The 230,686-nt window shown below is 62.5% G+C and carries 214 protein-coding genes, 4 tRNA genes and 4 pseudogenes (2 of these 222 cut by a window edge); 118 read left to right on the forward strand and 104 right to left on the reverse strand.

What is annotated here, in order from left to right:
* The 3 genes from GRX03_RS01390 to GRX03_RS01400 form a co-directional block, all read left to right on the forward strand.
* Positions 1–1,259, forward strand: partial view of a hypothetical protein gene (locus GRX03_RS01390; protein ID WP_159762413.1) — the 3' portion only. Its footprint begins 166 nt before the window's first position; only the last 1,259 of its 1,425 coding nucleotides appear in the window; its start codon lies off the left edge, out of view; the stop codon is at positions 1,257–1,259.
* A 72-nt stretch (positions 1,260–1,331) separates the two neighbouring features.
* Entirely contained in the window at positions 1,332–2,660 is a 1,329-nt protein-coding gene (locus tag GRX03_RS01395) for a DUF2391 family protein (RefSeq protein ID WP_159762414.1), read from the forward strand.
* A gap of 43 nt (positions 2,661–2,703) precedes the next feature.
* Positions 2,704–3,717, forward strand: a complete 1,014-nt coding sequence (locus GRX03_RS01400; RefSeq protein WP_159762415.1) for a DHH family phosphoesterase — start codon at positions 2,704–2,706, stop codon at positions 3,715–3,717.
* 4 nt (positions 3,718–3,721) lie between these two features.
* Here GRX03_RS01400 and GRX03_RS01405 read toward each other — a convergent pair whose 3' ends face one another.
* On the reverse strand, positions 3,722–3,871 hold the full coding sequence (locus GRX03_RS01405) for a hypothetical protein (RefSeq protein WP_159762416.1): 150 nt from the start codon (positions 3,869–3,871) through the stop codon (positions 3,722–3,724).
* Positions 3,872–3,944: 73 nt separating this feature from the next.
* A complete protein-coding gene (locus tag GRX03_RS01410; protein WP_159762417.1) occupies positions 3,945–4,181 on the reverse strand; it encodes a DUF2249 domain-containing protein in 237 nt (78 codons plus the stop codon).
* 103 nt (positions 4,182–4,284) lie between these two features.
* Between GRX03_RS01410 and GRX03_RS01415 the strand changes: the two genes are divergently transcribed.
* Genes GRX03_RS01415 through GRX03_RS01425 form a run of 3 tightly spaced genes read left to right on the forward strand, consistent with a single transcriptional unit; the run spans position 4,285 to position 5,621 of the window.
* The gene (locus GRX03_RS01415; RefSeq protein WP_159762418.1) at positions 4,285–4,587 is read left to right on the forward strand and encodes a cupin domain-containing protein; all 303 of its coding nucleotides are present in this window, start codon (positions 4,285–4,287) and stop codon (positions 4,585–4,587) included.
* A gap of 42 nt (positions 4,588–4,629) precedes the next feature.
* Positions 4,630–5,160, forward strand: a complete 531-nt coding sequence (locus GRX03_RS16835) for an acyltransferase (RefSeq protein ID WP_368277894.1) — start codon at positions 4,630–4,632, stop codon at positions 5,158–5,160.
* Positions 5,161–5,216: 56 nt separating this feature from the next.
* Positions 5,217–5,621 (forward strand): translation initiation factor IF-2 subunit beta, encoded by a 405-nt coding sequence (locus GRX03_RS01425; RefSeq protein WP_159762419.1) that lies wholly within the window; start codon positions 5,217–5,219, stop codon positions 5,619–5,621.
* Here GRX03_RS01425 and GRX03_RS01430 read toward each other — a convergent pair.
* From GRX03_RS01430 to GRX03_RS01440, 3 genes are all read right to left on the reverse strand, one after another.
* Positions 5,613–5,792 carry a DUF7836 family putative zinc-binding protein gene (locus GRX03_RS01430; protein WP_159762420.1) on the reverse strand — a complete coding sequence of 60 codons (180 nt, stop codon included), beginning with the start codon at positions 5,790–5,792 and terminating at the stop codon, positions 5,613–5,615. The two genes, GRX03_RS01425 and GRX03_RS01430, sit on opposite strands and share 9 nt — an antisense overlap.
* A 51-nt stretch (positions 5,793–5,843) precedes the next feature.
* Complete coding sequence (locus GRX03_RS01435) at positions 5,844–6,827, reverse strand: transcription initiation factor IIB (protein WP_159762421.1); 984 nt, start codon at positions 6,825–6,827, stop codon at positions 5,844–5,846.
* 226 nt (positions 6,828–7,053) lie between these two features.
* Complete coding sequence (locus GRX03_RS01440) at positions 7,054–8,649, reverse strand: bifunctional N(6)-L-threonylcarbamoyladenine synthase/serine/threonine protein kinase (RefSeq protein ID WP_159762422.1); 1,596 nt, start codon at positions 8,647–8,649, stop codon at positions 7,054–7,056.
* A gap of 148 nt (positions 8,650–8,797) precedes the next feature.
* Between GRX03_RS01440 and GRX03_RS01445 the strand changes: the two genes are divergently transcribed.
* A complete protein-coding gene (locus GRX03_RS01445) occupies positions 8,798–9,805 on the forward strand; it encodes a threonine aldolase family protein (protein ID WP_159762423.1) in 1,008 nt (335 codons plus the stop codon).
* A gap of 57 nt (positions 9,806–9,862) precedes the next feature.
* Positions 9,863–10,846, forward strand: coding sequence for an ornithine cyclodeaminase family protein (locus GRX03_RS01450; RefSeq protein ID WP_159762424.1), 984 nt, complete (start codon positions 9,863–9,865; stop codon positions 10,844–10,846).
* A gap of 15 nt (positions 10,847–10,861) precedes the next feature.
* Here the strand turns inward: GRX03_RS01450 and GRX03_RS01455 are convergent, their stop codons facing one another.
* A complete protein-coding gene (locus tag GRX03_RS01455) occupies positions 10,862–11,677 on the reverse strand; it encodes a hypothetical protein (protein ID WP_159762425.1) in 816 nt (271 codons plus the stop codon).
* Between the two features lie 43 nt (positions 11,678–11,720).
* On the reverse strand, positions 11,721–12,599 hold the full coding sequence (locus tag GRX03_RS01460) for a PhzF family phenazine biosynthesis protein (RefSeq protein WP_159762426.1): 879 nt from the start codon (positions 12,597–12,599) through the stop codon (positions 11,721–11,723).
* Positions 12,600–12,684: 85 nt separating this feature from the next.
* On the opposite strand from GRX03_RS01460, the gene GRX03_RS01465 reads away from it, so the two are divergent.
* A complete protein-coding gene (locus GRX03_RS01465; protein ID WP_159762427.1) occupies positions 12,685–13,362 on the forward strand; it encodes a DUF6517 family protein in 678 nt (225 codons plus the stop codon).
* 4 nt (positions 13,363–13,366) lie between these two features.
* Here GRX03_RS01465 and GRX03_RS01470 read toward each other — a convergent pair whose 3' ends face one another.
* Positions 13,367–13,876, reverse strand: coding sequence for a DUF2062 domain-containing protein (locus tag GRX03_RS01470; RefSeq protein ID WP_159762428.1), 510 nt, complete (start codon positions 13,874–13,876; stop codon positions 13,367–13,369).
* Between the two features lie 258 nt (positions 13,877–14,134).
* On the opposite strand from GRX03_RS01470, the gene GRX03_RS16670 reads away from it, so the two are divergent.
* Both GRX03_RS16670 and GRX03_RS01480 read left to right on the forward strand, forming a co-directional pair.
* Positions 14,135–14,572, forward strand: a complete 438-nt coding sequence (locus GRX03_RS16670) for a type IV pilin (protein WP_159762429.1) — start codon at positions 14,135–14,137, stop codon at positions 14,570–14,572.
* A gap of 294 nt (positions 14,573–14,866) precedes the next feature.
* Positions 14,867–15,247, forward strand: coding sequence for a hypothetical protein (locus tag GRX03_RS01480; RefSeq protein ID WP_201289148.1), 381 nt, complete (start codon positions 14,867–14,869; stop codon positions 15,245–15,247).
* Positions 15,248–15,505: 258 nt separating this feature from the next.
* On the opposite strand, the gene GRX03_RS01485 is transcribed toward GRX03_RS01480, so the two are convergent.
* A tRNA-Arg gene (locus GRX03_RS01485) sits at positions 15,506–15,611 on the reverse strand.
* Between the two features lie 41 nt (positions 15,612–15,652).
* Positions 15,653–16,732, reverse strand: coding sequence for a DUF373 family protein (locus GRX03_RS01490; RefSeq protein WP_159762430.1), 1,080 nt, complete (start codon positions 16,730–16,732; stop codon positions 15,653–15,655).
* Between the two features lie 96 nt (positions 16,733–16,828).
* On the opposite strand from GRX03_RS01490, the gene GRX03_RS01495 reads away from it, so the two are divergent.
* Both GRX03_RS01495 and GRX03_RS01500 read left to right on the forward strand, forming a co-directional pair.
* Positions 16,829–18,469, forward strand: a complete 1,641-nt coding sequence (locus GRX03_RS01495; RefSeq protein WP_159762431.1) for a DUF255 domain-containing protein — start codon at positions 16,829–16,831, stop codon at positions 18,467–18,469.
* A 102-nt stretch (positions 18,470–18,571) separates the two neighbouring features.
* On the forward strand, positions 18,572–19,375 hold the full coding sequence (locus tag GRX03_RS01500) for a TrmB family transcriptional regulator (RefSeq protein ID WP_159762432.1): 804 nt from the start codon (positions 18,572–18,574) through the stop codon (positions 19,373–19,375).
* Between the two features lies 1 nt (position 19,376).
* Here GRX03_RS01500 and GRX03_RS01505 read toward each other — a convergent pair whose 3' ends face one another.
* The gene (locus GRX03_RS01505; protein WP_159762433.1) at positions 19,377–19,766 is read right to left on the reverse strand and encodes a hypothetical protein; all 390 of its coding nucleotides are present in this window, start codon (positions 19,764–19,766) and stop codon (positions 19,377–19,379) included.
* Between the two features lie 85 nt (positions 19,767–19,851).
* Positions 19,852–20,787, reverse strand: a complete 936-nt coding sequence (mptA, locus tag GRX03_RS01510; RefSeq protein WP_159762434.1) for a GTP cyclohydrolase MptA — start codon at positions 20,785–20,787, stop codon at positions 19,852–19,854.
* Between the two features lie 170 nt (positions 20,788–20,957).
* On the opposite strand from mptA, the gene GRX03_RS01515 reads away from it, so the two are divergent.
* From GRX03_RS01515 to GRX03_RS01525, 3 genes are read left to right on the forward strand one after another with little or no spacing between them, the layout of a single operon-like run.
* Positions 20,958–21,875, forward strand: a complete 918-nt coding sequence (locus tag GRX03_RS01515) for a rhomboid family intramembrane serine protease (protein ID WP_159762435.1) — start codon at positions 20,958–20,960, stop codon at positions 21,873–21,875.
* A 2-nt stretch (positions 21,876–21,877) separates the two neighbouring features.
* Positions 21,878–22,609, forward strand: a complete 732-nt coding sequence (locus GRX03_RS01520; RefSeq protein WP_201289149.1) for an endonuclease V — start codon at positions 21,878–21,880, stop codon at positions 22,607–22,609.
* Positions 22,610–22,645: 36 nt separating this feature from the next.
* A complete protein-coding gene (locus GRX03_RS01525) occupies positions 22,646–23,470 on the forward strand; it encodes an SDR family oxidoreductase (protein ID WP_159762436.1) in 825 nt (274 codons plus the stop codon).
* Here GRX03_RS01525 and GRX03_RS01530 read toward each other — a convergent pair.
* The 5 genes from GRX03_RS01530 to GRX03_RS01550 all read right to left on the reverse strand — a co-directional run bounded on the left by GRX03_RS01530 (position 23,451) and on the right by GRX03_RS01550 (position 28,197).
* Positions 23,451–24,260, reverse strand: coding sequence for a hypothetical protein (locus GRX03_RS01530; RefSeq protein ID WP_159762437.1), 810 nt, complete (start codon positions 24,258–24,260; stop codon positions 23,451–23,453). The two genes, GRX03_RS01525 and GRX03_RS01530, sit on opposite strands and share 20 nt — an antisense overlap.
* Positions 24,257–25,504 (reverse strand): outer membrane protein assembly factor BamB family protein, encoded by a 1,248-nt coding sequence (locus GRX03_RS01535; RefSeq protein ID WP_159762438.1) that lies wholly within the window; start codon positions 25,502–25,504, stop codon positions 24,257–24,259. The genes GRX03_RS01530 and GRX03_RS01535 overlap by 4 nt, the downstream gene beginning before the upstream one ends.
* Positions 25,505–25,566: 62 nt before the next feature.
* Entirely contained in the window at positions 25,567–26,625 is a 1,059-nt protein-coding gene (locus GRX03_RS01540; RefSeq protein ID WP_159762439.1) for a PAS domain-containing sensor histidine kinase, read from the reverse strand.
* 3 nt (positions 26,626–26,628) lie between these two features.
* A complete protein-coding gene (locus tag GRX03_RS01545) occupies positions 26,629–27,135 on the reverse strand; it encodes a hypothetical protein (RefSeq protein ID WP_159762440.1) in 507 nt (168 codons plus the stop codon).
* A 75-nt stretch (positions 27,136–27,210) separates the two neighbouring features.
* Positions 27,211–28,197, reverse strand: coding sequence for a methyl-accepting chemotaxis protein (locus GRX03_RS01550; RefSeq protein ID WP_159762441.1), 987 nt, complete (start codon positions 28,195–28,197; stop codon positions 27,211–27,213).
* A 443-nt stretch (positions 28,198–28,640) separates the two neighbouring features.
* Between GRX03_RS01550 and GRX03_RS16675 the strand changes: the two are divergent.
* The 4 genes and pseudogenes from GRX03_RS16675 to GRX03_RS01570 all read left to right on the forward strand — a co-directional run.
* Positions 28,641–29,039, forward strand: a pseudogene (locus tag GRX03_RS16675) (P-II family nitrogen regulator); the annotation flags it as partial.
* 436 nt (positions 29,040–29,475) lie between these two features.
* The gene (locus tag GRX03_RS01560) at positions 29,476–31,203 is read left to right on the forward strand and encodes an ammonium transporter (protein WP_159762443.1); all 1,728 of its coding nucleotides are present in this window, start codon (positions 29,476–29,478) and stop codon (positions 31,201–31,203) included.
* 135 nt (positions 31,204–31,338) lie between these two features.
* The gene (gene hemL / locus GRX03_RS01565) at positions 31,339–32,676 is read left to right on the forward strand and encodes a glutamate-1-semialdehyde 2,1-aminomutase (protein ID WP_159762444.1); all 1,338 of its coding nucleotides are present in this window, start codon (positions 31,339–31,341) and stop codon (positions 32,674–32,676) included.
* A 2-nt stretch (positions 32,677–32,678) separates the two neighbouring features.
* Positions 32,679–33,542: an HVO_0234 family beta-propeller protein gene (locus GRX03_RS01570; protein ID WP_159762445.1), complete on the forward strand. Its 864-nt coding sequence runs from the start codon at positions 32,679–32,681 to the stop codon at positions 33,540–33,542.
* Here the strand turns inward: GRX03_RS01570 and GRX03_RS01575 are convergent.
* Complete coding sequence (locus GRX03_RS01575) at positions 33,539–34,333, reverse strand: sulfurtransferase (RefSeq protein WP_159762446.1); 795 nt, start codon at positions 34,331–34,333, stop codon at positions 33,539–33,541. The genes GRX03_RS01570 and GRX03_RS01575 overlap by 4 nt on opposite strands.
* A 297-nt stretch (positions 34,334–34,630) precedes the next feature.
* On the opposite strand from GRX03_RS01575, the gene GRX03_RS01580 reads away from it, so the two are divergent.
* Together GRX03_RS01580 and GRX03_RS01585 are read left to right on the forward strand one after the other, a co-directional pair.
* Positions 34,631–35,491, forward strand: coding sequence for a sulfurtransferase (locus GRX03_RS01580; protein ID WP_159762447.1), 861 nt, complete (start codon positions 34,631–34,633; stop codon positions 35,489–35,491).
* A gap of 192 nt (positions 35,492–35,683) precedes the next feature.
* Complete coding sequence (locus GRX03_RS01585) at positions 35,684–36,823, forward strand: DUF7546 family protein (protein WP_159762448.1); 1,140 nt, start codon at positions 35,684–35,686, stop codon at positions 36,821–36,823.
* Positions 36,824–36,933: 110 nt separating this feature from the next.
* On the opposite strand, the gene GRX03_RS01590 is transcribed toward GRX03_RS01585, so the two are convergent.
* The gene (locus GRX03_RS01590; protein ID WP_159762449.1) at positions 36,934–37,326 is read right to left on the reverse strand and encodes a hypothetical protein; all 393 of its coding nucleotides are present in this window, start codon (positions 37,324–37,326) and stop codon (positions 36,934–36,936) included.
* Positions 37,327–37,386: 60 nt separating this feature from the next.
* Entirely contained in the window at positions 37,387–37,875 is a 489-nt protein-coding gene (locus GRX03_RS01595) for a DUF192 domain-containing protein (protein WP_368277896.1), read from the reverse strand.
* 83 nt (positions 37,876–37,958) lie between these two features.
* Here GRX03_RS01595 and GRX03_RS01600 point away from each other — a divergent pair.
* The 3 genes from GRX03_RS01600 (at position 37,959) to GRX03_RS01610 (ending at position 40,679) form a co-directional block, all read left to right on the forward strand.
* Positions 37,959–38,032, forward strand: a tRNA-Val gene (locus GRX03_RS01600).
* A 286-nt stretch (positions 38,033–38,318) separates the two neighbouring features.
* Complete coding sequence (locus GRX03_RS01605) at positions 38,319–40,070, forward strand: alkaline phosphatase D family protein (protein ID WP_159762450.1); 1,752 nt, start codon at positions 38,319–38,321, stop codon at positions 40,068–40,070.
* A 78-nt stretch (positions 40,071–40,148) separates the two neighbouring features.
* Positions 40,149–40,679 (forward strand): DUF192 domain-containing protein, encoded by a 531-nt coding sequence (locus tag GRX03_RS01610; RefSeq protein WP_368277897.1) that lies wholly within the window; start codon positions 40,149–40,151, stop codon positions 40,677–40,679.
* Here GRX03_RS01610 and GRX03_RS01615 read toward each other — a convergent pair.
* A complete protein-coding gene (locus GRX03_RS01615; protein WP_201289150.1) occupies positions 40,674–41,051 on the reverse strand; it encodes a CBS domain-containing protein in 378 nt (125 codons plus the stop codon). The two genes, GRX03_RS01610 and GRX03_RS01615, sit on opposite strands and share 6 nt — an antisense overlap.
* Before the next feature lie 129 nt (positions 41,052–41,180).
* Positions 41,181–42,332: a citrate synthase gene (gene citZ / locus GRX03_RS01620; RefSeq protein WP_159762452.1), complete on the reverse strand. Its 1,152-nt coding sequence runs from the start codon at positions 42,330–42,332 to the stop codon at positions 41,181–41,183.
* Positions 42,333–42,584: 252 nt separating this feature from the next.
* Here citZ and GRX03_RS01625 point away from each other — a divergent pair, with 252 nt between their 5' ends.
* Complete coding sequence (locus tag GRX03_RS01625) at positions 42,585–43,541, forward strand: succinylglutamate desuccinylase/aspartoacylase family protein (protein WP_159762453.1); 957 nt, start codon at positions 42,585–42,587, stop codon at positions 43,539–43,541.
* A gap of 58 nt (positions 43,542–43,599) precedes the next feature.
* A complete protein-coding gene (locus GRX03_RS01630; RefSeq protein ID WP_159762454.1) occupies positions 43,600–43,890 on the forward strand; it encodes a CPCC family cysteine-rich protein in 291 nt (96 codons plus the stop codon).
* Here GRX03_RS01630 and GRX03_RS01635 read toward each other — a convergent pair.
* From GRX03_RS01635 to GRX03_RS01645, 3 genes are all read right to left on the reverse strand, one after another.
* Positions 43,887–44,075 (reverse strand): DUF5786 family protein, encoded by a 189-nt coding sequence (locus tag GRX03_RS01635; protein WP_159762455.1) that lies wholly within the window; start codon positions 44,073–44,075, stop codon positions 43,887–43,889. The two genes, GRX03_RS01630 and GRX03_RS01635, sit on opposite strands and share 4 nt — an antisense overlap.
* A 145-nt stretch (positions 44,076–44,220) precedes the next feature.
* Entirely contained in the window at positions 44,221–45,459 is a 1,239-nt protein-coding gene (locus GRX03_RS01640; protein WP_159763156.1) for an MBL fold metallo-hydrolase, read from the reverse strand.
* A 2-nt stretch (positions 45,460–45,461) separates the two neighbouring features.
* Positions 45,462–46,448, reverse strand: coding sequence for an SDR family oxidoreductase (locus GRX03_RS01645; protein WP_159762456.1), 987 nt, complete (start codon positions 46,446–46,448; stop codon positions 45,462–45,464).
* 85 nt (positions 46,449–46,533) lie between these two features.
* On the opposite strand from GRX03_RS01645, the gene GRX03_RS01650 reads away from it, so the two are divergent.
* From GRX03_RS01650 to GRX03_RS01665, 4 genes are read left to right on the forward strand one after another with little or no spacing between them, the layout of a single operon-like run.
* Entirely contained in the window at positions 46,534–47,931 is a 1,398-nt protein-coding gene (locus GRX03_RS01650; protein ID WP_201289151.1) for a carotenoid oxygenase family protein, read from the forward strand.
* Positions 47,931–48,110: a hypothetical protein gene (locus GRX03_RS01655; protein ID WP_159762457.1), complete on the forward strand. Its 180-nt coding sequence runs from the start codon at positions 47,931–47,933 to the stop codon at positions 48,108–48,110. The genes GRX03_RS01650 and GRX03_RS01655 overlap by 1 nt, the downstream gene beginning before the upstream one ends.
* 39 nt (positions 48,111–48,149) lie before the next feature.
* Positions 48,150–48,470, forward strand: coding sequence for a 2Fe-2S iron-sulfur cluster-binding protein (locus tag GRX03_RS01660; protein WP_159762458.1), 321 nt, complete (start codon positions 48,150–48,152; stop codon positions 48,468–48,470).
* 58 nt (positions 48,471–48,528) lie between these two features.
* Complete coding sequence (locus tag GRX03_RS01665; protein ID WP_159762459.1) at positions 48,529–49,695, forward strand: MFS transporter; 1,167 nt, start codon at positions 48,529–48,531, stop codon at positions 49,693–49,695.
* A gap of 354 nt (positions 49,696–50,049) precedes the next feature.
* Here GRX03_RS01665 and thsA read toward each other — a convergent pair whose 3' ends face one another.
* Positions 50,050–51,609 (reverse strand): thermosome subunit alpha, encoded by a 1,560-nt coding sequence (thsA, locus tag GRX03_RS01670; protein WP_201289152.1) that lies wholly within the window; start codon positions 51,607–51,609, stop codon positions 50,050–50,052.
* Between the two features lie 371 nt (positions 51,610–51,980).
* On the opposite strand from thsA, the gene GRX03_RS01675 reads away from it, so the two are divergent.
* The 3 genes from GRX03_RS01675 (at position 51,981) to ppc (ending at position 56,503) form a co-directional block, all read left to right on the forward strand.
* On the forward strand, positions 51,981–52,787 hold the full coding sequence (locus GRX03_RS01675) for an amidohydrolase family protein (RefSeq protein WP_159762461.1): 807 nt from the start codon (positions 51,981–51,983) through the stop codon (positions 52,785–52,787).
* 45 nt (positions 52,788–52,832) lie between these two features.
* Entirely contained in the window at positions 52,833–53,621 is a 789-nt protein-coding gene (locus GRX03_RS01680) for an SDR family NAD(P)-dependent oxidoreductase (protein WP_159762462.1), read from the forward strand.
* A gap of 182 nt (positions 53,622–53,803) precedes the next feature.
* Entirely contained in the window at positions 53,804–56,503 is a 2,700-nt protein-coding gene (ppc, locus tag GRX03_RS01685) for a phosphoenolpyruvate carboxylase (RefSeq protein ID WP_159762463.1), read from the forward strand.
* On the opposite strand, the gene GRX03_RS01690 is transcribed toward ppc, so the two are convergent.
* The 9 genes from GRX03_RS01690 to GRX03_RS01730 form a co-directional block, all read right to left on the reverse strand.
* The gene (locus tag GRX03_RS01690; RefSeq protein ID WP_159762464.1) at positions 56,500–57,180 is read right to left on the reverse strand and encodes a MinD/ParA family ATP-binding protein; all 681 of its coding nucleotides are present in this window, start codon (positions 57,178–57,180) and stop codon (positions 56,500–56,502) included. The two genes, ppc and GRX03_RS01690, sit on opposite strands and share 4 nt — an antisense overlap.
* Positions 57,177–57,914, reverse strand: coding sequence for a DUF7857 domain-containing protein (locus GRX03_RS01695; RefSeq protein WP_159762465.1), 738 nt, complete (start codon positions 57,912–57,914; stop codon positions 57,177–57,179). The genes GRX03_RS01690 and GRX03_RS01695 overlap by 4 nt, the downstream gene beginning before the upstream one ends.
* Before the next feature lie 25 nt (positions 57,915–57,939).
* The gene (locus GRX03_RS01700) at positions 57,940–58,788 is read right to left on the reverse strand and encodes a DUF7856 family protein (RefSeq protein ID WP_159762466.1); all 849 of its coding nucleotides are present in this window, start codon (positions 58,786–58,788) and stop codon (positions 57,940–57,942) included.
* On the reverse strand, positions 58,785–59,123 hold the full coding sequence (locus tag GRX03_RS01705; protein WP_368277898.1) for a DUF7855 family protein: 339 nt from the start codon (positions 59,121–59,123) through the stop codon (positions 58,785–58,787). The genes GRX03_RS01700 and GRX03_RS01705 overlap by 4 nt, the downstream gene beginning before the upstream one ends.
* A gap of 54 nt (positions 59,124–59,177) precedes the next feature.
* The gene (locus GRX03_RS01710) at positions 59,178–59,756 is read right to left on the reverse strand and encodes a DUF7504 family protein (protein WP_159762467.1); all 579 of its coding nucleotides are present in this window, start codon (positions 59,754–59,756) and stop codon (positions 59,178–59,180) included.
* Between the two features lie 68 nt (positions 59,757–59,824).
* Entirely contained in the window at positions 59,825–60,409 is a 585-nt protein-coding gene (locus GRX03_RS01715; protein WP_159762468.1) for a conditioned medium-induced protein 4, read from the reverse strand.
* A 48-nt stretch (positions 60,410–60,457) separates the two neighbouring features.
* A complete protein-coding gene (locus GRX03_RS01720; RefSeq protein WP_159762469.1) occupies positions 60,458–61,117 on the reverse strand; it encodes a helix-turn-helix domain-containing protein in 660 nt (219 codons plus the stop codon).
* Positions 61,118–61,181: 64 nt separating this feature from the next.
* Positions 61,182–61,448: a HalOD1 output domain-containing protein gene (locus GRX03_RS01725; RefSeq protein ID WP_159762470.1), complete on the reverse strand. Its 267-nt coding sequence runs from the start codon at positions 61,446–61,448 to the stop codon at positions 61,182–61,184.
* Positions 61,449–61,702: 254 nt separating this feature from the next.
* Positions 61,703–62,164, reverse strand: coding sequence for a deoxyuridine 5'-triphosphate nucleotidohydrolase (locus GRX03_RS01730; RefSeq protein ID WP_159762471.1), 462 nt, complete (start codon positions 62,162–62,164; stop codon positions 61,703–61,705).
* Positions 62,165–62,319: 155 nt separating this feature from the next.
* On the opposite strand from GRX03_RS01730, the gene GRX03_RS01735 reads away from it, so the two are divergent.
* The gene (locus GRX03_RS01735) at positions 62,320–64,290 is read left to right on the forward strand and encodes an aconitate hydratase (protein ID WP_159762472.1); all 1,971 of its coding nucleotides are present in this window, start codon (positions 62,320–62,322) and stop codon (positions 64,288–64,290) included.
* Between the two features lie 50 nt (positions 64,291–64,340).
* Here GRX03_RS01735 and GRX03_RS01740 read toward each other — a convergent pair whose 3' ends face one another.
* Complete coding sequence (locus GRX03_RS01740) at positions 64,341–65,126, reverse strand: SDR family oxidoreductase (protein ID WP_159762473.1); 786 nt, start codon at positions 65,124–65,126, stop codon at positions 64,341–64,343.
* Between the two features lie 103 nt (positions 65,127–65,229).
* Here GRX03_RS01740 and GRX03_RS01745 point away from each other — a divergent pair, with 103 nt between their 5' ends.
* Entirely contained in the window at positions 65,230–66,189 is a 960-nt protein-coding gene (locus tag GRX03_RS01745) for a sugar phosphate nucleotidyltransferase (protein ID WP_159762474.1), read from the forward strand.
* Between the two features lie 45 nt (positions 66,190–66,234).
* A complete protein-coding gene (locus GRX03_RS01750; protein ID WP_159762475.1) occupies positions 66,235–66,471 on the forward strand; it encodes a hypothetical protein in 237 nt (78 codons plus the stop codon).
* On the opposite strand, the gene GRX03_RS01755 is transcribed toward GRX03_RS01750, so the two are convergent.
* The 5 genes from GRX03_RS01755 to GRX03_RS16465 all read right to left on the reverse strand — a co-directional run bounded on the left by GRX03_RS01755 (position 66,456) and on the right by GRX03_RS16465 (position 69,391).
* A complete protein-coding gene (locus tag GRX03_RS01755; RefSeq protein WP_368277899.1) occupies positions 66,456–66,947 on the reverse strand; it encodes a DUF367 family protein in 492 nt (163 codons plus the stop codon). The genes GRX03_RS01750 and GRX03_RS01755 overlap by 16 nt on opposite strands.
* A 44-nt stretch (positions 66,948–66,991) precedes the next feature.
* A complete protein-coding gene (locus GRX03_RS16680; RefSeq protein ID WP_233739761.1) occupies positions 66,992–67,306 on the reverse strand; it encodes a hypothetical protein in 315 nt (104 codons plus the stop codon).
* Between the two features lie 106 nt (positions 67,307–67,412).
* A complete protein-coding gene (locus GRX03_RS01760) occupies positions 67,413–67,763 on the reverse strand; it encodes a nuclear transport factor 2 family protein (RefSeq protein WP_159762476.1) in 351 nt (116 codons plus the stop codon).
* Positions 67,760–69,037: a redoxin domain-containing protein gene (locus tag GRX03_RS01765; protein ID WP_159762477.1), complete on the reverse strand. Its 1,278-nt coding sequence runs from the start codon at positions 69,035–69,037 to the stop codon at positions 67,760–67,762. The genes GRX03_RS01760 and GRX03_RS01765 overlap by 4 nt, the downstream gene beginning before the upstream one ends.
* Positions 69,038–69,244: 207 nt before the next feature.
* Positions 69,245–69,391: a hypothetical protein gene (locus GRX03_RS16465; protein WP_201289153.1), complete on the reverse strand. Its 147-nt coding sequence runs from the start codon at positions 69,389–69,391 to the stop codon at positions 69,245–69,247.
* A gap of 103 nt (positions 69,392–69,494) precedes the next feature.
* Here GRX03_RS16465 and GRX03_RS01770 point away from each other — a divergent pair, with 103 nt between their 5' ends.
* From GRX03_RS01770 to GRX03_RS01785, 4 genes are all read left to right on the forward strand, one after another.
* Positions 69,495–70,205 carry a DUF7117 family protein gene (locus GRX03_RS01770; RefSeq protein ID WP_159762478.1) on the forward strand — a complete coding sequence of 237 codons (711 nt, stop codon included), beginning with the start codon at positions 69,495–69,497 and terminating at the stop codon, positions 70,203–70,205.
* A gap of 144 nt (positions 70,206–70,349) precedes the next feature.
* Complete coding sequence (locus GRX03_RS01775) at positions 70,350–72,713, forward strand: GAF domain-containing protein (protein ID WP_159762479.1); 2,364 nt, start codon at positions 70,350–70,352, stop codon at positions 72,711–72,713.
* A gap of 38 nt (positions 72,714–72,751) precedes the next feature.
* The gene (locus GRX03_RS01780; protein WP_201289154.1) at positions 72,752–73,417 is read left to right on the forward strand and encodes a helix-turn-helix domain-containing protein; all 666 of its coding nucleotides are present in this window, start codon (positions 72,752–72,754) and stop codon (positions 73,415–73,417) included.
* Between the two features lie 66 nt (positions 73,418–73,483).
* Positions 73,484–73,828, forward strand: coding sequence for a HalOD1 output domain-containing protein (locus tag GRX03_RS01785; protein ID WP_159762480.1), 345 nt, complete (start codon positions 73,484–73,486; stop codon positions 73,826–73,828).
* Here GRX03_RS01785 and GRX03_RS01790 read toward each other — a convergent pair.
* On the reverse strand, positions 73,825–74,718 hold the full coding sequence (locus tag GRX03_RS01790) for a bifunctional methylenetetrahydrofolate dehydrogenase/methenyltetrahydrofolate cyclohydrolase (RefSeq protein WP_159762481.1): 894 nt from the start codon (positions 74,716–74,718) through the stop codon (positions 73,825–73,827). The genes GRX03_RS01785 and GRX03_RS01790 overlap by 4 nt on opposite strands.
* A gap of 141 nt (positions 74,719–74,859) precedes the next feature.
* Here GRX03_RS01790 and GRX03_RS01795 point away from each other — a divergent pair, with 141 nt between their 5' ends.
* Positions 74,860–78,636 carry a GAF domain-containing protein gene (locus GRX03_RS01795; RefSeq protein ID WP_159762482.1) on the forward strand — a complete coding sequence of 1,259 codons (3,777 nt, stop codon included), beginning with the start codon at positions 74,860–74,862 and terminating at the stop codon, positions 78,634–78,636.
* Positions 78,637–79,155: 519 nt separating this feature from the next.
* On the opposite strand, the gene glyA is transcribed toward GRX03_RS01795, so the two are convergent.
* Positions 79,156–80,403 (reverse strand): serine hydroxymethyltransferase, encoded by a 1,248-nt coding sequence (gene glyA / locus GRX03_RS01800; protein WP_159762483.1) that lies wholly within the window; start codon positions 80,401–80,403, stop codon positions 79,156–79,158.
* Between the two features lie 109 nt (positions 80,404–80,512).
* Here glyA and GRX03_RS01805 point away from each other — a divergent pair, with 109 nt between their 5' ends.
* Positions 80,513–81,052: a hypothetical protein gene (locus tag GRX03_RS01805; protein ID WP_159762484.1), complete on the forward strand. Its 540-nt coding sequence runs from the start codon at positions 80,513–80,515 to the stop codon at positions 81,050–81,052.
* A 7-nt stretch (positions 81,053–81,059) separates the two neighbouring features.
* Here the strand turns inward: GRX03_RS01805 and serS are convergent, their stop codons facing one another.
* The gene (gene serS / locus GRX03_RS01810) at positions 81,060–82,442 is read right to left on the reverse strand and encodes a serine--tRNA ligase (protein WP_159762485.1); all 1,383 of its coding nucleotides are present in this window, start codon (positions 82,440–82,442) and stop codon (positions 81,060–81,062) included.
* A gap of 155 nt (positions 82,443–82,597) precedes the next feature.
* Between serS and GRX03_RS01815 the strand changes: the two genes are divergently transcribed.
* The gene (locus tag GRX03_RS01815) at positions 82,598–82,933 is read left to right on the forward strand and encodes a hypothetical protein (RefSeq protein ID WP_159762486.1); all 336 of its coding nucleotides are present in this window, start codon (positions 82,598–82,600) and stop codon (positions 82,931–82,933) included.
* A 5-nt stretch (positions 82,934–82,938) separates the two neighbouring features.
* Here the strand turns inward: GRX03_RS01815 and GRX03_RS01820 are convergent, their stop codons facing one another.
* Positions 82,939–83,376 carry a hypothetical protein gene (locus GRX03_RS01820; RefSeq protein ID WP_159762487.1) on the reverse strand — a complete coding sequence of 146 codons (438 nt, stop codon included), beginning with the start codon at positions 83,374–83,376 and terminating at the stop codon, positions 82,939–82,941.
* A gap of 111 nt (positions 83,377–83,487) precedes the next feature.
* On the opposite strand from GRX03_RS01820, the pseudogene GRX03_RS01825 reads away from it, so the two are divergent.
* Both GRX03_RS01825 and GRX03_RS01830 read left to right on the forward strand, forming a co-directional pair.
* Positions 83,488–84,913, forward strand: a pseudogene (locus GRX03_RS01825) (APC family permease).
* Positions 84,913–85,608, forward strand: a complete 696-nt coding sequence (locus GRX03_RS01830; RefSeq protein ID WP_159762488.1) for a universal stress protein — start codon at positions 84,913–84,915, stop codon at positions 85,606–85,608. Before GRX03_RS01825 ends, GRX03_RS01830 begins: the two are co-directional and overlap by 1 nt.
* A gap of 139 nt (positions 85,609–85,747) precedes the next feature.
* Here the strand turns inward: GRX03_RS01830 and GRX03_RS01835 are convergent, their stop codons facing one another.
* Complete coding sequence (locus GRX03_RS01835) at positions 85,748–87,310, reverse strand: methyl-accepting chemotaxis protein (protein WP_159762489.1); 1,563 nt, start codon at positions 87,308–87,310, stop codon at positions 85,748–85,750.
* Between the two features lie 109 nt (positions 87,311–87,419).
* Here GRX03_RS01835 and rio1 point away from each other — a divergent pair, with 109 nt between their 5' ends.
* The 3 genes from rio1 (at position 87,420) to GRX03_RS01850 (ending at position 89,056) form a co-directional block, all read left to right on the forward strand.
* Positions 87,420–88,280, forward strand: coding sequence for a serine/threonine-protein kinase Rio1 (rio1, locus tag GRX03_RS01840; RefSeq protein ID WP_159762490.1), 861 nt, complete (start codon positions 87,420–87,422; stop codon positions 88,278–88,280).
* Positions 88,281–88,369: 89 nt separating this feature from the next.
* Complete coding sequence (locus GRX03_RS01845; RefSeq protein ID WP_159762491.1) at positions 88,370–88,909, forward strand: FxsA family protein; 540 nt, start codon at positions 88,370–88,372, stop codon at positions 88,907–88,909.
* 73 nt (positions 88,910–88,982) lie between these two features.
* A tRNA-Ile gene (locus tag GRX03_RS01850) sits at positions 88,983–89,056 on the forward strand.
* Between the two features lie 193 nt (positions 89,057–89,249).
* Here the strand turns inward: GRX03_RS01850 and GRX03_RS16470 are convergent.
* Together GRX03_RS16470 and GRX03_RS01860 are read right to left on the reverse strand one after the other, a co-directional pair.
* A complete protein-coding gene (locus tag GRX03_RS16470) occupies positions 89,250–89,723 on the reverse strand; it encodes a type IV pilin (protein ID WP_233739762.1) in 474 nt (157 codons plus the stop codon).
* A 275-nt stretch (positions 89,724–89,998) separates the two neighbouring features.
* Positions 89,999–91,309 carry a methyl-accepting chemotaxis protein gene (locus tag GRX03_RS01860; protein ID WP_159762492.1) on the reverse strand — a complete coding sequence of 437 codons (1,311 nt, stop codon included), beginning with the start codon at positions 91,307–91,309 and terminating at the stop codon, positions 89,999–90,001.
* Positions 91,310–91,431: 122 nt separating this feature from the next.
* Between GRX03_RS01860 and GRX03_RS01865 the strand changes: the two genes are divergently transcribed.
* The 5 genes from GRX03_RS01865 (at position 91,432) to GRX03_RS01885 (ending at position 95,781) form a co-directional block, all read left to right on the forward strand.
* Complete coding sequence (locus tag GRX03_RS01865; RefSeq protein WP_159762493.1) at positions 91,432–91,890, forward strand: hypothetical protein; 459 nt, start codon at positions 91,432–91,434, stop codon at positions 91,888–91,890.
* A 45-nt stretch (positions 91,891–91,935) separates the two neighbouring features.
* Positions 91,936–92,199 carry a hypothetical protein gene (locus tag GRX03_RS01870; protein ID WP_201289156.1) on the forward strand — a complete coding sequence of 88 codons (264 nt, stop codon included), beginning with the start codon at positions 91,936–91,938 and terminating at the stop codon, positions 92,197–92,199.
* Positions 92,200–92,557: 358 nt separating this feature from the next.
* A complete protein-coding gene (locus GRX03_RS01875) occupies positions 92,558–93,721 on the forward strand; it encodes a poly-gamma-glutamate biosynthesis protein PgsC/CapC (protein ID WP_159762494.1) in 1,164 nt (387 codons plus the stop codon).
* Between the two features lie 2 nt (positions 93,722–93,723).
* Positions 93,724–94,917, forward strand: a complete 1,194-nt coding sequence (locus tag GRX03_RS01880) for a Mur ligase family protein (protein WP_159762495.1) — start codon at positions 93,724–93,726, stop codon at positions 94,915–94,917.
* An 81-nt stretch (positions 94,918–94,998) separates the two neighbouring features.
* Complete coding sequence (locus GRX03_RS01885) at positions 94,999–95,781, forward strand: SDR family NAD(P)-dependent oxidoreductase (RefSeq protein ID WP_159762496.1); 783 nt, start codon at positions 94,999–95,001, stop codon at positions 95,779–95,781.
* Positions 95,782–95,797: 16 nt separating this feature from the next.
* Here the strand turns inward: GRX03_RS01885 and GRX03_RS01890 are convergent, their stop codons facing one another.
* A complete protein-coding gene (locus GRX03_RS01890) occupies positions 95,798–96,250 on the reverse strand; it encodes a TRAM domain-containing protein (protein WP_159762497.1) in 453 nt (150 codons plus the stop codon).
* Positions 96,251–96,358: 108 nt separating this feature from the next.
* Between GRX03_RS01890 and GRX03_RS01895 the strand changes: the two genes are divergently transcribed.
* Genes GRX03_RS01895 through GRX03_RS01905 form a run of 3 tightly spaced genes read left to right on the forward strand, consistent with a single transcriptional unit; the run spans position 96,359 to position 99,431 of the window.
* Entirely contained in the window at positions 96,359–98,455 is a 2,097-nt protein-coding gene (locus GRX03_RS01895) for a minichromosome maintenance protein MCM (protein WP_159762498.1), read from the forward strand.
* Between the two features lies 1 nt (position 98,456).
* Complete coding sequence (locus GRX03_RS01900; RefSeq protein WP_159762499.1) at positions 98,457–98,735, forward strand: DUF7854 family protein; 279 nt, start codon at positions 98,457–98,459, stop codon at positions 98,733–98,735.
* A gap of 42 nt (positions 98,736–98,777) precedes the next feature.
* Positions 98,778–99,431 (forward strand): CRISPR-associated protein Cas4, encoded by a 654-nt coding sequence (locus GRX03_RS01905; RefSeq protein WP_159762500.1) that lies wholly within the window; start codon positions 98,778–98,780, stop codon positions 99,429–99,431.
* Here GRX03_RS01905 and GRX03_RS01910 read toward each other — a convergent pair.
* The 3 genes from GRX03_RS01910 to GRX03_RS01920 are packed head-to-tail and all read right to left on the reverse strand — an operon-like array spanning position 99,428 to position 100,836.
* Positions 99,428–100,015, reverse strand: a complete 588-nt coding sequence (locus GRX03_RS01910) for an L-threonylcarbamoyladenylate synthase (protein ID WP_159762501.1) — start codon at positions 100,013–100,015, stop codon at positions 99,428–99,430. The two genes, GRX03_RS01905 and GRX03_RS01910, sit on opposite strands and share 4 nt — an antisense overlap.
* A 1-nt stretch (position 100,016) precedes the next feature.
* Positions 100,017–100,538 carry a peroxiredoxin family protein gene (locus GRX03_RS01915; RefSeq protein WP_159762502.1) on the reverse strand — a complete coding sequence of 174 codons (522 nt, stop codon included), beginning with the start codon at positions 100,536–100,538 and terminating at the stop codon, positions 100,017–100,019.
* Position 100,539: 1 nt separating this feature from the next.
* A complete protein-coding gene (locus GRX03_RS01920) occupies positions 100,540–100,836 on the reverse strand; it encodes a glutaredoxin family protein (protein ID WP_159762503.1) in 297 nt (98 codons plus the stop codon).
* A gap of 96 nt (positions 100,837–100,932) precedes the next feature.
* Between GRX03_RS01920 and GRX03_RS01925 the strand changes: the two genes are divergently transcribed.
* The gene (locus GRX03_RS01925) at positions 100,933–102,303 is read left to right on the forward strand and encodes a hemolysin family protein (protein WP_159762504.1); all 1,371 of its coding nucleotides are present in this window, start codon (positions 100,933–100,935) and stop codon (positions 102,301–102,303) included.
* Between the two features lies 1 nt (position 102,304).
* Here the strand turns inward: GRX03_RS01925 and GRX03_RS01930 are convergent, their stop codons facing one another.
* Together GRX03_RS01930 and GRX03_RS01935 are read right to left on the reverse strand one after the other, a co-directional pair.
* Positions 102,305–103,492 carry an inorganic phosphate transporter gene (locus tag GRX03_RS01930; RefSeq protein WP_159762505.1) on the reverse strand — a complete coding sequence of 396 codons (1,188 nt, stop codon included), beginning with the start codon at positions 103,490–103,492 and terminating at the stop codon, positions 102,305–102,307.
* 58 nt (positions 103,493–103,550) lie between these two features.
* Entirely contained in the window at positions 103,551–103,748 is a 198-nt protein-coding gene (locus GRX03_RS01935; RefSeq protein WP_159762506.1) for a hypothetical protein, read from the reverse strand.
* Positions 103,749–103,853: 105 nt separating this feature from the next.
* Here GRX03_RS01935 and GRX03_RS01940 point away from each other — a divergent pair, with 105 nt between their 5' ends.
* The 5 genes from GRX03_RS01940 (at position 103,854) to GRX03_RS01960 (ending at position 108,685) form a co-directional block, all read left to right on the forward strand.
* Positions 103,854–104,366 (forward strand): DUF5817 domain-containing protein, encoded by a 513-nt coding sequence (locus GRX03_RS01940; protein ID WP_159762507.1) that lies wholly within the window; start codon positions 103,854–103,856, stop codon positions 104,364–104,366.
* Between the two features lie 46 nt (positions 104,367–104,412).
* Complete coding sequence (locus tag GRX03_RS01945) at positions 104,413–105,705, forward strand: TIGR00341 family protein (RefSeq protein ID WP_368277900.1); 1,293 nt, start codon at positions 104,413–104,415, stop codon at positions 105,703–105,705.
* 83 nt (positions 105,706–105,788) lie between these two features.
* Complete coding sequence (gene aceB, locus GRX03_RS01950; RefSeq protein WP_159762508.1) at positions 105,789–107,096, forward strand: malate synthase AceB; 1,308 nt, start codon at positions 105,789–105,791, stop codon at positions 107,094–107,096.
* Positions 107,097–107,296: 200 nt separating this feature from the next.
* Positions 107,297–107,716: a glutaredoxin family protein gene (locus GRX03_RS01955; RefSeq protein WP_159762509.1), complete on the forward strand. Its 420-nt coding sequence runs from the start codon at positions 107,297–107,299 to the stop codon at positions 107,714–107,716.
* Between the two features lie 69 nt (positions 107,717–107,785).
* Positions 107,786–108,685, forward strand: a complete 900-nt coding sequence (locus tag GRX03_RS01960) for a glycosyltransferase family 2 protein (RefSeq protein WP_159762510.1) — start codon at positions 107,786–107,788, stop codon at positions 108,683–108,685.
* Here GRX03_RS01960 and GRX03_RS01965 read toward each other — a convergent pair.
* Positions 108,670–109,314 carry a uracil-DNA glycosylase gene (locus GRX03_RS01965; RefSeq protein ID WP_159763162.1) on the reverse strand — a complete coding sequence of 215 codons (645 nt, stop codon included), beginning with the start codon at positions 109,312–109,314 and terminating at the stop codon, positions 108,670–108,672. The two genes, GRX03_RS01960 and GRX03_RS01965, sit on opposite strands and share 16 nt — an antisense overlap.
* Positions 109,315–109,401: 87 nt before the next feature.
* Between GRX03_RS01965 and msrA the strand changes: the two genes are divergently transcribed.
* The 9 genes from msrA to GRX03_RS02010 all read left to right on the forward strand — a co-directional run bounded on the left by msrA (position 109,402) and on the right by GRX03_RS02010 (position 119,631).
* Entirely contained in the window at positions 109,402–109,932 is a 531-nt protein-coding gene (gene msrA / locus GRX03_RS01970) for a peptide-methionine (S)-S-oxide reductase MsrA (RefSeq protein ID WP_159762511.1), read from the forward strand.
* A gap of 71 nt (positions 109,933–110,003) precedes the next feature.
* Entirely contained in the window at positions 110,004–110,225 is a 222-nt protein-coding gene (locus GRX03_RS01975) for a hypothetical protein (protein ID WP_159762512.1), read from the forward strand.
* Positions 110,225–110,593, forward strand: a complete 369-nt coding sequence (locus GRX03_RS01980) for a hypothetical protein (RefSeq protein ID WP_159762513.1) — start codon at positions 110,225–110,227, stop codon at positions 110,591–110,593. Before GRX03_RS01975 ends, GRX03_RS01980 begins: the two co-directional genes overlap by 1 nt.
* A gap of 138 nt (positions 110,594–110,731) precedes the next feature.
* Entirely contained in the window at positions 110,732–112,285 is a 1,554-nt protein-coding gene (locus GRX03_RS01985; protein WP_159762514.1) for an AMP-binding protein, read from the forward strand.
* 5 nt (positions 112,286–112,290) lie between these two features.
* Complete coding sequence (locus tag GRX03_RS01990; protein ID WP_159762515.1) at positions 112,291–112,983, forward strand: helix-turn-helix domain-containing protein; 693 nt, start codon at positions 112,291–112,293, stop codon at positions 112,981–112,983.
* A gap of 175 nt (positions 112,984–113,158) precedes the next feature.
* Positions 113,159–115,279 carry a hydantoinase/oxoprolinase family protein gene (locus tag GRX03_RS01995; protein WP_267902751.1) on the forward strand — a complete coding sequence of 707 codons (2,121 nt, stop codon included), beginning with the start codon at positions 113,159–113,161 and terminating at the stop codon, positions 115,277–115,279.
* Positions 115,276–117,522 carry a hydantoinase B/oxoprolinase family protein gene (locus tag GRX03_RS02000; RefSeq protein ID WP_159762517.1) on the forward strand — a complete coding sequence of 749 codons (2,247 nt, stop codon included), beginning with the start codon at positions 115,276–115,278 and terminating at the stop codon, positions 117,520–117,522. The genes GRX03_RS01995 and GRX03_RS02000 overlap by 4 nt, the downstream gene beginning before the upstream one ends.
* A gap of 2 nt (positions 117,523–117,524) precedes the next feature.
* Positions 117,525–118,025, forward strand: a complete 501-nt coding sequence (locus GRX03_RS02005; protein WP_159762518.1) for an acetone carboxylase subunit gamma — start codon at positions 117,525–117,527, stop codon at positions 118,023–118,025.
* Positions 118,026–118,032: 7 nt separating this feature from the next.
* The gene (locus GRX03_RS02010; RefSeq protein WP_159762519.1) at positions 118,033–119,631 is read left to right on the forward strand and encodes a class I adenylate-forming enzyme family protein; all 1,599 of its coding nucleotides are present in this window, start codon (positions 118,033–118,035) and stop codon (positions 119,629–119,631) included.
* Positions 119,632–119,702: 71 nt separating this feature from the next.
* On the opposite strand, the gene GRX03_RS02015 is transcribed toward GRX03_RS02010, so the two are convergent.
* Positions 119,703–120,443, reverse strand: coding sequence for a hypothetical protein (locus GRX03_RS02015; RefSeq protein ID WP_159762520.1), 741 nt, complete (start codon positions 120,441–120,443; stop codon positions 119,703–119,705).
* Between the two features lie 126 nt (positions 120,444–120,569).
* On the opposite strand from GRX03_RS02015, the gene GRX03_RS02020 reads away from it, so the two are divergent.
* The gene (locus GRX03_RS02020; protein ID WP_159762521.1) at positions 120,570–120,800 is read left to right on the forward strand and encodes a hypothetical protein; all 231 of its coding nucleotides are present in this window, start codon (positions 120,570–120,572) and stop codon (positions 120,798–120,800) included.
* On the opposite strand, the gene GRX03_RS02025 is transcribed toward GRX03_RS02020, so the two are convergent.
* On the reverse strand, positions 120,801–121,232 hold the full coding sequence (locus tag GRX03_RS02025; RefSeq protein ID WP_368277901.1) for a DCC1-like thiol-disulfide oxidoreductase family protein: 432 nt from the start codon (positions 121,230–121,232) through the stop codon (positions 120,801–120,803).
* A gap of 105 nt (positions 121,233–121,337) precedes the next feature.
* Here GRX03_RS02025 and ileS point away from each other — a divergent pair, with 105 nt between their 5' ends.
* On the forward strand, positions 121,338–124,613 hold the full coding sequence (ileS, locus tag GRX03_RS02030; RefSeq protein ID WP_159762522.1) for an isoleucine--tRNA ligase: 3,276 nt from the start codon (positions 121,338–121,340) through the stop codon (positions 124,611–124,613).
* A gap of 60 nt (positions 124,614–124,673) precedes the next feature.
* Here the strand turns inward: ileS and GRX03_RS02035 are convergent, their stop codons facing one another.
* Positions 124,674–125,633, reverse strand: a complete 960-nt coding sequence (locus tag GRX03_RS02035; RefSeq protein WP_394351721.1) for a mechanosensitive ion channel family protein — start codon at positions 125,631–125,633, stop codon at positions 124,674–124,676.
* A 91-nt stretch (positions 125,634–125,724) separates the two neighbouring features.
* On the opposite strand from GRX03_RS02035, the gene GRX03_RS02040 reads away from it, so the two are divergent.
* The gene (locus GRX03_RS02040; RefSeq protein WP_159762523.1) at positions 125,725–126,993 is read left to right on the forward strand and encodes a hypothetical protein; all 1,269 of its coding nucleotides are present in this window, start codon (positions 125,725–125,727) and stop codon (positions 126,991–126,993) included.
* Between the two features lie 18 nt (positions 126,994–127,011).
* Here the strand turns inward: GRX03_RS02040 and GRX03_RS02045 are convergent, their stop codons facing one another.
* Entirely contained in the window at positions 127,012–128,793 is a 1,782-nt protein-coding gene (locus GRX03_RS02045; protein WP_159762524.1) for a PKD domain-containing protein, read from the reverse strand.
* A 129-nt stretch (positions 128,794–128,922) separates the two neighbouring features.
* Here GRX03_RS02045 and GRX03_RS02050 point away from each other — a divergent pair, with 129 nt between their 5' ends.
* Both GRX03_RS02050 and GRX03_RS02055 read left to right on the forward strand, forming a co-directional pair.
* Positions 128,923–129,300, forward strand: a complete 378-nt coding sequence (locus GRX03_RS02050; protein ID WP_159762525.1) for a Rid family detoxifying hydrolase — start codon at positions 128,923–128,925, stop codon at positions 129,298–129,300.
* Complete coding sequence (locus GRX03_RS02055; protein WP_159762526.1) at positions 129,300–129,521, forward strand: hypothetical protein; 222 nt, start codon at positions 129,300–129,302, stop codon at positions 129,519–129,521. The genes GRX03_RS02050 and GRX03_RS02055 overlap by 1 nt, the downstream gene beginning before the upstream one ends.
* Here the strand turns inward: GRX03_RS02055 and GRX03_RS02060 are convergent.
* Positions 129,502–130,206 carry a CehA/McbA family metallohydrolase gene (locus tag GRX03_RS02060; protein WP_368277902.1) on the reverse strand — a complete coding sequence of 235 codons (705 nt, stop codon included), beginning with the start codon at positions 130,204–130,206 and terminating at the stop codon, positions 129,502–129,504. The two genes, GRX03_RS02055 and GRX03_RS02060, sit on opposite strands and share 20 nt — an antisense overlap.
* 182 nt (positions 130,207–130,388) lie before the next feature.
* On the opposite strand from GRX03_RS02060, the gene GRX03_RS02065 reads away from it, so the two are divergent.
* From GRX03_RS02065 to GRX03_RS02085, 5 genes are all read left to right on the forward strand, one after another.
* Positions 130,389–132,641: a hybrid sensor histidine kinase/response regulator gene (locus GRX03_RS02065; protein WP_159762527.1), complete on the forward strand. Its 2,253-nt coding sequence runs from the start codon at positions 130,389–130,391 to the stop codon at positions 132,639–132,641.
* Positions 132,642–132,704: 63 nt separating this feature from the next.
* Positions 132,705–132,787: transfer RNA gene (locus GRX03_RS02070), tRNA-Ser, on the forward strand.
* A 49-nt stretch (positions 132,788–132,836) separates the two neighbouring features.
* The gene (locus tag GRX03_RS02075; protein ID WP_159762528.1) at positions 132,837–134,093 is read left to right on the forward strand and encodes a saccharopine dehydrogenase family protein; all 1,257 of its coding nucleotides are present in this window, start codon (positions 132,837–132,839) and stop codon (positions 134,091–134,093) included.
* Between the two features lie 57 nt (positions 134,094–134,150).
* Entirely contained in the window at positions 134,151–134,333 is a 183-nt protein-coding gene (locus GRX03_RS02080; protein WP_159762529.1) for a DUF7836 family putative zinc-binding protein, read from the forward strand.
* A 60-nt stretch (positions 134,334–134,393) separates the two neighbouring features.
* A complete protein-coding gene (locus GRX03_RS02085; protein WP_159762530.1) occupies positions 134,394–134,600 on the forward strand; it encodes a hypothetical protein in 207 nt (68 codons plus the stop codon).
* 29 nt (positions 134,601–134,629) lie between these two features.
* Here the strand turns inward: GRX03_RS02085 and GRX03_RS02090 are convergent, their stop codons facing one another.
* Both GRX03_RS02090 and GRX03_RS02095 read right to left on the reverse strand, forming a co-directional pair.
* On the reverse strand, positions 134,630–135,034 hold the full coding sequence (locus GRX03_RS02090; RefSeq protein ID WP_159762531.1) for a PIN domain-containing protein: 405 nt from the start codon (positions 135,032–135,034) through the stop codon (positions 134,630–134,632).
* Positions 135,034–135,339: an antitoxin VapB family protein gene (locus GRX03_RS02095; protein WP_159762532.1), complete on the reverse strand. Its 306-nt coding sequence runs from the start codon at positions 135,337–135,339 to the stop codon at positions 135,034–135,036. Before GRX03_RS02095 ends, GRX03_RS02090 begins: the two co-directional genes overlap by 1 nt.
* Positions 135,340–135,384: 45 nt before the next feature.
* Here GRX03_RS02095 and purE point away from each other — a divergent pair, with 45 nt between their 5' ends.
* The 3 genes from purE to GRX03_RS02110 all read left to right on the forward strand — a co-directional run bounded on the left by purE (position 135,385) and on the right by GRX03_RS02110 (position 138,844).
* Complete coding sequence (gene purE / locus GRX03_RS02100) at positions 135,385–136,029, forward strand: 5-(carboxyamino)imidazole ribonucleotide mutase (RefSeq protein WP_159762533.1); 645 nt, start codon at positions 135,385–135,387, stop codon at positions 136,027–136,029.
* Positions 136,030–136,127: 98 nt separating this feature from the next.
* Positions 136,128–136,646 carry an LUD domain-containing protein gene (locus GRX03_RS02105; protein ID WP_159762534.1) on the forward strand — a complete coding sequence of 173 codons (519 nt, stop codon included), beginning with the start codon at positions 136,128–136,130 and terminating at the stop codon, positions 136,644–136,646.
* Entirely contained in the window at positions 136,643–138,844 is a 2,202-nt protein-coding gene (locus tag GRX03_RS02110) for an LUD domain-containing protein (RefSeq protein WP_159762535.1), read from the forward strand. Before GRX03_RS02105 ends, GRX03_RS02110 begins: the two co-directional genes overlap by 4 nt.
* 1 nt (position 138,845) lies before the next feature.
* On the opposite strand, the gene GRX03_RS02115 is transcribed toward GRX03_RS02110, so the two are convergent.
* The 5 genes from GRX03_RS02115 to GRX03_RS02135 all read right to left on the reverse strand — a co-directional run bounded on the left by GRX03_RS02115 (position 138,846) and on the right by GRX03_RS02135 (position 142,950).
* Complete coding sequence (locus tag GRX03_RS02115) at positions 138,846–139,676, reverse strand: undecaprenyl-diphosphate phosphatase (RefSeq protein WP_368277903.1); 831 nt, start codon at positions 139,674–139,676, stop codon at positions 138,846–138,848.
* Positions 139,677–139,726: 50 nt separating this feature from the next.
* On the reverse strand, positions 139,727–140,422 hold the full coding sequence (locus GRX03_RS02120; protein ID WP_159762536.1) for a hypothetical protein: 696 nt from the start codon (positions 140,420–140,422) through the stop codon (positions 139,727–139,729).
* A 2-nt stretch (positions 140,423–140,424) separates the two neighbouring features.
* Positions 140,425–142,176, reverse strand: a complete 1,752-nt coding sequence (locus GRX03_RS02125; RefSeq protein WP_159762537.1) for a DUF4330 family protein — start codon at positions 142,174–142,176, stop codon at positions 140,425–140,427.
* A 73-nt stretch (positions 142,177–142,249) separates the two neighbouring features.
* On the reverse strand, positions 142,250–142,678 hold the full coding sequence (locus GRX03_RS02130; protein WP_159762538.1) for a type II toxin-antitoxin system VapC family toxin: 429 nt from the start codon (positions 142,676–142,678) through the stop codon (positions 142,250–142,252).
* The gene (locus GRX03_RS02135) at positions 142,675–142,950 is read right to left on the reverse strand and encodes a hypothetical protein (RefSeq protein ID WP_233739763.1); all 276 of its coding nucleotides are present in this window, start codon (positions 142,948–142,950) and stop codon (positions 142,675–142,677) included. Before GRX03_RS02135 ends, GRX03_RS02130 begins: the two co-directional genes overlap by 4 nt.
* Before the next feature lie 121 nt (positions 142,951–143,071).
* Between GRX03_RS02135 and GRX03_RS02140 the strand changes: the two genes are divergently transcribed.
* Together GRX03_RS02140 and GRX03_RS02145 are read left to right on the forward strand one after the other, a co-directional pair.
* Positions 143,072–143,569, forward strand: a complete 498-nt coding sequence (locus GRX03_RS02140) for a DNA-binding protein (protein ID WP_159762539.1) — start codon at positions 143,072–143,074, stop codon at positions 143,567–143,569.
* Positions 143,562–144,065, forward strand: coding sequence for a metal-dependent hydrolase (locus GRX03_RS02145; protein WP_159762540.1), 504 nt, complete (start codon positions 143,562–143,564; stop codon positions 144,063–144,065). The genes GRX03_RS02140 and GRX03_RS02145 overlap by 8 nt, the downstream gene beginning before the upstream one ends.
* A gap of 185 nt (positions 144,066–144,250) precedes the next feature.
* Here the strand turns inward: GRX03_RS02145 and GRX03_RS02150 are convergent, their stop codons facing one another.
* The 7 genes and pseudogenes from GRX03_RS02150 to GRX03_RS02180 form a co-directional block, all read right to left on the reverse strand.
* The gene (locus GRX03_RS02150) at positions 144,251–145,942 is read right to left on the reverse strand and encodes a hypothetical protein (protein ID WP_159762541.1); all 1,692 of its coding nucleotides are present in this window, start codon (positions 145,940–145,942) and stop codon (positions 144,251–144,253) included.
* Between the two features lie 506 nt (positions 145,943–146,448).
* A pseudogene (locus tag GRX03_RS02155) lies at positions 146,449–146,553 on the reverse strand (NAD-dependent epimerase/dehydratase family protein); the annotation flags it as partial.
* Between the two features lie 108 nt (positions 146,554–146,661).
* Positions 146,662–147,171: a hypothetical protein gene (locus GRX03_RS02160; RefSeq protein WP_159762542.1), complete on the reverse strand. Its 510-nt coding sequence runs from the start codon at positions 147,169–147,171 to the stop codon at positions 146,662–146,664.
* Positions 147,172–147,474 carry a hypothetical protein gene (locus tag GRX03_RS02165; protein ID WP_159762543.1) on the reverse strand — a complete coding sequence of 101 codons (303 nt, stop codon included), beginning with the start codon at positions 147,472–147,474 and terminating at the stop codon, positions 147,172–147,174. It lies immediately after the preceding gene.
* A gap of 114 nt (positions 147,475–147,588) precedes the next feature.
* Positions 147,589–148,506, reverse strand: coding sequence for an NAD-dependent epimerase/dehydratase family protein (locus GRX03_RS02170; protein ID WP_159762544.1), 918 nt, complete (start codon positions 148,504–148,506; stop codon positions 147,589–147,591).
* Positions 148,507–148,583: 77 nt separating this feature from the next.
* The gene (locus GRX03_RS02175; RefSeq protein WP_159762545.1) at positions 148,584–149,597 is read right to left on the reverse strand and encodes a winged helix-turn-helix transcriptional regulator; all 1,014 of its coding nucleotides are present in this window, start codon (positions 149,595–149,597) and stop codon (positions 148,584–148,586) included.
* Between the two features lie 28 nt (positions 149,598–149,625).
* Positions 149,626–151,026 (reverse strand): ATP-binding protein, encoded by a 1,401-nt coding sequence (locus GRX03_RS02180; RefSeq protein ID WP_159763167.1) that lies wholly within the window; start codon positions 151,024–151,026, stop codon positions 149,626–149,628.
* Between the two features lie 393 nt (positions 151,027–151,419).
* Here GRX03_RS02180 and GRX03_RS02185 point away from each other — a divergent pair, with 393 nt between their 5' ends.
* A complete protein-coding gene (locus GRX03_RS02185; RefSeq protein WP_159762546.1) occupies positions 151,420–152,865 on the forward strand; it encodes a sugar transferase in 1,446 nt (481 codons plus the stop codon).
* Positions 152,866–152,956: 91 nt separating this feature from the next.
* Positions 152,957–154,036 carry a glycosyltransferase family 4 protein gene (locus GRX03_RS02190; protein ID WP_159762547.1) on the forward strand — a complete coding sequence of 360 codons (1,080 nt, stop codon included), beginning with the start codon at positions 152,957–152,959 and terminating at the stop codon, positions 154,034–154,036.
* On the opposite strand, the gene asnB is transcribed toward GRX03_RS02190, so the two are convergent.
* The 8 genes from asnB to GRX03_RS02230 all read right to left on the reverse strand — a co-directional run bounded on the left by asnB (position 154,029) and on the right by GRX03_RS02230 (position 164,796).
* The gene (gene asnB, locus GRX03_RS02195) at positions 154,029–155,855 is read right to left on the reverse strand and encodes an asparagine synthase (glutamine-hydrolyzing) (protein ID WP_233739766.1); all 1,827 of its coding nucleotides are present in this window, start codon (positions 155,853–155,855) and stop codon (positions 154,029–154,031) included. The genes GRX03_RS02190 and asnB overlap by 8 nt on opposite strands.
* Positions 155,856–155,917: 62 nt before the next feature.
* A complete protein-coding gene (locus GRX03_RS02200; protein WP_159762549.1) occupies positions 155,918–157,360 on the reverse strand; it encodes a sulfatase in 1,443 nt (480 codons plus the stop codon).
* Positions 157,357–158,682: a sulfatase gene (locus GRX03_RS02205; RefSeq protein WP_159762550.1), complete on the reverse strand. Its 1,326-nt coding sequence runs from the start codon at positions 158,680–158,682 to the stop codon at positions 157,357–157,359. Before GRX03_RS02205 ends, GRX03_RS02200 begins: the two co-directional genes overlap by 4 nt.
* 40 nt (positions 158,683–158,722) lie before the next feature.
* A complete protein-coding gene (locus GRX03_RS02210) occupies positions 158,723–160,006 on the reverse strand; it encodes a hypothetical protein (protein ID WP_159762551.1) in 1,284 nt (427 codons plus the stop codon).
* Positions 159,999–161,138, reverse strand: coding sequence for a glycosyltransferase (locus GRX03_RS02215; protein WP_159762552.1), 1,140 nt, complete (start codon positions 161,136–161,138; stop codon positions 159,999–160,001). The genes GRX03_RS02210 and GRX03_RS02215 overlap by 8 nt, the downstream gene beginning before the upstream one ends.
* Positions 161,139–161,142: 4 nt before the next feature.
* Positions 161,143–162,042 (reverse strand): hypothetical protein, encoded by a 900-nt coding sequence (locus tag GRX03_RS02220; RefSeq protein ID WP_159762553.1) that lies wholly within the window; start codon positions 162,040–162,042, stop codon positions 161,143–161,145.
* 167 nt (positions 162,043–162,209) lie between these two features.
* Positions 162,210–163,637 carry a lipopolysaccharide biosynthesis protein gene (locus GRX03_RS02225; protein ID WP_159762554.1) on the reverse strand — a complete coding sequence of 476 codons (1,428 nt, stop codon included), beginning with the start codon at positions 163,635–163,637 and terminating at the stop codon, positions 162,210–162,212.
* Positions 163,630–164,796, reverse strand: coding sequence for a glycosyltransferase family 4 protein (locus GRX03_RS02230; RefSeq protein ID WP_159762555.1), 1,167 nt, complete (start codon positions 164,794–164,796; stop codon positions 163,630–163,632). Before GRX03_RS02230 ends, GRX03_RS02225 begins: the two co-directional genes overlap by 8 nt.
* Before the next feature lie 341 nt (positions 164,797–165,137).
* Here GRX03_RS02230 and GRX03_RS02235 point away from each other — a divergent pair, with 341 nt between their 5' ends.
* The 6 genes from GRX03_RS02235 (at position 165,138) to GRX03_RS02260 (ending at position 169,957) form a co-directional block, all read left to right on the forward strand.
* The gene (locus tag GRX03_RS02235) at positions 165,138–165,965 is read left to right on the forward strand and encodes a glycosyltransferase (protein WP_159762556.1); all 828 of its coding nucleotides are present in this window, start codon (positions 165,138–165,140) and stop codon (positions 165,963–165,965) included.
* A gap of 78 nt (positions 165,966–166,043) precedes the next feature.
* A complete protein-coding gene (locus tag GRX03_RS16685; RefSeq protein ID WP_159762557.1) occupies positions 166,044–166,898 on the forward strand; it encodes an FkbM family methyltransferase in 855 nt (284 codons plus the stop codon).
* Positions 166,899–167,125: 227 nt separating this feature from the next.
* A complete protein-coding gene (locus GRX03_RS02245; protein ID WP_159762558.1) occupies positions 167,126–167,761 on the forward strand; it encodes an IS6 family transposase in 636 nt (211 codons plus the stop codon).
* A 101-nt stretch (positions 167,762–167,862) separates the two neighbouring features.
* Positions 167,863–168,417, forward strand: a complete 555-nt coding sequence (locus GRX03_RS02250) for a class I SAM-dependent methyltransferase (RefSeq protein WP_159762559.1) — start codon at positions 167,863–167,865, stop codon at positions 168,415–168,417.
* 318 nt (positions 168,418–168,735) lie between these two features.
* The gene (locus GRX03_RS02255) at positions 168,736–169,509 is read left to right on the forward strand and encodes a GDP-L-fucose synthase family protein (RefSeq protein WP_368278048.1); all 774 of its coding nucleotides are present in this window, start codon (positions 168,736–168,738) and stop codon (positions 169,507–169,509) included.
* Complete coding sequence (locus tag GRX03_RS02260; protein WP_159762560.1) at positions 169,502–169,957, forward strand: NUDIX domain-containing protein; 456 nt, start codon at positions 169,502–169,504, stop codon at positions 169,955–169,957. The genes GRX03_RS02255 and GRX03_RS02260 overlap by 8 nt, the downstream gene beginning before the upstream one ends.
* A gap of 313 nt (positions 169,958–170,270) precedes the next feature.
* Here the strand turns inward: GRX03_RS02260 and GRX03_RS02265 are convergent, their stop codons facing one another.
* Both GRX03_RS02265 and GRX03_RS16995 read right to left on the reverse strand, forming a co-directional pair.
* A complete protein-coding gene (locus GRX03_RS02265) occupies positions 170,271–170,606 on the reverse strand; it encodes a hypothetical protein (protein WP_159762561.1) in 336 nt (111 codons plus the stop codon).
* A gap of 164 nt (positions 170,607–170,770) precedes the next feature.
* The gene (locus tag GRX03_RS16995; RefSeq protein WP_368278050.1) at positions 170,771–171,076 is read right to left on the reverse strand and encodes a hypothetical protein; all 306 of its coding nucleotides are present in this window, start codon (positions 171,074–171,076) and stop codon (positions 170,771–170,773) included.
* On the opposite strand from GRX03_RS16995, the gene GRX03_RS02275 reads away from it, so the two are divergent.
* The 5 genes from GRX03_RS02275 (at position 170,999) to GRX03_RS02300 (ending at position 176,688) form a co-directional block, all read left to right on the forward strand.
* A complete protein-coding gene (locus tag GRX03_RS02275) occupies positions 170,999–171,463 on the forward strand; it encodes an NUDIX domain-containing protein (RefSeq protein ID WP_159762562.1) in 465 nt (154 codons plus the stop codon). The two genes, GRX03_RS16995 and GRX03_RS02275, sit on opposite strands and share 78 nt — an antisense overlap.
* 311 nt (positions 171,464–171,774) lie before the next feature.
* Positions 171,775–172,641 carry a UTP--glucose-1-phosphate uridylyltransferase GalU gene (gene galU / locus GRX03_RS02280; protein WP_159762563.1) on the forward strand — a complete coding sequence of 289 codons (867 nt, stop codon included), beginning with the start codon at positions 171,775–171,777 and terminating at the stop codon, positions 172,639–172,641.
* Positions 172,638–173,570: a UDP-glucuronic acid decarboxylase family protein gene (locus tag GRX03_RS02285; RefSeq protein WP_159762564.1), complete on the forward strand. Its 933-nt coding sequence runs from the start codon at positions 172,638–172,640 to the stop codon at positions 173,568–173,570. The genes galU and GRX03_RS02285 overlap by 4 nt, the downstream gene beginning before the upstream one ends.
* Before the next feature lie 437 nt (positions 173,571–174,007).
* On the forward strand, positions 174,008–174,463 hold the full coding sequence (locus tag GRX03_RS02290; protein ID WP_159762565.1) for a GDP-mannose mannosyl hydrolase: 456 nt from the start codon (positions 174,008–174,010) through the stop codon (positions 174,461–174,463).
* A 1,016-nt stretch (positions 174,464–175,479) separates the two neighbouring features.
* Positions 175,480–176,688 (forward strand): orc1/cdc6 family replication initiation protein, encoded by a 1,209-nt coding sequence (locus tag GRX03_RS02300; protein ID WP_159762567.1) that lies wholly within the window; start codon positions 175,480–175,482, stop codon positions 176,686–176,688.
* Between the two features lie 415 nt (positions 176,689–177,103).
* Here the strand turns inward: GRX03_RS02300 and GRX03_RS02305 are convergent, their stop codons facing one another.
* The gene (locus tag GRX03_RS02305) at positions 177,104–177,304 is read right to left on the reverse strand and encodes a hypothetical protein (protein ID WP_159763168.1); all 201 of its coding nucleotides are present in this window, start codon (positions 177,302–177,304) and stop codon (positions 177,104–177,106) included.
* 290 nt (positions 177,305–177,594) lie between these two features.
* Here GRX03_RS02305 and GRX03_RS02310 point away from each other — a divergent pair, with 290 nt between their 5' ends.
* From GRX03_RS02310 to GRX03_RS02340, 7 genes and pseudogenes are all read left to right on the forward strand, one after another.
* The gene (locus tag GRX03_RS02310; protein ID WP_159762568.1) at positions 177,595–181,545 is read left to right on the forward strand and encodes an AAA domain-containing protein; all 3,951 of its coding nucleotides are present in this window, start codon (positions 177,595–177,597) and stop codon (positions 181,543–181,545) included.
* On the forward strand, positions 181,542–182,423 hold the full coding sequence (locus tag GRX03_RS02315) for an AAA domain-containing protein (RefSeq protein WP_159762569.1): 882 nt from the start codon (positions 181,542–181,544) through the stop codon (positions 182,421–182,423). Before GRX03_RS02310 ends, GRX03_RS02315 begins: the two co-directional genes overlap by 4 nt.
* A gap of 475 nt (positions 182,424–182,898) precedes the next feature.
* A complete protein-coding gene (locus tag GRX03_RS02320) occupies positions 182,899–183,303 on the forward strand; it encodes a winged helix-turn-helix domain-containing protein (protein ID WP_159762570.1) in 405 nt (134 codons plus the stop codon).
* A 473-nt stretch (positions 183,304–183,776) separates the two neighbouring features.
* A complete protein-coding gene (locus tag GRX03_RS02325) occupies positions 183,777–183,977 on the forward strand; it encodes a hypothetical protein (RefSeq protein ID WP_159762571.1) in 201 nt (66 codons plus the stop codon).
* A 436-nt stretch (positions 183,978–184,413) separates the two neighbouring features.
* The gene (gene mntA, locus GRX03_RS02330; RefSeq protein WP_159762572.1) at positions 184,414–184,854 is read left to right on the forward strand and encodes a type VII toxin-antitoxin system MntA family adenylyltransferase antitoxin; all 441 of its coding nucleotides are present in this window, start codon (positions 184,414–184,416) and stop codon (positions 184,852–184,854) included.
* A gap of 149 nt (positions 184,855–185,003) precedes the next feature.
* A pseudogene (gene hepT, locus GRX03_RS02335) lies at positions 185,004–185,300 on the forward strand (type VII toxin-antitoxin system HepT family RNase toxin); the annotation flags it as partial.
* Between the two features lie 732 nt (positions 185,301–186,032).
* The gene (locus GRX03_RS02340; protein ID WP_159762573.1) at positions 186,033–186,206 is read left to right on the forward strand and encodes a hypothetical protein; all 174 of its coding nucleotides are present in this window, start codon (positions 186,033–186,035) and stop codon (positions 186,204–186,206) included.
* Positions 186,207–186,879: 673 nt separating this feature from the next.
* On the opposite strand, the gene GRX03_RS02345 is transcribed toward GRX03_RS02340, so the two are convergent.
* Positions 186,880–189,900, reverse strand: a complete 3,021-nt coding sequence (locus GRX03_RS02345; protein ID WP_159762574.1) for a hypothetical protein — start codon at positions 189,898–189,900, stop codon at positions 186,880–186,882.
* Positions 189,881–192,709: a hypothetical protein gene (locus GRX03_RS02350; protein WP_159762575.1), complete on the reverse strand. Its 2,829-nt coding sequence runs from the start codon at positions 192,707–192,709 to the stop codon at positions 189,881–189,883. Before GRX03_RS02350 ends, GRX03_RS02345 begins: the two co-directional genes overlap by 20 nt.
* 3,960 nt (positions 192,710–196,669) lie before the next feature.
* Between GRX03_RS02350 and GRX03_RS02355 the strand changes: the two genes are divergently transcribed.
* From GRX03_RS02355 to GRX03_RS02365, 3 genes are all read left to right on the forward strand, one after another.
* Positions 196,670–199,039: a glycosyltransferase family 39 protein gene (locus tag GRX03_RS02355; RefSeq protein ID WP_159762576.1), complete on the forward strand. Its 2,370-nt coding sequence runs from the start codon at positions 196,670–196,672 to the stop codon at positions 199,037–199,039.
* Positions 199,040–199,338: 299 nt separating this feature from the next.
* Entirely contained in the window at positions 199,339–200,739 is a 1,401-nt protein-coding gene (locus GRX03_RS02360; protein WP_159762577.1) for an ArnT family glycosyltransferase, read from the forward strand.
* 69 nt (positions 200,740–200,808) lie between these two features.
* A complete protein-coding gene (locus tag GRX03_RS02365) occupies positions 200,809–201,069 on the forward strand; it encodes a hypothetical protein (protein ID WP_159762578.1) in 261 nt (86 codons plus the stop codon).
* Between the two features lie 35 nt (positions 201,070–201,104).
* On the opposite strand, the gene GRX03_RS02370 is transcribed toward GRX03_RS02365, so the two are convergent.
* From GRX03_RS02370 to GRX03_RS02385, 4 genes are all read right to left on the reverse strand, one after another.
* The gene (locus GRX03_RS02370; RefSeq protein ID WP_159762579.1) at positions 201,105–201,620 is read right to left on the reverse strand and encodes a hypothetical protein; all 516 of its coding nucleotides are present in this window, start codon (positions 201,618–201,620) and stop codon (positions 201,105–201,107) included.
* Positions 201,621–201,750: 130 nt separating this feature from the next.
* Positions 201,751–202,482, reverse strand: coding sequence for an ABC transporter permease (locus GRX03_RS02375; RefSeq protein ID WP_159762580.1), 732 nt, complete (start codon positions 202,480–202,482; stop codon positions 201,751–201,753).
* Complete coding sequence (locus tag GRX03_RS02380) at positions 202,479–203,252, reverse strand: ABC transporter permease (protein WP_159762581.1); 774 nt, start codon at positions 203,250–203,252, stop codon at positions 202,479–202,481. The genes GRX03_RS02375 and GRX03_RS02380 overlap by 4 nt, the downstream gene beginning before the upstream one ends.
* Complete coding sequence (locus GRX03_RS02385; protein ID WP_159762582.1) at positions 203,253–203,981, reverse strand: ABC transporter ATP-binding protein; 729 nt, start codon at positions 203,979–203,981, stop codon at positions 203,253–203,255. It lies immediately after the preceding gene.
* Positions 203,982–204,036: 55 nt separating this feature from the next.
* Here GRX03_RS02385 and GRX03_RS02390 point away from each other — a divergent pair, with 55 nt between their 5' ends.
* Genes GRX03_RS02390 through GRX03_RS02400 form a run of 3 tightly spaced genes read left to right on the forward strand, consistent with a single transcriptional unit; the run spans position 204,037 to position 207,637 of the window.
* A complete protein-coding gene (locus tag GRX03_RS02390) occupies positions 204,037–204,582 on the forward strand; it encodes a GbsR/MarR family transcriptional regulator (protein WP_159762583.1) in 546 nt (181 codons plus the stop codon).
* A gap of 50 nt (positions 204,583–204,632) precedes the next feature.
* Complete coding sequence (locus GRX03_RS02395) at positions 204,633–207,386, forward strand: ATP-dependent helicase (RefSeq protein ID WP_159762584.1); 2,754 nt, start codon at positions 204,633–204,635, stop codon at positions 207,384–207,386.
* Between the two features lie 41 nt (positions 207,387–207,427).
* Complete coding sequence (locus GRX03_RS02400; RefSeq protein ID WP_159762585.1) at positions 207,428–207,637, forward strand: hypothetical protein; 210 nt, start codon at positions 207,428–207,430, stop codon at positions 207,635–207,637.
* A gap of 1 nt (position 207,638) precedes the next feature.
* Here GRX03_RS02400 and GRX03_RS02405 read toward each other — a convergent pair whose 3' ends face one another.
* The gene (locus GRX03_RS02405) at positions 207,639–208,037 is read right to left on the reverse strand and encodes a universal stress protein (protein ID WP_159762586.1); all 399 of its coding nucleotides are present in this window, start codon (positions 208,035–208,037) and stop codon (positions 207,639–207,641) included.
* Between the two features lie 399 nt (positions 208,038–208,436).
* On the opposite strand from GRX03_RS02405, the gene GRX03_RS02410 reads away from it, so the two are divergent.
* Positions 208,437–210,140 carry an acyl-CoA synthetase gene (locus tag GRX03_RS02410; RefSeq protein ID WP_159762587.1) on the forward strand — a complete coding sequence of 568 codons (1,704 nt, stop codon included), beginning with the start codon at positions 208,437–208,439 and terminating at the stop codon, positions 210,138–210,140.
* A 2-nt stretch (positions 210,141–210,142) separates the two neighbouring features.
* Here the strand turns inward: GRX03_RS02410 and GRX03_RS02415 are convergent, their stop codons facing one another.
* Complete coding sequence (locus GRX03_RS02415) at positions 210,143–212,809, reverse strand: AAA domain-containing protein (RefSeq protein ID WP_368278055.1); 2,667 nt, start codon at positions 212,807–212,809, stop codon at positions 210,143–210,145.
* A gap of 93 nt (positions 212,810–212,902) precedes the next feature.
* Between GRX03_RS02415 and GRX03_RS02420 the strand changes: the two genes are divergently transcribed.
* Complete coding sequence (locus tag GRX03_RS02420) at positions 212,903–213,946, forward strand: FAD-binding oxidoreductase (RefSeq protein ID WP_159762589.1); 1,044 nt, start codon at positions 212,903–212,905, stop codon at positions 213,944–213,946.
* A 149-nt stretch (positions 213,947–214,095) separates the two neighbouring features.
* Positions 214,096–214,269 (forward strand): DUF5786 family protein, encoded by a 174-nt coding sequence (locus GRX03_RS16475; RefSeq protein WP_201289157.1) that lies wholly within the window; start codon positions 214,096–214,098, stop codon positions 214,267–214,269.
* 45 nt (positions 214,270–214,314) lie between these two features.
* Here GRX03_RS16475 and GRX03_RS02425 read toward each other — a convergent pair whose 3' ends face one another.
* A complete protein-coding gene (locus GRX03_RS02425) occupies positions 214,315–214,599 on the reverse strand; it encodes a DUF7577 domain-containing protein (RefSeq protein WP_159762590.1) in 285 nt (94 codons plus the stop codon).
* Positions 214,600–214,819: 220 nt separating this feature from the next.
* Here GRX03_RS02425 and GRX03_RS02430 point away from each other — a divergent pair, with 220 nt between their 5' ends.
* A complete protein-coding gene (locus GRX03_RS02430) occupies positions 214,820–217,573 on the forward strand; it encodes a heavy metal translocating P-type ATPase (RefSeq protein ID WP_159762591.1) in 2,754 nt (917 codons plus the stop codon).
* A 158-nt stretch (positions 217,574–217,731) separates the two neighbouring features.
* On the opposite strand, the gene GRX03_RS02435 is transcribed toward GRX03_RS02430, so the two are convergent.
* From GRX03_RS02435 to GRX03_RS02480, 10 genes are all read right to left on the reverse strand, one after another.
* Positions 217,732–218,565: a hypothetical protein gene (locus GRX03_RS02435; RefSeq protein ID WP_159762592.1), complete on the reverse strand. Its 834-nt coding sequence runs from the start codon at positions 218,563–218,565 to the stop codon at positions 217,732–217,734.
* A 235-nt stretch (positions 218,566–218,800) separates the two neighbouring features.
* Complete coding sequence (locus GRX03_RS02440) at positions 218,801–219,490, reverse strand: hypothetical protein (RefSeq protein WP_159762593.1); 690 nt, start codon at positions 219,488–219,490, stop codon at positions 218,801–218,803.
* A gap of 90 nt (positions 219,491–219,580) precedes the next feature.
* Positions 219,581–220,183, reverse strand: a complete 603-nt coding sequence (locus tag GRX03_RS02445) for a hypothetical protein (RefSeq protein ID WP_159762594.1) — start codon at positions 220,181–220,183, stop codon at positions 219,581–219,583.
* Between the two features lie 108 nt (positions 220,184–220,291).
* Positions 220,292–220,699, reverse strand: a complete 408-nt coding sequence (locus GRX03_RS16840; protein WP_159762595.1) for a HAMP domain-containing protein — start codon at positions 220,697–220,699, stop codon at positions 220,292–220,294.
* Positions 220,700–220,768: 69 nt separating this feature from the next.
* On the reverse strand, positions 220,769–221,467 hold the full coding sequence (locus tag GRX03_RS02455) for a bacteriorhodopsin (protein WP_159762596.1): 699 nt from the start codon (positions 221,465–221,467) through the stop codon (positions 220,769–220,771).
* Positions 221,468–221,560: 93 nt separating this feature from the next.
* Positions 221,561–226,612, reverse strand: a complete 5,052-nt coding sequence (locus tag GRX03_RS02460) for a DNA polymerase II large subunit (protein ID WP_159762597.1) — start codon at positions 226,610–226,612, stop codon at positions 221,561–221,563.
* Between the two features lie 4 nt (positions 226,613–226,616).
* Positions 226,617–227,039, reverse strand: coding sequence for a PPC domain-containing DNA-binding protein (locus GRX03_RS02465; protein WP_159762598.1), 423 nt, complete (start codon positions 227,037–227,039; stop codon positions 226,617–226,619).
* Positions 227,040–227,100: 61 nt separating this feature from the next.
* Positions 227,101–227,721 (reverse strand): diacylglycerol/polyprenol kinase family protein, encoded by a 621-nt coding sequence (locus GRX03_RS02470; RefSeq protein WP_159762599.1) that lies wholly within the window; start codon positions 227,719–227,721, stop codon positions 227,101–227,103.
* Positions 227,722–227,727: 6 nt separating this feature from the next.
* Positions 227,728–229,470 (reverse strand): glycine--tRNA ligase, encoded by a 1,743-nt coding sequence (glyS, locus tag GRX03_RS02475; protein WP_159762600.1) that lies wholly within the window; start codon positions 229,468–229,470, stop codon positions 227,728–227,730.
* Positions 229,467–230,318 carry a CBS domain-containing protein gene (locus GRX03_RS02480; protein ID WP_159762601.1) on the reverse strand — a complete coding sequence of 284 codons (852 nt, stop codon included), beginning with the start codon at positions 230,316–230,318 and terminating at the stop codon, positions 229,467–229,469. The genes glyS and GRX03_RS02480 overlap by 4 nt, the downstream gene beginning before the upstream one ends.
* Positions 230,319–230,584: 266 nt before the next feature.
* Here GRX03_RS02480 and GRX03_RS16480 point away from each other — a divergent pair, with 266 nt between their 5' ends.
* On the forward strand, positions 230,585–230,686 hold the 5' portion of the coding sequence (locus tag GRX03_RS16480) for a DUF7556 family protein (protein WP_201289158.1). It continues 66 nt past the right edge of the window; only the first 102 of its 168 coding nucleotides appear in the window; the start codon lies at positions 230,585–230,587; its stop codon lies beyond the right edge, outside the window.

Below are 230,686 nucleotides of genomic sequence, written 5' to 3' on the forward strand. Positions count from 1 at the left end.
CCGGTCCCCGGACGTACGCGCTCTCGACGACGAGCTGGCACACCGACGACAACGGCCGGGTCGCACTCTGGTTCGCCCAGACCGCAACGCCCGATCACCCCCCGGTCGTCCGCGGGCTGTTCGAGAACAGAAACGACTTCGAGAACACCTTCGACACCCAGTTGATCGCCGCCCTCGGCGACGGCCGCGGCGACCACCCGGACCGCACCGACGCCCACCTCCGGCTCGCCCCGACGGAGCGCAACGACCTGGCCGAGGACGTTCCTGAACTCGAACGCGGCGACGACGGCTACTGGCGCGTGACCGACGCCGGCGGCTGGATGACCGACCGCGTCCGACTCGCGGCCGGCGAACGCCGCGGACTCGAATTCGCCCTCGTCGGCGGGGCAGACGTGACAGGTCGCCCGACCGGTCGCTACGAGTTCCGAGGATCCCCTGACTCGCTGCGGGTCGCCGTCTGGCACACGGCCGAACCGGGACCCGTGGTCGACTCCCGGTTCGCTGGCCGCGAGCCTCCCGCCCTCGAAGACGAGAGAACTGTTCAGTGGTATCACGAGGCAGACCCGACCACGCCGGCGTTCGTCCGGCCGTCGGCCGAACGGCTCGAACTCGACGGGCGGCTCTCCGTCGAGATGGTCAATCACAGCGACGGCACCCTCACCTGTGGACACTGGAACCTGTACAAACTCGTCGACGGCCAGTGGTTTCACGTCGATCCGTTCGTTCACACGAGCGACTGTCGCAGCCTCCCACCCGGGGGCCGCAAAGAGTGGTCGCTGCGGGCGTTCAACGGCGAGGCCGTCCCCTGCAACTGCGGCGGCGGACTCACGCGGGGCCACCTCGGCGGCGGCGAGTACGCCGTCGTCGCCGGCTACGGCTCTCCGACCGACGCGAGCGCGGCGCTGATCGAACTCGTCGGTGAGCCGGTGACGCTGGCCCCGACCGAGGACGTACAGGTCGAACGCGACGGCGATACCGTCACGGTCACGGCCCCGCCGTACGGCGACGAGGAACTCCCGCCGGACGCGACGTACGTCCTGACACGTGCCGAGACGGCGGAGCGACGACTCGTCCCCGAACAGGTGATGCGGTCCGGCGACTTCACCGGTGACTGGTACGCGATCAGGAACATGCTCGCCCCCGTGGCTCCCGATGTCGAGCGGGTCCGCCTGCGGAGCGACGGGAGCGCGCTCGCTCTCCGCGACGGACCGCGGCGGTTTCGGTTCCGGGGGCAGGCCTACGAGATCAGGCAAGTGTGATCCCGCCCCTCGGCCTCAGGCGGCGTTGCCGTAAGTATATAGGTCGGCTCGCACAACCGGCGTACGGAAGGTATGTCGAAGACCACAGCATCCGAAACCGGGCCAACCGCCGCTGGTGAGGATGCCGACCCCGCGACGATCGAGGATCTCTTCGCGGATCTCATCACGCTCCGGGAGGAGGCCGACGACGAGGAGACCCACGAGGAGATTCTCGACATCAAACACCTGCTCGTCGAGGCCCACGACCGCGGACTGATCGAGTCCGGCGTCCGAGATCTGGACGGCCGGGACGCCGCCGAGGCCTTCGTCGGTAGCGTGATCTTCGCGTCGCCGCTTCTGGTCGAGGGCGGCATCTTCGATATCGGCGCGTATCTCTTCGAGTTCACCGTGGCCGGGGTCCCGATCTTTCTGATTCTCAACACGGTCTTCGTCGTCGTGATGACCTACGCGCTGATGGAGTGGACCGGCCAGGACAGATCGGAGGCGCGGGCGCTGTTCGGCACCGTCCCGGTCAGGTTGGTCATGACGCTGGTGATCTCGTTTCTGGTCGCCGCGGTGTTGATGACGGTCTGGGGCCGGGTCAACGGCTGGCGGTCGCCGGTCGAAGCGCTCGCCCGGATCAACGTGATCTGGACCGTCGGCTCGCTCGGGGCGGCACTCGGTGACATCCTCGCCGAGGACGAGGGGCCGCCCGAGGTCGCCCTCGAAAGCGCCATGCTACGAGCGGACGCACGGCTCTCGGAGCGGGACGATCTGACGGCCGTCGAGACACCGGCGGAGGTCAAGCGGATGAGCGACGGCGCGCTGATCGACGCGCTCCACCGCGAGTTCGACGACCTGGAAGCCGTCGTCGACGAATCCGACAACCGCGAGGAGGTCAACCGTCTCCGCGACGAGACCGTCGAGGCCACGCTCGACGACGTGTTCGGGGACAAGATCCAGAAGTACACCTCCCGGGACATCGCGGAGGCGTTCGTCGGATCGATTTTTTTCGCCATCCCGTTTCTCGTGGAGGACGGCGTCTTCGAGATTGCCGAGTTCTTCCTGTCCTTCCGGATCGGTGTCTTCCCGGTCTACTTCCTGATCAACACCGCCTTCGTCCTGCTGATGATCCTGGCGCTGGTCTACTGGGCCGGCCCGCAGGAGGTCCAAGTCAACCGCCCCATCTTCGGGTTCATCCCCCGGCGGATGGTCGGTATCGCCGTCGTCTCCTTTCTCACCTCGGCGGCGCTGATGACGATGTGGGGGCGGGTGAACAACTGGGCCGATCCGGTCGTGGCGCTGGCGCGGATCAGCGTCGTCTGGACCGTCGCCTCCTTCGGGGCCTCGCTCGGTGACATCCTCCCCGGCGAGAGTTCCGGCTCCGATATCAACGACGAACTCCGGGAGATCGGTGACTGAACGGGGCCGGTACGCTTGTGCCCCGGGCGGCCGTAGCTCCCGTATGTCGAACGTCGAATCGCTCCGCGAACTGCTCTCGACCGGCGAGGAACTCACCATCGTCTGTCACAACAACCCCGACCCGGACTGTCTGGCGAGCGCGTTCGCGCTCGGTCGGATCGCCGCCGAGGCGGGCATCGACGAGCGACGGATCCTCTACAGCGGCGACATCTCCCACCAGCAGAACCGCGCGTTCATCAACTTACTCGATATCGAGTTGACCGAGTTCGACGCCAGTACGGTCCGAAACCGGCCCGAGGAGTCGCTTCTGGCCTTCGTCGATCACTCCGTGCCAGGTGCGAACAACCGCGTGCCGGAGGGCACACCCGTCGACATCGTCATCGATCACCACCCGACCGAGGGCGTCGAGGGCCGGTTCGTCGACCACCGCGAGTCTATCGGCGCGACGGCGACGATTCTGGCGGAGTACCTGCGCGCGCTCGAACTGGATCTCGACACCCATCTCGCGACGGCGCTTCTGTTCGCCATCCGCCGGGAGACGCTCGGCTTCCTCCGCGGCGCGACCGAGGCCGAGTACACCGCCGCCGGCTCCCTCCACGACGCGGCGGATCTCTCGCTGCTGCGAGAGCTCTCGAACCCGTCCGTGACGGGTGCGACCGTCGACGCAATCGGCCGGGCGATCGGCAACCGTATCGTCCGCGGGTCGGTGCTAATCAGTCACGTCGGCCGGACGAGCGAGCGCGACGCGCTGCCGCAGGCGGCGGATTATCTCGCCACGCTCGAAGGCGTCGAGACGGCAATCGTCTTCGGTATCGTCGACGAGAGTATCCACCTGAGCGCCCGGTCGACGGACTCGCGGATTCACATCGGCCGGGTGCTAGACGAGGCGTTCGACGACGTCGGGAGCGCGGGCGGCCACCGGGAGATGGCCGGCGGGGAAGTGCCGCTCGGGATCTTCTCTGACGCGGTCGGCGATAGCGCACAGCTAGTCGACATCGTCGAAGGGATCGTCACCGCCCGACTCAACAGCTGTCTCAATCTCCGCGCCGAGGAGTGACCGCTCAGTCCTCCTCGGGGTCGGGCGATTCGAGGTTGACCTCCGGCGGGCCGCCGTCCCAGCCGTAGGAGAACAGCACGAACAGGATCGTTGCGAGCCCCACGAGGGCGAACCCGTACACCACGAGCGATCGAAGCGTTCCGAACAGTCCCATACTCGGCTCTCGGAGTCGGGGGCTCAAAGAGCTACTGCTTGGCGCTCGGCGGTGCCGTCGGCCGGACGCCGGCTCAGGCGTGGCGAATCTCGACGTGGAACAGATTCGGCTCGACCTGCTCGGTCTCGTGGGCGAACCCGCGCTGTGAGAGCACGTCGTACAGCGGCTCCGGCTCGAAACTGCTCTGCAACAGCAGCGTCTCTCCGGGCTCTAAGGCGTCGAGTTCGGCCATGATGTCGTCGAACGGCGCACCTTCGATCTGTCGCACGTCGATGGTCCGATCCGCATCGGCGCTGTCTACCTGGCTCATACCTCCTGCTCCGTCCCGGTGGGTCCTGTGGATTGTTCCGATTATGTTCGGTCGGGAGATGTTCGGGACAGCACACTTGCCCGGCAGCGTCGAACTGTGAGTCATGCCAGAGCACGCGTCGCTCGACGACCTGGAGGCAGCGCCGCACGCCCGACCGTTCGAGGCCGGCGAACCGACGGTGATCCGACTGGCGCTCGAGGCCGACGAACGCGTCGATCCGCACACCCACCCCGAGCGGGAGATCGTCCTCTATCTCCGGTCGGGACGGCTGGAGGTGGATCTCGACGAGGAGACCTACGACGTGGCCCCGGGAGATGTGGTTCGGTTCGACGGCCGGCGCGAGGTCTCGCCGTACGCCGTCGAGGACAGCGAAGCGCTGTTAGTTCTCGCCCAGCGCAGCGACTGACGGGTCGCGTGTTTGAAGTCACTCCCCCCCGAACTGCGGGCTGTGACAGCAGCGGACCGAGACGAGGCAGACGCGAGGACGCCGAGTGACGACCGCCGCGACCGCGTCGACCGTCACCCGCGGCCACACGTCGGCACCTCGCTGGGGAAGTGGTACCAGATCAGAAATCCGCTCCGCGTCGCCGTCAACTACGCCGTCATTCTGCTCTGTCGGATCTCCCCGAGCCTGACGCTGAAACGCGTCCTCCTCCGACGCCTCGGCGTCACTGTCGGCGAGGGCGTCGCCTTCGGACTGGAATCGACGCCGGACGTGTTCTGGCCGGAACTCATCACCATCGAGGACGACGTGATCGTCGGCTACGACGCGACGATCCTCTGTCACGAGTTCCTCCGCGAGGAGTACCGCACCGGCGCGGTCCACATCCGCGAGGGGGCGATGATCGGGGCCGGCGCGATCGTCCTCCCGGGCGTCGAGATCGGTGAGAACGCGCAGGTGGCGGCGAACTCGCTGGTCACGGAGGACGTGCCGCCGGAGACGACCGTCGTGGGGGTCCCGGCGGAACCGGAGGAGTGAGTTCACGGCGGATGCCAAACAGGACGGCTTTTATTGCTCGGCGGTAACAGACGAGTATGGACTACGATGATATGCTCGACCGGGGGATCGACCAGACTCCCGAGATCGACGCCGACTCGGAGCGGTTCGAGGTGCCCGACCCGGACGTTCGCCAGGAGGGCCACGCGACCGTCTTCGAGAACTTCCAGACCGTCTGTGACGATCTGGGCCGGGAGGAGGATCACCTCCTGAAGTTCCTGCAGGACGAACTTGGGACGAGCGCACACATCGACGAGAGCCGCCGCGCACGGCTCACCGGCGAGTTCGACGCCCGCCGGATCGCGGAGGCCATCGACGCCTACACCGAACAGTACGTCCTCTGCTCGGAGTGTGGCCTTCCGGATACGAACATCGACCGCGAGCAGGGTGCAGAGGTGCTCCACTGCGCGGCCTGTGGCGCCGTCTCCCCGACCTCAACCTAGCTGTTTGACCGTCCGGAGGTCGTGTTCTGTCCGCATGAACTCCGAGAGCCGCCGGCTCGCGTGGCAGTTCGGACAGTGAAAGTTCGCGGTCGTCTCCGGTAACTCGGAGGGAGCCGTACGCCAGTTTTTGCCGCACTCCGGACAGAGCACGCGGACCTGTGTCTCTTCCATGCGTGTCTATCACACACACTTCCGTCGGACAAAAGCGTTGTGACCGGGGGGTTACTGCGCGACGGCGTCGGTCTCGACGTCCAGCAGTTCGTGATAGCGGTTCCGGATCGTCACTTCGGAGATGTCGGCGACCTCGCTCACCTGGTTCTGTGTGACCTTCTCGTTTGTCAGCAGTGAGGCGGCGTAGATCGCCGCGGCGGCCAGTCCGACCGGCGACTTTCCGCTGATCACTTCGGTCCCCTCGGCGCTTTCGAGTAGCTCTCGGGCGCGGCGTTCGACCTCCTCAGAGAGGCCGAGTTCGGAGACGAACCGGGGGACGTAGCTTTTCGGATTCGCCGGCTTGACCTCGAGGTTCAGTTCCTGGACGATGTACCGGTACGTCCGGGTGAGTTCCATGCGGTCGACGCGGGAGACGTGGTTGACCTCGTCGAGCGAGCGCGGCGTCCCCGCCTGTCGAGCGGCGGCGTACAGCGAGGCGGTCGCGACGCCTTCGATGGAGCGGCCGGGCAGTAGATCCTCTTCGAGCGCTCGTCGGTAGATGACGCTCGCGGTCTCGCGGACGTTCTCCGGGAGCCCCAGCGCGGAGGCCATCCGGTCGATCTCGCCCAGCGCCTGCTTGAGATTCCGTTCCTTGGAGTCACGGGTGCGGAACCGCTCGTTCCAGGTCCGGAGCCGCTGCATCTTCTCGCGCTGGCGACTCGACAGGGAGTTCCCGTACGCGTCCTTGTTCTGCCAGCCGATGTTCGTCGACAGTCCCTTGTCGTGCATCATCTTCGTCGTCGGTGCGCCGACGCGGGACTTCTGATCCTGCTCGCGGGAGTCGAACGCCCGCCACTCCGGACCGGGATCGATTTCGTTCTCCTCGACGACCAGCCCACACTCCTGACAGACCGTCTCGCCGTGTTCCGCGTCGTTGACGAGGTTGCCACCACACTCCGGGCAGACCTCCGTCTCCGCTTCGGTCCGCTCGGATTCCGTCTCGTTCGTGCGTTCTCGTGTTCGCTCTCGACCGTCTGTCCGCTGTGATTCACTCATGATGATCTCCTGTTGCCGTGGGGGCAATCTATAAATATGTCCTACGGGCTTCGTTAATGTATAGTTACTGCTACACACATATAAATGTTTTGCCTCTATTATCATCTAGAATACTCCCTGACGCCTTCTAACGGCAGTTTATCCGATTGTGGTACAGATTACCGTGGGCAAAAGGGATAAAAATCTATTGGTGGTGTATCGGCCTCTCTGCGGCGGCCGAATCTGATTACTGATAGCGACCCCGGCCCGCGATCTCCCGGAGCTGTTCGAGCACCGCTTCGTCGCCGACGCGACGATAGGCCTCGACTGCCGCCTCTCCCAACCGCTCGCCGTCGCCGTCCGTGCTCTCCAGGCTCCCAAGCAGGACGTGCAGGTCCATCGCGTGGTCTTCCGGGTCGTTGCTGTCGTAGCCCAGGCCGAAATCGATCAGCGAGACGCGGTCGCCGACGCGGACGTTCCGCGGGGTGGGGTCGCCGTGAACGAGTCCGGCCTCGTGCAGCCGTGCGAGCTGTTCGGCCACCGTCTCGACGCGTTCGCTCGTGAGGTCGTCTTGCAGGTCACATCGGCCGACGTGCTGGAGCGTCAGCCGCATCTCCGATGTGTCGATATCCCGGACCAGCGGCGTCGACACGCCCTGCCGGCGGGCCTCGTGTAACAGCCGTGCCTCCTGGCGCGTGCGCTCGCGGCGCAGCCGTTCGTCCAGTTCGGGATGGCGGTACGCGCGGCTGTGGCGGTGTTTCTCGACGCTGTCACCGAGAGTGACCGCGGACTCCGCGCCCTGAACGAACTCCTCGCGCTCGCGGGTGACGGTCGCCTCCGGCGGACGCCAGGTCACTTCGACCTCGTCCGGGCGGAAGTTCGAGTCGATGCCCGACTCCGCGACTGGGACCGTCTGGCCGGCCCGGAACATCTTCGCGCCCAGTACGGCGATCATCCCCGCGTTGTCCCGCAGAAACCGGTTCTCCGGGACGAAAAACGACGCGCCGCGCTGCTCGCACATCGAGGTCAGCATCTCCCGGAGCCGTTCGTTCTGCCCGACGCCGCCGCCGAGGACTAACTCCTCGCTGCCGGTCAGCGCGAGCGCGCGCTCGGAGACCTCCGTGAGCATCGCGAAGATGGTCTCTTGCAGGCCACAGCAGACGTCTTCGACCGGTGTGCCGTCGTCGTACTCCTGCTTTGCCGCGGACATGATCCCGGAAAAGGAGAAATCCATCCCCTTGACGACGTAGGGGAGTTCGACGTACTCGCCGTCTTCGGCGGCTTCCTCTACCTTCGGGCCGCCGGGGTGCGACCAGCCGACGTGGCGGGTGAACTTGTCGATTGCGTTGCCGACCCCGGTGTCCATCGTCTCGCCGAGCACGCGATAACGGCCGGCCCGGTAGCCCAGCAGGTGCGCGTTCGCACCGCTCGCGTTCAGACAGACCGGCGCGTCGAAGCCGGCGAAGTGGCGACCGATCTCCAGGTGTGCGACCATGTGATTGACGCCGACCAGCGGCAGATCGAATCGCTGCGCCACCGCGCGGGCGCTCGTCCCGACGAGTCGCAGACAGGGGCCGAGTCCCGGCCCCCGAGAGAAGGCCACGCAGTCGAACGGCTCCGGACCGTACTCCTCGCGTGCGTACTCGATGATTCGCTCGATGACCTCGGGGAGGTGGTCGGCCATGTGTTCGGCGGCTTCACGGGGGTGGAGGCCGCCGCTGTCCGGCAGATACGCCTCCGTTTCGATCTCCACGGAATCGCTCGCGCTGTCGTAGACGGCGGCGCTGGCGGCCCACGCCGTCCCCTCGATGCCGAGCACGCGCACGTCGCTGTCGGTCTCCATCGCTTGCCCTGTGTTGGCTGTGCGGCAGTGAAGACCACTTCGATTCGGTGGGTAGCCGCCGTGGCTGGCGGCTCCGAACGACCCGAGTACGCTCCGCGAGCATCGGGAGTCCGACCGCATTTTTGAGTATCGAGACGGTACGGGGAGTATGATCGATCTACGGAGCGATACCGTCACCAAACCGAGCGAGGAGATGCGCGACGCCGCCCGCGACGCGGAGGTCGGGGACGACGTCTACGGCGAGGATCCGACGATCAACGAACTCGAAGCGCGGACGGCGGAGATTCTCGGCACCGAGGACGCGCTGTACGTCCCCTCGGGGACGATGGGCAACCAGATCGCCGGCCGAATCCACACCGAGCGGGGCCAGGAACTGCTCTGTGAGCGCGAGAGCCACATCTACAAGTGGGAACTCGCGGGGCTGGCCCAGCACGCGGAGGTCCAGCCGCGGACGATCGATGCCGGTCCGCGCGGCGTCATCGAACCGGAGCAGGTCCGGACGGGCTACGTCGAGCAGAGCGGACACCGACCCGGAACCGGTGCGCTGGCGGTCGAAGACACCCACAACAGCCACGGCGGCACCGCAATCGCGCCCGAGAAAATCGCCGCCGCGGCCGAGGCCGCCCACGACTTCGGGCTGACCGTCCACCTCGACGGCGCGCGACTGTTCAACGCCGCGGCCGCCCACGACCGCCCGGCCGCCGAGTTCGTCGACCCGGTCGATACCGTGATGTGCTGTCTCTCGAAGGGGCTGGGCGCGCCCGTCGGCTCGATGCTGGCCGGCCCCGAGGCGATGATCGAGGAGGCCCACCGCGTCCGAAAGCTCCTCGGCGGCGGGATGCGACAGGCCGGGATGATCGCCGCGCCTGGACTGGAGGCGCTGGCGAACCGGGACCGACTGAGCGAGGACCACCGCCGAGCGGAGCGACTCGCGGAGGGGCTCGGCCGCGTCGACAGCCTGAGCGTCGACGACCCCGAGACGAACATCGTCCTCGTCCACACCGACCGACCCGCCGAGGCCGTCCTCGACGACTGCGAGGAGGAGGGCGTGCTGGGCGTGCCCTTCGCCGAGCACACGATCCGCTTCTGTACGCACTGGGACGTCGACGACGACGACATCGACCGGGCAATCGAGGGCGTCGAGCGGGCGGTCTGAGCGCAGCTACGGACTCGGCGGCGCACATATAAGTGCGTCCCAGCGAAACCGCACAGTATGCAGACGGTCCTTCTCGATCCCGAGGCTGTCACGGCGAGCACGGAGATGGGGGAAGTAATCGACGCCGTCGAGTCCGCGTTCGCGGCCTACGCCGACGGCGACACGCAGATGCCCGCAAAGTCCTACATCGACCTGCCACAGCACAACGGCGACTTCCGCTCGATGCCGGCGTACATCGAGACCGACGACTGGGAGGCCGCCGGCGTCAAGTGGGTCAACTCGCACGCGGACAACCCCGAGCGACACGGTCTCCCGACGGTGATGGGGACGATGATCTACTCCGATCCCGAGACGGCCTTTCCGCTGGCGCTGATGGACGGAACCGGACTCACCCGACTGCGGACGGGCGCGGCCGCCGCGGTCGCGACCCGCTATCTCGCCGCCGAAGACGCCACCTCGCTCGGGTTGGTCGGCGCGGGAATCCAGGCGTACACGCAGTTGGAGGCCATCGCGCAGGTCCGAGACGTCCAGACGGTCGTCATCAGCGACCTCCGTGAGGAGGCCATCGAGGCCTTCATCGACGAGTTCGCCGGCGAGTTCGACGTCCGAGAGGGATCGATCACCGAGGCGGCGTCGTGTGACATCGTCTCGACGACCACGCCGGTCACCGAGCCGATCGTCGAGGCGGTCGGTGAGCACACTCACATCAACGCGATGGGAGCCGACGCGCCCGGCAAGAACGAAATCGCCTTCGACGTCGTCGCGGACGCGACCATCGTCATCGACGACTACGAACAGTGCACCCACTCCGGCGAGATCAACGTCCCGTGGAGCGACGGACGGCTGGACGACGACGACCTCCACGGCGAACTCGGTGACGTGGTCACGGGCCGAGTCGACCGACCCGACCCGGACGGCGTGACGCTGTTCGACTCCACCGGACTCGCCATTCAGGACGTTGCCGCGGCCCGCGTCATCTACCAGCACGCGACCGAGAACGACATCGGCACCGAGTTCGCGCTCGTGGGAACTGACACCTGAGCCGCCGTCGACGCCTCAGGACTCCCGCTCGATGGACAGTTCGACCTCCTCGCCGACGGGGAGATCCATCTCGTAATCGACCAGTTTCACGCCCAGCCGATCCCGGCCGCAGAACAGCGCCACTCCGGTGATCGGGCTCCCGTTCGCCAGGACAGTACACTCCTCCCAGGCGACGGTTCGATCCGAGAGCGTGCCGACCGCCCGCCCGGCGAGTTCGGCCCGGGTGCCGCCGGCGAGGACGCCGCCGCCCTCGTAGTGGGGAAAGCCGCCGTCGAGCACGCCGCCGCCGCTCTCGACGCCCGCGAACTGGTCCCCCGGAGCGGGATGGGTTGGCTCGTCGAGGCGCACCCACGTCTCTCCGGCGTCGGTGACGGTGCCGGTTCCGTCCCACGGTACCGCCCGGAGGTCGGTATCGACGCTGATCGGCAGCGACCCCGAGGCGCGATAGAGGTTGTCCTCATGGTTACGGAAGCCGAGGTGGATGTGGTTGGGGACCCACGGCGCGAAAAAGCCCGCCCGGACGAGGTCGCCGAGCGGATCGCCCACCGAGACCGTCTCTCCGGGTTCGACGGTCGGATCGACGTGTAGCGTCCGGGCGACGTACTCGCCGGTATCGATCAGGATGAGGTGGTCGTGCTCGGCGGCGTAGGGCTTCGACGGCGCTTCGACCGTCTTCGTGTCGATGACCTCTCCGGCGACCGGGGAGGGTGCGGTCTCGGTCTCCGGATACAGATCGATCGCCCGCCCCTCGTCGTGGGCGGTAAACGGGGAGTTGTACAGCGAGAACCGATAGTACTGAAACAGCGTCTCCGGGCCGAGCGTGACTGCCATCGTCACAGTGTTGGCCGACACGACCAAAGCCTCGTCGGTCGGTTCAGAGCAACTCGCCGCGCGCCACGGGAACGACTTCGCCGCCGACCTCCACGGCGATTGTGTCGTCCTCGGGGCTCGCCCGCAGGGACAGCAGCGACGGCCGACCGAGTTCGTAGCCCTGTTCGACGCGGGCCTCGACGGCCGGCGCGCCGAAGTATTCGTGCTCGGAGAGATAGGCGGCCAGACAGCCGTTCGCCGACCCGGTCGCCGGATCTTCGCGGACGCCCAGCGCGGGCGCGAACATCCGAGCGGCGATATCGTTCTCGTCTGCCCGCGGATCGGGACAGAACGCGTGGACCAACTTCGCCTCTCGGCCGCCGACGAGGTCGTGATACGCGTCCAGATCGAGTTCGATCCCGGTCAGCGCGGCCCGGTCGCGCAGCGGGACGATGATCGTCGCCAGGCCAGTCGAGACGATCTGTACGGGATAGTCGGTATCGAGCTGTGTCTCCTCCAGTCCGAGCACCGCCGCGAGGTCAGCGTGGCCGAGTCGCTCCCCGAACTCCGGCGGTTGTTGGCGCATCCAGAACCGGTCGCCGTCCTCGGCCTGGCGCCGTTCGACCGGCACCTCTCCGACGGCCAGATCGAGGACGACATTTTCAGGAGCGCCGTCGGCGAGGCTGTCGCGGATCACGGCCGCGGTCCCCAGCGTCGGGTGCCCGGCGAAGGGCACCTCGTCGGTCGGGGTGAAGATCCGGACCGGCCACGCTCCGTCTGTCGGTTCACCGGTCACGAACGTCGTCTCCGAGTAATCCATCTCGGCGGCGATCGCCTGCATCTCCTCGGCGTCGAGACCTGCGGCGTCGGTGACGACGGCGAGTTGGTTTCCGGTGTATCGCTCCTGGGCGAAGACGTCGACGATAGAGAACTGGCGGGACATACCCACCGGATACGGTGCGACCGACATAATCGCTGTTGATCTTCCCCCACAAGGGCTATGCGGCTCCGCCCCCGCCTGCACAACTATGACTGGGACCAACGGCGGACGGCGGCGGTCACGGCGAGGGTATCTGGCCGCGACGGGGGCAGCAGCGATTGCCGGAATCGCGGGCTGTCTGGACGTGATTACCGGCGGTGCGGCCGAGTTCGAGGCCAACCCCTCGCGGGTTCCACAGAGCGTCCTCGACGAGACGGGCTACGAACTCGACGGCGTCTCCGATCGGGAGATCACTCGGACGTTCGAGGCCGGCGGCGAGAGCCGAGATGTCGTCGTGACGAACAAACTCGCCGAACACCACAAATCTATCAGCGTTCCCACGGCGGGGCTCGACGGGGCCGACGCGGCGGTCTTCACCGCACTGACGACACCGCAGGTGAACGTCCTCGGACGGAATTTCAATCCCGTCGAGGATATGTCCGCACAAGAACTCGCACAGATGGTCCAACAGCAGTACGACATGGCCGCCGCCCCCTCCGAAGAAGACGAACAGACCGTGACGATCAACGGCGAGCAGACGCCGCTGGTGAGATTCAGGGCCGACGCCCGGTTCCAGGGCAATCCCATCGAACTGTTCATCCACATCAGCGAGGCCGTCGAACTCGGCGACGACTTCGTTGTGGTCTTCGGCGGCTATCCGACCGTCCTCTCCGGCGAGGGAGAGAATATCGTCCAGATGGCAGAAGCGGTCGAACAGGGCGGGTAGGCGCTCACTCCTCGGAGGGGGTCGTCTCGGTCGGGAAACCGACCTGCGGGTGGTCGTCGCTTCTGACCCGGCGGCGGAACTCGTTGACGATCCGGAGCGCGAGCAGGTAGCCGATGATCGCGAACAGCGTCGCGAGGATGAGGTTGCCGAGCCAGAGCCGAACGAGCAGATCCGGACCCGCCGACAGCGACACGTCGGCGTTGGTGAAGGTGACGCCCGGTGCAGGTCCGAGAATAAACCGCCCGAGCGAGTAGCTCGCGCCGTAGACGCCCCACTTCACGACCGGATTGAGGACGACGACGGAGGCGAACAGTGCGATCTTGCTCAGGCGATCGAAGAGATACGCGAGTACGACGAACACGAGCAGCCCCGTTCCCAGCGAGGGCAGGGCGGTGATGAAGACGCCGAGGCTGAAACTGAACGCGACCTCCTGGGAGGTGTGATCCTCCACGAAGGCTTCGATCAATCGGTCTTTGACTTCTGCGAGGACCTCGTTCACCCGCTGGCGGACCATTCAATTCGTGCAACGAGCGTGAAGAACATCAACGCTTTCCTTGCCCGTGGGAGCCGATGTCGCACCCACTCCCGACACGCCGCAGTGGCGGTCACGACCTCCGGGGATCGATTGCTCCTGTCCCGAGTTTGGGTCCGGTCCCGAAGCAAAGCCAGGGTTTATTACACAGAACGAGCGGAATATTCGGTTGTGCTCGGAGTACAATCTACGCTACGTAACGACGATAGCGCAGTCAGTCCAGTGATCGGCGTGATCTTGATGGTCGCGATCACGGTCATTCTCGCGGCCGTCATCGCCTCGTTCGTGCTCGGACTCGGCGGGAACAACGAGCCCGCGCCGCAGCCGACTATCGAGTCGAGTCTGGACAACTCGACGGGAAACGTCACGCTCAGCGTGACCGGCGGTGACGCGTTCGAGGCAGGTGTCGTGACCCTCGAAGGCGAGATTGACGGCGAGACGCTGGAGGCGGAGTTGGACGGAACCAGCACCAGCGAGATCTCCGCCGGCGACGACATCGTGATCGACCTCGACGATTCGGCCGGCACCGGTAGCCCCTCGGTGTTCGTCAACGGTGAACCGGTTGGAGCCACCAGCATCCCGAGCAACACCGACCTCTCGACGGCGGACTGGGAACTCGAACTCGTCTGGAACCCGGCCGACCAGAACTCACAGATTATCTACTCGGACTCGTCGTAAGGGTTTTCGGTCATTCTGACTTTCCACAGTTCGGATCGAACGACCGGGAACTCCTGTCACGTCCAGTCAGCATCTGGTTGTCGCCTTTGGTATGGCACTCAGAAACAAAACTACCGCGCAGATCCAGGCCATCCATGCGTGTCTGATCTCTTCCAATACCTCTCTGACCGGCCTGTGTCGGTCTCAGCCAAATAACATATATTTATTAGTCGAGTAATAATACTATGTAAAAAATTTAGTTATAATTTGTGCGAGTACGTCAGATATATTTACAACAGGGCTTTCCTGGGAGACATGGTAGATCGGGAACGGCGTGAACTCGTGCGAAACGGGATTGTAACTCTTTCACTCGGATCGGTAGCAGTTGCCGGCTGCTCGGACGCTGTAGATGAAGCGACCGGCGGACCTGATTTGGAGGTGACAGATATCAGTAGCGAGACAACAACATTCGGCAACGTCCGCCTGGGAATTAGAGTTGTTAACAACGGAAATGAAGCCGGTACAAATACCCTCGTTGGTCAAGTCGATATCCAAGGCGGCGATACCTATACCCAGAGACAGTCGATAACTGTCAACGCCGACAGTGGAAATGACTTCACAATGGAATTTGATATAGATATCTCTGAATCATTGTCCGGCAGCCGGTATACTGCCGACGCGTTTCTCGAAGAATAGAATATCAGCATCGAGTCTACAAAAGTTGAGGTCGCGACCAGATTTTCTCCCTGGGTGATATTAAAAAGAATCCCTTGGAGTTGTTTGGAGGGGTGTGCTTAATCTCTCCCTCGTAGCGGGAGCGTCCGTGGATCGATTAGGCCGGTCGGACAGTCATAACGTGTAGATACGCCCGAGAACCTGCGCTTCGCGCAGAGCTCGCTCTCGTTCAAATCGCCACGTCTGCCGCTCGGCTCCTCACTCCGTTCGTCGCACGAGCGGGCACGGTGGGATTTGAACCCACGACCGTCGGATGACTTCCCCCGACCGAACACCGGCCGCAGATAGAAGTCCGACGCTCTAGTCCGGACTGAGCTACGTGCCCTCACTGATATGTACGAGCCGATCCATATTGGTGTTGTGTTCTCAGGCGGCTTCGAGCTGATCCCCCGCCCACGACTCCGCGACCGCGAACGAGAGCGTGCTCGCGAGCCCGAGCAGCGTCCCGCCGGTCAACATGAAGGCGAGGTACTCCAGCGACCCCTGATCGAGGAAGAAGGCACTCAGCCCGTGCAAGATGCTCGCAATCGCGACGACGTAAAACGGCGCGTTGAGATACCGCCAGTGGAACTCCCCGGAGAGATACTCGTCGGTGACGCGGCCGAAACTGCTCGTGACGCCCGCCGCGGCGATCCACTGCACCGACCCGAACAGCAACGCGGCGATGATCTCGACGGCGTCGAGTTGTCCCGACCCGCCCATCCGCTCGACGGTGTCGACGCCGCTGACGCCGCCGACGACCAGAAGCGCCGCCGCCACGAGAGACGTGATCAGGGTCACCCGGCCGGTGAACAGCGCCGTCCTGGTCTGCTCGACCGAGCGGTCGATCCACTCGACCAGTCCCAGCCCACGGGCGAGGATGTACAGGCCGAGCATCCCCGAAACGACGCCGAAGACGGTGCCGGGGAAGCCGACCAGGTTCGCGAGAATCGTCAGCGGATAGATCAACAGCAAGATGCCGAGCGGCACCAGTAGCGTCCCGCGGGTCTCGGGGTCGTCGAGCACCTGTTTGATCGTGTAGTACATCGACTCCAGATCCTGCGACTGCCGAACGACAACTCTGCGGACGCTGTCGACTTGGATCCGCGAGCGGATCACCGGAATGACCGTCTCGTCCTGTGCCCCGTCGGTGACGACGACTGCGCGGACGTCTTCGCCCGTCGCGAGTTCGGCGAGTACGCGGTCGACCTCCTCACCGACCTGTCGGTTCGCCTCGACCTCGCGGCCGTCGACGCCGGTCACCGCCGCGACCTCGACGGACTCGTCGGTGATCTCCTCGGCGAGGTGAATCCCCTGAAAGAGGACGTTCACGTCGCTGTCCTCGGGGTCGGCCGTGGCGAGATCGACCGCCGCCTCGCGGACGCGCTCCCGGCCGACGACGGGCGTGTCGACGCCGGTCTTGCGGCCGAGGTCGTCGTCCAGGTCGACACACAGGACCAGCAGCATTATCCGTCTCTACGAAATCGCAATATATCTGTTTTCGGGGTTGGGGCCGCGGACCGGGATTGAAACGGCTTTAGGGCTCACTCCCGAAGCGGAGGTATGACCGACGGTGCGGACGCGACGAAAGTCGAATGGAACGACTGGGGCCGGCAGGCCTTCGAGACCGCCGAGCGGACGGGCAAGCCGGTGTTGCTCGCGCTGGTCACCTCCTGGGCCGAGGAGTGTGCGGAGATGGACGAGACGACCTACGCGGAACCGCGGATCGCGGCGAACATCAACGACGGGTTCGTCCCTGTCCGAGTCGACGCCGACCGCCACCCCCGCGTCCGGGAGCGGTACAACATGGGCGGGTTCCCGTCGACGGTCTTTCTGACTCCCAGCGGCGACATTCTCACCGGTGCGACGCTGCTCGGCGTCGACGGGTTCCGCGGGATCCTCGACAGCGTCCGAGAAACTTGGGACAGCAAGGGCGAAGCGGCTGGCTCGAAACCCCGTGCCGTCCGGGACGAGACGCCGCCGGCCGGCGAGATCGACGACCGGATCGAGGAACACATGATCGAGCAGTTGCTCGGCGCGTACGACGACGAGTTCGGCGGCTGGGGAACCGACGCGAAGTTCCCGATGCCTCGGACCATCGAGTTCGCGCTCGTCCGCGCCCGCGACCAGGCGACGCGCACTCTCGAAGCCGTCCAGACCCACCTGCTCGACACCTACGACGGCGGCTTCTACCGTGTCGCGCGCAACCGCAACTGGGGGGCCGCCCGCCGGGAGAAACTGCTCGACGAGAACGCCGCGATCATCCGCGCGTTCGCACACGGCTACCGCTACACCGGCGACGAGACCTACCGCGAGGCCGCCGAGAGCGGCGTCGAGTATCTCACGACGACGCTGTGGACCGGCGACGCCTTCGCGGCCAGTCAGGGCGGTGACGAGGAGTACTTCACCCTCGACCCGACCGCCCGCGAGGATGCCGACAGTCCCCCGGTCGACGAGACGATTCTCGCGGACCGCAACGGACTCGCTATCGACGGTCTCCTCCAGTACGTCGCGTACACGGACGACGACCGCGCACGAGAGTACGCCCGCCGCGCCCGCGAGCACGTCGTCGAGACGCTGGTCGACGACGGCGAGGTGACCCACTTCATTGCCGACGACGAGACCGGTGAATCCGGGTTGCTACTCGATCAGGCCCGCCTGCTGACGGGTCTGACGACATCGTGGGAGGTGCTGGGCGAACCGGGACCGGCCGTCGAGGTTGCCGACTGGACGCTCGACACTCTCAAGGCAGACAGCGGGGAGTTCCACGACGGTCCGGTCAGCGACGTTGCACTCCTGGACACGCCGCTGTCCCCGCTCGATACCAACGTCAACACCGCGCAAGCACTCCTGGATCTGGCGCTGCTGACCGGCGACACGCGGTACGAAGCCGCCGCCCGCGAGGCCATCGAGGCCTTCGCCGGCGCGGCCGACCGGATGGGTGTCGAAGTCGCCGAGTTCGCTTCTGCGGCCGCTCGCCTCCAGAGCCCGCAGGTGATCGAAGTCGGCACGGAGGCGGGCAGTGACCTCCACCGCGCGGCCCTCCGACTCGCTGACCACGAAACAGTGGTCGCGCCGCGGGCCTCCGAACGAGCGGGCGCGGCCGCCGAGACGCCCGACGGGACCGCCCGCCTCGTCGTCGACGGAGACGAACAGGGGACGGCGGACTCGCCCGAGGCGCTGGAATCGCTGCTGGTCGAGTGAGTCGGCGGCATCGACTGCCGGGAGCGGAGACAACACCAAACGCGTTTCACGTTTCGTAAACAGACGGTTCGTTTATGCCGTTGGGAACAGAGACCGTAGACAATGGCAAGTCTCAGGGATCTCGGGCTGTCTGAGTACGAATCACGCGCCTACCGGTCGCTGCTGCAGACCGGTCCGACAACGGCCAAGGAGTTGTCCCGGACCAGCGACGTGCCGATGGGCCGGATCTACGACGTGCTCAACAGTCTGGAGACGCACAATCTGATCCGGAGTCAGACCGCGAGCCGGCCGAAGAAGTACGTCGCGGTCGAGCCCGAGACCGCACTCGACCGCCTCCTCGAGAACAAACGCGAGGAACTCGAAGAGAAGATCACCCAGTACGAGGAGATTGCGACGGAACTCGAAGACAAACTCGAGACGGCAGAGCCGGTCGACGAGCCGTTCTGGACGGCCGCACTCGGCGGCGGTGAGGCGGCAGAACTACTGGTCGAGCGGATCCAGGCCGCCGACGATCGGATCATCTTCGTCGCTGCGACCACCGCATCCTACGTCGATCTCGACGTCGTCGGCGAACAGATCGCCGAGGAACTCGAAGCCGCCATCGAGCGCGGCGTGTCGGTCTCGATTCTGCTTCACCCGAACGTCGTCGACGAACTCCCCGAGAGCGTCGGCCGCCGGTACCGATATCACCTCCAGAACCACGAGGAGTTCGAGGTTCGGGTCGGGCCGGACATCACAGCGACGTTCTCGCTGATCGACCGCGGCGAGGTCTGCATCGAGGTCCCCCACCCGACCGACGCCTCCGAACTCTTCGCGATCATCAATCTCAAGGACACGGAGTTTGCGGCAAACGTGAAACACGCCTTCGAGCCGCGCTGGGAGGAGGCGACCGAACTCGAACTCTGAGTCAGGCGGTCGGAACGCCCTCCTCTCGGAGCGCGGCCCCGAGCGACCGACGAGCGACGAGTGCGACACCGACGACCGCCAGCATCGTCCCGAGAGCAAGCGGGAGCGGCCGGCTCCCGACGAGCCAGGTACCCGCCGGTGTCCCGTAGAGTATCGTCGCCGGCGCGCCCCCGCCGAGGGCCACGGCCGCCGCGCCGGTGAGCGTCTGACTGACGTACTGCTCCGGCTCGACGTATCGCACGACTCCAGCGAGTACCGGAATCGTTCCGAGCGCGAGCCCGACTATCTCCCCAGTGAGTGGGTCGACGTACAAGATCCAGTACAGCGCGACGAACGCGCCAGTGATGATCGTCAGATCGAACGTCTGTGATGCAGAGAGCAAGCGGCGCATACCCCGACTGCGGGGCGAGCGGATATACGCGCGCCCCTCGCTCAAATCACCGTTGTAGTCGAGCGACGGCCGCGCCGTAGCGGATTCACTCCTCGCTGCCGACTTCCTCGCGCAGCGTCCCGAGTTCGGCGACCCGTTCGGCGTGTGCGTTGTGCTGGTGGATCGACTCGTCGTTGGACTGTTTCATCGTCACGACGGCGTCGTCCGGCAGATCTGGGAACTCCTCGACGACCCCCTCGGCCATCGAGCGCACGCAGTCCTCGACGAACTTCGCGTTCTGGTGGGACTGGTAGGTCATGTGATCCTCGTCGGGCCGTTTGGCCATGTTGTAGATCCGGGCGCTCATCGAGTCTCGGGCGACCTCGATCAGATCGTTGAGGTCGACCTCCGGCGCGCCGGAACTCTCGACGGTCAGCGTGGCGTGGCCGCGCTGGGAGTGTCCGGGCTGGGGCGCCTCTTCGAGGAACTGGTCGATCGTCTCGTCGTCGACGTCGAGGCTCCGGAGCGTCTCGCGGGCGCGACTCGCGGACATCCCCTGCGAGCAGGGACAGACTGTCATTCCGGTCACGCGTGCGCCGATCTTCTCGGTCGTCCCCCCGTCCTCGGTCGCCGTCGCGGCGGCGATGATGTCGGCAGAACTCTGCGTCGGACGCCCGCTCTCGGGCGTCTCCTCTCTGATGACGTACTCTGCTTCCATCCGTACCTCGGCTTTGGACGTGTAATCGTGCTTGTCGAGTAGCCGCTCGGCAGTATCGCCGCAGACATCCTCTACGCGATAGGTCGGCTCGCTGACGGCCTCCTCGAGCGTCTCGTCGATAACCTCCATATTCCGACTCATATCCGCACCTTTCCGCCAGGAGGGGAGATCGACGAACACCTCGAACTCCGCCATGAGGACGATCGGCCGCTTCTCCGGCCGGGCGACCTTGACGAGTTTCTCGACGCCTGTGACACCAACGCGGTTGAGTCCAACAGTGACCTCGGGACTGGAGGCCTGCACGTCCGGCAGTTGCTGACTCATCGAACCATATTATGGGGGAATAGGGGTTAGTGCTTTCGATCCGTGCAATCTCATTTTCGGATTCCGACAAGGATCGTTGCGTTCTCCAGACGAGTTTTTCGGCCGCCGCGCCCGACCGACCGAACGCCTCAAGCACAATTCATTTGCAATTCCCGCTCGAAGGTCCGGTGATGGCAGAGTGTGATATCTGCGGCGAGGAAGAGAGTATGCCGTACAACTGCCGCCACTGTGGCGGCACCTACTGCGGCGATCACCGCCTGCCCGAATCACACGATTGTCCGGGACTCGACCAGTGGGAACAGCAGGGTCCCGTCTTCGACAGCGGCTTCGAGGAGACCGTCGACCCGACGGCCTCCTCGGACTCTGGGCTCGCCGACCGACTCGGCATCGACACCGGCCCGGGCGGCACGCTCGCGTACTTCCGCGGCAACATGACCTTCGTCTTCCTCGGTTTGATGTGGATCACGTTCGCCCTCCAGTTGATCGTCCGCATCGGTTTCAGTCCGCAACTCGAACAGGCGCTGTTCGTTCTCTCGCCGGAGAACCCGCTGTACGTCTGGACGTGGGTCACCTCCGTCTTCGCTCACGGCAGTCCGCTCCACATCTTTTTCAACAGCATCGTGATCTTCTTCTTCGGCCGACTGGTCGAGCAGTACGTCGGCTCGAAGGAGTTCGCGGCACTGTTTCTCGGCAGCGGCGTCGTTGCAGGGCTGGCACAGATCGCTCCGGAGGTGCTCGGCTTTCAGGCGCTCGGCCCCGGCGTGGTCGGTGCCAGCGGCGCCGCGCTGGCACTGATGGGCGTCCTGACGATCATGAACCCGCAGTTGACGGTCTATCTCTACTTCATCATCCCGGCTCCGATCTGGCTGATCACCGGGGGCACGGTCGTCGTCAGCGCCTTCTTCGTGGTGTTCGACCCGAGCGCCTTCGGCATCGCACACATGGCCCACCTGGTCGGCGTGGTCATCGGCCTGGCGTACGGCCAACGAGTCAAGAAACGCGTGAGCATCCCCCAGCAGGTCCGCTTCGGCGGCGGTCCCGGCGGCCCGGGCGGCCCCGGCGGACCGCGCCGCCGCGGCCCCTTCTGACCATGCAGCCGGTTCGTCCCGAATTTGCCCCCGATCCGGCGCTGGACCGCGCGGAGATGGAGTCGCTCCAGCGAGAGATCGCAGAGACGGCGACCTTCGCGGACGACCTGTCGGTCGACCCCCTCGACCCGCATACCCTCGTCGCTGGCGTCGATCAGGGCTTTTCCGACGGCACCGCGACCAGTGCCATCGTCGTCACTCGTGGCGGCAACGTCGTCGAGCGTGTCCACGCGCGCGTCGACACGGAGATTCCGTACATTCCGGGGCTGTTGAGCTTTCGAGAGGGCGGAGCGATCCTCGCCGCTCTCGACGAGCTATCGACCGATCCCGACGTGTTCATGTTCGACGGGAGCGGGCGAATCCACTTCCGGGAAGCGGGGCTGGCGACACACATCGGCGTCATGCTCGACGCCCCGGCGCTGGGCGTCGCGAAGAATCTCCTCTGTGGCCAGCCTCGGGAGTCCCTTGACGAGCCGCTGCCGGAGGGCACGCGGGTCCCAATCGAGGCCGACGGGGAGGTGACCGCTCCCGACGGAACAGTGATCGGCCACGCGGTCCAGAGCCGCCAGTACGACTCCGGGAACCGGTACATCAACCCGCTGTACGTCAGTCCCGGCCATCGGCTGAGCGCCGAGACGGCCGCCGATATCGCCGAACACTGCTGTGACGGTTACAAGCTCCCGGAGCCGACGCGACTGGCGGACGCCCACGCGGCTGACGTGAGTCGTAAATAGCCGGTAATTAACTATCCCCCGTTCGTCGGGACCCACATGCCGAACAAGACGGTACTCATCACAGGCTGCTCCTCCGGAATCGGTCGCGCCAGTGCCGAACGCTTCCTCGACGAGGAGTGGGAGGTCTACGCGACGGCGCGCCAGGAATCCGACATCGCGGACCTCGACGGGGCCGGCTGTCGAACGGCCGAACTCGACGTGACGAGCGCGGCGGATATCGAACGCGTCACCGACCGCATCGAGGAGGAGACCGGCCGACTCGACTGTCTGGTCAACAACGCCGGCTTCGCACAGTACGGCCCGCTCGAAGATATCTCGACGGAGCGCGTCCGCGAGCAGTTCGACGTGAACGTCTTCGGCCCGCATCGGCTCACCCGAGAAGTCCTCCCGATGATGCGAGCACAGGAGGACGGCACTATCGTCAACGTGTCGAGCGTCTACGGCCGTATCTCGACGCCCGGTGCGGGGCCGTACGCGGGCTCGAAGTTCGCGCTGGAGGCGATGAGCGACTCGCTGCGGGCGGAGGTCGACGGCCTGGGAATCGACGTGGTGGTCGTCCAACCCGGTCCCGTCACGACGGAGTTCAGTTCCCGCGCGACCGAGGAACTCGAAGACCTTCCGCAGACCCGGGAGTACGGCTGGGTATACGAGGCAATCGAGGACGCGACCATCACCTCGGACTCGCTGCCGTTCGCGCTCGACCCCGACGAGGTGGCGACGGTGATCCACGACGCCGCCTCGCTCAGCGACCCCGAACCACGGTATCCGGTCGGCCAGTTCGCCAAACTGTCGGCGTACACTCGCTTCCTCCCGGACCGGCTACGCGATACGGTCTTCGGGTTCATGCGGACGTTGTTCTGAGATCGTAGACGACCCCGACCGTGACGGCGTGTAGCGAGGCGCCGACCCCGAAACTGACCACTGTGCCGCCGACGGGTAGGAGGCCGCTCGCCCACACCGCCAGCCCGAGTACGACGACGACACCGACGGTCGTCCATCCGAACCCGCGGATCGCTCTGTTGCTCCGGCGCACTGCCGCGAGAACCCCGTCACCGTCGACGAGCGCCGCGGGCACGACGAACAGTCGCACGGTGACGTAAAACCACAGGACGAGCAGCGGAATCCCCAGCAGCAGCGCCCCGCCGGTGAAATCGACCTGCAACGAGACGAAGGGCCAGGTCCACCCGACGGTGAGAAACGCGTACAGCAGGTAGGTGCCGGCGCCGGTGGCCGACAGGTCCGCGTCGAGCACCCGCGCAATCGTCAGATACCCCGCGAGCGAGACGGCGACGATCCCGAGCAGTTCGAGGCCGATCCCGTAGACCAGCAGTCGCGGCTGGAGATCGATCAGCCCGCCGAGCGTTCTGCTGGTCTGCTGTATCCCGCTCGGGACGGGAAACAGGTCGACGCTGATCTCGAACTCCCCCGGCGGTCCAGCCGTAGAGCGAGCGGGAAGCGGATCACGGCGCCGGAGTTCGTCGATCAGCGCGATCACGAAGCCGACGACCACAAACGGTGCCAGGAGCGTCGGGTCGGCGGCGAAGCGGCCGAACACGCGAGAGAGAACGCCGAGGGTGTTCTCCGACGACGACCCCTCGCCTGGTGTCTCCGGCGGCGCTTCCGTCTCCGTCTCGACAGCCTGGTCGGTCATGGTCCCTCCAATGCGAGTGTCTGATTGTAGGAGTTACAGTACAGTCGACCGTCGCCGACGACCGGCGGAGACAACGGTCCCCGTAGCTGATCCGAGTACTCGAACTCGAACAACAGGTCGCCGTTTCCTACGTCGAACGCAGCGAGGCGATCCGTCCCTGTCGCGTAGACCACACCGTCGGCGATGACCGGCGCTCGCCCGCAATCGCCGGCGGTCCACAGCGTCTCCCCGGTTTCGAGATCGAAGGCGTACAGCGTCTGCCCGCGCACGACCGCGCTGATTTCGTCCGTGACTGCGGCCGTCGATATCTCCGGTGTCTCCGACCGCTCTGGCGTCCGGTTCCAGCGGACGGTGCCGTCGTAACCAAGTAGCGTGACTCCGGACTCGTGTGGGACGAGCAGGCCAGTCGCGCTGGCGGTCAGCGCAGTTGTGTTTTGCAGATCCAGACTCTCGCGCCACCGCTGTGTGGAGCCGTCTGCTGCGACGGCGATGACGGTCCCGTTTGTACTCGCCGCATAGAGCGTATCGTTCCGAAAAACGGGGCGAGACAGTGGCGCGAAAAATCCCCACTCCGGAACCTCCGGCCGACGTTGCCACTGTACGGAGCCGTCGTTCGGATCGATGGCTACGACCGCGACTCGTCCGCCACGGGGAACGAGCGTGTAGAGTGTCCCGTCCCAGGGAACCGGGCGCGACGCGGGTCGTCGCGGGTTGCCGAACCCGGTGATCTGCTCCTCTCTGTGGACGAACTCGTTCGACAGCCACCGCCGAGTGGCGTAGTTCGTCCCGAATAACTCGACCCCGCCCCCGGCGTTCTCCCCGACGATTCCCCGCTGTGTGACGGCGGCGATTGTCCCCGTCTCGTAGTGCTCGGCACGAGCGCGCACGGGGGGCGTCGTGTACTCGGCGTCGCTCTCGAACCGTACCGTTCCGTCGTCGACGGCCAGCGCGCGGAGACGGCGTCCGGCGGTGTACAGCGCCGATCCGACTCGAATCGGTGCGAGCGGCCCCTCCCCCTCGACCCCGAGAAACGTCTGTCCGCGCGTCTCCCACCGTATCGTCGGCTCCGCTTTCGGACCGCTCGCCTCCGTGGTGTGTGCCGTCCCGGCGGCGTCGTATCGGCTCATCGGCCAGTCGTACGGGGACGATCCCGGAGACCAGCCGTCCCGAGCGAACACGCCCCCGAGTAGGCCGGTGAGTCCGAGGCCGCTTCCTGCGAGTACCGTTCGTCTGGAGGGCGACATCGTGACAGCCAACAGCACGCGAGAGTATGTATTTTTCCCAACTGGACGTGCGAAAAATCAACTCAGCCGGGTCGAAGTACCATCCGGACGACGGTCCAGCCGTTTTCGGTTCGCTCGTATTCGAGCTGTCCGTCACAGATCTCGACGGTACAGCGGGCGAGCCAGAGGCCGAGTCCGGTGCCGTGCTGGAGCTGTGTGATGTCGCCGCGCTCGAAGACCGGCCGCCGCTCGGAGGCGGGGATGCCGGGCCCGTCGTCGGCAATCTCGATGACGGCGCGTTTCGGCTCGTAGCGCGCGGAAACGCGGACAGTCGGGTCGTCGTCGTTGTGGACGATTCCGTTCTCGATCAGCGCCTCGATGGCTGTCGACAGCTCCGGGATTGCCTCGACCTGCAGCGACTCGGCACCGTCGACGGTGACCGTCCCGTCGAGTCGCTCTCTGAGGTGTTCGGCCGCCTCGGTACACATCGAGACGGCATCGACCGGTTCGAGCGCCCGGTCCTCCGTGAGCACTCGTTCGAGCGTCTGTGCCTCCTTCCCGAGGCTCGCTAGCTCGTGGGCGTGGTGGCTGATCTGTGCCGCTCGCTGCTCGATCTGCTCGCGGTCGCTCTCCGCTTCGAGTAGCTGTGCGGCGCTGAGAATCACCGACAGTTCGTTCCGGAGGTTGTGCCGGAGGATCCGGTGGATGACCTGGATGTGTCGCTCGTAGGTTCGCTGCTCGGTGATGTCGGAGTAGATCGCAAAGCCGAAGCGGCGGCCGTCGGCCCCCTCGTAGGGAACGCCGCGATACAGAAACTCCCGGACGCCGGTCGCGGTCTCGCGGCGGACGATCGCGTGATTCTGCCTGCCGGCGGCCGTTCGCTCGTCGAAGGTGTCGGCCTCGGTCTCGTGGTGATCGGGGATGATGTACTCGTTCAGTGACTCCCCGAGCACCTGCGTCTCGCTGTACCCGAACACCTCCTCGAAAGCGGGGTTGACGGCGCGGACGACCGGCGTCGTCTCGACCAGTTCGATCTCGACGACGGCGTCCCCGATCAGATTGAAGAGGTGACCGAACCGGTCTGCCGTTCCGTCGTCCGGCCGCGGTGGGTAGCAGTCCCCGGCGGGGTCCGGCGGACTCATCGGTCAGTCACCACGCACGGAGACCGCGGTGTTCGTCGGCCCAAGCGAGCGCGGCGGCGCGGAGCCGGTCGGAGAGTCACGAACGACGACGGACCGATCGCCGTCGCTCCCGGTCAGTTCGAGCACCTGGTCGCCAGCACCGGCGTAGAACGCGCCGAAGGTCTCGTCGACGGATCGCTCGTCGACGACGTTACAGACGGTATCGGAGGGCTCGAAGACCGTCGAGTCGTTCTCGTACCGGGCCGCACGCGCGGTCTCCTCGCCGAGCACAGCGATCTCGCCGGCGATGTTGCCGACGATCAACAGCGGTTCGTCCCGCCGGGCTGCGGTCTCCTCGTTGACCGCTGCCAGCGAGCGCGAGTCGACGTCGAAGACGTTGGTGCCGGCGTTCCATTCGTCGAACATGTCGAGGACGAACAGGCGGTCGGTCCCGAGCGCGTCACCGAGCGACTGGCCGTAGCTTTCGAGTCCGTCGGCGAGCACCGACCGTGAGAGCCCCTCCGGCGGCATCAGCGAGACGGCGTAGCCGGCGGCGAGCGCGGAGCCACACAGCGTCGCGACGACATCGACGATGGGGGTCTCGTGCTAGATGACACTCTGCCCGCCGACGAGCAGGCCGCCGCCGGTCGCCCCGTCGAGCGGTTCGATCCCGGTCGGAATCCGGTCGATCTCGTCGACGGAGAGCGTCGGCGTCGCGTCTCCGAGCGCTCGGTCGATCTCCTCCAGCATGACCGTCTGTTCGGCCCGAAACTCGTCGATGTCGCTGACGGTCTCGGTCATCTCCGTCGCCTGCTCCGCGGCGGACGTACAGCGATTCATGACGCTCTGACTGACGCGGGCCTGCTCGTCTGTCGCCTCCGAGACGGCGGTGACGTCTCTTGCAGTCTCGTCGACCGCGTCGGCGACGGCCGCGAGCTGTTCGAGGGCGTGCTCGACTTCGCCGGTGCTCTCGGTCACCTCCGACAGCGCGGCGTCGAGTTCGGAGCCGGTCGCGTCCGCTGCCGCCCGCACGTCAGTGAGAGTCCCCTCGATCTCGTCGGCGCGTTCCTGAGACTCTGCGGCGAGCGATTCGATCTCGTCGGCGACGACGGCGAAGCCGTCGCTGTCGTCACCGGCCCGGGCCGCTTCGATCGAAGCGTTCAACGCGAGCATGTTCGTCTGCTCGGCGATCCGCGTGATGCCCGCCAGCGCGGACTCGATCTCGTCGATCTGTTCGAGCAGCCCGTCCAGTTCCGTCTGTACCCCGATCATCGTCTCCTGGATGCTGTCCATCCGTTCCATCGCCTGCGTCGCGGACTCGTGGCCCTCCGTAACCCGGGCGGCCGCGTCTGTCGAGCGCTCCTCGACCTGTTCCGCGCTGGCAGCGATCTCCTCGATCGTGGCGCTCAACTCCGACACCGCGTCGGCTACCTCTGTGAGTTCTCCTTCCTGCTGATCCGCCCGGTCGAGTAGCCGCTGTAACCGGCTGTCGACCGATTCGGAGGTCGTCCGGACGACCTGTACCGCCCCCTGTGCGTTGACCAACGTCCGCCGATCCGAGTCGTCGATGTGTGCTGAACTACGACCGGTCATTGTTGAATATCTCTGGTAGTTTTCGAGTCCACAAACAGATTACCGAAGCTCTGTGGTGTATTTCTCTACGAATGTGCCCAAAATTGCGTGTAGAGTTAAGGGTTTCTCTAACACAGTAATAGCGTCCTTATACAGTACCTACTCGGCTGAGTGACAGGTGCCCGTGGGTTCTGATGGCACCCGCTGTTTGTATCCGGACAACGTTTATTATTCTGAATACACACTTTTGATCTGTATCGTAGCACGAACGACTGGCTTTCATCGGGAAGTCCAAACATACGATTACTAAAGATATGATACAACGCCTTACGATCGAGTTGACGACAGCAGAACTGTTGAGCGTCGCCGTTTTCCTCGGCGCGGTCTTCGGGGCGCTCGCGATGGTCGGCCTCAGACGGCTCTCTCGGGCAGAGTCCGTCCAGGCGGAACCGCCGGACACCCCAGCTATCGCCACCGACGGCGGTATCGAGACGCACGATCTCCGGGCCGACGGCGGCAGTGCCATCGAGATGGTCGTCGCGTACGTCCGCCCGGACAAACTCGGCGATGTCAAGCAAGGACTCGCCGAGGCCGGTGCGCCGTCGCTGACGGTCACGAACGTCTCCGGCCGGGGCTCCCAGCCGGCGAAGAAAGGGCAGTGGCGCGGCGAGGAGTACACGGTCGACCTGCACCAGAAGGTCAAAATCGAGTGTGTCGTCGCCGACGTGCCGACGGAGGATGTCGTCGAGGCGATCTCCGAGGCGGCGCACACGGGTGAACCCGGTGACGGCAAGGTCTTCGTGATGCCCGTCGAGGACGCGCTCCAGATCCGCACCGGCAAACGCGGTACCGAAGCAGTCTGACCATACACTCATCTTTTGAGATTCCTGGTGTACAAACGTCTAAGAGTGGGGCGCGAGCCCGGATTTCGGCCGTATCGCGGCGTTACTCCCCCAGTTTGCCCGGTACGGATCGACGCACGGCTGTCAACAAAACGAACGGTGGTCGCCGGGAGCGCGCGAGCGCCGCTTCACTGCCCCGATCGGACCAATTGGACTACACAATCGTCAGAAAGTTGCGGACATTTGCACGCATTTCTGTACGGTAAAGAACCTTATATTCATTGTATCGTGGCATATTTTGGTCGTTTGGACAGATATTCCGTGAAATTAAGTCCAATGTTAAGGCAACCCTTTTATGTTGGGATTGCACACAGTCTGGCGTGATCCGAATTACAAACACGCGGCAATCGCGGAAATACTTGGACAGGTTCGAAACCAAAACGGAGGCTAGCAAATAATGATCGAGTCAGTGCTACTCAGTTCGAGCGCAGCGGCAACCGAAACGGCAATCAGGGAAACTGCATCGGCAGTCAGTCAGACATGGATCCTGACGGTGACGTTTCTCATCTTCTTCATGCACGCCGGCTTCGCGATGCTGGAGTCCGGTCAGGTCCGCTCGAAGAACGTCGCCAACCAGCTCACCAAGAACCTGCTGACGTGGGCAATTGGCGTAACGGTGTACTTCCTGATCGGCGTCGCGATTGCGAACGTCGCGTCGGGACAGCCGGCCAGTCCGCCGTTCCAGGGAGCAGCCAGCGGATACATCGGCTGGCTCTACGGCGCAGTGTTCGCGATGACTGCGGCGACGATTGTCTCCGGGGCAGTTGCAGGCCGTGCACGACTCCGTGCGTACGTCGGATACACGATCCTCCTGTCGGCGGTCATCTACCCGGTCGTGCTGGCGATGACCTGGACCGGTCAGGGGACCGAAAGCGGCGGTCTCGTCGAGGTCGTCACCGGCGTGGCCTTCGCAGACTTCGCAGGCGGTATGATCGTCCACGGTATGGGCGGCATCGCCGGGCTGACCGCGGCCTGGATCCTCGGCCCGCGGATGGACAAGTACGACGAGGACGGAAACGCGAACATCATCCCGGGTCACTCGCTGACCTTCGCCGTCCTCGGCACGCTAATTCTCGCGTTCGGCTGGTTCGGCTTCAACGTCGGTACCGCCTCCGGCATCGCTTTCGAGACGACTGACAGCGGTACCATCATCCTCGACACCATCGCCAACAACAACGCCGTACTCGGCCGCGTTGCGATGACGACGACGCTCGCGATGGCGATGGGTGCGGTCGGCGCTGGCGTCGTGTCGGTCCTCAAAAACGGCAAGGTCGACACGCTGTACGTCGCGAACGGCCTGCTCGCCGGCCTCGTCGGTATCACGGCGATTCCGAACACGACGACCTGGTGGGGCGCGCTGATCGTCGGCTCGCTCGCCGGCATCCAGCTCCCACTGGTCTTCGATTTCGTCCAGCACAGGCTCAAAATCGACGACGTGTGTGCGGTCTTCCCGGTCCACGGTAGCGCAGGCGTGCTCGGCACCCTGCTGTACCCCTTCGTCGCGACGAGCAGCGCGCTCGGCGACACGTCGGTTCTCAACGCCTTCGTCGGACAGGCGTTCGGCGTCTTCATGATCACCATCTGGACGGTCACCGCGACGGCGCTCATCTGGGGCGCCTTCCGACTCGTCGGCCAGGCACGCGTCACCGAAGAACACGAGCGCGAAGGTCTCGACATCGCCGAACACGGCGTCGAGACCTACCCCGAATTCGGCGAACCGAACGTCGCCACCGACGGCGGACTCGACACCCACGACCTGCGACCCGACGGCGGCACCGGCAGCGGCATCGAGATGGTCGTCGCCTACATCCGTCCGGACAAACTCGGCGACGTGAAGAAGGGTCTCTCCGAGGCCGAGGCCCCGTCGCTGACGGTCACGAACGTCTCCGGGCGCGGCTCTCAGCCGGCGAAGAAAGGGCAGTGGCGCGGCGAGGAGTACAGCGTCGACCTGCACCAGAAGGTCAAAATCGAGTGCGTCGTCGCCGACGTGCCGACCGAAGATGTCGTCGAGGCAATCGCCGAGGCCGCCAGCACCGGCGAGCCCGGTGACGGCAAGGTCTTCGTGATGCCCGTCGAGGACGCACTCCAGATCCGCACCGGCAAACGCGGCACCGAAGCGGTCTAACGCGGCGTTTCCCCGTCTGACGCTCCCTTCTTTTCGCACGCAGGAGGCCGCGAGGCGTTCGTGCGATTCGCTGCCCCCTCGGGGGCGATACTGTTCGACAGTAGATTCTTTCTGTCTCCGGCCAAACGCTCCCGTATGAACCACGAGCAGTCCCGATCGCTGTACGACCGTGCGCTCTCGGTTTTGCCCGGCGGTGTCAACTCCTCCGTGCGCGCGACCCAGCCCTATCCGTTCTTCATCGAGCGGGGTGACGGCGGACACGTCATCGACGCCGACGGCAACAAGTACGTCGACTTCGTGATGGGCTACGGGCCGTTGCTTCTGGGCCACGACCTCCCCGAGCAGGTCCAGGCGGCCGTCCAACAACACGCCAGCCAGGGGCCGATGTACGGCGCACCGACCGAGGTCGAGGTCGAACTGGCCGAGTTCGTCGCCCGACACGTCCCGAGCGTCGAGATGACCCGTTTCGTCAACAGCGGCACCGAGGCGACGGTCTCGGCGGTGCGACTCGCTCGCGCGTACACCGGCCGCGACAAGATTGTCGTCATGGAGGGCGGCTACCACGGCGCGCAGGAGTCGACGCTGGTCGAGGGCTCGGGCGCGGACACCCACCCCTCCAGTCCCGGCATTCCCGACTCCTTCGCCGAACACACGCTCACGGTCCCGTTCAACGACGAGGAGGCGATCCACGCGGTCTTCGAGGAGCACGGCGAGGACATCGCGGCTGTGATGACCGAACCGATTCTGGGCAACTACGGCATCGTCCACCCCATCGACGGCTACCACGAGACCCTGCGGGACCTGACCGAGGACCACGGCGCGCTGCTGATCTTCGACGAGGTCATCACCGGGTTCCGGGTCGGCGGCCTGCAGTGCGCCCAGGGGAAACTCGGCGTCACCCCCGACATCACCACCTTCGGGAAGATCGTCGGCGGCGGCTTCCCGGTCGGGGCCATCGGCGGCCGCTCGGAGATCATCGAGAACTTCACGCCCGCCGGGGAGGTCTTCCAGTCCGGGACCTTCTCTGGCCATCCGGTGACGATGGCCGCCGGCCTCGAAACGCTGCGGTACGCCGCCGAGAACGACGTCTACGAGCACGTCAACGAACTCGGCGAGAAACTGCGGTCGGGACTGACGGATATCGTCGCGGACCAGGCCCCGAACTACACCGTCGTCGGGACCGACAGCATGTTCAAGACGATCTTCACGCGGGAGGGGCCGGACGGCCGTGACGGCCACTGTGAAGCGGGCTGCAAACAGCGGGAGTCCTGCTCGCGGTACGACCACTGTCCGAAAAACGGGATGGACGTGAAACGGACCGAGACGGACCGCTGGGAACGGCTGTTCTGGCAGGACATGAAAGATGCGGGAGTCTTTCTCACCGCGAACCAGTTCGAGTCACAATTTATCTGCGACGCGCATACAGAGTCAGATATCGAGACGGCCCTGGAAGCGTACAAGGCCGTGCTGTAGCTATGACAGAGCTCACATCAGACGACGACGGCGAGGTAGAGGGCGACAACGCAGACGACGAACGGATGCTGTTCGGCGAGAAACGCGAGGAGACGACGCTTCTGGCCGGCAGCGGGCTCGGGATCACTCGCATCGACGTGGCCGCCGCACAGGTCGGGCAGTTCTCCCTGCTCGACCGGGCGACCGTCCGCGGACTCGCGAGCGACGGCCGCGACGTTGTCGTCGCGACTGACCAGCACGTCGCGGTCCGAACCGACGACGGCCTGCACCCGCTCGGATTCGGCCCGGCCGAGGCCGTCGGTCTCGACGACTCGTGGATCTACGCGGCCGACGGCGAGCGGGTCGCCCGACTCGACCGATCCGCCGGACTCGACGCCACCGCCGGCGACTGGGAGACCGTCGGCTCCGTCGATCACCCTCGACGGTTCGCCGGCGACCTGCTCGCCGGCGACCGACTCGTCCGGGTCGGAGACACCCTCGACGCACAGGGACTCTCGGCCGTCCGCGACCTCTCCGCCGACGGCGCTCTGGCCGCGACAGCCGACGGCGTCTACGAGCGTCGCGGCGGGGAGTGGGTCGAAGTGCTCGCCGGAGATGCGACGGCGGTCGTCGCGGACGGCGACCGCGCACACGCCGTCGTGGACGGACGACTGCTCGAGCGCGACGGCGCGGAGTGGTCCGAACTGACGTTGCCCGGCGGGGAGACGCCCCATCTCCTCGCGTACACGCAGACACTCGCCGTCATCGACACCGCCGGGACGGTCCACGTCGCGGCGGACCCCGACGTGACCCACGACGGCCACGGCGGGTGGCGCTCGCAGGCCATCGGACTGCCCGACGTGACGGCGCTGATCGCGGTCCGTTAACTCGTCTCGATCGGGCGACCGTCCGCCTCCCACTCGGTCAGGCTCCCCTCGTAGAAGCCGACGTTCGGGTAGCCGAGATAGCGCAGCACGACGTAGGTGTGGCTGATCCGTCGAGCCGTGTTACAGTACAGCAACACGCGTTTCTCCGGGACGATTCCGCGCTCGTCGAGAATCGCCTCCATCTCCTCGACTGGCTTGAGTCCCCGGGTGTCGTCGTCGACCAGTTCCCGCCAGTCCAGTCGCACCGCGCCGGGGATGTGTCCCTCCTCGTACTCCCACTCCTCTCTGGTGTCGACGATCACCGTGTTCTCGTCGTCGAGGGCCTCGGCGACGGTCTCGGCGTCGACCAGCGGTGTGTCCTCCGGGCGTCGAATCTCGTACTCCGTGGGTTCGACCGTCGGCGGCTCCGAACTCACCTCCCGCTGTAGTTGCCACGCGCTGAAATCGCCGTCGAGCAGGTGTAGCCGTTCGGGCGGGTGGCCGTACAGAAGCGCCGTGACCAGCGCCCGCGCCGCGAAGACCCCGTGGTGGTCGTCGTAGGCGAGCACGTGGTCCTCGCGGCTGATCCCCGCCTCGCCGAACAGGTCGGCGAAGACGCCTTCGCCGGGTAACATCCCCTCGCCGCTTCCGGTCTCGCTCGCGTGCTCCTCGGCACGAAACTCGTCGAAGGGGATGTTTATCGCGCCCGGGATGTGTCCGATGCCGTCGTACTCCCACTCGTCGCGCACGTCGACGATCCGTACGCCTTCGTTGTCGTCCAGCCACGCCGGCGCAACGACTCGCTCGTTCATACCCGACTGTTCGCCCCCGCGGCGCTTGAACGTGTCCGTTCGGCCGACTCGCGCCCGAACCGGTTCGTCCCGCCGGACGGCTGCCCGGCTCCGAGGGTACCGGCAAATATTACGTGTCACTCGACGACCCGCGATATCGGGGGAGTCGCTTTTGGGGACTCTGCTCTCGGTTGGCGCGGGCGCGGGTAAATCTCTCGCCAATTAACAGGTTGTTTTTGCCGAGAGGCTAAACGAGTGGACGCGTATGCCGCAATTAGTACCGCTTTATGCGTGGAGGTGGTACTAGGATATGCAATCATGAGTGAGAGCAATTACGCGAAAGACGTACTCGTTTCGGCGGATTGGGTGGAAGACCACCTCGAAGAGTTCCAGAGTGACGACCCGGCCCACCGCCTGGTCGAGGTCGACGTCGACACGGAGCTGTACGACGAGAGCCACGCACCGGGGGCGATTGGCTTCAACTGGGAGACGGACCTGCAGGACCAGACCCAGCGGGACATCCTCGACAAGGAGGACTTCGAGGAGCTGCTCGGTTCCCACGGCATCACCGAGGACTCCACGGTCGTCCTCTACGGTGACAACTCCAACTGGTTCGCGGCCTACACCTACTGGCAGTTCAAGTACTACGGCCACGACGACGTGAAGCTACTCGACGGCGGCCGCGAATACTGGGAGGAGAACGACTACCCGACGACCGACGAGGTCCCGAACTTCTCCGAGGTCGAGTACAACGCCTCCGGTCCGCGCGAGTCCATCCGCGCCTACCGAGAGGACGTCGAGAACGCGATCGAGCGCGGCCTGCCGCTGGTCGACGTTCGCTCGCCCGAGGAGTTCAGCGGCGAAGTGCTCGCCCCGCCAGGTCTCGACGAGACCGCACAGCGTGGCGGCCACATCCCCGGCGCGGAGAACATCTCCTGGGCCGCAGTCACGAACGACGACGGCACCTTCAAGGATCCTGACGAGCTGAAAGAGCTGTACGCCGAGTACGACATCGACGGCGACGAGACGACCGTCGCGTACTGCCGCATCGGCGAGCGCTCCTCGGTCGCCTGGTTCGCCCTGCACGAACTGCTCGGCTACGAGGACACCATCAACTACGACGGCTCCTGGACCGAGTGGGGCAACCTCGTCGGTGCCCCCATCGAGAAAGGCGAGTAACCCTCGAAGCAACGGCATACGCCGTTCACGAACCCGCTTTTGACCGCGCTGTCCGACGCCCCGCGACTGATCTCCTGTCGTCGGACTCTCTCCGCGTCTCTCTGACTCGAGAGCGTCTTCTCTCGAACCCGGACACCGAAACCCCTAACACGACGAGAACGAACCTCAATGTAGGCAGAACCCCCGCCAGCCATGAGCACAAACCGTATCGAGTACTGGACGCGCCACTACGGGCCACAGCTGTGGACGGTCGTGCTGGTCAACGCTCTCCTCGGCGTGCAACTGCTCGCGGCGGTCGTCTACGGCGCCGTCTTCGGTACCTCGCTTCTCAGCCTCCACGTGTTCGTCATCCCCTTCATCTGGACGACGGTGAGCGTCGTCACGGTCTGGCACACCGACCACGTCTCACGGGGCTGGCGCCCGACCCTCTTCGCGGGGGCAGTCGCCGTCGGCTACCTCTCGCTGTTTCTCTGGCTGTCCGGAACAGTCGGCTTCACCCCGTCGCAGGTCGACCCTCTCACCGGCAGCCTCGGATTCGGCGTCGAGGTCGGCCGCTCGCTGGGCTGGGGACCGGTTGTCTACTACTCGGGCGAGTGGATCGGTGCCCGGATCATCCCCTACCAGATCGTCGGCTATCTCGCGCTGTCGTATCTCGTCTACATTGCCGTCCTCGACGTGACGCGGTCGGCGAGCGCCGGCACGCTCGGGCTGATTCTCTGTCCGGGCTGTGCCGCCGCGGCGCTGATCCCCGCCTTCGGCGGCATCGCCGGACTGTCGGCGGCGCTTTCGTTTTTCGTCCAGTACAGCTACGAACTCGCGACGGTCATGTTCGTGGTCGCGATGGGCTGGTTGTACTACCAGCCGTCGATCGCGACGCTACGGAGAGAGTTCTCACGTAACCTCCTCCCGCTCACCGCCGCCGCTGCGATTCTGGTCGGCGCGCTGCATTTCTTCCATCCCACGCACGGCTTCCCTCGCCTCGTCCAGTATCTCCAGTTCTTGGTCGCGCCCGACCCTCGGCCGTTCGCCTTCACGCTGTCGGGCATCGCGCTGTTCGCGGGCGTCGGCCTCGGTATCACCGACACCCACCGCAAGAAACTCTACGTGCTGGGGATCGGACTGATGCTCGTCTACCTGCTCGGCTACGGGGCCTGGCACACCGTCCTCGGCCACGGCACGTTCTGGCCGACTATCGAGGCCAACGCTCACGCAGACGAGAGCGCGCTCGTGACGATCAGCGCACACCTGTTCAACGACGGCTACGCCCTTCTGAGCAAACTGCTCGAACTCTCGCTTCTGGTCTTTCTCACGCTCTGTTACCGTCGGTCCTGAACCGAACGCGGCGGCCTGCACCGACGAGCAGACCGTTCGCACAGCGTGTGCTCGTCGACAGCTAACAGGCTAACTCCGTCTCGTCCAAAAACAGCCAGACCCGGCCGTCGTTAGCTCGGGGACGGGCCGAGTCGGCCCAGCGCGGCGATGACCGCCATCGTCACGACGCCCAGGCCGATTGCGGCTCCCATTCCCATGATGACCTGGTTCGTCTCGCGGACACCGAACTCGGTCATCAGTCGGAACGACACCGCGATCAGATACAGCGCTCCGAACGCGATACCGGCGCTGGCGACTGCGTGCGAGTGTGGTTGCCCGAACCGTCGTCCGAGCGCGTAGGTCCCGCCGACGATCAGCGTCGAGTAGAGACCGACCTCCGCCGCGAGTGCGGCCTCCTCGACGTTCGCCCCGAGAATCGCTGCCGTGATGATCGCCAGCACGGCCCCGACCACGACGACGAGGGCGCCGAACTTCCGTTTGTCCTCCAGTGAACTCGTATCCATACTGTTCTCTACCGCGTCTTATCGCCCGGACGTTATAATCGTTTACGAACTACCTCGGTATCACGGCGCTCGCACACTGTCCGGAATCTCGACCCTGTCTCCGGGTTCGACGCCCCGCTCCGCGGCCCACCCGGCCGGCACTTCGAGGACGTACTGTCCGATTCCGGTGTACGGCGGCTCGTCGTCCGGCGGCGGCTGTGCGGTCGTCACCTCGGTGATCGTCCCGTCACCGTCGATGAAGATAATATCGATCGCGAAGGACATGTTCCGCATCACGTAGGACTTGCTCCCACCAGTCTCGTGGACGAACAACATCCCCGAGTTGGCCGCCAGCCGATCCGTCCGGCTCAACCCGATCACCCGTTTGGTCTGGGTGTCGGCAATCCGTACGTCGACGGTACCCAGTTCGGTCCCGTTCGTCGACCGGACCGTCACCGTCGTCTCCTCGTACCCGCCGGTATCCAACAGTACCAGCGGCGGCGCCGACATGTACAGGACGAGCAGTCCGCCCGCGACGGCGACGGTGAGCAGCGATCCGAGCCTGCGCACACCGGCTTCAGGTGGCCGGTTCGCCTAAGCGTTCCGACCGAAGGGTAAGCGTTATTCCGCCCCGCCGGCTTGTCTGGAATGGCGGGTTCGTGGTCTAGCTGGTTATGACGCGGCCCTTACAAGGCCGAGGTCGGCGGTTCGAAACCGCCCGAACCCACTCTAATTTCGGCCAGCGCCAGCGAACCGTGACCCTGTGAGGAGAGGCCGGTCTCGCACCCGGAGGCCGAGCGAGGAAGTCCCCGCGGTTCGAAACTGCCAGAAGAACGCGTTCTTCCGGGCCTTCGCTCACTCCGTTCGCGAGGACGCCCAAACCCACTGATTCTACTGAGCGGTAACGATCCAAAATATACACGTGTATGGTCGTGTGGTGAGGTAACACCCATCCGCCCGCGCTGACCCCACGGACGAAAGATAGTCAAGATTGCGCGGCCTACGCGAGAAATATGTCCGATGTCGGACAGTCCTCCTCCCCCGACGAGCCAGCACGCAGCAACGACGACCACGCCGAACTTCTCTCGATCCTGGAAGCCCACGACATCGCCCTCGCGCTCGATACCGTCGCAACGGGGGACCGCTCTGAGTTCGTGTCCGATTCCGACGCCGACCCCGCGGGTACGTTTCCCCAGTCCGTCGCCAGCGGCGGTCCGACGCCGAGCGGCGTCATTCTCTGGACGCGGATCGCTCCTGACGCGTTCGACGGAGACGAACCGCTCGCCGTCGAAGTTGCGACTGACGACACCTTCGAGGATATCGTCTACAGCGGCGTTCTCGAACAGCCAGACCGGATCGCGGCCCACGACCACACGGTCAAAATCGACCTCGACGGCCACCTGCAACCGGACACCGAGTACGCCTACCGGTTCGTCTACAGCGGCGTTAGCTCCCGAACCGGTCACTGTCAGACCCTCCCCGATCCGGAGAGTTCGCCCGGGTCGGTCCGGTTCGCGGTACTCGCCTGCCAGAACTATCTCAACGGCTACTTTCCCGCGCTGCACTACGTCGCCGAGGAGGACGTCGACTTCATCGTCCACCTCGGCGATTTCATCTACGAGTCCGACGACGGCGCGTTCAAAGGACTCGGCTCCTACGAGTACCCCGACCGCGAACTGACATTGCCCAGCGGGGCCGACCGCGTCCAGGATCTGGACGATTACCGGTATCTCCACCGTACGTACCGGACAGACCGGTTTCTCCAGGAGGCGCTCGAATCACACACCCTCATCGCGGGCTGGGACGACCACGAGATGGTCAACGACATCTACTGGGATCACCGGACGGACGCGCCGGGCGGAGACCATCCTCGCGGCGACGACCCCGAGTTCATGTCTCGGCTCGTCGCGGACGCGATGCACGCCTGGTGGGAGTACATGCCCGCACGCGTCGAGTACGACCCCGCCGGCGAGTCCCTACAGGACCGGTTTCAGCTCTGGCGAACGGTCGAATTTGGCGACATACTCACGCTGACGATGACCGACGAACGCCTCTTCCGGGACCCGCCGAGGGAGGCGATTCCAACGGCTGACAACGTCGGTCCCCACCGCGAACCGCCCGACCGGACGATGCTCGGCGAGGAGCAGCGGGAGTGGTTGATCGACACGCTGACCGCCGACGAGGCGCTCTGGACCGTCTGGGCCGACGAGGTGCTGACGATGCCGTTTCGACTCGGGTCGGGACCGCTGTCGGTCTATCCCGTCCAGGGCGGCTGGGACGGCTACACCCGCGAACGCCAGCGCATCTCCGAGGCCGTCGCAGCCGCCGACGTCGACAACTACGTCACCGTCACCGGCGACATGCACTGCTACATCGCCGGCTACACGCAAAGCGCCTATCCCGGCCGTGTGACCGGCGGCGAGGGGGTCGCGCAGGGCGAGCGGATCGGCGTCGAGTTCATGACTCCCGCCACGACCTCGCTGAACGTCGCCGAAGCCCTCCATCTCACCCGCGGCCTCCGCGGCAAACTCACCGAACCGCTCGTCTCCCGGCTGATCGAGGGCATGAATCCACATATCGAGTTTTTCGACAGCCACCACTGGGGGTATTCGGTGCTCGAATTCGACCGTGAGGCGTGTACCTACCGCGCCTACAGCGTCGACAAGACGACCGACGCTTCCGACGCCGACCGCGAACTCGTCGCCGCCTACCGCGTCCCCGAGGGAACGGTCACGCTCGAAGACGTGACCGACGAGTATCACTGACCAGCGGCACGCTCTTTACTGCCGCGGGAATACAGTATCGTAGGAATGGCTCTCCCCAGGCGAGGGTTTCTGACGAGTGTGCTCACAGCCAGCGCCGCCGGTATCGCTGGCTGTACCGGCGACAGCGACGCGCCCGCCCAGACGAACGAGTCCGAACCGTCCCCTCCGGGGTCCGACGACTCGGACGGCCAGACCGGATGCGACGTCGAGAACCCCCACCCCGACTACGACCAGACGGAGGTCGCGGTCCGCTCCGACGGGGCGGAACTCGGCTCCGTCACTGCGGCAATCGCCGACACCGAGGGGCTCCGGTACACCGGCCTCAGCGACACGGCCTGTCTCCCCGAAGACCGGGGGATGCTGTTCGTCCTCGAAACCGCCGACACTCACCCGTTCGTCATGCGCGAGATGGACTTCGGACTCGATATCGTCTACGCGGACGTCGACGGGACGATCACCGACATCTTCCACGCGCCCGCACCCGGACCGAACGAGGACGGCAACGAACAGCGGTACCCCGGGTTCGGGAAGTACGTCCTCGAAGTGAACTACGGCTGGACGACCGACCGCGGGATCGAAACGGGCGACGACCTCGTCTTCGAGCTATGAGACCTGTGCCGCGATGTCCGTCGAGGAGATCATCCCCACGTAATCCCCCCGCTCGACGACCGGCAGGTGTTTGATCCCGAAGTTGGTCATCATCGCCGCCGCCTCGTCGACCTGTAGCTCCGGGGGCACCGTCTCGACATCCTCGGTCATCAGTTCCGTCACGTCCATCTCCGAGGTGTCTCTCCCGCCCGCGACGGCATCGAGAATGTCCGTGCTGGTGATGATCGACGGCGTGCTCGTCGTGACGATCAACGCGTTGATCTCGTCGTCGCGCATCTTCGTTGCGGCGTCGCTCACTGTCGCGTCACGAGAGACGGTCTCGACGGGCGCGGACATGATCTCTCTGACCCGAGTTGGTTCTTCTGAACCCATATCTCCGGTTCACGGACGGCAGGATCATTATGGTTGTTGCTGCACTGAATATTGACGGCGAGTGACCTGATCGCTCTCTCCTACGCTGCGGTCCGCTCGTGACGAGACCGCGTGGTGAGAAGCCGTGAGTTATCGCTCGTCGATCGGGGTGACCGTGCGGTCTTCCGCACCGACGTAGCGACCGCGCGGCCGGATGAGCCGGTTGTCCTCCTGGTACTCCAGCACGTGTGCGAGCCAGCCGCCACACCGGGCCATCGCGAAGATCGGAGTGTACATGTCGATGGGGATGCCGAGCTGGTAGTACACCGCTCCGGAGTAGTAGTCGACGTTCGGGGCGATACCCTTCTCGGGCAGGTTCTTCTCCTCGGTCAGGTACGTCTCGATCGCCGAGGTGTAGTCGAGCCACTTGGTCTCGCCGGACTCCTCGGAGAGGTCCTCCAGTTTCGCCTGCAGGATCCGCGCGCGGGGGTCTTTGACGTTGTAGACGCGGTGGCCCCATCCGGGGATGCGCCGGCCCTGCTCGGTCTGTTCTTTCACCCACTCAAGGGGGTCCTGGCCGCTCTCGTCGAGTTCGAGCAGCGTCTCGATGACGTCCTGGTTCGCGCCGCCGTGAAGCGGTCCGGAGAGCGCCCCGACGCCGCCGGTGAGACTGCTGTACACGTCGGCGTAGGTAGATCCGATGACCATCGCCGTGAACGTCGAGGCGTTGAGCCCGTGATCGGCGTGCAGCGTCAGCGCCATGTCGAAGGTCTCCTCTGCGACATCGGTGGGCTGCTCGCCGGTGAGCATGTAGAGGAAATTACCCGCGTAGGACAGCGACGGGTCGGGATCGAGCGGCTCCTCGCCGCGGCGCAGACGGTCGTACGCGCCGAGAATCGTCGGGATCTTGGCGACGATGCGTCGCCCCTTTCGGCGGGCGGCGTCGAGATCCTCGGGGTCGGCGTCGGGTTCGGGCTCGGTGGCGGACAGCATCGAGACACCGGTTCGGAGGGCGGCCATCGGCCGTTCGTCGGCCTCGGCCAGCGCCGCGAGCGTGTCGATCACGCTCTGGTCGATCGCCTGCTCCTCGGAGAGACCGTCGGAAAACTCCGCGAGCTGTTCCTCGGTCGGGAGTTCGCCGTTCCAGAGCAGATACAACACTTCCTCGAAGCTCGCGTTGCGCGCGAGGTCTTCGATGTCGTACCCACGATAGACGAGCTTTCCGGCGTCTCCATCGATATAACTCAGCGACGACTCGGCAACGAGCACGCCTTCGAGGCCCTTCTTGAGTTGGTCAGACATTATGTGACTACTTTCCCATGGTGTGGGATAAATCATTATCTTTCGATTCGCGGAGCCGCCGCTCTGTTCTCAGTTTCCCGAACTGCTCAAATGATCGTCCATTTTGTTGCCGAACCCGACGACAATGAGCTGTCTGGTCGCTCACTTTCCGAAAGATGTTCAGTTCGATGCTACTCTTTCGTTCGGCCGGCCGCGACGCGCCCGCGGACGAGACCGAACGGCTAAAGACCGTGGGCCCGTCGATTACCAGTAATGACGAGTTTAGGCACGGCGCGTGCCGACCCGGGAGATGTAGACACCGGTACACTCCCCGTCGGGGAGGGTCCCGACGGCAGCGAGGTCGCGTTACCGGTAGCAGTGATCAACGGCGCACGCGACGGCAAGACGCTCTATATCCAGGCCGCCAGCGACGGTGACGAACTCAACGGTGTCGGGGTCGTGCGCCGCGTCGTCCCGCAGATCGATCCGGCCGACCTGTCAGGCACTATTCTCGTCGTCGGGATCGCGAACTACTTCGCCTTCCAGCACAACGAACACCGCAATCCCGTCGACGACACGAAACTCAACCGCACCTACCCCGGCAACGAGAACGGCACCTCGACCGAGCGCATCGCGGCCGCGACGTTCGACGCCGCGAGCCGCGCTGATCTCGTTCTCGACCTCCACCAGGGGTCGACCTCGCGGATGATCAACGAGGTCCGGGTTCGATGCGGCCGCCGCCACCGCCTGCACAAGGAGTGTCTCGAACTGGCGAAGGTGTTCGGCTGCGGGCACGTCCTCGACCAGAAAGGCCCCGAAGGCCAACTCGCCCGCGCCGCTCCCGACGACGGCATCCCGACGGTCGATCCGGAGCTGGGCGGATCGGTCGGACTCGACGAACAGAGCGTCGAAAAAGGCGTCGAGGGCGTGTTCAACGTGCTCAAGTACTACGACTTCCTGCCGGGACAGGCCGACACACAGTCCCAGACGCGGGCGAGCGGTTTCGAGCAGTACGGCGCGCCGACCGGCGGACTCGTCGACTTCCAGGCCGAACTCGGCGAGCGGGTGACCCGCAACCAGACGCTGTTCGAGGTCACCGACGTCTTCGGAGAGCGGAAGGCGACCGTCTCGGCGGACTCAGGCGGTGTCTTCTGGCGGACCCGCCGACTCCCGCAGGTCGCAACCGGCGAGTACGTCTGCTCTGTCGGTACCGACATCGACACGTACTGAGCCGACCTGCGGTCAACAGTCCCGTACGTATTTGTGGGATGGTGACATACCTGTGTGTATGGCGGAACAGCCGGGCAACCCCGCCGCGCGCGAACTCGGCTACTGCCCGTGCTGTGGCTATCTCACGCTCACCGAGTCCCAGCCTGGCTCCTACGAGGTCTGTCCGGTCTGTCACTGGATGGACGATCCGATCCAGTTCTCCGACGAGGAGTACGTCAGCGACACGAACCACGTGTCACTCGAGCGTGCGCGGAAGAATTTCGAGGAATTCGGAGCCGCAAGCAAGGGGGTCGTCGAGGATACACGCGAACCGGACGGTGAACCGCGAGACCCGAACTGGCCGTATTAGTCGTCCTCTTCGGCGTCGTCTTTGATCTCGCCGAGCTTGTCGAGGAGTTCGTCCTGTGAGGCGTCGGACTCGAAGGACACCTCGCCCTCGTGGGTGTGTTCGTGAACAGAGACACCGTCGTTCTCGTCGATATCTTCTGTGTGCCCGTCCTCTTGCTCGGATTCATCGTAGCTTCCAAAACCCATACACTCGACATTGCGGTGGCCCACTGAAAATCTCTCCGGTTTCTGCGATTCCGCCGCTCCCGACCGATTCCTGTGGGTCTTCTCACTTTTCGCCCCCACCCCCTGTCGTGTGGTCGCTTCTGTTCGTCGTTGCCGTGAGAATCGACTACGGCTCGACGGAGACGGTCTCGCCGAGTTCCGGTGCCGTTGTCTCGAAGCCGTCCGCAGCGAGACGGTCGGCGTAGCCCGCGCAGTCGTCGCCGTGGTTGACGATGATCGGTGTCTCCTCGTACGCGTCCAGAAACGTCCGCAGCCCCTCTCGGTCCGCGTGCGCGGAGAAGTCGTACTGTTCGACCTGCGCGCTGACCGGCAACACGCGGCCGTCGAACTCCGCCCGGCCTCGCTCGACGAGTTCGCGGCCGGGGGTCCCCTCGACCTGATAGCCCGTCAGCGCAATCTTGTTCGTCGGATGCTGGCGGATCCGCGGGATGTACGAGACCACCGGCCCCCCGCCGAGCATCCCGGCCGTCGTCAGAATCACCGTGTTCTTCTCCGTGAGCCGGTCCCGCTGGCCGTCCCTGCCGGTGACGAACCGCGCGTTCGAGACCGCCCGCCTGAGCGCCTCCGGGTCCCGGACGTAGTCGGGATACTGCCGGAGCGTCCGGCTGACGCCTTTTGCCATCCCGTCGAGATAGCAGTCGATGTCGTTGTCGGCACAGATCAGCAGGATCTCCTGGGCGCGGCCGATTGCGAACACCGGCACGACGACCGTCCCACCCTGCCAGACCGTCGTCTGGACGCTCTCGACGAACCGCTCTTCGAGCGCCGCGCGGTCCGAGTGGCTCACGTCGTGATACGTGCTCTCGGTGATGACGGCGTCGACGTCGGGACGGGCGGTCGTCGCCGAGACGAGTCGCTGGTCGTCGGTGTGAAAATCGCCGGTGTACAGCAGCCTCGTCTCCCCGTCGTCGACGAGTACGTGCGCGCTGCCGGGGATGTGTCCGGCGTTGAAGAAGGTCACTTCGTGGCCGGCCACCTCGAAGCTCTCGCGGTAGCCGTGGGTCTCCGAGACCTCCGTCAGCCGGCGGACGTGGGTCTCGGTGAACGGACACTGCGGCGTGTTGCCGTGTAGCTTCAGCGTGTCCTCGGCCAGACGGAGCGCGAGCGCCCGCGTCGGCGGCGTCCAGTGGACCGGCGGCCTGCTCGAACCGGTCAGCAGCGCCGGTACCGCGCCCGCGTGGTCGAGGTGGCCGTGGCTGACGACGACGGCCTCCGGATCGACGTCACCGACCGGATACTGGGGCGGGTTCTCCGTCTTGATGCCGTAATCCAACAGCAGCGACTCGTTGACCAGCAGCGCACTCCGCCCGACTTCCCCTGCGCCACCCAGAAACTCGACCTCCATCGTCAGGAGGACAACACGAGCGGTTCGTACCACTCCCGGTTCGCGCGGTACCACTCGACGAACTCCTCGACGCCCTCGCGAATCGTGTGCGTCGGCTCGTAATCGAGCAGTTCGGCGGCCTTCTCGGTCCCCGCGTGGGTGTGTTCGGCGTCGGCGTCGTGGCGCTCGGCGAACTCCAGTTCCAAGTCCGGGGCGAGCATATCTCGGATCTCCTCGGCCAGCACGCGAATCTCGATGTTGTCCGTGCTGCCGATGTTGACCGCCTCGCCATCTGCGGCGTCTTCGCGTAGCAGTCGCTTGTTCGCGGTTACTACGTCCTCGATGAAGGTGAAGTCCCGCGTCTGCGTGCCGTCGCCGTAGATGACCGGCGGCTCGCCGTTGAGACAGCGCGAGACGAAATTCGAGATGGCCATGTTCGGCCGCATCCGCGGCCCGTAGACCGTAAAGTACCGGAGCGCGACGGTGTTGATGTCGTAGACTTCGTTGTACGCGCAGGCGTACCGCTCTGCGGCCAGTTTCGAGGCCCCGTACGGGCTGACCGGCGTCGTCGGGTGGTCCTCGTCGTAGGGGAGGTACTTCGGCTTGCCGTACACCGACGACGAGGAGGCGTAGACGACTCGCTCGACGTCCGCCGCGCGGGCGGCGTCGAGGATGTTCAGCGTCCCGTCGACGTTCACGTCGTCGTACTTCCGCGGGTTCTCGACGCTCGGCCGCACGCCGGCCTGTGCCGCCTGGTGGTAGATCATCTCGGCGCCCGAGACCGTCTCGGTCACGGTCTCCTCGTCGCGGACATCGCCGTCGATAAACTCGTAGCTACCGTCGCCGCTCTCTGCTCGCTCGCGACAGCGCTCGATGGTGTGCTCCTTGATCCCGATGTCGTAGAAGGGGTCGAGGTTGTCGAGCACCCGAACGTCGTGCCCGTCGGCGACGAACTGCTCGGCGAGATGACCGCCGATAAAGCCCGCGCCGCCGGTGACGAGAATCTCCATACCTCACCCTCTCCCGGAACGACAAAAAACGCCCCGGATTCGTCTCTCCCACAGTATTATTCTCGCTGCTTCCCAACGTTTCGCCGTGTCAGATAACGCCTTCATGCCGGGCTTTCGCTCGCTCGATACCGAACTCACCGGGCACGACCTCCCGGTCGAGGGGGAACTACCGGGGTGGCTCTCCGGGACGCTGCTGCGCAACGGGCCGGGGAAGTTCGACGGCGGCGAGAGCCGACTGCGGCACTGGTTCGACGGCCTCGCGATGATCCGCAAGTACGAGTTCGACGACGGCGCTGTCACGTACTCGAACCGGTTTCTCCGGACCGACGCCTACGACGACGCGACGGCGGGCCGTCCGACCGGACAGTTCGCCACCGACAGACGCGGCCTCGGGAAACTGTTGGGGTGGCTCAAACGCCTCGGCCCGCCCGAACCGACAGACAACGCGAACGTCCACGTCGCCCGCCTCGACGGCGAGTACGTCGCACAGACGGAGGTTCCGCGCTGGGTCCGGTTCACCGACGACCTCGATACGGCGGGGTCGTTCGAGTTCGCGGACGACCTCGACATGGACATGATAACCGCCCATCTGGTCGCCGATCCCGCGGGCGGCCACGTCGGACACGGTCTCTCTTTCGGCCGCACACACGAGTACACCTTCTTCGAGATTCCGCCCGACTCCCGCAGGCGCGAGGAGATCACCTCGATTCGGACGGACTCCCCCGCGTACATCCACAGTATCGGCGTCAGCGAGGAGCACTTGGTACTGGTCGAGACGCCGCTGCGGATCAACATCCTCCGCGCGCTCTCGCCGTTCACCGAGGGGTTTTTCGAGTTGCTGGAGTGGGACGACGAGTTGGACACCCGATTCGTCGTCATCGACCGCGCGAGCGGCGAAACGGTCGCAAATCAATCCGTCGATCCGTTTTTCACCTTCCACACGATCAACGCATACGACGACGGCGACGGGGTCGTTCTCGACCTGGTGGCCTTCGAGGACGCGACCATCGTCGACGCGCTCGCGCTCGATACGCTCGCCGAGGAGGGCTTCGCCGCGGCGCCGCCCGGCCGACTGGTCCGCGTCCGACTCGGCACCGACGGCTCGGTCTCGCGCCGACGGCTCTACGACGGCGGGATCGAACTCCCGACGGTGCGGGCGGACCGACAGACCCGGCCGTATCGCTACGTCTACGGCCAGTCGACCGACCGCGAGGGTGCGAACGGGCTGGTCAAAGTCGACACCGAACGCGAGACAGCGACGGAGTTCTGGCAGCGTGATCTCTACGTCGAGGAGCCGTGGATGGTCCCCCGGCCCGGCGGCGAGGCCGCCGACGACGGCGCGGTGCTCGCACCGGCGCTGGATGTCGAGGCCGAACGGTCGGTGCTGCTGGTGCTCGACGCGGCGACGCTCGAGGAACTTGCTCGTGCACCGGTTCCACACCACAACCCCTTCGGCTTTCACGGCCGCTTCTTCTCGGAGTGATGGACGGGGACAGAATCGCGGTCGCGGTCTTTCTGCTCCTGTTGCTCGGCGGCTCCTTCCTCGCGGCGCTCGCAGCGCTGGATCCGTCGCTCCTGCCCGGTGCCGTCGCCGTCTACCTGCTCGTCGCCTCGCTTCTGTTTCTGCGAATCAGACGGGCCGCGTCGATCTGGGAGGAGTGAGGCCGAAACGCCGAAACGGTCCGGTCGCCAACTGTGGGTATGCCGACCGTCTCCGTCGATGGCCGAGAGATCGAGTGCGAACGCGGTGCGAATCTCCGCGACGTGTTGTCTGCGGCCGGGGTGTCGGTGTACAACGGCGGCGCGACCTACCTGAACTGCCGGGGTCTCGGCAGTTGCGGCACCTGTGCGGTCGAGATCGACGGCGAGGTGACCGAGCCGACCGCTATCGAGCGCGCCCGGCTCTCGATCCCACCGCACGACCCCGAAAGCGGCCTGCGACTCGCCTGCCAGACCACCGTCGAGGGCGACCTCACCGTGAGGAAACACGAGGGGTTCTGGGGACACCACACCGAGGAGTGAGCTCCTGTTCCGGCCGGAACCGCAACGGTGTTGACGCTGCTGGCCCGACCCCGAGGCAATGAGACCGTCGGACGAGACGCGTTTGACGCTGTGGGTGCTTCTCGCGTCGGCGACGCTGACCGTGATGGCCGGCGCGATTCTCGGTCCCGTCGTCCCGTCGATCCAGTCGAATCTCAGCGTCTCCGAGTCGCTGGCCGGACTCATCATCACGACCCACGGCGCGTTGATCGTCCTCGCGAGCCCCGTCGCCGGTGCGATCATCGACCGAATCGGCCCCCGCCGACCGTACGTCTTCGGGCTATTGCTGTACGGCGTCGGCGGCGGTGCCGGACTGTTTATCGACTCGTTCATCCCGCTGCTTCTCTCCCGAGCGGTGCTCGGCGTCGGCGTGGCCTTCGTCTACACCGGACTGACTGTTCTCATCTACTCCATCTACGCGGGTCAGCGGATGGACCGCGCGCTCGGCCTGCGATCCAGCGCCAACAGCGTCGGCGCGGTCGTCTGGCCGCTTCTCGGTGGCGCCCTCGGCGCGCTGACCTGGCAAGCGCCCTTCGGCGTCTATCTGCTCGCCGTCCCGCTCGGCGTGCTCGCAGTCCTGACGGTCCCCGAACCCGCCCGTCCCGGCCGTGACGACGACTCCGACGACGGATCCGCCGTCCTCGCGGTCTTCCGACGGCGGCCCGCAGTGCTCTCGGTGTATCTGTTGTATTTCGGGACGAACGCCCTGCTGTACAGCATCGTCGTCTTCTACCCGCAGTTGTTGAACGGGCTCGGTGTCACCTCCTCGGTCGGGATCAGCCTCTACCTCTCCGCGAACGGGTTGGCCGGCGGTCTCTCCGCGGCGGGCTACGACCGACTGGTCGCCCGGACGAGTCGGCGTCGACTCGTCGGGACGGCCTTCCTGCTCTGGACCGTCGGCTTCACCAGCGCGGCCGTCGCCACCTCGGCGTTGCTCGCTCTCCCCGGCGTGCTCGCGTTCGGACTCGGGCAAGGGCTGGTCTTCCCGTCTGCGTTCTCCTGGATCGAAGCACTCGCGCCGCCCGACAAACAGGGCCAACTTAGCTCCTATCTCGCGTCGGCGGGGTACACCGGGCAGTTCCTCTCGCCGGTGTTGTTCGGCCCGGTGGTTCCCGCCTTCGGCATCCGCGGCGTCTTCGGTGCGGCCGCGGTGGTTACGCTCGTGAGTGCGCTCGCGCTCGGAGTCGCGCTGTTCGGGCGTCGGTGACAGACGTTGGACTCGTCGTGAGTAATTTCCGCTGCAAGCCCCCGACCGCTCGACAATTATACTGACCGTCGATGGGTGCCGGGTTCACCGTGGTCAATTTCCGCTGAAAGCCCCCGACCGCTCGATGGTTGCGACTCGCTGTGCGCCGTCGGTGCTCGCGTCGTCTCACTCGCCGACCGGTCGGCCCCTTTCGATCCACCCACCACAGCCACGCCCTCCCCAACCGACTCGCTCCTTCCGGTCGCTCGTCCCTCGCGCGCGCCTCTCGCGCACGCCTGACCGAAAATCTGCGGAGGCGTGGCTCTCACCGTCTCTAAAAATTTCGAGAACGGTCGGTGTGGACGACCGAAGTCGTCAGTTCGAGGCGATGACGTCGTCGATGCGGACGATCATCGTCGAGGCTTCGGTCGCGCTCTCGATGGCCTCGTGTTTGACAGCGGCGGGATCGAGGACGCCGTGGTCGATGGGGTCGGCGATGATCCCGGTCTGGCCCTCGCTGATGAGGCCGGCGGTCGCGCCGGAGTCGTGTTCGGCGCGCAGGTCGACGAGCGCGTCGATCGGGTCCATGCCCGTGTTCTCCGCGAGCGTGCGCGGCAGCACGTCGACGGCGTCGGCGTAGGCCTCGACGGCCAGCTGCTTGCGGCCCTCGATGCCGGCGGCCTCGTCACGGATGCGGTCGGCGATCTCGATCTCGATCGCGCCCGCACCGGCGACGACACCGCCGGCGTCGACCGCGGCCGTGACGACGTCGAGCGCGTCCGTCAGGCTGCGTTCGAGTTCGTCGACGACGTGGTCGGTCGAGCCGCGGGCGAAGACCGTGACGGCCTTGCTCGCCGCGCCGCCCTCGACGAAGATCAGTTCCTCCTCGCCGTACTTCTCGACGCTGACGTTCTCGGCGCTGCCGAGGTCCTCGTCCTCGATGGCGTCGACGGAGCCGACACGGCTCGCGCCGGTCGCCGCGCGGATCGACTCGATGTCGTCGCTGTCGACGTCCTCGAAGACCAGCAGTCCGTGACCCACGAGGTCGGCGGTCAGCCGGTCGTCGATGTCGCCGTCGACGAAGACGACGTCGGCGTTCGTCGCGGCCAGCGCCTCGGCGTACTCCTGGAGCTGACCGGTCTCGGCCTCGATTGCGGCGTTGAGCTGGTCGACGTTGGAGACCTGGTACTCGGCGTCGACGTTGGCCTCCTTGATCTCGAGGTCGTCCTCGACGATCGCGATCTGTGCGTCCTCGACCGAACGGGGCATCTCCTCGCTCAGTCGCTCCTCGTCGATGATGACTCCCTCGACGAGTTCGGTCGCGCTGGAGGTCGCACCGACCTGCGTGTGGACCGTGATCGCGGAGCGGTCGACGCCGTCCTCGGTGCTGACCTGGCTGACCGCGTCGACGACCGTCCGAGCGAGATCCTCGGCTGCGAGGTCGCCGGTCCCCTTCCCGGTCATGCTCGATGCGGCGACCTGCAGCAGTTGATCGTCGTCGGGGTCAGTCGCGATGACGGCGTCGTCGATGGTCGACTGGGCGATCTGGGCGGCCTCGTGGTAGCCCTCGACGATGGTCGTCGGATGGACGTCCTCCTCCAGCAGGCTCTCCGCCTGCGAGAGCAGTTCACCCGCGAGAATCGACGCCGTCGTCGTCCCGTCGCCGACCTCCTCTTCCTGGGTCTCGGCGACCTCGACGAGCATCTGCGCGGCGGGATGCTCGATGTCCATCTCGTCGAGGATGGTCGCACCGTCGTTGGTGATGACGACGTCCCCGTCGTCGGAGACGAGCATCTTGTCCATGCCGCGCGGACCGAGCGTGGTCCGTACGGACTCGCTCACTGCCTTTCCGGCGGAAATATTCGACGACTGGGCGTCGTCTCCCCGCGTGCGCTCTGTGTCCTCACTGAGAATAAACATAGGCTGTCCACCCATGCGTCGCTGGCCAGACTGTGACATTGGTAATTACCTCACTTGAAACGTCGTTTGCGGTTCTATATAAATGTTGTTTTCCGCGCTCCGCGCGTCCCCGCGGCTCGTGCAAATCTCGGGGCTCCGGGGCGGGACCGTCCGTCCGAGCGAGACCGCCGACCCGGCCGCTCGCCGCCGCGTGGCAATTTATATCAGTCCGTGCTCCGGCCGGGGGTATCGATCTGCGGTGTCGCCCGGTGGGGCTTCGTAGCCGACGGGTCGTCGTTCCCGTCCGATTCTTCCGGAGTCGCCCGCTCTGTCCCGTGTCCCGCCGACACTCCACTCCGTAGAGTCTGTCAGGGAGTTAAGTACCCCCGACACATTGGCCGAGATAGATGCTGGAGCTGGAGCACGGATTTCGGGTCGTGGACACGCACGTGGTCTTCGAGCCGGACGAGGCTCGCCGGCCGCGTGGGATGGGAGACGCCGAGCAGATCGAACGCGAGATGGAACAGGCGGGCATCGTCCAGTCGCTGATCTTTCCGGCGACGCGGCAGGGCTCGTACGTCAAGGCGAACAACGCGACCGCCCGGGTCGCGGTCAACCGCCCGTTCCGGCCGATCGCCCGGATCAACGGCGCACGCGACCCCGGTCAGGGCGCGACCTCTCGGCTGCGCAACCTCGCCAGTTCGCGCTCGGAGGAGCACACCTCGCCCGAAGATATCGAGCAGTACGCCTACGAGGACCGGTTCTACGGGTTCGCCCTCGACCCCGCCGAGGACGGGATGCCCGACGAGGAGGTTCTCGGAGAGCTGTCGACGGCCGGCCTCCCGGTTATCACCTACGGCGGGGAGGGCTGTCCCCCCGGGGCTATCGAGGACGCGCTGCTCGGCTACGACTTCCCGGTCATCATCGCCCACTGCGGCGGCTACCCCTCCGACGAGGCGATGATGGATCAGGCGATTGGGCTGCTCGACAGCTACGAGAACTGCTTTCTCGACACGAGTTTCGTTCGACTCCGAGACCCGCTCGAACGCGCGCTAATGGAACAGCCCTCACAGGTCGTCTTCGGCAGCGGCGCGCCGGCGGTCCACCCGAACGTCGCCGTCATGGAGATTCTGACCCTCGACGTGCCGGAGGACGCGATGCGGAAGGTGTTCTCGAAAAACGCCGGCCGACTGTTCGAGGTGCTGGCCCCCTGACGGTGTCCCGATAGACATACGTGCCAGCCGTGACAGAGTCAACCCATGTCGAAGTTCAGTCTCGACGGCCGCAACGCAATCGTCACCGGAGCGAGCCAGGGGATCGGAAAGACAGTCGCCGAAACGCTCGCCGAAGCGGGCGCGAACGTCTCCATCTGTTCGCGCGCACAGGAGCGGGTCGACCCCGTCGCCGAGGGCATCGAGGAAGACGGCGGGACGGCCTTCGCCATGGAGTGTGACGTTCGCGACGCCGACGCCGTCCAGGAGTACGTCGACGCCACCGTCGAGGAGTTCGGCGGCGTCGACCTGCTGGTCAACAACGCGGGCGGCGAGTTCGTCGCTCCCTTCGAGGAGATCAGCGAGAACGGCTGGAAGTCCATCGTCGATCTGAACCTCCACGGGACCCGCCACTGCGTCCAGGCCGCCGGGGAGTACATGCGCGAGAACGACGGCGGCGACATCATCAACATCTCCAGCGTGAACGGCCAGCACGCCGCGCCCAACGAGAGCCACTACTCCGCCTCGAAGGCGGCGATCATCCGGTTCACCGAGACGCTCTCGGCGGAGTGGGACAAGTACGGCATCTCGGTCAACTGTATCGCCCCCGGACTCATCCAGACTCCCGGCGTCGCCGAGACGCTGGGCATCGACGAGAGCGACATGCCGCCCCGCGAGGAGGTCCAGCGCCGCATCGGCCACACCGAGGACGTCGCCGACGTCGTCCACTTCGTCGCCAGCGACGCCGCCGCCTTCATCAACGGCGAGACGATCACGGTCAAAGGCACGCCCCGCCCGGGGAACTCCATGAGCAACGACCTCGGACTGGATAACTGAGCCTGGACGGCCGAATCTGTTCCGCAGCGGACTATTCTTCGACTGCCGATTCGCTCGAAGTTTGCCCGTTCGGAGCTGTCTCTGTACGGGTTCGTAGATGCGGGTGAGTATCTAACACGATTTTTTGTCCGAATTTCTGAATGTAGGAAGCTATTTCACTCCCGCCTCGATAGTACGTCGAAATGACCCGCTCACAGCTCCACCAGCGGACGCTCGGGGAGGACATCCGCGAATTCGGGGACCTGCTCGGGGAGATCATCAGGGAGCACGGCTCGCCGGAAATCTTCGAGACCGTCGAACAACTCCGGACGGGATCGATCGCATACCGCGCCGGCGAACGGGACTCCCGTGCCGGGCTCAAGGCGACGCTCTCGGAACTCGATACCCACCAGCAGCGCACGCTCGCGCGCGCTTTCACGACGTACTTCGAGTTGACCAACCTCGCGGAGGAGCGCGAGCGCGTCCGGGTGCTCCGGACCGACTCACAGGAGGGCACCCTCGAAGACAGTCTGGAGACGGCCGCGGCCGACCTCGCGGAGGTCGACCCGGAGACGGCCCAGCAGGTGCTCGAGGACGTGTTGATCCAGCCCACCTTTACTGCACATCCGACAGAGGCCCGCCGGAAGACGATCAAAGCGAAACTCCGCTCGATCGCGACCGATCTCGAAACGCTCGACGAGCGCCTGCTCACCGACAAGGAGCGCTCACAGATCCAGCGGGACATCGAGGCCGAAGTGCTCGGGTTGTGGCAGACAGAGCAGGTCCGCGACCGCCGACCCGAACCGGAAGACGAGGCTCGCAACGTCCAGTGGTATCTGGTCAACACCATCTTCGACGTCGTCCCGGAGGTCTACGACGAACTCGAACTCGCGCTCGAGGGGGCGATCGAGGCCGACATCGATGTCCCGAAACTCCTCGAATTCCGCTCGTGGGCGGGCAGCGACCGCGACGGCAACCCGTACGTGACTCCCGAAGTCACGGAGACGACCCTCGACCGCCAGCGTGAGATCGTCATCGAACGCTACCGGGAGCGCCTCGCGGAGATGTCCAGCGTACTCAGCCAGGACGGCGACCGGATCGACGCCGGCGAGGAGATCACCGGTTCGATCGCCGCCGTCGACGACGCCATCCCGGAGGCCCGTCGAGAGGCGAACAAACGCTATCCCGACGAGCCGTACCGACAGAAGGTGATGGTGATGCGTGAAAAACTCAACCGCGTCGGCGACATCCGCCCCGGCGGCTACGCCGACGCCGAGGAGTTCTACGACGACCTCGCGACCATCGCCGAGAGTCTGCGGGAGAACGGCTGTGAGAGCATCGCCGACGCCCACGTCGAGAAACTGATGCGCCAGGTGGAGACCTTCGGGTTGACCCTCGCCAGCCTCGACCTCCGAGACCACCAGCAGAACCACACGACTGCGGTCGCCGAGGCGCTCTCACGCGAGGGCATCCCCTACGCCGACCTCGACGAGGGCGAACGGGTCGAGACGCTCACCGAAGCCATCCTCCAGGAGACGCCGGTGATCGAACTCGACGAGCGCGAGGATCTCTCCGAGACCGCCGCCCGCGTTCTGGAGCGGTTCGAGCGACTGGCCGACTGGCAGCGCGAGTACGGCCAGCAGGCCATCGACACCTACTGCATCTCGATGACCGACGAGCCGAGCCACGTGCTCGAAGTGCTCTTTCTGGCCGACCAGGCCGGCGTCGTCGACCTNCCGGATCACAGCGGACTGGACATCGTCCCGCTTTTGGAGACCGAGCGGGCGCTGTCGGGCGCCCGTCGGATCATGGGGACGCTGTTCGAGAACGAGGCGTACGAACAGGCGCTCGCGGCGCGGGGCAACACCCAGGAGATCATGCTCGGTTACTCCGACTCGAACAAGGAGAACGGCTTTCTCGCCGCGAACTGGTCGCTGTACGAGAACCAGCGCCGTCTCGCGGAGATCACCGACGACTTCGACGTGACGCTGCGGCTGTTCCACGGCCGCGGCGGATCGATCTCCCGGGGCGGCGGTCCGATGAACGACGCGCTGAAGGCGCTGCCGTCGAGTACGATCACCGGCGACGTGAAGTTCACCGAACAGGGCGAGGCTATCTCCGAGAAGTACGGCAACCCGCGGATCGGCGAACGCGAACTCGAACAGATGCTCAACGCGCAACTGTCCGCGCGGAAGGCGGCCATCGAGAACCCCACCGACGACCTCGAACCGGAGTGGGTCGACGCCATGGAGACGATGGCCGACGCCGCCCGCGAGGAGTACCGCTCGCTGCTGAACACCGACGGCTTCGTCACCTACTTCGGTCAGGCGACGCCCATCGACGTGATCGAAGACCTCAACCTCGGCTCCCGGCCCGCCTCCCGATCCGGCGACCGCTCGGTCGAGGATCTGCGGGCGATCCCGTGGGTCTTCTCCTGGACGCAGTCCCGGTGTATCCTCCCCGGGTGGTACTCGCTTGCGACGGGGATCGACGCGTACCTCGACGACGGCGGCGAGATCGATACCCTCCGGGAGATGTACGACTCCTGGCCGTTCTTCCGGACGACGCTGGACAACGCGGCACAGGCGCTGGGCCGGACCGATCTGGATATCGCCCGCGAGTACGCCGCACTGGCCGACGACGACCTGCGCGAACGGTTCTTCCCGCGCCTTGCGGCCGAGTACGAACGCGCCGTCGACCTCGTGACGGAGATCACCCGCCGCGACGAACCGATCGACCGCGAGTGGCTCCGGGAGAGTCTCGACCGGCGCAACCCATACGTCGATCCGCTGAACCTCCTCCAGACCCACCTGCTCGACAGAGAGGGCCGCTCGACGCTGGAAGAGCAGACCCTCCGCATCACGGTCAAGGGCATCGCGGCCGGGATGAAAAACACCGGCTAACCGAGGCTCCGCTCGACTGCCGCGGCCAGCGATTCGAACTGTTCCGTTGCGGTCGCGGAGTCGTCGAGCGCCCGCACTGGCTGTCCGGACCGCTGTGCCTGCGCGACCGTCTCGGAGTCGGGAACCTTGTGAACCGGCGCGCCGAGCGCGCCGGCGAGCCGTCGCTGTCGCTCGGTCTGCGTCCCGATCCGCTCTGGATCGACGCGGTTGAGCGCGACCCGGACCAGCGGCGTGTCGAGCACTCGTGCGAGTTCGCGGGCGCGGACGGCGTCGGCGACTGCCGGCCGGGTCGGCCGCGTGACCAACAGGCAGGCCTCCGCGGCGAGAAGCGGGAGCCCCGCGTCGCTTCGCATCCCGGCCGGCGTGTCGATTACGACACTCCCGTACCGCCGCGCGACCGCCTCGACGGTTTCGACCAGCGCCGTCGGTTCCGCCGCCCGCGCCCCGGCGAGCGAACGGCCGCAGGGGATCATCGAGACGGCTCCGACGTCCTGGACGGCCTCGAACGGGCTGGCCCGGTCGGCCAACACGTCGTGCAGATCCGGGCCGCGTCCGCTCGGGAGGTCGGCCATCCCCAGGTCGGCGTCCACCGCGACCGCGTCGAGTTCGGACGCGAGGTTGTACGCCACCGTCGACTTCCCGACCCCGCCCTTTCCCGCGGTGACTGCCAGGATCATGCGACCCGTTCGAGGCGTTCGACGGGCACGTCGACCGCGTCGAGTCGCCCGGCGAGCCGTTCGGTTCGGCTCACCAGGTGGTCGAGATGCCGACGGTCGGCACGGAGCTGTCTGTCCAGCCCCTCGACCGCTCCCATCCCGCCGGCCGTCCGCACCGCCTCACGCGCACCGTCGACTGTCCCCGACTCGGTCAACTCCTCCGCGGCCGCAATCCGCCGCTCCAGCCCCTCGAAATACGCCTCGATCGCCGGCGGAACGCCGGTTGCCGCCGCGCTCGGGCCGGGGCCGACGCTCCCCCGCTGTGTCGCGCTCGGGTCGGGATCGGCCTCCTGTCGCGCCGACTCCCGTTCGGGAGTATCCGTCTGAACCGCCGATTCCGCAGACGTTCCGCCGGTCGGGACGGCATCCCGGGGCGGCGTCCCGTCACCGAGCGCCCGGATCACGTCCGCCGGATCGACCTCCTCCTCCTCCGGCGGTCGGGTCGTCACCTCCGCCGGGGGGTCGACCCGCTCTGCCGGTGACGCGTACCCGACGACGAGGCGCTCGTCCTCATCTACCTCTGCCTCGAATACCGGCCCGTCCCACCCGGCGGCGGGTCGACCCTGCCGCCGCGGCGGCCACACCGGTCGCAGGGTGCTCTCGACGCGGACCCGCGTCGCCCGCTCGCTCGTGACCGTGAGTTCGACCAGCGTCACCCCGTCGATACGCTCACACGTCCACTCGAGTGTCGCCATGGGGTGGCTGGTCGCGGTCTCGGATTTAAAGTTTGAGGACCGGCCCGCCCAGCCACGCCCGCGCCGCCGCTGCCGACTCGAACTGCGAGGTTTCGAGGACAATCGGGGCGTCGTACTCCGCCAGACGGGCGACCGCCAGCCCCGCGAGGGCGGGTCGGCACTCGAACGGATCGTCGAGTTGCCTCTCCGATAGCTCTCGGACCGCCGCGGCGAACTCGCCTTCGAGTTGGTCGACCAGCGCCCGGCGGGCGTCCCGGCGGCGGTTTTCGAGTTCGTCTTCGAGCGCGAAGCGGCGTTCGCGCTGATCCCGTCGGCGTCGGGCCGCCGCCTGGTGCTGTTCGTGTCGCTGTGTCGCGGCGGTCGCCGTCGTTTCGAGTTCGGCCAACTCCTGAATCCGGCGCCGCAGTTCCGCTTCGAGGTCGTCGGTTTCGAGTCCGTGCTCCCGGGAGGCAGCCAGCCGACCCCGCGTCTCCGCGACGGCTTCTCGCGCCCGCTGTAGTTTCCTCCGCTCGTCCGCGAGCGCCTCGCGGTGGTCTTCGAGGTCGCTCTCCTCGACGGTAATCGACGACAGTTCCGCTTCGAGACGTTCGATCTCCTCGTCGTGCGGGGTGTCGAGTCCACGGGTTCGTCCCGCCACGGCGAGGGCGGTCCGCGCCCGCAGGCCCATCTCCGGCCGGATGTGGCCGACGTACTCGTGGACGGGGGTGGGATCCGCGCAGTCGATCCGAACTGCCGGTTCCTCGCCGCAGTCGGACGGGTGTCCCCCGCCCGGACCGGAGCGAGTAATTGCCGCCCGGATCCGCTCGGCGTCGATCTGCTGTTCGACCGTCACCGCCTGCCCCGACCGCACGACCGACCCGATCCGGCAGATCATAGCTCCGTCTCTTTCATCTGCTCCGGCGAGGGGAACTCGCGTCCGGCGGCAAACGCCGTGTACGGCACCGCCGCCCGGTCGCGGTCTTCGTAGGCCCGCGCGGCCTCGCGGACGGGATCCGGCACCCGCTCGAACTCGTTGAACGGGTCTGTCTGCTCGACCTGGACGGCTTCGCCGTGCTTCTCCCTGAGTCGAATCACCTGAAACGCGGCGAACTCCGTCTCGCCCAACAGCGCGACGCGACCGAACTGCCGGCGGACGATCTCCTCGTGGGTCCGGCAGATGTTCCGCAGCGACTGTCTCGCGTCTCGCGAGTAGGTGATGACCAGCAGCACACCCGACACATCCGTGATCGACTACCTAAATCTATCTATCGTCGGCGTGCTCGTTCAGGGCTCGGATTCCAGAAGCTCGCGGGTGTGTACGGTCGGCTCCCCGTCTCCGAGCGTGACCCGCGCGTCGAACAGCGACGCGATTGCCGCGACGTCTTGGTCGTCGTGCGCGTTCGGATCCATGTGAAAATGCGCCCGGGCGTCGGCCGCGTAGATCTGTCCGGTGATCGCGTGCAGGAACTCGTAGGCCGTCTGCACGTCGACGTACTGGAGCATCGAGGTGAGCGAATCGAAACAGACCGACACGTGGTCGTCGAACTCCGAGAGGAACTGTCCGATACTGATCCCCAATCCCGTCAGATCACTCGGCGTCGATACCGACTCGGTGACGACCCCGCTGTCCTCGATTTCGGCCGAGGCGTCCCCGACGGTGATGACCCCGATGTTCCCGACGGACTCGTCGTCTACCTGTCCAACGCAGACGCTCGCCTGTCGGGTGAAGGTGACGAACAACACGTTCGGCTCGGCGGCGCCGTCGACCAGCAGTGACGTACAGACCTCTCGCCCGCCCCCGATCGACGGCTCTTCGAGCAGGATGTTCGTCGCCCCGTCCAACTGTGTGCGTAGTCCTGCCATTCCTCGACCCAATTGCAGTTACGTAGTCTGTCCTGATATAAACAGTTTTGTCTTTCCCCGCCGCGGCGTTAGAAATCGACGTCCACTTCGGCCCCTTCGGTCGCGCCGTCGAGACCGTCTTCGTGGGTCTCCGCGGCGAGGTGATCGGAGAGTTCGGTGTCGGTCAGTCGCTCCTCGTATGCGGTCCGGAAGCGCTGGCTCACCCGCCGCGAGCGCTCTCTCGTCTCCAGCACCGCCCGGCACCGCCGGATCTCCTCGGCCGTCGTGTCGAACTCCTCCGCGAGCCTCTCGGCCGATCGCTCGCTGCCGCGGATCGCTTCGACGGTCTCCTCGGGTAGCTGCGGCTCCCCATCCCGAAGCAGATGGAGCTCCATCCGCGCCTCGAACACCGTCTCGGCGTCGAGATCGAACCGCTCCGCCAGTTGCTCGTCGTCCGCGCCGTCGTAGAACGCCTCGATCAGCCGACACCGCGTCTCCTCGTCCATCGAGAGCTCGAATCCGAACTTCTCGCGGAGTTGTTCGACCACCTCGGTGAGGTCCCCGTCGGACCCTCCCAGCAAGGACCCCCGGTCCTCCGTCTGGGATTCGGTCACCGTCTCCTCCTCGGAGACCGAGAGGAAGATATCCCTGAGTTCTTCGGTCTTCTCTTCCATCGTTCTCTCCTCTCGTAGAGACTCGTATAAAAATGCTGGTGATCCTTTTTATTGCAGTACGGCGAGGTCGGACTCCTCGTCGTCCGGTTCCGAGACGAACTCGGTGATGATCTTGCTCTCGGCCCGGTGTAACGTCTCGCTCACCGTCGATTTCGCTCGGTCGACGCTCTCGGCTAACTCCGTCAGCGAGCAGGTCCGGGGCGTGTCGTAGTAGCCCTCGCTGATCGCCGTCTCGATGATCTGCTCCTGGGCGTCGGTGAGTAGCTGATCGTCACCCACCTCCTGTTGGATGTAATCGATACTGAAGGAGAGCCCGAGCGCCCGCAACTGCGTCCCGAGTTCGGAGAGGCGGTCGCTGGGGGCAGTCACCTCCCAGGTGAGCGTCCCGTCTTCGAGTTCGACGGGCATCTCCAGGGGGACTCCGGAGTCCCGCGCCGCGAGCAACAACAGCGGTTGTTCGGTCTCGAACTGCACGAGCGCCCGGTCGCCGGGATCGTTGAGCACCTCGACCTCCCGGATATCCTCGGCCGCGCGCATGTCCGCGAGCAACGAGCTTATTTCGGCGCTGTAAATCTCCGCCAGTCCCACCCCCGAATCACCGTCGGAGAGGGCCGCGAGGATCCTGAATCGCCCGTCGGGATACTGCCGGCTCAACTGGCCGATCCAGACCGCTTCGGGGAGCGTGATCTGGAGCCGTGCTTCTGGCATACGTGTGGGTATTCATCTCTGCACCCAACCTCTTCTCCCCGAATATATTGGGGGGTTTATTATATCACCTCTCGACGGTGATCTCTCCGGTCGCGTCGATCGTCACCTCGTAACCTTCGATTGTGACGGTTCGCTCGCCGTCCGCGGACCCATCGATGAGTTGTCGCAGTCGCTCGTGATCGATGTCGTAGTCGGTGTCCCGGAGGTCGGCTTCTTCGAGGTCGGTCGCCGCCGTGAGCGCCTCGGTGATGGCCTCGGTTATCGGCGTCGGGGCCACCCACTCCTCGTCGGTCGCCCGCATGACGTAAACCTCCCCACTCTCAGGGCTCATACACCGTAATACACGCGAGCTATATAAATAGCCCTCGGGTGCTTTCACAGCGAGAAGCCGCGCTGTCGGGTGGTGGCTTCGGGAAAAGGTGCCGGTTGGAGGGTCAGAACTGTCAGAGGCACGGTCCGGGTTACTCCTCCCCCAACCTCGGCAGGAGACAGTTGCGGCGGTGTACATATATGAATATTGCCGGTTATTTCATGCCGTTTATATATGGGTTGTATCACGCCGTGGTATTCCCGGACGGTGAGCGGTCACAGGTTCTCCCCCTGGTAGGAGCCGTCGTACTGACCGACGTGGTCGGCCTCGGCGAGGACGAGTTGTGCGACCCGCGCGCCGGCTTCGAGTTCGATCTCGTGATGGACTTCCAACAGCCCCTCTCCACGGCCCTCGTAGCCGGCGTCCCAGACCGCGGTATCGAGCATACAGGAGTTGCGTAGCAGCGACGACCGCGGGTACAGAAAGCCGACGTGATCCTCGGGGATCCGGACTTGCTCGGCGTACCGGACGATGTAGCCCCCGGGCGAGAGCGTGTAGAATCCCTCCGTGGGGTCGAGTTCCCGACGTTCCCCGACGGTTTTCCCCTCGCGGCTGATCCGCCCCGACGTCGTCTGCTCGAAGACCGCACCCAGCGTGAGGTCGACGCCGTTGGGCTGGATCTGTGTGTCGCGCAGGTCCCCGAGTTGCTCGGCGACGAACGCGCCGCTTCTGAACATGTCCGTTCCGAGGTCGTCGCTACCCAAAAATACTGGCGGTTCGGAGCGCGACGCTGCCGTTCATTTCAGTTACTCGTCCAATCACAGCGATATGTGCGGACAAATACGCGCGAACAACATGATTTATGCGTACGGATAGTCGAAGTGCAAACGCTATGGGACAGACACTAACGGAAAAGATCCTCGATGACCACCTCACGGAGGGCGAACTCGAACCCGGTGAGGAGATCGGCATCGAGATCGATCAGGTCCTGACACAGGACACGACCGGTACGCTCGTTTGGCTGCAGTTCGAGGCGCTCGGCCTCGACGAGGTCCAGACCGAGCTTGCCGCACAGTACTGCGATCACCAGACCTATCAGTTCGACTTTAAGAATACGGACGATCACCGCTTCCTGCGATCTGCGGCCGGTACCTTCGGCGCGTACTTCTCGCGACCCGGTAACGGTATCTGTCACAACGTCCACCGGGAGAACTTCGCCGCGCCCGGCAAGACGCTGCTGGGCTCGGACTCCCACACGCCGACTCCGGGCGGGCTCGGTCAGCTCGCCATCGGATCGGGGGGACTCGACGTCGCCGTCGCGATGGGTGGGGGCTCGTACTACATCGAGATGCCCGAGATCACCGAGGTTCGACTCGAAGGCGAACTGCCCGAGTGGGCGACCGCCAAGGACGTCATCCTCGAGATGCTGCGTCGCCTCTCCGTCAAGGGCGGCGTCGGCAAGATCTTCGAGTACACCGGTCCGGGCGTCGAGACGCTGTCGGCGCCGGAGCGGATGACGATCACTAACATGGGTACCGAACTCGGTGCCACCTCGTCGATCTTCCCGACCGACGAGCGCACCGAGGAGTACCTCGAGAAGGTCGGCCGTGCCGACGAGTACAGAGAGCTGCAGCCCGACGACGACGCCGAGTACCACGACTCGATCACCATCGACCTCAGCGACCTCGAACCGCTGATCGCGCAGCCGTCGATGCCGGACAACGTCGTTCCGGTCAGTGAGGCCGCGGGCACGGACGTCGAGCAGGTCATCGTCGGTTCCTGTACCAACGGTGGCTACGTCGACATCCTCCCGGCCGCGAAGATGCTCGAAGGCCGCTCCGTCGACCTCTCGACGGAGATGATCGTCGCGCCCGGTTCCAAGAAGTCCAGCGAGATGCTGGCCCGACAGGGCTGGACCGCCGAGATGATGGCCGCCGGTGTCAACTTCTCCGAGGCGACGTGTGGTGCCTGTATCGGCATCGGCCACGTCCCCGGTTCGGACTCGGTCTCGCTGCGTACCTTCAACCGGAACTTCGAGGGTCGCTCGGGAATCGAGGACGACAACGTCTACCTCTGCTCGCCGGAAGTGGCGACCGCGGCCGCGATCAAGGGCGAAATCGTCGATCCGCGCGACCTCGCGGACGAACTCGGCGACCTCGAAGCGCCCGGGCTGGAACTGCCCGAGGCCTACGAGGGCGCGGAGAACGACATCATCGAGCCCGACGAGGCCGTCGACGACGAACTCATCAAGGGGCCGAACATCGGCGACGTGCCGCTGAAAGACCCCCTCGACGCCCACCTCGAAGGCGAGACGCTGCTGAAGATGGACGACAACATCACGACCGACCACATCATCCCTGCGACCCAGGACATCCTGATGTACCGGTCGAACATCCCGAAACTCTCCGAGTTCACGCTCTCGCGAGTGGACGACACCTTCGCGGAGCGTGCCCTCGAGAGCGACGGCGGCTTCCTCGTCGCCGGCGAGAACTACGGCCAGGGCTCCTCGCGTGAGCACGCGGCGCTCTGTCCGATGTATCTCGGCGTCGAGGGCGTCCTCGCACAGAGCTTCGCACGGATCCACCGCGCGAACCTCTTCAACTTCGGGCTCCTGCCACTGGAGATCGACGAGGACACCTACGAGCAGATCGAGCAGGGCGACAACATCGAGATCGTCGACGACGTCGCCGAGGCCGTCCGCTCGGGCCAGGAGGAGTTCACCATCCGCGTCAACGACGACTGGGAGGCGACGGGCATCCTCGAAGCCTCCGACCGTGAGCGAGACATCCTCGCCGCCGGTGGGAAACTCTCCTACGTCAAACAGCAGCACGACGACGGCGCCTCGGCGCCCGCAGACGACTAACTCGCTACCGGATTCGCTCTTTTTTGCCCGTACTGGTTCGCCGGTGAGGCTCAACTCCGCATCGAACCGCCGTCGACCGGCACGGCGGCACCGGTGACGTAGCTCGCACGCTCGCTAGAGAGGAAGGCGACCACGTCGCCGAGTTCGCCCGGTTCGCCGATCCGGTCCAGCGGCACGTCCGCGGCCCAGTCCTCGTAGCCGGCCTCGTAGTCCTCGAACTCGCCGCGTTCGACCGCCGCCTCGATCAGGTTCTCGATCCGGCTGGTCTCGTGTGCGCCCGGCAGGACGGCGTTGACCCGCACCTCGGGTGCGAACTCCCGCGAGAGCGTCTTGACGAGGCCGATCACCGCCCGCCGGACGGAGTTCGAGAGCACGAGGCCGTCGATGACCTCCCGCACCGACCGCGAGGTGATCGCGACGGCCGTGCCCGCGTCACTTTCTTCGAGATACGGACGGCTCTCCCGGAGCGTCCAGACGGCGCTCATCACGAGCAGGTCGTAGGCGTCGTACCAGTCGTCGTCGTCCATCGAGGAGAACGGCCCGCTCGGCGGACCGCCGGCACTGGTGACGACGTGATCGATCCCGCCGAGTTCCTCGGCAGTCTCTTCGACGAACGCGCTGACGTGATCCGGGTCGGTGATGTCCGCCTCGACGGCGAGTACGTCGCCGTCACCCGCTTCCCGGAGTTGCCGTTCGGCAGTTTCGAGGTTGGCCGTCGTTCGACCGCAGACCGCCACATCCGCTCCTTCGGCCGCCAGCGCCGTCGCGCTCGCGAGGCCGAGACCGCTGCTTGCTGCCGTGCACAGTGCCGTGTTACCGTCGATCCCGAGATCCATATCCGGAGTGTCGGCCGACGGCCACTAAGCCCTGTCTCTCCCGGCGACAAGTTCGGCTCCCCGAACAGAAACGCATATACGCGCCGGATAGCAGGATGAGAGTATGGAGGCAGTCGTGCTTGCCGGCGGGTACGCGACGCGATTGTGGCCGATCACCCGCCACCGCCCGAAGATGTTGCTCCCTGTCGGTGAGCGGACGGTCATCGATCGCATTCTCGCGGAACTGGAAGACGACGACCGGATCGAGACCGTCTATCTCAGCACAAACGAGCGGTTCGCGGACACCTTCGCGGACCACCTCGCGGACTCCCCCTTCGAGAAACCTCAACTCAGCGTCGAGGAGACCACCGAAGAAGACGAGAAGTTCGGCGTTATCGGTGCACTCGCCCAGCTCGTCGACCGCGAGGGCATCGCCGGAGAGGATCTCCTGGTCGTCGCGGGCGACAATCTCATCAGTTTCGATATCTCCGCGTTTCTCGATTTCTTCGCCGAGGAGCGAACGCCGACGCTGGCGGCCTACGATGTCGGGACGCCCGCCGACGCCAGCGAGTACGGCGTGATCGACCTCGACGGCGACCGGGTCCAGTCCTTCGAGGAGAAACCCGACGAGCCGCCCAGTTCGCTCGTCTCGATCGCCTGTTACGCGTTCCCGGGCGAGGACGTTCGCTTCGAGGAGTACCTGGCGGGAGACAACAACCCCGACGAACCGGGCTGGTTCATCCAGTGGCTCCAGAGCCGTCGGCCGGTTCGGGCGTTCACCTTCGACGGCGCGTGGTTCGACATCGGCACGCCGGAGGGGTATCTCGACGCCGTCGCGTGGGCGCTGGACGGCGAGAACGTCATCGACCCCGGCGCGACCGTCGAAAACACCGAACTCGGGACGAACGTCCACATCATGGACGGCGCACGGGTCTCCGACTCCTCGCTCGATCGGACGCTCGTCTTCCCGGACGCAGTCATCTCCGAATCGGCGTTCCGGGAGTCGATCATCGACTGCGAGGCGGAGGTCAACGGCCTGGACCTCGCCGGTGCGTTGATCGGCGCCCACAGCGAACTGCCCTGAAACGCAGTGCTTTACTCGCTCGGCGCTGTCTACAGCATCACCGCGATGGATCTCAATCAGGACATCTTCGTTCGACTGCTGCTCGGCGCGTTCGGATTGACGCTGTTGGCGTTTTTCATCCGCGGGCTGAGCCTCGCCTTCGCCGGTGCCAACACTGCCGCAACGCTGTCGACGCCCGTGTTCATTCTCGCGATCCTGTGCGCCTTCGCCGGATTCGTCCTCGCGGTGGTCGTCAAGGCGCAGTCACTGATCGGCGGGGAGTCCACTCAGTCGACCAGATAATCGTCCTGCACGTCGAGCACCTCCGCCGAGTCCGCACAGTCGGCGTACCGCCGCAGCGGTTCGGCGTTGAGATCGAGAAACGTCTCGCCCCACCGAAACTTCGAGAGGATCTCCTCCGCCTGCGCGGATTCGCCGAGAATCCACAGCGCGCCCGCGAAGGCCTCGACAGTGTTCAACTGGAAGGGCGTGCCGTAGTTGACCGGGTTCCCCGCCACGAGGAAGGGCAGCGACCGCTGCGGGCCGTCGAGATCGAACGCCTCCTCCTGTGCCGTCTCCCAGGAGCAGTCCAGCGCGATCAGCCGCTCGGCGTCCGCGTCGGCCGGCGACAGCGCCCGCTCGGCGAAGGGGTTGAGGACGATCCCCGGCGGCGTCGCCGGCGTCGACCGATGCAGTTCCGCGAGACCGAAGCGGGCGAGCTTTCGGGCCGTACACTTCTCGGGGTCGTCGTCGCCCTCGTATCGGACGTGTAACTCCACACGCTCGTTACCGACTGCCCGGGCAAAAACCGCTCGCTCGACGGTCACTCGCCGTTCTCCGACTCGACCCGGTCTAACAGATACAGATCGAGCAGCGACAGCAGCATGATCGAGCCGGGAAACGCCACGTTCATCGCCGAGAGCTCGCCGTTGAGCACGCTCGTCACGAACGGTTCGGAGGCGCTGACCGTGTACGTACTCAAAACGAGCGTGCAGACGAACAGCACCACCCACGCCAGTCCCCGACGGAACCGACGCCTGTAGAGGTGGCCGAACCCGGCCACTAGGAGCGTCAACCCCACAGCCACCGCCATGTGGAACTCGGTAACCGGGAGTCCCGTCTCTCTCTGTGTTTCCATATCCGCGAAAGTTGTGCGTATGTTTGATTGCGCTCCGTATTTAAGTTCTTGGGCTCATTCTGTCGGTTGTCTGTCAGACCGGGGTCTGACAGCCGGTGCCGGCCGTTCAGTCGGTGTAGGTTTCGATCCGTTCGATCCGTTCGTCTGACAGAGTGAACAGATCGACGAACCCGGTGATCGTCTCCCCGTCGGCGACGAGTCGTCCCCTCACCGCGAGGTCGCTCCCGTCTGTCGCCCGATAGATCCGCTCGATTGGATGGGTGGTCTCCGTCATCGGGCGACCGTCGCGCATGAACGACAGGAACTCGTCCCTCCCGGTCAGCGTCATCTCCGGTCGCTCGTGGACGAACTCCTCCGATAAGATCCCCGCCAACTGGTCGTAGTTCTGACTGTCCAGGCTCTCGTAGTAGGTCCGTACGAGTGCCTCGCCGTCGGTCGTCTGTGGGTGCTCAGTCATAGTGAATCCGGAACTCCGTGGTCTCCGGTGTCGTCGCTCTGTTGTTCGTCCTCCTGATCCTCCGCTGTCGGGTCTGTCAGTTCGAGATCGACGTCGTCATCGGCATCCCCGGTCGCGGTGCCCGCTTCGGGTTCGTCCGGGATCTCCTGCTCCGGCTCGGGGTCGGACAGGTCCGCCGCTTCGGTCTGTTCTTCGAGTTCGGCCGTGATCTCTTCGAGTTCCTCGTCGTCGATCTCTGCGCCGGCCCCCTCGTCCTGCCGGTCGCCGGCAGCCCCCCCGTCGACGGTCTCCTCCCGGCTATCTGTGCCGAGTCGGTCGTCGATGTCGGCGTCGAGCGTCGCCGCCGGTCCGTCAGTCTCGGCCAGGTGGACGGGGCGCTCGTCGTCCTGTTCGGCGGGGTCGTCTTCGGGCGGCATCTCGTCGGGATCCGGCGGCTCGTGGAGGTCTCGCGCCGTTTCGAGCGGGGCTTCCGCGTCGCCGCGGAGGGAGTCTCCCCTCGCGCCCTCTCCGCTGGCGAACGCGCTCGCGGAATCAGCGAGCCAGTCGGCGGCCCGCCACAGGGCCTCGGCTTTCTCCTCCGCGCGCTCGAAATACGTCCGTGTCTCCGCGCTCCCGGCGAACCGGACCGCCGTATTGAACTCCTCGCCCGCCTCGTCGAACTCCTCTGCGGCCTGTGTGAAATCCGTCTGGGCCATCATCCACTCGTGGTCCTCGTAGGCGTTCATGGCGCTGGTAAACGCCCGCCGACCCTCCATGTAGTGGGCGTGTCCGACCCGGTACCGCGACTGGGCGGTTTCACTGTCGCCGATGTCCTCGACGGCCTCTCGTAGTTTCTCGGCCGCCGGCACGTCTTCCGGGTGCGCCCCGGCCCAGGTGTACTGGACCGTCCCGGCGTGATCGACGACGATCACCGCTCGGGTCGCGAGATAGCCCGCCCGGTCGTCTTCGACCGCGACGCCGTAGGCGTCCGCGACAGTCCCGCGACTGTCCGACAGAAGCGGCATGTGGAGGTCGTACTCCTCGGCGAAGGCCCGGTGGCTGTAGACGCTGTCACCGGATATGGCGAGCACCTGCACGTCTTTCTGCATCGTGAACAGATCGAGCGCGTCGAGTCCGGTCTCGCCCCCCGAGCAGGCGGGGTTGAAATCGCCGGGGTAAAACGCCAGGATGACGACCTTCTCGCCGAGGATCCCGTCGAGATCGAGATCGACGATCTCGCCGTCTCTGACCCCCGGTAACGTAAACGACGGCGCCTCGTCGCCCGATTCGATCATTACCTCTCTCTTTCCCGGTATTCGTACTTAATACTGTGCCCGCGGCTACCGAGTGTGAAAACGGAAAGGAAAGCGCCCGCGGGAAAAAACCGCGGGCACTTGCCGCCCTGAATTGGTCCCCGCTGACGCTTCGGCCCTCCAGACGAAGCGTCATGTGAAACAATCAGAGGCAGAGTATTAAATGTAATGGCTGCGGGTCGCTTTGCGTCACATGTGCTCCTCTTCGAGCACCCAGCCGATTGCCCGCTTGTAGTAGGTGAACATCTGTCTCACACCTTCGTGGTCCATGTCTTCGGATTCGAGCTGCTCGGTGAGAAACTCGTACTGCTCGCGGATTTCCTCTTCGTCACGCATACCCGTATGTACGACCGGACACATCAAAACGTTTCGTTCAACGGATGTGTTGGCCCCGCGCCAGGACGGCCGGATATATGCGTCCGGACCCGCAAGCGTGGGTATGAACATCCGCGGCAACCGCAAGTGTACGGCCTGTGGGGCCCGGTGGTCGTACTACGAGACCGGCGACATCGCCTGTCCGGAGTGTGGGAGCCTCAAAAGCGTCGGGACCGACGAGCGACAGCTACACACCGCCGGGACGGCCGACCTCGACCTGACGGGAGTCGTCGCAGACATCGATACCGTTTCGACCCGAGAACTCGCAGACAGCGCGGGCGAGGAGGTCGCAAGCTACATCCGGACCGTCGGCTTCATCGACGCCGGAACGCTCCAGCCGCTGTCGGAGACCTACGTCGGTGCCTGTGAACTCCGCCGTGTCAGCACGACCCTCGGCCGACTGCTCGAAATCAGTACGGACGAGGAACTGTACTTTCTCTCCCTGCTCCGTGGTGTCGCCGACGGCGAGCGACCGCCTCCGAGCGAGGTTCCAGAGACGTTCCGCCCCGAGCGCGGCCTCGCCGCGACGGCCGCCGTCGACGCCTACCTGACCGACCTTCGACGCGTCTACGACGACCGCGAACAGCCAGTCGACCAGGCGCTGTCCTGGGTCAGCACGCAGAAAAAGCGGATCGAAGCCCTCGACGGCGATGTCGACCCGACGGAGGCCGACCGCCTCGTCAGAACGGTCCAGGATATCGGCCGGTATCTCCGGACGGAGGACGAATCCGCACTCGCTCGCGCCCTGGACAGCGTCGACACGGAAATTCGTTGATCCGGGGGGCGTGCGCCGTCTCTGTTCTGGCCGAATGATTAAACACGCTGCCGTTAGAGGTATGAGACAGGGTGACGTTCGCGGATCCGCTCAGCGGCGAGCGGACGAGCGCGGCCGACCAGGCGCGCAGGAGAGGGGACTGGTATGACAACAGGACAACGACGAACTGAGACGCTATACGAGATTTCGCTGGCTATCCGGCAGCGCGGCTCGCTCGCGGAGACTGCCCGAGCGGCCCTGTCGGCGTACGTCGATCACCTCGACTGCTCGGCGGGGGCCGTCCTCGAACGCACGACCGGGCCGTCCTACGACCTCGTCGCCGCCGTTCCGTCGGACGCGACGGACTTGGAGGCGTACGAACAGGCCCACCGGCGACTACAGCGACGGAGGGACCGAACGGACCGGGAGCGGTTTCCACTGTCGGCTCGCTCCTCGGACGAGACTCGGTACTGGCTGTTCGAGCTTCCGGGATTCGGTGTGGTTTTCCTCGCCGGCGACGCGCTCGACCGGCAGACGGCACACGCCCTAGATGCGGTCAACGAGCAGTTCGCGGCCGCCTGTCGCAACGCCCGCGAGACGGAACAGCTCCGGGCCGAGCGCGACCGGTTCGAGGCCATCTTCGACGCGATTCAGGAGCCAATCGTCACCGCCGTCTACAAGGACAACGAGCCGATCATCCGGCGGGTCAACGATACCTTTCTCGACGTGTTCGGCTACGACGAGGCCGAGGTCATCGGGATGAGCGTCAACGATCTCATCGTCCCCGACGACCAGACTCAGCGGACCGAGGCCAGGGGCATCGACGAACAGCTCGCCAGCGGCGAACCGGTCACCCGCGAGATTCGTCGCCAGACGACCGACGGGATGCGGGATTTCCTCCTCCGTGCCGTCCCCGTCGACGCCGACGACAGCAACGAGTACGTCGGCATCTACGTCGACATCACCACGAAGGGCCGCCAGCGCCGCTTCGAGTGGCTCTACAACGAGACCCGAGAGATCCTGGCGAGCAAGGACACCGAGACGATCTGTGAACACACCATCGCTACCAGCCGCGAACTGATCGACTTCTCGCGCGCGGCAGTGTATCTCTACGACCGGGACGAGGAGGCGCTCGTCCCCGCGGCCACGACCGGCGGCAGCCACGAGTGGGAACAGTACACCGACGACGGAAGCGTCGCCTGGGATGTCTACCGGAGCGGCCCGCGGTGGTTCGAGGATCTCTCGAACTGCGAGCGGACCGTCCCCTGCGGGGAGAAACACGGCAGCGCGCTGTTCGTGCCGCTGGGCGAGCACGGCGTGTTGATGATGTCGACCGACGAGCCCGGGAGCTTCGAGGAGACCGACTTCCAGGTGGCGAAACTGCTCGCGGTCATCGTCGAGACGGCGCTGGACCGGGCGCTGCGCGAACAGGGGCTCGAAGAGATCCAGTCGATCACCCGCCGGATTCTCGACGCCGAGGACCACGAAGACGCCGCCCGGGGCGTCCTCGATCAACTGCCGAACGTCCTCGACATGCCGATCTCCTCGATCTGGCGGTACGACGGCGCCGACGACGCCCTCGAACCGATCGCGATGAGCGACGGGGCGCTCGAACTCGTCGACGAGGTCCCGACGTTCTCCGGCGACGAGAGCATCGCCTGGCGCGCGTTCAACGACGGCGAGACGAAACTCGTCTCGGACGTTCCCTCCCACGGGGCCGTCTACAACGAGGAGACGCCGCTGCACTCGGAGATTATCATGCCGCTGGGTGATTTCGGCGTACTCGTTACCGCGTCGACCCGCCGCGGGAGTTTCTCCGAAGGCGAGCGTCGGTTGCTGGAGACGCTCGCGGCCAACGTCGAGACGGCGATGCGGCTCGTCAGCCGGCGTCACGAGCGGGATCTGCTCGACCAGGTGATCGCGCGGGTCCTGCGGCACAACCTCCGCAACGACCTCAACGTGATCCAGGGCCACGCCACGGCGCTGACCGACCACGAGGAGAGCCGGGCCCACGCCGAGGCGATCATCGAACACTGTGAGAACCTCCAGAAGACCGCCCAGAACGCCCGGCGGATGCGCGAAATCGTCGAGTCGAGCGGCGAGACGACGACGCTGTCGCTCCCGGAAGCGGTCGATCACGCGCTGCGCCGCATCACCGACCACTTCCCCGATACAGACCTCACCGTCGAAGTCGAGTCGACGCCGCGGATCGTCGCCCACCCCGCGCTCCCGACCGCGATCGAGCAGTTACTCGAAAACAGCATCGAACACGGTCGAAGCTCCGACGCGGCCGTCGGCATCCGCGTCTTCGAGGAGGGGGATACGGCCGTCGTCGAGATCACCGACGACGGCCCCGGCATCCCGCAGGAGGAACTCGATATCCTCGATCAGCACGGCGAGTCCGCGCTCGAACACGGGAGCGGGGCGGGGCTGTGGATGGTCGACCGCGTCGTCGAGTACTCGAACGCGACTATCGAGTTCAACACCGACGACGGGACGACCGTTCGGCTCCGCTTCGACGCCGCCTGACCCCCGGTTTTCATTACAGATACTGATGCAGATACAATGTGACGGCGATCGCAGAGTTCACACTCGCGCCGACAGCCTTCCCGCTGGGCCGAGTTTTCGAGGAGTATCCCTCGGTCCAGCTCACACTCGACTGTGTCGTCCCGACCGGAGACACGATGCTGCCGTATTTCTGGATCAGCGCCCCCGAAGAGGAGCTGTCGGAGATTCTGTCGCTGCTGGAGACGGTCACAGAGGTTCGTTCGGTCGAGCTTCTGGACACGGTCGACGGAGAGGGGCTGTTCGAGATCGACTGGCGTCCCGACCATCTCGGGCTGTTGGAGGCGCTCGCCAGGTGTGGCATCACCGTCCTCTCCGCGGACGGGTCGGCCCACGGCTGGCTGTTCGAGCTTCGCAGCACCGACCGAGCGGAGTTCGCCTCCTTCCAGCGACACTGCCAGCGCCTCGGTGTCCCGGTCTCACTGGTCCACATCTCCGATCTGTCCGAGCTAAACGTGGGCACTGTCAACTGTCTCACGCCGCCCCAGCGCGAGGCGCTCGAACTCGCGTACAGAGAGGGTTACTACGACGACCCGCGCGGAGCGACGCTCGCCGCGCTGGCGGAGGAACTCGATATCTCCCGGCAGGCCCTTTCGGATCGGCTCCGGCGCGGCTACCGCACGCTCATCAAACAGGGACTGCTCCACCACGACCCCCGAGATAGCTGACCGCACTTAATACGGTTACTTATGCAAACCCGCAATTAAGCCGGCTGGATCCCATCGGTACGCACGATGTCAGAGGACGATCCACACATCTCTGTGTCAGTTTCTGAATTGTCTGGAGAGCAGTCACCGAGTCAGCAGATCATCGAACTGGTCGGCGAACACTCCGATACGCCGCTCGTTCCCAACGGCGAGGCGGGGCCAGATCAGGTACTTCCGCCGCTGCACTCCGTCGTCGATACGGAGGCGCTCGATTCGCTGATCGACTCTGTTCTCGACGGGCCGACCGACGGACGCGTCGAATTCTCCTATCACGGCTACACGGTGGTCGTTCGCATCGACGATCCGTCGTCGACAGTCCACGTACAGCCCACACAGCCCGCCGAGCCGTGTTCACCCAGCGCCGACGATTAGGGTAACGCGACGTCGATTCCTTCCTGGAGACCTGTCGCCTTGACCGTGTTGTACAGAAGCATCGCCCGGGTCATCGGCCCGACACCGCCCGGGACGGGCGTGATCGCGCTCGCTTTCTCGCTGGCGCTGTCGAACTCGACGTCACCGACGAGTTCGTACCCCTTGTCGGTGTCGGCGTCGACGCGGTTGATTCCGACATCGATCACGACGACGCCCTCCGAGAGCATCGACCCGTCGATGAACTCCGGGATCCCGGTCGCGGCGACGAGGATGTCCGCGTCCCGCGTCTTCTCGGCCAGGTCGTCGGTCCGGGAGTGACAGATCGTCGTCGTCGCGTTGCCGCCGGGGGCCTTCTGGATGAACAGGTTGGCCATCGGCTTTCCGACGATCCGCGAGCGACCGACCACGACGGCGTCTTTGCCTTCGGTCTCGATTCCCTCCGCTTCGAGCAGTTTCTGGATCCCGTGGGGGGTACAGGGCTTGTACCGGGGGTAACCGGCGACGAGGCGGCCGACGTTCTCGGGATGGAAGCCGTCGACATCCTTCATCGGGTCGATCCGTTCGAGCACCTCGCGGTAATCGACGTGCTCGGGCACCGGCGACTGGACGAGGATCCCGTCGACATCGTCGTCGTCGTTCAGTTCGTCGATGACGTCGAACAGCTCCGAGGCGGGCTCGTCCACGTCGAGTTCGATGTCCCGGGCGTCGATACCGAGTTCCTCGCAGTCGTTTTGCTTCATCGCGACGTAGGTCTCGCTCGCCGGATCGGGACTCATCAGTACGGTCGCCAGCGTCGGCCGGTGGCCGCTGTCAGCCAGAGAGTCCACCGCCGCCTGTAGCTCCGAGCGCAGATCCGCGGCGATTTCTTCTCCGTCGATCAGCTCTGTCATATCAAATACAGCGGGACCGCGAGTCTTGAACGTCCCGGATTCCATTGCGTGGTGATAATTACAACTTTATGTAGTTGCAGGGCATAGTGTTAGTTCAGTAATACTGTTCACTTCTGAGTGAACGGAAGGGGTGTCCACCGAATGCACGCATCGATTGGGGCTGCGACAGTCGCATACGTCACAGCGGCGCAATCGGAGATCGAACTCGACCTGGAGGCGACGACGGTCTCGCTGCCGGCCGAACCGGAGGATGTCGGCCGGCAGCTCTCGGCGGAGGTGTCCTGCGTGCTGGTCGCGGCGGATATCCCTCCCGAACAGGCGCTGGCCACGGTCCGTGCGATCAGACGTGACAACCCCTCCCTGCCCGTGATCGCGTTCGCGGGCGACCGCGACAACCCGTTTACCGACCGGCTCTTCCAGGCCGGAGTGAGCGATGTCTTGCAGTCGACGGCCGAACAGACGCCGACGACACTGCTCCGGCGACGGATCGAGGCCGCGACACAGGAGGGGGCCTTCGAGACCGAGCGGCGCTCGCTTCTCGAACGGTACGAGACGCTTCTGGACACGGCCGGTGACGCGATCTACCAGGTCGACCTCGACGGCTACATCGTCGAGGCCAACGAGGCCTCGGCCGATCTGCTCGGCTACGACCGCGAGGAGATCACCGGGACACACATCTCGGAGTTTCTCGACGAGGAATCGCTCCGGCGGGGCCAGGAACTCGGCCGGCAGCAGTTGGCCGGTGAGATCGACGACGTGACGACGGTCGATCTCACGTTCGACCCGCGGGAGGGGGATCCCATCCCCTGTCGGGCGCGCATCTCGGCGATCCGCGAGAACGATTCGGTCGTCGGCTGGGTCGGCGTCTCGCGGGACGTCCGGGAGCAACGCCGCCGGGAGGCGGAACTCGAACGGACCCGCGAGCTACTCGCCAACGCCGAACGTCTCGGTGATGTCGGGGTCTGGGAACTCGGTCCCGACGACGACCGGCTGTTCTGGTCGGAGGGTGCCCGCCGTATCCGCGGCGCGAGCGACGACCTCAACCCGACCCGGGAGAACGTGCTGGAGTTCTACCACCCCGAGGACCGCGACCGGATCTCGGAGCTCGTCCAGCACTGCGAGGAGACCGGCGAGGAGTTCAGCACGGAGGCGCGAATCATCACGTCCGACGGCGAGCAACGCTGGGTCCACCTCCAGGCCGAGGGGATCGAGACCGGCGGCGACGCCTACAACGTCCGCGGCTACATTCAGGATATCACCGAACGAATCGAACGCGAACAGGCCTTACAGGCCGAGCGCGATTTGATCGAACAGATCCTCGAGATCAGCCCTATCGGCATCGTCTCCGTCGACACGGACGGCCGCATCGTCCGAGCGAACGAGCAGGCCTCGGAGATTTTCGGCACGCCCGAACGCTCGCTCGAAGGCGCGTTCTACACCAGCGAGGACCTCCGCGTGTTCACTCCCGACGGGACTGAACTCGAACCCGGGGAGTATCCGATCACCCGCATCCTCGAAGACGGCGAGGAGGTGCTCGACGAGCGGCTGGTCGTCGAACGGCCCGACGGCGAACGCCGCACCATCGCCCTCGACGGCGTCCCGCTCCGCGAGGACGGCGAGATCCGACAGGCGATTCTCACCGTCGACGACGTCACCGAAGACGTCGAGCGGGAGACGCGGCTGACCGAACAGCGCAACGAACTCGCACAGCTCGATCACATCAACCGGATCATCCGCGGCGTCGACCAGGCGCTTCTCGGCGCCGAGAGCCGCGAGGAGATCGTTCAGGCGGTCTGTGATCACCTCTCCTCCTCGAACCGCTACCGGTTCGCTATCGCGGTCGATCTGGTCGACGGTCGCCTGGAGCCGGAAGCGTGGGCCGGTCCCGCCGAGGAGTACATCGAGACCATCTCGCCCACCGATCCGGGCAGCGTCGAGACCTGGCCGGCGACGAAAGCCATCGAGGACCAGACCGTCCACGCGATGCAGAACATCGCCGACCCGGTCGAGTTCGCCGAGGCCGACTGGCAGGACGCGGCGCTGGACGCGGGCGTCCGGTCGGTCGTCGCCATCCCGATCGTCTACGAGGACCAGTCCTACGGCGCGATCACCGTCTACGCGCCCTTCGAGAACTCCTTCACCGAGCGGGAACTGGACGTGCTCGGAGAACTCGGTGACACCGTCGGCTACGCCATCGCGGCGGTCAAACGCCGGGAGCGCGAGGAGATCCTCACGTCGCTGTACGAGACGACGCAGGACCTGTTGGCCGCCGAAACCGAACAGGAGGTGACCGACGCCGTCGTCGACGCCGCGAGCGAGGTGCTGGAGCCTCCGGGGATCGGTATCTTCCTGTTCGACGACGACCGCAACGTCCTCGCGCCGGCCTCGACCACCGAGGAACTGATGAGTTACTACGGCGAGGCGACGGAGTTCGGGCCGGGGCGTCCGGACGCGGTCACCTGGCACGCCTACGCCACCGGCGAGACGCAGTTCTATCACGATATTCGTGAGTCCGACCACATCGCCTACCCGGAGACGGACGCCCGCAGCACGCTGTTGATCCCGCTCGGGGAACACGGCGTGTTCGTCGTCTCCTCGCCCGAGCGAGGCGTCTTCAGCGAGGAGAAACGCCGACTGATCGGCCTGCTCGCGACGACGACGGAAGCGGCGCTGGATCGGGTCGCCGGCCGCGCGGACATCCGCGAGCGCGACCGCGAACTCGCGGCCCGCGCCGAACGCGTCGACCGACTCGAGCACTCGCTGGGCCTGCTCCGGGGGACGGTCGATCTCCTCGGACAGACGAGCACCCGGGCCGAACTCGAACGCCGGACCTGCGAGCAGATCGCAGCCGCCGAGGAGTACGTCTTCGCGTGGATCGGCAGCGTCCCGCCGGACGAGGAGGCCGTCGACCCGTCGACGTGGGCCGGCGACACGGACGGCTACCTCGACAACGTCTCCCTCGAGTTCGGCAGCAACGAGCCGGCCGTTCGGGCGGCACAGACGGACGACCCCGTCGTCGTCTCCGACGCGACCGACCAACTCCAGACCCGCGAGTGGGCGCGCCAGGCCGTCGATCGCGGCGTCCAGTCCGTCGCCGCCGTGCCGCTGGTCCACGGCGAGACGACATACGGCGTCCTCGCCGTCTACGCGAGCGAGCCGGACGCCTTCGACGAGCCGGTTCGATCCGTGCTCACACAGCTCGCCCGGACGGTCGCCTACGGGATCAACGCAATCGAGACCAGCCAGGGCGTGCTCGCCGAACAGCTCACAGAGCTAGAGCTGTCGATCGAGACGCCGGGAACCTTCCTGAACGCGGTCGCCAGGGTCGCGGGCCAGCCGGTGACGTACCGCGAGATCACCCCGGAACCCGGCGGCAGCGCCCGCGTGCTGTTCGCACTCGACGACCCGCCGGTCGAGGAGATCCTGGCCCTGGAGTCGGAGTTCGTCACCGTCGACTTGCTGACCCACATCGAACGCGGCGGCGAACAGCTGTTTCGCGCGACGCTGTCCGGACAGACCGTCGCTGCGGTCCTGCTGGACTGCGGTGCGATCCCCCGACGCGTCGTCGCCGAAGCCACCGAGACCCGGGCGGTGCTCCGGCTCTCCCGTGAGATCGACGTGCGAGTCTTCCTCGACCGCGTCCGACAGCAGTATCCCGACACGGAACTGCTCTCCCGGAAAGATGTCGAGCGAACGCAGGCCGAGGAGACTGCCATGGCCGCCGCTATCGAGGAGAAACTCACCGACCGCCAGCGCGAGGTGCTGGTGACGGCCTACGAGAGCGGCTTCTTCGAGTCGCCCCGGGAGACCACCGGCGAACAGCTCGCCGAACTACTGGACCTCTCACAGCCGACGGTCACTCACCATCTCCGCGAAGCACAGCGTCGACTCTACGCGACGATGCTCGACGACGAATGAGGCCGAACAGCCCGTTTCGACCGCGAACACGGGAAGGTTTCTAGATGTTTAGCCCCCTCTCGCGACCCTCTCTTACATCTTAGCAAACATTTCTATAGTTACTACACACATACGATGAGATGGCGGTGGTGGTGACGGCCGGTCGATATCCAACCCCCCGGATCACGGCCAAGCCAACCCAGAGGTGCACACCAACTCCCGTGTGGCGGGAGAACTCATGTGGATACCCCCCATTCCCCCCTTCCCCCCACACACACCCCGCCTGCGGGAGTTGTCCGGCGCGGGCATCATCCCCCCGGTGCCTGCCCGGAACTGTCCGCCTCTGCCCCACCGTTAACGGATCCCCACCCCCCTCTCCCCCCACATCTTGGTTTTCTCCCTCTTCCCCCCACTTTTCACACGCTCGCTAGCCCGGCTGACGCTCTTCGCCGGGCGCCCTCGAATCACTCTCCGACACCAGCGGCTACTGGCCCCTCTGACGCTCTGTCCTGAATACCGCGATACGGAAAAAGGCGCTTCTCAGTCGTACAGCGTGAACTCGTCGGTGAGTTCGTCGACGCGCTCGCTGACCTCGCTTTTGACCGCCTCGTCGTCGTAGTTGTCGACGACGCGGTAGATCAGATCCGCCACCTCGCGACAGGCGTCCTCGTCGAACCCACGGGTGGTCAGCGCCGGCGTACCGACGCGGATGCCCGAGGGGTTGAACGCGGATCGGGTCTCACCGGGCACCGTGTTCGCGTTGAGCACGATTCCGACCTCCTCGAGGGCTTCTTCGGCGTCCTTGCCGGTGGTGTCGGGGTGTGACTCGCGCAGATCCACCAGCACGAGGTGGTTGTCCGTGCCGCCGGAGACCAGCGAGAAGCCGTGTTCCTGCAGACGGTCGCCCAGCGCCTTCGCGTTGGCGACGGTCTGTTCGGCGTACTCCTGGAACTCGGGTTCGAGCGCCTCCTTGAAGCCGACGGCCTTGCCGGCGATGTTGTGCATCAGGGGTCCACCCTGGCCGCCGGGGAACACCGCGGGGTCGATGTCCTCGGCGTGTTCCTCGGTGGTCATGATGATCCCGCCGCGGCCGGCGCGGATCGTCTTGTGCGTGCTGCCGGTGACGAAATCCGCCACGCCGACGGGCGAGGAGTGCACGCCCGCCGCGACCAGTCCCGTGGTGTGGGCGATGTCGGCGAGGTGGTAGGCGTCGACGCTGTCGGCGACGCGCTGGATCTCCTCGAACTCGATGTCTCGCGGGTACGCGGAGTAGCCCGAGACGATGATGTCGGGATCGAACTCCTCGGCGGTCTCTTCGAGTCCCTCGTAGTCGATGTAGCCCGTCTCGGCGTCGACCTGGTACTGTTCGACTTCGTAGGTCTGACCGGTGAAATTCGCCGGGTGGCCGTGGCTGAGGTGGCCGCCGTGTTCGAGTTCCATCGAGAGAATCTTGTCTCCCGGTTCGAGTACGGCGAGGTAGACGCCCATGTTCGCCTGCGTCCCGGAGTGTGGCTGGACGTTGACGTGGTCGGCGCCCCACAGTTCCTTGGCGCGTTCGATCGCCAGTTCCTCGACGGTGTCGGCGTGCTCACAGCCCGCGTAGTACCGCTCGCCCGGATACCCTTCCGCGTACTTGTTGGTCAGCTCCGAACTCTGCGCTTCCATCACTGCCTCGCTGACGTGGTTCTCGCTCGCGATCATCGCCAGCGTGTCCTCCTGTCGCTCGCGCTCTGCGGTCAGTGCATCGGCAACGGCCGGGTCCACGTCCCGTACCGTATCGTAGCTCATACTCCCATTCAGGAACCGACAGGTAATAATCTACCTTTTCGACGGGGGTGTGCCAACGAACGCCACGACGACCCGTAAGATATGTGCTTGCGAACTCCCCAGCGTATCTGTGAACAGACGATTACTCGTCGTCGGCGTCGTCGCCGTCCTCGCGCTGGCCGGGTGTGCCGGCCTCGGGGGCGAGTCCGAACCGGCCAACGAGCAGCCATCCGAAGACGCCGGCTCCTCGGTCGTCGAGACAGGAGTGCGGGCCGCGAACGCCACGGCGGGAGCGACCAACGTCACATACGCGGTCGGTATCGAAGTCACCGAGGCGGCGGCCGGCGAGGACCTCTCCAACGTCGGCGCGACTCTCCCGCAGGGAGCGTTCACCGTCGACCCGATCCGCAACGACGAGATTCTCATCGGGATCGACACCGACGGCGACGGGACGATCGACCGCGGCTTTCAGGAGAGCGCCGTCGACAGCGTCGACAACACCGACAACTCCTTCGACGTGCGGATGTCCTCGGAGTACACGCTCCAGGCCGGTGACGTGGTGTTAGTTCAGCACCCCGACATCGACAATCCCGGCCAGCCGGGCGAGTACACCGTCGAGACGCGGCTGAACGGTCAGCAGACGGACGAGGACACCGTCCTGATCGAGTGACTTTCCGTCACTCCTTCTCGCCCGCACCGACCGCGGACTCACCGACGGGCTCGTGGCCCTCGATGACCGCTTGGCCGCCCATGTACGGCCGGAGCGCCTCGGGGACCGTGACGGTGCCGTCGTCGTTCTGGTAGTACTCCAACAGCGCGACCATCACCCGCGGCAGGGCGAGTCCGGAGGCGTTCAGCGTGTGCAGGTACTCCGCGGACTCGTGTCGCTCGGGCCGGTAGCGCAGGCCGATCCGCCGGGCCTGGAACTCCTCGAAGTTCGAGGCGCTTGAGACTTCGAGCCAGCGACCGCCCCGGTCGGGGCCGTGCTCCATGTCGTCGGCGGGCGCCCAGACCTCGATGTCGTACGTGCGCGCGGAAGCGAAGGTCAGATCGCCGCCACAGAGCAGGACGACCCGATACGGCAGGCCGAGTCGCTTGAGGACCTCCTCCGCCTCCGTGACGAGTTCTTCGAGGCGGTCGTCGCTGTCCTCGGGTTCGACGAAGTTGACGAGTTCGACCTTGTTGAACTGGTGAACCCGGGCCAGCCCGCGGGTTTCGGTGCCGTGTTCGCCGGCTTCTCGGCGGAAGTTCGGGGTGTACGCCTGGTGTTTGATCGGCAGGTCGTCGGCGAGCATGATCTCGTCGCGGTACATGTTCGTCACGGGGACCTCCGCGGTCGGGCAGAGCCAGAGGTCGTCGTCGTCGTAGGCCTCCTCGTTGCGCCCGCCGATCCGGTAGGCGTCCTCGGAGAACTTCGGGAGTTGGCTCGTCCCGGTCATCGACTCGCTGCTGACCGGGATCGGCGGGAAGACCTCGGTGTAGCCCTGTTCGCGGTGGATGTCCCGCATGAACTGGATCAGCGCGTGCTCCAGACGCGCGGCGTCACCCTTCAGGAAGTAGAAGCCGCCGCCGGTGACTTTCGCGCCGCGCTCGAAGTCGAGAATGTTGAGATCCTCCCCCAGATCGTAGTGCGGCCTGATCTCATCGGGTAGCTCGCGTAGCTCCTCGAAGCCGTGTCGCCGGACTTCCTCGTTGTCGCTCTCGTCTTCGCCCTCGGGAATATCTTCCTGGGGCACGTTCGGGAGTTCGAGCAGGCGCTGTTCGAGTTCCGTTTCGAGTTCGGCGGCCTCGTCTTCGATCTCCGCCAGTTGCTCTTTGAGTTCCTGTGAGCGCTCGATTGCCTCCTCGGCCTCCTCGTCGTTGCCCGCCTGCTTGAGCTCGCCGATCTTGTTGCTGACCTGATTGCGCTCGTGGCGCAGGTCGTCACCGCGGGACTTCAGCTCCCGCCACTGTTCGTCGATTTCGAGAATCTCCTCCAGTTGTGTCTCGTCCTGACCCCGCAGTCGAAGCCCCTCTCGGACCTGCTCGGGGTTCTCGCGGACGAACTGCCTGCTCAACATATACGTTCGTTCGCCGTGCCGTCGCAAAACCGTTACCGTTCTGTCCCGTCTCCCGCCCACGACGCACTCTCCGCTTGACGCACAAACGGCCGGTCTGTCCCGATCTATCATCTCAAATAACACTTTTGTCCGCCGGGGCCCAATAATTATCTACAATGCGAGTTAGTAATTACAGACTCACCGATTCGGTCGCGGGATTCGAGGAAGGCGACGTGTTAGACGTGACGGCGCGGTTCGGCGACTGGCACGCGTACAGTCTCAAACTCGAACAGTCCCCGTCTTCGCCCACCTCCCGGACGGTCGTCGTCACGGACAGCGAGGCCGGGTTCAGCGAGAGCGACGTTCTCGACGAGACGGCTCGAATCGGCGACTGGCACGAGTACGATCTGAAGTTCGACCCGGAGAGCCGACACGAGTCCCACTCCGGACGCGTCGTGCTCTCGATGGACGAACTGAAAACGGTCGCCGAACCGGTCGACACGAGCGCCTGACCCGGTCAGTCCTCGAACCGCAGTGACGACGTGGCGAAACCGGCCTCGTGAAGCGTCACGACGGTGGCCGAGGAGCCCTCATCGGGGATCGGGATCTCGGTTTCCTCGTCGAGTTCCGTCTCGCCGTCGACGGTGACGGTAAGGGACATCGTTCCGGGCGTCGTCACCCGCGATACCCCCCAGATCTCGCCCGGTTTGATCCGCCACGGCCCGTGTTCCATGCCGTCGCCGTCTACCTCGTACTCGACGGCGACGTTCTGTGGCTGGTCGCGCTCGTTTCGGAGTTCGATCAGATGGTCGGGATCCGGACCGATCAGCGGCAGCCGTCTGAGCAGTCCGAGTTTCAGCGCGACCAGTGCCGCCGTGATCGCCACGCCGACAGCGCCGACGACCCCTGCGACGAGATACCGCCGGTCGACAGCGGCGAGATACCGTCGAACCATGCGTTCCCATACTCGGATCTGGCATATGTGCGTTTGGACCCCGGTAGTCTATTTCTCCTGATGTATCGGGATCTGCACAAGGCCCAAGGAGCCCCCGCGTGACGGTCAGCCATGGGATCAGCAGACGCCGGGGAGAACGTCGCCGGAGAGACTCCGGATCTCTCCGAGACTATCGAAACTGACGAGGTGACAGTTACCGAGACGGGCGAACTCGAACGGACGCTCGGGCTGTCGGGTGGACTCGCGATCGGCATCGGGACGATGATCGGGGCCGGTATCTTCGTCTTCCCCGGTCTGGCCGGGGCCGAGGTCGGGACGGCCGCCACCGCCTCCTTCGCGGTCGGGGGCGTGATCGCGCTGCTCGTCGCCCTTCCGACGTCGGAACTCGCCACCGCGATGCCGAAAAGCGGCGGGGGCTATTACTTCGTCTCGCGCGGACTCGGGACACTTGCTGGCACTATCGTCGGACTCTCGCTGTGGCTCGGACTCGTCTTCGCGACCGCGTTCTACCTCGTCGGACTGGGGTTTTACGCGCTGGACGGACTGGCCGAGGCGGGCGTCGCTATCGCCGTCAGCGAAGGGCTGCTCGTCTCCGTGCTCGCGGTCATCGCCGGGATCGGATTCACCGTCCTGAACGTCACTGGGACGGAAAATGCTGCGAAACTCCAGAACGGGATCGTCGCGCTGTTGCTCTCGATGCTGGTCGCCTTCCTCGCGTTCGGTCTCGCGGAGTCGTTCGGTTTCGTCGACACTGGGACGCCGGCGGCCGAGGCGCGAGACACCTGGGAGGTCGTCCCGATCATGTCAGTCGCCGCGCTCGTGTTCACCTCGTATCTCGGCTTCGCACAGGTGGCGACCGTCGCCGGCGAGATGAAACGGCCGGGCCGGAACCTCCCGCTGGCGATGATCGGATCGGTGCTGATCGTCACGACGATGTACGTGTTGACAATTTTCGTCGCGACGAGTGTCTTCGACCGGGCGGCGCTCGCGGCCGCGGGCGAGACGGCGATGGTCGAAATCGGCCGCCAACTGCTCGGGACCGCCGGTGCGCTCGTCATCATCGCCGGCGGGTTGCTGGCGACGATGTCGAGTGCGAACGCGTCGATTCTGAGTACATCGCGGGCTATCTACGGGGTCTCGAAGGACGCCCTGTTGCCGTCGTGGGCCGCTCGGATCAACCTGAAATACGGCACACCTCACGTCGCACTTGGGATGGCCGGGGGTCCGGTAATCGTGCTGGCGGCGACCCCGTCAGGTCGCCCTGCTCGCGGAGGTCGCTTCCTTTCTCCACCTGATCATGTACGGGCTGATCTGTGTCGCACTGATCGCGATCCGTCGCGACGAACCGGAGTGGTACGATCCCGATTTCCGGGTTCCGGGCGGCCCGATTATCCCCGCAGTCGGGGGGCTGGCTAGCTTCGGGCTGATCGGGTTCATGAACCCGCTGTCGATTGGCGTCGGCGCGGCCGTCATCGCCGTGACGGCCGGATGGTACTTCTATTACGCCGGTGACGTACAACTCAAGGGGGCACTGTAATGACTCGCGTACTCGTACCCGTGGCGGTGCTCGACGGAGAGACGGTCTCGGCCGGATTGATGGAGCTACTCTCGACGATGGACGTGACGGTGCTGGGGTATCACGTGCTGCCGGAGCAGACGCCGCCGGACCAGGCGCGTTCGCAGTTCGGCGACCGAGCAACAGCGGCGCTCGACGACCTCAGCGAGGAGTTCCGCAACGCCGGCGGCGCGGCCGACCATCGGTTAGTGTTCACGCAGAATCGTGACCAGTCGATCGACCGGGTTGCTGAGGAGGTCGGCGCGTCGGCGCTCGGCATCAGCGGCACCACCGGCGATGTCGAGCAGTTGCTCGTCTCGCTGACCGGGGATGTCGATGTCGGACAGATCGCAGCGTTCACCGTCGATCTCATTGGGGATAGAGAGATCGCCGTAACGCTGTTTGCAGCCGGCGACGACGCCGGGGACGGACGGCTCGGAACCGCCGCAGAGACCCTCGACGCGGCCGGTATCGAGACGGAGACGAGACTCGGTGACGGACCGGCGTTCGACGCGTTGATCGACGCCGTCTCCGACCACGACGGAATCGTGATGGGCGAGCCCGCGGCGTCGCTGTCCTCGTTTCTGTTCGGGTCGGAGGCCGAGCGGGTGGCGTCGGCGTCGGTGGGGCCCGTGTTAGTGGTCCGCGAGGACGACCAGGGGGAGTCCTCGGAATAGGCGAGCGGTGACGGAGGAGCCGCGAGGACGACCAGAGGGAGTCCTCGGAATAGGCGAGCGGTGACGGAGGAGCCGCGAGGACGACCAAGGGGAGTCCTCGGAATCGGTAGCGACACAGCGAGTCCCAGCCCGAGCTACGTCAGTCCGTCGAAGCCTCGTCGACGCGGTCGGTCGCGGCCGCGACGCTGTCGTCCTCGCGGTCGATCCGGCTCTTCGCGGTGAGTTCGTTCAGGTGATCGACCATGTCGTCGATCGCGTCGCGCTGTTCGGCGGTCTCCTCGGTAATCTCGCCGATGCGGTCCTCGATGTCGTCGGCCCAGCCAGCCACCTGCTCGGAGGTGCTCGTGATCTCCTCGACAGAGGCCGCCTGGTCGTCGTTCGCGTCCGACACTTCGGCGATTCCCTCGGCGGCCTCCTGGGAGGCGACGACAACCTCGTCGAGCGCGTCGAGCAGGTCCGTGATCTCGCTGCTCGCGCTGCGGACCTGCTCGGTGGTCGTTTCTGTGGTCTCGACGGTTTCGCTCGTCTGTTCCTGTAGCTCGGCGACGAGGTTGGAGATCTCCTCGGCGTTCGTCTTCGTCTCCTCGGCGAGAGATTTGACCTCGTCGGCGACGACCGCGAAGCCCTCGCCGGCCTCGCCCGCCCGGGCGGCCTCGATGTTGGCGTTCAGCGCGAGCATGTTCGTCTGGTCCGCGACCTCGGCAATCACCTCGATCACCTCGTCGATGGCGCTCATCCGCTGTTCGAGCTGTTCGACAGTCGTGACGAGTTCGTCCGTCACCTCGACGACGGCGTCCATCTCCTCTTGGGCGCGTTCGCCGGATTCCTTGCCCGCCTCGGCGACGCGTTCGACCCGGGCGGCGGCGGAGTCGACCTGATCGGAGGTGGCCGCGACCTCCTCCATCGTCGCGCTGAGGTTCTGCATCTCCTCGTTGACAGACCGGATCGAGTCGTTCTGCTCGGTGACTTTCTCGTCGATCATGATCGCTTCCTCTGCGATGTCACCGGCGGCGTCGGACAGCTCTTCGACTTCGTCGACGAGTCCGCCGACCATCGTCTGTGTCGACTCGGCGATGGCGTTGATCGCGTCGGTCAGCGCGAGTACGTCCTCGTCGAGCAGATCCCGACTGTCAGTGTACTCGACGCGAGCGTCGAGACTGCCGTCTTCCAGCGCCTGCGCCGTGTCGGCGGCCTCCTCGACGAGATCACCCATGGCCTCGCGACGCCGGATGATTTCGGTGTTGTCCTGGACGAGTTGGATGACCCCCTGCGGTGATCCACTCTGATAGATCGGCGTCGCGACCGAGTGGACGTACAACAGGTCGCCGTCCTGATTTTCCATCTCCTGTTCGACCTCGTAGGCGCGCTGGTCCCGGCCGGAGCGGTCCGCGCCGAACTCCTCGTCCGCGCTGTCTGGATGGTCGACGACGGCGTTTGCGAGCGTCCGTGTCCGTTCGTCTCTGAAGAACTTCGCCGTGTCGTCGTCTCCGAGCACCTCGCCGCGGTCGATTCCCGTCAGCACCTCCATCTCCCGGTTCCAGCCGATCACCCGGTGTTGCGTGTCGATGATGAACGCCGGCTGTGGGAGCGTGTCCAGTAACGCGTCGGTTGCGATGTCGATGTCCTCCGATGCTGAATCACGCCCGCCGAGTGTGTCCTCGGTCCCTTCGGCCTCTGCGACCCCCTCGTCTGATTCGCTCATACCGGCTCGTCGCGCTCGGTCTGCTTGAATCGAACGCGCCGAGTATCAGCGCTGATAGCGCCCGGGCCGGGGACATGTTTTAACGGTTGGCTCCGTTAGCGGCGGGTAGATGGATCAGGAGTACGGCCTACTCGACACCGACGAGGCGGACGCTCCGGGCGACGAGTGGGAGGAGATCGACTACTCGGACACGGAAGCGGATCGCATCGCTCGCAAGCGCGACCGGGAGTTCAGCCAGTTCCGCGAACGGATCAAAGACGCCGACCAGTTCAAGGTCACCGAGTCGGTCTTCGACGAGGCGACCTACGGTGCGCTGTACAAACTCGTCCAGGACGGTCACATCGACGCCTTCGGGGGTCCGATCTCGACGGGGAAGGAAGCGAACGTCTACACGGCGCTGCGCGGGGACGAAGAGGTTGCGGTGAAGATCTACCGGATCAACGCCTCGGACTTCCGGGAGATGGGTGAGTATCTGGAGGGCGATCCCAGATTCGAGGAAGTCGCCGGCAACAAGAAGGCCGTCGTCGTCGGCTGGGTTCGCAAGGAGTTCGCGAATCTCGAACGCGCGCGTGCGGCGGGCGTCCGGGTTCCGGAACCGATTGCCGTCGAACGGAACGTCCTCGTCATGGAGTATCTCGGCGCGGAGGACGGCCGCGCGAAACGGCTCGCCGAAGTCAGCATCGAGAACCCCGAAACGGCCTACGAGGTCGTCCGAGAGTACATGTACCGACTGTACGACGCGGGAATCGTCCACGGTGATCTCTCGGAGTACAACATCGTCGTCCAGGACTCACAGCTATACGTCATCGACGTCGGCCAGGCGGTGACGATCCACCACCCCAACAGCGAGGACTTCCTCGAACGCGACTGTGAGAACGTCGCGGCGTTTTTCAACCGCCAGGGGGTCGACACCGACGGTGACCAGTTGCTCGCGTACATCCACGAACACGCCGACCCCCGCGAGGAGTAGCCGCCGTCGATCCTGCGCGTGACTGAACGGCGCGCCGCGTGTTGCGGTACTCTCGAAAAGGGTTTTTATCAGGGCACAGAAGGGTCTGTATGCTCCGTCTCATCGGGCTGTTACTGCTGATCCCGTTGCTCGATGCCATCCTGCTGGTCGTCTTCGGGTGGTATTTCAACTGGGTGCTGGTCGTGCTGGTGGTCGTTCTCTCCGCACTGATCGGGCTCCTGCTCGCGCGCGCCGAGGGCAGACACACGATCCGGAAGATCCAGCGCCGGGCGGCGAAGGGGGAACCGCCGACGAACGAACTGATCGACGGTGCCCTGCTGCTCGTCGCCGGGGCTTTCCTCCTCACTCCGGGGCTGATTACCGACGCCATCGGGCTGTTGCTGGTCATCCCGGTCACCCGATACCCCTTCCGGGTGCTGCTGAAGAAGTACGTCATCGTCCCGTACGCCGATAAAAAGACTGGTGGCTTCGTTACCGGCAACGTCTATCTCGGTGGCTTTCCCGGCGGCGACGACAGACAGGCCGGGCCGGGGGTCGGCGGTTCCGACGGCCCGGACTCCGGCGACGGCGGTGGCTTCGACGACGCGACTGACGTGGATTTCGAGGAAGTCGACGGCCGCGATCGGTGACGGGAACCGGGGACGGCTCCGACCGAAAAGAAACGCTTAACAGTGCTCCTCGGATACACCCTGATGCAGGCGAGGGCCAATAGCTCAGTTAGGTTGAGCGCTCGGCTGATAACCGGGAGGTCCGCGGTTCAAATCCGCGTTGGCCCACTATCTTTGCGGACGGTTTTTAGCCGAACAGACTCCCGTCTATGGCTAGAGAACGGCCTTTCGTGATTCGGCTTCTGAGAGTCGGATCTGGTCATAAACAGACGGCCGCTGAGCACGACAGCGGTACCGGCATTTACTCAGGCATTCACCCACCTGATTGTTTCACGATTAAAAAATACTGGCTGCTAAAGTACTACGACGATGAGTCGGAATAAATAATCTCCGAGTTTTGATCAGCAGGGTTCCACACGATCTCAATTTCCCACTCTTCAATCGGTGTAGACCCGCTACCGTCAACAGCTCCACTAGTGGTTACGGTCTGTCCGTTGATCGTTGCGTCTGTTGTATTTATCCGAATTGTGTCGCCTGCGGTCACCTCATCCAGATTAGCACGACCAGCATCCAAGTCGAATTCCACCTCAGACCCCCCAACTGTGCCTTGAATCGTCGCGACGCTCGCATCAAAATCGTCGCCTCCTGTCACATCAAGGGTCAGATTATTATTTTCGATGCTGGCATCAATTGTCGGCGTCGGCGCGGGGTCATTGCTACTGTCACCAAGCCCGAGCACGAACGACGCGATCACGGCCGCGAGAATCACGGTAATCGCGACCATCAGAATCACGCCGATCACTGGGCTCACTGCACTGCTGTCGTCCTGCAACATGCTCTTTATTCGCTGCATGAACAAATCCAAACTCAGATCGATATGTAATAAACCCCGGTGTCCGATTATACAACGTGAGACGTGAATCCAAAATTGAAATACTATTTCGGCTGGATAAGTGCGTTTTCACTCAGAGAAAATGTCTCTCTATCCGTCGATTTTCGACTGCCAAGTACCTTTGTGATAGCTGTCACGACAGATTGATCCGCCCGCTAAGAATCACGTCAGAAAATCCCGGATGATACTCGCGTTACGCCGCGGTCGCCGGAGTCGGCTCAGGACAGTTCCTGCATTTCGCTGTTGACCCGTTCCAGACTCTCTTCGATATCAGCGATCCAGTCGACCTGTTCGTCGTTGGCTTCTGCGATCTCCTCGGCCGCTCCGGCCACGTCAGTCGCGACCTCGGTAATCTCGTCGATCATGCTCGCGATCTCCTCGGCCGAGGCCGCCTGATCGTCCGTCGACGTTGCGATCTCTCCGATCCCGCGGTCGGTCTCTTCGATGGCATCGAGGATAGCCCGCTGGTTTTCGACCATCCGCGTCAGGTTCTCCGCCACCTCCTGAATCTCGGCGTTGGTCTGCTCGACGCTGTCGGCCGTCTCGACGGTCATCTCGCGGACTTCGCTGACGATCTCGTCGATCTCGTCCGCCCGGCGTTTGGACTCGCTGGCCAGGTCTTTGATCTCGTCGGCGACGACGGCGAAGCCGTCTCCGCTCTTGTCGGCCCGCGCCGCCTCGATGTTGGCGTTCAGCGCGAGCATGTTCGTCTGGTCGGCGATATCGTTGATCATCGCCACGATCTCGTCGATCTCGTCGACTCGATTCCGCAACACGTTGGCGTCTTCGGTGACACTTTCGGCGGAGTCGGCGACGGTTTCGACTCGATCGATCGACTCCTCGGCCGTGTCGACGGACTCCGCGGCCAACTGCTTGGCCTCTGTACTCCGGCTGCTGACCTCCTCCGCGCTGGAGGCGATCTCTTCGACGGTCGCGCTGAAGCCCGAGACCTCCGATTGGACCTCGTCGAGATTCTCGGCCTGTTCGTCGGTGAACTCGCTGATCTCGCGGGAACTGTCGGCAACGTCGCTGGCGCTCTCGCGCAGTTCGGCGACCCCGCTTTTGAGTTCGCCGGAGAGCTGTTCCTGAAGCTCTTCGAGACGTCTGCGCTGCTCGACGATGTCAGTCACCTCGTTGAGCATCTCGATGACGCCGATCACGTCATCCGAGGGGCCGGTAATCGGGATGGCGACGACCCGTGAGTGTGAGACCGTCCCGTCGGCGGTCTCCGCCGAGCGGATCTGGTCCTCTCGGACCGCCTCGCCGGTGCGGGCGACAGTCTCGGCGAGGGTCTCGTCTTCACCTTCTGTCCCGAACACATCGTAGGCGTTCCGTCCGAGAACCTCCTCACGGGGGAATCCCATCAGATCCTCGATGGCGTCGTTCCAGTAGATCACCCGCCCGTCGGCGTCGATCCCGAACGTCGCCTCCGGGAGGTCGCCGATCAGACTCTCGAAGGCGTGACGCCAGAACTCTCCTGGTGCTTCACCCTCCGCCGGTTCCAGTCGTGTGTCCGTTGCTGTCGCCATTTTCGCTCACTTTTTCCACTCTCCTATTAAAATCCAACTCCCGAAAATCAATTTTTGGTAACGACGGCCTCACACCTCCGTGCGAGCGGAGTCTACTTGTCGCTTCAGTCCTCCCATGAAACATGGATCTCGATCGGTTCAGCGAGACGACACCGGCGGACGACGCCCCGCCGGACGCCCGAGTCTGTGCGGTCGCGACACAGCAGGAGACGTTCCAGCGGTGCCGGGAGGGCTTCTATCCGGCACCGCGCTCGTACGACCGCACCCGCGAGCCCTTCGAGTACATGGCCTTTTACCGGACTACACCGGTCTCAGCAATCACGCACTATGCGCGGGTCGAGCGCCGCACCGAACAGCGCCGCGGCGAGGACGGGCCGATGACGGAGGCTGACTGGGCGGCGACGATCGACCCCTTCTCGGACGAACAGGTGGTCGTCGTCTTCGAGCTTGCGGAGTTAGTCCCGCTCGACTCGCCCGTCGAGAACGACCAGACCGGGCTGCGCGGGGCGTGGTACTGCACCGTCGGTGATCTGCGCAGCGCGGAGACACTCGGCGAACTGACCGACGTGGCGGAGCAGTGACACCGACAGCACAACGACTTTCTCCGCCGCCGCGTATCGTCCGCTGTGGTCGACGACGTACCGACAGACGTGCAGACGGTACTTAGCCAACTCCTCACCGCGAGCAGGAAAGCACTCGACAGCGGAGATACCGAGACCTGCAGACGGACTATCAGCAGTGTCCAGTCGGTCGCGACGAACAAACTCCCCGAAAGCGAACGTAGAGCCCGCCTCCGACACGGCTGTGAGCGTGTCCAGGATCTTATAGGGGGAGACGAGGCTGCGGCGGCACGCGCGTACGTGGTTGCGATGGAGTCACAGATGGAGTGATTCGGGGGGAGAGACACATTCTTTTTCCCGGGAGACTTGGAGGGTACCACGGCTCAGCCACGGTACGATCGGCTCGACAGCGCCGTTCTCTCGTCTTCAGGATCCACAGTGAATCAGCGCCCTCAGTCGAACTGGGTGTCCGGTAGCACTCACCCCCACAGCGGGAGAACTCCCACGGCACCCACTCTCGTCGTCTGGCTGTAGAACCGCTTCCTATTGTGAATAATGGATAAATATTTTATACTAATCGTGTCGAAACCCAACAATATAATTGTATTCCACAGTTAATCGATACAACCGAGTTGATCTCCGTCTAACCCGCCGTAGACGAACTCACTCTGCAGGTCGTCACGAACTGATGCGCATCGCAACTGTCATCATGCTGCTGGGGCTGCTCGCGGGAATCGCCGGTTCTCAACTCGCGGGACTCAGGCTCGGAGGTGTCATGATCGTGCCGCTCGTTACGGTGTACTTTTTCCTGAGCTTCGCGACGTTCCCAGTGTTCGTCCTGAGCGTGATCGCGGCGTACGTTTCGCTGTGGATCATCAAGCGTCGACTGCTGCTGTACGGTCGCTATCTGTTCATCGTGAGCGTCCTCGTCGGTGCTCTCGTTCCCGTACTCGTCTTCGACCAACTCGTGATCATCGCGGGAATCGACGCCGAACTCACCCAGATCGAATTCGTCGGAAGCGTCCTCCCAGGTATCGCCGCGTACAACTACCACCGGATCGACGACGAACGCCGCGTCCTCGACATGGTCGCGAGCCTCGCAGTCGTCCTGTTTCTGACTGTCGTCGGTATCGGGCTGGTCATCTTGGTGGGACTCACGCCGCTGGCGACGGTGACGCCCCCGCTGCTGTTGAGCCCCGAATCCGACATTGCGGCCGCGTTCGATCTCACCGTCACGCGCTCGATGGTGCCAGTCATCGCATCGGATGGTGTGGTCGCCGCTCTCCTCATCGGCGGAACCGCGCTCTCGGAGGGGGTGCGGTCGCGGTACGGCCTGCGGATCGCGGGTGTGGTCGTCGTCCCGCTGATCGTGCTGGCGATGTTTCGCAACAGTTGGATGCTCGGGCTCTGGATCGGATCGACGGCGCTGGCGTACCTCAGTATTCGCGCGCTCCACTGGTGGACACTGCTGTACGGTCGCGTCCTGCTCGCGTTCGCGTTTATTATCGGGCTCATCGTCTCGATTTCGGCGACGGTCGCGATTCCGGTTCGCCACGGGCTCTTACCGTTTTTCGTCGGCCTGTTCGCCGGCGTGACGGCGTACAACTTCTATCTCGTTCCCCCAGCAGAGCGTCGTGCGGCGGTGCTGGTCACCGGCGGAGCGGTCGTCCTGCTGGCGGCCGTCGCACGGCTACTCGTCTCGCCCCCACCTCGGGGTCTGCTCCATACCGTCTCGCAACTTGATCTGCTCGTCGGCGCCGCGGTACTGGTCGCCGCCGGCTACGAACTGTCTCAGCTCGAACGCCTTCGCCCCCACCAGTCCATCGACGTTCAGTTCGTCGATACGAAGTAACCATGTCCGGCTGGCTCCAGGACGACGGTGCCGCGATTCGTGACGCGGTTTCGACGGCGTTCAGCGATATCGTCAACGCGCTCGGTGCCGGTCCCACACACCGACACAGGGTCTCCAATATCGACATTCGGATCGTCGTGACCGGGACACGCGGGAAATCGACCGCGACGGAGTGGCTCCACGATATCTTCCACCGTCGCGGCTACGACACCTTCGCCAAAGTGACCGGGACGAGACCAGTCTCGCTGTACAACGGTCAGTCCCACGACATCGATCGATCGGACCAGGTCCGCCTCTACGAAAACGAGCGAGAGCTCAGACGATTCGGCGATGTCGACGTAGCAATCGCGGAAAATCAGGGGATTCGGCAGTATACGACCCGGCTGGTCAACGAGTCGTACTTCGACCCACACGTCGTGTTCCTCACCAACATCCGCGAGGACCACCTCGATACTCTGGGACACGACCGCGTCCAGATCGCCAGATCGCTCGCCCGGGCTGTTCCCTCCGGTGCCGTCGTCGTCAACGGCGAATCCGATCCCGCCCTGCGGTCCTACCTGGAGGCCGAACTCCGTCGCCGTGATGCGCCCGTCAGACACGTCTCCGTTCCATCCGCTTCGGAGTGGATTCCCGGTGCCGAACTCGTCTACGGCGTCGACGAGGTCTTGCGCGCGACCGACACGGATCCCCTCGACCCGGAATCGATCCGTCGCCGCCTCGACGACCTCGTCCCGCACTGGCGCGTCTTGCCCGGTGGACGCGCCTACAACGCCGCCGACGTCAACGACGTCCAGAGCACCGAGATCGTTCGCCGCGCTCTCGTCGGTGACGGGGGCCAGCCGATCGAGCCGCTGTTGTTCCTGCGCCCAGACCGCCGCGGCCGGACGGCCTCGTTTTTCCGCTATCTCACTCGACTCGTCGAGGCGGATCTCGCCGAACGCGTTTTCGTCGGCGGCGGCGGGAGCGACGCGTTTGCAGAGAAGGCCGACTTCCCAGTCGAGACCTACGATGTCGGCTCGGACCCGCCGGAAGCGGTACTGGACCGTGCGCTGGAGGCGGACCGACCCCTCGTCGTCATGGGTAACACCGTCCACGAGTTTATGCGCGACCTCGATACCTGTATTACGGAACGGACGATGACGAGGCGGCCACCGGCGTCGCGGTCCGAGCGACAGCTAATCGAGGAGGGTCTGTAACGCCGCGATGAGCCGCCGCAGCGACTCGCCGGTGCCCTCCGGAGGCACAATCATTATAATCGCGCCCTCCGACGCCGGAATATGGATTTCGGACTCAGCGACCGAACCGCAGTGGTCACAGGCGGCGGCGGACGAATCGGAGGGGAAGACTGTCGAGTGCTCGCCGGCGAGGGGGCCGAAGTCGTCGTCCTCGATGTCAACCTCGATGCCGCAGAGACCGTCGCCGAGGAGATCAACGACGGGGACTACGCCGGGGAGGCTCACGCCATCGAGTGTGACCTCACCGACCGCGAGGACGTGAGCGAGACCGTCGACGCGCTGGAGGAGGAGACAGGGGGGATCGACATCCTCGTCAACAACGCCGGGATGGTCGACGCCCGCGACCGCGTCGAGTCCTTCGACGACGAGATCTGGGACCGTGACATCGCGGTGAACCTCACCGGCGCGTACAACATCACGACCGAAGTCTTCCCGCATATGAAAGAGCGCGAGTGGGGGCGGATCATCAACATGTCCTCGATGGCCGGCTGGCAGGGCGGGTTCGGACAGCTCTCGTACTCGGCGACGAAGGCGGCGCTGATCGGCTTCGGAAAGACGCTCGCGCTGGAAGGCGCACAGCACGGCATCACCTCCAATATCATCGCGCCGAGCATCGTCGTCGGCCAACTCGCGGAGATGCCCATCGAGCAGCTCGAAGAGGTCGACGAGCATTTCGCCCGCATCGCGAAAGCGACGCCGATGCGGAAGCTCGGCAAAGAGGAAGACGTGGCGAATCTCGTCGCGTATCTCTCCGCAGAACAGTCGAACTACATCACCGGACAGGTCATCGGCGTGACCGGTGGTATCGATCTCTTCTCGTTCTGACGCCGCTCGCGGACCGTTATCCGCCCCAGAAGTTGTCCCGACTGCCCAACTGCGGTTCGTCCTCTTCGTCCTCCGTGTCCTCCCCGCTATCCTCGTCGGCCGAGTCGGCGGGTTCCGCTTCCTCGTCTGCTTCCTCCTCGGGAAGCCGTTCGATCTCCTCGCCGCGAGCGTGGTTCGACATGACGTTCGTGACCCTCACGCGGGCGCGGGCCGGCGGCAACAGCCCGTCGACCATGATGATGAACCCGTCCTCCGTCCGGCCGACGCCGGCCCCGCTTTCGTGGATGTCCTCGACCTCGATGACGACCTCCTCACCGGGTTTGACCGGCTGGGATTTGAGATCCTCGATGGGCTGGTTGTAGTGGTTGCACCACTCGGCTCCCCCCCGGTCGCCGTAGTGTTGACATCCCATCCCCTCGATTCGCTCGCTGAAACTGGGGCAGTCGTCCGCGAGTGGACAGTCAGACATGCCTTCGGCTACTCCGCCGCCGAAGTAAACGCTTACGCACCCACACGCCCGGTCGGGGCTGTCGGTGGGAAAGTTCTTCAACGAGTAGGGCCAATCTCGGCTCAGCAAATGGCCCGTGCGGACGACACCGACCTGATCGACAGTTTCGAGGAGTTCTACAGGAGTTACTACCGCAACGAAATCGCCGAACTCGCACAGAAATACCCCAGCGAGCAGAAATCGCTGTACATCGACTGGCAGGATCTGTACCGCTTCGACTCCGATCTCGCCGACGACCTTCGCAACAAGCCGGATCAACTCCGCGAATACGCCGAGGAGGCCCTCCGTCTCTACGACCTCCCCGTCGACGTTTCGCTCGGACAGGCGCACGTCCGCGTCCGCAACCTCCCCGAGACGACCGACATCCGCGGCATCCGCTCCGACCACCGCGGCATGCTCATCTCCGTCCAGGGTATCATCCGGAAGGCGACGGACGTGCGTCCGAAGATCACGACCGCCGCCTTCGAGTGTCAGCGCTGCGGGACGCTGACCCGGATTCCCCAGGAAGGCGGCGACTTCCAGGAACCCCACGAGTGCCAGGGCTGTGAACGGCAGGGGCCGTTCCGGATCAACTACGACCAATCGGAGTTCATCGACGCCCAGAAGCTCCGCGTCCAGGAATCGCCCGAGGGGCTGCGCGGCGGCGAGACGCCACAGAACATCGACGTGAACATCGAGGACGACATCACCGGCGAGGTCACGCCGGGCGATCACGTCACTGCGACGGGTATCCTCAAACTCGAACAGCAGGGCAACGACCGCGAGAAATCCGCCATGTTCGACGTTTACATGGAGGGGTTGACCATCGATATCGAGGACGAGCAGTTCGAGGAGATGGAGATCACCGACGAGGACAAAAAGGAGATCGTCGAACTCTCGAACCAGGAGAACATCTACGAGGAGATGGTCGGCGCCATCGCGCCCTCTATCTACGGCTACGAGAAGGAGAAACAGGCGATGATCTTCCAGCTCTTTTCCGGCGTGACGAAGTTCCTGCCCGACGGCTCCCGGACCCGGGGCGACCTGCACATTCTCCTGGTCGGTGACCCCGGAACGGGAAAGTCGGCCCTCCTACAGTACATCAAAGACATCGCGCCGCGGTCGGTGTACACCTCCGGGAAAGGCTCGTCGTCGGCGGGACTGACGGCCGCGGCGGTCCGCGACGACTTCGGCGAGGGCCAGCAGTGGACGCTGGAGGCGGGTGCGCTCGTGCTGGCGGATCAGGGGATTGCGGCCGTCGACGAACTGGACAAGATGCGTAGCGAGGACCAAAGCGCAATGCACGAAGCATTGGAACAACAAAGCATTTCGGTTAGCAAAGCCGGTATTAATGCTACATTAAAGTCAAGATGTTCGCTCCTCGGCGCAGCAAACCCAACGTACGGTCGATTCGACGAGTTCGAGCCGATCGGCGAGCAGATCGACCTCGCGCCGCCGCTGATCAGCCGATTCGACCTGATCTTCACCGTCACCGACCAGCCGGACGAGGAGAAGGACACTGAACTCGCCGAGCACATCCTCCAGACCAACTACGCCGGCGAACTGAACACCCACCGGACGGAGACGAGCACCTCCAACTACACCGAGGAGGAGGTCGAACGCGTCACCGAGGACGTCGCGCCGACCATCGACGCGGAGTTCCTCCGGAAGTACGTCGCCTACGCGCAACGCAACTGCTACCCGACGATGACCGAGGAGGCGAAATCAGCCATTCAGGACTTCTACGTCGAGTTGCGAATGCAGGGGTCGGACGAAGACGCCCCCGTTCCCGTGACCGCCCGAAAACTGGAGGCGATGGTTCGGTTGGCCGAGGCAAGCGCTCGCGTGCGCCTCTCGGATACTGTCACCGAGGAGGACGCACAGCGAGCGATCGACATCGCGCGGTACTCCCTAGAGGATATCGGCCTCGATCCGGAGACCGGCGAACTCGACGCCGACATGATCGAGACCGGCACGTCGAAGACCCAGCGCGACCGGATCAAAAACGTCTTGCAGTTGATCGAATCCATCGAGGACGAGTACGACGAGGGCGCGCCGGTCGACGTCGTGATCGAGCGCGCCGAGGAGGAGGGGATGGACACGAGCAAGGCCGAACACGAGATCGACAAACTCAAACAGAAAGGCGAGGTCTACGAACCACGGAACAACCACCTCCGGACGACCTGAGATGGACCGAATCACCGCACTCCGAACGATCGAAGACGCGCTGACGGCCTACGAGCAGGACGAACTGGCGCTCCCGGAACTCGAACGGGAGGTGCGGGGGATCCTCCGGACCTACGCCTCGGAGTTCGACGAGGAGACGGCGACCTACCGGGCCAGCGGCGACCCGAGCGCCGACGGGCTGGTCGTGATCGCGTCGTCCCCGACGGACGCCCGCGAGCGGATCGAGGGGCTGTTGCCCGACCCCGAGACGACCCGGTTCGAGGTCGAGCGCGTCGAGTGAGCCCGCGGTAGCTTTTTATCCCAACCCGCGACCAGAGTCCCCATGCACGCCTTTCGGGACATCGAGGCCGCGGCGTACTGCCCACGGAAACTCTACTACCGCAAGCGCGATCCGGACGAGGAGGTTCCGGAGATTGTCGGTCAGCGCCGCCAACTCGCCTTCGAGTACGGCACCCTGCTCGACGACGAGACGGCCCTGCGGCAGGCCCCGATCGAGGTGACGCCGACGCAGTTTCGCTCCACCCTCGGCTGTGCCCGGGCGCGGCTGGATCGGTGGGCGGAGCTTCTCGACCCCGCCGACCGCGAGGCCTTTCTCAGCGGCCGGGAGTGTCGCGGTATCGTCCACAAACGCCTGACTGACCCGCCCTCGCTGTCGCTCGTCTTTGCCGGCAAGCCGCCCGAAAACGGTATCTGGCGGCCACAGAGCGCGCGACTCGTCGCCGGAGCGAAGGCGCTGTCGTGGGAGGAAGAGACGGCCGTCGAGTCGGCGTACGCCGAGTATCCGGCCTACGGCGTGATCCGGAAGGTGGACATCGACGCCCGGCGGACCGCGGCGTATCGAGAGGCGGTCCGGATCGCCGACTCGGTAGACGGCCCGCCGGCCCGCATCGGAAACGACGCGAAGTGCGAGTCCTGCGAGTACCGGGGCGAGTGCGGAGCGAAGACCCGCTCGCTGCGGAGCCTCCTCAGGAACTAGTGTTCGGAGAGCCACCGCTCGACGGCGTCGGCTTCCTCGCCGCGGCGGTGTATCTCGCCGGCCTCGACGTCGACGACGGTCGATCCGCCGCCCGGTGTCGTGCCGCCGTCGAGGACGACTGCCGCGCGTTCGCGGACGCGCTCGCCGAGATTCGACGGTGCTCTGACGCTTCCGGTTCCGCTCACGTTCGCGCTGGTCGCGGTCAGCGGCCCCGTCTGTCCGAGGAGTTCGAGCACGCCCTCGTGATCCGGAACGCGGATTCCGACGCGGTCCCGGCCCGCCGTGAGTACGTCGGGAACGTCGCCGGTCCGTTCGAGGACGACGGTGACCGGACCCGGGAGAAACGCCTGCATGAACGCCCGCTCGCGCCCGGTCGGGACGGTGTACTTCTCGGCAGTCTCGACGTCCGGCACGGCCATCGAGACGGGCTTGGAGCGGTCCCGGTCTTTCGCCTCGAAGACGCCCTCGACCGCGTCGCTGTCGAGGGCGTCCGCGCCGAGGCCGTAGACGGTCTCCGTCGGGTAGACGATGAGGTCGCCGTCTCTCACCGCCGCTGCCGCGCGCTCGATCTCGTCGCCGTCCATGCTACAGGGCGTCGACGGCGGCTTCGAGTTCGTCGTAGTCGGGGAACGCGGGGTGTTCCTCCGCCGCCCAGGCGTACTGGACGGTCTGGTCCTCGTCGATGACGAAAGTCGCCGGCCGCGGCTCGGAGATCCCGGTCATCCCGTCGAGGTCGTTGACGATCCCGTACCGCTCGGCGACCTCGTTCGACGGATCGGAGAACAGCCGGAATCCCGTGTCCTCGATCTCTCGTTCCTCCAGCAGGGTCTTGTGCTCGTAGGGGGTCGAGATCGAGAGGCCGACGACCGACACGTCGCGGTCCGCGAAGCCGCGGTCGCGGATCTCGTTCCAGATGTACGTCGCGGGGAAGGCCCCGTCCATCGGGTGGAAGATGAGCACGACCGGTCCCTCCTCGGTCAACCCCGACAGCGAGGTGTCCTCCCAGTACTCGTCGTTGACCAGCGGGCGCTCGAAGTCCGGCGCGCGCTCGCCTTCGGTCGGGTGATCCGGCTCTTCGAGTTCGACGACGTCGAAATCCAGCTCCATGTTATACCCCCTCTGCTGACTCGGCGGCCGCTGTCGACTGTGCTGTCTGATCGCCGTAGGTCTTGTCCAGATACTCTACGATGTTCGCGCTCTCGGCGGTGGTGAGTCCGGTGTTCTCGTCGACGATGACCGGGACCGTCCGAACGCCGCTTTCGCGTTTGACCACGTCGCGGTCGGAGTGCATCGGCTCGACGAACCGGGAGTCGTAGTCGAGGCCGTACTCGTTGAGTTTGCGGACGACTCGTTCGCAGAACGGACACGCCTGCAGTCGGTACAGCGTGATCTGTGAATCTGTCATAGATGTGGGTAGGGGCGAGAGCGGTGTAAGCGTTTGCCTCGACGCCGGGGGAAGTACAAAAACGCTTAATCCGGGAGGGAGTGAAATTGGGGCGTGATGTTTGGTCTCGTCGGCGACACGCGTCAGGCCACGGCTCTCACCATCGAGATTGTCGGGGTCCCGATCTCACCGGAAGCGTTTGCTCTGGTAGGTGCAATCGCAATCGTCGTCCTGCTCGGGCTGTCGGCGTTTTTCTCCTCCTCGGAAATCGCGCTGTTCTCGCTGCCGAACCACCGGGTCGACCGGATCGCCGAAGAGGGCCATCCCGGCGCGAGGACTCTCCAGCGACTCAAATCCGATCCCCACCGACTGCTCGTGACGATCCTCGTCGGAAACAATCTCGTCAACGTCGCGATGTCCTCCATCGCGACCGGTCTGCTCGCGTTTTATATCGGCAACCAGGGGGTCGCCGTCGCGGTCGCGACGCTCGGCATCACGGCGCTCGTGTTGCTGTTCGGGGAGAGTGCGCCCAAATCCTACGCCGTCGACCACACCGAGTCGTGGTCGCTACGCGTCGCTCGGCCGATCCGCTTTGCCGAGATTATCCTGATGCCGCTGGTCTGGCTGTTCGATCACCTCACCCGGATCGTCAACAAGGTCACCGGCGGCCGCGGTGCCATCGAGGAGACGTATATCACCCGCCAGGAGATCAGGGATATCATCGAGACCGGCGAGCGCGAGGGCGTCCTCGAGGAGGACGAGCGGGAGATGATCCAGCGCACCCTCCGCTTCAACCGGACGATCGCCAAGGAGGTGATGACCCCGCGGCTGGATATGACCGCGGTCTCGAAGGACAGCTCTATCGACGAGGCAATCGAGACCTGCGTCCAGAGCGGACACAACCGCCTGCCGGTCTACGACGGCGAACTCGACAACGTCATCGGAATCGTCGAGGTGACCGACATGGTTCGGGACCGCCACTACAGCGCCGACGGGGATGTCGACCTGGAGGATCTGATCGAGCCGACGCTTCACGTCCCCGAGTCGAAAAACGTCGACGCGCTGCTGACCGAGATGCGCGAAAAGCGGCTGAACATGGTGATCGTCATCGACGAGTTCGGGACCACCGAGGGGCTGGTGACGATGGAGGACCTCGTCGAGGAGATCGTCGGCGAGATTCTCGAAGGCGGCGAGACCGAACCCATCGAGTTCGAGTCCGACGACGCGGCTATCGTCAAAGGCGAGGTCAACATCGACGAGGTCAACGAGGCTCTCGGCGTCGAACTGCCGGAGGGCGAGGAGTTCGAGACCATCGCCGGGTTCATCTTCAACCGGGCCGGTCGCCTCGTCGAGCAGGGCGAACAGATCCAGTACGACGGGCTGGACATCCGGGTCGAACAGGTCGAGAACACCCGGATCATGCGCGCCCGGATCGCCGGCCTCGAAGCCTACCAGGCCGACCGCGCGGAGGTCGAAGAGACCGAGTAGCTCACAGCACTCTCGTGACGAGCGTGAAGAGCCCGAAACTGAGCACGAAGGCACCGACGAGCGACCCCGCCCACGCCAACACCGTGTAAGCCATCTTGCCGCCGCTGATCTCGCCGCCGTCCTCGCCGCTCGCCGCGTAGCCGCTGCCGAGAATTGCCGAGACGATAATCTCGTTGAAGGAGACCGGAATTCCGAAAAAGACCGCCGTCTGCGCAATCGCGAAGGAGGGGATCAGCGCCGCGATCGACCGGTTCGGCCCCAGCGCCGAGTAGTCCTGTGAGATCGCCTTGATCATCCGCGGCGCGCCGGTCCAGGAGCCGATCAACAGCCCGAACCCGCCGAAGACCAGAACGAGGACGATCGGCACCTGAAAGTCACCGAGCAGCGGGATCAGCGGGCCGAGCGCGAGGCCGACCTGGCTGCCGCCGGCCGAGAAGGCGACGAGTCCGCCCAGCGCGAGCAGAAACCGCCGCTGTGCGCTCGCGGCGTCGGCGACCGTCTGCCGCCAGAGAACCAGCGCGACGGCCGCGGCGAGCGCGAGCGAGACCCCGGCGTAGGTCACGAGACCGCCGCCGAGAGCCTCGACCGACGCGCTCGCGAGCGAGCCCTGCTGTTCGCCCGGGGCGAAGAAGACGAACTGTACGTTGGCCAAAATCAGTCCGATCACGCCGCCCAGAAGCGGCACCGTCCGCCGGGACGGGATGCTCTCGGCTCGGAGCAGTCGCGCGATTGCGTACGCCAGCCCGCCGCCGACGAAGGGCGTCAGAACCCACAGCGTCGCGATCTCGCGGTATTTCGCCCACGCCGGATCGCCGCCCATCGCCAGTCCGACCCCGACCACTGCGCCGGTGACGGTGAAGGCGGTCGCGATGGGATAGCCGGTGAAGATGCCGATTGCGACGAGAACGGCGGCGATCATCAACGCGAGGATCGCGGCGGTCGCGGACAGTTGCGTCCCGATCACCAGTTCCTCGCCGACCGCCGAAGTGACGTTCGCGCCCTGTAACACCGCGCCGAGAAAGCCGAGAATCCCGACCAGAAAGCCCGCGCGCATGATCGAAATCGCGTTGGCCCCCACGGCGGGAGCGAACGGTGTCGAACCGGAGGAGCCAGCCCCGATTGCCCACGCCATGAAAAGACTGGCGAGGCCAGCGACCAGAAGCGTCGCGACGAGCGTCGCAGTGACCATCTGGACGTTCGGTACACGACGGACCCGTATGAGACTGCCGATTGCGCCGGGCGGCGGCTCAGTCCCCGACCACTTGCCGAAGATAGAAACTGAGAATTCCGAACACCAGCCCGCCGACGGCTCCGGGGACGAGACCGTCGACGATACTCTCGCCGCGCACCACCGACGCGACAGTCCAGATTGCGACCCAGATGAGGACGCTCGCGGCGACGTACCCTGGCAGATTCCCGATCAGGCGCTCGAATTGGTCGGCCATATCTGTGTAGACGACTCTCCGTGTGCTAAAGTTACGGCAGCGTTTCGTATCGAGAGACCCTGGCTGTCACACAATTTTGATGGCCGTCGGCCCGAACTGACAGGTATGTACGCGGTCGTCGGCTGTGGGGAGTGTCAGATGCTGTGGATCGTCGAGGGACGACCCGAGCGAAGCGAGTGTCCCCGGTGTGGGACGACACGTAAACACGAGCGCCGCCGGGAGTTCGTCACCACCGACGACGAGGACCACGCCAGGGAGGTCCGGTCCTCGATGCTCGCCGCCCGGCAGGACCAGAGCGACGCCTTCGCCGAACTGGACTCGTTTGCCGAACTCGACGAGCAGGTCGAGCGCGCCGGTATCGACGACGAGACCTATCTCGCGGAGTCGGGGATCGATCCCGACGCGGTCGCCGAGGCGGGCCGCGACGAGTCGACGACACAGAGCCGCGAGGAAGTCGTCCGGGAGGCGATCCGCGAACAGGACCGGCCCGGCGAGGCGGAGGTTCGCAGTTACGCCAGCGAACGCGGCGTTCCGGAGGAGTACACCGAGCGCGCGCTCGAAAAGCTTCTGCGAAGCGGCGAGGTCAGCGAGAGCGGCGGCGGCTACCGACTGCTGTGAGTCCCGGGAGCGGTGGATATTTTTTCGTCGGGGGTGAGATGCAGACGTGCGTCTCGTCCAGATCACGATCCCCTCGGGGAAACGGGAGACCCTGCTCTCGACGCTCGACGGCGAGGACATCGATTACGTCGTCGCAGACGAGACCAGCGGCCGGGAGTACGCCGGTATCGTCTACATTCCGCTGCCGACGAACGCCGTCGAGCCGGTACTCGAATCACTCCGGGATGCCGGACTGGACGACAGCTCCTATACCGTCGTCATGGAGGCCAACACGGTCGTCTCCCGGAAGTTCGACCAACTCGAAGAGCGGTACTCCGAGGAGCCGGACGAGGATCAGATCGCCCGTGACGAACTCGTCTCGGCGGCAGCCAGCCTCGCGCCGTCGACGCGGACGTACGCGATCATGACTATCGTCAGCGCGCTGATCGCGACGGCAGGGCTGTTGCTGAACTCGCCGGCCGTCGTCGTCGGGTCGATGGTGATCGCGCCGCTGGTCGGTCCGGCGATGGCCGCGAGCGTCGGGACGGTCGTCGACGATCAGGAGATGTTCGCCCGCGGCGTGCGGCTACAGGTTGCGGGTATCCTGCTCGCAATCGCGACCGCGTTCGCCTTCGCGTTCGTCGTTCGCCAGGTCAATCTCGTCCCGCCGCTGGCCGACGTGACGACGATTCCGGAGGTCCGCGAGCGCGTCGCGCCGGATTTCCTCTCGTTGATCATCGCCATCGGGGCCGGGATCGCCGGCATCGTCAGCCTCACCACCGGCGTCTCGGCGGCGCTGGTCGGCGTGATGATCTCCGTCGCGCTCATCCCGCCCGCGGCGACGGTCGGCATCGGACTGGCGTGGGGCCAGCCGATGGTCAGTCTCAGTTCCGCGGTGCTGGTGTCGGTGAACGTGCTCTCGATCAACCTCGCGGCGCTGGTCGTGTTGTGGTACAGCGGCTACCGACCGGACCACTGGTTTCGGCGCTCGGACGCCAAGCGGGCGACGGCCGTCCGTGTCGGCGCGCTCGCCGTCGCAATCGCCGTCCTGTCGGTCTTTCTCATCGGTGTCACCGTCGACTCGTTTCAGCGCGCGACGACCGAAGAACGGATTCAGGAGGAGACGAGCGCGGCGATCGAGCAGTTGGAGAACGACCAGCAGATCGAGCAGTTGAGCGTCGAGGTCGAGTACCCTTCCGCGGTGCCGTTCGAGGAGCCCGAACGAGCGATCATCACGGTCGGCGTCCCGCCGGGGGAGACAGCGACCGGACTGGCGAGCGAGATCAAACGCCGCGTCGAAGCGGAGACGGGGACGACTATCGAAATCGAGGTCCGGTACGTCAGCATCGAACGGGAGTGATCGGCCCCCGGCCTCCGACCCGGTATATAACGGGGGACAGACCGAAACCTAAAACAGTCATACACCCGAGAATCAGAGTGAACATGAGTGTTGACAAGCGACTCCACGACCGGAAGTTCGTGCGGACGTTTTTCACGACGCCGACGGCGGACAGCGAGAAAGATGACACCGCGGCGATGCTGAAGAAGTCGATCCAGCTCCGCGGGATGGAAGCGCCGGACGTGTGGGTTCCGGACAACGAGGACGCCACCGCGCCGAACATGCGCGACGAGGGGGCGGAGAACATCGCGGAAGTCGTCGCCGAGCACGGCGACGAGTTCCCCGGCGAGATCCACCCCCGCGTCGTCTGGCACCGCGACAGCCCCGAGACACGCTACAAGGGCTTCCAGCACATGCTCGAGATTGCCGACCCCGAGAACGGCGCTGTCGAGAACATCGACGGCTTCGTCATTCCGGAAGTCGGCGACCTCGACGACTGGAAGAAAGCCGACGAGTTCATCACTATCGTCGAAAACGAGCACGGCCTCGAAGAGGGGAGCCTCGCGATGTCGGTGATCATCGAGAGCGGCACCGCCGAACTGGAGATGGGCCGTCTCCGCGACGAGATTGGCAAGCCCTCGAACAACCTCGAACGGCTCTTCCTGCTGGTCGACGGCGAGGTCGACTACACGAAGGACATGCGCGCGATCACGCCGACCGGCGAACTGCCGGAGTGGCACGAACTGCGCCACAACACCTCCCGAGCGGCGAGCGCGGCCGGCCTGATCGCCGTCGACGGTCCGTTCGACGACATCCGCGACGTTGCGGGCTACCGCGAGCGAATGACCGCGAACCAGGCGGTCGGCCAGATCGGTATCTGGTCGCTGACCCCCGGCCAGGTCGTCGAGGCCAACAAGGCCCCGCTCCCGCCGAAGGAGGGCTACTGGCTCATCGACGAGGACGGCGAGGAGGTCGAACTCGAAGACGAGGGCGACGTGCAGGCGTACACCGGCGACAAGCTTTCGCTGGAGGAGGACGGCGACGAGTACGTCCTCACCGTCGGTAGCGACGAACACGTCCTCAGCCACGAGGAACTACAGGAGAAACTGGTCGACCTGACCGCCTACGTCCCGAGCCTCGACGACATCGTCGACTCCATGGAGGAGTTCGAGGCCGCCAAGGAGGCCGGCCAGGGCGCAATCGCCATGACCCGCGCGACGACCGTCAGCATCGACGGCGTCGAGGTCGAGATTAGCTCCGACCGAATGTGGGACGAAGCGACCTACCAGGCCCTGCAGACGCCGATCACGCTGTTCCAGGACGTCTACGAGAACCGTCCCGACCAGCACGACGACCTCGCCGACATCTACGGCGAAGACGTCGTCGAGCGAGCGATGGAAGTCGGCAACTAACGCGACACCACCTTCGTCTTTTTTCGCACGCTATCCACAGAGCCACTGCCGTGACCCTTCTCGTCTCCCGTACGGCCTGACCGACTCCTACGTGTCGATCCCGAACCGAAATATCACCGGCCAGCAAAGCAAAGTGCCACACCGGCGGAGCCGCCGGCGCCAACGCCAACGTTTTGCGCTCCGAGCTATCAGTGTAGAGTATGACGTTCGATCCAACGGAGCCAGACCTGAGTCCCGACGAAGTCGAGGATCTCGTCGACGAGAGAATCGCGTCCGAGGACGTCGTCCTGTTCATGAAAGGCGACGCCCGGATGCCGCAGTGTGGCTACTCGAAGAAGGCAGTCGCACTCCTGCAGCAGTATCTCGGGCCCGACGGCGTGGAGACCGTCGACACCCTCCAGAACCTGGAGGCGTTCCGCGAGGCGCTGAACGAGCACAGCGGCTGGGAGACGATCCCACAGACCTTCGTCGACGGGGAGTTCATCGGCGGCAGCGACATCCTCGAAGAGCTTCACGAGCGCGGCGAACTGGCCGAGAAACTCGGCGTCGACCCCGACTCGGTGGAGTTCGGCGGCGACGCCAGCGGCGGCAGCAGCGGCGACGTCGAAGCACCCTTCTGACACGTTGCCGGCCCCGACAGTCCGGCGTTCCCCACGGTCTTTTATGCGAGCGTCTCGGTAGAGTCGGATATGGACCTGTCCGTCGTCGTCCCGACGCTCAACGCTCGTGACGAGCTGACGGGCTGTCTCGACGCGCTCGCCGAACACGCCCCCGACGCGGAAGTGCTCGTCGTCAACGGGCCCTCGGCCGACGGCACGACCGGGATGATCCGCGAACGCGACGACGTGGACGTGCTGATCGAACTGGCCGACCGGACGGTCAACGCCGCCCGGAACGCCGGAATCGACCGCGCACACGGCGAGACGATCGCACTGGTCAACCACACCCTGTCGATCACCGAGGGCTGGCGTGCGGCCGTCCGGGAGGGACTGCAACGCGCCGATGTCGTGAGCGGCCCGACCCGGACGCTGCCGGACGGCGCCGTCGTCCGGGGGGCGGAGAACCGCCAGATCGCCGGCCGGGCGATCACCTTCCTGAACGCGGGCAATATGGCCTTTCAGCGGGAGGTGAGCGAGACGCTCGACGGCTTCGACGAGTATCTGCAGATCGGCGGTGCCCGCGACTTCGCCCACCGCCTCGCCGGCAACGAGTTCACCACGACGTGGACCGAGGAGATGAGCGTCACGCGCGGCGTCGAGGCCGATGGCGGTGAACTCGAAGTCGACCGCGGGTGGAAGTACCGCTCGCTCGCCTACCGCCTCGTGAAAAACTACAACCTCCGGCCTACGGTGCTCCGTCGACTGCTCGGCCACGCGGCGGGCGACGCGGGCTCCGAACTCCGGGCCGTCTTCCGCGGCGAGAGTCGCCCCTCGCAGTGGTTCGGCGCCGGCCGCGACGTGGTGACGAACCTCGCTCGCGGCGCGAAAGACGGGCTCGCTGCCCGCAGACGGGACGGCGGGCCGCGCCGGAACCCGAACGGCCGCTCGACACGGACCGACCGCGCCGTCACGGTCTACGACTGGCGGTGACCCCCCACGAGGCCGTCGATCTGTTCTCCGATCGCCTCGCGATAGGACTGCTCCGTGTGGCCGATCTGTGGAATCCAGACGTCCTGATAGGAGGGATGCAACAGCGGCAGTGCAGTCGTTCCGAGAGTAGGGCAGGAGACGGGTTCCAGCACCGCGTCGAGAAAACTGTCGAGTTCGATCCCGTCGAGTGCGAAGACCGACCGGGTCGCGTGCTTTCCCGTGGGCACGACCACCGCGGGTTCGACCTCCTCGATCTCGGCGCGGAGGTACGGTCGGCAGTTCGCCCGCTCGTCGGCAGTCGGTTCCCGGTTCGAGTCTTCGCTGTCTGCCGGAAAACACTTGACCGCGTTCGTGAAGTAGCAGTCCCCGCCGTATCCGGCCTCGGCCAGTAGGTCGCGGACGCGCCGACCTGAGTGCCGGGAGGTGTAGGCCAGTCCCGTCCAGTTGCCGCCGCGCCACTGGTCGGCGTCGGGAGCGCCCGCGCCGGGGGCTTCGCCGACGACCACCACCGTCGCGTCGAGGGGGCCGTTTCCCCACGAGATACACTCGCGGCTCTCGACGAGGTCGGGACAGCGCCGACAGTCCGCGGCGAGTTCGTTTCGGTCCTCCGGATCCGGATAGCTCGCCATCGGTGTTCGTTCGGTGTCGCGGCTCTCGACTGTTCCGGTCGACATCGGCGCAGACAGATACATACGAATTCGGGCCTAACTACGTGTATGTCCGAGAAAGCGACGTTCGGCGGCGGTTGTTTCTGGTGTGTCGAAGCGGCCTTCAAGGAACTGGAGGGCGTCTCCGCGGCAGTCTCGGGGTACGCCGGCGGCCACACGGAGGACCCGAGTTACCGCGAGGTCTGCTCCGGTAACACCGGCCACGCCGAGGTCGTCCAGGTGGAGTACGACCCCGAGGTGATCGCGTACGACGAACTGCTGGAGGTCTTTTTCGCGGTCCACGATCCGACCCAGTTGAACCGTCAGGGGCCGGACGTGGGGACGCAGTACCGCTCGATCGTCCTCTATCACGGCGAGGACCAGCGCGAGCAGGCCGAAGCGTACATCGAGGCCCTCGACGAGGAGTACGACGACGACGTCGTCACCGAACTCGAACGGCTGGACACCTTCTACCGGGCCGAGGAGAAACACCAGGACTACTTCGAGAAAAACCCCAACGACGCCTACTGTCAGATGCACGCACAGCCGAAAGTCGAGAAAGTCCGCGAGAAGTTCGAGGCCAAACTGCAGGAAGCCTGATTCGCGGCCGGATCGTGTAACAAAATAGATGATTGCTGAGCTATAAGTTGGCGTTTTCCTAAGAGGGGGGTATGAGCACGACTGACAACCCGGAGGAGCGAATCGACGAGACGACCACCTGGCCGGAACTGGCGATCAGCCTCTACGACCGGCTGACCGGCCGCGGTGCCGAGATCACCTACGAGTTCACCGACATGGAGATCGACGTGCCGAGCAAGGCCGGTGAGGACGCCGAACACGCCCGTTGGCGGGTCGACGGTCAACTCCGGATCACGACCGAAGAACAGGACTGATGGCGGTCGACGCCGCCGACGCGCTCGGGGAGCTACCGCGAACGAGCGACCGACTCGACGTCGAGGCGAACCTCGGCGTCGAAATCGACGGACGGAGCTTCGCGGTCAGTTCGGAGGGGGATCGGGTCGTCGTTCACGCGCCGTCGGTGAGCGCGTGTCTCGTCGCCGCCGACCAGCGGACTCTGCTACCTGCCCTCGCAGAGACCGCCGCGCAGGCAGGCATCACCGTCGAACTCCGGACCGGCGACGCCGTCCTCGCGGTGGTCGGAGCCGCGGCAGCGCCGGATCGACCGACCGCGGCGCTGTTCGGGGAGGCCGTGGAACTCCGTCCGGCGGGTGTGCTGGCCGGGCTGGTCCGGCTCCGGTAGCCGGCCGCCCGCTGCTCTGGCCTCCTAGAACAGACGCACGGGTAGGTAGCCGATAGACTCCCTCGCTGATTTCCCCCGACGGCCCCGCTCGTGGCAAACGTTAACAATCTGGGCTGTGACCGGTTTCTAGTGGACTGTATGGAGGGGGGAGAGGACAGCGAACTGCTCACGCTCGACAGGCTGTTCGAGTGTACGTTCGCACGGTACGGGGACCGACCGGCGATTCGACACGCCGGGGAGACGCTCAGTTACGCGGAACTCGACGAGCGCTCGCGTCGTTTCGCGGACGTCTACGCCGCGCTCGGCCTGACGGTCGACGACCGGGTGGGGATTCTCATGGACAACAGACCGGAGTTCATCACCGCACACACCGGCGCGGTCCGCGCCGGGGTGCCGGTGGTCCCGCTGAACAAGAAACTTGACGACACGCAGGTGCGCGAGCTAGCACAGACCGGGACGATCGACGTACTGGTCGTCGGCGAGCGCTTCTTCGAGACGATCGAGGCGATACAACGCGAACGAAACGAGTTTCAGCACGTCATCGCACAGGCCGACGAGGAGCCGATCCCGGTCGGATTTCACGACCTCGAAGAGCTACTCGCGAGCGCGGACCCGGTGTTGCCGGAGCCGTCTCCATCCCCGGAGGATACGGCCGCCGTCTACTACACGAGCGGTACGACCGGCGACCCGAAAGGCGTCGTCCACACCCACCGGTCGCTGGCGCTGAACTGCTACGCGCACACACACGAGATGGAGATCAACCGCGGCGAGCAGATGCTGTTGACGACGCCGCTGTCACACTCGGCGGAACCGTTCGCGCGCGCTGGACTGACACAGGGCGCGACGGTGGTCCTCCAGCAGGAGTTCGACAGCGAAACAGTTCTGGAGACGATCGAGCGCGAGGAGATCACGTGGACGTTCATGGTGCCGACGATGATCGCGGCCGTCGTCGAGGACGAACGCCTCTCCGAGACCGACACGGACTCCCTGGAGACGATCGCCTACGGCGCTGCGCCGATCCCGGACCCCATCCTCAAGCGCGGAGTCGAGCAGTTCGGACGGATCTTCCTCCAGTTCTACGGGCTCACCGAAGTTCCAAATCTCATCACGGTGTTGCCCAAAAGCGACCACGACCCCGAACAGGGGGCGCTCGAATCGGCCGGCTATCCGACGCAGTTGGTCGAGATCCGGCTGCTCGATATCGACGCGGAGTGGGCGACCGATGTCGGCGAAATCGCCGTCCGATCGCCGTACGCCCTCGCGGGCTACGTCGGCGAGCAGAGCGCGTACACCGACGACGGCTGGCTCAGAACCGGCGACGTCGGCCGGATCGAGGACGGCCGCGTCCACGTCCTCGACCGGATTCAGGACGTGATCGTCGTCGACGGCGAGCCGGTCTTCTCGACGACCGTCGAGAACGCGATCCAGCGCCACCCCGACGTGCGGCGGGTCGCGGTGATCGGCGTGCCCGAAAACGGGGCGGATACGCGGCGTTCGGAGGCGGTCGAACAGATCGTCAAGGCCGTCGTCGTTCCGGCGGACGACGCCGAGATCACGCCCGAGAGTCTGCGGGATGTCTGCAGCGACTCCCTCGCGGACAGCCCGCTGCACTCTATCGACGTCGTCGGACAGTTGCCCGAGACGCCGTACGGGAAAGTCGACAAGCAGGCGCTGCGAGATCCATACTGGTAGCTGACATGCTCCGGATCACCTTCGAGACCGAACCCGGGGATCTGCTCGGGCGTCTCCACGACTCCCTCGACGGGGGTTCGACGATCCTCGACTCGGTGTTACAGACCGACCGGACGGAGTGGCTGGCGTATCTGACTGTCAGCGACCTCGACAGCCCGCCGGTCGAACGCGTCCGGGAGCTTTCTGATCTCGAACTCGTCTACAGCGACTCCTACTCGGCGGCCTCCGACACCGCGCTCCTGCTGGTTCGGGTCCACGACGAACCCTGTATCGCCCGGCTACTCGCCGAGCACCGGGCGATCCCGCACGCGATTCGACTGCACGATCATCACCTCAGCGGTACCGTCACCGTCGACGACTGGGACCACCTCCAGACGATTGCCGACGAGATCGAAACCGCCCGGGACACCTTCGAGCTAGTCAGCGTCAGACAGGTCGACAGCGTCGAGCCGATTCTCGGCAGTGACCGCCTCAAACAGACTGCGAAGGGCGCGGTCCCGACCGAACACCTCCGGACGCTCGAAGTCGCCTACCGGACCGGCTACTTCGACGTTCCACAGACCGCCTCCGCCGAGGAGGTGGCGGACGAACTGGGGGTGAGTCAGTCGACGTTCAGCAAACGGCTCCGCCGCTCGGCCGCCGCGCTCCTGGCGCTTCTGTTCGGCGAACAGCACCCGGGTGTCGCCGGGACGGACTGAGTGCTGACGCGCTCGTTCCGTGGCGAGACAGCCGCTGTGTGACCGGGGTATTTCAATGAGAATATATATCGGCGGCTATCAGCGCAGTTGTCCATTATTATTAAGGACAAATCGGCGGTGGGTTGGGACGTGAGGTGGTACCTTGTCATCAACACCCACATTCGATCCTGAGCTGTTGGCGCTGGACACAGGGGGGACAATGACGGACACGTTCGTCGTCGACGAGAACGGTGAGTACACCGTCGGAAAGGCACAGACGACCCCGGAGTACGAGGCGGAAGGCGTCGTGAACTCCTTCCAGAACGCGCTGGGGTACTGGGATACGACCTTAGAGGAGTCGACCGACACCATCCGGGGGACGGTCTACTCCGGCACCGCGATGCTGAACCGCTTGCTCGAACGCGAGGGCGAGGGGGATATCGGCCTCATCACCAACAGAGGCTTCGAGGACACCCACAGATTCGGTCGCGGTATCGAGTCGTGGGTCGACCTGCCTTACTCCGGGCGGCTTCACGCCCGCGAGCACGAACACCCCGAGCCGATCGTTCCGCGGGAGAACATCCGCGGCGTCCGCTCGCGGATCGACCATCTCGGCCAGGAGATGATTCCGCTGTACGAGGGGGAGGTCGAGGAGGCCGTCCACGACCTGCTGGACCGGGACGTGCGGGTGATCTGCGTCTCGCTCGTCTACTCCTACCAGAATCCCGAACACGAGCAGCGCGTCCGGGAGATTGCGGAGGAGATCATCGACGAGCGCGGTGCGGACGTGCCGATCTGGCTGTCCAGCGAGCAGAATCCCGTCCGGGGGGAGCTACCGCGGGTGAACAGCCTCATCCTGGAGGCGTACGCGGTCGAACCGTCCCGCGAGCAACTGTACGGCATCCGCGACGAACTCGAAGCGGAGGGCGCCGACGCGCCGTTTCGGGTGCTCTCCTCCTCGGGCGGGACCGTCTCGCCGGACCACGACTGGCTGGTCGAGACGATGATCTCCGGACCGATCGGCGGCATCTTCGGCGGGGAGTTTCTCGCCGACAAACTGGGCATCGACAACCTCGTCTGCTCGGACGTCGGAGGGACCTCCTTCGATGTCGGGCTGATAACCGAGGGACACTACCCGACCCGCTGGGACCAGAGCCTCGCGCAGTTCATGGTCAACATCCCGATGACCGCGATGGACACCATCGGCTCCGGGACGGGCAGTTTCGTCCGGGTCGACCGCGCCTCCAATCGGCTGGAGGTCGGCCCCGACTCGGCGGGGTATCTGGTCGGCGTCGCCAACGAGGAGTCGGGGCTGGACACGCCGACGGTCACCGACTGTACGGCGATGCTCGGCTATCTCAACCCCGAGTACTTCCTCGGCGGGAAGATCGACCTCGACGTCGACCGCGCCCGGGAGTACATCGAGGATCAGGTCGCCGACCCGCTCGATCAGGACCCACACGAGACCGCTCGGGGCGTGCTCGACATCGTCGAGCGCAACATGACCAACGAACTGAACGCGATGATCCTCGGGCTGGGCTACTCGCCGGAGAACTACCACCTGACCTCCTACGGGGGCGGTGGACCGCTGCACGCCGCCGGCTACACGCAGTCGCTGGATTTCAAGGACGTGCTCATCCCCGACTGGGCGGCGGCGTTCTCGGCGTTTGGCTGTGCGACCGCCGACTACGCCTACCGGTACGACCGCTCGCTGGATCTGGTGCTCCAGCCGGATCTGAGCAACGCCGAACAGGTCGCGGCGGCGCTGACCGACGCGCTGACCGACCTGCGCGAGCAGGCGGTCGCGGCCTTCGAGCGCGACGGCATCGACGCCGAGGAGATGGACTTCGTCCCCGCCCTGCGGATGCAGTACACCGGGATGCTCGACGACCTCGAAGTGACTCTGCCCGGTGACATCTGGAACGGCGAGTTGGCGGCAGACGACCTCCCGGACGTCATCGACGTCTACGAGCGGGAGTTCGCTCGCGTCTTCCAGCGGGCGGCCCAGAGCCCCGAGCAGGGCTACACGATCACGATGGGCGTCGGCACCGGTATCGCGCCCTCGCCGAGTCCGGCGCTGCCGGAGGAAGAGCCCGGGGACGAGACGCCGCCGGAGGCCGCCGGCCGCGGCCACCGGGACATCTACTGGGACGGCGCGTGGCACGAGGCCGCGCTGTGGGAGATGAACGATCTGGAGGCCGGCAACGTCGTCGAGGGTCCCGCGGTCGTCGAGGCACCCGCGACGACGATGCTCGTCCCGCCGGGCTTCGAGGCACCGCTCGACGAACACCGCATTTTCCACCTGGGTGAAACATGAGCAAACCTGCAGACACGTCCGATCGCACCGAACGCAACTTCGAGCAGGTCGACCCGCCGATCGGCTGGGACGGCCAGACGCTGTACGAGATGCTCGAACAGAGCGAACGACAGACCGAGGAGACCGGCCGGTACTGCGGGCTGGACGAACTGGAGATGAAAGCGGAGGAGCCGTTCGAGTACGAACAGCTGTTCTCACAGCTCCGGGGGGCGCTGGTCAGCGCCCGCGAGACCGCACTGCACGTCTCGGCCTCACCGATCGTCCGCGAAATCGGTGAGCTGTGTTTCCAGGTCTACACGCCCGAAGGGGACTGCGTGGCGCTGTCGACGGGGATCATCGTCCACGTCCACACCGGCAGCCTCGCGATCAAGTACATGATCGAGGAGGACTACGAACACGACCGCGGCATCCAGCCGGGCGATATCTTCTGTAACAACGACAACGACCTCGGCAACGTCCATACGACGGACGTTCACACTATCGTCCCCATCTTCGAGGACGGCGAACTGATCGCGTGGGTCGACGGCGTCACCCACCAGGTCGACATCGGCGGGATGACCCGCGGCCACGACCAGCTGGCGAGCACGACCCGCTTCGAGGACGGCCTGTACGCCACCTGCGAGAAGATCGGAGAGAACGACAAGATCTACCAGGACTGGCGTGACCGCTGCCAGCGGTCGGTCCGCACGCCGATGTACTGGGACCTCGACGAGAAGTGCCGGCTCGCGGGCTGTCACATGATCCGCGAGGCCATCAAGGAGATGGTCGACGACGTCGGGGCGGACCGGTTCAAACAGTTCATGCGCGAGGCCGTCGAGGAGGGCCGCCAGACGCTGCACTCCCGCGTCGAGGAACGGCTGTTCCCCGGCACCTACCGCGATAGTTCGTTCATGCCGGTCCCCTTCGAGGACGAAGCCTGGAAGCCGCAGGCGAAACAGGACATGCTGAACCACCTCCCCGTCGAGGTCGAAATCGACGCCGACGGCGGCATCGAGTTCGACATGGAGGGCGCGAGCCCACCCGGACCGCACGCCTACAACTGCGCCGAAGGCGCGATGGAGGGCGGCCTGTGGGTGTCGCTCACGCAGTGTTTGCTCCACGACGGGAAGGTAAACGACGGCTCCTACCTCGCGGTCGATACCAACTACCCCGAGGGGAGCATCGTCAACCCGCAGGACCCGAGCCTCTCCTATCACACCTCCTGGGGGTCGCTGATGCCGACGTACAACGCCTTCTGGAAGAACGTCTCCCGCGGTTTCTTCGCGCGGGGCTTCCGGGAGGAGGTCGTCACGGGCTACTCCGAGACCGGCGACCCGCTGCAGGGCGGCGGGAAGTACGAGGTCACCGACGAGTACTTCCCCGTCTCGCCGTTCGAGCACTCCTGTCAGGGGCTGGGCGCGAGCGCCGTCCGGGACGGGCTGGATCACGGCTACGCGATGTGGAATCCCGAAAGCGACATGGGCGACGTCGAGGAGTGGGAACTCATCGAGTGGGGGTTGCCCTTCCTCGCTCGCCAGATGAAACCGGACACCGCCGGCCACGGCAAGTACCGCGGTGGCTCCGGCTGGGAAGGGATCCGGATGGTCAACAACAGCGCCGACGTTTCGCTGTACAAACACGTCGTGCCGGGCGTCGGCTTCACCACCTCCGGGATGTCCGGCGGCTACCCCAACGCGACGAACTACTCGCTGCGGGCCCACGATACCGACATCCAAGAGCGCTTCGAGAACCGCGACCCGTACCCGGTCGGGGACTCCCCGAGCGGCGAGTTCGACGAGCACATCGACGGCGACATCCGCCGCAGCGAGAAGGGGCTGTACTTCCCGGAGGAGTACGAGAACTACGACCTGGTCCACTACCAGATGGGCGGCGGCCCCGGCTACGGGGACCCGCTGGACCGACCCGTCGAGAAGATCAAAGAAGACGTCGAGGAGGGTATCTACACCCCCGAGACGGTCGAGAGCGTCTACGGCGTCGTCGGCGAGTTCGACGAGGACGACCGCGAGTTCACGGTCGACGAGGACGCCACCGAGCGCGCCCGCGACCGACTCATGGAGGAGCGCCGCGAGGAGGCCGTCGACTACGAGGAGTTCTACGAGTCCGAGCGCGAGCGCGTCAGCGAGGGCGACGTGAGCGAACCCGCTCAGTGGATGTACGAGGGCGTGTTCGACATCTCCGAGGAGTGGGCCGAATCGTTCCGCGACTTCTGGGAACTGCCTGCCGAGTTCACCTTCGAGGAATAACTATGTCGACAGACACCACACAGATCGAGAAACTCATCGACGGCGAACTGTCCTGGGAGGAGCTACGCAACGACGTTCTCCCGGACCCGAAGGATCCGGACCGCTTCGAGACGACCAGACAGATCCTCCAGGAAAAAGTCGAGTTCGACGAGCCGATTCTCGTCCCGTTGAACGACCACCTCTTCGCGGTCGGCACAGAGGACGGCCGCGTCGTCAAAGGCGAGTGCGGCCACGAGTTCGGCCCGCTGGCGGACAACTGGAAGGAGTACTGCAAGGTCCGGGTCCGCGAGGACGAATCGGAGATGCGCGAGCTGTATCCGGAGAACATGACGCCCGAGCCGGACTGGCAGTTCCAGCTCCGGGAGTTCTTCTGCCCGGAGTGTTTCACGCTGATCGATGTCGACGCCGTTCCGGCGGGCTATCCAGTGCTGAAACCGTTCGACCCGGACATCGACGCCTTCTACGAGGAGTGGGAGGACAGGACGCCGCCGGACAGGGAGTAACGCGACGATGGCTTCGCACACACTCACGGCCGCAGACACGGCCGCGGACGCAGTGACGTTGCGAGCGCTCTTCGAGGCCGCCCTCGACAAGTACGCCGAACGTGACGCGATCACGGTCGACGGCGAGACGGCCACCTACGCCGAACTCGACCGCCGCGCCAACGCCGTCGCCCACGGCCTCGTCGAGCGCGGTGTCGAGCGGGAGGACCGGGTCGCGTTGCTCATGTCCAACCGCCTGGAGTTCGTCATCGCCGACCTGGCGCTGTGCAAGGCCGGGGCGACCCGACTCCCGCTGAACGACATGCTCACCGCCGAGGAGTTCCGGTATATGCTCGACGACGCCGGGGCCGGAACGGTCGTCGCCGGCCCGCAGTTCGTCGAGACGGTCGCCGACCTCGCCGGAGAGCTTCCGGAACTGGAGACGGTAATCGGCGTCAGCGACGGCCCATCGCTCCCGGAGGGCGTCGAGGCCTTCGATGCGCTGGACGGCTCGGCGGTCGATCCGCCCCAGCGTCCGGTCGACGGCGACCACATTCAGGGCCACTACTACACCGGCGGCACGACTGGCAAGCCCAAAGGCGTCTTGCAGACCCACGAGTCGATGGCGCTGAACCAGTACGCCCACATCGCGGAACTCGGCGTCTCGGGCGACGAGACGCTGCTGTTGCTGACGCCGCTGCCGCACTCGGCGGGGTTGTTCCTCTGGGCAGGACTGCTGACCGGTGCCCACGCGATCATCGAGGAGGAGTTCGAGCCGGGAACCGCGTTGCACGCCATCGAGGACCACGGTGTGACGTGGACGTTCATGGTGCCGACGATGATCTATCGGCTGCTCGATCACGACGCGCTCGACTCGACGGACACCTCGTCGCTGTCGACGCTGGTCTACGGTGCCGCCCCGATGACGCCGGCCCGACTGCGCGAGGGGATCGACGCTTTCGGTCCGGTCTTTCTGCAGTTTTACGGCCAGACCGAGGTGCCAAATCTCATCACCACCTTCGGGAAGCAAGAACACGCCCGGGCCGTCGAATCGGGGCCGGAGGAGCGGCTGAGTTCCGCCGGCACGGTCTGTCTCACCTCCGAGGTGAAAATCGTCGATATCCAGACCGGCGAGGAACTCCCGCCCGGCGAGGAGGGGGAGATCCTCGCGACGGCACCGTACGCGATGGAGGAGTACTTCCAGCGGCCGGAGAAGACCGCCGAGACGATCACCGACGGCTGGGTCCACACCGGCGACGTCGGCAAGCGCGACGAGGACGGCTACGTCTACCTGCTCGACCGCGAGAGCGACGTGATTATCACCGGCGGAATGAACGTCTACTCGACGGAGGTCGAGGAGGCCATCGCCGGCCACCCCGACGTGGCGGAGGTCGCCGTCATCGGGGTCCCGCACGACGAGTGGGGTGAGGCGGTCCACGCGGTCGTCGTCGCCGACGGAGTCGGCGCAGGGGAGATCCGGTCGTACGCCGACGAGCGCCTCGCCGACTACAAGACACCGAAATCCGTCGAGTTCGTCGAGGAGATTCCCAAGACGCCGTACGGAAAACACGACAAGGTCGCCCTGCGGGACCGCCACTGGGCGGACGAGGACCGCGACATCGCCTGAGACGAGTGCCGAGCGGCGTACGCGCGGGTCCGTCTCAGCACTCTTCGGCGGAGACGCGACGACAGTCGGCCCTATGCCGGCGGGAGATACCGCCCGAGCGCTTCGACTACCGCGTCGGGGTCGTCGATATCGCTGGTGTCGAAGGCAAACGTCGACTGGTACCACTGTGAGCGCGTGAGCCGCAGGGCGTCGTCACTCCGCTCGTATCCCTCGAAGGTCTCCCAGTCGTGCAAGGCCTGTTCGACCCGGAGCCCTTCGCTCGTGACGGCGACCTCTCGGCCGTCGCTGTCCTGAAAGATCACGAACCAGACCGGTAGCGACGGTGAGAGCCAGAGAACGTCCGTCGGCGAGATCGTCTCGCCGAGGACGAGGGGGAATCCAACGGCCACGAGCAGACTCATACCGAGGACTACGCCGACGCCCAGTTTGCGTTGGCGTCTGACTCCCGGCGCTGGCCGGACGGTGAACGTGACGTGGGTCGTCGCCCCGGCGAGGCGGTCACGACGCCGAGCGTGGGCCGCGAGCGCGATTGCGAGCAGCCCCGGGACGAGCGCGGCGACGCCGAGAAAGGCGGCCCAGGGAGCGGGTTCGCTGGCTGGGAGCCCGCGGAGAATCGGACCCAGCCACACCGCCGGCAGTCCTGCCAGAGCGGGGACTCGCCAGCCTCGAAGCCAGTCGGTGGGGTCGTGATCCCAGACCAGCACCCCGCCGACCACCGCTCCACCGACCAACCCACCGGCGAGCACCACCGGCGTCGAGTCGCCGACGTACGTCCCGACGGGGGCGGCCAGCAGCCCGGTGTAGAGGCTCACAAAAAGGCGGAGGGCGCTCTTTTGCATCGCTGTTGACAGCTATGTCATCGACCGTCTTGAAAACCACGGGGGCGGTCGTCCAGAGCGGGCGATACGTTTTGGTAGGGTCAGGCCCACGTAGCGGGTATGTCGGTCGAGCCACGGACGAACGACGAGGTGCTCACAGCCCTGGCCGAGTGCGAGGGGACGGCCGTATCGACGGCTCGGGTGTCGGCCGCGCTCGATGCACCGAAACCGTACGTCACCGTTCACCTCCAGCAGCTCGCGCTCAAGGGCCTCGTCGGATTCAACACACACAAGGGGACCAGACGCTGGCGGCTGACCGAGGCCGCGGAGTCCCCAGAGAGCGAGCACTGATCAGGCGTCGGCACGGATGTCCCGGTCGACGGCCTCCGCAGTGAGCGTCTCGAACGCCGCCGCGGCTTCCTCCGTCAGCCTGTACCGCTCGTGCACGTCGTCGGGGTCGCGGCCGCGACCGCTGGCCAGTCCGACGACCTTCGCAATCGCTTCGTAGTTCTCCCGGACGAGCGAGCCGGCCAGCCCCGGCAGTCCGGCCCGCTGTGTCAGTTCCTCGGCCGCGGCCTTCCCGGCGTACACCCGCCGCTCGCGGGAGTCGACTAACACCATCGCGAAGGGCGTCTCCCCGAACTGCGCCCGCAGAAACGACTGCGCGGCGTCGTCGTACCACGAAATCGCACCGATGTCGTCGATCTCTTCGAGCGCCCGGGCGGCGACCGAGCAGTACGGACACTCGCCGTCGTAGATCAAAACGGAGTCGTAGTCGCTCACAACAGTCGTAGGGGCCGTACACGCAAAAATTGTCTCCCTCGAAACGCTCAGAATCGCTCACATACAACCGATTGTCCTTTAATCCCGCCGCCGGATACATCGTGTATGAGCGACGAGCAGACTGGGGGTCACGACCGATTCGAGGACGTGACAGACCAGTACGAGCCTGAGGCGGTCGAAGACCGGGTCTTCGAGCACTGGGACGCGGTCGACGCCTACGAACAGACCGTCGAACACCGCGCCGACGAGGAGACGTTTTTCTTCGTCGACGGGCCGCCGTACACCTCCGGCGCGGCACACATGGGGACGACCTGGAACAAGACGCTGAAAGACGCCTACATCCGCTATCACCGGATGAAGGGGTACGACGTGACCGATCGGCCGGGCTACGACATGCACGGCCTCCCAATCGAGACGAAAGTCGAGGAACGGTTGGACTTCGAGAACAAGAAAGACATCGAGGAGTTCGGTGAGGAGGCCTTTATCGAGGAGTGCAAGGCCTTCGCCGAGGAGCAGTTGGAGGGCCTGCAGGAAGACTTCCAGGACTTCGGGGTCTGGATGGACTGGGAGAACCCCTACAAAACTGTAAACCCCGAGTACATGGAAGCCGCCTGGTGGGGCTTCGAGCAGGCCCACGAGCGCGGTCTCGTCGAACAGGGCAAACGCTCGATCAACCAGTGCCCCCGGTGTGAGACCGCAATCGCCAACAACGAAGTCGAGTACCACGAGGTCCACAAGCCGTCGATCTACGTCAAATTCCCCCTCGCCGACCGTGAGGGCAATCTCGTCATCTGGACGACGACGCCGTGGACTATCGTCGCAAACACCTTCGTCGCCGTCGACGGCGACCTCGATTACGTCGGCGTCGACGCCGAGAAAGACGGCGAGACCGAGCGCCTCTACGTCGCGGAGGCGGTCGTCGAGGACGTACTGAAGGAGGGGCGGTACGAGGACTACGAGATTGTCGAGGAGATCAGCGGCGAGGGGATGGTCGGCTGGGAGTACGACCACCCACTCGCCGAGGAGGTGCCGAACCACGCGAGCGCCGAGGGGTCGGGACAGGTCTACACCGCCGAGTACGTCGAAGCCGACCGTACGGGCCTGGTCCACTCCGCCCCCGGCCACGGTGAGGAGGACTTCGAGCGCGGACAGGAACTCGATCTCGAGGTGTTCTGTCCGGTCGACAGCGACGGCCGGTACAACGACGACGCCGGCAAGTACGCCGGGACGTTCGTCCGCGACGCCAACGACGAGATCATCGACGACCTCGACGCGAAGGGCCACCTGCTCGCAGACGACCAGACGAGCGTCCGCGAGGGGCAGTGCTGGCGGTGTGACACCGATATCGTCCGGATCGTCACCGACCAGTGGTTCATCACCATCACCGACATCAAAGACCAGCTACTGGAGAACATCGAGGACTCGGAGTGGTATCCCTCCTGGGCGCGGGACAACCGGTTCCGGGATTTCGTCGAGGAAGCGCCGGACTGGAACGTCTCCCGCCAGCGGTACTGGGGAATCCCGATCCCGATCTGGACGCCAGAAGACTGGGACGGATCGATGGACGACGTGATCGTCGTCGGCGACCGCGAGGAACTCGCCGAGCGGGCCGATCAGGAGATCGATCCCGAGACGGTCGACCTGCACAAAGGCACCGTCGACGAGATCACGATCACCGAGGACGGGACCACCTACACCCGCGTCGGCGACGTCTTCGACGTGTGGCTCGACTCCTCGGTGGCCTCGTGGGGCACGCTCGATTACCCCGAAGAGGAGGCCGACTTCGAGGAACTGTGGCCGGCCGACCTCATCATGGAGGCGCACGACCAGACCCGCGGCTGGTTCTGGTCACAGCTCGGAATGGCGACCGCGGCGATGGGTGAAATCCCGTACGAACAGGTGCTAATGCACGGCTACGCCAACATGCCCGACGGCCGCGGGATGTCCAAATCGAAGGGGATCTTCATCGACCCACACGAGGTCATCGACGAGCACGGCCGCGACCCGATGCGGCTGTTCCTGCTGTCGGTGACCGCCCAGGGCGAGGACATGAACTTCTCCTGGGAGGAGACCAGCGAGATGCAGCGCCGCCTGAACATCCTCTGGAACGTCGCCCGCTTCCCGCTGCCGTACATGCGAGCGGACGAGTTCGACCCCGAGAGCGTTGCGCTGAAAGCGCAACGAAACGGAGGCGGCGAAGCCGCCGACGGGACTACTGTCGAGGTGGTCCAGGACGACCTCGAACTCGTCGACGAGTGGGTGCTCTCGCGCCTGCAGAGCGTCGAGGCGGCAATGACCGAGCACATGGACAACTTCGAGAACGACAAGGCCGTCGACGAACTGCTCCAGTTCGTCGTCGAGGACGTCTCGCGGTTCTACATCCAGGTCGTCCGCGAGCGGATGTGGGAGGAGAGCGACTCCGCCTCCAAGCAGGCCGCCTACGCGACGCTCTATCGCGTCCTGGAGGAAGTCGCCGCGCTGTTCGCGCCCTTCACTCCGTTCATCGCCGAGGAGATCTACGACGCGCTGACGGGTGACGCCGGCCACCCGACGGTCCACATGTGCGACTGGCCCGAGGCCGACGCGGATCTGCGCGATCCGCAGTTGGAGCGAGAGATCGATATCGTTCGTGAGGTCGAACAGGCCGGCTCTGCCGCCCGCCAGCAGGCCGAGCGGAAACTCCGCTGGCCGATCGCGCGAGCGGTCGTCAGCGCTCCGAGCGAAGAGGTCGCCGAGGCCGTCGACGCACAGCGGGCCCTGCTCCGAGAGCGACTCAACGCGCGTGCCATCGAAATCGTCGGCCCCGAGGAGGACTGGGACGAACTCGCCTACTCCGCGGAGGCGGACATGAGCGAACTCGGTCCCGCCTTCGGCGACGACGCAGGCCGCGTGATGAACGCGCTCAACGACTCCCGCGTCGACCGCTGGGATCTCGCGCTGCTCGAAGAAGCTATCGCGAACGAGACCGGCATCGACGCCGACCTCGACGCGTCGATGGTCGAACCAGTACAGGAACTCCCAGAGGGCGTCTCGAACGCCGAGTTCGCCGTCAGCGAGGACGACGAGCAGATCAGCGGCCAGGTCTACGTCGACACGACACTCACCGACGACATCGAGAGCGAGGGCTACGCCCGCGAGGTCATCCGCCGCGTTCAGGAGATGCGGAAAGATCTCGATTTGGACATCCAGGCCGGCATCCGACTGGATCTCGACATCGCCGACGACCGCGTCGCTGACCTCGTCCGCGAGCACGAGGACCTGATCGCCCAGGAAGTCCGGGGCGAGTTCGGTACCGTCGAGGACGGCCACCGCAAGGAGTGGGAGGTCGAAGGCGTGACGATGGAAATCGCGATCGAGAAAGTCGCCGAAGCGACAGCCTAAGAGACAGAAAGATCGAATTTCCGCGCGAGCAGAGCGAGCGCGGTTCACACAGGTGGTGGGTTAGCGATTCCGGCTCACCGGGAACGCGACGCGCTGGGGGTGTTCGTTCATCCGCGCGAGGATGCGCTCGTAGAGTTCGTTCCGGACCCGCTGGCCCCGTCGCGGATGCACGAGATACCGCAGTCGGAGTTCGACCCACGACTCTTTCTGCGTGACGTTCACCGTCGGGCGTTCTCGTACTTCGAGTTCGACCGGCGTCTGTGCCAGGTTCTTCCGGTACTGCTCGATCGCCTGCTCCATCTCGTCGCCGAGGTAGTCGTCGGCTTCCTCGATCATCACCTGCTCTGCGAACTGCAGATCGGTCTCGTAGGCGACCTGAATCGAGAGTTCGTTCCAGACGTGGGGGAACTCGCGGTAGGAGTAGTTGTGGACGTGCGAGGAGAGGACGACACTGTTCGGCAGCGTGATCACCCGCCCCGAGGGCTGGTTCGAGCTAACGAGATCGCCGCCGATCTCCCACAGCGTCGTCACCAGAAAATCGACCTCGACAACGTCGCCTTTCGAGTCGTCGATTTCCACGCGGTCACCGACGCTGTAGGGCTGTTTGATCATGATATACAGCCAGCCGATCAGCGAGAACAGCGGCTGCTGCAGCGCGAAGGTGACCGCGAACCCGACGATACCCAACGAGAAGAACAACCCGAGATACTGCTGTGTCAGCACCCCGAACATCCCGATGATGCCGACGATGCTGAAGACGAATCGGGTGATATTCCGGAGGTTGTGCTGGCGGCGCTTGTCCGTGGTCCGGTCCAGCAGAAAGTCGAGCACGAGCGTGTACGCCCCGAGGACGCCGAGCACGACGGCGGCGACCAACAGCCCCTGCACGATGATCGTCTCGACGGCAATCGACATCGCTTCGCCCAGCCCGGCCGCGAGTTCGGCGTTCTCGATGAGTCCCGCAGCGGCCCCACAGAGGAGTGCAACGAGCAACGAGAGCGCGGCGGCGTATCGCTTCACGACACAGCTATCCGCTTGCTCTCATAAAAAGGTGCGCCCGACGGCGGGGGTCCGAAGGCAACTTTCTTTCACAAGATTTTTTCATCGATCGATGGACCACTCCGGCACGGTCATGCCACGATCGAGGTCTATCGTGATCGTCGCCGCCGTTGCCCTCCTGGCCATCGGCGGATTGGTATCGGTTGCGGTCGTGTTCGACGGCGGACTCGGACTGACGGATGCGGACGATGCGGACCAGCGAGCAGACAGTTCCAATGAGGGAGACGCAACTAATCCACAGCCTGTCGACAACAACGACACCGAACCCACCGACGGAGCGGATAGCGTATCGCGGCCGACCGGGAGTGACAACAGCACCGGCGACGGCGGAACCGGTGACGACGGGTCCACCGACGAAGGGAGCACCGACACCGGCGAGGCGGCCACCGAAGACGATGACTCCGGCGAGTCCGCCTCGGGCGACGACTCACTCGGGTCGGAATCTGAGGATACGAACGACACCGAGGCAGACGGCCCCTCTCTACCCGACCGCGTTGGGATGAACGTCAGCGTCGAACTGGCCGATCTCGGCGCTCCGAAGACCGGCGAGATGCTCCTGCGAAAGCACCTCGACGACGAGGTTGTCGCGCGACAGAACTTCAGCAACGAGGGCCATACCCGGACCTTCGAGGGGCTGGAGCGGGACGAACTGTACGACGTAGTCGTCGTCACGCCGAAGTTCCCCAACGAGGAGTTCACGATCAATCCGACGGTCAAAGACGACGTTGATCTGACCGTCGGCTACGAGTTCAACAGCACCGAAAACTACCGGATCAGATGGCAGGTGGGCTATCTCCCGCAGTACTTCGAGGGCGATCACACTAGCGAGCGGGCCGAAGAAGAGGCGATTCCGCTGTACGGCGAATCTCGGCACGACGCTCAGGGGAATTACTACACTGGGTGGTCTGATCCGAATATCTCCGGAAAAGAAGAATACTACTACAATGCAACAACCAATCAATCGTTCAGAAGTATGGAACAACAATCATGGAAAAATATAAGCGCACACTGGGGAGAAGCAGACCATATACGTAACCGTGTTATTCGACATGGAATCTCCGGAGTCTCGAAGCGAGAGTTCCTTCGAGCCGAGGGCTCAGAAGCAACGACCAAACTGCACGTGTATAGAGTCTCGTCGAGTGTGTTCGGTCGTCCAATCGTCATTAAGATAAATCCTGAGACTGGGTATCCAAATGAGTTGGTGATTCAAGTTGACAAACAAACTGACGCAAGTTCAACGAGAAGTATAGCTGAGTATATAGACCTCAACGAGAGGATAGATGTGATGCCAGACAATTTCCCAGCGGAAAAACTGCTTTAGTGAATATTCGGTGTTCCTCTATCCCGGCTCATCACTCCCACCTCCTCCATCATCTGATTCAACAGTAATTGTAGTGCAGCCATTGTCGACGCTGTCGTAGACTGGTTGTATGTACTTGTCGTCATCTGTTCCATGCCACGCCGCGATGCAGAGTGTTGCCTGTCCAGCCGCCTTTCCTTTATACAGAACGTTAGTGCCGCGTTCGGCATCAGCACTCGGGAGAGCGATATCGCCTTGGTAGTCCACACCCCCTGAACTACTTGCGTCCATATCTGCTGCAAAGCCTTGGTATCCCGTTTGGTCGATGAAGTTACTCGCGCTGAGAGTCTTTCCCGTTTCTACGTTGGTGACACTACTGACCGAGTGTTGGGTGTACTCACCGACTTTGACATCATTTGCCGAGTGCGAGAGCGAGAGTGTGTCCCAAGTTGCGTCTCCACTGCTATCCCCACCACTGTCGCCTCCCCCACCAGCGCCGGAGGATTCGTTGAGCGGGACAGAGTCGGAGTCGTCGTCGGATTTCACGATGAACCTTTCGTGGAGATACGAGAGGTAATACGCCTGGACCGTGGCCGAACCGCTGATTACTTTGGATTCGCCGCCGGCGAGGCGTAGATTGCTCGTCGCCACGTACTCGGTGCTGAGGTCGTCAGAGGTCCAGTAGATCGTTTGGGATCCGTCTTGGCCCCCAGTGTTGGTGATTTCGACCTCGTATTCGTACTCGGTCTCTCTGGGTGTCGTCGAGACGATTTCGACCTCGTAGTTCGGCGGCGGCTGGACGGCGACCGTCGTCGAAGCGTTGTCGCTTTCGGATTCGACAGTGACAGCGTGGGTGTCGACGTCGGCGCTACTCGTCTCCCAGATCAACGATGGGCCGTAGGTGTCGTAGACGGCACCGGAGACGTAATAGTCGCTGTCGAACTGCCGGGTTTCACCGGGATCGAGAGTGATCGTCTCTGTCGCGATCGGACTCGGTTCGCTCGCTGTGGGGATCCGGAGGGCAATCTCCTGGGTGTCCGTCTGGAACCCGGTGTTCGTGACCTCGAAACTCGGGGCCCAGTACGCTCCCGGTTCGACGCTGTCTTTCCCGCCGGTGATCGTCACCTCGAACGGCACCGTCTCGCTGACAGTCAGGATCTGGCGGGCCCGAGTCGCCGTTCCGTTGTCGTTTCGAACGACGGCCGTGACCGTGTGGGTGCCGCCGTCCTCGGGTGAGACGGTGATGGTGTCGGTCGTGCTCGTGGTGTCCAGAAAGGCCCCTTCCCGATAGACGCCGTCGACGTACCACTCCACCGAGGAGAGTTTGCCGGTGGTCGCCGTCGCGTCGAGAGTGACCGTGGCGGTTTCGTTCGCCAACAGTTCGTCGGGACCGGACACAGCCGCGCTGGGGGCCGGCTGTGAGACGGCGGTGACGTACATCGTGTCCGTCGCGGTCCGACCGTCCTCGTCCTCGACGGTGAGCGTGACGGCGTACTGACCGGCCGACGCGGGGCGGAACTCTGTCAGTTCGCAGGTGGCGCAGTCCGGTCTCCGGGTCGTTCCGTCCGGCCGCTCGATTCGCCACTCGTAGGCGACGATATCACCGTCCGCGCCGCGGGAGCCGTACGCGTCCAGATAGACAACACCGCCGACGGGGACGGTCTGGTTGAGTCCCGCCTCGGCGTACGGCCGCGCCGTCGTATCACCGCCGGGATCACCGACAGCGAGTAGCTCTGCGGGTTCGCTGGCTGACGCGACGACACCGCTCGCACCGGTCAACAGTACAACTGCCAGGAGGGCACCGGCGAGACGCCGAGTCATGTCACACGAACCTGTCTCCTGATGGTATAAAAACGGACGTATTTTCGTCGGAATCGCCGGACGACGGCCGACCGAACATCATCGGCGGAGCGTGCGGTTTTATACTCCTGCCGGCCGCCAGAACGAGGTATGAAAGAGATTATCCACACGGACGACGCACCCGCGGCAGTCGGCGCGTACAGTCAGGCGACCGCGACGGAGGATCTGGTGTTCACGGCCGGACAGATCCCGCTGACGCCGGACGGCGACCTCCTCGACGGTGCGGCAATCGACGTCCAGACCGAACAGGCCCTCGAAAACCTGCAGGCGGTGTTGAGCGAGGCTGGCGCCGGCATGGAGGACGTGCTGAAGGTGACGGTCTATCTCGACGACATGGACGACTTCGAGGCGATGAACACGACATACGAGTCGTTTTTCGACGACGAACCGCCGGCCAGAAGCGCGGTCGCCGTCGAAGAACTCCCGAAGGGTGCCGGCGTCGAAATCGAGGCCGTCGCGACGAAGTGATGGAGCCACAGGTCAAATCGAGCCTGCTCTGGGGGGTCACCGGCACACTCACCTTCATCGTTGTTCTACAGGCGTACTACCTGCTCACCGAGGCGCGGCTCCGGATCGAACTCGTTCTCGCCGTCGCCGTCGCTGTCGGAATCGTTACAGCGGTGCTCTCGTATCTGCTTCGGCCGTGGGTCCGAACCCGCGCACAGCGGTTCAGGAACGACCGGTCGTGAATCTATCTGCGACCTCTTCGAGGCGATGTTTCACCCGCCGTTTGGCCCCGCCGGCGGCCTGCCGGAAACTGATCCGCCAGGGCGTACGCGTCCCTTTGACCCGCGTCCGGCCGTTTCGGATCTCGGTCAGCACTCCTTCGACAGTCCGCTCGTCCGGGTCGACCTCGGTGACCGCCTGACCGACCATCTCGCAGACGTGTGCGTCGCTGCCGGCGGTCATCGGGAGATCACGCTCGGTGGCGAACTGCCGGGCCTGGCGGTTCGCCCGGCCGGTCAACAGCCGCGAGTTGTACACCTCGATCGCGTCGGCGATTTCGAGCGCGTCCTCGGAGATGTTTTTGAGAACGCCACTGCGGGTCTCCTGATACGGGTGCGGAACGACCGCGAGCCCCCCGCTGTCCCGAATCCGCGAGACCGTCTCCGCGAAGGAGAGATTCGGCGGAATCTTCGTGTCGGTCCCCAGCGAGAGCACGTGACCGGCCGCGCTGGAGACCTCCATGCCCGGAATGACGATCAGATCGTCGTCTGCGTGTTCGACAGCCTCCCGACTCGCCCAGACCTCGTCGTGGTCGGTGATGGCGACCGCATCTAGACCGACCGCCTTGGCCTGCCGGAGAATGAGGTCGATCGAGTCCCGACCGTCGAAGGAGGCCTCCGAGTGGGTATGCAGGTCGACAGAGAGCACGCCTGGTCGTACTCACCAGATATATATAAGTCGTTTCACACTGGTCGAGACAACGAGGCGATACGTCTCGGTGACTGCGACGACAACCTGACGGTTCAGAGTAGCGCCGCTTACTTCGATGACAGGCTCGTGTCCGCCGAGCAGTACCAAGATATATGTCCGTAATTCCCGAATACCGATGTATGCAGAGCCGGTCTCGGGACACCATCACCGTACTCCAGGTCGACGACGATCCCGCGTTTCTCGACGCTACTGTGGAGATGCTCACCCGAGAGGACGACCGATTCACTGTCGAGACGACGACCGACGCCGAGGGTGTTCCCGACCGCCTCCGCGACGGGCGGTTCGACTGCGTCGTCAGCGACTACGATATGCCGGGGATGGACGGACTCGAACTCCTCGAAACAGTTCGCGACTGTCACCCGGATCTCCCCTTCATCCTCTACACCGGCAAAGGCTCGGAAACGGTGGCAGGCAACGCGATCTCTGCCGGCGTGACGGATTACATCCAGAAAGCGGGCGCCGACCAGCACCGACTGCTCGCGGACAGCATCCGCGACGCCGTCGAACAGTACCGTGAGACGACGCGGGTCCAGCGAGAACAGACACGACAGGACGAGGCTTTTCGCCGGACGCGAAAGCGACTGGAGGGGGCACTTCGCGCGACGGGAACGGCTGTCTGGACACTCGACCCGGAGACCGACGAGATGGTCTGTTACCCGGAGGAATGTCCTGTTCTCGGTATCGCAATTGAGACGGCAGAAGACGTATTCCAGCGGGTCAGCCCGGACGACCGCGACCAGATCCACACCGCGATCCAGGCGGCGGTCGAAGACGGCAACCGCCAGCGACTCGAACTCCGGACGACCGACGAGGACGCCGCCGACTGGTTCGCTCTCCAGCTCGAACCGGAGACAATCAGTGGCCGGGCGACGCCGATCATCACTGCCCTCGCCCGGGATATTTCCCAACGAAAGGAGTACGAACAGGATCTGGCCCAGCAGCGGGCGCTCATCACGCAGGCCGTCGATGCGATCGAAGATCTGTTTTACTTCATCGATCCCGACGGCCGGCTCGAACGCTGGAACGACCGGATGACCGATGTCACGGGATACGACGACGAGGAACTCGACGGGATGGCGGCGGCGGAGCTGTTCCCCGACGACCACCAACAGCGCGTCGCCGAGGCAATCGAGACAGTCCGGACCAGCGGTAGCGCGACACTCGAAGCAGACATCCGAACGGCGAGCGGAGAGCGCCGCCCATACGAGTTCACCGGGCGCCGACTAACCGATCCCGACGGTGAGGTGATGGGCGTCGTCGGCATCGGTCGAGATATTTCCGAGCGTGCCAGCCGCGAACGGAAGCTGACGGCGCTACACGAGGTTGCTGACGAACTCTCGGCGAGTGACTCCGTCGAGGCGGTCTGTGAACGGACGATCGCGGCCAGCGAGGAGATCCTCACCTTCGATCTGAGCGCGATCAACATCGAAAACGACGGGATGCTCGAAACCGTGGCGGTCTCTGACGACGTGCCGCCGAGCGGTCTCAAGGATATGTCCGTCGACGAGGGGATCGCCGGAAAGACCTACCGGTTGGGGGAGTCCTACCTGATCGGCGACCTCTCCGAGTACGCAGAGGCCAAACCGCAGGGTCCGTATCAGTCTGCGATCAGTATCCCGGTCGACGACCACGGGGTGTTTCAGGCGAGTTCTGAGGCGGCGGAGGCGTTCGACGCGACGGATTTCGAGCTCGCCAAACTGCTCGTCAGCCACGCCGCGAGCGCGCTCGACCGCCTCGAACGAGAGCGCCAACTGCAGCGACAGAACGAGCGACTCGACGAGTTCGCGAGCGTCGTCAGCCACGACCTCCGCAACCCGCTCAACGTGGCACAGTCTCGGCTCACGCTCGCCAGCGACGAGTGCGACAGCGAGCACCTGGAAGCGGCGAAGACCGCCCACCAGCGAATGGAGGACCTGATCGAGAACTTACTCGCTCTCGCCCGGGAGGGCGGCCCAATCGAGGACACCGAGTCGGTCAGTATCGCCTCCGTCGCCGAGGACTCCTGGGCGCACGTGCACACCAAAGACGCCGAACTCGTCGTCGCGGACGACAAGACGATCAGGGCTGATCCCGGCAGACTCCACCAGTTGTTCGAGAACCTCTGTCGCAATGCCGTCGAACACGGCCGGGCGGACGTGACCGTGACTGTCGGTGCGCTTCCCGACGGCTTCTACGTCGCAGACGACGGCACGGGAATCGGCGCCGACGACCCCGAATCGATCTTCGAGATGGGCTACTCGACGGCAGAGGACGGCACGGGATTCGGCCTGAGCATCGTCGAGGAGATTGTCGAGGCCCACGGCTGGGAGATCACCGCGACGGCGAGCGCCGACGGCGGCGCGCGCTTCGAGATCACCGGCGTCGATTCCTGACCGCCCGCGGGCGTCGGCCGAGAACGAAAGGACTTACTTCGCCTGCCGAGAACTGTCGGACGAGCCAGGATGGCCGAATCTGGTAAGGCGCACGCCTGGAAAGCGTGTTCCCTTTGGGATTCTGGGTTCAAATCCCAGTCCTGGCGCTCTCTCCGATCCTGACTGTTTACTCGCTGCACGCCGAACTGAGCGTCGATGTCAGAGAGTGATCGGCAGTACGACCTCGTCGTGTGGGGTGCAACCGGCGTCGCCGGACGCCTCGTCGCGGAGTACCTGGCCGGCCGGTATTCCCCCGGAGAGCTATCGCTGGCGCTGGGCGGCCGAAACGAATCCCGGCTCCGTGACGTAGAATCCGAACTCGTCGCGGAGAGTGACTGGGAGGAGATTCCGCTCGTTCTCGGTGACGCGACGGACCCCGAGACGCTCGGAGACCTCGCTCGCAACACGCGGGTCGTCTGTACCACGGTCGGCCCGTACACGAGGTACGGAAGCCCGCTGGTCGAGGCCTGTATCGAGGCCGGGACCGACTACTGTGACCTGACGGGCGAGATAAACTGGATCCGCGAGACCGTCGACCGGTACCACGACGAGGCCGTCGCGGCCGAGACGCGGATCGTCCACAGTTGCGGGTTCGACTCCGTCCCGGCGGATCTGGGCACGCTTCTGGTCCAGTCGTTCGCCCGCGAGGAGTTCGGCGCGCCCTGTGATCTCGCCCGGATCTACGTCGAGGATACCAGAGGCGGTGTCAGCGGCGGCACGCTGGCCAGTTTCGGTGAACTGTTCGAGGCGGCCTCCGAGGATCCGATCGTCCGACAGACGCTGCGCAATCCGTACTCGCTGGCGCCGCCCGGCGAGCGCGACGGCGTCGACCCGGGAGCACAGCGACTCCCCCGACGCGACCGACTGCGCGGGGCCTGGACCGCGCCGTCGCCGATGGCGCCGGTCAACGAGCGGATCGTCCGCCGCAGTAACGCTCTGCTGGGGTATCCGTACGGCCGGGAGTTTCGCTGCTCGGAGGCGGTCACGACCGGTCCGGGCCTCGGCGGCGCGGCGATTGCGAGCACGGCCGCCGCTGGCTTCGGCCTGTTCGCCGCGGGGATGGCTATCGACCCCGTTCGCGAGGGGCTCCAGCGGTTCGTCTTCCCCGACCCGGGCGAGGGACCGAGCGACCGACAGATCGAGAACGGCCGGTTCACGGTCCGGGTCCGCGGCCGCGGGACCGGTCCGGACGGGCAGTTCACTGTCGAGTCAGTAATCGGCGCGGAGAGGGATCCGGGCTACGGCGCGACGGCGCGGATGCTCGGGGAAGCCGGCATGTGTCTCGTGCGCGGCGAGACGGAGTCGCCCCTCGACGGAGGGATTCTGACGCCCGCATCGGGTATCGGCGACCCACTGGCCGACCGCCTCCGCGATGCTGGATTCACTGTCAGCGTCGAGGAAACCGCCGAGTGACCACAACCTCGCCCCACGAGTCAGGATTAAGTGTGTCACTCCGAAACAAACGACTGTATGCAGGACGGCTGGATTCCACTACAGTGTACGGACTGCGGCGCTGAACTGGAGTACAGTCCGGCTGACCTCCCGCCGACCGGCAACGAGTTCACCTGCGAGCGCTGCCGGTCGACCCGACCCGTCTCGGAGTTCATCCAGACCCAGGAGGGGCTGGAGATACTCGAATCGTTCCACGGCTGAGCGTGTCCGGCCTCGGGAGCGGACGTAACGGCAAAGAAGGGGGCCGTCGTACGGCCGGGTATGTCGACAAGCGACGATACACCGACCGTGCCGATCATCTGCCCGGAGTGTGAGACGACGACCCGGATCCCCGTCGACGACGTTGCCGACAGCCTCGAACGGCACAACGAGCAGCTACACGACGGCGACGAAATCGCCCACATCGACCCCGACATCGCCGAGGAGATCCAGAACATCGTGGCCGAGGATCTCGGCCTCTTGGAGTGAGTTACTACCGCTCCTGGGGGTGCTAACTGCTAGTGCGGATCGTACGCTGCAACGGAGAGAACCGACTGCACCGACTCTTGCCAGAAGTGTTTCTCAGTGGTCGCAAACGTCCCGCCGTGTTCCCGCGCTGCGGCGGCGATCAGTGCGTCGGGATGGTCTGCCGGGACACCGCGATCCATCAGTTCCCGCTGTAACGACACCGCTTCGCTCGCAGTTTGCTCGGTGACGGCAAGAACGTCCATCGAGGCGAGGATTGCCTGTCGCAGTTCCTCCGGAGCGGCCTCGATATATCCGTGAACACACCCCATGTACAGATCGTACAGGACAACCGACGGAACTGCCCACGGGGTGTCCTCGTGCCGACGGAGAAACTTCCGGGCCGAGTCTCTGCCGTCCAAGTAGTCGCTGAGCACGTTCGTATCGAGGACGAGCATCACTCCAGTTCACCGATATCGCTGTCGACGGTCTCTCGCATCTCCGCTCGAATCCCGTTCATCGCGTCTCTCGTGTCAGTGTCCGTCTCCGAGAGGAGACCGAATCCGGCCCACTTGTCGCGTTCTGTGAGGCGGAGAATGACATCTTCGTAGCTTTCGTCCTCCCGTTTGTACAGATCGAGACGCTGTTTCGCCTCGTCCGAAACTCGAATTGACGTATCGGCTATGTATGCGCATACGTATGCGTATGCAAAAACAGTTTTCGGCGACGAGCGCGGAAGTCGTACGCTCCCCGCAGCAGGCAACGGCTGTTCGGCAATCTTAGGTGGCCGCCGCGCACAGACCGAGGTATGGGAACAGAGAACCTAGACGCGCTGATCGACCGTCTCGAACGACAGGCGGAGTCCGACCGGCCGAACGCCGAAACGCCCGACATCGGGATCATCATGGGGTCGGACTCGGATCTGGACGTAATGGCCGGCTCCGAGGAGGGCCGTCCCGGCGCGTACGACTGCCTGACAGAGTTGGGCTTCGAGGAACAGACCGACTACGAGAGCCCGCCGGACTCGGAGTTCACCTTCGAGACCTACGTCGTCTCCGCACACCGGACGCCGGAGCTGATGTACACCTACGCCGAGACCGCCGCCGAGCGGGGGATCGACGTGATTATCGCCGGGGCGGGCGGCAAAAGCGCCGACCTGCCGAACATGACGGCCTCCATCGCCTACCCGCTACCGGTCATCGGCGTTCCGGTCCAGGAGAAATCGCTCCAGTCCGTCATCGGGATGCCACAGGGCGCACCCATCGTCGCCGTCGACGCCGGCAAGTCGTTCAACGCCGCGCTCTCCGCGACGCAGATTCTCGCCCGCGAACACGCCGAGTTGCGCGAGCGACTCGAAACGTACCACGAAGAACTGAAAGACGGCGTCGGGACGGTCTCGACGGAGCTTCACGACATGGGGACGCCGGCGTTCAAACAGCGCCGCGACGGGTAGCGCGCCGGGGGGTGACCGCTCTCAGCGAGTGACAGTCGGAGCAATATAGAAGAGTCTGGCACTCGAACTGGCAGTACGTTTCAGGGGAACGACAACATATGTCACAACAAACGGCAGAACCGGCGACCGCGTTCGAGCAGTTCGTGACGGAGATACAGCGGTACGACGTCGGCGTCACGGAGGTCACACCGTCGGAGGCAGCCGACGCGATCGAGGGGGTGATCGAGCAGCCGGCGGTCGGGACCGCCCTCCCGTTCGAGGGCGTCGAGCTCCCCGACTCCGTCGAGAGCGAGCCGACCGTCGGTGATCTCGACGCGGCGACGACCGGCGTCACGGCTGCGGAACTCGCCATCGCCGAGTACGGCAGTATCTTCCTGCGGACCGACGAGCTGGGGAGCGAACCGGTCAGCCTGTTCAACGACCTCCACGTCGCGGTGTTGCACGCCGACGATATCGTTCAAGATATGACCGCGGCCTTCGAGCATCTCGGCGAGCGAGCCCGGGCGGACCGAAGCTCCGGGATTCTCGCGACCGGACCGTCGGCAACCGCGGACATGGGGGCGCTCGTCCAGGGCGCACACGGTCCGAAACGAGTCGAACTAATCTTGATCACATGAGCTCACAACGAGACAGCAAAGCCGAGCACATTCGGCACATCATGGAGACGGAAGGCGCAGCGGTCGGAACGAACACTCGGGGGTTCAACGCCGGGCGGTACGAGTCCGTCGCCAAGCTTTCGGATTACGACGGGCTGAAAGACGAGGCCCGAGCCATCAAGGAGGACGCAATCGAACGGCTGCCCGAGCTGATCGACGAACTCACCGCGACCGTCGAGGAGAACGGTGGGACGGTCTATCTCGCGGAGGACGCCGCCGACGCCAACGAGTACATCGCGGAGGTCTGCGCACAGCAGGAGGCGGACCGACTCGTCAAGAGCAAGTCGATGACCAGCGAGGAGATCGAGGTCAACGAGTATCTCGAACGCGAGGGCGTGGATGTCGTCGAGACGGATCTCGGCGAGTGGGTGTTGCAGGTCGCCGAGGAGGCGCCCAGCCACATCGTCGCACCGGCGATCCACAAATCGCGCGCGGAGATCGCGCGACTGTTCAACGAATATTTCGAGCCCGAGGAGGAACTCGAAACCGCCGAGGAGCTGACGATGTTCGCCCGCGAACAGCTCGGCGAACGCATCAAAGACGCCGACGTCGGGATGACCGGCGCGAACTTTCTGGCGGCTGACTCCGGAACGATGGCGCTCGTCACCAGCGAGGGCAACGCCCGCAAGACGGTGACAGTCCCGGACACGCAGATCGCCGTCGCAGGCGTCGAGAAGATCGTCCCGACGGTCGAGGATCTCCAGCCGTTCATCGAGTTGATCGGCCGCTCCGGGACGGGGCAGGATATCACGAGTTACATCTCGCTTCTGACCCCGCCGATCGACGGCCCGACGGTCGACTTCGACGACCCCGGCGCGCCGGTCGCCGGCGACGGCGACGACCGGGAGTTCCACCTCGTTCTCATCGACAACGGCCGGCTGGCGATGCGCGAGGACGAGGATCTGAAGGAGACGCTGTACTGCATCCGCTGTTCGGCCTGCTCGAACACCTGCGCGAACTTCCAGTCCGTCGGCGGTCACGCCTTCGGCGGGGAGACCTACTCCGGCGGCATCGCGACCGGCTGGGAGGCCGGCGTCCACGGTCAGGAGTCGGCCGCGGAGTTCAACGACCTCTGTACGGGCTGTTCGCGGTGTGTCGAGGCCTGCCCCGTCGGCATCGACATTCCCTGGATCAACACCGTCGTCCGCGACCGCATCAACGACGACGAGGAGGTGCCGATGGACTTCCTCGTCGACGGGCTGACCCCCGACGAGGAAACCTCCGGGCCGGGGCTCCAGAAGCGGCTGTTCGGCAACTTCGAGACGCTCGCGAAACTCGGCAGCACCTTCGCGCCGCTGTCGAACTGGGTGGCCAACGCCGGGCCGGTCTCGCGGCTCCTCGAAGAGACCGTCGGCGTCGCCGACGAGCGCGACCTGCCGACGTTCCAGCGGACGACCCTGGTCGAGTGGTTCGACGAGCGCGAGGCGATCCCGCCCGCCGATCCCGAGCGGAAGGTCGTGCTCTATCCGGATCTGTACACCAACTACATGATGGTCGAGCGCGGCAAAGCCGCCGTCAGGACGCTCGAAGCCCTCGGCGTCGAGGTCGTCGTCCCGTCGGTTCCCGGCGCGGGCCGGGCACCGCTCTCGCAGGGGATGATCGACACCGCCCGCTCGAAGGCCGAAGCCGTGGCCGACACGCTGGACCCGTACGTCGAGCAGGGGTACGATATCGTCGTCATCGAACCGAGCGACGTGGCGATGTTCCGCGGCGACTACGAGCGTCTGCTCGGTCCGGACCGGTTCGAGTCGCTCTCGGAGCACAGCTACGAGATTATGGAGTACGTCTACGGGCTGTTAGAGAACGGCGCCGACGTCGACGGGCTGAACGTCGCCGACGGCGAGACGACCGTCGCCTACCACTCACACTGCCAGCAGCGGACGATGGGCCTGGAGCCGTACACGCTGCAGGTCTTCGACCGCTGTGGGTACGACGTCGAGACGAGCGACGCCGAGTGCTGCGGGATGGCGGGGTCGTTCGGCTACAAGGAGCAGTACTACGATCTCTCGATGGATGTCGGCTCGAATCTCGACTCCCAACTCCGGGAGATCGACGCCGACCGAGTCGTCGCGAGCGGGACCTCCTGCACGGACCAGATCGGCGACCTGCTCGGCGAGGAACCGAGCCACGCCGTCGAGTTGATCGCCCCGCCGGAGTGAGTCACGCCACGGCCACGGAGACGAGTCCCCCGCCGACGATTGCGAGTGCTCCGAGGACGAAACAGACCAGCCAGAACGGGATCCGCTCGACGACGCGGAGGAGTAGATCGATCGTCAGGTAACCGACGACGGCGCTGATTCCGAGCGCGAGCAGCGCCGCGGTCGGGCTGATCCCCGGGAGACCACCGGCGTCGGCAATCGTCAGCACCGCCGCGCCGACGCTCGCCGGAATCGAGAGCAGAAAGGAGAGGTTGAACGCGGCCGGCGGTTCGTAGCTCCGAAAGAGCAACGCACTGGAGGTCATCCCCGACCGGGAGATCCCCGGCAGGATGGCCAGCCCCTGGACCGCGCCGACCAGCACCGAATCGACGAGCGTCGGCGTCTCTCTGCCGCCCATCGACACCGACTCCGAGGCGATCTGGACGAGACCCGTCAGAAGCAACAGAACGCCGATGGCCGCGATGAAGACGCCGCCGGTGAGTTGGCCGGCGAGATCGACGGCGAAGATATACAGCGGGATTCCGACGACGCCCGTAAAGACCGTCGCGACGACGATATACGAGACGAGCGCGTTCTCCTCGGCGTAGGCGGCCCGCGGTCGCCAGCCCGGTACGGATCGGGTGGCCGCGGTTATCTCCTCGCGGTAGTACGTCGCCGCCGACAGCGTCGTCCCGATCTGCATGAACAGCGCCAACTGGGTGGCGACGGCGGGATCGGTGCCGACGACGGAGAGAAACAGCGAGAGATTACCCGAACTCGACACGGGTAGCCACTCGACGACGCCCTGGATGATTCCGGCGAGCACTGCGACGACGAGATCCGTCTCTGTCACAGCTACCAGTCCGATTTGCGGTTACTTAAACGGGTTGCACTTCGGCCGTGTCAGGAGTCGTCGTCCGAACGCCCGTCTGTCGATTCGTTCGCTCGCTCCGGCGGTTCCGGCGGCTCGAAGGCGGCAACCAGCGCCGAAACCGCTCGGGTCTGTCGCACTCGCTGCCAGGACCAACTGATCCGGCTTCCGACGGCGGCACAGACCGCGAGCACGACGACGACTCCGAGCAGCGGCACCGAGGTCGTTCCCGTCGCCACCAGTACGGCGACGAGCGCGAGGACGACGCCGACGAGAGCGGCGCTCGCCAACTGGATCGGCCGGCCGGTGGCGAGGCGATAGCCCCGCGCTGCCAGGCTCCCGAGTGTCGACCCGCCGCCGGCCCTGGCGAGTCCGCCGAGAACCCAGTCGAGCACCCCGAGCACGGGACCGACGAGCCGCGTCTCCCGGAGGTCGATGACGATCACGTCCGGATCCGGTTCGGCGGTCAGCCAGCGGTACAGCCACGAGCCTTCGATCCACGACCCAAACCGACCGAGCACTCCGATCAGCAGCGAACCGGCGACCAGCCCCGCGGAGTCGCTCGTCGAACTGTCCGCCTGCGATGCTGTTTCCGTGCTCTCGTCGGATTCGCTCTCGCTATCAGGCAGGCGGCCGGTCAGTGCCCGAATCGCAGCGACACACTGCTGGAGGATCCAGGAGTGGCGGACGATCCGCACCACCGTCGATCCGCGAAAGACATCGCGCATGCTCACTCTTCGAGGCTGGTTACCTGTGCGTTGACCCGCAGTTGGCCGAGTTCGAGCACGATCGTGTCGCCGGTCCGCAGCGGCTCACCGCGGAACTGAACTGAGCCGTCTTCGAGTTCGCGCACCTGCAGGCTCACGTCGAGTTCGACGTCGAGGTTTCGGGGGTGCTGTCGGAGGAAGATCTCCCCGCTCTCGCTTTCGAGGATCACGTCGGCCGGCGCCGTCTCTTTCGAGAGTACTTCGACGAGGGTCTCCTCGCCGATCTGTTCGGTCTCTCCCTCCTCGATAGCTGCTGCGATCTCCGGCCGGACGTTGCGCACGTCGAGCGTCGCCGTCCTCGTCTGTGGCTCACCGGGCGCTTCGGTGCTTCCCCGGCGGATGATCTCGCCCGTGATGTCGTACTCGGCGGTCTGGATCGGGAGCGACTGTCCGAGCCGCAGTTCCCGGTTGCCGAACAGGATCGTCCCGTCGTCTTCACGCGTCAGCGCCGAGACGCCCAGCACCGCCCGGCGCTGATCCGGCTGGTCCGTCGTGTAGAGCGTCGTCGACTCGACCCGGACGACTGTCTCTCCGCCCAGGCGGTACGTATCGCCCGCGGTGATGTCGTCAGCGACGCTCGCCGGGACGTTCGTCTCGACGACGAACGGCCGCAGTTCGGTGTTGAGGTCGTTCGTCCCCCGGCGAGTGATCGTCGCAGAGATGCTGTACTCGCTGGTCTGGATCGGGAGCTGTTGGCCGGTCCGGAGTTCCCGGTCGCCGAAGACGATGGTTCCGTCCTCCTCGCTGGAGAGCACAGAGAGACCGAGGATCACCCGTCGCTGGTCGGCACTGTTGGACGGGTAGATCGCCGCGGATTCGATCCGAACCAACGTTTCGTTGTTGAAACGATACTCGTCGCCCACGTCAATATCTTCGACGACATCCGCGGGAACCGTCGATTGGGCGATGAACGGCCGCTCCGCGGTTTCGATCGTATTCGTCCCTCGACGGCGAATCTCGCCCGTGAGCTGATATTCGTCGGTCTGGAAGGGGACGGTGTTACCGACCCGCAGCGGTGTGTCCCCGAATTCGAGTCCACCGCGATCGATCGCCTGCGCGGAGACGCCGATTCGGAGCGTCCGCTCACCGTTGGTGGCGTTCGGGAACTGCTGGACGCTCGTGATCTCCGCAATCGTCTGACCGCCAACCTCGTAGGTGTCCCCGACAGCGACCGCATCGGCGGTATCCGCCGGCACCGTCGTCTGCATCGTGAACATCGCTTCCCGAGTCGGCAGCGATTCGCCGGAGCGTTGGATCTGGGTGAGTTGGCCCTCGACGCTGTAGTTCGACGTCTGGAGGGCGAGCGATTGGCCGATCTGGAGTTCTTGACCCCGGAACTGGAAGGTCGGCGTCTCGTCCGAGTTCTGTGGCTCGATCGTCGTTCCGCGGACCGTCGCCCTGACGATGACGTTCGTTCCCCCCTCGCCCTCGTAGCGGTAGACGTCGGTGATCGTCACAGAGTCGTTCGTCCCCTCCGGTTCGAAACTGTCTCCGGGGGAGATCTGTTCAGCGACGAAATCCGGTTGCGTGCCGAGATCCATCGTCACCTGGCGGGTATCCGCCTCACCGGAATCGGAGAGCAGGAGGGCCGCGCCAGCGACGACGACCGCGACCACGAGCAACACGACGAGTAGATCGACGACGTTGACCAAGCCGAACAGCCGACCCTCGTCGTCGAGGAGTTCTCGTCCGCCGTCTTCGTCAGCCTCACTCATTGGGCCACTGTTGTCTGGGTGTTTTCAAAAAGGCTGTTGTTGAGGACAGCGGCGTGGGTCTAACGAAGTGGCTTCATGCGTCGGCCGGATCAATATGGCCGACAATCCCGTCGAAATCGTCGTCGAAGCTCAGCACGGCATCGATTGCGTGGCGCTCACAGAGCGCGATTGTCGTCGCGTCTGTGAAGCTGAGTCGCTGATCGTCGTCTCTCTCGAATACGTCGACAGCATCTGAAAATGCGGCAGCGGATACTGAAAGCATCTCGTATGTCTGGGGAAACGGATCGGCGCCACGGAGTCGTTTTCCCAGGCGTTCCGCCGGCCCGAAACTGCCACGCGTGAGCGTCAACGTGACTGCCTCATCGTAGATGTACTCAGTCATGTATGGAAGTCCGTACTCCCCGTTATACACCGCTTCGAGCGCCGCACTCGCAGCACCGTGCCGGGTTGGGTCTGTATCGTGATCGGCGTAGAGAACACCGGTGTCAACCGGCACAGTCATCCGTACAGAATCTCGTCGATGTCGTCCTCAGATGTCTCCGAACCGGAGCTGAACCGACCCGCCTGCATCGCCTCACGTTCTTCAGCTGATAGTGGGACCGTCGACTCACGAAACGAGTCGATGACATCGTCACGAGATTCGTAGGCGTCATCGATGAGTCGTGTGAGCAACTCCTGCTGAGTTACCCGCTGACCCGTCCGGAGCCGGATCTCGGCCTGGAGCTCTTCGAGCCGAGATTTTGCGTCGTCTTCCACTTTGACTGCTGTCGTCACATGATTTAGTTCCTTTCGTAACTGAATAAATATTTCCGCCGAATCGGCGACGACGCTTCGCGTAACGAGAGACGACGGCAGGCACAACCGATTAGTCACTCGACGCTGAGACGGCGAACGAATGGACCGGTCTCGTCGAATCGTCCTCCTCGGTGTCCTTCTCGCACTCACGCTCGGGCTCTGTGTCCACTTCGGCGCAACCTACGACCGAAACTGGCCGCACCCGACCGGCGAGCAACTGGCTGAAGATCCCGCTGGATGGGACGGCGAGCGCGTGCTTCTGTTCGGCGAGGTGCAAGAACGGACCGCCGACGGACTGGTGATGACCGTCGAGGACGACAGCGAGACCGTCGTCCGAACCGTGACGGTCCGCGGAGCGGATGTCAGTGTCCAGGTCGGAGGTGTCGTGCAGGTCTATGGCCGCCTCTCGGAGCGGGGAACCGTCCAGCGAGCGGACTCAATCGTTGTCGTCAACGAGTCGCCCAGTGACGGACAGTACAAGCTTTTGACGTCGCTACTCGGCGGGATGCTCGCTGCGGGACTGTTCCTGCGACACTGGCGGATCGACCCTCGGGAGTTTGCATTTCGTGCCCGCAAACGGGGTGAAGACGATGGCTGATGGTCTCAGCCACGTCCTGCTCGCGTTCGGGCTGTTTACAGCTACGGGGTGGGTCATCGGGTGGCTCGACCGCCGGTGGATCGCCGTCGGAATGGTCGGCTCGCTGCTCCCCGACCTCAGTCGGCTTGATCTGATCCTCGATGACTCCACGATCTCGCGAGTGGTCGGGATTCCATTCGACTGGGGCGGAGTTCATACCCTCGGCGGCGTCGTGCTGCTCGGGGCTCTCGGGGCGGTGCTATTCGAGACTCGTCAAGAGCAGCGTCGCGGATTCGGACTGCTGGTCGCCGGTGGCTGTTCGCACCTCCTCGTCGATGCGGTCAAGAGATGGGCCGACGGTGCTGGGAACGTTCCGTTGTATCCGGTGTCGTGGTGGCGGCCGCCGACGCCGGGATTGTACGTCTCTGCTGATCGGTGGGTTCTCGGTGTCGCGGTAGCAGTCGCGGTCACGACAGTTGTTGTAGACCGGTTCTATGGACGTGGGTCAGCGTCGTAGCTACACCTCAGCGGCGATACGAAGCGGATCTGCCCAACAGGGTGGCCCTCAATACCGCTTCGTCGAGCGGTTGAGTGGGCCGAGCACTCGGGAGCATGCCACAGCGATTGGAGGCGAAATCATCTACGGTCTGCGCGGAGGCGAACGAACGCGACCCAGCGGTTTCCGTGCACCGACAATATTGGTCACTGTGAGCGCTGCCATCGAGCAACCTCGCCGGTGGCATCGTCGACAGACGCGTAGACGATAACCTCTCCACCGGTAGGATCGACGGCTGTTTCGAGCGTCGTGCCGGCGCCGACTGACTCGTCACTGGCCAGCGAGCCGACACGGTCAGTAAATAGCCCAGGTGCCGACTGTGGTTGTGCGACGAGCGTATCGGCCCCCGTATCGGCGACGACGTCGATTGTCAGCGAGCCGAAATCGCCACCGCTCGGGGATTCGTAGCTGAACGACAGCGCATCCTCCGGCACTGCCCGGGTAGCCGCTGTCTCGGACAGGTCAGCTGTCGGGACAGACTGGGTCGTAAGTTCGCCGACTGCACCTTCCTCGTTTACCACAGACACTGTCACGGAATCTCCCGCCGGGTCGACCGGAACGGCGATGCTGTCGTTAGCACCAACCGTCCCCTCCTGTGGCCGAAACTCGGTGGAGGCGCCCGAGTCGGCCTCCAACCGGAGTGCCGCCGCCTCAGTTGGTTCCGTGGGTGTCACCCAGAACTCCCCGAACTGCTGGTCACGCGGCGGTTCGTACTGAAACGCCAGCGCGTCCGGGGAGACCAGTTTGGCGGTCGCCGACCGTGAGAGTTCGTTCTTTCCGCTGTCGTTATTTGTCAGTCCTATGCTCGTGGTGTTGTAGGTGCCACTCACAGTGAGTTGGCTATCGTTCACCATCAGCGAGACAGAGCCGCTGACGGCCGTCTTTCCGAACGCTGTCCTGATGCTTTCGCGCCTGCTTTCACTGAGATCATCGGCAGCCAGTGCAAACTGTGACTCGACAGTACTGCCGTCTTCCGCGAACACGAGGGATGCGACGACATCTTCACCGGTGCGGGGCTGGAACTGCGGGCTGATCTCAAATGCCTCTCTGGGAGCGAATCCGTCGCCCTGTCGGGAGCCAATCTCACCGACAACGAGGTCACCGGTACCTGCCTGCTCGAGCAGTTGCGTCACAGTCTCGCTTTCCTCGTAGATGCGGGATTGTGCGCCGTCTCCGGCGGCGAGCATCCGTTCCAGTTGCTCGGTGTTCGGACCGGCCACGACCGTCTCCGCAGTGACTCCAACCACCGGCGGGTCCTCGGTGAACGACTCCGGAACGTCCGTGGGTTCGTACCGGTCGTAGCCGCGGGTCGTTCCGGTCTTCTCGTAGGTAACACGGGATCTTCCCCCTGCTGACTCGGTGAGTCGCTGATCCAGTTTATCGGTTGCAAAGGTCCCTTTGGCGACAACCGTCTTGTTGACAACGGTCATCTCCGTTATCGTCGAGTCAGACGGCGTGTTTGTAGCAAACGCCCGTGTCAGTCCGGCAATCGAAAGCTGTACTTTGCCGAGCCCGACCGTCGTCTGGTTCAGTACGAGCGGATACGTGACGAGCGGGTCACCGAGCGACCCCGTGGTTGCGGCACTGGACGCCGCGTTGGTCGGTACAGCTTCGAGGTCGGCGTAGGCGAACAACATCCCGTCGCCGGCTGTTGTCAGCCACTTACCGTACGGGAGCGCGCTTGCCGGATCGAACGATCCTGTCGAGGGGTCGTCGTTATCGGCTTCACTACTGGCGCAGCCAGCTACCGTTACTGTCGCGGCGCCGATCCCGAGCAACACACGGCGTCGAGTGAGATTTGTTTGTGCGTCGTTGTCGCTGGTCGAGGGCGTGAACATGTTGGTGAATGCCTCTGTGGCAAAGCCATGCACTCTCGCCTAACAAACCCCGAAGCGGTGTTTCATACTCAGCAACAGATATTCTCAATGACAAACGATTCCTGTTGCTGAGAACCGCCTCCGACAGCTAGACTGTCCCTTCAGACGGAAGAACGAACGGCGCCGTGCGTTGATCTCAGACAGACGCACAGTTCACACGGCAGATTCTGACCGCTGGCTGTCCAGACTCCCGTGTGTTTCGGTTATCGTGCGATCCCGTGAACGACGGGGGAGTTAGACCGTGCGGGTCACCGGTTGCTGCCACACGCTGTCTCTGTTCGAGAAACGCTGCACTGGTCTCAAGCGACCGACAAACTGTACCTAGAGTATGAGTAGCAACTCCGACGAGGATGGAACGGGCGACGACAAGAGGCAGATACTGCGACAGTATCTGTTCTACACCGCCGTCGCGGTTACTTTAGGGTATCTTTTAATAAACCTAGTGTGAGGAACACGGTCAGCGACGGTTACTTGTATACCGCACAGACCCGCTCGATCCCTTCCTCGAAGCCAATCTCCGGCTCCCAGCCGGTCGCCTCGCGCATCTTCGAGGCGTCGGCGCAGGTGTTGTGGCGTAGGGACTGGTTCTCGTGCGGTATACGGATCGGGCGAACTAGCTGTCGGATCAACAAGAAATCAAAACGATTCCAATCGTCTCCGCGACAGCACCATCATCTGGCTCACCGCTCCAACAGTGAACGAGCACGCTGCACGTAGCTATTCGTCTCCCAACTGCGCGCAGCGCTCATGTCGTCAAGGAGTCCTCGGGCATCGCCAGCCGACAGTTCGCCCGTTCGAACAAGTACCGAAAGCAGGGTCGGGGTCGTGACGAGTCGTGTATTCGCCAGCGATGCGTGGATCAGCCCGAGTTGCGTGAACTCATCACAGAGCAGGAGAGCAGCGTCGTGGTCGTTTGCCAACGTGACGGCGGCGTTTTCGCCTTCGTCGAGCGGGAACTCGGCATCGAGCGTAACTGAGCGTGTCTCGAAGTGCTCCGCTCGGTCGAGTACGGATGTCGCCGAGCGCCCGTGTGCATCGTCGTAAGAGGCGATTTCCCGTAGTTCATCAGTGACGACTGTCGGGACAACGACCTCGTATGTGGAGAGTACCAGATCGAGGAGATCGGGGTCCCCGCCGGCAGCGATCCCGAGACTGACCAGCGCGGACGTGTCTGCAACGAGCCGCGCCATCTACGTGTCCGCGACCTCGTCGATAAAGTCCTCATCCAGTTGCCGTTTCAGTACGCGAAAGTTCGCCGCCTTCTCGGCACCGAGGAGCGTTTTGAGTTGCTCGATGGTAATCTCCTCATCGTAGTAGGCGGCTGCGATCTCCTGCGTTAGCGTGTCATCGTGGGTCGCATCCTGCAGATACTCGCGGAGCGCGCGCACGAGAATATCTGTCCGGTCCTCGCCGAGCACGTCCGCGAGCGCGTCAGTCCGATCGATGAGGCGGTGGGGTGCGCGGAACTGGACCCGCTTCTTATCGCTGCTCATTATGTGTACAATGTGAGTGCGAGAACTTGTTCTTGTCGTGTGCACCACCACACATTGGACAAAACCAGATTGCTCGTTCGATGCCCTGCAGAACTGATGGTGCTTCGTGTCGAGCTACTTATAGACCGAACAGACCCGCTCGATCCCCTCCTCGAAGCTGATCTCCGGCTCCCAGCCGGTCGCCTCGCGCATCTTCGAGGCGTCGGCGCAGGTGTCGTGGACGTAGACGTCCTCGGGGATCGGATTCTCGACGTACTCGGGGTCGACATCAGTTCCGAGTTCCTCGTTGATCATCTCGACGACCGTGTTGAACGAGTACGGCTGGCCCGTCCCGAGGTTGTAGATCCCGTCGAGTTCGTGGTCGGCGGCGAGTTCAAGTCCGCGGACGATGTCGCTGACGTGGGTGAAATCACGCGTCTGCTCGCCGTCGCCGTACAGTTTCGGCGCGTCGCCGTTGGCGATGTCGTCGGCGAACTGCGCGATGACGTTCGCGTACTCACCCTTGTGGGCCTCCGCGCCGCCGTAGCCCTGGTAAACCGAGAAGAATCGCAGTCCCGCCATCGACATGTCGTAGTGATTCGAGAAGTATTCGGCGTACTTCTCGCGGGCCATCTTCGAGGCCTCGTAGCCCGTGTTGACGTGGACATCCATGTCCTCGGGTGAGGGGTCGGTCTGGCTGCCGTAGATCGAGGAGGTCGAGGCGTAAACGACGGTGTCACAGCCGTTCTGTCGGGCCTGCTCGACGACGTTGGCGAACCCTTCGACGTTGACGCGAGCGCCGCGCTGTGGGTTCTCCTCGTGCATCGCGTACGACGAGAGCGCGGCGAGGTGGAAGACCACGTCGACATCGGTGGGGAGGTCTTCCTCGACAACGGATCTGTCGTGGAACTCGACAGTCTCGTCGAGGTTTTCCGGCGTGCCGAGATACTGGTTGTCGACGACGATCACCTCGTTATCTGCGGCGAGCGCGTTGGCGAGATTCGAGCCGATGAATCCCGCGCCGCCGGTGACGAGGACGCGTTTGTCCTGCATACGTCAGTGGTCGTGGATTGTGTTGAAAAGCGTTCTCACATCGATTAGGCGCGGACAATCTGTCTGCCGGTATGAGCTCACCCACAGAGTAAGACACGAAGGATCTGCCGCTCTTCGTCCTCGGTGATGGCTTCATCTGAAAGACACGCGTGGGCTACTTTCTGGACAAGTTCGGGATCGTCGAACGGTGACTGCGATGACTCTGTCGCGTCTGTTGGGCTTTCCACATCGCTGTGCGCTGCTGTCGCCGTCGTGGCCTGTTGTTCGACGTTTTCGATTTGTGTTTCGAGTGTTTCTATCTGTCTGCGTAACTCGTCGACCGCGGTCTGTAGTTCGGCTATCGAGGGGTCCTCGTTCGAGTCGTCACGCTGAGCATCGGTTTCAGTGTCTCCTGACTCCTCCCCCGTATCATCAGCCGACGCGTCTGTTCCCGACGCTGTTGTGCCGGTAGCGTTCGTGTCGTCACTAGTTGCGGTCCCCTCGAAACCGAGTGCGTCTTCGGGGAGGTGTTTGACGAACGCTGCCCGGTCGTTCCAGTCGAATCCCGGCACCGCGTTGACTCGGTTACTCACTGCTGCTGCGGAGATTCCGAGCCGGTCACCAATCTCTCGCTGTGTCGCCGACGGGTCAGCTGCGACCAGTTCGAGCACCGCCCGCTGCTTTTCGGTGAGCGTTTCGGCGTCGAATTGCGCTGGTACTTTGACGTTCGAGGCCTCGTCAGCATCCGTCTCAGCCGTCTCTCCCCCTGAGGCGTCCTCGGAGTCCGCGCTGGACTCCTGCGGTGTCGTGTCTTCTTTTGTGGCTGGGGTGGTCTCAGATTCTGTCTCCTCGTCGTTCGCAGGATCGCCGTGCTCTTCGAGGACGCGCTCGACCAACTCAGGAGTCGCACTCGGAACTTTCGAGGCGATTTCGTCGATTGAAGCGTCTGGGTGGTCGGCCGCTGTATCGAGGACTTGCTTGTGCCGCATCGATTTCGGAAGCGTCGTGTCGTCGTCCCCGGTACTCATGGCTTCACGTGATGATACAACGACTAATACTGATAGCTTTGTCGGGTATGTGGCGCCTGCGGAGACTGCACTCTCTACGTCCACGAGTGGTATCCTTCGCTTTGGAACTGGGTTATGTCTCGTGTTCTGTGAGAGCCGTCACAACATCCTCCACGGTAAACAAACGGAGATCATCTCGCTGACTGGCGGTGTCTTCGACTGACGGCTTGAATCCACTTCGGGAGAAGAGTGCGTACTCCACCTCTCGATCAGCCCCGTTTTGTGGCGACCATCGCAGTTCGTCGGCGTGGTCTTGCAGAGTCGATAGTGCGTCGTATCCGAGCGGAGACTGCTGGAACTTACATTCACCGACAATCAGCGTCTCACCGGCAGTCAGGCCGACAGCGTCGATTTCGTGCTCGCCGTACCACCACTGTCCCGTGTTCGTGATTGTGTGGTCCGGGTAGAGCGTCCGCAGCGCAGAACAACAGAGGGTCTCGAAGGAGTGGCTCACAAAATCAGCCAGTTCCGGTTCGATCAGCGCGTCGTATGCGTCAGTCCCTAACTCATCGTACTGTTCGCCAGTGCCGTATACGAAGCGGAACCAGAACCGAAAGAATGGGTCACGGATACGGTATCGACTGCGTTTGCTGCGCTCTTTTTGTTCCGTGATGGGGACATGCTGGTCCACGAGTCGGAGTCGAGACAGACGGTTGAGATACTTCGAGAGCTGGTTATAGTCGATACCGGTGGTTCCGGCGATTTCGTTCCGGCTGGTGTTCCCACCAGCAATTGCTTCGAGAATCGAGAAGTACCGCGTCGGTTCGGTGAGTTCCATCCGGAGCACGTAATCGGGCTCGTCGTGAAGCGTTCCATGCCGCGAGAGGATCGTCTGCTGGATGTTCTCCCCAAGCGTTGCATCGGGCGAGACTTCTTCGAGGTAGTACGGAACCCCACCGAACACACCCCAGGTGAGAACCTGCTCGTCCGGAGTGTACGTATCGTCGAAAAACTCCATCGCTGCGTCGAAGGGGAGTTGCCGAACGTCGAGTTTCAGTGATGAGCGACCGTAGAGTGGACTACTGCCGAGCAGTGCCGCGTCTTCCATCATACTGATCGACGATCCGACGAGTACGAACGTCGTAGCAGAGTCATCGAGTTCGTAATCGAACATCGCCTGGAACACAGATGGGAGACTCTCATCTTGTTCAACGAGGTACGGAAACTCGTCAAGGACAACAATCGCATCCTGTTCGGCGAGATACCCAAGGATGTCCTCCCAATCTTCCCGAATGCGCGCGACCTCCGGGTACGACTCTGTCGCTGTGTCGATGAACTGCTGGAGTTGCAGCGTGCCCGTTTTCTGTTTTGCCTGGTAGACGACAGCGTCATCGCGCGCTGCCAGTGATGCTTTGACGAGGGCAGTTTTCCCGAGCCGACGACGACCAAAGATCACTGCGAGTTCGGCGTCGTCCGAATCGTAGAGCGCTCGGAGGCGGGCGAGTTCCTCTGTCCGATTCACAAAATTGGCCATGCAATGTGTTGTACCGGGCGTATAATAGTACTTTGGATAATCATACTTGAAAGTATTATACTTCAAAGTATCTTCTATAGCAACGAGCCAACTGAGCTGTTTCAATCCCACAGTGGAGCGATAGCTCTCCGGCGCTCGCAACTGTGCGCACAGTCATTTTGCCGCACTAGGTGGCCTCTTCGTGTTCTTGTCGTAGGCGTAATGATCGTTATATTGGGGTCCTTGCTTCCGACATCGGTTCTGTGTAACCAGCGCTGGACAAGATCCTTTTAGCTCACATTCTGGCTGACCCTCGCAGATGAGCAGCGAGCGGCTCTCTCTCCCTGAGTATATTTTGCCTGACACATATATCGTTCGATAATCTTAAGATATTTCGATAGGAGAATATACACGATGAGTCGGGGGCTTCGCTACCGTGGAGTGAGTGTTGTTGGGACTGTCGCACTCACAGTGTTCGCGGTAGTGGTGACCAATCTCCCGGTCGTACACGACCTCTTCAAGCGCGTTCCGTATCTCGGCCGACCGGCCCCCGCGGTACTGTCCTCAGGAGACTTGGTTCCGGCGATCGTCACGACCGCTGTCGTCGTCGTGGCGATCATGTGGCCGCTGTTCAAGCCCCGCCCGCGGCGGATACTCGACACGATTCTGCTGACACAGAAACGCGTCGTCTTCGCGATGATCGGGCTGGCCGCGCTGGGCTATTTCGATTACTCCTATCGGCTCCCGCGACCGACGCTGCTGTTGACGACGGCGGCGTTGCTCGCGGTGCTACCGGTGTTCATGGTCACGATTCGTCGGCGACCGACCGACAGTTCCCGGGCGATCATCGTCGGCGACGACCCCGAAGCGATGGAGTCGATTCTGTCGGCAACCGACCTGCCCGTGTTGGGGTACGTCTCGCCGCCCTCGGTGTACGCACCTGAGGGGATCGAACCCGAGCGGGTGAGCATCGCCGACGGTGGACAGTCTGCGGATCGACTTGACGAGTTGCCGTGTTTGGGTGGGTTGGCCCGGTTGGACGAGGTGATCGTCGGGGAGGATGTGGATACGGCGCTGTTGGCCTTTGCGGCGACTGATCGGGAGGAGTTTTTCGGGGCCATCGAGACGTGTCACGATCACGGTGTGAATGCGCTGGCACACGAGGATCACACTGACCACATTCTCACCGATGACTTCAGCGGCGGGTCGCTGTTGACTGTCGATCTCGAACCGTGGGACTGGCAGGACCACGTGTTGAAACGTGGCTTCGATGTGGCCTTTGCTGCGAGCGCGCTCGTACTTGCGTCGCCGGTCATCGCGGTCATCGCTGCCGCGATCAAGCTGGAGGATGGTGGGCCAATCTTGTACCATCAGGAGCGGACTGCGGCGTTTGGAGATACGTTTACGATTGCGAAGTTCCGGAGTATGGTTCCCGATGCGGAGTCGAAAAGCGGGGCGAAGATCAGCGACGAGGATTCCGGTGGTGTTGACCCGCGGGTGACACGCGTCGGTCAAGTGTTGCGGAAGACACATCTGGATGAGATCCCGCAGCTGTGGGCGATTCTGGTCGGCGACATGAGTGTTGTCGGACCACGACCCGAGCGGCCGGAGTTGGATTTCGAGATCGAGGAGGGGGTCGGGAACTGGCGACGGCGTTGGTTCGTCAAGCCGGGGCTGACTGGTCTGGCGCAGATCAACGACGCGACGGGTGCCGAGCCAGAACAGAAATTGCGGTATGATATCGAGTACATTCGGCGGCAATCCTTCTGGTTCGATCTGAAGATCGTTGTGCGACAGTTGTGGATGGTGGGTGTCGATGCGATTGGATTTGTAGCTGGTGGCAGCGATAACCCTGAATAGGAAGACGAAAGCTGAGGAGTCAGAGGAAGCGAGCCGATCTTTCCTGGGTAAACCACTATGTTCTTTTGTCGGACATTCGAAGGCCGGCTACATGCGCATCTTGCGGGTCGCACAGAAGACCTATCCCGACGTGACAGGCGGCGGGGCGTATCACGTCCATGCAATGAGTCGTGACCAGGCTGAGATGGGCCACGACGTAACTGTGTTGACGGTCAAACAGGATGACTCGCTTCCCCACGTTGAGGAGCGCGAGGGCTATACCGTAGTTCGATACGATCCGGCTATGACACTGCTCGGGAACGAGATCAGCCCCGGCGTAGCGCAGTATCTGCAGGAAGCGGATAACTTCGATGTGATTCATGCACACTCCCATCTGTACTTCTCTACGAACTTGACGGCGCTCAAGCGCGCGCTCGGTGAAACACCGCTAGCAATCACGAACCACGGTCTGTACTCACAGACTGCGCCGAAGTGGGTCTTTGATTTGTATCTGCGGACAATCGGGCGGTGGACATTTGATCAGGCTGACGTGGTTTTCTGTTATACTGAGGAGGACAGGAAGCGAGTGCGAGACTTCGGGGTATCGAGTTCGATTGAGGTCGTACCTAACGGAATCGACACGGAACGGTTCACCCCTGATGGGCCGGAGAGTGAATTGATTAATCACGACGGTCCCGTGGTGTTGTTTGTTGGACGACTGGTTGAGGGTAAGCGACCACAGGATGCGGTTCATGCAGTGTCACAGTTTAGTGAGAACGCGAAGTTGTACATCGTCGGTGACGGACCGATGCGTGTCGAGTTGGAAGAACAAGCTGGCGAAGAGGTGGAATTTCTTGGCCACGTTCCGTATAGGGAAATGCCAGCAATATACCGCTCCGGGGACGTGTTGGTGCTTCCGAGCCGGGCCGAGGGGCTACCCCGGACAGTGTTAGAGGCGTTTGCATCGGGAACGCCTGCGGTTACGAGTGATTTACCACAGACAGCTCCGATAGTAACAAAGGGCGGAAAGACAGTCGACATCGGAGACGTAGACGAGTATGCAGAGGCACTTGTAAAGACCTACGAGCAGAGGACACAATTAGGCGACGCTGGACATCAGGCAGTGACAGACCAGTTCCGCTGGGGTGAGACTGTCACAAAGACGACCGACGCTCTTGAAGCGATTAGATGACGCCCCGGTCTCGCATGCGGTTGTGCCAGCGGGCAAAGACATAGACCGACCAGAGGTGTTTCGAGTGCTCGGCCGTGCCTCGTTTGTGTGCGTCGAGATGTCTCAAGACAGCCGCGGTATCGACGAAATCTGAATCAAGTGTCGAGACGGTTGCTCGAAATTCGTCTTCGAGTTCGTTTTTGAACCACTCGCCGATGGGCATGTCGAATCCCTGCTTACCACGTTCCAAAATTGCCGTCGGGAGTACGTCATCAAACGCCTTTTTGAGTACCCGCTTCTGCTCTCGCGCCGTGATCTTGTAGTTTGTCGGCAGCGAGAGAGCGTACTCAACGACATCGGTATCGAGAAACGGGACGCGGACTTCCAAGGAGTTGTACATGCTTGCCTGATCTGTCTTATGGAGAATCTGGTTGGGAAGCCCGAACCGAGTGTCGACTGCCTGAATGCGAGAGAGGTCGTCCTGACGGTTTACGGGGAGGTACTTCGCGGCGTCATCGTGGGCTTCCTGAACCGAAGCGTGGCCGTCACTGGTAGCGGTTAGTCGAGTGGCTCCAGCGAGAGTCTCGTCGTCGGCGATACGGCTCCACTCGAAATGGCGATGTGAGAGTCGTGGTTCGCCTCCACGAAGGAATTTCTTGACCTTCCGAATTCGCTCACCACGTTCGTCTTCCCGTGAGACACCAAGCCGATCGACGGCAGGTTCGATAATCGATCCTCGAACGGCAGGGGGAATCCGTCGGTAGTACTTCGAGTAGTACTCGCCGCGGTAGCGGCTGTAGCCGGCGAACAATTCGTCGGCGCCATCGCCCGAAAGAGCGACCTTGACATTGCGACTCGTTTCGCGAGAGACGATATAGGTCGGCACGAGTGACTGGTCGGCAAACGGCTCGCCAAGCCGGTCAAGTACATCCGGAATGGCAGCACGGATATCATCGGGGCCGACTGTGAATTCTGTGTGGTCGGTGTCGTGGTAGTCGGCAACTTCCTGTGCCGCCCACGATTCGTCGAAAAGCGCCTCGTCAAACCCGACAGTGAACGTTTTTACTGGGTCGTCCATCTGGTTCGCCATCGTCCCGACGACAATGCTCGAATCGATACCGCCACTAAGAAAGGCTCCGACCGGTACGTCGCTCATGAGGCGCTTCTCGACTGCGGTTTCGACGCGCGTTCTGAGTTCGTCGACTGCAGTCCGGAAGTCGATGTCACGGTGTTCGATGGTTGGAGTGTAAAATTGGGTTCGCTTGATTTCGCCGTCTGAGATTATGACTTGCTCGCCCGGTTCGAGCTTTCGGATGTTCTCGAAAGCGGTTCGTGGGGCGGGAATATAACCGAGACTGAAGTACTGGCCCATAGCCGTTTGGTCGATACCACCGTGGTCGACGTCAGATTCGAGGACCGCAGGGAGTTCGGAGGCGAAGGCGATCGAGTCCCCATCGTCGGCCAATAGAAGCGGTTTAATTCCCATCGGGTCACGAGCGAGGAGAAGTCGTCCGCTTGCAGCGTCCCACAGAGCGAATGCGAACATACCTTCGAGATGGCTGACAAACGAGGGGCCGTATTCCTCGTAGAGATGGACGAGAACTTCGGTATCAGTCTCCGTTTCAAAGGTGTGCCCCGAGGTAACCAGTTGGTCGCGGAGCTGTGGATAATTGTATATTTCACCGTTGAAGATGACACAGACTGTCTCGTCCTCGTTGAAGATCGGCTGACGGCCTGTGTTGAGGCCGATGATGCTCAGGCGCTTATGTGCTAGTCCGACGGGCCCATTGATGTATGTTCCATCCTCATCCGGGCCGCGGTGGGCTAAGCACTCGTTCATCGCGTGCAACGTGGGACGGTCGGGAGACGCTCTTTCAGAGTGAACTCCTGCAATCCCGCACATTATTGGAGGTAGCCGAGATCTTCGAGGCGTTGCTCAGTCGATTCTGACATTGAAGCCACTTCGCTATTCGTCTCAGGTAATTCATCAATCCAGGAGTCGAGAACAGCGGCCAGATGGTCCTTTTTTTCAGGATATTGACCTATGTGGGTTTTCGATTCTCCGTCTTCAAGATTGAACAGCCACTCCGATCCGTCCGACCCATGAATATACTTCCACTCATTCTGTATCACTGATCGAAGTCGCCGATCATACGTGTGAACATCGTTCGTACAGTTGTACTGACTCTGCAGGGTTTCGATATCCGGTTGTGGCGCGAGGTACTCAGCAAACAGTAACCTATCGTCGGGAATACTCTCGGCTGATACGAGCGAGTGCCCGGGTGCGTCTTCCGGAACCGGGGCGTCCCCGATCTCGAGTATAGTCGGGGCAATGTCCACCAATCCAACTGGTTTCTCCACGATTTCGTCGTCGGGGAAGTTTGGACCTGAAATCAAAAGTGGGACATTCAGAAGAGTTTCGTGGAGACTATACTGATGATCCATCAGTCCGTGTTCGCCGATATTTTCTCCGTGATCTCCGGTGATGATAAATACGGTCTCCTCTGCTACGCCTCGTTTCTCGAATTGACTCCGGAGTTCGGCGATACGACCGTCTAAATACGCTAACTCAGCGCGATACAAGCCGCGAAGAATGGCAAAATCGCGTTGGGTCATTTCCACCTCACCTGTGATGTACTTCCAAGCGTCTTGGTTCACACGCTTTGCCTCTGCTAACGTGGCTCCGTCTGGAAGATATTGCTTGGTGAGGCGGTCTGGTGGGTGGTATTCGAGGTGAGGTTCAAGATAATTGATGAATAAGAATAGTGGCTCATCAGAGAGCCATTCTCCTATGTGATCGGAGACGATGCTGTTGGTGCGCTTTGCACCATCGTCATCCCGTTTTCGAAGAAATCTCCCATAGATCAGATTCGCGAGGTTTTTAATTGGGTTCCCTGTGAACTTTTGTGCAATACTCTGGATTTGGTTGAAGGTGCCCGACTCGGTTTGTGCGATATCACCGAAATCGACGCCGTCTTGGAATAGTTGCCAAGTCGCATAAAACTCATCAAATCCTCGATCAAAACCGAACTCCCCACTAATCCAGGTATTGTTTGAGACGGCAACTGTCCTGTATCCGTTCTGGCGTAAAAGTTGGGCGAGTGTTGGCTCATGATCAAACAGCTTTCGAGCGGCGTGTGACTGGTGTACGGAAGGGTAGTGCCCTGAAAAGATCGTTCCGTGTGAGGGGAGCGTCCACGGTGCGTTCGCGTGGGCCATTGGAAAAGTCACACCGTCGTGCGTAAGCTGCGCTAACTCGGACATCGGGGTTTGCTCATTAAGCAGGTTCACCGTATCGGCACGGGCAGTATCCATCACGATGAGGACTATGTTCGGTGAGTTCATTTATAGCCGAGAGCCTCAAGACGCTCCTCTACCCCTTTTCCTTGCTCAATATCCGGAATCGTGATGCCCTCAGAGGTCTGTTCAATACTGCTGAGTCGGTCTGTTAACACCGTTTCAAACCTGTCGACGACATCTGGATGTTCGTCGGCGACATCCGTCGATTCCTCCGGATCGTCGTGTAAATCATATAGGTACCCCTCCTCGTGTTTTCCATCGTAGAGATACTTCCACTTGGTCGTGCGAAATCCAAACCGGAGATAATCCTCACCGCGCATTTCTTTTTCTGTGACGGCAATATCATAGCTCGGCTCTTGGCCTTGCAATACGGGCATAAGAGATTCGCCTTCCATTCGGTCGTTCATCTCATCAGAGAGATCAGCATCAACAAAATCTAATATTGTTGGTAGTATGTCTATCGTCCGTACAATCTCTTCTTTATTAGTCGGCTGCGGGACCTCGGCTGATTCAGGGAAGCGAATAATTAATGGTACGTGGATGAGCTCGTCGTACGGCAGGTTCCCATGTCCGTACTTCCCGTGCTCGTTGAACTCGTCGCCATGATCACCGACGACAATCACGATTGTGTCTTCGAGAACCCCTTTCGACGACAGATCATTAAGAAAGTTCCCAATCTCTCTATCGAGGTATTCCACCTCCTTACCGTAGTTCGCCCAGAGTTCATCATGTTCGTCGGACGTGATTTCCTCGGGAGCGTTGACAGCAGCTTTGCGCCAGAGCCGTTCAGCCCGGAACTTGTTCGCGTAGGTGAAATCATCGCCAGGGAGGTATGGACCGTGGACATCCATGTACTGGGTCCAGAGGAACCACGGTTCTCTAGTGGTGTCAATCCATTCCGTAAGATTGTCGTTTATTTTCTCAATGGGTAGGTATGGGGTTCGTTGGAAAATGCGTGCAAACTTATTCGCATACCGAAGCAGTTCGTCCGGGACGTTGTTGACGAGACCATCCGGGTCAAACGGAAGTATATTCTCCTCGAACATATCAAACCCACGATGAAAGTTGCGTAATCGCGAGACATTCGGATTCGAGTGAATGGCTGCAGTGGAGTAATCATTAGCTTGAAATTGCTCGGCCATTGTCGGTTGCCCTTGTTCGAGATACCAGTGTCCGCCGTAATCAAGTGGATATCGGCCGGTCAACATTGCGGTCATTGACGGGGCAGTGCTCACCCCTTGCGCAAAACATTGTGAAAAACTGATGCCTTCCTCAGCAAGTGTATCAATATTCGGGGTGCTGATTTTGTCATCATGGATGGCATCGTACCGGAGTGAATCAACAACAAGGAAGAGTACGTTAGTCATCCTACGTCACTCTAATCAGACTGACTTCAAATGACTTTTGTCACTCACCTCGCCAGTTGATCTCCACCTCGAGGTCCGAGAGGCCGATTACTCCGAGAAGCAATAAAATTGGGATGAATTGGATTCGCCGGCGTACCGCAGCACCGTAATTCATTTCCACGATAGAGTAGATAACAATTCCGGTCGTGAGATAGGACGTGAGTATGCCGAGATAGTAGGGCCGATTTCGGAGTTTCCCGATACTACGCTTTGCTACCACCGTACTGAAGAGGAGAGCGATGGCACTGACGCTGACCATCGCTTCGACTACTCCTCGAACCTGCCAGGGGAAGGGAGTATACAAGAAGTACACAATCTTGAGTGGAGCATACAGTACGATGTCTAACCATGTATCGTAGTGGAGGTTGATCAGATACGCCGCCTCACCGTGGGCCCGGGCGTGAGCGTATGCATCGACGACATCGGGACTAAGAACCGCCCCATATCCCGTGAACTGCGCGGTATTGAAGGCAAAAAACGTAGCAAAGACAGAGACTACGATGGTAATAGCGGCCATACCATAGGGATTGTCTCGTGATTTCAGATACCCTGCCACTGCGATCATGGCGGCGACTAACAGAATATTCTCGACACGTAAAACGGCGATCACAATGATTCCAAGACCACCCAATATCGCGTCTCTCCATGTGATCGACGCATACATATGCTGAATAGCGAGAACTACCGTCAACAGTGCGACTGTGAGCAAGATCTCGCGCTGTATGACGACTGATCGATACAGAATTGTTGGCCAAAACAGGATGAGGCCGGCAGCAAACGTCGCTTGGTTCCTACTGAGAACAAAGCGACCGATCTTGTAGGATATGTATCCAAGGAGTATACTCGAAACCGATACAGCAATCCGCCCTGCAATCGGATCCTGTCCGATAATAAGATAAAACGGTGTAAGATAATAGGACATAAACGTCCACAGGTTTGGTTCAACTGGCATCGCTGATAGTTCACCCTGGGATAGATGGGTGATAATCTCAATTGTATGCTGATTATGAACGCGTGAGATCGGCGGTGTTGGTAGAAGGGAGAACACCTGATCTGCAATGATAATGAGGAACCTCACCAGCAACGCACCGGCAAGAATCGGCAGCAAAAACCGTCCACACCGGTAGGAGAGAACTCCGACACCGAAGACAATTGTAGTAACAAACAGAACGCTCAAAACCGGCGGTAAAAACACAGAGACCGCCGACGTGAGACAGAGGGACAGAACTAATGCAGTCCAACCAGAGCGCTGTATTCCACTCCATCGCTGATCGGTTTCATTCATGTGTGACTTCACGGTACAATTGTGCGTATTCACTCACCGTCCGCTGGATTGAAAACTCTTCGTTGACTCTCTGGTACGCTTGTTTTCCAAGCTGTTTACGCCGTTCCTCATCTGTGAGGAGACGTGATATTTCATTGGAAATAGCCTCGGGCTTGGACGTGGGTACAAGGACCCCAGCATCCGATAAGAGCTCGTTAAATGGTGGAATATCTGAGGCGATGATTGGGCACTTAGCCGTCATGCACTCCGCAGGGGCAAGCGGTAATCCCTCCCACAGAGAAGGGAACACTCCGACATCAAATGCAGGTAGAAACGGATACACCTCGGGAACGTAACCTGTGAAATGAGTGGATTCGCGAACCTGTTCGTCAATAGCAATTTGCTCAAGCTTATCTCGTTTTGGGCCATCACCAATCAGAATCAGTTTCGCTGTCGGATGCTCTCTCCGCACTTCCGAGAACGCTTTAATCAAATACTCGTATCCTTTCTGCTCAGTCAATCTTCCGACAGAACCGATTATCAACTCTTCCGGAGAGCAGTCCGTATACTGTTGTAGAACAGCTCGACACTCCCCAAAGTGAGATTCTATCTCTTCGACATCTATACCGTTCACGATGGTGTGTTTTGGAGTTGATTTCAGCAGAGGGGCCTCCCACGGGAGAAATGACTCAGTCACTGCATTACTAACTCCTACGATATGATCAGCCAACGGTAGAGACAATCCGTTTGCGACCCGAGCTTGGAATTTATAAGTCTGGTGCATATTGTGTTCCACACTTATAATATTCGGAACATCGACTATCGTGGCCGCAATCCGCCCCCAGACTCCAGAAATAGGCGAGTTCGTGTGCAATATTTCGTGATTCCCCCGGCGGAGTTGGTGGACTAATCGATGAAATGCCACTAAATCGTAGTTTGAGTCGGCATCAATATCAATAACATCGACCCCCTCTTCCTCAAAAAGAGGCCGGTACGTCCCGTCACCGAACATAAAATAGACTGTCAAATCAAACTCGTCCTCGGGAAGTTGTCGACAGATATCGTACAGCAACTGTTGTCCCCCGCCGTGTTCCTTGTTGAGATTCCCGATCAAGAATGCTACATCGATGACCTTGTGTTCGTTATCAGTCATGGCATCATGCGTATCCAAGCTTTTTCAGACGGTCCTCAACCTCATCGTGTACTTCGTTTATTGGTTTTTCCTCTTCGACTGACTTTCGACGACCAGTGTCATGAACCAACCACGGAACTTCCGTTAGCGCACTATTATAAATCCCTCCGTAGTGACCGTAATCCCTGATTGGAAGGTAGTCGTGTCGGTCACCAAGCATTTCGCCGTGGTCCGCAGTTATAACCGTCCGTCCGTTGAACTGTTCAAGTAACTTCTCAACTTCGGCGAGAACGATACTAAGGTTCTCAGAGTACGCTTCCCTGACAGACTCGCTGTTGAACAGTTTGTTATTTCGCACCACTTCAATCAACGATTGGGACCTCTGTTCAATATCTCTCCCTTCTTTCCCAATGAACGGGTGATGCGGCTGAAGGTAGTGAATTAGTAGTCTCTTGTCAGGATATCGGTCATTGATTCGCAGGGCTGTCTCCGTCACGTATTCTGGGTCTACGATTAGTAGGTCTCTATTGACGTAATCGATATCATCCTCTCCGGTCTGTAAGTCAACATATTTGTAAACTTCTGAATCTATTTCGTCTTTTAGTTTTAAAAACCAGCTATTTGCGGAGACATACACTACGTCGTGTAGTTTCATCCCCGAAAAATTGGTTCGTATAAACTCGAACGTCGCCCCGCCCAGTGATTCGTGTGTTTCGAGATCTCCCGGAAGGGTGCTTTCTTTCTTAAATTCATCAAGCCGACAGGAGTCGAGTATTATCAGATTGTCCCACTCTTTGGAAAAGATAGAGACACCATTGGGATTGCCGTCGGCGAAACCACCTCTCGTGTGAAAAATACGATTAACTTCTCTAGCCGCAGCCCTGGGGTCGGAGGCTCCACGCGCCAGATCAGATAGCGTGTACATTGCGATATATTAATTCATACTGCGTGTTACTGACCTAATGACTCTTGTGTATCGGCACCCACCGATCCACAAAACACTTGAATTGATCTTCCGGGAAGATCGGCACATATTGACACGGACGTATCGAAAGGCTAGTATGCTTGGTTTTTAATAGAGATTTCACCTGGTTACTTCGCGTATTCAGAGAATATTTCTCGTACGTCGTTAGAGACCGCTCTGCTTAGTATTGCTGTGATTGTGCAGAAGATTGTGCCACCGATCGTAATCAATACGAGCAGTTGTAGCCATCTTATCTCCGAGAATTGCAGGGATATCAGATAGACTATCGTGGACATGAAGAAACCAGAGATCAGGACCATGGCAAAGTCCCTAAGCGGAACTGAAACGCCGGTGGATTTCACGGACAGCCACGATTTAATCACTGCTCCGCATAAGAACGCAACCCCAGTCCCGGTGGCTGCCCCGGCAAGGCCATACCGCGGAATTAGATAGCTATTAGAGACCAAATTGACGACAATAACGGCGACGGTTATTATTGCAATAACTCTGTCATTGTCCGTAGCCATCAGGATCTTATTCGAGACACTATCGATAGACTGGAATGACCGGCCAAAGAGAAGGAGTACCAACGCAATGTATCCAGAAGCATACTCAGAACCATACAGGAGTCCGAGTAGCGATTCCCCAACAACGACGGAGCCGAGCGCTAAGGGTACAAAAGGCATCGTTGCGTATAGATAGGCTCGTCTGCTGTACCAGTTGAATTTCTCCGAATTACCCCTTTCGATCCATTTAACGAGACGCGGAAACAGCACTCCTGAGGAAATATTGAGGACGAACAATCCCAGCGAGGACAGTCGCCAGATGACCTCATATACCGCCACAGATGCGGGGGCAAGAAAGAATCCGATCAAGAGGGTATCTACCCACTGTTGGCCAAAGTTTCCCCATCGCATTACCGACAGATACCTCCAACCGTGCACAAGCGATCTGAATTCTTCAAGCGGTGGCACTCCCGATAGACTTACATCAATAAATACGTACGAAATCGATACCCGAACAGCCCTCCCAATAAAGTATGCAACGATAACGACTGTGAACGCGGACTCTCCAGCTTGAATAGCTATTACTGCGAAGCAGAACTGCATTATCCTTGAAAATAGCCAGATAATCTCGTTGGGGATGATCTTCTCTTCTCCACGTAACACAATGCCAAGTATGATAGATAATGCTTCTAACGGGAGTGTCAGAATGAGAGCATTCGTGATATCACGGCCTATAAAATTATCAATTACTGTACCAAATGGAATAATCATGAGCGTCAGACAGATCAGCAAAATCAAAATCAGAATCAGCACAGCGGTAAACGTCTCATCCGGGTCGTCAACTCTGCTTATTTCTCGAAACGTGGCGGAGCCCAGTCCAGACACTGTAACAGTCGTTAATACCCCTAAGATCCCGATAAATAGAAAATACTGACCCAATTCAATAGACGATACTAACCTCGTATATATAATAATACCAACAAATCCTACGATGCGATTGGTGAGTTTAATTCCACTCGCACCGACGACCTCCTCAAGAATTCTACTCATCCAAGGTATTCAGAACCGTTCCGACGTGTCGATCCCACGTGTATTCCTCAGCGGTCTCACGCGCATTCTGCCCCATTCGCCGGATATCGCGGGGATTATCCCTGAAATACCGTAGCTTTTCGTCGATCACTGCGGTGTCTTTGGTTGGGACAACGAATCCCTCTTTTCCATCCTCGATAATCTCGTCAACCCCCGAGTTGTCTGTGACGATTACCGGTGTTCCAGTGCTCATTGCCTCGAGTGGAGCCTTTGCGAACCCTTCTGTCAGGCTCGGAAATACAAAGACAGAGCAATCGTGGTAGTACTCTAATGGATCGACAACACCGGGCGTGCTGACGTTGTCGCTCCGATACATTTCTAAGATCGGCTCAATTTCTGGCTCAATACCTCCACATAACTGTAGCTTTGCGTTCTCGTTGTCTTTCCAGCCGTAGTCGTTCCAACACTTAAGAAGGTAAGGCACCCCCTTTAACAGATTTACAGATCCGACGAACAGCGCAGTGAAGTCAGTAGTTCGATAGTCTGGTTTCATCGGGAACTGTCTTGAGTTTATTCCCAGTGGAACGACAGTGATTTTGTTCTCAGAGATGCCGGCATCCGCGTACGATGCTTTGACAAATTCGGACAGCGCGATGATTTTGTCAGCCTTGCGGAGAGATTTCCTCCGGTTGCCGGCATACTTCTCGTGAGTTTCTGAGACCGCAGAGTCTATTCCAAATTCCGCAAGTTCCGATCTGTATCGCTTATTCGACGCCTCAACTAACTCCGAGGACCCTCGGACAACGATCTCTTTTCCTGCTGATTTTCCCCTCTCAAGGGTATGTACGTAGCCAGGGGTATAATGAAAATTGATTCGTGAGGAATCGTCTTCGATCTTCCGAGCTGTGAAGCTATCAAACAGCGTCGTTGAATATGCGTAATTCTCGAAACCCGCCCAAACGTATTTGTTTATGCCGGTCAGGATTTTCGGAATATAGTTCCCGAACGGTATCGGTTCTGATACCGCCGATTTTGGAATTGGGCTGTTAATCACACCTCTGCAGTAGACACGTTCCAACCGATCCCGCTCGTAGAATACTCTGGACATGTGCGTGAGCGCCTGTCCGGTCTGGGTGCCGAGATCAGAGTAGCCGATCAGGGAAATTTTAGACGCGGTCATATTCGTTTGGTACGCTGAGTTCTGTTAGAACAGGCCAGCCTTTATAACTGACTTTCATGATCGAGTTACCTGCGCACAGTTTGGTGTGATAGGCACGTGAACTCACACTCTACCGTGGCCACTGAATGGAAGGTCTTGATCTGTGATGAAGGCTCTAGTTTCATCACCAACCTGCTCTTCGTTCCCGACGGCGCTCTCTGGTTGTGCTATTCAAGGGTGAAGACTCTCCCCTTGCCCAGTGTCCAACAACGAGGTAGTTAGTATGGACCTGTCGTGCCAACAAGGGTACGAATTTGATTCTAATAGAATACTATTTCCCGCTCGCCACGAGACACCTGATAATGACTGAGCGTGGGATAATTTATGTTGCGATGGGGAGGAACTTCGTGGAAGAGGCGATTCTGTCGGCAGAATCAGTTCAGGAGCAGAATAGTCAGATCCCGATTACAATTTTCACCGATAGAGAGATTGACGAAGAAGTATTCGATAACGTTGTCGTTGTAGACGACCCAGAGTATGGATTTCGTGATAAAATAAACTATCTTCAGAGATCTCCGTACGACAAAACGATCTTTTTAGACACCGATACATACGTTACCGGAGATGTCTCCGATTTATTTGCCTTGCTTGATAGATTCGATATTGGCGCGGCACACAACAATGATCATCAGAAGCGTGAGGCGGATGATATGCAATCGGTCCCGGAGTCTTTCCCCGAATATAATACTGGTGTTCTCGCTTTTCGGACTGATGCTATGCAGCAGTTATCAAAGAAGTGGAATGAATTCTACAGCGTTGATCAGTCACATGACCAGCCGTCATTTCGGAAGGCAGTGTATGAGTCTGACATTAGACTGGCTACAATCCCACCAGAGTATAATTGTCTGTTTAGATATCCAGGTCATGCCGTTGGGGAAGTGAAAATTTTCCACGGCCGACTTCTGGATTTTGACGCCGAAGGAGCCGGAAAGTATTACGAAATAGAAAATGCCGTGTCCAGTATAAACGCTACTACAGGATCACGGATTTTTTATCCCCGTTCGACAGGTGGATACTCGGTCAAGTTATCACGAACGTTGCCCCGAAGAATCCGACTTTCGATCAAAGAACGTGGCATTGTCGGGACGGTAAAACGAGCGGCCACGGTGACGCTTAAGAATCTTTTATGATTATTTGAGGAGTTCCCTCCCAAATCACCGGACTCAACACTGAGTAATAAATTTTCTACTCCGCATCATATATAACACGTGGCCACATATGATCATATTGGGATAACTACTCAAATGGGCGTCCAACGAGTTCTCCAGTATGGAACGTATTTGCCTGAACCACTTAAGTATGCAGCGGGAAATGCATTTGCTAAATTGCAACACCTCCGGGGGAAGAATTACGTTGAGAAATCTTGGGAGGGGCACTGCCTACGGTTTGGATACTGGGACCGCGTTACGCTAGGCGTTGCCAACCGCTCAGTAGCTGATGGAATGATTGGGCATGAAATGGTCCCAATAGAAAATCTTCGAGTCAGCAATTCCCGGGATGCTATCCTGGATATCGGGGCTCATATGGGGATTTACACGGTCATTTTGGCTCATTTAAATTCAGACCACCGAATCCACGCCTTTGAGCCAGACTCATACAATATAAATATACTTCGAAGAAATATTAAATTGAATAACTTTGAAGGCAACCGCATTAACGCGCATCAAGCTGTGGTGAGTGACTCCTCAGGTACCACGGATTTTTATACTGACCCTTCGGCGACCGGCACTACGAGCCACACTGTTCAACCGACAAATAGCCACAGCAGTCATAAACGACAGAGCGTGAGTTCAATCAAATGTAGCAAATTCTGCTCCGAGCATGAAATCACAAGACCGTGGGTGAAAGTCGACGCTGAAGGTGTCGAATTAAAAATATTACAGGACCTGTTGAGTTCTGATCAGATCGAGTCAGTTTCCGGATTTATTGAACTTCACTTGAACAGAAAAGACGTCTCTCGGAGGAAGTTCAGAAAAATTATGGATAACAATGGCTATGAATATACGGAAGTAAAGAATAAGTTGGAAGAAACGAACCCCGGATACTTAATTAAACCTGAATAGTAGAGACGACATTGGTATGTCGGGACCACCCTATGAGTTTGCAGGTGAATGAATATATTCAAAATTTTCACATTACAATGATGTTTCTTACTCCACTCGGATCCACAAGTCACAAAGATACTATTATGATGGTAGTAGGCTAATGAGTAGTTATGTACTCTAAGTTCTTAACAGCGGCGGTGTTTAGTTAAGCGTGAAAAGTGAGGCGGACCGATTTTGTGGTGCCTATGCCAGAAATCAGCCGCCTCAGCGGTAATAGCGATTGGATTGATTTGGATTTTGTGGAGCGCGAGCGGACACCCGAGCCGGCGATGAAGCTTGGTATTCAGATGCATCTGGCGGGACTGTCACTTTCGAATACCATCTCTATCCTTGATGATTTGGGTGTCCAACGCTCTCGGAAGGCGGTACACGACTGGGTGCAGAAAGCCGATCTACAGCCGACTAGCGGCAAAAGTCCGAATCAGGTTGCGGTCGACGAGACAGTGATTCGCATCAACGATCAGCAGTATTGGCTGTACGCTGCTGCTGATCCAGCGACGAACGAACTGCTCCATTTGCGGTTGTTTACTGCCACGACAACCGCTCTAACGGAAATATTTCTGCGCGAACTTCGCCAGAAACACGATGTCGAAGACACCGTGTTTCTCGTCGATGGCGCGAACCACCTCCACGCTGCACTGCGCCGAGCAGGGCTGCGATTTCAAACCGAACGCCACGGAAATCGGAATGCTGTCGAACGTATCTTTCGAGAGGTAAAACGTCGAACCTCTTCGTTTTCAAACTGTTTCAGTCACGTCGAACCAGAGACAGCTGAAAACTGGCTCCAAAGCTTCGCTCGCTGGCACAATGCTCCAAACTAAACACTACCGTCCTGCGAAGAGATGGACCTGTAGCATTAATCAAAAAGACGCACAATCACTACTTTTGTAACTCCCATCAGCCGAAACTCCATCTGCAACTCTTGCGAGACAGAGAAAACATAACAGCAGCAGAGATCGGTGTTTGGGAAGGATCTAATGCGGAGTATCTTTTGAACCACTTGGACATTGATGAGTTATTTTTGATAGATCCGTTCGATGCATACGACGAATATCCCGAAAGAAAATCGGATCCAAATAAAATGTCTGCCGCACAGGAGAAAGCACATACTCGGTTGGATAAGTATGATAATGTTAGATGGATCGAGCAGTACTCCTCAGAAGCGATCAAAGAGATAGACCGAGAGTTAGATTATGTTTTTGTCGATGGGAACCATCACTACGAATATGTGAAGTCTGACATTGAGAACTACTATTCACTTTTGGCGGAAGATGGAATAATAGCTGGTGACGATGCTGACTGGAATGGTGTCGCACAAGCTGTTACTGAGTTTGCCGTAGAGAACGAACTCCAACCTCATTTTGAGAGAGATCACCCAGATTGGTTCTTTATTAAGGGCCGACCAATCAGTACAGTTGATCCACTACCGTACTCAGCAGAATCGCAAGCAGTAACAAAAGAGGAGCATTCGATATGAGTTCTAAATGAGATACTATCATGACTGCTAAAGTGACTTCTTCTATCATTCTCTCTGTCCGCCGTGGTCATATACAAAAATAGCGAGATAAACAAGACACACGGGTACTGTCGTTATTTTTTATCTGGACTGGTATCATTCGTTAGTCACTAAACCGACAGACGAACTCAGCGTTTCCAGATTCCATCCTGTGAGGCTAACAGTTGGGTATACGAGTGGGCAAGTAAGTGTGTCGTAGCGTACGACGCTCAGGAAAATTCGGCCCTGATATCAAATCACACAAAGATGGTCACCTGCTTACTCACATTCTGAGCAATCATAGCATCATGGACACCGGCGGCGACGGTCGGCGGCATCGGCGCGAACAGAGAGAATCCCGGCAGGTACTTCTACGACAACGCCATTATGGGGATCGAGCTGCTCGAACAGGCCCGACAGTACGATGTGGACAAGTTCACCATCCTCGGGACAATCTGTGCGTATCCCAATCATACACCGGTTCCCTTCAGCGAAGATGACCTGTTCGATGGCTATCCCGAGGAAACCAACGCCCCATACGGCATCGCGAAAAAGGCGCTGCTGACCCAGTCCCGAGCCTACCGGAAACAGTACAATTTCAACAGCATTTATCTGCTCCCGGTGAACCTCTACGGCCCGCGTGACGACTTCGATCTGGAGACATCACACGTGATCCCGGCGATCATCCGCAAGTGCATCGAGGCACGCGAGAGCGGCGACGATTCGATCACTGCGTGGGGAACCGGTGAGCCGACCCGAGAGTTCCTCTACGTCAAGGATGCTGCCGAGGGGATACTCGATGCCACGGAGCGGTACGATTCCTCGGATCCGGTCAACCTCGGCAGCGGCGAGGAGATCTCGATCAAAGCGCTGGTCGAAACGATCGCCGAGGAGACTGGCTTCGAGGGGGATATCGAGTGGGACACCTCGAAACCTGACGGCCAGCCGCGCCGGAAACTGGATACCTCGCGAGCAGAGGAACGCTTCGGCTGGGAAGCCTCGACGCCGTTTCGGGAGGGGCTTCGGGAGACCATCGACTGGTACGGGACTCACCGAGAGGAGTTACATGAGTGAGTGGATCCCCGACCACGAGTGGGAAACGATCGTCCGGCGCATGCCGATCGTCTCGGTCGATCTGCTCGTCCGATACGACGGAGGGCTCGTCTTCGGGAAGCGGACGAACGAACCCGCGAAAGGTGAGTGGTTCATCCCCGGCGGGCGCGTCTCCAAAGGCGAAACGCGGCAGGAGGCCGTCCACCGCGTCGCCGAGGACGAACTCGGGATCTCTGTCGAAATCGTCGAATCGCTCGGTGCCTTCGAGCATTTCTACGACACCGCCGACGTCGAGGGCGTCGAGTCGAAACACTACCTCGCCAACGGCTACGTCGTCGATCTCCAGGACGGCAACCCAGGGACCGACGACGACCAGCACGATGCCGTTGAAGTGTTCCAGTCACCGCCCGAGTCGCTTCACCCGCACATCCGCGCCTACCTCGACGCGTCGGAGACTCTCGACTGGTAGCAGATCGGGAGCCGTTCGATTTTCGTATTCATACCGCTGAGTTCGCCAGCGACAGCTGCTCGTGTCCGATCGCTCGTAACGCATGCGCACGTATTCAGATGGCCTCGTACAACGCACAGACGGACCGAGACAATGCCACCGACCAGTCCCTGGCAAAAAGAGAGACTGCCGGAACGTGTAGTTGTTGTTGTGACTTCTCCCTCCTTAATCACCTCTATCCGACTCGATACCCCACCGTGTCGAATGTTCTGACCATAGCACAATCACTGAGCCACCCTACCCACACCCCACCGTGTCGAGTGTTCGACCAGCCTCACAACTGACCCAGCACACGCTCCGGAAGCACAACCCCTTCCAGATCAGCGACGACCTCCTGAACAATCCCCAGATCGACGCTGAACTCGTATTGGTAGTACTGCTCACCGTTTCGCCCCTCGTTGCGGGACTGCCGATCCAAAATACCAAGCATAGCAAGGTCGGCCAGATGATCGTGCATACGCCGACGCACCAACGGATCGATCTCAGAGCGGTCAGCGATCGTCCGATACCGAGGGTAAACCTCCCGAACCCGCGCAGGTGTGTCCTCCTCAACTGCGAGATGGAGTGTGGCCACGAGCGCGAGATGTCCGTGCTGGGTTAACTCCCGCATTCCGTGCTCGATCTGGCTCTGTTCGAGCTCTTCACGGGCGTCGTAATCCCCTCAACGATTCACTCGGTCAGTTCGACTAGAGTGAAAGAGTAGATTTCGTGTGCTTTTCGCCGTGCGCCACTCCAAGCACAGACGTACACATAGAGAGTACGTTTCGTGTGCTCTCACCGGGTGTGTTTGGCGATCTCCGTCCGGGTTTCTAACACAATCTCTGGATCCAGATCCAACTCATACTCGTAATACTGGCCACCGCTCAACCCCTCATTCCGCTCATGGCGGCGAAGGAATCCCAGCATATGGAGGTCTGAGAGGTGATCCTGGATGCTTTTTAATGTCGACAGCGTTTCGAGACGGATTGCGCGAGACAATCGAGTGGTACGAGAATCACCGCGATGAACTCCATGAGTAAGTGGATACCCGACGAGGAATGGGCGACAATCGTTCGAAACGTGCCCATTGTGTCCGTCGATCTCCTCATACGGTCAGAGGAGGGAATCGTCCTCGGCAAACGGACCAACGAACCTGCGAAGGGAGAGTGGTTTATTCCAGGCGGACGAGTCCACAAGGGAGAGACAAGAACGGAAGCAGTCGACCGTATCGCTGCGGACGAACTGGGAGTCGAAGTCGAAATCGTGGAATCGCTCGGTGCCTTCGAGCACATCTACGAGACTGCAGAGATCGGCGGGGTAGGAACCAAACACTATCTCGCAAACGGATATGTCGTGGACCCATTGACCGACCAATTCCAAGCCGATGGACAACACGCCGATTTTCAGGTATTCACTGCAGCACCGCAATCACTGCATCAGAACGTGCGTGCCTATATCCAAGCGGCGGAGACGGCTGAACTATCGTGACCAATTGTAGTGTAGTCAGAAGCACCGTTTGTATTTCGCTGAGTGAGAAATTGTTTGGAATCTGAATTCTGGGATTGAACTTGCCAGACTGGTCTAACCGGAAAATTAATTGAGTGAGTAGCCTTCCGTAGGCGAACTCTACACCCATGGCGCCAACTCTATCAGACAATTCGTCTAAGTTGTCGGAACTAACTACGTCTCAAGTCACACACAAACAATCCCCTCATCGGATTTCGGCGACTGAATCGCCGCTCCTCAAAGCCCAACTGTGAATAAACCCTTATACAGAAGCAATCAAGTAGGTACAAGTAATGCAAGTAGACAAAGCGGTCATTCCCGCTGCTGGCTTTGGGACACGGTTTCTGCCTGTCACAAAGGCGCAACCGAAAGAGATGATGCCGGTACTCGATAAACCGACAATCCAGTACGTCGTTGAGGAGGCAGTTGAGGCAGGTATCGATGATATTCTCATTATTACTGGCCGCGGGAAACAGGCGATTGAGCGCCACTTCGATAAATCCTACGAGCTTGAGGAGGCCTTGGAAGCTGACAACAAACTCGACCGACTCGGTCGAGTTCGTGATATCGCAGACTTGGCTGACATCCACTACGTCCGCCAGAAGGAACGAGACGGATTGGGTGACGCAGTACGGTACGCACGCAAGCACGTTGGCGACGAACCGTTCGCGCTCCTGCTGGGCGATACCATCATCGAAAGCGCCACACCGTGTACGGAGACGCTCATCGATGCCGCCGAAGAACACGAAACCTCCGTGCTATCGCTGGAGCGTGTCCCTTGGGAAGACGTACCCGCGTACGGCGTGGCGGACGTTCAGGATGGAGCATCAACTACGCGGAGTTTCCCAGTTGATGACTTCGTCGAAAAACCCCCACAGGAGGAAGCACCCTCGAATCTCGCAATCACGGGCCGGTACGTGCTAACGCCAGAAATTTTCGACGCTCTGGAGCGCATCGAGAAGGGCGTCGGCGGCGAACTACAACTAACCGACGCCATCCGTGAGCTAGAGACAGTCCGCGGAGTCGAACTCAACGGCGACCGGTACGATATCGGGAACATCCCGAGTTGGCTGCAAGCGAATATCGAGATGGCGCTCCGGCACGACGACGGCGAAATGAACGCAGCGGTCGAAAAAATCCTTGAGGAGCAATTCAAATGAGCCGAATCCTCGTCACTGGTGCGGCTGGGTTCCTTGGCTCCTACCTAACTGACCACCTCCTCGCCGACGGTCATGAAGTCATCGGGATGGACAACCGTGTGAGCGGCCAGACTGAGAACCTCGACGACGCATTCGAACACCCTGATTTCTCGTTCTACGAACACGATGTCACCGAGTTCATCCACGTCTCTGAAGACCTTGACGCCGTTATGCACCTGGCAAGTCTCGCGTCCCCCGTCTTCTACCGCGAGAATCCAATAAAGACGCTGAAGGTCGGTGCACTCGGCACGCACAAGACTCTGGGGCTCGCAAAGGAAAAAGACGCCACGTACCTGTTCACGTCGACGAGCGAAGTGTATGGCGACCCCAAGGTCAACCCCCAGCCCGAGGACTACCGTGGGAACGTCGACCCATATGGGCCGCGGTCGTGCTACGATGAATCTAAGCGCTACGGTGAATCCCTCGTTCGGGCGTACCGCGACCAACACGGTCTCGACGTTCGGGTTGCTCGCATTTTCAATACGTACGGACCACGGATGCGATTAGATGACGGGCGCGTCATCCCGAACTTCGTCAAACAGGCGCTGACTGGCGAGGACCTGACTGTGTACGGCGATGGCGAGCAGACGCGGAGCTTCTGCTACGTCTCGGACATGATTGACGGGCTGGTTGCACTCCTCGAGTCCGACGTCCAGGAACCAGTCAACATCGGGAATCCTGATGAAAGAACGATCAACGAACTCGCGCGCGTCGTTCTCGACGCCACCGGTAGCGAAAGCGATATAACGTACGAGGAACTCCCGCCACAGGACCCACAGGTGCGTCGCCCGGACATCTCGAAGGCCCGTTCAGAGCTTGAGTGGGAACCAACGGTCTCACTGTCGGACGGCCTTCGAGAATCAATCCCGTATTTTGAACGCCAGCTGTAAACTGAACGAATCCGCCTTCTTACCAAGAGTCCAAACCGGTCGCACAAACCGCCCACTGCACCCGGCTCGTGCACGCGACGGACATCGCTCGTAATGAGTGTTTTACTTTGTGCGTAAAGACCGATACAATATTTATGCCAGTCCGACGCGAGTGTCCACAGTGTCATTCGGATGGGCCTTTTAGAAAAATAAATCAAAAGTGGGTCTGTGAGAAATGCCTCCTCAAAATAGTTAGTGAGCAACACGAACCGGAGATCTCGTCACCCCCAGCATAAGAGCCAGCCGGGAACTTGACACCGCACGTAGCGAGGAGCAGCCGAGACGAAAGCTGAACATGACACTTGGAGAATAACGATTCAGCTGGGGAGCATCAACAGAATTCCGCGACGGGCTCCGCGAGACGATTGCGTGGTACGAACAGCACCGAGACGAGGAACATGAGTGAGTGGGTACCGGACGAAGCGTGGGAAACAATCGTTCGGAACGTTCCGATTGTCTCCGTCGACTTGATTGTTCGAACGGAGAGTGGGATTGTGCTGGGAAAACGTCAGAATGAGCCCGCGAAAGGTGAGTGGTTCATCCCGGGTGGGCGCGTGCTCAAAAACGAAACGCGAACAGAAGCGGTCCATCGAATAGCGAAACATGAACTCGGTGTGGAGGTAGACGTGATTGAGTCACTCGGTGCGTTTGAGCATATCTACGACACAGCGGAAATCGAGGGAGTAGAGTCAAAGCATTATTTGGCGAACGGATACGTCGTTGACCCCAAGACCGAGCAGTTCCAACCAGATGATCAGCACGCTGATTTTCAGGTCTTCACCTCGCCGCCGGAGTCACTTCATCCGAATGTTACGGCGTACATTGAAGAGGCCAGTTCACTCGGTTGGGAATAAATAGTTCGAGGAGACGGAGGGTATCAGAACCCGCGCGATCTACATCACGGGTATAAACATCGTAAGTCCAGTTCTCTGAAAGGCCCCCGTTCGGGATGATTAGCAGTCAGCAGCGCCAGCGCGCAGAGTGCGTATTTGACGGAAGGTGTGTTCTACTAGCCAACAAGGTAGAATGCTACCCATCTTGAGGCAAACTCCATGCCCGAAACGCCGACTCGACCAAACAGTGCCGATGTGTCTGCGCTGTCAGAGCTGACTGCGTCCCGAGTTGCCCACCAACAATCACCTCAGCGACACCAAGCGTTGGAGACTGAATGGTCCTGAGCGTACATCCGATGCAGTACAACCGACGGCAGTACCAGTGCATCGAGATACCGTTGGACTGTCTGCTGGCTTTTGACTGTCCGCTCGGCAACACTGGTTATGATAATCCGTTGGGAAGCGCCGTCCAGTCGCAATTCACTTGCGAGTGACTGGCAGTACCGCGCCCAGTCGTAGGTACTCCACTCGCGGAGGATAATCGCAGACTCTGTCGCAGACAGCGCGCCCAGTACTGACTCGTGAACAACCACTGGCAGAGACCCCCAGTCAAGATCGGTCGCCACCTGGTAGCGCTGCCAGCCATCAGTGGCGTGAGACGCTGAGCTTGCACCATCGGGACGAACAATCAATGGCTGGCATAGCCCGTCCCGAGCAATCGACTGCTGCAACGCTTCGCTCGGGGGCACACGCCGAGGGTTGTGCTTCCAGTGAACTGACCGCTCAGTCGAGTACCTACGAGTATGCTGAGACGTTCGTCGACACTTCCTTTTTGAGCGTTGTCTAAAACAGACTGAGCCTATTCTCCCACACCCCACTGTGTCGAGTGTTCTTACAACACTCAAGCCACGAGGCTATTTCCACGCATACACCCCACCGTGTCGAATGTTCTTAGTTTGTTTTTTGAGTTTCTACTTCATTGGACGCATTCGACGCGGTGGTTTTATTATGTTGGGATACGCATGCAAAATCATCTGATGACAACCTTCACTCGCGATACAGAGATTTTCCGCGATGAGGATATGCTCCGTGAAGATTATCAGCCTGAGTCAATCACAGCCCGTGAAGAAGAATTGGAGAACTACACAAAGGCACTTCAGCCAGTTGTCAACGGTGCCCAACCACGGAATATTTTCTTGTATGGCAAGACAGGAGTCGGAAAGACAGCAGTCTCACGATTTCTTCTGGACCGACTCGAACAAGATATTGAACGGTACGACGATATTGATCTATCGGTATACTGGCTCAACTGTACGAACCTTTCCTCATCCTACCAAGTTGCGGTTAATCTCGTGAACACGATTCGCGCTCCTAGTGAGCAAATTAGCACGACCGGATATCCGCAACAGCGGGTCTTCGATATTTTGTACGATGAGCTCGATACCATTGGTGGGACAATCCTACTCGTTTTTGACGAGATCGATCAAATCGGCAACGACGATGAAATCCTCTATGAATTGCCTCGTGCTCGTTCAAACGACTATCTCGAATCCGCAAAACCAGGTGTGATTGGTATCAGCAACGATTTCGGATTCCGAGACGATCTCTCTCCGAAAGTTAAGGACACCCTCTGTGAAGAAGAGATCCACTTCTCGCCGTATAACGGCCCAGAACTCGAAGCAATTCTGCAAGAACGCGCCGATGGGGCGCTGTTTGAGGATGCGACTGAACAGGGAGTGATCCCGCTGTGTGCTGCGCTTGCTGCACAGGATACCGGGAGTGCACGGCAGGCATTGAACCTCCTGTATAACGCGGGCGAGTTGGCTAGGACGGAGGCCAAATCTGTAATCTCAGAAGCTCACGTCCACGATGCTCGTGACGAACTTGAACAGAGCCAAATTGAACATGGAATGCGGGAATTGACCCAGCATGGTCACCTCGCACTTGTAGCCACGCTCCATCTCGCACTTGAGGAAGATACGCCTGCACGAGTACGGGACATCTATCCCCGATATCGGACAATAGCCGACCGCTCGGAGATCGACCCGCTCGTGCGCCGTCGAATGCACGATCATTTAGCTGACCTTGCTATGCTCGGAATTCTTGACCGACAGTCCCGTAATGAAGGGCGAAGTGGTGGCCAGTACTACGAATATGAGTTCAGTGTTGATCTAAGGATTGTTCAAGAGGTCGTGGCTGATCTAGAAGGGGTTGTGCTCCCGGAACGTTTGCTGCGCCAATTATAGGGCTGTGTCGTGGGAAGAACATTCGACACGGTGGGGTGTGTATGTGCAGTCCTCAATACTTTATCGCGAGGGGGCGTAGAACACTCGACATGGTGGGGTGGGTGTCTTCCAACTGTTCTATATCAGCCCGTACCCCACGTGTACACGTTCGAGGTGTATCTATACTCTCTGCTACAATTGATCCACAACTTCCTGTAACGGCTCTCATGGGACAAGAACACTCGACACGGTGGGGTGTGTAATTAGCAACTGAAGTACTCTTTTCGAGAAGAAAGTCAGAAGATTATCTCGAAAGAGACCGCAGTTTTGGTTATCGCTCTTGGTATGAATTGACCACATCCCCCGGATGTGTATAGAAGCCTTTGTTCCCAAGCATCAGCACGGGTTTGTGGATGGGTCCTTTGACAGACACCAACTATTCCTCCTCACATACAGTTTCTCGAAGTTCATCAAGAAGATCAGGATGATGCGTTTCAAGAACATCGATGTCTGTGGTAAGCTCATCGGTAATCCGCGATCGAACTCGAGAGACTGCCTCGTACTTTCGTCGATCACCATGTTCCCCTGCAATGTGCTCCCGCTCTGTCTCAGTAATAAGCGCTCGTGATCGTGCCATGCCAAACACCTGTTCGTCCGTCATGGTAGCATTTACTAACTCGTTCTCTAATAGGGTTGTATTATGACGCAACATTGTAATATTCCACAACCCTTTATTGGTTGCAGCATTTACTAACTGTTAGAAGCATGGGCTGCCTGAGAGAATGAGGCCGGTGCTAGTACACCGACCCCGTGCTTCGCTGCCGAACCAACGAAGCATGCAATCATCGCATTTACCGGCACTTCAATCCGCCGGACAGACAGTTGTATCACAGCGAGCCAACTGCCGCCAACAGAGGTGGGTCTCGCATGGGAGATGAACAGGACGACCACACAGCTGACCCACCGCTGGACCCGAGCGGCATCGCCCAGTTTGTCGAACATGACCGCTGCCCGCGGTATCTGAAGCAGCATGTTGACCCGGGCGACGAAGCCACCGCTCGCAAGTGGCGCGAAGCATATGGCCTGATGAACATCGCCCTGTTGGGCACGGGCAAGGAGTTTGAAGCGACACAGATCGAGGCACTGGCCGCGAATGCAACAACGGTGATAAGCCCGGAGCTGGGCGACCGGTCACAGGATGCTGTGCCAGACATCACTGTCGACGAGACGTGGGCGGACTCGCCGAGGGGCCGAACCGCTCAACTCGCCGATGCTGTCGAACAGGCAGCCGCGCTTACCCCAACCGGCGATGAAGTGCCGTACATTCTTTTGTATCAGGTCCCGTTGGACGGCCACCTTGGCAACGAAGCTGTGTATGGTGACGCTGACTGCATTGCACTCGCGCCCGCGAGCGCACTTGCGGACACAACACATATCGATGACGCCACGGTCGTTGGACGAACAATTGATTGCAAGAGCGCGAGTGAGGAACAACCAGCCCACCGCGTCCAAGTGGCGGCGTACTGCGCCCTGCTGGAGCAGACTCTCGCCGAGGGACCCTGCGACATCAACTGCCACATCGAGGCAAGCGTCCTGACAGAGGCCGACGCGACCACAGACACCCCACAGTCACCGTTTGACCTGCCGACATTCCGCCGCTCGGAGTGGGAACTGTTCGTCACGCAACTGCTTGCCGAGGACGGCCCCGTCGAGGAGGCACTGGCTGACGACTTAGAAGACCTGCCGTTCGCCCTTGACCAAGTCTGTAACAACTGCGCATACCGGGAAGCCTGCGCGACGCGTGCCGTTGAGAACTCCCGAAACACACAGAGTCTCGCCTTGCTGGGACTGAACGCGAGCACACAGCGAACCCTTCAGGACGCGGGGCTCACGAGTCTCCATGACATCGCCACACTGGCGCCGCCCAACCGAAAGACGACGCCGATGGATGACCCGCCACAACTCGATATCGACGCAGACCTGCGGCGCACACTCGAAGAATCACTCCCGTATCCGATTCACGAACTCGTGCTCCGTGCACAGGCTCTGTACGGCGAAATCGAACCCGACTATCCGGAATATCGATTCCCACCAGCGATCCCCGGCAACGACTGGGTCCCGCTGCCAGACGACCGCTGTGCTGGCTGGGGCAATATCGACGGTGCCGACCCAGGAGAGTTGATCCACGTTGCACTGTTCGTCCGACCGGATTCGGCGATCAACCGACTCGGGGCGCTTGGCGCGTGTATTACTGCTGACGACTACAAAGAGTACATCACAATTGGCGAAGTCATTGATGCGGTCCCCGACGATGACAGCCTCGCCACCGACGTTGAAGCGGACCTCTTCGAGCGGTTCTTGACACAACTGTTCAACGCGATCAAAGAAGTCGCAACAGCACTCGGCGAACCCGAACAGGCGGTGCTTCACTGCTACACGTACAGCGAGCATGAACTGGATGTCCTGACCGAGGCACTCGACCGACACAGCGATTCACTCACTCGCGCTCGCGCGCTGCGTGCGCTGTGTAGTCTCGATGAAGACGGCCACACCGAGATCGACCAGTCGATGGTGACGCCCGTCCAGCCGGTCATCAACGACCATTTCGCGCTGCAATCGCCGTCGCAGGGCCTGTTGAGTGTCGTCGATCAGTTCGACGCCAGCTGGACCATCGACACGTTCGACCCGCCGGATGCACGGCCTGACGACCCACCGATTCGAGACATCTTCAGCGAGCAATTCCTTACCGATGCGGCCCCGTACCTCAGAGACGACCCCGGCATTCGCCTGCATCTGGGCCGTGGGCCCCTCGGCGAGGGGCCGGCCGCCGACGTTGTCGAGGCCGACCAGCCTGATCCTGATGGCTGGTATCGCATCCGCAAGCGCAGTGGCGGTCAGTTCCCCTTGGAGTACCTCTGGGCGGCCGTCCCGAAACGACCTGACGACGACCAGCCGCGACTCCACCCCGTTGTTGTTGAACAGTGGGCCGTTGAAGACGAGCATCGGGACCTGTACCGGCAAGAAATCAACCGCTTCTACGGCCGGACCGGCGAAGGCAACGAACGCCTGCAGCGCCGAGACGTGACGACGCTTGTCGAACGGCTCAGCTACAGTCTGCAGCGCCTCGTCGAGGCGATTCCCTACAAGAACGCCTACCAGCCGAAAGAACCACTCGACGTGACAGAACTGGCGGCATTCGAGCCACCTGTGTCAGGCCTGCCCGCAGCGGCGCGAGATTATCTCCGGATGGAGTTCGGTGCCAGCCGTGACGCAACACTCGCCCAGTACCGGTCATCATTACGCGAGCGCGCTCGCAGCGGGCGGTCGATGCCGGTTCGCTGTACCGACTACACACTCGCAGACGACGGGACGCTCACCATCACCGCCGACCTCGCCTACGAGGACCTGTTCGACGACCCAGCCACGGCCACACAGGTCGCACAGCAGGCTCGCCTCCGGAGTGCTGACGGGACGAGCGGTGGCAGTTGGCGAGTACTGACCCGCCTCACCCAGCGCACCACTGATCCGGACTGTGAGCGGTCTCCTGTCCAGCCGGACCTCGAACCGACCGTTGACGACCCAGAAGACACGAAACACTCGCCGCCAGTGTTCGTCGATCAGCTCGATGTTGATGCGGGAGAGATTGTCCTGACAATACTGCCACACCGGTTTCGCCGCCACGGCAGCCGCTTTCGCGTCGACCACTGTGGCTGGCAGTGCCCGGAGGGAAGTAATCTCACCGACCCCGACCAGCCACCGAGCGAGCGGGATGGCTACGTCGCCGAGCGTCCGCCGGTCTGGATCGACACCGACGAGGTGTATATGCTCGATCCGATGGTCGATGATTTCGGCGCCCCCAAGGCAGACCGCGCACTGCGGCCCGAGACAATCCAGCACAACCCGCTCTGGCAGCAACTCCAGGTGCTCCAAGAGAGCGGTGATCAGCGACAAACAACGCCTGTCGCTGCGCCAGCCGAAATCGAGCGGTTCTGCAGGCAGATGGCCGCGAGCGAGGCTTGTCTCACGCCCAACGATGCGCAACAGCGGTTCATCGAGGCTGTCGATCGTCCGCTCGTGCCCTTACAGGGTCCGCCCGGAACGGGCAAGACAAATGGCGCAACCGCACCGGCGCTGCTCGCCAGAGCGTATGCACACGCACAGCAGGACGAACCGTTCACTGGCATCGTCATCGCGCCCTCTCACGACGCCGTCGATGTCGTCCTCAGTGGCGTTGTCGATTGCCTGGACAACTGGCGGGAAAATGCCTCAGGACTGACCGACCTCAGCCTCGTTCGCGTCACGCCAACGCCACCGCCAGCCGAGACAATGCGAGCAGATGCTGACGCCACACAGGTTGCAGTCACGTACGCGGCCTATCACAGCGACGGCGGTGCGGAGACCCTCAGTGATATGGCCCGTGCGCTGACTGGGGAGAAAGCAGACCCGACACAGCGACTGCTCTTCGCAACGCCGGCAACGCTGTATCGCGTGCTGGGAATCGTCGCCGAGACGTGTTCGGCAATCGACGGCACGTCTGCCCCGGCCGCAATGCGCTATGCACCCGGGCTGGCCGATGTCGTCTGCATCGACGAAGCCAGTATGCTTGACCTGCCACGGCTGTTTCTCGCCACGAGCGCGCTCACACCCGCTGGCCAGACCCTCCTCGTTGGTGACCACCGCCAGCTGGCGACGGTGTCCGAGGTGGACTGGACAGACACACGCCGAAAACCCGTCACGGAGACCGGCGCATATCGCTCAGCACTCGAATACGTCCGAGACCTCGCCACGAGACTGGACAACCAGTCCACACCGGACGATGGGTCAGAACAACACCGACGCTCACAGTTTGGCGATGACGCTGCAGGTGAGAGCCGATGACTGACGACACCTCGGCCGACTCGGCCGAATCAATTCGCTTGGAGCAACTCACCGAGTCCTACCGGTTCGACGAGGAACTTGCCCGCCTGCTCACGCAGTTTCAGTATCAGGCAGACGGCATCCAGTTGACGGCTGCCGAGTCACGGCCGCTGCCAGCACAGCGCGTTGCCCCGATCACAGTCGGGCAAGCAACCGTGTTTGGCGCTGATTCGTCGCTGGTCTTTCTCTGTTATGACGACCGTGAACACACAATGGTCAATCCAATCGAAACCACGCTAGTCGACGCACTTGCCCGGGCCGTCGCCGAGCGGACGGCCCCTCGCCCAGATGGTGGTAGCGGCAGGCCCCTCGGCGAGGGACCGCCATCAGCGCCCACCGCGACAGAGTCACAGCCAGCCAACCAGCCAGAGACACATTCCGAGTCACTGAGCATGGGGGTCGTGACGCCACACAACGCCCAGCGCGGGGCCCTTGCGTCTGAGTTGCCCGCGGGCGTCACAGCGAACACGGTCGAGAAGTACCAAGGCGGTGAACGCGACGTGATTGCTGTCTCCGCAACAGTCTCAGACCCACAGTTTGCCCGGACAGAAGAGCAGTTCATCCTCAATCCACGGCGGCTACTCGTTGCCATCTCCCGGTCACGCCTGCTAACCGTCGTCGTCTGTAGTACCGCGCTGTTCGAGGTCGCGCCCCAGGACAGCGAGCGCCTCGATGACGGGCCGATCTGGGCGCGGCTGTTCACGCAGGCTGTCGGCAAAGATCTGGAGCCAGCCTGGACAGGCACACTCGGTGCGTTTGTCGCTGACAAGACCGGCGACCACGCAGACGTGCCAGTGCAGGTGTATCCAAGCACAGTAGGTAGAGGTGATCGGTCATGAAGCCAGTGGAAACGGACGGTGGCCTCCAAGTTGACGGTGATGAAAATGCCACTGATGAGCACGCTGTCGTGGCGCCACTGGAACAACTGTTCGCCGGGCTTTGCGTGGGGATGCCGACGCTAACTGTCCAGTGTTGTGCCTGCGGGACCGAGTTGGGCGAAGGCGAGACAGTTTCCGTGTACGCCTATCGAACCGTCGAAACACCGCGGTGGCATCTCGCTCGGTGTCGGTGCACAGACTGTGCGCTTGACGAGGTCGCAACGCCAACGCTTGGCGCGACTGAAGCCCGTGTCGGTGCGCGGTTAGCCACCGTCTCGGATGTGGGTACCCAACAGTACCGGTTGTGTCTCGCCGAACCAACGATCGCAGCAGTGTCTTCACCGTCGGACGGCACGCCACCGTGAGCAGGCTATGACGAGTGAGACAGCACAGCAGCACAGTTATATTCCAGCACACCAAAACATAACTTATGCCCATGGATATTACCGAATTTGAAGCGCTTGATGCAGACGAAGACAAAACAACCGCCGAGTGCATCATTGAATTCTTACTTGCAAACCAAGACCAAGCGTTCACGCGCGGTGAGATTGCATCGGCAATTGACCGTGACCCAAACACTGTCGGCTCAAATCTGAGCCGCCTCAAAGACCGTGGATTGGTTCGTCACAGGCGTCAGCACTGGGCCCTCACAGACGATCTTGAACTGCTTGAGCGTGAACTCCGTCATTCACAGTATCTCACGACAGTGACTGAGACATTCGGACCTCTCATTACGAGTGCTGAAGAAGCCAGCGCGTGGAGTGATGCACAGCCCGATCGGCCCCATCCCAGTGAAACAAATGATGACACCACTGATGATGAGCCCATCACACAGAACTAATGCTTGAACGCAACGGCCGTGCATATGAGGTCGGCGATGTTGTGTGGACTGTCGATCCGTTCAAACTCGGACACGACAGATCCCGTTTGTTTGCGATCATTTGTACACGGACTCACCCATTCGAGGGAGAGCAATTCATCGGGGTGACAGTCACAACAACAGACCATCTCGTTGCACATCCCTTGGAGGACCATCACTGGGACATCGGCGGAACACCAGAACAGTCGTACATCCTTCCACTGTCAATTCACACGCCACGGGCCGATAATATTCAAGCCCCGACAGAGTACGATGCGATTACGGACCCGTGGCAAGGCCGACTCACTGACAAATTTGTCAAAAGCGTCATTGATGAACTGATTTGGACAATTCGTAAGTACGAGTGACTTGGTTACCAAGTTCCACTTCGTCCCGAGCTGTCAAATTACAATTTCCTGCTGACTGTTGTTGTCTGTAGTACCGCGCTGTTCGAGGTGGCACCGCAAGACAGCGAGCGACTCGATGACGGTCCAATCTGGGCGCGGCTGTTCACGCAGGCTGTCGGGAAAGATCCCGAGCCAGTGTGGACAGGGTCACTCGGCGCGTTTGTCGCTGACGAGATCGGCGACCACGCGGACGTGCCAGTGCAGGTGTATCCGAGCGACATCGACGCTGACAGAGGTGATCGGTCATGAAGCCAGTGGAAACAGACGGCGGTCTGCAGGTCGATGCTGGGGAAAACACACCGAGCGAGCACGCGGTCGTTGCGCCACTCAAACAACTTTTTACTGGGCTTCGTGTTGGCTTACCCTCACTCACCGTTCGATGTTGTGGGTGCGGAACTGAGTTGGGCGAAGGCGATACCGTCTCTATGTACGCCTATCGAACCGTCGAAACGCCGCGGTGGCATCTCGCTCGGTGTCGGTGCCCCGAGTGCGCGCTGGAGGCGGTGGAGACACCGACGCTTGGCGCGACGGAAGCCCGTGTCAGTGCGCGGTTATCCACCGCCTCAGATGTAGAGACACAATAGCACCGGTTGTGCCTCGTTGAGCCAACAGTCCTCGCGGTGTCTTCACCATCTGATGGGTACCCTCCCGGAGACTAAATACGATGCCCACCATAGTGATTCGTATGAGCACGCAGTCGGATCACTCCGATATCAATATAGACATTGATGCGATTATTGCGACACTTGAGGAGTATCCGGTTCGATACGCGGTTCTGTATGGATCACACGCAGATGGCGTTGCGACGAGTGAGAGTGATGTTGATATTGCCGTTGCGTTCCCAGAGGCGTTTTCGGAGTCAGAGCGACTTGACTGTCGCATCGAACTTGTTGTCGATCTGATGGAGACACTTGGAACAAATGACGTTGACCTCGCGGATCTCGATGCAATTCAGCCTGAGGTAGGCCTGCAAGCGATTGAGACAGGATACTCTCTTCTTGGGGAGGAAGCGACACGACAGGAATATCAAAAACAATTCAAGCGTGAAGTTTCGACGCCCGACTCACACGAAGAACGGATGCGCGACTTCGATTCACTCCTTCGCCGGCTTGAAGACACCGTATGACAGTGCCATCTGATATCGAGGCACGGATCCTCGACAAAGCGGAATACGTTGAGGAGGCACTCACAGTTCTTGCCGAAAAACAATCCATAGATCGAGAGGTCTATCAAAACAGTCGAGAACAGCAGGCAATCGTTTAGCGGGAATTCCAAACAGCAATTGAAGCCTGCATTGATATTGCCGGGCTGGTGCTCCGTGCATTGGATGCGACAATGCCAGCGACGTACGCAGAGCGGTTTTCGGTACTTGAACAACAGGACGTTCTCTCCTCGGACACGAGTGACCGGATGCGCAAAGCTGCTGGATTTCGAAACATCCTCGTCCATCGGTATGGTGACACCATCGAGAATGAGACAGTATATGAGCACCTCCAGACCGAACTGGAGTGGCTTATTCGGTATCTCCGCGAGATTCGAGATCTGTTGGATGAGTCTGCAGAGCCCTGCTGACAGAGAATCTTCCGGGCTCCAATCTGTGTTCACGGCTGTTGACTGTCGTCGTCTGCAGTACGGCACTGTTTGAGCTCGCTCCCGAAGACAGTGACCGACTCGACGGCGGCCCGATCTGGGCACGGCTGTTCACCCAAGCCATCGGGCGCGAGCCTGACTCGGCGTGGGCGGGGCCCCTCGGCGAGTTCGTTGGTGATAGGCTGCCGACCGTGCGGATGTGCCGGTACAGGTGTATCCGAGCGACATCAATATTGACAGGGGTGGTCGGTGATGGAGTCAGTTGAGACAGATGGTGGTCTCTAGATCAACGGCGATGAGACTTCCACTGGTGAGTACGCCGTTGTCGCGGCACTCGAACAGCTGTTCACCGGGCTTCGTGTGGGGTTGCCGACACTGACTGTCCAGTGTTGTGCCTGCAGGACTGAGTTGGGCGAAGGCGACACAGTCTCCGTGTACGCCTACCGGACCGTCGAAACACCACGCTGGCACCTCGCTCGCTGCGGTGCCCGGACTGTGCGCTCAATGAGATTAAAACGCCGACGCTTGGTACAACTGAGGCACATGTTACTGCACGGCTGGCTGTCATCTCGGATATGAAGACACAATAGCATCGACTGTGTCTCGCTGAGCCAACGATCACAGCGGTGTCTTCGCCGCAGGAGAGTCGGCCGCCATGAGGCCGAATTTGTCTCAGTACAAACCTTTGTAACAGTCCACGGCCTACGATTATGTATGAGTGATACGGACGACAAAATTACCGAACTGGGACAGCATGCCCTCCGTACTGCACGGGTGGAGGGACTCCGCCGGCAGATGGACGAATTTATTCAGTTACACGACTCCGAGCAAGATCTCAAAGACCTCCGTGCTGGCGTCGATTCGATGAGTGAACTTGTCAACGACTGACGATATGCAGTCTCACGAAGATGCTTTTGACTTCGCGGCACAGGCTGGGGTGCTCTCTCAGTTAACGAAGAACGAACTGGTCGAAATCTGGCAGAGTCACCGTAATCTGACGTACTATCAGTAGGAGCGTCCAACCGCCGAGGAAGCCGCAGCGATATTGGAGTATGCAGAGTAGAGTGTATGCACGAACACATTCCAACGTTTGCCGGATAGGCCCATGACTGTATCTGCTGACGGAGCATCTGCTGGGTTCCAATTCGCGGTCAGCTATACAATTATCATCTGTAGTGTAGTACTGTTTGAGGTCGCTCCCGAAGTCAGTGACTGGCCTGACGATGGGCCCGTCTGGGCGCGCTGTCCACGCAGGCTGTCGGGCGTGAGTCGGACCCCTCAGCGAATTCATTGTGATGAGACCACCGAGCGCACAGACGTGCCAGTGCAGGTGTACCCAAGCGACACCGATACTAATGGCGGTGATCAGTGACGGAGCAAGTCGAAACGGACGGTGGTTTCCAGATCATCGGTGATGAAAATGTCACTGGAGAGTAGGTTCAATCACAGAAAGGCCGTCGTCTGCCCGCTGCCTGTGACGATCAACACCAACAAGGGTTCTACGGAAGTGTGGTAGAGATATCGTTCGGTGGTATGGGGTTATTATTAGAGAGTTACATTATTACTCGATGTGCATGTTCCGGATGGCTGCTTCGAGATTATCTATCTCGTCTTGCAGCGTCGAAATCGTCTGTAAATCTGTTATCCCAGGCTCAGTAATATTCGTCTTTGAGACCGGAGTATCCGCTGGAATTGTTGTTCCGCCGTAATTGATTTCCCCGCTTGCGCCGAGTTCTGCCAGTGACTTAGTTAAACCAGCTGCGGTTCGTTCGTCGGACTGCGTCCCGCCTCTCCCTACCGGAATAACCCAATGTGCGCCATCAGGATCAATCGCACACATTTTCTTATAGGTAGCGATGAGTGAGTCCTTTCTATCATTATTTAGGCGCTCCGCTTCCCACGCATCTACTATGTCTTCCTCACCGTCAAGCACAGCAACATCGATATTTTTCTGTTTGGTTTCCCCATCTATTGAAAGTTCAATCGGATAGTATGTTTCGACACGACGGTCCTCACGGTCTTTGTACTTGAGGCGCTCCCGCAGCTCAATTAGGCTGACCATCAGCTGATGCTGAAGTGTCTCATTTAGCTCACCAATATTCCGACCGTATTCATAGCCTTTATTAAATGATTCATTAATCTCGTTCCGTCCAGCCTTTTTTATAGTGTAGAGAATACGTGGATGTGTATCCTCCGTTATATATCCTTCTTCCTTCAGCATTGTAATATCCTCATTATCGAGATCAAATGCATCTCGAATCTTTGTGCCAGAGTCAAGCATCGGCGAGTACTCGAAATACGGATCCACCTCCCCAGTTTGGACAAGATATAATATCTTCAGGAAGAGGAGATGGTCTTCATCTAATGACGAGGCAGCAATCTCATCTAAACTGAGTTTAAGATGTGGTCGGCGAATCCGCCTAATTTGTTCTCGATCCACCTGAGCCAGCGAACTACAGCATTCAACTGCTCGTTTCAAGCCCTGATTCGTACACGCCGTCTGAGTGGTGTTAGCTTGATTTTCTCCCTTACACTGGACACACTCGTAACATTGCAAATCGGCGTCATAGTCGACAGTCGGTGGCAATCCGGTTCGCCGAGGGATATGTCTCGTCGACTGTCGTTCATTGGCTGCAGTTTCCTGTAATGCATCGCCGATCGGCTGCGTTGTGCTCTTGTCTAAGCTCGGCAATTCAATTGTATGTACTTCTCTAAGTATCTCAGTAAGAGTAGCTAAATAGCTACCTGGCAGTGTTATCTCATCAACTGCCGGCGTGGCAGCAGTTGCTGATGTTTTTAGCATCGGTAGGATAGTTGGCTCATCAATTGTATCGGTTGAATTGAGTCGAACAACATTCGTTGCAGGTTGTGATGATGTGAGCTCACTTGCGTGTACGCCTTCTTGTTCAGGGAGGGTAGTCGTCTTGAGGATTTGGACAGACTGTCCAGTGGCGTCAGCGGTCGTCGCATCGACAGCATCCACGATCTGATCGGTCGTCTGGTCGTTGGCTTTTGCACGATCGGCATAGGTAATGAGTTCGAGACCAAGGCCAGTGGATTGGGTCGCCTGCAGAGCGCGGATAAGCAGGTCTTCATTTGTGTTTTCTTCGGCAACGATGGTCGGCAGGCCAACAATCACATGTCCATGAAGAAGTTGGTTAGACGGTGTTTCCGCATCATCAAGTGACTGTGCCGCGTTACTGAGCTCATAGAGTAGTTTTGATGCGTCCGCGACTGTATCTTCAACGCGGTCAAAGGTGAATAAATATACCGCTCTTTCACCAGTGAATAATTCACGGCCCCATTCTCGAAGTACTTGTCCATCTGATGCTGATAGCCACTTTCTAAGCACGCTAACTTTGATGTGTTCTAATGATGACGCTGCGTCGGACTCTGAGGACGCTCCTAACTGATAATAACACCACGCACAGAATTTGGCAACCAGTTTATCGCGGCAGAAAATAACAGTCGGCTTGCCGCTATCGAATGCAGATTTTAATGCAGAGAGAAGAGCCCTGTAGACGCCATCAGTTGGTGATTTTGCCACGCGCAGCACCGAAGTTGCGGGGTTAGGAAGCCCCAGTGATGTGACTGTATCGAAACTGTGAGACGCGCCAACGCTTGGCTCGTACCCCAATTGATGCCCATTAGTAAGCAACTGTTGGATCAGCGATGACGAGTACTGTTCAAGTCCGCTTGCAGTTCCGCCGATCCCCTTCCTCAACGCTAGATCTCGCGGCACTGGAAGAAATCCCACGGCGTACCGCGGAGACACGGTAAACGGTTCATTTCGAGGATGGGCTAACTGTTTGATGAGCGCTTCGACAGACAGCGGCTGTTCGTTGGACGATCCAGACGGACGGGAGCAATCAATGCCAGACCACGGGAATTCCGCTAATTTGTATGAGTGTGCACAGTGCTGATTGATCTGTTTTTCAATCGAGTGTGCAAGCGCATCTATAGACTGGTCCCGTTGCTGCGACTGGTTTGAGGAACTACTTAAAAGACGAATTTCCATATCGTAAGGTCCATCACCTCTAATTTCTGATTGGGCAGAAAGCAGGATCTGAAGAGCCCACGGACTTGGTAGGTCATCCATTGCAGTAATGAGAGCCGCAAGCTCTTCCCCGACCACAACTTCACGAGTTACACTATCACTGACTTGTCTGTTACCCTCTCCGTCTGAGTCGTCAGCCGGAACCAATGATCTGATCGTTGCTTTGTTGACACGGAGGCCGCTTGGAAGAACCTCAGACAGCTCATGAGCGGCATAGCCCTCCATCGCCGTATAATCAAACAGTTTCCGCACCTCTCTTTCGGGTGCTTGTTCAACAGTTGGATTCTTCGGTAACTGGTATGATATATAATACTCAAGACCAGCGTTAGCCGACTGCGTCACAAGCAACTCAAGATCAACTGGCTTGATTTTCTCTCTGACGAGTTTGAGATCGTGCGGCTTTCTAATTACTTTTAACAACGACTTTATTCCTTGAACCGGGTCCTCTATATCACCCAATAACTTGACTGGCACGGTGCGAAACAATCCTCGGTCAAAAAGACGTTTAGGATCTTGTCCAGGCATCATCCTCACCTTGAAGCTGCAGCGCTCCGCGGTCCTCATCAACAGTCCATCTTGGATTAGTTGCGTCCCGCATCTGTTTCATTGTTTTAACATCCGTAATTCCGGGTTCGTCTAACTGATAGTCCTGGATCCGGACATTGTCGCTGTACCCTGCTTTACAATCAATCACTGAATCATCATCTGCTGCTGACAGCGTTGAGAGTAACGCTGTTGCATCAGCCTGACGCCAGACACACCACAGTGCTGTGTCCGAGACTTCCGAAACCAGTGTCTGATACTTCACGGCCGTTTCAATCCCGTCGTAACCGGTCAGATAATCGAACGACAACGCATCAACAGAGTTATTATCTTCCGGCACCGTTCCAAGATCGACAACCGGCGGCCACACAACAGCACCAGTTGTGATATTGCCGTCAGGGCCGATGACAGCAACATCCAATGGTGATTGACTTGGCATTGATGATATTGTCGCCGCGACATCGCACATCACATTGGTTTCTACGTCATAGCCAGATTTGGCGTCATACTTTGTTTTGAGGGACAGCCAGACCGCTCGCTGTAGACATCGTTCAAACAGCGATGGCAGATCCTGAAGCGCACTTTTATCCACCCCGAGTGCGTTCAGTCCCTTCGTCGTCAGCGAGTACACTTTCTGAGGGGCTCGCATCCGCACAATATAGCCAGCGTCTGCGAGCTCGGTTTCAGTTTGTGAATCAATACCCACATCCTTCCGGAGTTTCACGCAACTGTCAACAAGTGGGTCGTACTCTAAACTGCAGTCTAACTCACCGCGCTGCGCTAAGTAGATCATTGATAGGAATTCGAGTTCTTTTGCTGTTAACTCACCCTCAGCGGGGTCTACCTGGGTTGAACCGAGTTCCACGTCTGGCGTACAGCGGAGTACGTCACGGTCGATCTCGGCAAGTGACTGGCAACACGTAACTGCAGACATCAACCCAGTGAGCGAACGTTCATATACCGATGCATCGATACCCGTCGTTGCGCGACACTGCTCGCAAACGTAGCCGGCTTGCCCGGCATCATACACAACTGCGAGATCATCTGGCCGCCGGATTGCATGTCTGGTCGTTATGCCTGCGGTGGCCGGCTGATCATCGGTCCCGGATGCTTCCCCGCCTGCTGTCTGGGGCCCGTCATCAGTCTCCGCAGACGCGGTCGGCACAGACAACACTGACTTGAGTTGATCATATCTCTGTGGTGGTACTTTGATGTTATACGTCACGTCCTGCATCGTCTTCGAGCGATACACCGGCCCGACGATTGGTGCGCTGTCGAATCTTAAATTATCTTTAACCCCAATCCACGGTCCGTCAGCTGAACGGTTCTGCTTTGGAAAAAACGTCTCGATGAAGTAATCTTGCGGCTGTTCACCTGTGTACTGTTGGCATAACTGCGCGACGGCTCCGTCAGTACTCACAAGAGCGAGGTCAGAGCGATTTACAAGCTTGGCAGCTGTATGACAGCTTTGCGTTGCTTCGCTGGAGTCCGATAAGTTCCGGGAAGATCCGTCACCGGCACGGTCAGCAGGCGCAGTCTGCACAGTCAGATAGGTTGTACCTGATTTGGCCGCCGCTATCGCGGCAGCAGCGACACCGCTCATGGGTTGATCGCCCGATAACACTGGTAGTTCAGCAAAAATCGCATCTACTGTCGCCCCCTGTATCCCGTCAGTCTTCTCGCGTCGTACTGCCTGCAGGTCCTCATAGAGTGCAGGATCAGTTGGCCACCCCGACTCACCTGGAATATCGACAAGGTACACGTCAGATTCATTGGCCAACCATGATTTCAATACCGCACGTCGCTGCGCTTGTTCACAGCCACACAGCCGCTCCAACTCAGCACTGCCAAGATACGTAATATCAAATTCTGCCGCTGAGTTAATCAACGAACAGTAAATCCTGCCAAAGTACTCAAGCAGTTCCGTGTTGCTGGCTACAACGAATGTTGGTGAATTAAGCGATAGATGCGATTGCAGCGACTCCTGTGCTGTACGCAAGGCTTCGCGGCGCGAGGCATTGATTTTCAGCACGATCCCTGGGTCAGATAGACCAACCGGGGCCATCGTCCCGTTGATGGCTGAGAGTTCCATCCGCCCAACCGATAGTGTCGGCGATAGCAGGTCCCGGATCTCTTCAGGTGCAGCCCTCGTCAGCGATGAGTTCACGTTACCAACGCCGTGTTCCAGCGATGAGACTATCTGTGGCGGGAACAACACCCCCCTGCTATAGCTATCCGGTGCACCAAACGCTGTATCAGGATTTATTTGTTTGTTGACTAGACGGTTGAGCATCTCAGACCGATTTGTACGGGTCCCTTCCGAGTCAACCGGGAGGTTTTGGTCCGTCCGGAGCCGTGTGTCTTTAGGTGGCTGTCCGACCTCCGGTTTGACTGTCCCCGCATCCAGCGATATGACTTTCGTTTGGATCGCACAGCGAATATTGAGGCGTAAACAGGACTCATCTTGGTGCATTGAGTGAATATTAGGGTCGCTTGAATACGGCTGTGACAGCAGTTGAAGCGCCCATGGCTGGTCTGTCGCATCCAGCCAGCGGATGAGTTTGGCCGTGTTTTCCCCCACGCTCAGTGGTGAATCGGTAAACGCTGGAACGACCGTTTTAAATGCCGCGGGTGGCCAGCAACAAAATACATCAACCCCTGCTGCGGAGTCCGTCCCGAATGGGAGTGCCGGCCGATCGACTTTCGTGAGCTGGTACTGGTCATCAAACCAATTAATGAGTTGTCTTCGTTTGTCGTCTGGGAGTTGGCGCAGCGACGAGTCCAGTGTCACCGTGTACGTCAGATCACCTCTTCCGTCGCTGGTGACTAACAACTCTGTTTGCGATCTCAACGACCCCGGCCTCCACGGCTGAGCAAACAAATCAATAACTGACCGACAATCGCCGTCTTGTCCTGTTTGTGACTCTCCTCTAAGCGCGAGATTACCCCTAGCACGTGCCGGCTCTACCTCGAAAACAATATCACCGTCTCGATTCTTCACCAAACTGGCTCACCCCCGTGTACTGAGAGACCACTTTGCCACAGCCTGACCGCTACGTCTTGTTGGGATTCACGCTGTTCCGTTCGGCGGCTGGGTCGCAGCAGATTAATCGGTCTCCGACCAATCATGGGCACCTCTTTCCGGTTTGTATATAAAGGTCTCCGGATTTTTTTCAGACCCTGCTTCTGACACGAAGAGCCGCAATGGCGGCTCATTCGCCATGATTGTGGCGAAACCGACGGTCATCCTTACTTCGCTTAGGCCAAACCAGTAAATATCACTAGGCTATGATAAAAAAGCGAACAGTTCGACAACCGCTGATGCCCCTATGCCTTTGAATCACAGAGGATACGACAGCCAATATGATAAAAACCAATATAAGTGGTGGCGAACAAAGCTCCGTATCCAAAGACTCGGATTCACCCGCGTCTAAGAACACTTGCATTCTAGACTGACACTGAGCCGGTGGCCAGCAAGCAACCAGCACCGCCAAGTACAACTTCTTCGATAAATCCAAAAGAATGTTAAGCTATTCAGTGCCTCCTCACCCAACAGTGACAGAACACGGTTCCGGTGGTTATAGAGCCGCTGAGTATAGATTTCTCACATAACAACCATTCCACAATGAGTTTCCACACCCAAATTTCACAACAAAACCCAGCCAAAAACCGGTCACACTCGTAACCCGCCACATAGCGGGGAGAAACCGCCCCAAAACCAGCGGAAAACAAATTCCACAACCCCGGTCAATCTCCGGAATACTATGTATTCATCAGCTAGTGTCTTTGATGCTGTGCGTAAGAGAATGAATCTGTGCCAAGCACAGCTGAGTGAAACGACTTAGTCACAGTAGCCGGACTCCCGAGTCCCTGTCGTCACGAGACAATCAGACGCACAATGAAATCCACACATCACACGGTGAGAGGTTTGCACCTTAGGATTCGTTGAAACGCGGAACGCTCCAGTAGGACATCGATTTCTGCTATCTAATCAACAACGAGTGCAGTGAACAACAAACTCAATGGTAAACAGATTGAAATCGGATATTGATAATGACTCCAGTTTTGAGTTGACTCCAACTTTAATGAAACATAAGGCGTACGCGATTAGTTGGTGCTCACCTGCTGGTACGGTCCATAAATACCGGTCCGTCGCAGTGCCGCCACTGATAGGAGCTATTGATAGTGCTGTCTGGAGTGATGTGGCAGGCCAGAAACTCCTGAGAGCAAGAGTAGTCTGAAGCAGTAACAAACACGCGACATCTTACTTGTAGTGAGGGTAGGCACCCGCCCGACAGATATCGTGGATTCAAGCACGCCACGAAATGGATTATATAACCGATAGCGACGACAACCAAGCTACTGGGTTCACGCGAACGACCGATGATACAGAGTGTTTGGTATGAGTTTCCTCAGGTGATAAAGTCTAGAGTACCTGACTCGTCATGAACAATAATCCAGGCAACCCCACAGAGCCACACGAACGCACAAGTAGTGCAACACTACGCCCACGATAGCTTTTTGTCACAGTTCAAGGAAGAGGTACTGAACAACTCGCTCTGCGATGAGGGTGAATGTTATGATTGTTAAAAGTGATAAACGTGGCACCGACTCCGCGACGCACCGGATTGTCTGTAGAATTATATCAACCACGTCAACGAACCCTGTGACTCGGGCTGCTGTAATGATGGGTATGCCACGACACCCACTCAGTAGTTAGGTGCTCGCTGCCACCCTATGGACTTCCGGTATAATAACCATGCCCCAGTCGAGACCAATCAGGACAGTACAAGTGAACGTATACACACAACGATACTAGCTTGATACCGACTGGTGTAGCGTCCGTCTCAACCACTGCTTCGCGCATGAGTACAATAACAGACGAATCACTAATCAATCCGAAACAGTGGCGCCGGCTGGAGGCATTTGTTTAAAACGGACGTTAGCTGGAAATCCACGCACACAAAACGTACGCTCAGTGCACCAGCATATTGTCCCTGAGCACGCCTCATTGGGTCCCTTCACGGAACAGGCCAGAACCGTGACTACCTGAGACATTAAGAGGAAAAACCCCCCTGTGATAGCCGTCTGAATTGTACAGACTCCTTCCACAGAGTCATCACTATTTAATTCAACCAGGACACCAACTTTGTCGGCTGTGTCTGCACGATGGCACTTTCCAATTATTACCTATGCTCATCTGCGGATCGAGTCAGCCTATCCCACTCAATAAAAACCTACAACACACCAGTACTCGGAGGTGACTAGTTTAGTTATTTCGGGATTTTCACTGGTTGTGGGATTACCAAATTAGTCGTATTTGCCGAAAAGAAGCATTGTTCGTGGGAATTCTTCGCTGTGACCGCAGTTGTGTTCTTGTGTGGGGATTATTCCAGTGTGACTTTTGAGTGTGGCTAAGGAGTCTTACACTATGTGGGCTAACATAATTCACAAAGAACCCGAGCGTCATATGCCAGATGACCCGAACCTACACAATCTACGAATATTGGATGGTTATACATCGTTAACATCTTTCCCCACGCGTTCACTTCAACGCCGATGTAACCGTAATTTCCTCATCCAGAATGGATGCATCTGTGTAAGGTTGGCTGTCCTCGACAACTAAGATGTCCTCAAATACCGCAGTTGCCCTTGTGTGACTTTCAGCGTCAATATCGTGTTGCACATAGAACACGCGACTGCCGACGAATACACTTAGCTGTATATGGTATCATCGACATCCTCTTTACAGGTTTTGACAACAAAAGAGAACGACCCCCGTGGAAGGCGTATGGAGTCCGAACTGAGCTGGGAACCGACACGAATCGTCAAAGAAACGGTTTGAGCGCTGATCCGGCGGCGTAGTTGATCGGTGTCAGTCGCCTCAGGAGAACGAGCCAACTTTCCTGGGTGCGACGCTCTCGTACTTCTAGGCAAAATTGAGGTAGCGCTTGAGACCAGCGACGAAGGACCCCATTCTCCGCCACGCCCCCCCTGTAGCATGTGTAGCGGCATGTCTTTTTTTGACCAGCAGGATGTCGGTTCCGGTCTCGTAGTCTATGCATGGGTCGGTTGGCGTGCCCCGCTAAGGGGAACTGTTCTTCGCTGAATCTGAGGCTGATAGCTGGTAGCTCGGTCTGAATCTTCCGCTGGGTATCTGTGCGCGCGCGGGGAGATGGACTCAAAAAGAAGATGCTGATCCCGATTCCGCAGTTTAGCACTGCCTCGACGGTCCGGCTGACACTATCGAAGTACTCGAAACTCCTCGTCAACACCTGCACCGAATCTTCGGCGTTCCGGTAGACTGTGCGCGTCTCAGATTCGCTGGTCTCGCCGATGTCAACGACATGGAACAACTCCTCGGCGGCAAGATGCCTTCGCTCGCCCGTCGGTACCTCGCTCGAAGGTGTCGAGAAACGGCTCATGAACCGCCTCAATGTTGGCTTGGAAGGACTCGAGGAATAAACGCCATTCAGTCGCGTAGATGACTGAGAGAGGGTCTTAAATACGGCTCGGCGCGCATATTTACTAATAAATTAAGTAAATGACAGAACACACTACCAAAACGGAACACTTAGGCGATATCGAAGATGGCGCTGGCTGTGCGGAGGTCTGGGAGAGCCTGAGCGAGCGGCGCAACGAGCACAGCGAGTAGCTTGCGCTTCGACTGTCTGTTTTTGACCTCCGCATTCTGAATTGAACGCACGCCCGAACGAAACCACTAACTGCGCCCTCGTCCACCGACAGAGCAATGACAGACTCCGAGCGTGTCGAGGGAGCGACCCGGTCGTTTCTCGACGACCACCCGGAACACGAGGACACGCTCGAAACGTTGCTCGCACACCAGAAAGAACACGGCTCCTGGGAGTTCGATGACGCTCCGATCGACTCGGGCGCGTTCGGCGAACTGGTCTCCCGGCCGTTCGTCGAGGAGGCAGACGACGATTACCGCTTCGCCGACCGCCACGCCGTCGAGCGAGCACTCGCCGGAGACGACGCGGACGCTGAGACGACAGCGTCAACGGAACTCGATCTCGACCTCGATATCGCGTTTCCCGCGCCCGACCGCCGGGCGCTCGCGGGCCTGCTCGCCGTGCTCGCCGTCGTCGTCGCCGCCCGCTCGCTGTTTTTCGGCTCGGTCTTCCGGGACGGACTGATCGTCTCCCCGGCGAACGATCCCTACTTCTACCGCTACTGGCAATCCCGCCTGCTTGCCGAATCGAGCGGGGCCTTCGACGCCGGCATGACCACGACCGTCGGCGAACTCACACGCATCCGTCCGCTCACCCATGCACTGAACTGGTGGTTCGCCGACCTGTTCGGGGCACCCGCTCTCGTCGCCGCCGTCACGCCGATCGTCGCCAGTCTTCTGCTCGCGCTCTGTCTGTACGGGCTCACGCGCCGGCTCACGGCGGACCGTCGTATCGCCCTCGCCGCTGTGCTCCTGCTCGCGCTGACGCCGGTCCACGTCGTCTACACGCAACTCGGCTTCCTCGAACACCGGCCGTACCAGTATCTCTGGATCGGACTCCAGGCGTACACGCTCGGATGGCTCGCCGTCGACGTGCTCGACCGACACAGCGAGGGTGCTGACGATCCCGGACTCGCACACGCTCGCGAACCGCGGTCGTGGGCCGTCGCCGGACTGCTCGCCGTCGCCGTCGCCGCGCTGGCACACACGTGGGGCGGGTCGCCGCTGTCGTTCGTCCCCATCGCCGTCTACGTCGGATTCCGTGTCGTCGCGGACCACCGGGAGGGGATCGACCCGCTGTTCGCGAACGCGCCCGCGCTCGCCGGGATCGCCGTCGGCAGCCTCCTCGCATTCGGCATCCACCGCCGCTGTGGCTGGCACGAGGCCATCGCCGCGACGATTCCGCTCGGCGTCGCCGCCGGTGCGGTCGGTGTGGCCGTCCTCGCCCATCTCTGGCTCCGTGCGGACCTGCCGACGGCCGGACTGCTCGGCGCAGAGGGTGTCTTCGCCGTCGTCGCGGCCTTCCTCTTCCGGCGGCTCCGCCCGGACGATGTCGCCCGGTTACAGGAGCGCTCGGATGCGTTTTTCAACCGCGAGACGGCGACCGAGACGGCCTCGCTGTTCAACCCCGAGCAGGCGTTCATCTTCACCCCGGTCGGACAGATCGGCCTCGGGTTCTATCTCGCACTCCCCGTGCTTGCCGTCGCGACGTATTATGTCGCCCGCAACTACGAACCGGGCTGGCTGGCTGCCGTCTGCTTCGCGTATTTCTATCTCGTCATCGCGGCCGTCCAGGTTCGGTTCGCCGCGCAGTTCGGCATCTTCTGTGCCCTGTTCGGCGCTGTCGGGCTGGTCTATCTGCTCAGTGCGGTCGATCTGGCCCGGCCGGTCTCGCCGTTCGACCGCGAGCGCCCCGCGGGACCGACACTCGAACTCCCCGATACCCCGACGGTCGGGGCGTATCTCGCGGGCGCAGTCGTGTTAGTCCTCCTGCTCAACCTCATCTTCGTCCCGTCGTTGCTCGCACAGACGCGGTACTCCGAGGAGAAAATCGAGGCAGTACAGTCTATCGACGACCGATCTGAACGCCTCAATCAGTCCTATCCGAACAACTTCGTCCTCAGCGAGTGGGGCGAAAACCGGATGTACAACTACTTCGTCAATGGTGAGTCAAGCGGTTACGGCTATGCGCGCAACGTGTACGAAAGGTTCATATCTGACACTAATCCTGACGCGTACTTCAACCAGTTCAACAACAGGGTCGGCTACATTGCTCTGACAGACATCGATGCCCCCGAACAAACCGTCCAGTCGAAACTCTTCGAGGACTTCGGCGCGGGCAACGACAGCACCGCCCACTACCAACTCATCTACTCGGGCGAGTCCGTCCGCGCGTTCGCAGTCGTCGACGGCGCAGTCATCCAAACACAGGCCGAGCCCGGAACCAACGTCACTGCCCGGACGACCGTCGACGCGGCGGGCGAACGGCTCGACTACAAGCGTACGGCGACCGCCGACGACAGCGGCACCGCACGGATCCGCGTCGCCTATCCCGGAGAGTACGACCTCGGCAACACGACCGTGTCCGTCCCCGCGTCGGCTGTCCGCCGGGGAGCGACGGTCTCGCCCGGCAGTAACACGGACGGTTAGAGCCCGACCTATAGTCGATTCTTCACCCTCTCGGGTGCTGTTCAGATACACACCGGTCAGAGAGTCAGTTTCTATCGGCTAAGCAGCCACATCCTGGCGGAATGAAAGGGCGAGGGGCTCTCGACGAACCCCGACGACACGAGCACTGCAGGCCGCTTGCGGCCGAAGCGCGCAGCGAGTCGCGGGAGTCGAGAGCGCCGAGGGCTTTCTCCGTCTCGATCGCTACTGTGATTCCGTCTCCCAGCGCGACCATCTCCCGAAGGCGAACGTTTTTACATAGATGCGGCAAACCGAGAGCCATGCTTGGCGACCGGGTGACACAGCGACTCCGACCGGGGATCGACGACCCCTATCTCCTGTCGATTCTGGCCGTCACGACCGTCTTCTGCGGGTTCTGGCTCTGGTACACCGTCCCGAATTTCGCGACCGCCGACGAGTACTCCCGGCTGATCCGTCCGATGAAAGTCGCCGGATACACGCTGGCTGATCCGGGGTTCAGTTCCCTCCAGCGGGGAGTCCTCGACGGCCGGGCCCTGGGAGCCTCGACGTACCTCTATCTTCTCGTGTTCGGTCCCGTCGGCCTCTATGTCCTTCTCAGCGGGCAACTCGGGACGTTCGCGAGCTTCAGCGGCCTCCAGTCCCGGTGGGACCTCTGGTTCGCCGTCCCCGACTGGTTCTGGACCGCGTCCATTCTCACGGCGCGGCTCACAGTCGTCGCCTTTGCCGTCGGCTGTACCTACGTCCTGTATCGGCTCGGCTGTCACCTCGGCGACCGGACGACCGGCCGACTGGCCGCCGTCTTCCTCGGCCTCTCGCTGGGGTTTATCAGCACCGCCCACGAGGCCGGCGAGGATATCCCGGCTCTGTTCGCGTTTCTCCTCGCTTTCCTCTTTCTGTTCCGATACCTGGACCGCGGGGACCGACGCCCGCTTTGGATCGCCAGTGCCGTCGGCGGTATCGCGATTGCGCTCAAGCTGACAGCAGGCGTGATCGTGTTCGTCATCGGCGCTGCCGTCCTCGCCCGAGCGAGAGAGGGTGCCCACACTCGACGAGAGACGCTCGCCCACTCCGCCGGTGGCGTCCTCATCGGGGCGGTCGTCATCTATCTCGGCTTCCCCTCGGCCCTGGTCGGCGGGCCTGACGAACTCATCGCCCGGGTAACCGCCGCGGGCGGACAGAAAGCAGCCGCACAGAACGGCGATCCGATCTGGGTGTGGATGCTCCAGAAGTACGTCGAGGGGATCGGTATTCCGCTGGTCGTCGCCGTCGTCGCCGGCACAGCCCTCACGCTCACGGAGATGCCTGACCGACTCCGTGCCGGCGAGTACAAATCAGCTCTCCTCGTGGTCGCACTGGCCGTCTACCTTCTCGTCTTCTCCCGGTGGGGGTACATCAGGGTCCATCACCTCCTCCCGACACTCCCGCTGCTGTATCTGCTCACGGCGGAGACGCTCTCCGACCGGCTATCCTGGCCCGACTACAATCTCGCGACGGCAGCCGTGGCGGTTCTCGTCGTCTCGACCGCGCTGTTCGCCGGGGTCGGAACCGCCGCGTATACGGCCGAACCCCGCGACCAGGCGGCGGCGTGGCTCGACGAGAACGCCGAGTCCGACGCGACAGTCGAGGTGTACGAGCAGTCGATCGCGGACGTCGGTATGCCACACCACCTGAACGTCAGCCGATACGATTACAACGAGTAGACGGTCGAGGGGTATCAGGGGGGTGGGTTGATCCAAAACGAGTCCGCATACACCGAGTGGATGGTCTCGATGCCCGAGCGACAGCCCGAGTACATCCAACTGACGAGTACCGAACTCGGCTATCTGGAACGCTCTGCGTACCCCGAGCGAAGCGCGTACATCCGGGGACTGTTGAACGGCGAATACAACTACACCGTCGTTGCCGAGTTCGAGTCCGGCCGGAGCAGCGAGGTCGGCCTCGAACAGATCGCTCGCAGCGGCCTCGATCCCACCCCCGCGAAGTTCACGCGTCGCATCGTCATCCTCCAGCGAGTCGACGCCGAGGACTGATCACAACCGGCATAGACCCCGGTAGTGCCCGCGGGTTACTCCTCGAGTTCGTACTCCGAGGGGCCGATCGCCAGCCGCTCGACGATAGCGTCGTGGTAAGTCTCGGCGGCCCACTCGCGGATCGGCGGCTCGGCGTCCGTGAACTCCGAGTCCGGATCGATCTCCGCGATCACCACCCACGACGCCGCTTCGTCGTCGTAGCCGACCGCGTAGACGCGGAGATCCTCCTCCTCGTCCTCGACGCGTTCGCTCGCGGGCTGGTGGGACTGCCCGCCCTCGTCGCCGATCACCTCGACGGTGCCGATGCCCTCGTCACGGCCGCCGAAGGGGTCGTCCTCCTCCTCGTCGGGATCGGTCTCGGTGACGCGGGCGTCGGCCCCGACCTCCCGGTCGTCCTCGGCGCGGCGTTCGTCGTACAGAAGCAGCGCGGCGATGACCTGCTCGCCGAGCCAGGTGTACGGGATGACCCGCACCGTGGCGGCGTTGTTCAGCGCCGCGATATCCTCCGCGGACATCGGCCGCCCGGGCAGCGCGTCGAGGGCTCGCTCCATTGACGGACGCTACGCGCTCCCGAGGTATGTAATCTAGCGGTTCCTCGCCCGGGAAGACGTGTACAAACTGCCACACCACTCACCGTGCGACAGCACACCCGTCAGATCGACACAGCTCCCGATCCAGAGCTCACGAGAGTTCCATCTCCCGGTAGAACGCGGCGATCGCAAGTCCAGTGAGGACGGCGAGATACGCGCAGGCGCCGAGGATGTCCGTAACCGCGACATCTCCGGTGAAGCCCGCCGCCGTCGAGAGTTCGAGCGGATAGTGCCCGGGGAGGAGCCGTGCTAACGCCGGGGGATCCGTCGCCAGCGGGTTCTGGAAGATGAACAGATCGATCATCGACCCGAAGAGGACGAGGTACACTCCGACGAGGCGGTCGAGAACGACCCCGACCAGCAGCCCGAGCAGGCCGTACGTCAGCGCCGTCAGCCCGACACCGAGCAGAAACCAGCCGAGATGCTCCGGCCTGAAGGTGGTTCGCATCATCCCGACGGAGACCCCCGTCGCGATTACGGCGACGCCGGCCACGAGACCGAGTCGAGCCAGGACGACCTCTCTCGGCCGGTAGCCGGCGACGACGAGGCGCGCGTCGGCAGCCGCCGCGGTCTCCATCAGAAACAGGCCGGCGATCCCCGACAACAGCGCCGCCGTCATCGGGGTCGTCATCGCCGGAAACGCCTTCGACAAGGTCGTCCGGACGGTCTCGTCGCCGAGATGCAGAACCGCCGGACCGTCCGGCGCGACGAAGGCGAACACGGAGACGACGTACGCCGGGCCGACGATCAACAGCGCGACCAGCAACGGCGTCCGGCGGAGTTCCGCGAGTCCCGACCGGAACGCCGTCCCGACCCGCGTCACGCCGACCACCCCGCCAGCCGCTCGGTCGGTCCCTGCGTTGACCGCCCGTACGCGAGCACGGCGACGACGAGCAGACCGACGATCCAGAGGGCGATGGGAGCCAGATGCTCGCCCGCGAGCGTGCCGTCCAAGACGGCAGCGGTGAACAGCTCGCGGGGGTGATACAGCGGCGCGGTCTCGGCGACCCGTACGTCGCCGACGAACGGCACCGGAACCGTCGCCGTCAGCGAGAACAGCCCCGACGAGAGGACGTTGTCGAAATCCGCCAGGAAGACGAGCACGATCGATCCCTCCAGCTCCCGGGGCACGAGCGTCCCGACGATGACGCCCAGCAGACCGTAGATCGCGGCGGCGAGGACGAGCGCGGCGAACGCCAGCACCGGGCTGGCTACCTCGACGCGGTAGCTGAGCGTCCCGAAGGAGACGACCGCCCCGAGCAGCGCGACGACACACATCGCGACGAGTCGACTCGCCAGCATCCTCCCGTGCGGAAACCCCGCGACTGCGAGTCGCTCGTCGCCCTCCCGGGCGCTGATCACCTGAAACAGCCCGACGAGGCCGGCGAGAAACGCGACCGCGAACAGCGCGCCGGTGAGTCGGCCGGCGACCGCCGGGTCGGCACCGAGAGTCGGGAGTCGCGGAAACGACTCCATCGACGTTCCGTACAGTTCGATCACGACCGGCGGCAGCGCGACCAACAGCCCGAGTGTCAGCGGCTGGCGGGCGAGTTCGGTCAGCCGGAGTCGGCTCGCGGTGACGACGCCCCCCATCTACTCACCTCCCGGGTGTGCCGACGAGCGGGCCTGCGGTGGTTCGGTCTGTTCGTGGAGTCGCCCGTCCCGGAGTTCGAGGATGCGGTCGAAGCGCTCGCGCTCGCTGATGAGATGTGAGATGATCGCAATCGTCGTCCCGTCGGCGGCGAGATCCTCCGCGAGTTCCCAGAAGGCGAGATACGTCTCCCAGTCGAACCCGGTGTACGGTTCGTCAAGCAACAGCACGTCCGGATCGTGCAGTAACGCGACCGCGAGGTTGACCTTCTGTCTGTTTCCGCCCGAGAGGTGATCGATCCGATACTCCAGAAACCGCTCGAAATCGAGGCGGTCGGCCAGTTCGCCCCGTCGTCTCCGAACCCGGTCGGCCGACAGCCCGTAGGCCTCACCGAACAACTCGAACGTCTCCGCGACGGTCAGCCGGTCGTACAGAAGCGTCTCCTGGGGACACCAGCCGACTGTCCCGTGCCGAGAGATACTGCCGCTGTCGGGCCGGAGCGCCCCGACGAGGATCTTCATGAGCGTCGACTTTCCCGACCCGTTCTCGCCGACGATTCCGACGATCTCACCCGGGTACAACGACACGTCGGCCCCGGTCAACACGGTCACGTCCTGGCCGACGAACGGCAGCGCGGATTCGTAGCGCTTCTCGATCCCGTTCGCCGCCAATACCGGTTTCTCCGCCGACTCCTGGCTGGCCGTGGCGGCTTGATTTGATATATTCGGCATTATCCGAATATACTGAACAAAATGTATTAACCGTTTCGCAGCGTATCACACAGTGATGGACGACAGCGATCAGGAGCCAGATATCGACGAGCGACGCGAGCGGGCCCGCGAGGAGGTTCTCGACGCGATGGAACGGGCCGCCGAGATATACGGATTGAGCCGGAGCTACGGACGGCTGTACGGCCTGCTCTTTTTCGCGGAGGAGCCGATGTCGCTGGACGACCTCGTCGAGCGAAGCGAGTACGCGAAATCGACGGTGAGCACGGCGATGAACAGCCTCCAACGGCTGCATCTCGTCCACCGGCGGTCGATCCCGGGCGAGGGGAAGAAGGCGTTTTACGAGGCCGAACGGGACTTCTGGACGGTCTTCCAGGAGTTTCTCCGCCGGGAGGTCAGACGCGAGGTCGATACCATGATTCGCTCGCTCGACCGCGCCGAGCAGCATCTCGACGGACTCGACGACGAGCAGGCCCAACGCGACCTGGAGAAGATCCGCCAGCTACGGCGGATGTACGACCGCAGCCAGAGCCTCATCGACATCCTGACGAGTTCGTCGCTCGACCGCCTGGCCGGCCTGCTCGAACGTCTCCGGCGAGACTGACGACGACGCCGCACAACCGACAAGGGCGTGCAGTCCTACCACCTGATAGGATGGGAGCCCTCGACCGTCTCGCCGACGACGTGCCGTTCGACCCCGAGGCCGTCTCCGTCGACGACGAACACGTGTTGGACTCGCTCGAACCGGTCGTCCAGGAGTGGTGGATCGAACAGTTCGGCGAGTTCGTCCCCGAAAACGGCGGCTTCTTCACCCCGCCCCAGAAGGAGGCGATCCCGCTGATCGCGGAGGGGACGAACACGCTCGTCTGCTCGCCGACCGGCAGCGGCAAAACTCTAAGCTCATTCACAAGTATTATCAACGAACTGTTCCGCCGCGATCGGGCCGAGGGACTCGAAAACAGCGTCTACTGTCTGTACATCTCGCCGCTGAAATCCCTGGCCAACGACATCCACCGGAACCTGGAGGTGCCCCTGGAGGGCATCACGGAGAAACTCGACGAGCGCGGCGAGGACGTCGAGATCCGCCACGCGATCCGCCACGGCGACACCAGCGACAGCGAGCGCCAGGCGATGCTCGAGACGACGCCGCACATCCTCAACACGACGCCCGAGACCCTCGCAATCTTGCTCAACTCCCCGAAGTTCCGGGAGAAGCTTCGCACGGTGGAGTACGTCATCGTCGACGAGATCCACAGCCTCGCGGAGAACAAACGCGGCACGCACCTGTCGGTCTCCTTAGAGCGACTCGAAGCCCTCGCCGAGACGTCGCCGACCCGCATCGGCTGTTCGGCGACGGTCGAACCGCTGGACACCATCGCCGAGTTTCTGGTCGGCTACGAGTCCGCCGAGACAGACAGTCCCACCGACGAGGACCGCCAGCCCCGCGAGTACGAAATCGTCGATACCCGCTTCGTCCGGGATTTCGACATGGAGTTGCGCTGTCCGACCGACGATCTGATCAACACGCCGGCGGGTGTCGTCAACGACCGTTTCTACGAGGAGTTGGACGACCTGATCAAAAGCCACACGAACACGCTCGTGTTCACGAACACGCGTTCGGGTGCCGAACGCGTCCTGCACAACCTCCGCGAGCGGTTCGACGGCTACGACGAGGACAACTCCGGCTGTCACCACGGTAGCCTCTCGAAGGAGCGCCGCCAGGAGATCGAATCCAAACTCAAGGCCGGCGACCTCGACGTGGTGACGACCTCGACCTCGCTGGAACTCGGCATCGACATGCCCGACCTGGATCTGGTCGTCCAGGTCGGCTCACCCAAGTCCGTCGCCGCCTTGCTCCAGCGGGTCGGCCGCGCCGGCCACCAACTCGGCGAGACCGTCACCGGCCGGGTGTTCGCGCTGGATCGGGACGAACTCGTCGAGTGTGCCGTGATGCTCAAGAAGGCCGAGGAGGGTTTCGTCGACCGCGTGTTCGTCCCCGAGAACGCACAGGATGTCGCCACACAGCACGTCTACGGGATGGCGATCACCGGCCCGCGGCCGGAGGCCGAGATCCGGTCGATCCTCACCAGCGCCTATCCCTACCGCAACTACGGTGACGACCAGTGGGAACAGCTCTGTCGGTATCTCACCGCCTCCTACGACGGGATGGAGGACAAGAACGTCTACGCGAAAATCTGGCGGGACACGAACGACCCGCCGGACGGCGAGTTCCACTACGAGGAGTTCGATGTCGGCGAACCGCTGATCGGCAAGCGCGGTCGCCTCGCCCGGGTCATCTACATGACCAACATCGGGACGATTCCGGACTCGTTCACCTGCGACGTCTTCACCCGCTCCGGCGACGAGTGGGTCGGCCAACTCGACGAGGAGTATCTGGACACCCTCGAACCGGGCGACGTGTTCGTCCTCGGCGGTGAGAACTTCGAGTACCGGTACCGGCGGGGATCGAAGGTCTACGTCGACCGGACCAGCGCCCGCCCGACGGTGCCGTCGTGGTTCTCCGAGCGACTGCCGCTGTCGTACGATCTCGGCCGGGAGATTCTGGCCTTCCAGGGCGACCTCTGTCGGCGGCTGCTCGACGGCGGGCGCTCGGAGGTCCGGGTCTGGCTCCGGCAGTTCCCGCTCGACGAACACAGCGTCCAGGCGATCACGCGGATGTTCGACGAGCAGATCCGCTACACCGGGACGAAAAGCGTCAGTACCGACGAACGGCTGGTGATCGAGGAAGAACTCGATCACAACGAGTACGAGCGCCACTACTACGTCCACTCGAACTACGGCCGGCGGTTCAACGACGGCTTCTCGCGGCTGCTCGCCTACCACTGTGCCCAGGAGGCAAACGCCAACGTCCAAGTCGCGGTCGCCGACCACGGGTTCACGCTGTCGATGCCGCTGAACCGGAAAGTCGACATCGCGGGCATCGTCGAGGATCTGGACCCGGCGGACGCCCGGGCCGACCTGCGGGCGAGTCTCGACGGAACGGATCTGCTCCAGCGGTACTTCCGCATCAACGCCACCCGCGCGCTGATGATCCTCAAACGGTACAAGGGCTACGAGAAGTCCGCGAGCGAACAACAGGTTTCGAGCGAGATGCTGCTGAGTTTCGCCGAAGAGCTGGACGATTTCGCGGTCATCGACGAGACCTACCGCGAGATTCTGGAGGACAAACTCAACATCGACGGGATCGAATCGGTGCTCTCGGCCATCCAGGCCGGTGCGGTGAGCGTCGAGACCACCCGCGTCGAGTCCCCGTCGCCGAAGGCCTTCGGGTTGGCGACACTGATGGCCTCGGACGTGGTGCTCGCGGAGGACGAATCCGAAGTCCTCCAGGAGTTCCACCAGCGCGTGCTGGAGGAAATCGAGGGCACGACAGAGGCAGAATCGTAGGGCCACGACAGGTTTACCCCTCGGAATCCCTCAGTATCGGTGTGCTCTCGAAACTGCTCAACTACATCCGGGGCCGCTTCCGGAGTCGGAAGAGCAACGCCGAAATGAACCCGACCGAGGTGGCGCAGTACGGCGAGTCGGTCAACTATCTGCCCTGTCCGGAGTGTGGCGAAGGAAACCTGGAGTACGACCCCGACGCTGGCGCGCCGAAGTGTACGGCCTGCGGGGCCGTCGACGACGGCCCGGAGTGAGTTACATCTCCTCGTTCGGGCTACAGACCAGCACCGACCGCTCCGTGTTGAGGATCACGTCCTGGGTGACGCTCCCGAAGACGACCTTCCCGGTCGGTGAGCGTTTCCGCCCGGAGATACAGATCGCATCCGCGTCGATGTCGTCCGCGTGAGCGACGATCTGCTGGGCCGGGTCGCCACCCTCGCCCTGGACGGTCACGTCGACGCCCGCTTCCTCCAGAATCTCTTTCGCCCGTCGGATCGATCCCATCTGCTGGGCGGTTGCCCCCTCGGGATTCTCCTCGAAGACGTGCAACAGATCGACCGACAGATCGTCGGTCTCAAGGAGGTCGAGCACCGTCTCTGCCTGTGATTTCGCGCGGGACTCGTCTTCGTCGATAGACAACAAGACGCGTGTCATACCTTGGGTCTCTGTCCCCAGGAATAAAAAACGTAGCTCTGTTTCGGAGCGTCTGGAAACTCGATGACGTACACACCCCCACGACGACCGGTCCGGGACACCAGTGTCGGCTCTCCAGAACCGCACGAACTGATAACGTCACTACATCTTTTTTATTCTACGACTGTATTATTGAATTACGTGTACGTAGCGGCACCCCGGAGAGGGGGGAAACCACTACGACGAGATTCTCCGGATAGCCGCCACCGATAGACGTCGGCCCGAGGCAGTCGTCCCCGAGACGCCGACGCTGCCGACGGCGCGCGCGAAGCGACGACTCGCCTCGGGACGGTCGGGACTCCGGTCGTCGGCCCCGATACGGCATCGCACTCACAACTGAGACGGATTCCCATCACATCCATGACACACAGCGATCACACCACGGAGGCGCACAACCTGCCAGACTACGACACCGTTCGCGAGGAGTTCGCGTGGACGGAGCTGTACGACGCCGCCGACTGGGACGCTCCCGATTCGCTCAACATCGCCCACGAGACCTGCGACCGCCACGCCACGGACCGCGGGACGGTCGCGCTGTATCACGTCGACACCGAGGGTGAACTCACGACGGTCCCGTACTGGGAACTGGCCGAGCGATCCGATCGCTTTGCGAACGTACTCGACGGGTTGGGCGTCGAGTCCGGCGACCGGGTGTTCACCTACATGCCCCGGATTCCGGAACACTACGTCGCGCTGATCGGGACGCTGAAATACGGTGCGGTGTTCGGTGGCATCAACGAGCGGTTCGGACCGGACGGCATCAGTTTCCGACTCGACGACTGCGACGCGACGACGGTCATCACAACCAGCGACAACCGCGAGACGGTCGAAGCGGCGCTTGAGGACGTGCCGAGCGTCGAGAACGTCGTCGTCGTCGACCGGGAGGACGGGAGTCTGCGCGACGGCGACATCGATTTCCACGACGCCGTCGACGACGCGGACCGACAGTTCGAGGCCGCCGAGACGAGCGGCGACGACGACGCCCTGCTGTATTATACGAGCGGCACGACCGGCCGGGCGAAAGGCGTCCTGCACAAACACCGCTGGATCGCCGGCGTCGCGGCCACACAGAAGTACTCCGTCGATCTGCAGGACGGCGACCTCTACTGGTCGACGGCCGACCTCGGTTGGCTGACCGGCCCGATCAACACCCTCGGCGCCTGGTTCTGGGGGGCGTCGCTGTTCACCTACGAGGGCGAGTTCGAGCCGGAGGCGTGGGTGGACCTCCTCGACCGGTTCCCGATCACGGTGCTGTTCTCGGTGCCGACCGCGTACCGGATGCTCCGCGAGCACGACGACCTGTTCGCGGACGCCGATCTCGACCTGCGGCAGGCGCTGTCCATCGGTGAGCCACTCTCGCCCGGCGTCGTCACCTGGGGCGAACAGACGCTTGACGTGACCATCCTCGACACCTACGGCCAGACAGAGACCGGGAACATGATCATCAACAACTACCCGACCATGGAAGTCCGGCCGGGGAGCATGGGCCGACCGCTGCCCGGCATCGAGGCCGCCGTCGTCGACCCCGACACCGGAGAGACCCTCCCACCCGGCGAGACCGGACAGATCGCCGAACGGCCGACGTTTCCGTGCTTCTTCGCGGAGTACTGGGAGCAACCCGAGAAGACCGCCGACTGCTTCGTCGACGGCCCGGACGGCGAGTGGTACCTCTCCGGCGACCTGGGTCGGATCGACGAGGACGGCTACTTCTGGTTCGAGGGCCGGGCCGACGACGTGATCATCTCCTCGGGCTACCGGATCGGTCCCTTCGAGGTGGAGTCCGCGCTGGGCGAACACGAGGCCGTCGCCGAGGCCGCCGTCGTCCCCAAACCCGACGAACAGCGCGGCAACATCGTGAAGGCCTACGTCGTCCCGAGCCAGGGGACCGACCCGGACGAGGAGACCAAGGCGGACATCAAAGAGTCGATCAAGACCGAGCTGGCCGCCCACGAGTACCCCCGCGAGATCGAGTTTATCGACGAACTCCCGAAGACGGTCACCGGGAAGATCCGCCGCACGGAGCTTCGCGACCGGACGGAGTCCGAGGCACAGACGGCCGACTGAGGCTACCGCGCCCACTCGACCATCCGCTCGTAGGTCTCGTCGGTCGACAGCGCCGCGGCGTCGCCGACGAGCACGAGCGATTTCTTGGCCCGGGTGAGGGCGACGTTCATCCGCCGGTAGTCCTCGAAGATCGGTCCCTCCAGCGAGCCGGTCGCGACGAAGGAGACGACGATGACCTCCTTGCTCGACCCCTGGAACCGGTCGACCGTATCGACCGCGACGCCCGGCGGGAGCCGCTGGCCGATCTCGGCGACCTGCGCCCGGAACGGGGCGATGACACCGATCTCCTCGGCCGGCACGCCCGCCTGTCGGAACGCGCCGACCGTCTCGACGATTGTTTTCGCCTCCTCGGGGTTCGTGTTGCCCTGTTGGCTCCCGCCGGGATCGACGAACGCGACGGAATCCCGCAGGTGACTCGGCAGGTCGGACAGCGAGACGCCGTCGAGGTCGTCGATCCGCTGGGCCGCGACCGCGCCCGTCGCCGGGCGCAGCTGTCCGTCGTAGAACTCCCGGGACGGGAACGCCTGGATCCGCTGGGCCATGCGGTACTGCTGGTCGAGTAACGTCGCCGCCTCGGGGTAGGTCTCGACGAGCCGCTGGAACAGCGACCGGTCCAGATCCGCCTCGGACTGGACGACCGGCGGCAACTGGTGGTGGTCACCGACGAGGACGAACCGCTCCGCGAGCGCGACGGCCGCGAGCGTCCCCGGTTCGGTCAGTTGGCCGGCCTCGTCGACGACGGCCACGTCGAAGGACTGTGTTCGCAACGCTCGGGAGCCACAGGTCGCGGTCGTCGCCGCGACGACGTCCGCAGACTCCAGGGCGTCCGCACAGGCCGCGGGATCGCCGGACTGGTCGAGACGATATGACTGCATGTCCGCCCGGACGCCGCTCTCGGTCCCGACCCGGACCATCCCGGTCAGCCCCTGCTCCTCCAGCGCCTCCAGGGCGTTGTCGACCGCGCGGTTCGTGAACGCGGAGACGAGCACGCGCTCGCCGCGGTCGACTAACTCCTCGACCAGCGTCGCCAGCGTGTACGTCTTGCCGGTCCCCGGGGGGCCGTGGATCAGCGCGAAGTCCTCGGCGCCGACGGCTTTGCGGATCGCTTCGTCCTGTGCGGGGTTGTTGTCGATGATCGTCTCCTCGACGGTCTCGAACGCGGGTTCGCGGCGCTCGAACAGCGGATCCTTCCACTCCGGCGGCTGCGTCAAGATGCCGTCGTGCAGCGCCGTCAACAGCCGATCCGTCGAGAGTTCGGAGGGGTAAATATCGAGCCGCCGCAGTTCGACTGGCTCGTCCGCGGTGACGACAATTTCGTCGCCGCCGCCACCGAGCCGTTCGACCCGAGCGAGTTCGGCGTTCCCGCCGACCGGATCGCCGTCGCTCGCCAACACCAGATCCCCGACCCGGATCTTCGAGACGGCACCCGTCCCCCTCGCGCGGAGTTCCCAGCGGCCGTCGTCGAGTTCGGTCGTCTCCGCGGGTTCGAGTCCGACCAGCGCGCGGTCGTCGTCGGCCCGCTCCTCGGGGCTCTGCTCCCAGAGCTTGGCGTATTCGCGGTGAATCGCCCGCCGCTCGGTCTCGATGGCCTCGTAAAAGCGCTCGAAGTACTGCTGTTCCTCTTCGGGCACCGCGGTGCCGACCGTCCCGGCTTTCGACTCCTGGCCGAGTCGGCCCGCGATGGCCATACAGCTGTCCTGCTCGAAACAGTACTCGCATCTGGCGTCGGCCTCGTACCCCGTGGGTACGTCGATGTCGTGTTCCATCGCCGCGAGTTCGTTCCGCGCCCGGAGCACGAACTGCAGGAACCCGTGGCTGATCGAGAAATCCTTCGCCGGCGAGAGATCACCGGACTCCTCGCTGCGGTCGACGGCGGCGTTTTTCGTATAGAGGAGCGTCCCCGTGTCGGGGTACTCGCCGCCGCGTTTCTCCCCCAGGACGAGCGCGTAGCAGGCGGCCTGAACCTTGTCCTGAAAGCGGGGGTCGCGGCTGGTGTTCTTGCCCGTTTTGAGCTCGACCGGCGCGCCCCGGCGGACGGCGTCGGCCCGTCCCTTGAGGCCGTACCGCTCGGAGACGAGCAGTTGCTCGGAACGCCATTCGTCGCGTTCGGTCAGCGTCCCCTGCCGGAGCCACCCTTCGATCGCCTCGGCGTGCTGGCGCGCAGTCTCGCGCATCGCTTCGGGATCAGCGCCGAGCAGGCCGAGATCCAGTCCCGCTTCCTCGACCCGGCGGCTCACCGACTCCTCGACGCCGATCCCGCGCAACAGATCGCCGAAGACCTCGTGGATGATCGTCCCCTTGACCACCGGTTCGGCGAGTTCGGTCCCGCCGAGTTTGTTCAGGTAGTACATCCGGGGGCACTGTACCCACCCGCGGATGTCAGTCACGTCGACGAGAAAGCTCGGCTCGACGACGACCATCGTCCCCTCGCCGGTGGAGTACTGGGTCTCGCCGCGATACTCCCGTTCGTCGGCGTCGTAGACGGCCAGTTCCATCCCGGGTTCGAGATACGCTGCCGTTTCGGTCCACTTGCCCCACAGCGTCACCGTCGTCGGTTGGCCGGCGCCACGGTCCGGCCTGACCGTCAGTTCGCAGAGCTCGGAGTCGCCGTACTGCGTGTTGACGGTGCGTGGCTGCTCGACCTCGGTGACGACGCCGCGGATGTTCACGCACCGAGTCAGGGTCGCGGACCGAAAAACGCTGTCGGTCGGTGCGACTCCCTCAAGACTCATCAGGCTCCCGCGCCCAACGACGAGTATCGAATGTCAGACGCGCCAATCAGACCACACGTCGACCAACACGACGCCATCGACGACCTCCCGCTGATCACCAAGACCGCCGAGGTGACCGAGGTCGAGCGGATGGACCGCGACCGCCGCGGCGAGGTCATCGAGGCGGCCAACCAGCACCTCCGCGACGCCGACCTGGCCAGAGCGTACGGACTGATCGACGGTCCGGAGGACTGGGAGCCGCTCGCCGACCGACTCGCCGCGGACGGCCACGCCGACGTCGCCCGCCGCCTCAGCACGCTCATGCAGCGGTACGAACGGCCCAAGCCGATGCTGACCCGCGCCCGCTTCCGGGCCGACGAGGATGTCGACTTCGTCGCCGGCCAGTACATCGGCCTCCGGTACGGGAAGACCTCTCGGGCCTACTCCATCGCCAACTCCCCACACGAGGACGAACTGGAGATCTGTGTCCGCAGGGTGCCGGACGGAAAACTCTCGCCGAAACTCTGTGACGACCTCTCGGTGGGCGAGGAGGTGACGATCCGCGGCCCGTACGGCGAACTCGTTCTCAAGGAGCACTCGCCGCGAGATATCGTCTTTCTGGCGACCGGCACCGGCGTCGCCCCGCTGAAGGGCATGATCGATTATCTCTTCGAGACCGGCCGCGACGAGTACGAGGGTGAGAAACGCGACGTGTGGCTGTTCCTCGGCGCGGCCTGGCAGGACGACCTGCCGTACCGGACGGCCTTTCGCGAGTACGAGCGCCGACACGAGAACTTCCACTTCGTCCCGTGTCTCAGCCGCGAACTGTCGCTGTCGGAGTGGGACGGCGAGACCGACTACGTCCAGCACGCGCTGTTGAAACACGCCGACGACGACAGCGTGACGACCGCGCTCGGCGAACGACTGGAACGCTGGCTCACCAAAGAGCCCGACTCGGGCGTCGACGCCCGGATCGACCCCTCGAACATCGAGGTGTACGCCTGCGGGATCAACGCGATGGTCCACAGCCTCGTCAGAGCCGTCGAGCGCCTCGGTGTCCCCGACCTGTACATCGAGTCCGAAGGGTTCGGATAGCCACGGCGACCTCCTCACTTCTCGAACCCGCCGGCCGTACGAAGACGGCGGGCCGGTATCCGCGCCGGAGCTGGTGTACAGTTGTTCAGTGGCCTCGGTTCGGCGTTACATTGATATCAGATAACCACGTAGCTTGAGAGTGTCACACAATGTCGATGGGTGCATACGACGACGAGGAGCACGAACGTCGCGAACGGAAAAACAGCGAAGTCGACGCTAGCTTCGACGACGACCGCCACCAGTACCGCGGAGAAGTAGAGTACGACGGCGACGAGTCGACAGAGGAGCTCCTCGACCAGTTCGAGCAGATTCAGGACAGCTGATTTCTGCGTCGCGGACGGCGACGAGTCTCGCCGGCTACCGCGCCGCTACGCCGAAGCGCGTGTCCCGAGCGGCTCGAGACACTCCCCGCAGTAGCGGTAACTACTGTCGACGACCGACCCGCAGTGGAGACAGCGGACCCGGTCGTCGTCGAGCAGCGGCCCGTACTCGACCTCAGATTCGTCTTCCTCGGTCGGCCCGTACAGCGTTCGGACTCCCGGACGGGGCCGGTTGATCGGTTCGAGTTCGTCCTCGCTCCGGAACAGCGGCTCGGCGAGAAACCCGGCGGCAAGGACGACAAATGCACCTCCTGCCAGCGCGAGTACCTCCATACCATCGCTTGGCGCCTGCTGTACTTAGGCTCGTTCCTTCCGTCTTGGACGCTGTGGTCCCAGCGTCGCCAGACACCGCCGGCCGTCGACGTCCAGGCGCGTCCCCGTTAGCACTGCAAAATACGAAGCCGGATCTCCTTTGGAATCTAAATCTACGCCCGGATTCAGATTTCCTTATCCAGTGAGAAACCGGATAAACATAGATCACCTATTGACAGATATGAGTCAGCGACGAATCCAACTGGAGATCTCGGGGATGTCGTGTGCCACCTGCTCCGGGAACATCGAGGACGCGGTCGGTGCGCTCGACGGCGTCGCGGAGGTGTCGGCCAACTTCGCCGCCGACGAGGGAGTCGTCGCCTACGACCCCGAGCAGGTTCGCCTCGCGGAGATCTACGAGGCGATCGAGGACGCAGGCTACACGCCCGAGCGGGCGAACACGACGATCCCGGTCACCGGGATGTCGTGTGCGACCTGCGCCGAAACCATCGAGGAGGCGCTGGCGGAGACGCCGGGGGTCCTCGACTCGGACGCGAACTTCGCCAGCGACGAGGTGTTGCTGACGTACAACCCCGCCGACACCGACATGGAGGCGGTCTACGCCGCTATCGAGGAGGCGGGGTACGAGCCAGTTCGCGACGACGGCGAGGATATGACCGAGCAGCGCGAGCGCGCCGTCGAACGGGAACTGGACAGACAACGCAAACTCGTTCTCGGCGGCGCGGTGCTGACCGCCCCCTTCGTCGTGATGATGATCGAGATGCTGCCGGTCGTGGACCTGCAACTGCTTCCCCACACGGTCTTCGGCGTCGACTTCGGCTGGATCGAGTTCGGCCTGGCGACGGTTCTGATGGCCACGCTGGGTCGGGAGTTCCTCGAGGGCGCGTACCGCGCGCTGGTCAACAACCGACAGGCGAACATGGACACGCTGGTCGCGGTCGGCACGTCGACCGGATACATCTACAGCACTGTCGTCGTTCTCGGGTTCCTCCCAGACGGCGGGCTGTACTTCGAGGCAGTCGCGTTCATCCTCTGGTTCATCACCGTGGGCAACTGGCTCGAAGTCCGCTCGAAGGCCCGGGCCGGCAACGCGCTGCGGGAACTGCTGGAGATGGAAGCCGAGGAGGCGACGCTCGTCCGCGACGACGAGGAAGTCGTCGTCCCGCTGGAGGAGGTCGAGGTCGGCGACGTGATGAAAGTCCGGCCCGGCGAGCGCATCCCGACTGACGGCGTCGTCCTCGACGGGCAAAGCGCCGTCGACGAGTCGATGATCACCGGCGAGTCCGTCCCCGTCGAGAAAGGCGAGGGCGATCAGGTCGTCGGCTCGACGATCAACGAAAACGGCGTGTTGCTGGTCGAAGCCACCAGCGTCGGTGACGAGACGGCGATCCAGCAGATCGTCGACCGCGTCAAGGAAGCACAGGCTCGCCAGCCGGACGTCCAGCGACTCGTCGACACTGTCTCGGCGTATTTCGTCCCCGCGGTGATCGCAAACGCCGTCTTCTGGGCGCTTCTGTGGGGCCTGTTCCCCGCACAGCTGTCCGCGTTCGTCGAGTGGCTGCCCCTGTGGTCGCCGGTCGGCGGCGGTCCCGCGGTCGCGCCTGTGGGCGGACCGGGCGTCCCCCTGATCGAGTTCTCGATGATCGTCCTGGCGTCGGCGCTTCTGATCGCCTGTCCCTGCGCGCTCGGGCTGGCGACGCCGGCGGCGACGATGGTCGGGTCGACGATCAGCGCGCGCAACGGCGTCCTCTTCAAGGGCGGTGACGTGCTCGAACGCGCCCGCGGCATCGATACCGTCGTCTTCGACAAGACCGGCACGCTGACACACGGCGAGATGGAACTGACCGACTTCGTCCCCGCGGCGGAGTTCGAGCCGCGAACTGACGGCGGCGAGCGACCCGACGGGTCGCGGTCCTCGTCAGAACCCCGTTCTGACGGCGGTGAGCAGACCGACAGTCTGCGAACTTCGTCAGAACCCCGTTCTGACGGCGGTGAGCAGACCGATAGTCCGCGATCCTCGTCAGATCTTCGATCTGACGGTGGGTCGCTCGTCTACGCCGAGCAGGATCCCGAGACCGTCCTCGAACTCGCGGCGAGCGCCGAACGCGGCAGCGAACACCCGCTGGGCGAGGCCGTCGTCGCCGGTGCGCGCGAGCGGGGTCTCGATCCCGCCGAGCCGGATACGTTCGAGAACGTCCCCGGCCACGGTATCCGCGCGACCGTCGACGGCCGCGAGGTGCTCGTCGGCAACCGCAAACTCCTCCGCGACGAGGGGATCGATCCCGGACCCGCCGCCGAGACGCTCCAGCGCCTCGAACGCGAGGGCAAGACGGCGATTCTCGTCGCCGTCGACGGCGAACTCGCGGGCGTGCTGGCGACGGCCGACCGGGTCCGCGAGAGCGCGAAATCGACCGTCTCCGCGCTCCAGGAGAAGGGCATCTCGGTGATGATGCTCACCGGCGACAACGAGCGGACCGCCCACGCCGTCGCCGAGCAACTGGGTATCGATCCCGGGAACGTCCGTGCCGGTGTGCTCCCCGACGACAAGGCCGATACCATCGACGACATCCAATCGGACGGAACGCGCGCGATGATGGTCGGCGACGGCGTCAACGACGCCCCCGCGCTGACCAACGCCGCAATCGGGGTCGCAATCGGCAGCGGCACTGACGTGGCCATCGAGAGCGCCGACGTGACGCTGATGCGCGACGACCCCGCGGACGTGCTGAAGGTGCTCCACGTCGCCGACGCGACGATCCGGAAGGTCTACCAGAACCTCTTCTGGGCGCTCGGCTACAACGCGACGCTGGTTCCCATCGCCTCGCTCGGCCTGCTGAACCCGGCGCTTGCTGGCCTGGCGATGGCCGCTTCGAGCGTCTCCGTGATGTCGAACAGCCTCGCGTTCATCAACTACGATCCCCACGAAGAGTACGTCTTCCTCCCGCTTCGGCCGCTCCAGCGGCTCCTCGGCTGATTCTCGGAACCGCAAACTCGATTTGCAGATGTCGAGCAGGTCACCGCAACTGATCTTCACCGATCAGTCCCAGGTGAGCCGGAAATCATCAGTCACGGTGATCTGAAACGACACACACCGACCGATACCCCCGTCGACGACGGTGTCTTCGCGAACGATCACTCGGGGTCGACGCTGTGGTCGACGCCCTCCCGCTCGTCGGCCCGTTTCCGCCGGATCGCCGCCCGAGCGTTGCCGGCCTCGTAGCCGAACAGCACCGACTCGGCGTACTCGTCCGCGACGTCCATCACCTTGATCAGGTTGTCGACGTCGATGTTGATCGCGTAGAGCTCGATGCTAAACGGGGTGTCGAGGCGATCTGCGAACCCTTTGGCGATGACCTCCACCCAGTAGGTCGTCTCGTAGGCCATATCGTAGATCGGGACGACGAACTCGTCGACGTACTCGGCCAGTGCGTCGAGATCCAGTCCGCTCCGGGCGTCGAGATGGCCCGGATACGGGTCGGGGTACAGCGTGAGATACAGATCGCCGGGCACGCGGTCGCGGGCCTCGGCGACGAACTCGGTGATGACGTTCCGCCGCCAGGCCCGCCGGTCCTCGAACTCGCTTTCGGCGAATCGCGCGTTGCAGTGCTCGCAGTAACAGTACTCCTCGCGGGGAAAGCCAACGTCGTCAAGTCGCACGTCCTCGTTGACGTCGGCGGCGTCTTCGACCATCTCCAGGATCCCCTCGCGGTAGGTGTCTTTCGAGGGACAGACGTAATCCCAGTCGAAATACGGGCGCTCCCGCGTCGCGGGCGTGCCGTACTCGTCGACGGGGGCAAGGGTCGGGTCACCTTCGACGGCGGCGTTGTCACCGAACGCCGAGATCATGTTGACGGCGCCGGCGACCGGTTCGGTCGCGCGGCCGGTCACGTCTTTCATCTCGAAAAACGTCCGGTCGAACTCCTGCCAGGTCACCTCCTCCTCGTTTCGCGTGACGATTCCGTACATACACCACAGTTGGGGCCGAGCCCCCTAAGGGATTCGAGAACGAGTGGTTGACGAGCGATACGCTCCCCGGCGTTACTCGCTGCTGACGAGTTTGTAGGCCAGGGCGATAGCGACCAGTGCGATAGCGAGTTTCAGTTTCGTAGACATCGTATCAACCCTCGCAACACTGGATAATAGGCCTTCCGCCACGCATACGAAAAGTTATCATTCGCCACGATGGTGGCGTGGCTCCGAGTCAGAATCCCTCGGTGAACGGCCTGACCAGCCGACGAACCACTCCGGTCACCCCTCCGGCAGCCTGTCGCCCTAGCCCGCTCAACCCCATCTTCTCCTCGTCCAGAGCGTACCGCGGCCGTTCGGCATCCGGATCGACGGCGTAGATTGCTCCGTCCTGCCCCGCGATATCGATCACGTCCCGGATTCGTGAGGGGGTGAGATCACACGCCTCGGCGAGTTCGTCGACCGTCTTCGGTCCCCGTCGTAGTTCGTCGGCGACGAGACTCGTGTGTTGTGTGACGAGCATCGCCTCGGCGCTGCTCAGGTCGTCGTCTGCTCCGCCGGTATCGAGACGCCGACCCTGCACGAAGTCTGCTCGTGCATCGAGGATCAGCCAGAGGCCCGCAGCGACCGCGAGACCGGGCACCAGCAGCCGCACGGTCGTTCCCGACTGTGCGTGTTCGAGCCACAGCCAGGCGGTGCTGCCGGCCGTCACGAGGACGCCGAAACCGACTTTCACCCAGCGCTCGTCGACCCCCGGCAGACCCCGCAGTAGCTCTATCCCCTCCCTGATCGCCACCGCGATAGCGACTCCGGCGAGGATGTCGTAACTCTCGGTCAGCAGATAGACGACCGCCAGCGTCGCTACCCACACCACCACGCTCCGTGCCGAGAACCGGCGTCTGAGGGCAGCGAGTACAGAGCCCATCGTTCAGGGTCTACTCCCAGATCCTTATCAATACAGCGACCAGTTTCGCGGCGAGAAACGAACGAGTCCGGTACGGACGGCTGCTACCGGTCACAGGTCGGGATCGATGATGACTGACTCCCCCTCGTCGTCGACCCGACCGAGCGTGATACTACAGCCCGGACAGGTCACTTCGAGGACGCTCTCGGGAATCTCCTCGGGGACCTCGGCCTTCTGATCGCAGGCGGGACAGTGAAGGGTCTCCGACGGATAGACCCGGGACCGCCCGTCGTCCGACCGGCCGGTGTTCAGTGTCGGGGGCTGTTCCTCGGACTGGTGGTCGTGTCCAGCCGACGACCGCCGTTCGGTTCCCGCGGGGTCGCCGCCCGCCGGTTCCGAGCCGCCGTTGCTCAGTCGCCTGATCGTCCGGGCGATGCGGCGGGCCCGCTGCAACGAATCAGCGACCCCGGTCACGACGTACTCGGTTCTGCGCGTCTCGATTTCGATCTCCGGTGCGACCCCCTCGACGAGTTCCACTCTGTAGATCTGGTCGTGGTCGACGACAATCTCGCGGTCGGATGTCGTCCCGGTCCGTGCCTCGATCACGAGCCGATCTGACTCGACGACGAGCGACAGCGCGATTGCGTCGAGCGTCTCCGCCCCCGAGGAGATGACCCGGTTCGGCTTTGCGATGTACGGAAGTTCTCCTGACATAGTCGTAGCTATCGAGTACGGTCTCAGCGGTCAGCGGTGGCTCGTCGTCTCCGTCGGATGTGTCGGTAGCCCACACAGACCGGCGCTCGACGGGAGCGATACCCCGGCTCAGTCATCGTCCTGTCGACTCTGGTCGAGCTGTTGGTCTCTGGTCTTGACCCCGTCACGGAGCGAGGAGAGCGCCCGATACACCTCCCCGAACTCGTCGTTTCTGTTCGCTTCGAGCTCCGTATCCAGCTCCCCCTCCTCGATCTGCCGTGCTCGTTCCGCGAGCACCCGCAACGAGGACAGCGTCTCCCTGATGAACGCGGCGAAGGTGAACACGATCCCGACGAGAAGAATCAGAAAGATCGTCACGAGTCCAGACAGCAGCTGCTGTCGGGCCGAACTGCCGAGCTCCGGCGCCAGGTTCGTATAGAGGTTTACCGACGCGGCCGCGACAGCCGCGAGCAACAACAGCCCGACGGCCCCGAACTTCTTCCTGTACTTTCCTGTTCGTTTTTTGTCGTTAACCACGACCTAACTAGCGAACCGACGAATAAATATCGTCCGCTCGGGTGGATATTTGTCACAAACCGCCGTCCATCACTGAGAGGCGGTCGGAACGTCGTACGACAGGAACGTGTTCAGCGTGTATTGCCTGAACAGAATAATTGACATCAATCCGACCTTTGCGGCGATATCGAGCGTCGTGATCAGAAAGCTCAGGTCCCCCGCCTGAACGGCACCGAGACCGATGGGACCGAGAAAGTACACCACCGGGTAGATGGCCCACGTTGCGATCGTCAGATCCCGGAGGCTGATGAACAGGCTTCGGGAGGTTCGCGAGGCCCCGATCAGCGCGCTGCTGAACGTCTGCGCGAACAGGTAGACGAGCGCGACGAAACAGATCGTCGAGGCGCTGAATGCGATCCACTGGATCGTCCCGGACTGGGTGACGAACACGTAACCGAGCGCGATCATGACGACGTTCGCGAGCACGGCGGCCAGTTTCGTCGCCCGCTCGACGCCCGCGAGTCTGCCGAGATAGTAGGTGATAAGCGGTGTCGTCACCATCCAGTCGGCGAACCGCAGGGCCTCCAGCCCCACACCCACGTCGACGGTCCCGGACTCGACGGCGTACATGCCGACGTACGCCGTCCCCGCGACGGCCGCGATCACTGGCGGCAGGAAGTAAAACGGCGACCGGATGCTCCCGTTCTGCACGGCGAACAACACGAACAGCACCGCGGCCGTAAAGAACACACTCGCCCCGATTCCGAACCAGACCGCTGCATCAACCATAGCTACCAGTAATACGGCCGTAAAACTCATAAATCCAATCTTCCCGGCGACGTGCTCACCCCGAATCTGCCCGCGTCTCGGGTGCTACCCCGGTCACATGAAGTCGGCAATCCCCGACTGTTTGTTGTTGTCGTTCTCGAAGATGCGCTCGATGCGCTGTTCGAGGATCTGCAACCGCTGTTTCGTGTAGTCGTCGGCGCCGAACTCCTCGGCGACGTGGATTGCGGTGTCCATGTACTTGTTGACGGATCCCTCGTGGACGGTGAGGTTGATATCGCCGCCGCACTCCCGGCAGTCGCCGGTCAGCGGCGCGCGACGGTACTTCTCGCCGCAGTCCAGACACCGGAACTCCTGGCTGGAGAAGGCCTTGAGATTGCCCAGCAGATCCGGCAGGAAGTGGAACTCGATGATCCGCTCGGCCACGTCCGACTCGTCGACGGCCCGGAGTTTCCGCGACAGCGCCAGTTGGGCGTCCATCTTCTCCTCCATCGATCCCAGGGTCTTGTACGCAGACAGATCCGGACCGGCGGCCAGATCGGTGGTGTCGTGGGTGTGATCGAAGCCGGTGTACTGCTGGTCGGTGTCCAGCGTCTCCTCGGCGATGGTCATGATCTCTTCGACCTCACCGGTCTCGGCCATCTCGCGGGTCGACTCGTAGAACTCCCGGGGATAGCTCCGCATGATGTCGACGTTGTGGGCCTCGTCGTCGATTTCGGCGGGGTCGATCCGGGAGGACATCACCAGCGGCGCGTCCATCCGCCCCCCGCGCTGGTCGGGTAGAAAGCTCTCAGAGAAGTTCAATAACCCGTCCAGAAGCAGCATCACGCAATCTTCGTCGCCGTCGCACTGGCCGCTGAAGATGTCGTTTGCAACCAGCGCGTGAGTATCTTCGACGGTGACACAGTAGGTGTGCGAGATGTCGGGCTCAACGTGTTCGACGGAGACCACTTCGTCGAGCCAGACATCTCCGCCGTCGCCGAGTAGCCGCTGCGGTCTGGTCTCGGTACTGGCCAGTGACGCTTCGAGTTGGGTCTGTTTTCGGGGCAGGTCAAAGCCGATACGCGAGGCGAACCGTGCGGCGTTTTCCGAGGTGATTTTCAGCACCTGCGTCTCGAAGGTCGGATCGCCGTCGTAGAATTCCGCGATGGCGCCGGAGTCGTATGTCCGACGCTCCGTGTACGTTTTCGCGGCGATACCGAACCGTTTCAGTGCGCCTCGAAGGTCCGATTCGAGCTCCGTACTGACGGTGTGTGCTCGGACTTCGATTCGATCCGCTGCCGTGCTGCCGTCGCCGGTGAAGTATCCCGAGAGGAACTTCTGGAGTTGCGGCTTCGGTCCACTGAACAACGGCTCGGGGATGCGCTTCGTCTCCGCTCGCGCGCCGAGTTCGAGCACGTCAGTGAACAGCGTCCCGACAAGTCGGCTCGAAGCCGTGATTTTCCACTCGTTTTCCTCGTAGGCGTCGACGCCGAGTTGGTCGTCGAAGGTCTCGGTGACCAGTTCCCGGGCGGGTTCGTCCGGGACACAGATTGTCGTTTGGTAGAACGACCCCTTTTCCCGTCGGGTAAAGCCCTCCGCCGCGTAGTAGCCGAGCAGTGTGGCGAACTCCTCGTCGATGCTGAACCGTCGGTCGATCTCTGCCGTGTCTCGCCGCACAGCGAGCGTGAGATCGTCGGGCAGCGTCTCGACGAGTTCCTCTCGGCTCACGAGGTCGAGAAGCCGAGCGGCCGGGACGCTGTCACGACTCACCCAGTTGTAGACCGTCGACGTACTCACCCCGAACTGATCCGCACACGGACCGACGTACCCTTCTCCGGGCGTATGCTCTCGGAACAGTTGCTTGATCCGCTCGGAGCCGAGGCCCCGGATCATCAGATCCTCGTTCGGGATCGAGTCCGCATCGATGAATGCCGCAAGTAGATCGAGTTCGTACGGATCGCCGTCGTAGCTAATCTCTTTGGGTGACGGAACGGTGTCGCCGGCGGCTATTTCCGTGGCTTTGACGCGTTCCGGACCGTCGGCGTATCGAATCAGTTCGTGGTCAGGAGTGACCGTCAGCGAGCGACCGCCGCGGGTTTCGATCGCGACCATGTGCTCCGGGGCCGGATGCTTCGAGACGGCTTCGATCTGAGCGGACGCCTGCGCTCCGTCGTCCGTGACCGAGGGGACCGAGAGCGGGGTCTCAAGTTCCTGCACGAGTGTCCCGACGTCGTCGGGTTCTGGATCTGTCAGCCGGTCCTCGACGACCGATTCGATCCGCTCGTGGTGCCGGTTCCCGTCTTCGTCCTCGTACCAGATCTTCGTCTCGGGATGGAAACAGTTCCGCCGTTTCGCGGCGTGAAAGTACGGATGAGCGTATCCGACGGCGGCCGACGTGAATCCGATCACTCTCCCGACAGTCGCCGCGCTGGTGTGCGGTGCCATCCCGAAGACGAGTTCGCCGACCAGGTCCTGTCGGTCCTCGAACTCGTAGTACGGCTCCAGCCCGTAGTACTGCTCCAGGAGGTCGTCGACGAAGTCGGCGGTCCGGAGCATGTGTTCGGCCGCGCCGTCGGAGAGCACCACGTCCTGCACCTTGAGTTCGACCAGTTGGTCCTCGTGGCGGAGCGGGTCGCCGCGGATGTCCTCGGTGTAGCCCAGTTCCTGCAGATCCTCGACGGTCACGTCCAACTCCGACGGCCGGACGGCGGTCACCGGCAGGTCGGTCATGTCGTAGCGGACCGTCCCGTCCTTGAACGCCGACACGTCGTGTTTCGCCCGCAGAATACCCTTTTCTAGCGGTTCGGGCGTCTTCTCCTTCGAGGAGAGCCCCTTGACGGCCTTGAGTTTGTCGTACGCCGAGGGGCGCTCACCGACGGTCTCTAACGCCGCGTCGAGTTCCTCGTGGATGTCGAGGGTCTTGGTCTGGGTGGGAGAGGCGAGCGTCTCACAGCGGTCACACTCCGCGCGGCCGGACTCGTCCGGTTCGACTCTGCTCTCACAGTCCGGACAGATGTAGACCGCCTCGGCGACGCCGCCGCAGTCGGGACAGCGCGGCCGGTGGGTGCGTCTCGAACAGTCGACACACTCCCGGCGGCCGACCTCGACCTCCACGTCGCCCTGGGTCCCCTCGACGGAGTCGCCGTGGGTCGCCGCGTCGCCGACGGCACGCTGGCTTCCACCGGCCTCGCCGATGGGGAACAGGGTGTGGACTGCCGGCGAGAGTTCCCGTTCCTCGGACTTCTCCGGCCGGCCCATCCGGTTGCCGATCCGGGTCGGCGCGCGCTCGCGAACCTCGAAGGGAGCGACCTCGTTGATCGCTTTGATCGCGTTCTCGCCGTCGGCGTACTCCCGGGCCTCGGCGCTGAGGTCGGCGAGGTCCCACGTCCGTTCCAGCGTCTCGTCGAACCCCAGCGTCCGGACGAGCGGCCGCCAGACCGGAATCTCGACGGTGTCGCCCTGCTGTGTGTGCTCGACCAGCAGCGCTTCGAGCACGCCGCGAATCTCCGCGTCGCTCTCGATCACGAGCGTCTCCTCCCCGTCCGGCGAGCCAGCGGTGGGCTGTCGCGTCGCGCCGTCCGCGAGTGCCACCTCGCCGTCGGCGACGGCGTCAGCGAGGCGGTCGACCTCCGCGACGCTCACGTCGTGCCAGAGGTACGTGTACTCGGGATGCAGCGCCACGTCGTACTCCTCGGTCCACTCCAGCGCCCGCTCGGGGCTGGGGTGTTCGAGGTCGACGGCTACGTCGTCGCGCATCGCCTGCACCGACGCGCCCGCTTGCTCGAACTCCTGGACCCACCACTCGTAGACGTAGGAGGCCGGCGCGAGCGGGTGGTTGTTCTCGACGAACTCGCCGTAGTTGACGAGATACTCGCCGAGGTCGAGGATCTTCTCGACGCCGTTGCGGATCTCCAGCGCCTCGTCGGCGTCGTTGACCTGGCGCACGTCGCCGTTGGCGAGTCGCACCGTCGGCCCCTCGATGGAGTCGACCGGAACGATCCCCGCGGCCTTGCCCGGTCGCTCGGTTTTGACCTGGGTCCCCGTCGCGAGAAAGTCGTCGACGAGGTGCATCGTCGCGGGGTGGATGCCGGCGGTCGCGTGGCCGTGATTGCGCGCACGCCCGTACCGGAGCCTGAACCCGCCGGTTTCGCTGGGGTGTGAGAAGACTGGCCGGCCCGCGATCAGGTCCTGCAGGAACTTCTTGGATTTCTCCGCGCGCGGCGGGCCGTCGGTGGTTTCCTCCTCGTCCGCCTCATCTTCGCTCTCCTCCGCGTCGTCGCTCTCGTCGGCCGCGTCCGTCTCTTCGTCTGTGTCTCCGTCGCCGTCCCCGTAGTTGCCGTCGATGAGATCCTGGAGCCACGGCCACTCGACCTCGTCGAGACTGCGGGTGTACCGCTGGATCTTCGGCGCCTTGAGCGCGATTCCCTCGCCGAAGACCAGACACATCCCGCCCCGGGCGGAGTTCGTGTCGACGCGTTCGAGGTCACGAAACCCCGAGACTTCCTCGTCGCCGGTCGCCTCGCCGTCGAGCATGATCGGCATGTTGCTGGCGATGAACTTCGCCTCCTTCTCCTTGGGCGCGTACTGCAGGCCGGTCTCGCTGTCGTACAGTTCCACCTCCTCGGCGTAGCGGTTAATCTCGTCGTCTCTGGGCTTGTACTCGTCGATATCGAGCAGCGTCCGGGCGTAGTCCGCGACGAGCACAGACAGCGCCTGTGCGGTCCCGCCCGCCGACCGAATCGGACCGGCGTAGTAGATGTTGATGAACTCGGTGCCGTCGTCGTTCTCCAGCAGTTCGACCCGGTCGATCCCCTCGATCGGGGCGGCGACGACGCCCTCGGTGAGCAGCGCGACGGCCGTCCGAACCGCGCCCTCGATTTTCCCTTCGCGGGACTCGTAATCGCCGACGGTCCCCTCGACGAAGTCCTCGACCAACTCCAGGGCGGCCTCCTCGCGGGAGAACTCCCCTTCGAGTTCCCGCACCCGCTCGGCGACGCCGTCGATACCGAGGATGTTCTCGACGCGGTCGGCCATGTCCCGGGCGGTCGGAATCTCGACTTCAGGCGTGGGGTCGCCGCCGCGCTCGCGCGCCTCGTTCGCGACGGCCATCGCCCTGTCGAGTTCCGTCTCTAACTCGTCGAAGTACCGCTCGTCCTCGGGTCTCATCGCCTCACAGGCCCCAGAGATCCAGGTCGGTTACCTCGTCGTGTTCCCGCTCCAGGGTGGTGTCGAACTCCCGAACGTAGAGTTCGCCGGCGAAGGTCGTCGCGGTGTCGAGATGGCCCGCCACGGTGGTGCCGTCCGGCCGCGAGAGCGCGACGTGGGTGTGTGCGAACCGCTCGTCGTACAGCCAGGAGATGTTCCCTACCGCGGGAACGACTTCCAGTGGCTCGTCGAACTCGATGTCCTCGTACTCCTGGCTCTCCTGATCGTAGAACTGCAGCGTCGCGTCCTGGACCGCGCCGAGGCCATAAAAGAAGGCGGCGTCGATCCCTTCGTCGTCGGCAAAGTCTTCGATCTGTCCGCGCCAGTCTCTGCCGTGTTCGAGGCGTGCGACGTACTCCCGTGCACCCTCAACTTCCTCGTAATCCATGTTGGGATTCGAGGAGAGCGAAGGTCAAAACTGTACTGGTCACCGCCGACACGGTCGGCCCTCACAGACTCCCCGCGAGTTCGAGACCGAGTCTGATTCCGACCGCCGCGACGATCGGTATGGTGAGGTTGTCGTCGATGACGTAGCCGCGGATGATCGGCTTGACGCCGTCGGCAATCGTCCCCGCGAGACCGCCGCAGACGACGACAATCGGCGTCGTGTAGTAGAAGGGCGCGGTGATGGCCGCACTGACGACGAACATCGCGAGCAGCGCCTTCGGTCGTTTGACGACGCGCAACTCCTCGCCGCCGACCGTCCCGCTGATCGGATCGCCGAGCGTGAGCATCAAAATTGCGGGGACGGCGACCTGTGGCTCGAAACTGACGGCCGTAACCGTACTCGAGAGCATGTAGAGGACGTACCCCGCGATGTTGTCCTCCTCGTACTCCCGGATCAGGTGGGTGAACAGCCACACGTCCAGCCCGACGATCAGCCGGAGCGATTCGAGCACGATTGCGCCGCCGGCGAACAGCAGATACAGCGCCCTGGCCTGGCCCCACGTGATGAGGTTGAGCAGATACAGAAGCGGGATACCGGTGCCGCTCGCGTGGACGAGCCGGCGGCCGACCTCGCCGCGGAGCCGTTGTTCGATCCGGCTGAAAGCGGTGGGTGCGGAGGACATCCTGTCTCAGAGACTCTCGAACGATTCCCTCCCGTCGCGTAGCGCGAGCAAGGTCTCCTCCAACTCCTCGATTGCGACTCGCTTCTGGTCGGTGCTATCGCGCTCTCGCACCGTTACCGTTCCCTCCTCGAGGGTGTCGTAGTCGACGGTCACGCAAAACGGCGTGCCGACCTCGTCCTGCCGGCGGTACCGTCGCCCGATGGCCCCGGAGTCGTCGTAGGTCACCTCCAGGCCGGCGGCCCGCAGGTCTCGGGCCACCTCCTGCGCGCGTTCTGCGAGGCCGTCCTTGTCCATCAGCGGGAAGACCCCGACGGTCGTCGGCGCGGTCTCCGGTGGCAGGGAGAGATAGGTCCGCTGTTCGCCGTCGACCTCGTCGTCCTCGTAGGCGTGCGCCAGGACGGTGTAGATCAGTCGATCTACGCCGAAGGAGGGCTCGACTGTGTGGGGGGTCACGTGCTCGCCGGACTCGGTGACCTCCTCCACCGCGAAGCCGGTCCGCTCGACGGGAATCTCGTAGCGCTCGCCGTCGACGGTCACCTCGACGGTGTCGCCGTCGAAGGCGTCGGGGTCGCGTTCGGCCAGCGCCTGCAGTTCCTCGCTGATCGCGCCCGCCGCGCCGCCGAACTCCGGACCGAGATAGCTCATGTCGGGGTCGACGGTCGGCTTCTCGACGGTGACCGGTTCGTCGTACTGCTTGAAGACGGAGTACTCCTCGCCGGAGTGTTTCTCGTGTTTGGCGAGGTCGTAATCGCCCCGGTAGGCGAAGCCGGTGACCTCGATCCAGTCGCCGTCGATTTCGGTCTCGGCGTCCCAGCAGTCCGAGGCGTAGTGTGCCAACTCGCCCGGCAGGTGCTGGCGGTACCGGAACCGGTCCATGTCGACGCCGATGCGCTCGTACCAGCCCTTCGAGATGCCGAGGTAGTAGGCGATCCAGGGGTCCGCGACGACGCCCTCGTCGACGGCCTCTCTGACGGTCAACTCCTGCACCTGCCCGTCCTCGGCCTGCTGTTGCTCGACGGAGTACAGCGGCAAGAGTACGTCTTCGACGCGTTCGATCGGCGGTTCGTCCTCCTCGGGATCGATGAAGTGTTCGAGTTCGGCCTGGGTGAACTCCCGGACCCGGACGAGGGCGTTCCGGGGGCTGATCTCGTTGCGGTACGCGCGGCCGATCTGTGTCACGCCGAAGGGCAACTGGTTGCGGGCGTACTCGGCCAACTGCGGGAACTCGACGAAGATGCCCTGTGCGGTCTCCGGCCGGAGGTAGCCGGGCGAGGAGCTACCGGGGCCGATGTTCGTCCCGAACATCAGGTTGAAGTCGTCGATCGGTTCGCCGGCGAGGGCGGCCCCGCAGGTGGGGCAGTCGATCTCGTACTCCGCGAACAGGTCCTCGACCTCCGCAATCGGCAGCGCCTCGGCGTCCTCGACTTCCGATCCCGGTTCGTCCTCGACGAGATGATCCGCGCGGTGGCTCTCGCCGCAGTCCGGGCACTCGATAATCATGTCGTCGAAGCCGTCGAGGTGGCCGGAGGCCTCGAAGACGGCCTCGGGCATCACGGTCGGCCCGTCGATCTCCATGTGGCCCTCGCGGGTGACGAACCGGTCTCGCCAGGCCGACTCGATGTTCTCCTTCAGCGTCGCGCCCTGCGGGCCGTAGGTGTAGAAGCCGGCGACACCGCCGTACGAGCCAGAGGACTGCAGGAAAAACCCTCGCCGCTTCGCCAGTTCCGTCAGGCGGTCGCCTTCGCTCATTGGATCGCCTCCAGCAGATCCATGTCCTGGACGATGCCGGCCAGGCGGCCGCTGCTGGCCAGCGGGATCTGCTCGATGTCGTGTTCGATCATCTGCTGTGCGACCTCCTCGACCGGCCGTTTCCGGCTGACAGTCACCACGTCGGCGGTCATGAACTCCGAGACGTCCTCCGCGGGAATCTCGACGTTCCGGGTCGGCATGTAGCGGTTTCCGACCGCCTTGATCCCCTCCCAGGCCCACTCGTCGTCCTGGTTGGCGATGGACTCGCCGGTGTCCTCTTCGCCTTCGACCACCCGGGCGACCTCGATGATGTCGACTTCCGTGAGCACGCCGGCCATGGCGCCGTCGTCACCGAGTACCACCGCGTACGGGACGCCCGCGAAGGACAGTTCCCGCTCGGCGACCGGCAGCGGTGCGCCGCTGTAGACGCAGTTCACCTCGTCTTTCGCGACATCCCCGGCGGTGATCCCCTCGCCTGCTTCGCCGTGTGCGATAGCCCGGACGATATCGGTCACCGTGACGATACCTTCGAGGGTCTCGCCGTCGACGACCGGCGTCCGGCGCTCTCCGGTCTCCGCCATCTGCGCGGCCACCTCCGCGAGCGTGGCATCGAGCGTCGTCGTCGGCACCTCCTCGGCGAGCAACGCGAGTTGGTCCTCGTCGGGGCGTTCGATGAGCGCCTTCCGGGAGATGATTCCCCGGTAGATTTCGCGACCGTTCTCGATTTTGATCGCGGGGACGGAGGAGAACTGACGATCCTGCAGATACTCGAGGACATCGTCACGGGTGCCCGGAATCTCGACCGTCACGACATCCTCGGCTGGCGTCATGATATCTTCGACGTTCATACTTGCGTCTATTCCTCGCCCCACCCACTAAGTACTTACACTTCTCCCCGGACGGGGACGGGCCTGTCCCCGCACCGAACCGGGAAACCGCCGTCTCAGACCCCTTTCGGCGCTGCTTCTCTCAGTATTCTCATGTTATCTGTTGTCTCTATGTGATGTTTTACCAACTATTGTCCGACAGACGGCATGCACTCCAGCGGTTTCAGTCGCCAGATCTCACTATTGATTCCGATACGTTTATGCTTGGTTGTTACATACTCTCATACATGGAGTCGGATACTGTTGTCCAGACTGCGGGGGAAGCGGACTCGGAAGTCATGGCCGCCATCGAGGATGGCTCACGGGAAGAGTTCATTCTCGCGGACATC

Origin of the sequence: Halovenus carboxidivorans (assembly GCF_009831575.1) — an archaeon.
Taxonomy (GTDB): domain Archaea; phylum Halobacteriota; class Halobacteria; order Halobacteriales; family Haloarculaceae; genus Halovenus; species Halovenus carboxidivorans.

Coding starts and splice junctions, on each gene's coding strand:
- GRX03_RS02055 (WP_159762526.1), top strand. CDS start 129,300: ATGGAGCCACAGGTCAAATCGAGCCTGCTCTGGGGGGTCACCGGCACA.
- hemL (WP_159762444.1), top strand. CDS start 31,339: ATGAACCACGAGCAGTCCCGATCGCTGTACGACCGTGCGCTCTCGGTT.
- GRX03_RS01550 (WP_159762441.1), bottom strand. CDS start 28,197: ATGACCGGTCGTAGTTCAGCACACATCGACGACTCGGATCGGCGGACG.
- GRX03_RS01910 (WP_159762501.1), bottom strand. CDS start 100,015: ATGGACGGCGACGAGATCGAGCGCGCGGCAGCGGCGGTGAGAGACGGC.
- GRX03_RS01860 (WP_159762492.1), bottom strand. CDS start 91,309: ATGGCGACAGCAACGGACACACGACTGGAACCGGCGGAGGGTGAAGCA.
- GRX03_RS01445 (WP_159762423.1), top strand. CDS start 8,798: ATGATCGATCTACGGAGCGATACCGTCACCAAACCGAGCGAGGAGATG.
- GRX03_RS02380 (WP_159762581.1), bottom strand. CDS start 203,252: ATGGGGGGCGTCGTCACCGCGAGCCGACTCCGGCTGACCGAACTCGCC.
- GRX03_RS02075 (WP_159762528.1), top strand. CDS start 132,837: ATGTCAGAGAGTGATCGGCAGTACGACCTCGTCGTGTGGGGTGCAACC.
- GRX03_RS02120 (WP_159762536.1), bottom strand. CDS start 140,422: ATGCGCGATGTCTTTCGCGGATCGACGGTGGTGCGGATCGTCCGCCAC.
- GRX03_RS16680 (WP_233739761.1), bottom strand. CDS start 67,306: ATGGAAACACAGAGAGAGACGGGACTCCCGGTTACCGAGTTCCACATG.
- GRX03_RS02020 (WP_159762521.1), top strand. CDS start 120,570: ATGTCGGTCGAGCCACGGACGAACGACGAGGTGCTCACAGCCCTGGCC.
- GRX03_RS02420 (WP_159762589.1), top strand. CDS start 212,903: ATGTCAGACGCGCCAATCAGACCACACGTCGACCAACACGACGCCATC.
- GRX03_RS02185 (WP_159762546.1), top strand. CDS start 151,420: ATGAGTCGGGGGCTTCGCTACCGTGGAGTGAGTGTTGTTGGGACTGTC.
- GRX03_RS02355 (WP_159762576.1), top strand. CDS start 196,670: ATGACAGACTCCGAGCGTGTCGAGGGAGCGACCCGGTCGTTTCTCGAC.
- GRX03_RS01880 (WP_159762495.1), top strand. CDS start 93,724: ATGTCCGGCTGGCTCCAGGACGACGGTGCCGCGATTCGTGACGCGGTT.
- GRX03_RS01605 (WP_159762450.1), top strand. CDS start 38,319: ATGTCCGATGTCGGACAGTCCTCCTCCCCCGACGAGCCAGCACGCAGC.
- GRX03_RS02140 (WP_159762539.1), top strand. CDS start 143,072: ATGGACCGGTCTCGTCGAATCGTCCTCCTCGGTGTCCTTCTCGCACTC.
- GRX03_RS02290 (WP_159762565.1), top strand. CDS start 174,008: ATGAGTGAGTGGGTACCGGACGAAGCGTGGGAAACAATCGTTCGGAAC.
- GRX03_RS02430 (WP_159762591.1), top strand. CDS start 214,820: ATGAGTCAGCGACGAATCCAACTGGAGATCTCGGGGATGTCGTGTGCC.
- GRX03_RS02305 (WP_159763168.1), bottom strand. CDS start 177,304: ATGGCACGATCACGAGCGCTTATTACTGAGACAGAGCGGGAGCACATT.
- GRX03_RS01435 (WP_159762421.1), bottom strand. CDS start 6,827: ATGAGTGAATCACAGCGGACAGACGGTCGAGAGCGAACACGAGAACGC.
- GRX03_RS01735 (WP_159762472.1), top strand. CDS start 62,320: ATGGGACAGACACTAACGGAAAAGATCCTCGATGACCACCTCACGGAG.
- GRX03_RS01410 (WP_159762417.1), bottom strand. CDS start 4,181: ATGAGCCAGGTAGACAGCGCCGATGCGGATCGGACCATCGACGTGCGA.
- GRX03_RS01965 (WP_159763162.1), bottom strand. CDS start 109,314: ATGGCGAGCTATCCGGATCCGGAGGACCGAAACGAACTCGCCGCGGAC.
- GRX03_RS01765 (WP_159762477.1), bottom strand. CDS start 69,037: ATGATCGAATCGGGCGACGAGGCGCCGTCGTTTACGTTACCGGGGGTC.
- GRX03_RS02085 (WP_159762530.1), top strand. CDS start 134,394: ATGTCGACAAGCGACGATACACCGACCGTGCCGATCATCTGCCCGGAG.
- galU (WP_159762563.1), top strand. CDS start 171,775: ATGCAAGTAGACAAAGCGGTCATTCCCGCTGCTGGCTTTGGGACACGG.
- GRX03_RS01615 (WP_201289150.1), bottom strand. CDS start 41,051: ATGGGTTCAGAAGAACCAACTCGGGTCAGAGAGATCATGTCCGCGCCC.
- GRX03_RS02465 (WP_159762598.1), bottom strand. CDS start 227,039: ATGGATTACGAGGAAGTTGAGGGTGCACGGGAGTACGTCGCACGCCTC.
- GRX03_RS01490 (WP_159762430.1), bottom strand. CDS start 16,732: ATGCTGCTGGTCCTGTGTGTCGACCTGGACGACGACCTCGGCCGCAAG.
- GRX03_RS01925 (WP_159762504.1), top strand. CDS start 100,933: ATGTTTGGTCTCGTCGGCGACACGCGTCAGGCCACGGCTCTCACCATC.
- GRX03_RS01425 (WP_159762419.1), top strand. CDS start 5,217: ATGGACTACGATGATATGCTCGACCGGGGGATCGACCAGACTCCCGAG.
- citZ (WP_159762452.1), bottom strand. CDS start 42,332: ATGTCTGACCAACTCAAGAAGGGCCTCGAAGGCGTGCTCGTTGCCGAG.
- thsA (WP_201289152.1), bottom strand. CDS start 51,609: ATGGGTGGACAGCCTATGTTTATTCTCAGTGAGGACACAGAGCGCACG.
- GRX03_RS02345 (WP_159762574.1), bottom strand. CDS start 189,900: ATGCCTGGACAAGATCCTAAACGTCTTTTTGACCGAGGATTGTTTCGC.
- GRX03_RS01580 (WP_159762447.1), top strand. CDS start 34,631: ATGAGTGAGAGCAATTACGCGAAAGACGTACTCGTTTCGGCGGATTGG.
- GRX03_RS02230 (WP_159762555.1), bottom strand. CDS start 164,796: ATGACCGCGTCTAAAATTTCCCTGATCGGCTACTCTGATCTCGGCACC.
- GRX03_RS02220 (WP_159762553.1), bottom strand. CDS start 162,042: ATGTACACGCTATCTGATCTGGCGCGTGGAGCCTCCGACCCCAGGGCT.
- GRX03_RS02090 (WP_159762531.1), bottom strand. CDS start 135,034: ATGCTCGTCCTCGATACGAACGTGCTCAGCGACTACTTGGACGGCAGA.
- GRX03_RS01900 (WP_159762499.1), top strand. CDS start 98,457: ATGGACCGAATCACCGCACTCCGAACGATCGAAGACGCGCTGACGGCC.
- GRX03_RS02480 (WP_159762601.1), bottom strand. CDS start 230,318: ATGAACGTCGAAGATATCATGACGCCAGCCGAGGATGTCGTGACGGTC.
- GRX03_RS01470 (WP_159762428.1), bottom strand. CDS start 13,876: ATGGTCCGCCAGCGGGTGAACGAGGTCCTCGCAGAAGTCAAAGACCGA.
- GRX03_RS02190 (WP_159762547.1), top strand. CDS start 152,957: ATGCGCATCTTGCGGGTCGCACAGAAGACCTATCCCGACGTGACAGGC.
- GRX03_RS01745 (WP_159762474.1), top strand. CDS start 65,230: ATGGAGGCAGTCGTGCTTGCCGGCGGGTACGCGACGCGATTGTGGCCG.
- GRX03_RS01500 (WP_159762432.1), top strand. CDS start 18,572: ATGGCAAGTCTCAGGGATCTCGGGCTGTCTGAGTACGAATCACGCGCC.
- GRX03_RS16465 (WP_201289153.1), bottom strand. CDS start 69,391: ATGCGTGACGAAGAGGAAATCCGCGAGCAGTACGAGTTTCTCACCGAG.
- GRX03_RS01955 (WP_159762509.1), top strand. CDS start 107,297: ATGACGTTCGATCCAACGGAGCCAGACCTGAGTCCCGACGAAGTCGAG.
- GRX03_RS02200 (WP_159762549.1), bottom strand. CDS start 157,360: ATGAACTCACCGAACATAGTCCTCATCGTGATGGATACTGCCCGTGCC.
- GRX03_RS01785 (WP_159762480.1), top strand. CDS start 73,484: ATGTCAGAGGACGATCCACACATCTCTGTGTCAGTTTCTGAATTGTCT.
- GRX03_RS02180 (WP_159763167.1), bottom strand. CDS start 151,026: ATGGCCAATTTTGTGAATCGGACAGAGGAACTCGCCCGCCTCCGAGCG.
- GRX03_RS01405 (WP_159762416.1), bottom strand. CDS start 3,871: ATGGGACTGTTCGGAACGCTTCGATCGCTCGTGGTGTACGGGTTCGCC.
- GRX03_RS02110 (WP_159762535.1), top strand. CDS start 136,643: ATGAGCTCACAACGAGACAGCAAAGCCGAGCACATTCGGCACATCATG.
- GRX03_RS01545 (WP_159762440.1), bottom strand. CDS start 27,135: ATGCCGCCGGAGGGGCTCTCACGGTCGGTGCTCGCCGACGGACTCGAA.
- GRX03_RS01835 (WP_159762489.1), bottom strand. CDS start 87,310: ATGAGCGAATCAGACGAGGGGGTCGCAGAGGCCGAAGGGACCGAGGAC.
- GRX03_RS01460 (WP_159762426.1), bottom strand. CDS start 12,599: ATGTCCCGCCAGTTCTCTATCGTCGACGTCTTCGCCCAGGAGCGATAC.
- GRX03_RS01815 (WP_159762486.1), top strand. CDS start 82,598: ATGCGAGTTAGTAATTACAGACTCACCGATTCGGTCGCGGGATTCGAG.
- GRX03_RS01570 (WP_159762445.1), top strand. CDS start 32,679: ATGACAGAGCTCACATCAGACGACGACGGCGAGGTAGAGGGCGACAAC.
- GRX03_RS01905 (WP_159762500.1), top strand. CDS start 98,778: ATGCACGCCTTTCGGGACATCGAGGCCGCGGCGTACTGCCCACGGAAA.
- GRX03_RS01505 (WP_159762433.1), bottom strand. CDS start 19,766: ATGCGCCGCTTGCTCTCTGCATCACAGACGTTCGATCTGACGATCATC.
- GRX03_RS01395 (WP_159762414.1), top strand. CDS start 1,332: ATGTCGAAGACCACAGCATCCGAAACCGGGCCAACCGCCGCTGGTGAG.
- GRX03_RS02310 (WP_159762568.1), top strand. CDS start 177,595: ATGGGAGATGAACAGGACGACCACACAGCTGACCCACCGCTGGACCCG.
- GRX03_RS02455 (WP_159762596.1), bottom strand. CDS start 221,467: ATGGTTGATGCAGCGGTCTGGTTCGGAATCGGGGCGAGTGTGTTCTTT.
- GRX03_RS01450 (WP_159762424.1), top strand. CDS start 9,863: ATGCAGACGGTCCTTCTCGATCCCGAGGCTGTCACGGCGAGCACGGAG.
- GRX03_RS02005 (WP_159762518.1), top strand. CDS start 117,525: ATGTCGACAGACACCACACAGATCGAGAAACTCATCGACGGCGAACTG.
- glyS (WP_159762600.1), bottom strand. CDS start 229,470: ATGAGCGAAGGCGACCGCCTGACGGAACTGGCGAAGCGGCGAGGGTTT.
- GRX03_RS01585 (WP_159762448.1), top strand. CDS start 35,684: ATGAGCACAAACCGTATCGAGTACTGGACGCGCCACTACGGGCCACAG.
- GRX03_RS02370 (WP_159762579.1), bottom strand. CDS start 201,620: ATGGAGCGAGCCCTCGACGCGCTGCCCGGGCGGCCGATGTCCGCGGAG.
- mntA (WP_159762572.1), top strand. CDS start 184,414: ATGAGCACGCAGTCGGATCACTCCGATATCAATATAGACATTGATGCG.
- GRX03_RS16475 (WP_201289157.1), top strand. CDS start 214,096: ATGTCGATGGGTGCATACGACGACGAGGAGCACGAACGTCGCGAACGG.
- GRX03_RS01630 (WP_159762454.1), top strand. CDS start 43,600: ATGGCGGAACAGCCGGGCAACCCCGCCGCGCGCGAACTCGGCTACTGC.
- GRX03_RS01930 (WP_159762505.1), bottom strand. CDS start 103,492: ATGGTCACTGCGACGCTCGTCGCGACGCTTCTGGTCGCTGGCCTCGCC.
- GRX03_RS01695 (WP_159762465.1), bottom strand. CDS start 57,914: ATGGCGACACTCGAGTGGACGTGTGAGCGTATCGACGGGGTGACGCTG.
- GRX03_RS01915 (WP_159762502.1), bottom strand. CDS start 100,538: ATGGAGCTGGATTTCGACGTCGTCGAACTCGAAGAGCCGGATCACCCG.
- GRX03_RS02395 (WP_159762584.1), top strand. CDS start 204,633: ATGGGAGCCCTCGACCGTCTCGCCGACGACGTGCCGTTCGACCCCGAG.
- aceB (WP_159762508.1), top strand. CDS start 105,789: ATGAGTGTTGACAAGCGACTCCACGACCGGAAGTTCGTGCGGACGTTT.
- GRX03_RS02445 (WP_159762594.1), bottom strand. CDS start 220,183: ATGTCAGGAGAACTTCCGTACATCGCAAAGCCGAACCGGGTCATCTCC.
- GRX03_RS01635 (WP_159762455.1), bottom strand. CDS start 44,075: ATGGGTTTTGGAAGCTACGATGAATCCGAGCAAGAGGACGGGCACACA.
- GRX03_RS02235 (WP_159762556.1), top strand. CDS start 165,138: ATGACTGAGCGTGGGATAATTTATGTTGCGATGGGGAGGAACTTCGTG.
- ileS (WP_159762522.1), top strand. CDS start 121,338: ATGAGCGACGAGCAGACTGGGGGTCACGACCGATTCGAGGACGTGACA.
- GRX03_RS02285 (WP_159762564.1), top strand. CDS start 172,638: ATGAGCCGAATCCTCGTCACTGGTGCGGCTGGGTTCCTTGGCTCCTAC.
- GRX03_RS01680 (WP_159762462.1), top strand. CDS start 52,833: ATGTCGAAGTTCAGTCTCGACGGCCGCAACGCAATCGTCACCGGAGCG.
- GRX03_RS02215 (WP_159762552.1), bottom strand. CDS start 161,138: ATGACTGATAACGAACACAAGGTCATCGATGTAGCATTCTTGATCGGG.
- GRX03_RS01760 (WP_159762476.1), bottom strand. CDS start 67,763: ATGACTGAGCACCCACAGACGACCGACGGCGAGGCACTCGTACGGACC.
- GRX03_RS01700 (WP_159762466.1), bottom strand. CDS start 58,788: ATGATCTGCCGGATCGGGTCGGTCGTGCGGTCGGGGCAGGCGGTGACG.
- GRX03_RS02040 (WP_159762523.1), top strand. CDS start 125,725: ATGGACCACTCCGGCACGGTCATGCCACGATCGAGGTCTATCGTGATC.
- serS (WP_159762485.1), bottom strand. CDS start 82,442: ATGTTGAGCAGGCAGTTCGTCCGCGAGAACCCCGAGCAGGTCCGAGAG.
- GRX03_RS02105 (WP_159762534.1), top strand. CDS start 136,128: ATGTCACAACAAACGGCAGAACCGGCGACCGCGTTCGAGCAGTTCGTG.
- GRX03_RS02150 (WP_159762541.1), bottom strand. CDS start 145,942: ATGTTCACGCCCTCGACCAGCGACAACGACGCACAAACAAATCTCACT.
- GRX03_RS02265 (WP_159762561.1), bottom strand. CDS start 170,606: ATGCGGGAGTTAACCCAGCACGGACATCTCGCGCTCGTGGCCACACTC.
- GRX03_RS02275 (WP_159762562.1), top strand. CDS start 170,999: ATGAACTCCATGAGTAAGTGGATACCCGACGAGGAATGGGCGACAATC.
- GRX03_RS01540 (WP_159762439.1), bottom strand. CDS start 26,625: ATGAGTCCGCCGGACCCCGCCGGGGACTGCTACCCACCGCGGCCGGAC.
- GRX03_RS02410 (WP_159762587.1), top strand. CDS start 208,437: ATGACACACAGCGATCACACCACGGAGGCGCACAACCTGCCAGACTAC.
- GRX03_RS01495 (WP_159762431.1), top strand. CDS start 16,829: ATGACCGACGGTGCGGACGCGACGAAAGTCGAATGGAACGACTGGGGC.
- GRX03_RS01710 (WP_159762467.1), bottom strand. CDS start 59,756: ATGGCAGGACTACGCACACAGTTGGACGGGGCGACGAACATCCTGCTC.
- GRX03_RS02170 (WP_159762544.1), bottom strand. CDS start 148,506: ATGCAGGACAAACGCGTCCTCGTCACCGGCGGCGCGGGATTCATCGGC.
- GRX03_RS01455 (WP_159762425.1), bottom strand. CDS start 11,677: ATGGCAGTCACGCTCGGCCCGGAGACGCTGTTTCAGTACTATCGGTTC.
- GRX03_RS01530 (WP_159762437.1), bottom strand. CDS start 24,260: ATGACCGACCAGGCTGTCGAGACGGAGACGGAAGCGCCGCCGGAGACA.
- GRX03_RS01640 (WP_159763156.1), bottom strand. CDS start 45,459: ATGGAGGTCGAGTTTCTGGGTGGCGCAGGGGAAGTCGGGCGGAGTGCG.
- GRX03_RS02300 (WP_159762567.1), top strand. CDS start 175,480: ATGACAACCTTCACTCGCGATACAGAGATTTTCCGCGATGAGGATATG.
- GRX03_RS01625 (WP_159762453.1), top strand. CDS start 42,585: ATGACGAGTTTAGGCACGGCGCGTGCCGACCCGGGAGATGTAGACACC.
- GRX03_RS01820 (WP_159762487.1), bottom strand. CDS start 83,376: ATGGTTCGACGGTATCTCGCCGCTGTCGACCGGCGGTATCTCGTCGCA.
- GRX03_RS01415 (WP_159762418.1), top strand. CDS start 4,285: ATGCCAGAGCACGCGTCGCTCGACGACCTGGAGGCAGCGCCGCACGCC.
- GRX03_RS02080 (WP_159762529.1), top strand. CDS start 134,151: ATGCAGGACGGCTGGATTCCACTACAGTGTACGGACTGCGGCGCTGAA.
- msrA (WP_159762511.1), top strand. CDS start 109,402: ATGTCCGAGAAAGCGACGTTCGGCGGCGGTTGTTTCTGGTGTGTCGAA.
- GRX03_RS01560 (WP_159762443.1), top strand. CDS start 29,476: ATGATCGAGTCAGTGCTACTCAGTTCGAGCGCAGCGGCAACCGAAACG.
- GRX03_RS01865 (WP_159762493.1), top strand. CDS start 91,432: ATGGATCTCGATCGGTTCAGCGAGACGACACCGGCGGACGACGCCCCG.
- GRX03_RS01750 (WP_159762475.1), top strand. CDS start 66,235: ATGGATCTCAATCAGGACATCTTCGTTCGACTGCTGCTCGGCGCGTTC.
- purE (WP_159762533.1), top strand. CDS start 135,385: ATGGGAACAGAGAACCTAGACGCGCTGATCGACCGTCTCGAACGACAG.
- GRX03_RS01795 (WP_159762482.1), top strand. CDS start 74,860: ATGCACGCATCGATTGGGGCTGCGACAGTCGCATACGTCACAGCGGCG.
- GRX03_RS01645 (WP_159762456.1), bottom strand. CDS start 46,448: ATGGAGATTCTCGTCACCGGCGGCGCGGGCTTTATCGGCGGTCATCTC.
- GRX03_RS02130 (WP_159762538.1), bottom strand. CDS start 142,678: ATGACTGTGCCGGTTGACACCGGTGTTCTCTACGCCGATCACGATACA.
- GRX03_RS01935 (WP_159762506.1), bottom strand. CDS start 103,748: ATGGCCGACCAATTCGAGCGCCTGATCGGGAATCTGCCAGGGTACGTC.
- GRX03_RS02390 (WP_159762583.1), top strand. CDS start 204,037: ATGGACGACAGCGATCAGGAGCCAGATATCGACGAGCGACGCGAGCGG.
- GRX03_RS02165 (WP_159762543.1), bottom strand. CDS start 147,474: ATGAGCAGCGATAAGAAGCGGGTCCAGTTCCGCGCACCCCACCGCCTC.
- GRX03_RS02245 (WP_159762558.1), top strand. CDS start 167,126: ATGCCAGAAATCAGCCGCCTCAGCGGTAATAGCGATTGGATTGATTTG.
- GRX03_RS02000 (WP_159762517.1), top strand. CDS start 115,276: ATGAGCAAACCTGCAGACACGTCCGATCGCACCGAACGCAACTTCGAG.
- GRX03_RS02470 (WP_159762599.1), bottom strand. CDS start 227,721: ATGTCCTCCGCACCCACCGCTTTCAGCCGGATCGAACAACGGCTCCGC.
- GRX03_RS01465 (WP_159762427.1), top strand. CDS start 12,685: ATGACTGGGACCAACGGCGGACGGCGGCGGTCACGGCGAGGGTATCTG.
- GRX03_RS02225 (WP_159762554.1), bottom strand. CDS start 163,637: ATGAGTAGAATTCTTGAGGAGGTCGTCGGTGCGAGTGGAATTAAACTC.
- GRX03_RS01720 (WP_159762469.1), bottom strand. CDS start 61,117: ATGCCAGAAGCACGGCTCCAGATCACGCTCCCCGAAGCGGTCTGGATC.
- GRX03_RS01975 (WP_159762512.1), top strand. CDS start 110,004: ATGAGCACGACTGACAACCCGGAGGAGCGAATCGACGAGACGACCACC.
- GRX03_RS16670 (WP_159762429.1), top strand. CDS start 14,135: ATGGTCGCGATCACGGTCATTCTCGCGGCCGTCATCGCCTCGTTCGTG.
- GRX03_RS02440 (WP_159762593.1), bottom strand. CDS start 219,490: ATGGGCTCTGTACTCGCTGCCCTCAGACGCCGGTTCTCGGCACGGAGC.
- GRX03_RS02210 (WP_159762551.1), bottom strand. CDS start 160,006: ATGAATGAAACCGATCAGCGATGGAGTGGAATACAGCGCTCTGGTTGG.
- GRX03_RS01940 (WP_159762507.1), top strand. CDS start 103,854: ATGTACGCGGTCGTCGGCTGTGGGGAGTGTCAGATGCTGTGGATCGTC.
- GRX03_RS01690 (WP_159762464.1), bottom strand. CDS start 57,180: ATGATCCTGGCAGTCACCGCGGGAAAGGGCGGGGTCGGGAAGTCGACG.
- GRX03_RS01875 (WP_159762494.1), top strand. CDS start 92,558: ATGCGCATCGCAACTGTCATCATGCTGCTGGGGCTGCTCGCGGGAATC.
- GRX03_RS01515 (WP_159762435.1), top strand. CDS start 20,958: ATGGCAGAGTGTGATATCTGCGGCGAGGAAGAGAGTATGCCGTACAAC.
- GRX03_RS02385 (WP_159762582.1), bottom strand. CDS start 203,981: ATGCCGAATATATCAAATCAAGCCGCCACGGCCAGCCAGGAGTCGGCG.
- GRX03_RS01655 (WP_159762457.1), top strand. CDS start 47,931: ATGGACGGGGACAGAATCGCGGTCGCGGTCTTTCTGCTCCTGTTGCTC.
- glyA (WP_159762483.1), bottom strand. CDS start 80,403: ATGAGCTACGATACGGTACGGGACGTGGACCCGGCCGTTGCCGATGCA.
- GRX03_RS02435 (WP_159762592.1), bottom strand. CDS start 218,565: ATGTACGGAATCGTCACGCGAAACGAGGAGGAGGTGACCTGGCAGGAG.
- GRX03_RS02320 (WP_159762570.1), top strand. CDS start 182,899: ATGGATATTACCGAATTTGAAGCGCTTGATGCAGACGAAGACAAAACA.
- GRX03_RS02160 (WP_159762542.1), bottom strand. CDS start 147,171: ATGGCGCGGCTCGTTGCAGACACGTCCGCGCTGGTCAGTCTCGGGATC.
- GRX03_RS01845 (WP_159762491.1), top strand. CDS start 88,370: ATGCTCCGTCTCATCGGGCTGTTACTGCTGATCCCGTTGCTCGATGCC.
- GRX03_RS02340 (WP_159762573.1), top strand. CDS start 186,033: ATGAGTGATACGGACGACAAAATTACCGAACTGGGACAGCATGCCCTC.
- GRX03_RS01665 (WP_159762459.1), top strand. CDS start 48,529: ATGAGACCGTCGGACGAGACGCGTTTGACGCTGTGGGTGCTTCTCGCG.
- GRX03_RS02460 (WP_159762597.1), bottom strand. CDS start 226,612: ATGAGACCCGAGGACGAGCGGTACTTCGACGAGTTAGAGACGGAACTC.
- GRX03_RS01660 (WP_159762458.1), top strand. CDS start 48,150: ATGCCGACCGTCTCCGTCGATGGCCGAGAGATCGAGTGCGAACGCGGT.
- GRX03_RS01480 (WP_201289148.1), top strand. CDS start 14,867: ATGGTAGATCGGGAACGGCGTGAACTCGTGCGAAACGGGATTGTAACT.
- GRX03_RS01400 (WP_159762415.1), top strand. CDS start 2,704: ATGTCGAACGTCGAATCGCTCCGCGAACTGCTCTCGACCGGCGAGGAA.
- GRX03_RS01895 (WP_159762498.1), top strand. CDS start 96,359: ATGGCCCGTGCGGACGACACCGACCTGATCGACAGTTTCGAGGAGTTC.
- GRX03_RS02315 (WP_159762569.1), top strand. CDS start 181,542: ATGACTGACGACACCTCGGCCGACTCGGCCGAATCAATTCGCTTGGAG.
- GRX03_RS02425 (WP_159762590.1), bottom strand. CDS start 214,599: ATGGAGGTACTCGCGCTGGCAGGAGGTGCATTTGTCGTCCTTGCCGCC.
- GRX03_RS01535 (WP_159762438.1), bottom strand. CDS start 25,504: ATGTCGCCCTCCAGACGAACGGTACTCGCAGGAAGCGGCCTCGGACTC.
- GRX03_RS01525 (WP_159762436.1), top strand. CDS start 22,646: ATGCCGAACAAGACGGTACTCATCACAGGCTGCTCCTCCGGAATCGGT.
- GRX03_RS02045 (WP_159762524.1), bottom strand. CDS start 128,793: ATGACTCGGCGTCTCGCCGGTGCCCTCCTGGCAGTTGTACTGTTGACC.
- GRX03_RS01590 (WP_159762449.1), bottom strand. CDS start 37,326: ATGGATACGAGTTCACTGGAGGACAAACGGAAGTTCGGCGCCCTCGTC.
- GRX03_RS01770 (WP_159762478.1), top strand. CDS start 69,495: ATGAACATCCGCGGCAACCGCAAGTGTACGGCCTGTGGGGCCCGGTGG.
- GRX03_RS02010 (WP_159762519.1), top strand. CDS start 118,033: ATGGCTTCGCACACACTCACGGCCGCAGACACGGCCGCGGACGCAGTG.
- GRX03_RS01730 (WP_159762471.1), bottom strand. CDS start 62,164: ATGTTCAGAAGCGGCGCGTTCGTCGCCGAGCAACTCGGGGACCTGCGC.
- GRX03_RS01775 (WP_159762479.1), top strand. CDS start 70,350: ATGACAACAGGACAACGACGAACTGAGACGCTATACGAGATTTCGCTG.
- GRX03_RS02050 (WP_159762525.1), top strand. CDS start 128,923: ATGAAAGAGATTATCCACACGGACGACGCACCCGCGGCAGTCGGCGCG.
- GRX03_RS02145 (WP_159762540.1), top strand. CDS start 143,562: ATGGCTGATGGTCTCAGCCACGTCCTGCTCGCGTTCGGGCTGTTTACA.
- GRX03_RS01830 (WP_159762488.1), top strand. CDS start 84,913: ATGACTCGCGTACTCGTACCCGTGGCGGTGCTCGACGGAGAGACGGTC.
- GRX03_RS01790 (WP_159762481.1), bottom strand. CDS start 74,718: ATGACAGAGCTGATCGACGGAGAAGAAATCGCCGCGGATCTGCGCTCG.
- GRX03_RS02065 (WP_159762527.1), top strand. CDS start 130,389: ATGCAGAGCCGGTCTCGGGACACCATCACCGTACTCCAGGTCGACGAC.
- GRX03_RS01980 (WP_159762513.1), top strand. CDS start 110,225: ATGGCGGTCGACGCCGCCGACGCGCTCGGGGAGCTACCGCGAACGAGC.
- GRX03_RS02405 (WP_159762586.1), bottom strand. CDS start 208,037: ATGACACGCGTCTTGTTGTCTATCGACGAAGACGAGTCCCGCGCGAAA.
- rio1 (WP_159762490.1), top strand. CDS start 87,420: ATGGATCAGGAGTACGGCCTACTCGACACCGACGAGGCGGACGCTCCG.
- GRX03_RS02365 (WP_159762578.1), top strand. CDS start 200,809: ATGCCCGAGCGACAGCCCGAGTACATCCAACTGACGAGTACCGAACTC.
- GRX03_RS01725 (WP_159762470.1), bottom strand. CDS start 61,448: ATGAGCCCTGAGAGTGGGGAGGTTTACGTCATGCGGGCGACCGACGAG.
- GRX03_RS01715 (WP_159762468.1), bottom strand. CDS start 60,409: ATGGAAGAGAAGACCGAAGAACTCAGGGATATCTTCCTCTCGGTCTCC.
- GRX03_RS01740 (WP_159762473.1), bottom strand. CDS start 65,126: ATGGATCTCGGGATCGACGGTAACACGGCACTGTGCACGGCAGCAAGC.
- GRX03_RS01575 (WP_159762446.1), bottom strand. CDS start 34,333: ATGAACGAGCGAGTCGTTGCGCCGGCGTGGCTGGACGACAACGAAGGC.
- GRX03_RS01990 (WP_159762515.1), top strand. CDS start 112,291: ATGCTCCGGATCACCTTCGAGACCGAACCCGGGGATCTGCTCGGGCGT.
- asnB (WP_233739766.1), bottom strand. CDS start 155,855: ATGAACGAGTGCTTAGCCCACCGCGGCCCGGATGAGGATGGAACATAC.
- GRX03_RS01520 (WP_201289149.1), top strand. CDS start 21,878: ATGCAGCCGGTTCGTCCCGAATTTGCCCCCGATCCGGCGCTGGACCGC.
- GRX03_RS01890 (WP_159762497.1), bottom strand. CDS start 96,250: ATGTCTGACTGTCCACTCGCGGACGACTGCCCCAGTTTCAGCGAGCGA.
- GRX03_RS16470 (WP_233739762.1), bottom strand. CDS start 89,723: ATGTTGCAGGACGACAGCAGTGCAGTGAGCCCAGTGATCGGCGTGATT.
- GRX03_RS01985 (WP_159762514.1), top strand. CDS start 110,732: ATGGAGGGGGGAGAGGACAGCGAACTGCTCACGCTCGACAGGCTGTTC.
- GRX03_RS02205 (WP_159762550.1), bottom strand. CDS start 158,682: ATGACTAACGTACTCTTCCTTGTTGTTGATTCACTCCGGTACGATGCC.
- GRX03_RS01430 (WP_159762420.1), bottom strand. CDS start 5,792: ATGGAAGAGACACAGGTCCGCGTGCTCTGTCCGGAGTGCGGCAAAAAC.
- GRX03_RS02260 (WP_159762560.1), top strand. CDS start 169,502: ATGAGTGAGTGGATCCCCGACCACGAGTGGGAAACGATCGTCCGGCGC.
- GRX03_RS01885 (WP_159762496.1), top strand. CDS start 94,999: ATGGATTTCGGACTCAGCGACCGAACCGCAGTGGTCACAGGCGGCGGC.
- GRX03_RS02360 (WP_159762577.1), top strand. CDS start 199,339: ATGCTTGGCGACCGGGTGACACAGCGACTCCGACCGGGGATCGACGAC.
- GRX03_RS01960 (WP_159762510.1), top strand. CDS start 107,786: ATGGACCTGTCCGTCGTCGTCCCGACGCTCAACGCTCGTGACGAGCTG.
- GRX03_RS02125 (WP_159762537.1), bottom strand. CDS start 142,176: ATGAGTGAGGCTGACGAAGACGGCGGACGAGAACTCCTCGACGACGAG.
- mptA (WP_159762434.1), bottom strand. CDS start 20,787: ATGAGTCAGCAACTGCCGGACGTGCAGGCCTCCAGTCCCGAGGTCACT.
- GRX03_RS01440 (WP_159762422.1), bottom strand. CDS start 8,649: ATGGAGACCGACAGCGACGTGCGCGTGCTCGGCATCGAGGGGACGGCG.
- GRX03_RS01920 (WP_159762503.1), bottom strand. CDS start 100,836: ATGACAGATTCACAGATCACGCTGTACCGACTGCAGGCGTGTCCGTTC.
- GRX03_RS01675 (WP_159762461.1), top strand. CDS start 51,981: ATGCTGGAGCTGGAGCACGGATTTCGGGTCGTGGACACGCACGTGGTC.